Source organism: Silvimonas amylolytica (assembly GCF_014645555.1).
Lineage (GTDB): Bacteria > Pseudomonadota > Gammaproteobacteria > Burkholderiales > Chitinibacteraceae > Silvimonas > Silvimonas amylolytica.
The window spans coordinates 57,672-228,857 of sequence record NZ_BMLY01000007.1; the positions used below are offsets into that span (position 1 = coordinate 57,672).

174 protein-coding genes, 1 pseudogene and 1 riboswitch (1 of these 176 cut by a window edge) are annotated in these 171,186 nt (G+C 57.3%); of the genes and pseudogenes, 97 read left to right on the plus strand and 78 right to left on the minus strand.

Translation table 11 applies throughout. The features are described from left to right. The 5 genes from IEX44_RS17465 to IEX44_RS17485 form a co-directional block, all read left to right on the plus strand. Positions 1-819: the 3' portion of an STAS domain-containing protein gene (locus IEX44_RS17465; RefSeq protein ID WP_188697064.1), read on the plus strand. It extends 486 nt beyond the left edge of the window; only the last 819 of its 1,305 coding nucleotides appear in the window; its start codon lies beyond the left edge, outside the window; its stop codon occupies positions 817-819. A 125-nt stretch (positions 820-944) separates the two neighbouring features. Then, entirely contained in the window at positions 945-1,490 is a 546-nt protein-coding gene (hslV, locus tag IEX44_RS17470; protein ID WP_188697066.1) for an ATP-dependent protease subunit HslV, read from the plus strand. Between the two features lie 141 nt (positions 1,491-1,631). Continuing rightward, positions 1,632-2,585, plus strand: coding sequence for a biotin--[acetyl-CoA-carboxylase] ligase (locus IEX44_RS17475; protein WP_188697068.1), 954 nt, complete (start codon positions 1,632-1,634; stop codon positions 2,583-2,585). Between the two features lie 2 nt (positions 2,586-2,587). Beyond that, positions 2,588-3,346, plus strand: a complete 759-nt coding sequence (locus tag IEX44_RS17480) for a type III pantothenate kinase (protein WP_188697070.1) — start codon at positions 2,588-2,590, stop codon at positions 3,344-3,346. After that, positions 3,343-4,119: a hypothetical protein gene (locus IEX44_RS17485; RefSeq protein WP_188697073.1), complete on the plus strand. Its 777-nt coding sequence runs from the start codon at positions 3,343-3,345 to the stop codon at positions 4,117-4,119. The genes IEX44_RS17480 and IEX44_RS17485 overlap by 4 nt, the downstream gene beginning before the upstream one ends. Here the strand turns inward: IEX44_RS17485 and IEX44_RS17490 are convergent. The 11 genes from IEX44_RS17490 to IEX44_RS17540 all read right to left on the minus strand — a co-directional run bounded on the left by IEX44_RS17490 (position 4,116) and on the right by IEX44_RS17540 (position 15,359). Beyond that, positions 4,116-5,345 (minus strand): flagella assembly protein FlgT middle domain-containing protein, encoded by a 1,230-nt coding sequence (locus IEX44_RS17490; RefSeq protein ID WP_188697076.1) that lies wholly within the window; start codon positions 5,343-5,345, stop codon positions 4,116-4,118. The two genes, IEX44_RS17485 and IEX44_RS17490, sit on opposite strands and share 4 nt — an antisense overlap. Before the next feature lie 76 nt (positions 5,346-5,421). Next, positions 5,422-6,102, minus strand: a complete 681-nt coding sequence (gene trmB / locus IEX44_RS17495) for a tRNA (guanosine(46)-N7)-methyltransferase TrmB (RefSeq protein WP_188697079.1) — start codon at positions 6,100-6,102, stop codon at positions 5,422-5,424. Positions 6,103-6,281: 179 nt separating this feature from the next. Beyond that, the gene (locus tag IEX44_RS17500) at positions 6,282-6,734 is read right to left on the minus strand and encodes a GNAT family N-acetyltransferase (RefSeq protein ID WP_188697083.1); all 453 of its coding nucleotides are present in this window, start codon (positions 6,732-6,734) and stop codon (positions 6,282-6,284) included. Continuing rightward, positions 6,734-7,522, minus strand: a complete 789-nt coding sequence (locus IEX44_RS17505) for a thiazole synthase (protein WP_188697088.1) — start codon at positions 7,520-7,522, stop codon at positions 6,734-6,736. The genes IEX44_RS17500 and IEX44_RS17505 overlap by 1 nt, the downstream gene beginning before the upstream one ends. A 63-nt stretch (positions 7,523-7,585) precedes the next feature. Further along, the gene (gene thiS / locus IEX44_RS17510) at positions 7,586-7,789 is read right to left on the minus strand and encodes a sulfur carrier protein ThiS (protein WP_188697090.1); all 204 of its coding nucleotides are present in this window, start codon (positions 7,787-7,789) and stop codon (positions 7,586-7,588) included. 110 nt (positions 7,790-7,899) lie between these two features. Next, positions 7,900-8,469, minus strand: coding sequence for an energy transducer TonB (locus tag IEX44_RS17515; RefSeq protein ID WP_188697094.1), 570 nt, complete (start codon positions 8,467-8,469; stop codon positions 7,900-7,902). A gap of 250 nt (positions 8,470-8,719) precedes the next feature. After that, positions 8,720-10,723, minus strand: coding sequence for a transketolase (gene tkt, locus IEX44_RS17520; RefSeq protein WP_188697098.1), 2,004 nt, complete (start codon positions 10,721-10,723; stop codon positions 8,720-8,722). Between the two features lie 433 nt (positions 10,724-11,156). Continuing rightward, the gene (locus IEX44_RS17525; protein ID WP_188697099.1) at positions 11,157-12,869 is read right to left on the minus strand and encodes a PHA/PHB synthase family protein; all 1,713 of its coding nucleotides are present in this window, start codon (positions 12,867-12,869) and stop codon (positions 11,157-11,159) included. A gap of 159 nt (positions 12,870-13,028) precedes the next feature. Beyond that, entirely contained in the window at positions 13,029-13,406 is a 378-nt protein-coding gene (locus tag IEX44_RS17530; protein ID WP_188697102.1) for a hypothetical protein, read from the minus strand. 119 nt (positions 13,407-13,525) lie between these two features. After that, entirely contained in the window at positions 13,526-14,227 is a 702-nt protein-coding gene (gene murU / locus IEX44_RS17535) for an N-acetylmuramate alpha-1-phosphate uridylyltransferase MurU (RefSeq protein ID WP_188697105.1), read from the minus strand. A gap of 100 nt (positions 14,228-14,327) precedes the next feature. Then, positions 14,328-15,359 carry an aminoglycoside phosphotransferase family protein gene (locus IEX44_RS17540; protein WP_188697108.1) on the minus strand — a complete coding sequence of 344 codons (1,032 nt, stop codon included), beginning with the start codon at positions 15,357-15,359 and terminating at the stop codon, positions 14,328-14,330. A 95-nt stretch (positions 15,360-15,454) separates the two neighbouring features. Between IEX44_RS17540 and IEX44_RS17545 the strand changes: the two genes are divergently transcribed. The 9 genes from IEX44_RS17545 to IEX44_RS17585 all read left to right on the plus strand — a co-directional run bounded on the left by IEX44_RS17545 (position 15,455) and on the right by IEX44_RS17585 (position 25,152). Next, the gene (locus IEX44_RS17545; protein WP_188697111.1) at positions 15,455-17,596 is read left to right on the plus strand and encodes an LPS-assembly protein LptD; all 2,142 of its coding nucleotides are present in this window, start codon (positions 15,455-15,457) and stop codon (positions 17,594-17,596) included. Between the two features lie 8 nt (positions 17,597-17,604). Further along, the gene (locus IEX44_RS17550; protein ID WP_188697114.1) at positions 17,605-18,897 is read left to right on the plus strand and encodes a peptidylprolyl isomerase; all 1,293 of its coding nucleotides are present in this window, start codon (positions 17,605-17,607) and stop codon (positions 18,895-18,897) included. Positions 18,898-18,919: 22 nt separating this feature from the next. Next, positions 18,920-19,918, plus strand: coding sequence for a 4-hydroxythreonine-4-phosphate dehydrogenase PdxA (gene pdxA, locus IEX44_RS17555; protein ID WP_188697116.1), 999 nt, complete (start codon positions 18,920-18,922; stop codon positions 19,916-19,918). 91 nt (positions 19,919-20,009) lie between these two features. Further along, entirely contained in the window at positions 20,010-20,816 is an 807-nt protein-coding gene (gene rsmA / locus IEX44_RS17560; protein ID WP_188697118.1) for a 16S rRNA (adenine(1518)-N(6)/adenine(1519)-N(6))-dimethyltransferase RsmA, read from the plus strand. Between the two features lie 133 nt (positions 20,817-20,949). Continuing rightward, the gene (locus IEX44_RS17565) at positions 20,950-21,690 is read left to right on the plus strand and encodes an amino acid ABC transporter ATP-binding protein (RefSeq protein WP_188697526.1); all 741 of its coding nucleotides are present in this window, start codon (positions 20,950-20,952) and stop codon (positions 21,688-21,690) included. Between the two features lie 214 nt (positions 21,691-21,904). Next, positions 21,905-22,807 carry a glutamate/aspartate ABC transporter substrate-binding protein gene (locus IEX44_RS17570; protein ID WP_188697120.1) on the plus strand — a complete coding sequence of 301 codons (903 nt, stop codon included), beginning with the start codon at positions 21,905-21,907 and terminating at the stop codon, positions 22,805-22,807. 203 nt (positions 22,808-23,010) lie between these two features. Next, positions 23,011-23,757, plus strand: a complete 747-nt coding sequence (locus IEX44_RS17575; RefSeq protein WP_188697123.1) for an amino acid ABC transporter permease — start codon at positions 23,011-23,013, stop codon at positions 23,755-23,757. A 1-nt stretch (position 23,758) separates the two neighbouring features. Then, the gene (locus IEX44_RS17580) at positions 23,759-24,427 is read left to right on the plus strand and encodes an amino acid ABC transporter permease (RefSeq protein WP_188697126.1); all 669 of its coding nucleotides are present in this window, start codon (positions 23,759-23,761) and stop codon (positions 24,425-24,427) included. After that, positions 24,424-25,152, plus strand: a complete 729-nt coding sequence (locus IEX44_RS17585) for an amino acid ABC transporter ATP-binding protein (RefSeq protein ID WP_188697130.1) — start codon at positions 24,424-24,426, stop codon at positions 25,150-25,152. The genes IEX44_RS17580 and IEX44_RS17585 overlap by 4 nt, the downstream gene beginning before the upstream one ends. 88 nt (positions 25,153-25,240) lie before the next feature. Here IEX44_RS17585 and IEX44_RS17590 read toward each other — a convergent pair whose 3' ends face one another. Together IEX44_RS17590 and IEX44_RS17595 are read right to left on the minus strand one after the other, a co-directional pair. Next, positions 25,241-25,756, minus strand: coding sequence for a Spy/CpxP family protein refolding chaperone (locus tag IEX44_RS17590; RefSeq protein ID WP_188697132.1), 516 nt, complete (start codon positions 25,754-25,756; stop codon positions 25,241-25,243). Between the two features lie 158 nt (positions 25,757-25,914). Continuing rightward, the gene (locus tag IEX44_RS17595; RefSeq protein ID WP_188697134.1) at positions 25,915-26,253 is read right to left on the minus strand and encodes a hypothetical protein; all 339 of its coding nucleotides are present in this window, start codon (positions 26,251-26,253) and stop codon (positions 25,915-25,917) included. Between the two features lie 314 nt (positions 26,254-26,567). Here IEX44_RS17595 and IEX44_RS17600 point away from each other — a divergent pair, with 314 nt between their 5' ends. Further along, positions 26,568-27,260 carry a response regulator transcription factor gene (locus tag IEX44_RS17600; protein ID WP_188697529.1) on the plus strand — a complete coding sequence of 231 codons (693 nt, stop codon included), beginning with the start codon at positions 26,568-26,570 and terminating at the stop codon, positions 27,258-27,260. 80 nt (positions 27,261-27,340) lie between these two features. Beyond that, positions 27,341-28,750: an ATP-binding protein gene (locus tag IEX44_RS17605; RefSeq protein ID WP_188697136.1), complete on the plus strand. Its 1,410-nt coding sequence runs from the start codon at positions 27,341-27,343 to the stop codon at positions 28,748-28,750. 4 nt (positions 28,751-28,754) lie between these two features. Here the strand turns inward: IEX44_RS17605 and IEX44_RS17610 are convergent, their stop codons facing one another. Together IEX44_RS17610 and IEX44_RS17615 are read right to left on the minus strand one after the other, a co-directional pair. Beyond that, positions 28,755-29,027: a hypothetical protein gene (locus IEX44_RS17610; RefSeq protein ID WP_188697138.1), complete on the minus strand. Its 273-nt coding sequence runs from the start codon at positions 29,025-29,027 to the stop codon at positions 28,755-28,757. 47 nt (positions 29,028-29,074) lie between these two features. Beyond that, on the minus strand, positions 29,075-30,397 hold the full coding sequence (locus tag IEX44_RS17615) for a deoxyguanosinetriphosphate triphosphohydrolase (protein ID WP_188697140.1): 1,323 nt from the start codon (positions 30,395-30,397) through the stop codon (positions 29,075-29,077). Positions 30,398-30,697: 300 nt separating this feature from the next. Between IEX44_RS17615 and IEX44_RS17620 the strand changes: the two genes are divergently transcribed. The 5 genes from IEX44_RS17620 (at position 30,698) to IEX44_RS17640 (ending at position 35,981) form a co-directional block, all read left to right on the plus strand. Continuing rightward, positions 30,698-31,786 (plus strand): ABC transporter ATP-binding protein, encoded by a 1,089-nt coding sequence (locus IEX44_RS17620; protein WP_188697142.1) that lies wholly within the window; start codon positions 30,698-30,700, stop codon positions 31,784-31,786. A 13-nt stretch (positions 31,787-31,799) separates the two neighbouring features. After that, positions 31,800-32,729, plus strand: coding sequence for an ABC transporter permease (locus IEX44_RS17625; RefSeq protein ID WP_188697145.1), 930 nt, complete (start codon positions 31,800-31,802; stop codon positions 32,727-32,729). Then, positions 32,719-33,498, plus strand: coding sequence for an ABC transporter permease (locus tag IEX44_RS17630; protein WP_188697147.1), 780 nt, complete (start codon positions 32,719-32,721; stop codon positions 33,496-33,498). Before IEX44_RS17625 ends, IEX44_RS17630 begins: the two co-directional genes overlap by 11 nt. Positions 33,499-33,750: 252 nt before the next feature. After that, positions 33,751-34,821 (plus strand): ABC transporter substrate-binding protein, encoded by a 1,071-nt coding sequence (locus IEX44_RS17635; protein WP_188697150.1) that lies wholly within the window; start codon positions 33,751-33,753, stop codon positions 34,819-34,821. Positions 34,822-34,865: 44 nt separating this feature from the next. Continuing rightward, complete coding sequence (locus IEX44_RS17640) at positions 34,866-35,981, plus strand: VanZ family protein (RefSeq protein ID WP_188697152.1); 1,116 nt, start codon at positions 34,866-34,868, stop codon at positions 35,979-35,981. A gap of 273 nt (positions 35,982-36,254) precedes the next feature. Here the strand turns inward: IEX44_RS17640 and IEX44_RS17645 are convergent, their stop codons facing one another. The 5 genes from IEX44_RS17645 to IEX44_RS17665 form a co-directional block, all read right to left on the minus strand. After that, positions 36,255-36,713: an acyl-CoA thioesterase gene (locus IEX44_RS17645; protein WP_188697155.1), complete on the minus strand. Its 459-nt coding sequence runs from the start codon at positions 36,711-36,713 to the stop codon at positions 36,255-36,257. An 82-nt stretch (positions 36,714-36,795) separates the two neighbouring features. Next, positions 36,796-37,773, minus strand: coding sequence for a lipoyl synthase (gene lipA, locus IEX44_RS17650; RefSeq protein WP_188697158.1), 978 nt, complete (start codon positions 37,771-37,773; stop codon positions 36,796-36,798). 35 nt (positions 37,774-37,808) lie between these two features. Next, complete coding sequence (gene lipB, locus IEX44_RS17655; protein WP_229679295.1) at positions 37,809-38,420, minus strand: lipoyl(octanoyl) transferase LipB; 612 nt, start codon at positions 38,418-38,420, stop codon at positions 37,809-37,811. A gap of 81 nt (positions 38,421-38,501) precedes the next feature. Then, complete coding sequence (locus IEX44_RS17660) at positions 38,502-38,813, minus strand: YbeD family protein (RefSeq protein ID WP_188697161.1); 312 nt, start codon at positions 38,811-38,813, stop codon at positions 38,502-38,504. Next, entirely contained in the window at positions 38,800-39,690 is an 891-nt protein-coding gene (locus tag IEX44_RS17665) for a D-amino acid aminotransferase (protein ID WP_188697164.1), read from the minus strand. The genes IEX44_RS17660 and IEX44_RS17665 overlap by 14 nt, the downstream gene beginning before the upstream one ends. A gap of 678 nt (positions 39,691-40,368) precedes the next feature. On the opposite strand from IEX44_RS17665, the gene phoB reads away from it, so the two are divergent. The 3 genes from phoB (at position 40,369) to tal (ending at position 43,875) form a co-directional block, all read left to right on the plus strand. Beyond that, entirely contained in the window at positions 40,369-41,055 is a 687-nt protein-coding gene (gene phoB / locus IEX44_RS17670; RefSeq protein WP_188697166.1) for a phosphate regulon transcriptional regulator PhoB, read from the plus strand. Positions 41,056-41,228: 173 nt separating this feature from the next. After that, positions 41,229-42,518 carry a phosphate regulon sensor histidine kinase PhoR gene (gene phoR / locus IEX44_RS17675; RefSeq protein ID WP_188697168.1) on the plus strand — a complete coding sequence of 430 codons (1,290 nt, stop codon included), beginning with the start codon at positions 41,229-41,231 and terminating at the stop codon, positions 42,516-42,518. Positions 42,519-42,795: 277 nt separating this feature from the next. Beyond that, complete coding sequence (gene tal, locus IEX44_RS17680; protein ID WP_188697171.1) at positions 42,796-43,875, plus strand: transaldolase; 1,080 nt, start codon at positions 42,796-42,798, stop codon at positions 43,873-43,875. 84 nt (positions 43,876-43,959) lie between these two features. Here the strand turns inward: tal and IEX44_RS17685 are convergent, their stop codons facing one another. Beyond that, on the minus strand, positions 43,960-44,397 hold the full coding sequence (locus IEX44_RS17685) for a hypothetical protein (RefSeq protein WP_188697174.1): 438 nt from the start codon (positions 44,395-44,397) through the stop codon (positions 43,960-43,962). A gap of 362 nt (positions 44,398-44,759) precedes the next feature. Then, on the minus strand, positions 44,760-47,492 hold the full coding sequence (locus tag IEX44_RS17690; RefSeq protein WP_188697176.1) for a chitinase C-terminal domain-containing protein: 2,733 nt from the start codon (positions 47,490-47,492) through the stop codon (positions 44,760-44,762). Positions 47,493-48,074: 582 nt separating this feature from the next. Between IEX44_RS17690 and IEX44_RS17695 the strand changes: the two genes are divergently transcribed. Continuing rightward, complete coding sequence (locus tag IEX44_RS17695) at positions 48,075-48,671, plus strand: 6-pyruvoyl trahydropterin synthase family protein (RefSeq protein ID WP_188697179.1); 597 nt, start codon at positions 48,075-48,077, stop codon at positions 48,669-48,671. Between the two features lie 68 nt (positions 48,672-48,739). Next, positions 48,740-49,114 (plus strand): nuclear transport factor 2 family protein, encoded by a 375-nt coding sequence (locus tag IEX44_RS17700; RefSeq protein ID WP_188697183.1) that lies wholly within the window; start codon positions 48,740-48,742, stop codon positions 49,112-49,114. An 18-nt stretch (positions 49,115-49,132) separates the two neighbouring features. Here IEX44_RS17700 and hda read toward each other — a convergent pair whose 3' ends face one another. Continuing rightward, positions 49,133-49,804 carry a DnaA regulatory inactivator Hda gene (gene hda, locus IEX44_RS17705; protein ID WP_188697186.1) on the minus strand — a complete coding sequence of 224 codons (672 nt, stop codon included), beginning with the start codon at positions 49,802-49,804 and terminating at the stop codon, positions 49,133-49,135. Between the two features lie 290 nt (positions 49,805-50,094). Between hda and purM the strand changes: the two genes are divergently transcribed. From purM to IEX44_RS17730, 5 genes are all read left to right on the plus strand, one after another. Then, entirely contained in the window at positions 50,095-51,138 is a 1,044-nt protein-coding gene (gene purM, locus IEX44_RS17710) for a phosphoribosylformylglycinamidine cyclo-ligase (RefSeq protein ID WP_188697189.1), read from the plus strand. Between the two features lie 68 nt (positions 51,139-51,206). Next, positions 51,207-51,815, plus strand: a complete 609-nt coding sequence (gene purN, locus IEX44_RS17715; protein WP_188697192.1) for a phosphoribosylglycinamide formyltransferase — start codon at positions 51,207-51,209, stop codon at positions 51,813-51,815. Continuing rightward, positions 51,812-53,050, plus strand: coding sequence for a DUF3108 domain-containing protein (locus IEX44_RS17720; protein WP_188697195.1), 1,239 nt, complete (start codon positions 51,812-51,814; stop codon positions 53,048-53,050). The genes purN and IEX44_RS17720 overlap by 4 nt, the downstream gene beginning before the upstream one ends. Before the next feature lie 14 nt (positions 53,051-53,064). Further along, positions 53,065-53,808: a DUF3108 domain-containing protein gene (locus IEX44_RS17725; RefSeq protein ID WP_188697199.1), complete on the plus strand. Its 744-nt coding sequence runs from the start codon at positions 53,065-53,067 to the stop codon at positions 53,806-53,808. Positions 53,809-53,895: 87 nt separating this feature from the next. Beyond that, positions 53,896-55,257, plus strand: a complete 1,362-nt coding sequence (locus IEX44_RS17730) for an RsmB/NOP family class I SAM-dependent RNA methyltransferase (protein WP_188697203.1) — start codon at positions 53,896-53,898, stop codon at positions 55,255-55,257. A gap of 75 nt (positions 55,258-55,332) precedes the next feature. On the opposite strand, the gene IEX44_RS17735 is transcribed toward IEX44_RS17730, so the two are convergent. The 8 genes from IEX44_RS17735 to IEX44_RS17770 all read right to left on the minus strand — a co-directional run bounded on the left by IEX44_RS17735 (position 55,333) and on the right by IEX44_RS17770 (position 61,433). Next, on the minus strand, positions 55,333-55,545 hold the full coding sequence (locus IEX44_RS17735; RefSeq protein WP_188697206.1) for a hypothetical protein: 213 nt from the start codon (positions 55,543-55,545) through the stop codon (positions 55,333-55,335). A gap of 405 nt (positions 55,546-55,950) precedes the next feature. Then, the gene (locus tag IEX44_RS17740) at positions 55,951-56,400 is read right to left on the minus strand and encodes a ClpXP protease specificity-enhancing factor (RefSeq protein WP_188697210.1); all 450 of its coding nucleotides are present in this window, start codon (positions 56,398-56,400) and stop codon (positions 55,951-55,953) included. A 72-nt stretch (positions 56,401-56,472) separates the two neighbouring features. Continuing rightward, the gene (locus tag IEX44_RS17745) at positions 56,473-57,078 is read right to left on the minus strand and encodes a glutathione S-transferase N-terminal domain-containing protein (protein WP_184102717.1); all 606 of its coding nucleotides are present in this window, start codon (positions 57,076-57,078) and stop codon (positions 56,473-56,475) included. 203 nt (positions 57,079-57,281) lie between these two features. After that, entirely contained in the window at positions 57,282-58,055 is a 774-nt protein-coding gene (locus tag IEX44_RS17750) for a cytochrome c1 (RefSeq protein WP_188697213.1), read from the minus strand. 11 nt (positions 58,056-58,066) lie between these two features. Further along, positions 58,067-59,407, minus strand: a complete 1,341-nt coding sequence (locus IEX44_RS17755; RefSeq protein WP_188697216.1) for a cytochrome b — start codon at positions 59,405-59,407, stop codon at positions 58,067-58,069. A gap of 26 nt (positions 59,408-59,433) precedes the next feature. Then, complete coding sequence (gene petA, locus IEX44_RS17760; protein ID WP_188697218.1) at positions 59,434-60,021, minus strand: ubiquinol-cytochrome c reductase iron-sulfur subunit; 588 nt, start codon at positions 60,019-60,021, stop codon at positions 59,434-59,436. Between the two features lie 150 nt (positions 60,022-60,171). Next, complete coding sequence (locus tag IEX44_RS17765; RefSeq protein ID WP_188697220.1) at positions 60,172-60,684, minus strand: hypothetical protein; 513 nt, start codon at positions 60,682-60,684, stop codon at positions 60,172-60,174. Continuing rightward, positions 60,681-61,433 (minus strand): Nif3-like dinuclear metal center hexameric protein, encoded by a 753-nt coding sequence (locus tag IEX44_RS17770; RefSeq protein WP_229679275.1) that lies wholly within the window; start codon positions 61,431-61,433, stop codon positions 60,681-60,683. The genes IEX44_RS17765 and IEX44_RS17770 overlap by 4 nt, the downstream gene beginning before the upstream one ends. Before the next feature lie 14 nt (positions 61,434-61,447). On the opposite strand from IEX44_RS17770, the gene IEX44_RS17775 reads away from it, so the two are divergent. Further along, entirely contained in the window at positions 61,448-62,614 is a 1,167-nt protein-coding gene (locus IEX44_RS17775) for a Do family serine endopeptidase (RefSeq protein WP_188697223.1), read from the plus strand. 86 nt (positions 62,615-62,700) lie between these two features. Here IEX44_RS17775 and IEX44_RS17780 read toward each other — a convergent pair whose 3' ends face one another. After that, positions 62,701-64,650, minus strand: coding sequence for a monovalent cation:proton antiporter family protein (locus IEX44_RS17780; RefSeq protein ID WP_308423810.1), 1,950 nt, complete (start codon positions 64,648-64,650; stop codon positions 62,701-62,703). Positions 64,651-64,799: 149 nt separating this feature from the next. On the opposite strand from IEX44_RS17780, the gene IEX44_RS17785 reads away from it, so the two are divergent. The 13 genes from IEX44_RS17785 to IEX44_RS17845 all read left to right on the plus strand — a co-directional run bounded on the left by IEX44_RS17785 (position 64,800) and on the right by IEX44_RS17845 (position 74,052). After that, entirely contained in the window at positions 64,800-65,777 is a 978-nt protein-coding gene (locus tag IEX44_RS17785) for a KpsF/GutQ family sugar-phosphate isomerase (protein ID WP_188697227.1), read from the plus strand. 22 nt (positions 65,778-65,799) lie between these two features. After that, complete coding sequence (kdsC, locus tag IEX44_RS17790) at positions 65,800-66,318, plus strand: 3-deoxy-manno-octulosonate-8-phosphatase KdsC (RefSeq protein WP_188697230.1); 519 nt, start codon at positions 65,800-65,802, stop codon at positions 66,316-66,318. Between the two features lie 9 nt (positions 66,319-66,327). Then, positions 66,328-66,912 (plus strand): LPS export ABC transporter periplasmic protein LptC, encoded by a 585-nt coding sequence (lptC, locus tag IEX44_RS17795; protein ID WP_188697233.1) that lies wholly within the window; start codon positions 66,328-66,330, stop codon positions 66,910-66,912. Continuing rightward, positions 66,884-67,453 carry a lipopolysaccharide transport periplasmic protein LptA gene (lptA, locus tag IEX44_RS17800; RefSeq protein ID WP_229679277.1) on the plus strand — a complete coding sequence of 190 codons (570 nt, stop codon included), beginning with the start codon at positions 66,884-66,886 and terminating at the stop codon, positions 67,451-67,453. The genes lptC and lptA overlap by 29 nt, the downstream gene beginning before the upstream one ends. Positions 67,454-67,479: 26 nt before the next feature. Beyond that, positions 67,480-68,217, plus strand: a complete 738-nt coding sequence (gene lptB, locus IEX44_RS17805) for an LPS export ABC transporter ATP-binding protein (RefSeq protein WP_188697547.1) — start codon at positions 67,480-67,482, stop codon at positions 68,215-68,217. Positions 68,218-68,264: 47 nt separating this feature from the next. Further along, complete coding sequence (locus IEX44_RS17810; RefSeq protein WP_188697238.1) at positions 68,265-69,674, plus strand: RNA polymerase factor sigma-54; 1,410 nt, start codon at positions 68,265-68,267, stop codon at positions 69,672-69,674. A gap of 91 nt (positions 69,675-69,765) precedes the next feature. Beyond that, a complete protein-coding gene (hpf, locus tag IEX44_RS17815; RefSeq protein WP_188697241.1) occupies positions 69,766-70,098 on the plus strand; it encodes a ribosome hibernation-promoting factor, HPF/YfiA family in 333 nt (110 codons plus the stop codon). Between the two features lie 212 nt (positions 70,099-70,310). Further along, the gene (gene ptsN / locus IEX44_RS17820; RefSeq protein ID WP_188697243.1) at positions 70,311-70,784 is read left to right on the plus strand and encodes a PTS IIA-like nitrogen regulatory protein PtsN; all 474 of its coding nucleotides are present in this window, start codon (positions 70,311-70,313) and stop codon (positions 70,782-70,784) included. Then, the gene (gene hprK / locus IEX44_RS17825) at positions 70,765-71,709 is read left to right on the plus strand and encodes an HPr(Ser) kinase/phosphatase (protein WP_188697245.1); all 945 of its coding nucleotides are present in this window, start codon (positions 70,765-70,767) and stop codon (positions 71,707-71,709) included. Before ptsN ends, hprK begins: the two co-directional genes overlap by 20 nt. Further along, positions 71,709-72,569 (plus strand): RNase adapter RapZ, encoded by an 861-nt coding sequence (gene rapZ, locus IEX44_RS17830; RefSeq protein WP_188697249.1) that lies wholly within the window; start codon positions 71,709-71,711, stop codon positions 72,567-72,569. Before hprK ends, rapZ begins: the two co-directional genes overlap by 1 nt. Further along, the gene (locus tag IEX44_RS17835) at positions 72,556-72,939 is read left to right on the plus strand and encodes a NusG domain II-containing protein (protein ID WP_188697252.1); all 384 of its coding nucleotides are present in this window, start codon (positions 72,556-72,558) and stop codon (positions 72,937-72,939) included. Before rapZ ends, IEX44_RS17835 begins: the two co-directional genes overlap by 14 nt. Continuing rightward, positions 72,920-73,447 (plus strand): Gx transporter family protein, encoded by a 528-nt coding sequence (locus IEX44_RS17840; protein WP_188697255.1) that lies wholly within the window; start codon positions 72,920-72,922, stop codon positions 73,445-73,447. The genes IEX44_RS17835 and IEX44_RS17840 overlap by 20 nt, the downstream gene beginning before the upstream one ends. Further along, complete coding sequence (locus tag IEX44_RS17845; RefSeq protein WP_188697258.1) at positions 73,444-74,052, plus strand: flavin prenyltransferase UbiX; 609 nt, start codon at positions 73,444-73,446, stop codon at positions 74,050-74,052. The genes IEX44_RS17840 and IEX44_RS17845 overlap by 4 nt, the downstream gene beginning before the upstream one ends. On the opposite strand, the gene IEX44_RS17850 is transcribed toward IEX44_RS17845, so the two are convergent. The 5 genes from IEX44_RS17850 to dtd form a co-directional block, all read right to left on the minus strand. Beyond that, positions 74,053-75,423 carry an MATE family efflux transporter gene (locus IEX44_RS17850; RefSeq protein ID WP_188697261.1) on the minus strand — a complete coding sequence of 457 codons (1,371 nt, stop codon included), beginning with the start codon at positions 75,421-75,423 and terminating at the stop codon, positions 74,053-74,055. Between the two features lie 53 nt (positions 75,424-75,476). Continuing rightward, positions 75,477-76,052 (minus strand): hypothetical protein, encoded by a 576-nt coding sequence (locus tag IEX44_RS17855; RefSeq protein ID WP_188697264.1) that lies wholly within the window; start codon positions 76,050-76,052, stop codon positions 75,477-75,479. Continuing rightward, positions 76,021-76,100, minus strand: a riboswitch (SAM riboswitch). (Overlaps the previous gene by 32 nt.) A 56-nt stretch (positions 76,101-76,156) precedes the next feature. Then, positions 76,157-77,074, minus strand: coding sequence for a GlxA family transcriptional regulator (locus tag IEX44_RS17860; protein ID WP_188697267.1), 918 nt, complete (start codon positions 77,072-77,074; stop codon positions 76,157-76,159). Continuing rightward, the gene (locus tag IEX44_RS17865; RefSeq protein ID WP_188697271.1) at positions 77,055-77,609 is read right to left on the minus strand and encodes an isochorismatase family protein; all 555 of its coding nucleotides are present in this window, start codon (positions 77,607-77,609) and stop codon (positions 77,055-77,057) included. Before IEX44_RS17865 ends, IEX44_RS17860 begins: the two co-directional genes overlap by 20 nt. A gap of 120 nt (positions 77,610-77,729) precedes the next feature. Continuing rightward, a complete protein-coding gene (dtd, locus tag IEX44_RS17870; protein WP_188697275.1) occupies positions 77,730-78,182 on the minus strand; it encodes a D-aminoacyl-tRNA deacylase in 453 nt (150 codons plus the stop codon). A 208-nt stretch (positions 78,183-78,390) separates the two neighbouring features. Here dtd and asd point away from each other — a divergent pair, with 208 nt between their 5' ends. From asd to IEX44_RS17885, 3 genes are all read left to right on the plus strand, one after another. After that, complete coding sequence (gene asd / locus IEX44_RS17875) at positions 78,391-79,497, plus strand: aspartate-semialdehyde dehydrogenase (RefSeq protein ID WP_188697549.1); 1,107 nt, start codon at positions 78,391-78,393, stop codon at positions 79,495-79,497. Positions 79,498-79,606: 109 nt separating this feature from the next. Then, the gene (locus IEX44_RS17880) at positions 79,607-80,425 is read left to right on the plus strand and encodes an arylamine N-acetyltransferase family protein (RefSeq protein WP_188697276.1); all 819 of its coding nucleotides are present in this window, start codon (positions 79,607-79,609) and stop codon (positions 80,423-80,425) included. A gap of 68 nt (positions 80,426-80,493) precedes the next feature. Continuing rightward, on the plus strand, positions 80,494-81,099 hold the full coding sequence (locus IEX44_RS17885) for an IMPACT family protein (RefSeq protein WP_188697279.1): 606 nt from the start codon (positions 80,494-80,496) through the stop codon (positions 81,097-81,099). Between the two features lie 4 nt (positions 81,100-81,103). Here the strand turns inward: IEX44_RS17885 and yaaA are convergent, their stop codons facing one another. From yaaA to IEX44_RS17925, 8 genes are all read right to left on the minus strand, one after another. Beyond that, the gene (gene yaaA / locus IEX44_RS17890; protein ID WP_188697551.1) at positions 81,104-81,892 is read right to left on the minus strand and encodes a peroxide stress protein YaaA; all 789 of its coding nucleotides are present in this window, start codon (positions 81,890-81,892) and stop codon (positions 81,104-81,106) included. A 116-nt stretch (positions 81,893-82,008) separates the two neighbouring features. Beyond that, entirely contained in the window at positions 82,009-82,641 is a 633-nt protein-coding gene (locus tag IEX44_RS17895; RefSeq protein WP_184102745.1) for a response regulator transcription factor, read from the minus strand. Positions 82,642-82,733: 92 nt separating this feature from the next. Then, complete coding sequence (locus IEX44_RS17900; RefSeq protein ID WP_188697283.1) at positions 82,734-84,980, minus strand: PAS domain-containing sensor histidine kinase; 2,247 nt, start codon at positions 84,978-84,980, stop codon at positions 82,734-82,736. Next, positions 84,977-85,978 (minus strand): 2-hydroxyacid dehydrogenase, encoded by a 1,002-nt coding sequence (locus tag IEX44_RS17905; protein WP_188697286.1) that lies wholly within the window; start codon positions 85,976-85,978, stop codon positions 84,977-84,979. Before IEX44_RS17905 ends, IEX44_RS17900 begins: the two co-directional genes overlap by 4 nt. 38 nt (positions 85,979-86,016) lie before the next feature. Then, positions 86,017-86,268, minus strand: a complete 252-nt coding sequence (locus tag IEX44_RS17910; protein WP_188697289.1) for an RNA-binding protein — start codon at positions 86,266-86,268, stop codon at positions 86,017-86,019. A gap of 100 nt (positions 86,269-86,368) precedes the next feature. Continuing rightward, the gene (locus IEX44_RS17915) at positions 86,369-87,331 is read right to left on the minus strand and encodes a complex I NDUFA9 subunit family protein (RefSeq protein WP_188697292.1); all 963 of its coding nucleotides are present in this window, start codon (positions 87,329-87,331) and stop codon (positions 86,369-86,371) included. A 27-nt stretch (positions 87,332-87,358) separates the two neighbouring features. Then, positions 87,359-89,272: a lytic transglycosylase domain-containing protein gene (locus IEX44_RS17920; RefSeq protein ID WP_188697295.1), complete on the minus strand. Its 1,914-nt coding sequence runs from the start codon at positions 89,270-89,272 to the stop codon at positions 87,359-87,361. Between the two features lie 161 nt (positions 89,273-89,433). After that, a complete protein-coding gene (locus IEX44_RS17925; RefSeq protein WP_188697299.1) occupies positions 89,434-90,525 on the minus strand; it encodes a YeiH family protein in 1,092 nt (363 codons plus the stop codon). Between the two features lie 97 nt (positions 90,526-90,622). Here IEX44_RS17925 and IEX44_RS17930 point away from each other — a divergent pair, with 97 nt between their 5' ends. From IEX44_RS17930 to IEX44_RS17960, 7 genes are all read left to right on the plus strand, one after another. Then, positions 90,623-91,525 (plus strand): LysR family transcriptional regulator, encoded by a 903-nt coding sequence (locus IEX44_RS17930; protein WP_229679279.1) that lies wholly within the window; start codon positions 90,623-90,625, stop codon positions 91,523-91,525. Between the two features lie 76 nt (positions 91,526-91,601). Beyond that, a complete protein-coding gene (gene glyQ / locus IEX44_RS17935) occupies positions 91,602-92,495 on the plus strand; it encodes a glycine--tRNA ligase subunit alpha (RefSeq protein WP_188697301.1) in 894 nt (297 codons plus the stop codon). A gap of 14 nt (positions 92,496-92,509) precedes the next feature. Further along, complete coding sequence (locus tag IEX44_RS17940; RefSeq protein ID WP_188697304.1) at positions 92,510-92,998, plus strand: surface-adhesin E family protein; 489 nt, start codon at positions 92,510-92,512, stop codon at positions 92,996-92,998. Positions 92,999-93,004: 6 nt separating this feature from the next. Beyond that, positions 93,005-95,068 (plus strand): glycine--tRNA ligase subunit beta, encoded by a 2,064-nt coding sequence (gene glyS, locus IEX44_RS17945; RefSeq protein WP_188697306.1) that lies wholly within the window; start codon positions 93,005-93,007, stop codon positions 95,066-95,068. 24 nt (positions 95,069-95,092) lie between these two features. Next, positions 95,093-95,647, plus strand: coding sequence for a D-glycero-beta-D-manno-heptose 1,7-bisphosphate 7-phosphatase (gene gmhB, locus IEX44_RS17950; protein ID WP_229679281.1), 555 nt, complete (start codon positions 95,093-95,095; stop codon positions 95,645-95,647). A gap of 60 nt (positions 95,648-95,707) precedes the next feature. Next, positions 95,708-96,454, plus strand: a complete 747-nt coding sequence (locus tag IEX44_RS17955) for a lysophospholipid acyltransferase family protein (protein WP_188697309.1) — start codon at positions 95,708-95,710, stop codon at positions 96,452-96,454. Continuing rightward, positions 96,435-97,133 carry a M48 family metallopeptidase gene (locus IEX44_RS17960; RefSeq protein WP_188697312.1) on the plus strand — a complete coding sequence of 233 codons (699 nt, stop codon included), beginning with the start codon at positions 96,435-96,437 and terminating at the stop codon, positions 97,131-97,133. Before IEX44_RS17955 ends, IEX44_RS17960 begins: the two co-directional genes overlap by 20 nt. A 60-nt stretch (positions 97,134-97,193) precedes the next feature. Here IEX44_RS17960 and IEX44_RS17965 read toward each other — a convergent pair whose 3' ends face one another. The 12 genes from IEX44_RS17965 to IEX44_RS18020 all read right to left on the minus strand — a co-directional run bounded on the left by IEX44_RS17965 (position 97,194) and on the right by IEX44_RS18020 (position 108,539). Beyond that, complete coding sequence (locus IEX44_RS17965) at positions 97,194-97,820, minus strand: type II secretion system protein (protein WP_229679283.1); 627 nt, start codon at positions 97,818-97,820, stop codon at positions 97,194-97,196. Positions 97,821-97,901: 81 nt separating this feature from the next. Further along, positions 97,902-98,594 (minus strand): prepilin-type N-terminal cleavage/methylation domain-containing protein, encoded by a 693-nt coding sequence (locus tag IEX44_RS17970; protein WP_188697319.1) that lies wholly within the window; start codon positions 98,592-98,594, stop codon positions 97,902-97,904. Beyond that, positions 98,563-99,999, minus strand: coding sequence for a hypothetical protein (locus tag IEX44_RS17975; protein WP_188697322.1), 1,437 nt, complete (start codon positions 99,997-99,999; stop codon positions 98,563-98,565). Before IEX44_RS17975 ends, IEX44_RS17970 begins: the two co-directional genes overlap by 32 nt. Beyond that, complete coding sequence (locus IEX44_RS17980) at positions 99,999-100,253, minus strand: hypothetical protein (RefSeq protein WP_188697325.1); 255 nt, start codon at positions 100,251-100,253, stop codon at positions 99,999-100,001. Before IEX44_RS17980 ends, IEX44_RS17975 begins: the two co-directional genes overlap by 1 nt. Continuing rightward, complete coding sequence (locus IEX44_RS17985) at positions 100,250-100,780, minus strand: hypothetical protein (protein ID WP_188697329.1); 531 nt, start codon at positions 100,778-100,780, stop codon at positions 100,250-100,252. The genes IEX44_RS17980 and IEX44_RS17985 overlap by 4 nt, the downstream gene beginning before the upstream one ends. Next, the gene (locus IEX44_RS17990) at positions 100,777-102,054 is read right to left on the minus strand and encodes a hypothetical protein (RefSeq protein WP_188697333.1); all 1,278 of its coding nucleotides are present in this window, start codon (positions 102,052-102,054) and stop codon (positions 100,777-100,779) included. Before IEX44_RS17990 ends, IEX44_RS17985 begins: the two co-directional genes overlap by 4 nt. Further along, positions 102,051-103,238 carry a type II secretion system F family protein gene (locus IEX44_RS17995; RefSeq protein ID WP_188697336.1) on the minus strand — a complete coding sequence of 396 codons (1,188 nt, stop codon included), beginning with the start codon at positions 103,236-103,238 and terminating at the stop codon, positions 102,051-102,053. Before IEX44_RS17995 ends, IEX44_RS17990 begins: the two co-directional genes overlap by 4 nt. A 5-nt stretch (positions 103,239-103,243) precedes the next feature. Further along, on the minus strand, positions 103,244-104,893 hold the full coding sequence (locus IEX44_RS18000; protein ID WP_188697339.1) for a GspE/PulE family protein: 1,650 nt from the start codon (positions 104,891-104,893) through the stop codon (positions 103,244-103,246). Continuing rightward, positions 104,890-105,099, minus strand: a complete 210-nt coding sequence (locus IEX44_RS18005; protein WP_188697341.1) for a hypothetical protein — start codon at positions 105,097-105,099, stop codon at positions 104,890-104,892. Before IEX44_RS18005 ends, IEX44_RS18000 begins: the two co-directional genes overlap by 4 nt. After that, on the minus strand, positions 105,096-106,817 hold the full coding sequence (locus tag IEX44_RS18010; protein WP_188697344.1) for a secretin GspD/PilQ domain-containing protein: 1,722 nt from the start codon (positions 106,815-106,817) through the stop codon (positions 105,096-105,098). The genes IEX44_RS18005 and IEX44_RS18010 overlap by 4 nt, the downstream gene beginning before the upstream one ends. Positions 106,818-107,107: 290 nt before the next feature. Continuing rightward, positions 107,108-107,635 (minus strand): DUF8737 domain-containing protein, encoded by a 528-nt coding sequence (locus IEX44_RS18015; protein WP_188697347.1) that lies wholly within the window; start codon positions 107,633-107,635, stop codon positions 107,108-107,110. A gap of 67 nt (positions 107,636-107,702) precedes the next feature. Then, positions 107,703-108,539: a DUF8737 domain-containing protein gene (locus IEX44_RS18020; protein WP_188697350.1), complete on the minus strand. Its 837-nt coding sequence runs from the start codon at positions 108,537-108,539 to the stop codon at positions 107,703-107,705. A 139-nt stretch (positions 108,540-108,678) separates the two neighbouring features. On the opposite strand from IEX44_RS18020, the gene IEX44_RS18025 reads away from it, so the two are divergent. From IEX44_RS18025 to IEX44_RS18160, 28 genes are all read left to right on the plus strand, one after another. Continuing rightward, entirely contained in the window at positions 108,679-109,602 is a 924-nt protein-coding gene (locus IEX44_RS18025; protein WP_188697354.1) for a LysR family transcriptional regulator, read from the plus strand. A 325-nt stretch (positions 109,603-109,927) separates the two neighbouring features. Next, entirely contained in the window at positions 109,928-110,737 is an 810-nt protein-coding gene (locus IEX44_RS18030) for an ABC transporter ATP-binding protein (RefSeq protein WP_188697357.1), read from the plus strand. Beyond that, a complete protein-coding gene (gene mlaE / locus IEX44_RS18035; protein WP_188697360.1) occupies positions 110,730-111,536 on the plus strand; it encodes a lipid asymmetry maintenance ABC transporter permease subunit MlaE in 807 nt (268 codons plus the stop codon). The genes IEX44_RS18030 and mlaE overlap by 8 nt, the downstream gene beginning before the upstream one ends. Continuing rightward, the gene (gene mlaD, locus IEX44_RS18040; protein ID WP_188697365.1) at positions 111,536-112,021 is read left to right on the plus strand and encodes an outer membrane lipid asymmetry maintenance protein MlaD; all 486 of its coding nucleotides are present in this window, start codon (positions 111,536-111,538) and stop codon (positions 112,019-112,021) included. The genes mlaE and mlaD overlap by 1 nt, the downstream gene beginning before the upstream one ends. Then, positions 112,021-112,641, plus strand: a complete 621-nt coding sequence (locus tag IEX44_RS18045; protein WP_188697367.1) for an MlaC/ttg2D family ABC transporter substrate-binding protein — start codon at positions 112,021-112,023, stop codon at positions 112,639-112,641. The genes mlaD and IEX44_RS18045 overlap by 1 nt, the downstream gene beginning before the upstream one ends. Next, a complete protein-coding gene (locus IEX44_RS18050; RefSeq protein WP_188697370.1) occupies positions 112,638-112,907 on the plus strand; it encodes an STAS domain-containing protein in 270 nt (89 codons plus the stop codon). Before IEX44_RS18045 ends, IEX44_RS18050 begins: the two co-directional genes overlap by 4 nt. 142 nt (positions 112,908-113,049) lie before the next feature. Beyond that, positions 113,050-113,934, plus strand: coding sequence for an MlaA family lipoprotein (locus IEX44_RS18055; RefSeq protein WP_188697373.1), 885 nt, complete (start codon positions 113,050-113,052; stop codon positions 113,932-113,934). Continuing rightward, the gene (locus tag IEX44_RS18060; protein ID WP_188697377.1) at positions 113,931-114,839 is read left to right on the plus strand and encodes an ABC transporter ATP-binding protein; all 909 of its coding nucleotides are present in this window, start codon (positions 113,931-113,933) and stop codon (positions 114,837-114,839) included. Before IEX44_RS18055 ends, IEX44_RS18060 begins: the two co-directional genes overlap by 4 nt. A 33-nt stretch (positions 114,840-114,872) precedes the next feature. Next, complete coding sequence (locus IEX44_RS18065) at positions 114,873-115,628, plus strand: ABC transporter permease (RefSeq protein ID WP_188697380.1); 756 nt, start codon at positions 114,873-114,875, stop codon at positions 115,626-115,628. Between the two features lie 19 nt (positions 115,629-115,647). Beyond that, a complete protein-coding gene (locus IEX44_RS18070; RefSeq protein WP_188697383.1) occupies positions 115,648-115,887 on the plus strand; it encodes a BolA family protein in 240 nt (79 codons plus the stop codon). Next, positions 115,884-116,060, plus strand: coding sequence for a hypothetical protein (locus IEX44_RS18075; protein WP_188697386.1), 177 nt, complete (start codon positions 115,884-115,886; stop codon positions 116,058-116,060). The genes IEX44_RS18070 and IEX44_RS18075 overlap by 4 nt, the downstream gene beginning before the upstream one ends. A gap of 82 nt (positions 116,061-116,142) precedes the next feature. Further along, positions 116,143-117,393: a UDP-N-acetylglucosamine 1-carboxyvinyltransferase gene (gene murA, locus IEX44_RS18080; RefSeq protein WP_188697389.1), complete on the plus strand. Its 1,251-nt coding sequence runs from the start codon at positions 116,143-116,145 to the stop codon at positions 117,391-117,393. After that, a complete protein-coding gene (locus IEX44_RS18085) occupies positions 117,393-117,797 on the plus strand; it encodes a DUF4870 domain-containing protein (protein WP_188697392.1) in 405 nt (134 codons plus the stop codon). The genes murA and IEX44_RS18085 overlap by 1 nt, the downstream gene beginning before the upstream one ends. A gap of 20 nt (positions 117,798-117,817) precedes the next feature. Beyond that, positions 117,818-118,465: an ATP phosphoribosyltransferase gene (gene hisG / locus IEX44_RS18090; RefSeq protein WP_188697394.1), complete on the plus strand. Its 648-nt coding sequence runs from the start codon at positions 117,818-117,820 to the stop codon at positions 118,463-118,465. 137 nt (positions 118,466-118,602) lie between these two features. Continuing rightward, positions 118,603-119,904 carry a histidinol dehydrogenase gene (gene hisD / locus IEX44_RS18095; protein ID WP_188697396.1) on the plus strand — a complete coding sequence of 434 codons (1,302 nt, stop codon included), beginning with the start codon at positions 118,603-118,605 and terminating at the stop codon, positions 119,902-119,904. A 15-nt stretch (positions 119,905-119,919) separates the two neighbouring features. Further along, positions 119,920-120,270, plus strand: coding sequence for a TfoX/Sxy family protein (locus tag IEX44_RS18100; protein WP_188697398.1), 351 nt, complete (start codon positions 119,920-119,922; stop codon positions 120,268-120,270). Further along, on the plus strand, positions 120,267-120,611 hold the full coding sequence (locus IEX44_RS18105) for a cupin domain-containing protein (RefSeq protein WP_188697400.1): 345 nt from the start codon (positions 120,267-120,269) through the stop codon (positions 120,609-120,611). Before IEX44_RS18100 ends, IEX44_RS18105 begins: the two co-directional genes overlap by 4 nt. A gap of 121 nt (positions 120,612-120,732) precedes the next feature. Further along, a complete protein-coding gene (hisB, locus tag IEX44_RS18110; protein WP_188697402.1) occupies positions 120,733-121,326 on the plus strand; it encodes an imidazoleglycerol-phosphate dehydratase HisB in 594 nt (197 codons plus the stop codon). A 24-nt stretch (positions 121,327-121,350) separates the two neighbouring features. Then, positions 121,351-121,992, plus strand: a complete 642-nt coding sequence (hisH, locus tag IEX44_RS18115) for an imidazole glycerol phosphate synthase subunit HisH (protein WP_188697405.1) — start codon at positions 121,351-121,353, stop codon at positions 121,990-121,992. Positions 121,993-122,052: 60 nt separating this feature from the next. Then, positions 122,053-122,796, plus strand: coding sequence for a 1-(5-phosphoribosyl)-5-[(5-phosphoribosylamino)methylideneamino]imidazole-4-carboxamide isomerase (gene hisA / locus IEX44_RS18120; RefSeq protein WP_188697408.1), 744 nt, complete (start codon positions 122,053-122,055; stop codon positions 122,794-122,796). 81 nt (positions 122,797-122,877) lie between these two features. After that, on the plus strand, positions 122,878-123,645 hold the full coding sequence (gene hisF / locus IEX44_RS18125) for an imidazole glycerol phosphate synthase subunit HisF (protein WP_188697411.1): 768 nt from the start codon (positions 122,878-122,880) through the stop codon (positions 123,643-123,645). Further along, entirely contained in the window at positions 123,642-124,037 is a 396-nt protein-coding gene (gene hisI, locus IEX44_RS18130) for a phosphoribosyl-AMP cyclohydrolase (RefSeq protein WP_188697413.1), read from the plus strand. The genes hisF and hisI overlap by 4 nt, the downstream gene beginning before the upstream one ends. 164 nt (positions 124,038-124,201) lie before the next feature. Then, positions 124,202-124,531 carry a phosphoribosyl-ATP diphosphatase gene (locus IEX44_RS18135; RefSeq protein WP_188697415.1) on the plus strand — a complete coding sequence of 110 codons (330 nt, stop codon included), beginning with the start codon at positions 124,202-124,204 and terminating at the stop codon, positions 124,529-124,531. 60 nt (positions 124,532-124,591) lie between these two features. Next, the gene (locus IEX44_RS18140; RefSeq protein ID WP_188697418.1) at positions 124,592-124,948 is read left to right on the plus strand and encodes a histidine triad nucleotide-binding protein; all 357 of its coding nucleotides are present in this window, start codon (positions 124,592-124,594) and stop codon (positions 124,946-124,948) included. A gap of 81 nt (positions 124,949-125,029) precedes the next feature. Beyond that, positions 125,030-125,239, plus strand: coding sequence for a Sec-independent protein translocase subunit TatA (tatA, locus tag IEX44_RS18145; protein ID WP_188697420.1), 210 nt, complete (start codon positions 125,030-125,032; stop codon positions 125,237-125,239). 24 nt (positions 125,240-125,263) lie between these two features. After that, the gene (gene tatB / locus IEX44_RS18150; RefSeq protein WP_188697422.1) at positions 125,264-125,797 is read left to right on the plus strand and encodes a Sec-independent protein translocase protein TatB; all 534 of its coding nucleotides are present in this window, start codon (positions 125,264-125,266) and stop codon (positions 125,795-125,797) included. Positions 125,798-125,800: 3 nt separating this feature from the next. Beyond that, positions 125,801-126,547, plus strand: coding sequence for a twin-arginine translocase subunit TatC (tatC, locus tag IEX44_RS18155; protein ID WP_188697425.1), 747 nt, complete (start codon positions 125,801-125,803; stop codon positions 126,545-126,547). Beyond that, the gene (locus IEX44_RS18160) at positions 126,544-128,313 is read left to right on the plus strand and encodes a PglL family O-oligosaccharyltransferase (RefSeq protein ID WP_188697428.1); all 1,770 of its coding nucleotides are present in this window, start codon (positions 126,544-126,546) and stop codon (positions 128,311-128,313) included. Before tatC ends, IEX44_RS18160 begins: the two co-directional genes overlap by 4 nt. Positions 128,314-128,374: 61 nt before the next feature. Here IEX44_RS18160 and pbpC read toward each other — a convergent pair whose 3' ends face one another. Further along, positions 128,375-130,558 (minus strand): penicillin-binding protein 1C, encoded by a 2,184-nt coding sequence (pbpC, locus tag IEX44_RS18165; protein WP_188697431.1) that lies wholly within the window; start codon positions 130,556-130,558, stop codon positions 128,375-128,377. Further along, positions 130,548-136,241, minus strand: coding sequence for an alpha-2-macroglobulin family protein (locus tag IEX44_RS18170; protein ID WP_188697434.1), 5,694 nt, complete (start codon positions 136,239-136,241; stop codon positions 130,548-130,550). Before IEX44_RS18170 ends, pbpC begins: the two co-directional genes overlap by 11 nt. 150 nt (positions 136,242-136,391) lie before the next feature. Between IEX44_RS18170 and IEX44_RS18175 the strand changes: the two genes are divergently transcribed. Next, the gene (locus tag IEX44_RS18175; protein WP_188697436.1) at positions 136,392-136,808 is read left to right on the plus strand and encodes a VOC family protein; all 417 of its coding nucleotides are present in this window, start codon (positions 136,392-136,394) and stop codon (positions 136,806-136,808) included. A gap of 22 nt (positions 136,809-136,830) precedes the next feature. On the opposite strand, the gene IEX44_RS18180 is transcribed toward IEX44_RS18175, so the two are convergent. Together IEX44_RS18180 and IEX44_RS18185 are read right to left on the minus strand one after the other, a co-directional pair. Continuing rightward, positions 136,831-137,574 (minus strand): TlyA family RNA methyltransferase, encoded by a 744-nt coding sequence (locus tag IEX44_RS18180; RefSeq protein WP_188697439.1) that lies wholly within the window; start codon positions 137,572-137,574, stop codon positions 136,831-136,833. 14 nt (positions 137,575-137,588) lie between these two features. Further along, positions 137,589-138,374 carry a pseudouridine synthase gene (locus IEX44_RS18185; protein WP_229679285.1) on the minus strand — a complete coding sequence of 262 codons (786 nt, stop codon included), beginning with the start codon at positions 138,372-138,374 and terminating at the stop codon, positions 137,589-137,591. Positions 138,375-138,472: 98 nt separating this feature from the next. On the opposite strand from IEX44_RS18185, the gene IEX44_RS18190 reads away from it, so the two are divergent. Further along, positions 138,473-138,871 (plus strand): SirB2 family protein, encoded by a 399-nt coding sequence (locus IEX44_RS18190; protein ID WP_188697442.1) that lies wholly within the window; start codon positions 138,473-138,475, stop codon positions 138,869-138,871. A 19-nt stretch (positions 138,872-138,890) separates the two neighbouring features. Here the strand turns inward: IEX44_RS18190 and IEX44_RS18195 are convergent, their stop codons facing one another. Both IEX44_RS18195 and IEX44_RS18200 read right to left on the minus strand, forming a co-directional pair. Then, positions 138,891-139,766 carry an LpxL/LpxP family acyltransferase gene (locus tag IEX44_RS18195; RefSeq protein WP_188697445.1) on the minus strand — a complete coding sequence of 292 codons (876 nt, stop codon included), beginning with the start codon at positions 139,764-139,766 and terminating at the stop codon, positions 138,891-138,893. Further along, positions 139,763-140,635, minus strand: a complete 873-nt coding sequence (locus tag IEX44_RS18200; protein ID WP_188697448.1) for a lysophospholipid acyltransferase family protein — start codon at positions 140,633-140,635, stop codon at positions 139,763-139,765. Before IEX44_RS18200 ends, IEX44_RS18195 begins: the two co-directional genes overlap by 4 nt. A gap of 80 nt (positions 140,636-140,715) precedes the next feature. On the opposite strand from IEX44_RS18200, the gene metK reads away from it, so the two are divergent. Both metK and paeA read left to right on the plus strand, forming a co-directional pair. After that, on the plus strand, positions 140,716-141,885 hold the full coding sequence (gene metK, locus IEX44_RS18205; protein ID WP_188697451.1) for a methionine adenosyltransferase: 1,170 nt from the start codon (positions 140,716-140,718) through the stop codon (positions 141,883-141,885). 174 nt (positions 141,886-142,059) lie between these two features. Continuing rightward, positions 142,060-143,352: a polyamine export protein PaeA gene (gene paeA / locus IEX44_RS18210; protein WP_229679287.1), complete on the plus strand. Its 1,293-nt coding sequence runs from the start codon at positions 142,060-142,062 to the stop codon at positions 143,350-143,352. Between the two features lie 65 nt (positions 143,353-143,417). Here paeA and IEX44_RS18215 read toward each other — a convergent pair whose 3' ends face one another. Beyond that, positions 143,418-144,032 carry a lipid-binding SYLF domain-containing protein gene (locus tag IEX44_RS18215; RefSeq protein ID WP_188697454.1) on the minus strand — a complete coding sequence of 205 codons (615 nt, stop codon included), beginning with the start codon at positions 144,030-144,032 and terminating at the stop codon, positions 143,418-143,420. Between the two features lie 230 nt (positions 144,033-144,262). Then, complete coding sequence (locus tag IEX44_RS18220) at positions 144,263-145,690, minus strand: coniferyl aldehyde dehydrogenase (RefSeq protein ID WP_229679289.1); 1,428 nt, start codon at positions 145,688-145,690, stop codon at positions 144,263-144,265. Positions 145,691-145,916: 226 nt separating this feature from the next. Between IEX44_RS18220 and metF the strand changes: the two genes are divergently transcribed. After that, positions 145,917-146,747 (plus strand): methylenetetrahydrofolate reductase [NAD(P)H], encoded by an 831-nt coding sequence (gene metF, locus IEX44_RS18225; RefSeq protein ID WP_188697459.1) that lies wholly within the window; start codon positions 145,917-145,919, stop codon positions 146,745-146,747. Between the two features lie 65 nt (positions 146,748-146,812). On the opposite strand, the gene IEX44_RS18230 is transcribed toward metF, so the two are convergent. From IEX44_RS18230 to IEX44_RS18245, 4 genes are all read right to left on the minus strand, one after another. Next, positions 146,813-147,298 carry an outer membrane lipoprotein gene (locus IEX44_RS18230; RefSeq protein WP_188697462.1) on the minus strand — a complete coding sequence of 162 codons (486 nt, stop codon included), beginning with the start codon at positions 147,296-147,298 and terminating at the stop codon, positions 146,813-146,815. A 119-nt stretch (positions 147,299-147,417) separates the two neighbouring features. Next, entirely contained in the window at positions 147,418-148,017 is a 600-nt protein-coding gene (locus tag IEX44_RS18235) for a 2OG-Fe(II) oxygenase (RefSeq protein ID WP_229679291.1), read from the minus strand. Next, positions 147,977-150,046 carry a site-specific recombinase gene (locus IEX44_RS18240; protein ID WP_188697468.1) on the minus strand — a complete coding sequence of 690 codons (2,070 nt, stop codon included), beginning with the start codon at positions 150,044-150,046 and terminating at the stop codon, positions 147,977-147,979. Before IEX44_RS18240 ends, IEX44_RS18235 begins: the two co-directional genes overlap by 41 nt. A gap of 112 nt (positions 150,047-150,158) precedes the next feature. Then, complete coding sequence (locus IEX44_RS18245; protein WP_188697471.1) at positions 150,159-151,019, minus strand: fructosamine kinase family protein; 861 nt, start codon at positions 151,017-151,019, stop codon at positions 150,159-150,161. Between the two features lie 367 nt (positions 151,020-151,386). On the opposite strand from IEX44_RS18245, the gene bcaP reads away from it, so the two are divergent. The 5 genes and pseudogenes from bcaP (at position 151,387) to IEX44_RS18270 (ending at position 157,030) form a co-directional block, all read left to right on the plus strand. Beyond that, positions 151,387-152,784, plus strand: coding sequence for a branched-chain amino acid transporter BcaP (bcaP, locus tag IEX44_RS18250; protein ID WP_188697474.1), 1,398 nt, complete (start codon positions 151,387-151,389; stop codon positions 152,782-152,784). 67 nt (positions 152,785-152,851) lie between these two features. Continuing rightward, complete coding sequence (locus IEX44_RS18255; RefSeq protein ID WP_188697477.1) at positions 152,852-153,397, plus strand: GNAT family N-acetyltransferase; 546 nt, start codon at positions 152,852-152,854, stop codon at positions 153,395-153,397. 131 nt (positions 153,398-153,528) lie between these two features. After that, positions 153,529-154,167 (plus strand): annotated as a pseudogene (locus IEX44_RS18260) (phosphatidylserine decarboxylase); the annotation flags it as partial. Between the two features lie 129 nt (positions 154,168-154,296). Continuing rightward, positions 154,297-155,109 (plus strand): CDP-diacylglycerol--serine O-phosphatidyltransferase, encoded by an 813-nt coding sequence (gene pssA / locus IEX44_RS18265; RefSeq protein ID WP_188697483.1) that lies wholly within the window; start codon positions 154,297-154,299, stop codon positions 155,107-155,109. A 130-nt stretch (positions 155,110-155,239) separates the two neighbouring features. Beyond that, complete coding sequence (locus tag IEX44_RS18270) at positions 155,240-157,030, plus strand: 2-isopropylmalate synthase (protein WP_188697486.1); 1,791 nt, start codon at positions 155,240-155,242, stop codon at positions 157,028-157,030. Between the two features lie 216 nt (positions 157,031-157,246). On the opposite strand, the gene IEX44_RS18275 is transcribed toward IEX44_RS18270, so the two are convergent. Further along, positions 157,247-157,645 carry a DUF2069 domain-containing protein gene (locus IEX44_RS18275; protein WP_188697488.1) on the minus strand — a complete coding sequence of 133 codons (399 nt, stop codon included), beginning with the start codon at positions 157,643-157,645 and terminating at the stop codon, positions 157,247-157,249. Further along, positions 157,642-158,238 carry an NAD(P)H:quinone oxidoreductase gene (wrbA, locus tag IEX44_RS18280; protein ID WP_188697491.1) on the minus strand — a complete coding sequence of 199 codons (597 nt, stop codon included), beginning with the start codon at positions 158,236-158,238 and terminating at the stop codon, positions 157,642-157,644. The genes IEX44_RS18275 and wrbA overlap by 4 nt, the downstream gene beginning before the upstream one ends. 155 nt (positions 158,239-158,393) lie before the next feature. Between wrbA and IEX44_RS18285 the strand changes: the two genes are divergently transcribed. Next, a complete protein-coding gene (locus IEX44_RS18285) occupies positions 158,394-159,641 on the plus strand; it encodes a YihY family inner membrane protein (protein WP_188697494.1) in 1,248 nt (415 codons plus the stop codon). Here IEX44_RS18285 and aroB read toward each other — a convergent pair. From aroB to IEX44_RS18320, 7 genes are all read right to left on the minus strand, one after another. Beyond that, on the minus strand, positions 159,596-160,702 hold the full coding sequence (gene aroB, locus IEX44_RS18290; RefSeq protein ID WP_188697497.1) for a 3-dehydroquinate synthase: 1,107 nt from the start codon (positions 160,700-160,702) through the stop codon (positions 159,596-159,598). The two genes, IEX44_RS18285 and aroB, sit on opposite strands and share 46 nt — an antisense overlap. Beyond that, on the minus strand, positions 160,683-161,222 hold the full coding sequence (locus IEX44_RS18295) for a shikimate kinase (protein ID WP_505952481.1): 540 nt from the start codon (positions 161,220-161,222) through the stop codon (positions 160,683-160,685). The genes aroB and IEX44_RS18295 overlap by 20 nt, the downstream gene beginning before the upstream one ends. A 128-nt stretch (positions 161,223-161,350) precedes the next feature. Next, a complete protein-coding gene (locus IEX44_RS18300) occupies positions 161,351-163,423 on the minus strand; it encodes a type IV pilus secretin PilQ (RefSeq protein ID WP_188697501.1) in 2,073 nt (690 codons plus the stop codon). After that, positions 163,420-163,980 (minus strand): pilus assembly protein PilP, encoded by a 561-nt coding sequence (locus IEX44_RS18305; protein ID WP_229679293.1) that lies wholly within the window; start codon positions 163,978-163,980, stop codon positions 163,420-163,422. The genes IEX44_RS18300 and IEX44_RS18305 overlap by 4 nt, the downstream gene beginning before the upstream one ends. Further along, positions 163,977-164,609, minus strand: a complete 633-nt coding sequence (locus tag IEX44_RS18310; RefSeq protein ID WP_188697503.1) for a type IV pilus inner membrane component PilO — start codon at positions 164,607-164,609, stop codon at positions 163,977-163,979. The genes IEX44_RS18305 and IEX44_RS18310 overlap by 4 nt, the downstream gene beginning before the upstream one ends. Continuing rightward, a complete protein-coding gene (locus IEX44_RS18315; protein ID WP_188697505.1) occupies positions 164,606-165,211 on the minus strand; it encodes a PilN domain-containing protein in 606 nt (201 codons plus the stop codon). The genes IEX44_RS18310 and IEX44_RS18315 overlap by 4 nt, the downstream gene beginning before the upstream one ends. Further along, complete coding sequence (locus IEX44_RS18320; protein ID WP_373287804.1) at positions 165,208-166,284, minus strand: pilus assembly protein PilM; 1,077 nt, start codon at positions 166,282-166,284, stop codon at positions 165,208-165,210. Before IEX44_RS18320 ends, IEX44_RS18315 begins: the two co-directional genes overlap by 4 nt. Positions 166,285-166,450: 166 nt before the next feature. Here IEX44_RS18320 and IEX44_RS18325 point away from each other — a divergent pair, with 166 nt between their 5' ends. The 3 genes from IEX44_RS18325 to IEX44_RS18335 all read left to right on the plus strand — a co-directional run bounded on the left by IEX44_RS18325 (position 166,451) and on the right by IEX44_RS18335 (position 171,089). Beyond that, positions 166,451-168,754 (plus strand): penicillin-binding protein 1A, encoded by a 2,304-nt coding sequence (locus tag IEX44_RS18325; RefSeq protein WP_188697509.1) that lies wholly within the window; start codon positions 166,451-166,453, stop codon positions 168,752-168,754. 203 nt (positions 168,755-168,957) lie between these two features. Continuing rightward, complete coding sequence (locus IEX44_RS18330) at positions 168,958-169,575, plus strand: nucleotidyltransferase family protein (RefSeq protein ID WP_188697511.1); 618 nt, start codon at positions 168,958-168,960, stop codon at positions 169,573-169,575. A gap of 56 nt (positions 169,576-169,631) precedes the next feature. Beyond that, positions 169,632-171,089, plus strand: coding sequence for an NAD(P)H-hydrate dehydratase (locus IEX44_RS18335; RefSeq protein ID WP_188697513.1), 1,458 nt, complete (start codon positions 169,632-169,634; stop codon positions 171,087-171,089). Positions 171,090-171,186: the final 97 nt, after the last annotated feature.

Sequence of the window (171,186 nt, forward strand, 5' to 3'; positions counted from 1 at the left end):
ACGCCTCCACTGTGGCGTGAAGGCGTGGCCTCTGCAGCTGCACCACGGGCAGGTACGAGCCCCGCAGGCGGCGGAGCGGGGTATATCTCTTTGCCCGCCTCACTCAATGGCGATAACACGTCGAAAGAGGTAGATCGCCTCGTTAAAACCTGCAAATCCGGTTCGCAAGTCAAGCTGGACATGGCCAAGGTGACCGCCATCGATAGCATGGCTGCGGCCGAATTGCTGTTTGGCTGGCAAAGTGTTCGCAAAGTGGGTGGTGTGGTGCAGATTGCGGGTGCCGAAACCATGATCAAGCTGCTGAGCAGCAAGATTGAAACCGGCCGCACTGCCCCAGCAGAAGCGCCCTACTGGCTGTTATTGCTGGAAACCACTCAGGCCACCGGCAACCAGGAAGCCTTTGAGAACCTGGCGATTGATTACGCGGTGACGTATGAAGTATCGCCCCCCTCATGGGATGGCTCTGCGGTGTTTACGGCACCGGCGTCCAAAGCAGCCGCTCGTCCTGAGCCTGCCGCTGCGACGCCAACGCCTTCAACCCACTCGCCGGATCGCCTTGTTCTGTCTGGCGCTTTATTGCAAGGCGCCGCGGTGCAGATTCAAAGCATCCGGGCTTTTGCCGCGACACAAAACAAGCCGGTGCTCGATTTCCGCGACGTAACGCGTGTTGATTTCGAGACGGCCGGCCAGTTATTGAACCTGGCGATGGAACTGGTCCAGACCGGCGCGGTAGTCCGGGTTGCCAGCGCGAACGCACTGGTAGCCGGCATGCTGCACCTGATGGGCGTGGGCGAATTGATCGAGATCGGCGGCAACTGATCCGCTCATACCTTGCACATCAACAAGCCCGGCCCGATCGCCGGGCTTGTTACTTTATGCCGCTTGAACAGACCCGCATACGTCCCCACTTGCTCTTCAACAACCTTTGATTGCAGGAAGAATTCATGGAGCAATTTGACGGAACAACGATCGTTTCGGTCCGCCGTGGTAGTGAAGTGGCGGTGGGGGGCGATGGCCAGGTCACACTCGGCAACGTGGTGATCAAGGGTACAGCACGCAAGGTACGCAAGCTGTACAACGACAAGGTGATCGTCGGCTTTGCTGGCGGTACTGCCGATGCGTTCACCTTGTTTGAACGCTTTGAGTCCAAGCTGGAAAAACACCAGGGCAACCTGACGCGCGCTGCAGTAGAGCTAGCCAAAGACTGGCGGACCGATCGCATGCTGCGCCGACTGGAAGCCATGCTGATTGTCGCCGACCCCACTGCAACGCTGGTCATTACCGGTAATGGCGACGTCCTTGAGCCCGAGCAAGGCATTGCTGCGATTGGTTCTGGCGGTGCCTACGCCCAGGCTGCGGCACGCGCCTTGCTGGAACACACGGACTTGCCCCCAGCCACCATTGTCAAAAAGGCACTCGAAATCGCCGGCGATATTTGTATCTACACCAACCAGAATCATGTGGTTGAAACGTTTGAAGAAGCACGCTGACCCGCAGACAGCGTGGTTTGGACAGCCGGCGCAAGCCGGCTTTTTTATGGGTACTGCCATCGGGCAAGGAAACAACACCGCCCACCACGCCGACCTCAGCGCCCCCGCACTTTGTCTGGCGGCTGCGCTAAAATCGGCACCATGAACCATACCCTTGCCTGTTTGCGGCATTTGAATGCCGAAAGCTACGTGTCTGGCGCCTTGATTGCCCAGCAACTGGATTTGTCCCGCGCCAGCGTGTCTACCGCACTGGCGCTGGCGGAGAACTATGGCGTCACGCTGGAACGTAAACACGGCGTGGGCTATCGCCTGTCTGAACCCATCGACTGGCTGGACGCGCGTGAGATCCAGCGTTTGCTGCCACGCCACGGCGTGCTACACGTCGATGTGGCTGATCGCACTGACTCGACCAACCGCCAGTTGCTGGCCGCGCCAGCGCATGGCCTGACTCTAGCCGCAGAATGGCAAGAGCAAGGTCGTGGTCGCATGGGGCGCCGCTGGCAAGGCCGGTTGGGTGCCAGTCTGATGTTCTCCCTGGCGTGGTCGTTTCCTGGTGGTGCAACCACGCTAGCCGGTTTGCCGCTGGCCATTGGCAGCATCGTTGCCGAAACCCTGGCCGAATGTGGCGTGAATGACATTGCACTTAAATGGCCCAACGATCTGTTGATCGGCAACGCCAAAACGGGTGGCATTCTCATTGAATTGACGGGTGATGCACTGGGGCCCGCCTGGGCAGTGATCGGTATTGGCCTCAATCTGTTGCCTCCGGCGGTAGAGGTGAATCAGGTCGCCACCGGTCTGCTGGCACATGGCCTGAATGTCTCTCGCAATGATCTGCTGGCACGACTGTTGGAAAAACTCGAACACGGCCTGGAACGCTTTGCACGTAATGGTTTTGGTGATTTCCGTGAGGCCTGGGAGCGCCGTCATGCATGGCAAGGTTTGCCGGTGACACTCAGCCGCCCCGATGGTCAACACCAGGCTGGCACGGCTGCCGGTGTCACGCCGGACGGCGCGCTGCGTCTGGCCGATGCCGCTGGCGTTGAAACATTGATTCACGCGGGCGATGTCAGCCTGCGCCTGGCAGGCAACTAACCATGATCTTGCTTCTTGATCTGGGTAACACCCGTCTGAAATGGGTACAGGCGCACGCGCGCCGTGACTGGCGTGATCTGGTTGAAGTCGAAGCGGCAGAGCACACGACATGGCACCAGTCGTTCTACGCGCTGCCGTGCCCGCAACGCGTACTGGCTTGTAGCGTGGGCCAGCAACATATCAGGGATTTTCTGGACCGCGCCGTACTGGATGTCTGGGGTCTGAAGATTGAGTGGCTGACCGTCACGCGTGAAGCACTGGGCATTGAAAACCGTTACCGCGTACTCACCCAACAAGGCCCGGATCGCTGGGCTTCGGTGCTGGGTGCACGCAGCCTTTTCCCGGATGAAGCGCTCGTCATTGCCAATGCCGGTACCGCGCTGACCGTCGAAGCGGTCACTGCTGACGGCGTCTACCTGGGTGGCAGTATTCAGCCTGGCTATCGGCTGATGAAACAATCCTTGTTTCAGGGCACCGCCCGTCTGCCCCTGGCGGATGGCCACGTGCACGATTACCCGACATCGACCGAAGACGCGATCGAAAGCGGTTGTATCAGTGCACTCAGCGGCAGCATTGAAGCAATGTTCAAGCGCTTGACTGGCCGGGCGGAAGAGCCACGCCTGGTGCTGACCGGGGGCGACGCGGAGCGCCTTTCAGCTTTCATCACGACCCCTCACAAACGCGTAGAAAATCTGGTCCTGCATGGCCTTGCTGCGCTGGCTTTCAGTACCCAACCTCTTCGCACGGAACCTGACGCATGAAATGGATTCTGGCCATTCTGGTCCTCATCAACGTTGCCTTTTTTGCACTGGACCGGGTTTTTCCCAACGCACTGCCTCCCGGATTGCCGCTGCACGAAATCAATGCAGATAAAGTCCATATCGTGACGGGTAACGCAGGCTTTGCCAGTCAGCCCGCTGCGACACCTGCGCCAGCGGTCGACAACGCTTCAGCCGCAAATGCCAGCACCCCTACACTGGCCCCCACCCCACTCCCAACACCCACGCCAACCCCAGCGCCAACGCCGGTCAAGTCGTCCCCACCGCCCACGCCAGCCGTGCAGGCGAGCAACACGCCGCAAGCCTGTCTGCGCTGGACCGGGCTAACAGGAGACCAAGCCGATACCGCGCGCGCGCGCCTGAAAACGATGAAAATTGCGGCCAGCGAGCAAAGCCTGGGGGCGAACGCCAAGGTGTGGGTGTACATCCCGCCACAACCAGACCTGGACGCGGCCAAACACAAGGCGGAACAACTGGCTGAACTGGAAATTGATGACTACTTTGTGGTCAATAACGGCAGCAAGTGGCAGAACGCGATCTCGCTGGGCGTTTATTCCACGCATGAAGCAGGCGAGCGCCGGCTGGCGGATTTGCGGGCCAAAGGGGTGAAGTCTGCTGTGTTGCGTGACAAAGACGACACCCTGCGTCATTCCAGCTTTGTCTTTAAATCGGTAACGGACGCCCAGCGTGACGCCCTGCAAAAAGCCAGCGCCACACTGAAGGGTACCGTCCTGGAGCCTACCCCCTGCAGTTAGGGGTTAAGTTTTCTGACTTCGACACCATTGGGATCAGGCTGGGGCGCGGTATCTGCCGCAGTCTGATCAGGTGCCGCGGGCTGGTTGAGCGGCTTGGGGGCGAAACGCACAAAGTCACCCGGCTGCGCCTGGTTTTTCTCGATGCCCACAGCCGCAAATTGCGCCTGAACCTGGCGCACAGTCACCGTGCCAGCCCGGTCCTCTGGCAGCCCGAAACCATATCCGGGGTTGGAGCCTGGCGGCTCAATAAACTGCATGCCCGCTTTCTGGCGGAAGAACTGGAAGCGATCTCCCGCCGCAATGCCACTCAACGCGCCGGCATCCACATATGCAATCCCGTTATCCACCCGGGTGACCCTGGCAGAGAACGGTACACATGCCGCATCCGCTTGCATGGCGGCGACCAGTTGATCCGCCACTTTGCCCAATGCTTTGCCGAAATCTGTCTTCATGAAACCCGCAGAGCCCACGGGTTGGCTGTCACGCGCCAGAATCTCACCCGAGACCTCGGCTTGCACGCGCCGCTGCGTAATCAGCGAGCCTGAGATGGCATCAAACAAAAACACCTCAATATCGGCATGCCGCAATGAGGGTGTTGATTTCAGCCCGATACCAAAGAAATCAATGATTGGGCCATCTGCCTCCAGCTTGCGCTCACCCGGGCGCATATCCGTACCGTGGGTGAAGCGGTAGGTTTCGCCTTCGGTTGAGACATCATGCACGATCCCGCCCAGCACCATTTGCGTACCGAACTGGCGACCTAACAAACGCACCTGATTGGGCAAGAAGACCGGGGCGTCGTAACGGGGCAGCAAATCAAATGGCACTTCTTGTTTGCTGGCGCTGGTCAGCCACCCTCCAGCGCGGCTAAGCCGCTGCTGGAAAATATCCTGCATGCCGCCCTGCAACTGGCGCAGATCAACCGCTTGGGATGGCTGACTTAGCCAGAATGGCGTCACCAGCACTTTGCGTTTGTACGGCATGGCGGCACAGCGCGGCGCCTCAACCTGATCTCCGACCAGCGCCATGGCGCCGTCTTGACCCGCACCCGCAGCGGTCGCGCCCGAGTTGCTTGCCGCACTGGTCATGCTGGCGGTGCGGCCCGGATAACCGGCATAACCCGGACCGGGCGATTGCGCATCAGCCAGACCAGTGGCTGGCAGTGCGCTCGCCAACGCGCCCAGGGCCAGCAGATAACGACAGATCGGACGTAAATTCAAAGGCATGTGCAGCATCCGCAAGAGACGACATCGCCATGATATATAGATAAACGCAGCGCGACCGATCTGGCGCACAGTGTGATTAACGAACCTTGAACACCAGGTCCCACACGCCATGACCGAGATTGATACCACGCTGTTCAAACTTGGTCAGCGGGCGATACTCCGGGCGCGGCGCATAGGCTTCGGCAGTGTTCTGCAGCGCGGCCTCAGCGCTCAGCACTTCCAGCATCTGGATGGCATAGTCTTCCCAGTCCGTCGCCAGATGCACGTAGCCACCTTGTTTGATACGGCTGACCAGCAGCTTCACAAAATCCGGCTGGATCAAGCGGCGTTTGTTGTGGCGTTTCTTGTGCCATGGGTCCGGAAAGAACACGTGCACACCGTCCAGCGCAGCCGGGGCGATCATGTGTTCCAGAACGTCCACCACATCGTGTTGCACAATGCGAATGTTGGTCAGGTTCTGTTCACCCACCAGTTTGAGCAAGCTGCCCACACCCGGGGTATGCACTTCACAGCCCAGAAAGTCTTTGTCTGGAGCGTGACCGGCGATCTGCGCGGTCGCCTGCCCCATCCCGAAGCCGATCTCCAGAATGCGCGGCGCATGACGGCCAAAGGCAGCATCCAGATCCAGCGGTTCAGGTTTGTATTCGACGATGTATTTGGGGCCGAACTCGGCAATGGCGCGTTCCTGGCCAGTCGACAAATGCCCCTGCCGCAGCACGAAACTGCGGATACGGCGCATGTAATGAGGGTTATCCATAAAAACTCGGTTTACTCAGCATCAATTTCAATCAGATATTCAAATATCGTAGCCCGTCTACCCGGCATCGGCACAGTAAGGCGGCACGGGGTAAACAAAACGCCGCACAAACCGTGCGGCGTTTTGAACAACTGGCGGGCATGTTAAAGCCTGGGCCCGCTTTACGCCACACTTGAGGATCAGCGGGCCAGCGGCAGACTGTAATAACGGTAGGTCTGGTCTAACTGGTAGCCCAATGATTCATAGAGTGCCTGGGCGGTGGCGTTGGTGTGCGCGGTGGACAAATCCAGCCGGTCAGCACCGGTTGCCAGGGCATGCTGGCGTGCCTTTTCCATCAACGCGCGCGCAACGCCATGCCCCCGCGCCGCCGGGCTCACATACAAATCATTCAGCAACCAGAACGGCGCTGCGGCCAATGAACAAAACCCGGGGTATAGCTGAATGAAGCCCACGGCGACCCCCTCCAGTTCGGCCAGCAAGACGACACTTTGCAGCCTGGCGAGGCGCTCTCCCAGATACCTGCGCGCCAGGGCCGGATCAGAGGCCAACTGATAAAACACCCTGTAGTCGTTGAACAATGGCGCAACGACGTCCAGATCATCCAGCGACGCGTATCGGGTCACCAGTGCCATTACTTGGCACCAATCAGGCCGGAGATCGGGCTGGAGGGGTCCGCACTGTACAGCTTGCGCGGCATGCGGCCTGCCAGGAAGGATTCGCGACCCGCTTCCACGGCCAGCTTCATGGCACGCGCCATGCGCACCGGATCTTTCGCGCCGGCAATGGCGGTGTTCATCAGTACGCCATCGCAGCCCAACTCCATGGCAATAGCGGCATCGCTCGCGGTACCCACGCCGGCATCGACCAGCACCGGCACCTTCGCGTTTTCAATAATCAAACGCAGGTTCCACGGGTTGAGAATACCCATGCCAGAGCCAATCAACGACGCCAGCGGCATGACCGCTACGCAGCCAATCTGTTCCAGTTCCTTGGCAATGATCGGATCATCCGACGTGTAGACCATGACATCGAACCCATCTTTGACGAGTGTCTCAGCGGCACGAAGGGTTTCACGCACATTGGGGTAGAGCGTTGAGGAGTCACCCAGTACTTCCAGTTTGACCAGCTTGTGGCCATCCAGCAGTTCACGTGCCAGACGCAGCGTACGCACTGCGTCATCAGCTGTGTAACAACCGGCGGTGTTGGGCAGATAGGTGTATTTGCTGGGCGGTACGGCATCCAGCAAAGAGGGCTGACTGGGGTCCTGACCGATGTTTACGCGGCGGATCGCCACGGTGATGATCTCTGTACCGGAGGCTTCAATGGCGTGACGCGTCTCTTCAAAGTCCTTGTATTTACCTGTGCCCACCAGCAGACGCGATGAATAGGTTTTGCCGGCAATCTGGAACATATCGGACATGAGCGACCTCGCAAAGAAGATGAAAACGGGTAAAGCAGGAAAGAAAACCAGGTAAAACGCAGGTCAACCGCCGCCAACAGCGACAACAATTTCAAGCGCGTCGCCACTAGCCAGTGATGTATCGGCAAAGGTGCTGCGCGGCACGATCTCGCCATTGCGTTCAATGGCCACACGCTTGCCGGTCAGTGACAGTTCTTGCACCAGATCAGCCACGGTCAGTACGGCGGCAAACTCGCGCGGCTGGCCGTTAATGGAAAGCTTGAGCATGAAGAATATCCGTGGCCGAACAGAAAGATGCGCAGTTTAACATGGCAAATCCCGTGCGCTGAGGCATGCACTTTGCATTGTTTGCCAGAAACAAGGATGAGCCAGCCAGATCAATCCGTGAGCCGGAACTCGACCGGCTGAATGATCTCAGCTGCGGCCCTGCGGCCATCATGCACCGCCGGGGAGAAGCGCCAGCTTTGTTGCACCGTGTTGCGGGCAGAAGCATCCAGCCGGGGCGAGCCACTGGATTGCTCGATCGTCACATCCGCCGCGCCCAGTTCATTGACACGGATGCGTAACACCACCGTACCCGCTTCACCGCGGCGCCTCGCGGCATCAGGAAGCGGTGGCTTGGGAGCGCTGATGATACGAATGGGCTCGTTGGTGTCGCTGGCCCTCGTTTGTGTCGTCCCCACGGCCAGGGGCGGTATATCGCTCTGACTGACACCGGTACTGCCAGCCCGCTCTACATCTACATACTTATCGGTCTGCGGAGTTGTGGTCGGGCCACTGGCTTTTACAGATGCGGCCACTGACGAATGAACCGGGGCGGTTTTGCGGTCTGGCGTCACCAACGAGCGAGTACTGATCACGGCAGGCTTGTCGGCGAGCTGCCGGTTTTTTACCGGGGACTCCGACATAGACTCACGGGGTTGCGCGGCGGCAACCGGTTGTGGCATTGCTGGCTTTCCAGTATCCACAAGTTGCACGGACACCCTGTGTGCGGGCTGCACGCCACGTGCCTGCCAACCGCGCCAAAGCAGCAGACAGCCGTGGGCAATCAGCGCACAGAGCAGCGCCAGCAACAGGGTTCGGGACGGTCGAGGTGTTTTCACATCCGGGATTATAAGAGCGCCGAGCAAGAAAAACGGGCACCCGCAGGTGCCCGTTTTTTTCATGGCCACATGAATGCGGCAACGAGGGAACGACTTACTTGATGATCGCCTTGGCCTTGGCCACTGCGTTTTCAACGGTAAAGCCGAATTCCTTGAACAGCAACGGAGCCGGTGCGGATTCACCGAAGCGATCCATACCCAGTACGTCGCCTTCCAGACCCACATATTTGCGCCAGAAGTCGGACACGCCCACTTCGATCGCCAGACGCGGTACACCAGCCGGCAGAACGCTGGCTTGATAAGCCTTGTCTTGCTTGTCGAACACGTTGGTCGACGGCATGGAAACCACGCGCGATGCAACGCCTTCTGCGGCCAGGGCTTCGTGTGCCTTCACAGCCAGATCCAGTTCGGAACCGGTAGCGATCAGCACAACCTTCGGGTTAGCCGCGTCACGCAGAACGTAACCGCCCTTGGAGATGTTGGCGATCTGTTCTTCCGAGCGAGCCTGGAATTGCAGGTTCTGACGGGTGAAGATCAGGGTCGACGGTGTCTTGGTCTCTTCAATCGAATGAGCCCACGCCACCATGCTTTCCACGGTGTCGGCCGGACGCCATACGTTCATGTTCGGGATGTAACGCAGGGTCGCGGTTTGCTCCACCGGCTGGTGGGTCGGGCCGTCTTCGCCTACGCCGATCGAGTCATGCGTGAACACGAACAGTTGCGGGATCTTCATCAGGGCAGCCATACGCAGGGCGTTACGTGCGTATTCGCTGAACATCAGGAAGGTCGCGCCGTACGGACGCAGACCGCCGTGCAGCAAGATACCGTTCATGATGGCGCTCATACCAAACTCGCGCACACCGTAGCTGATGTAGTTACCGGAGAGGCTGTTATCTGCTTCGCGGGTCAGTTGCACGCTGGCCTTGACGTTGGTCAGGTTGGAACCGGTCAAGTCAGCGGAACCACCCAGCATTTCCGGCAGGTTCGGCACGAAGGCGTTCAGGGCGTTTTGCGAAGCCTTGCGAGTCGCAATGGTTTCAGCCTTGGCGTTGGCATCGGCCACAGCGGTTTTCACCACTTGCGCCCAGTCTGCAGTCAGACGGCCAGCGTTACGACGCTCGAATTCGGCCGCCAGTTCCGGATGGGTCTTGGCGTATTCGCGGTACAGGGTGTTCCAGGAGGATTCCCACTTTTCACCGGCTTCTTTCTTGTCCCAGCCAGCGTACACATCGGCCGGGATTTCGAACGGGCCGTGGTTCCAGCCGATGGCAGCGCGCGTTGCGGCGATTTCAGCATCACCCAGCGGCGAGCCGTGGCTGTCGTGGCTGTCGGCCTTGTTCGGCGAACCCTTGCCGATGATGGTCTTGCAGCAGATCAGCGTCGGACGGTCGGTGATGGTCTTGGCTTCTTCAATGGCCTTCAGGACAGCTTCAACGCTGTGGCCGTCGATCGGACGAATCACGTGCCAGCCGTAGGCTTCGAAACGACCCGGGATGTCTTCGGTAAACCACTTGTCGGTGTGGCCGTCGATGGAGATGTTGTTGTCATCCCAGAAGGCAACCAGCTTGTTCAGGCCCCAGGTGGCGGCCAGTGCGCAGGCTTCGTGGCTCACGCCTTCCATCATGCAACCATCGCCCAGGAAAACCCAGGTGCGGTGGTCAACGACGTTGAAACCAGGACGGTTGAATTCTTGACCCAGCAGTTTTTCAGCCAGCGCAAAACCGACAGCGTTGGCAATACCCTGACCCAGCGGGCCAGTGGTGGTTTCAATGCCTTCGGTGTAGCCGTATTCCGGGTGGCCCGGAGTCTGGCTGTGCAGTTGGCGGAATTGCTTGAGCTGGTCGATCGGCAGGTTGTAGCCGGTCAGGTGCAGCAGCGCGTACTGCAGCATGGAGCCGTGACCATTGGAGAGGATAAAGCGATCGCGGTTAGCCCAGTGCGGGTTCTGCGGGTTGTGGCGATAGTTGCCTTCACCCCACAAGGCCACGGCGATTTCCGCCATGCCCATCGGCATGCCCGGGTGACCGGAGTTGGCTTTTTGAACTGCATCCATCGCCAGGGCGCGGATGGCATTAGCGAGATCGGCACGCGTTGCCATATGAGAATTCCTCTCGTGAATGATTCGAAACAGCTTCGAGTTGTGGAAAATAAAATTGGCGCGAAGGAACCCCTGATCAAGCCTTTCCGGGACTCGAGCGGGCTTGATTCAGGCAGAGCTGCAAGGCGTAAACCACAGCCGTAGCAAGACTACGGCGAGGATTTACAACGCGGCAGATCAACTGAAGCGGGCTCGCACGACCCGGAGGTGGCTTGATCAGGGGTTCCCTTGGTCGCGCCTTCGCACTGGCCGACATTATCCCCGAGTCATGCCCTTGGGGACAACCCGTAGCCAAAGCAATTCTCGTTACGTTTTAAACGCAGCGGGCAAAACCGGCAAATCAGGCGGCCAGACGCACCAGAACAGGTCGTTTCACAGCGTTTTAACGGCCGATTGAACGGTGTTTCCAGGCGCTAGCCACCTGAGCATAAGGTCATTCCATTACATATTGACCTGGCGCGGCCATGATCCGCGGGTATTGCCGGTTGGAAAGCTTGGGTTTGACCTTGCTACCGCTCAGTGGTTGCAGCCACTGCGACCACGATGGCCACCAGGAGCCTGCCACTTTCTGCAGATGCTCAACCCACTCCTCCGGGGCTTGCCCCCGTTTGACGCCAGCCTGGCGGTAGTTCCGCTTGGAGGTGGGTGCAGGTGGGTTGACGATCCCCAGAATATGCCCTGAACTGGACAACGTGAACGTCACCGGTCCTTTGGCCAGCCTGGTCAATGCCCAGGTTTGCTGCCATGGCGCAATGTGGTCTTCCTCTGTCGACACCATGAAAAGCGGTGTTTCAATGCGGGAAAGGTCAATCGATTCACCCGCAATGGTCAGCACGTCAGATTTGATCAGCCGGTTATGGAAGTAGAACTCGCGCAGGTAATAGCAGTGCATTTTCTGCGGCATGCGCGTGGTGTCCATGTTCCAGTACAACACGTCGAACGCCATGGGTGTCTCACCCAGCAAATAATTGCTGACCCAGTAGTTCCACACGAGACTGTTGGGCCGGAGCATGCGGAAACTGGCGGCCATTTCACGGCCATCCAGATAGCCTTTCTGCGCGATGGTGCGCTCCACAAACGCCAGTCCCTCTTCATCCAGAAAGATGTCGATGTCACCGGGTTTGGAAAAATCCGTCAGCGACGTCAGCAGCGTGGCACTGTTGATCTTTTGGGCATCGCCGCGTTTGGCCAGCCAGGCCAGATAGGTGGCAACCAGCGTGCCGCCAATGCAGTAACCGGTCAGGTTCACGGTGTCACTGCCGGAAATGGACTGTGCCACTTCCACGATCTTGTCGATGCCGTTCGTGATGTAGTCATCAAAGCTGACATCTGCGGCGGATGGGCCAGGGTTGACCCAACTGGCAATGAACACCGAAAAACCCTGTTCCGTCAGGTATTTGACCATGCTCTTTTTGGCATCCAGATCAAGCACATAGTACTTGTTGATCCACGGCGGCACGATGACCAGCGGAATCTTGTACACGTCCGGTGTGACGGCGTCGTAATGAATGACTTCCAGCAGCGGCCCGCGGTAGACCACCGAACCGGGCGTCAATGCCAGGTTTTCCCCGACCCTGAACGCATCAGGGTCAGTCATGGCAATTTCACCGCGCTGAGCATCCCTGGCCAGGTTTTGCAGCCCTTTGGCCAACGAGTCGCCGCGGGTTTCCAGCGCTTTGGCCATGGCGACCGGGTTCAGGAAGAAATAATTGTTGGGCGCCACGGCATTAAGCCATTGCCGCAACCAGAAGGCGGAGCGATTGCGCTCGCTTTGCGTCAGTGCCGGCGTGGCAAACAGCGAATCCTGTAACCAGCGGGTATTAAAGAGGTACCACTCTTTCAGACTGTCCCAGGCGGGGTGTTCAGTCCAGTCGGCATCAGCAAAGCGGGCATCTTCCGGGTGCACCCGGAATACATCGTCGACTGACTGACCCAGCCAGCGCCGCCAGGTGTAATCGCCCCACTGTTTGAAATCGTCGTACCAGAAGGCCAGCGCGCCAGCCAGTTCGGTAGGGTGCGTCAGCCAGGCGTGTTGGGCCTTCAGGGTGGTCGCGACAAGACCGAACGGGTCAAATGCGTGCCGCAGATCGCTTTGCAGAGTCTTCAGACGGGCCGTCTGATCCTGCAACAATGCACGTGTGGCCATGATAACTCCGTGATCTGACAGGTCTTTCAGATTACGGTGCGATGCAGCAAAAAACAATGCAGGATTTGGCGGGGAACTGATGAAGCGTGATCAGACCGGCACAAACAATCACAGCGCGGGCAAAGGCCAACGCGCTGTTGATTGAGTCACACACGCGGGTCAGGCACTGGTATTGAGTACGCTACCCGGTGCATACGGTAGCGTTTCCGACTGGCCATTCGAACCTGGAATGATGATGTTGAGGTTGTTGCTGCTGCCTGGCTGGATGGTCCAGGTGGTACTACCCGTGGTTTGCGCCGATTGATCTGCGGCCACCGCCATATAAATCTTCATGCTGGTTTCCGCCGTTTTACCCAGATACAGCGTGCTGGCAATGTCTTTTTGCGTATCGGTGAGTTGATTGCGCGTTTGACTGGTACTGTTGGCGTCCGCAGGCAGTTGCGTCGGGCTGTTGGTGTCCGCCGGTAATTGCGTCGCGCTGCGGGACTGTTGCAATGACTGCAGGCTACTCGCCTGGGTTACTGAGCCGACTTGCATGACACACCTCCACCTGAAGCATTTGATAGCCATCAGAATACCAATGGCATTTAAGCATGCTAAGTGAATAATGCTGAGGAAAATCAGGCAGTTTTACCGACGGCCTGTCAATTTCGCACTTACTGGCCTGTGATGCGCACCAGGTCATTGGCGGCAGCCAGTCGTTCCACCGTACCGACATCCAGCCACTGGCCAGAAAACACCTCAGCCGTCATTTGTTTTGCATGCATGGCCTGCAGAAAATGCGGCAACAACGGGGATGGCGCATTGCGCGGTACATCGGCAAAAAACGCCGGGGAATACGCCGCGATGCCGGCAAAGGTCATCGGCACATCACCCGGTTCACTGACTTTGGCAAAACCCTGTGCATCCACGGCCAGATCGCGTCCGGTCGGGTAATCGGCTTTGGGCATCAGGACCAGGTGGCCGGTCTGCTGCGGATTACGTGCCATGGCAGCCAGCGCCGGTTGTAAACGACGAAAGTCGTAGTCCGTAAAAATGTCGCCATTGACGACCAGAAATGGCGCGTCACCGAGTAGCGGCAAGGCGTGGGCAATGCCGCCAGCAGTTTCCAGCGCGGAGGTTTCTGCCGAGTACTGAATATGCACGCCCCACTGGCTGCCATCACCCAACCGCGCTTCAACCAGATGCCCAAGCCAGGCATGGTTAATCACGAGACGGGTGACGCCAGCAGCGGCCAAGCGTTCGATATGCCAGGCAATCAGCGGCTTGCCGCCTACTTCCAGCAAGGGTTTAGGGCAGGTGTCAGTCAGCGGCCGCATGCGCTCGCCGCGCCCGGCCGCCAGGATCATTGCGTGCATAGTGTGTAGACAGTGAGGGTCAAGGTGAGGAGTAAAATCCGGGGCTTCGGCAGGCGATCGTGCAGGTGCACTTCACGCCTCCCCTTTACGCCTCACAGGTTTAGAACGTAAAGCCGCTATCGATTTTTTCGCCCTGCGCGTTGAGCAGAATACGGTAGAGACCAGTCAATTCATCGTATCGCTGGCAGACTTTGCGCATGTAGCCGAGCACGCGCGGCAGATCGTTCAAATAGCGGTCTTTGCCGTCGCGCAGGTGCAAACGCGCGAACAAACCCAGCACCTTCAGGTGGCGCTGCAAACCCTGCCACTCAAACGCTTTGTAGAAGTCCCCGAAGTCTGCGTTGACCGGCACGCCTGCGGCACGGGCCTTTTCCCAGTAGCGAATGACCAGATCAAGCACAAAACCTTCATCCCACTCGACATAGGCATCACGGAACAGGCTGACGACGTCATAACAGAGCGGACCTTTGACGGCGTCCTGGAAGTCGATCACATAAAGATCATCGTTTTTGACCATCAGATTGCGCGAGTGATAGTCGCGCAACATGAAGCCCATGGGCTGCGACATGCACTGCGCCACGATCAACGCCGTGGTGCGCTCCCACGTCTGGAGCGCTTTGCCTTCAAGCTCTGCCCCCAGATATTTGCCCAGATACCACTCGCGGCCGATTTCCATCTCGCGACGCAAGAAACTGGCATCGAACGCGGGCAGATGGTCAAACGCCATGTGCTTCTGAATATCTACGAGGGTATCAATCGCACGCAGATACCAGGCTTTGGCAGCCGCTTCGCCGCTCAAGAGATCGGCCAGCAAGATATCACCCAGATCATCCAGCAAGGTCAGGCCCAAGGCTTCGTCATGGGCAATCACGGCGGGGACGTGAATACCGCCTGCGGCCAGTTGTTGCTGGATCGCCAGAAACGGCTGCACGTTGAACGCCTGTGGATCAGCGTCCATGACGATCAGTGTGCGATCAGGCCAGGTGGCGCGCCAGTACACGCGCACGCTAGCGTCCGAGCCGCCAGGCTTGAGGGTTTGCGGCTCTGTCAGCGTGACAGCTCTGAGCCAGGATTTGATTTGATCAGCGCGCTCCGGTGTTCCGGGCGCAGCAATGTGAACGGTTTGCTGCATGATAGGGACTGCATTGCGGTAGAATCCGGCAATTCTATCAGCACGTCGCCCCGGCCCGCATGTTTGCCACTCCTCCCTTTCGCTGCTCAGTCCTGATGTTTGCGCTGTTTGGCGCGCTAGCACACGCTGCTGATGACACTTCGACACAAGACGTGCCCGTCTCGATTGAGGCCGATCACGTCGAAGGCCAGCAACCGGATAACGCCAAAGCCACAGGCGATGTGCAGATCACCAAGGGTGACGAGTACTACTACGCCGACTGGGCCACTTACGATCAAGCCAACCAGCACCTGAAAGCCGGCGACAACGTGCGCATGGAGCATCAGGGCGATGTCATGAAGGGTCACGAACTCGACTACTACATGGATCGCAAGGAAGGCTCGATGAGCGATCCGGACTACCAGATCGCCCAGGGACTGGGTCGCGGCGATGCTGTCAACTTGCTGTTTGAAGGTGACAAGCAATATCACTTGCAAAAAAGCCGGTTCACCACTTGCCCGGTAGGCAACGATGACTGGTTTATCCACGCCAACAATATGTGGCTGGACTACAACACGAACAAAGGCGAGGCGACCAACGCCTGGATCACGTTCTACGACACGCCGATCCTGTACATGCCTTACATCAATTTCCCGTTGAGTGACGCGCGACAGTCCGGTTTCCTGGCTCCTGCGCTGGCGTTGAACAACCGGAACGGTCTTGATCTGACCATCCCGTATTACTGGAATATCGCACCCAATATGGATGCCACCTTCTACCCGCGCTATTTCAGCCGCCGTGGTCTGATGGTCGGCGCCGAGTTCCGTTATCTGGAACCGAGCTACAACGGCATCCTGCGCACAGACGCGCTGCAGGACAAAGAAGCCGACATGACGCGCTACGATATTTTCTGGAAACACTCACAAAACCTGACCGATCGCCTGCATTTGACGCTGGATATCGAAAAGGTCTCGGACGACAACTACTTCAACGATTTTGGCGACCGTGCTGCGGTCGCATCGCAGACTAACCTGCCGCGTCAGGGGGTACTGAGCTACGGCGGAGATGGCTGGACTACCTCAATCGACTGGTTGCATTACCAGACGCTACAAAGCACGGTTAATCCGATTGCTATTCCGTATGCGTTGTCGCCGCAGATTGATTTCTCTACCGCGCCAACGTTCATGGACGGCCGGATCCAGACCAATGTCCAGGCGGAGTTCACCAACTTTACGCATCCGAGCGAAACCAACGGGTACCGCACCTGGGTTTATCCCAGCGTATCGGTGCCTTTCCTGACCTCGTACAGCTTTATTACGCCAAAGATCGGCGTGCATGCCACCAACTATCAGTTATCCACGGCTGAGGGCGACAGCATGGGTAGCGAAAACCGTGTCCTGCCGATCATGAGCCTGGACAGCGGGCTGGTGTTCGAACGCGATCTGGACATCCAGGGTGACAGCTTCACGCAGACGCTGGAACCACGTGCGTACTATTTGTATATCCCGTACAAAAATCAGTCCAATCTGCCCAATTTTGATTCGGCACAAACGGACTTCTCGTACTCGCAGATGTTCTCCGAAAACCGCTACACCGGTAACGATCGCATCAACGATGCCAATCAGATTACCGTTGCACTGACCTCACGGATTTTTGAGTCTGATACGGGTATCGAACGCCTGAACGCCACCATCGGCCAGCGTTTTTATTTCCAGAGTCCGCGCGTATCACTGGATGACAGCGTCCTGCCCGACAGCACCAAATCGGACCTGCTGGTCTCGCTGGGTGGCGAAATCATTCGCAAGCTCAATGCGCAGTATGAGATCCAGTACAACATGCAGGATCACACCGCCTCGTACAACTCGCTCAATTTGTCCTGGCGACCAGACGTCGCCAAGGTGCTGAACCTGCGTTACATCTACAGCACGTATACAGCGCCCCTGACCAAACAGATCGACCTTTCCGGCCAATGGCCCATGGGCGCGGGCTGGTATGGCATTGGTCACGTCAACTATTCCCTGATCAAGTCGGACCCGAACCGTTTTCTGGATACGCTGGCCGGGGTTGAATACAATGCGGGCTGCTGGGCGCTTCGCCTCGCGGCGCAGCGTTATGTGACGACTGACGGCGGCACCAGCAACACGTACTATGTCCTGCTTCAACTGGGCGCGCTGGGCGGGCTGGGCACCAACCCGACTTCTGCGCTGCGGACAGCTATTCCGGGTTATTCCGACATTTCTGGTAGTTCTAACAAGTGATCGACTTTATGAAGCTGAGCTCTTTTTTCGCGCTGGTTGCACTGGTGTTTTCCGTTGCAGCACCGGTGTCCCGCGCGGTCGAGGTCCAGACCGTGGACCGCATCGTGGCTGTGGTCAATCACGACGTCATTACGGCTAATGAACTTTCTGCCCGTGTCGCCCAGGTCAAACAGAATCTGAAACAACAGAACATTCCGGAGCCGCCGGCCGACATCCTGCAACGTCAGGTGCTCGAACGCATGGTCAACGAACAAGTGCAAGTGCAGTTTGCGGCCTCCACGGGCATGAAAGTCGACGACGCCCAACTGGATCAGGCCACGGCGGCACTGGCCAAACAGAACAAGATGAGCGTACCGGAGTTCCGTTCTGCGCTGGCGAGCCAAGGCATCCCCTGGGTCCAGTTCCGCAAGGAAATCCGCACCGAGATGATCCTGCAACGCCTGCGTCAGCGCGAAGTAGATAACCGTGTCGTGGTGACCGATGCCGAGGTCAACGAATACCTGAAGCTCAACGCCAACAAGCCGCAGATGGACTATCGTCTGGCGCACATCCAGATTTCCGTGCCGGAAAACGCCACGCCCGATGAGGTGCAGGCCCGCCGCGCGAAGATCGTTGCAGCCCGCCAGGCCGTTAATTCCGGCCAGGACTTCGGCACGGTCGCCGCACAATATTCCACGGCTAAAGATGCCACCGAAGGCGGTCAGCTGGGCTGGTATGCCTCAGGTAGCCTGCCGGAGCAGATGGTCGCCCTGTTGCAACAAATGCAACCAGGCCAGTTGACTGACATCATTCGCAGCCCGGCTGGCTTTGAGCTCGTCAAGCTGATGGAAGTCCGCAAGCAGGAAAACCATCAGGTTGTGCAGCAAACCCATGTGCGCCACATCCTCGTCCGCCCGACCGAACTTATTTCTGAAAGCGAAGCCAAGGCCAAGCTCAACCAGATCCGCGACCGCATTTTGCAAGGCGCCAAGTTTGAAGACATGGCTCGCGCCTTCTCTGAAGACGGTAGCGCCAGTAAGGGTGGCGATCTGGGCTGGATTAACCCGGGTGAAACCGTCCCTGAGTTTGAACAGGTCATGAACGCGCTGAAACCAGACGAACTGAGTCAGGTTGTTCACACCCAGTTTGGTTACCACCTCATCCAGGTGATTGAGCGCCGTGATCAAGATGTGACCGCAGATCGTGAACGTTCCTCGGTGCGTAACGAACTGCGTAAACGCAAGGCCGATGAACAGTATGAAAACTGGGCTCGCCAGCTGCGTGATAGCGCATATGTCGAGATGCGCCTGAAAGACGAATAACCCTGCAGGACCAAAGTCACGCATGTCTAATCTGCCCCGCATTGCAGTCACCAGTGGCGAGCCCGCCGGCATAGGCCCGGAATTGCTCGCCGCGCTGGGGCAGATGAACCTGCCTGCACAACTGGTGCTGCTGGGCGATAACGACTTGCTGCAAGCACGTGCGGCATGTGTTGGCAGCGAGGGTCACTGGCCTGCCTACACGCCAGATGAGAATGCGCCGGTTTCCGTTTTGCATGTCCCCGTAGCCACCCCCGTGACTGCCGGCAAGCTCGACACCCGCAATGCACAGCATGTGCTTGATCTGCTGGATCGTGCCGTCGATGGCTGTATGGCTGGCGAGTTCGCCGCCATCGTCACCGCGCCGTTGCACAAAGGGGTGATCAACGAAGGGCAAACCAGCCAAAGCGGCAGGTTCTTCTATGGACATACCGAATATCTGGCTGAGCGCACCCACACACCCCGCGTGGTGATGATGCTGACCTGCGAACAAATGCGCGTGGCACTCGCCACCACGCATCTGCCGCTCAAAGAGGTCCCCGCCGCCATCACAGAACAAACGCTGACTGAAACACTGCGCATTCTGCACGCCGATCTCAAACACAAGTTTGGTATTGCCGTGCCGCGCATTCTGGTGGCGGGCCTGAACCCGCACGCGGGTGAATCAGGCCATTTGGGTCACGAAGAAATCGACATCATTATCCCCACGCTGGAAAAACTGCGTGCCGAAGGCATGATGTTGATCGGTCCGCTACCCGCCGACACCCTCTTCAACCCCGCCCAATTGCAACGCGGGGATGCCGTGCTGGCCATGTATCACGATCAGGGTCTGCCTGTACTCAAGTTCGCCAGTTTTGGTAGTGGTATCAATGTCACGCTCGGTCTACCCATTATCAGAACGTCGGTCGATCACGGCACGGCACTGGATCTGGCAGGCACCGGCAAAGCTGACGTGGGCAGCCTCGTCGCCGCGACGCAACTAGCCATTGAACTGGCACACGCAAAAGACCGGGCTGCCGCATAATCTCTTCAGCGTGTACCCCGCGCATGCTGGTCGTTCCAGCCATGCAGGAGCGGATATCCGCCTTTTTCAAGCTTTCAGGTAAACACATCGCATGGGCCACATTCCACGCAAACGCTTTGGGCAGAACTTTCTGCAAGACCAGGGCGTGATTTACGACATCGTCAACTGCATTGATCCCAAACCAGGTGAGCCTGTCGTGGAAATCGGCCCGGGTCTGGCCGCCCTGACCGAGCCCCTGATGGCGCGCGCCGGTCATTTGCATGTGGTGGAAATTGACCGGGACATCGTGAGCCACCTGCAGCAGCGGTTCAAGCCAGAACAACTGACCATTCACAATGTGGATGCGCTGCAGTTCGACTTTGGCGCACTGGCCCGCGAGATCGCGCCGGGTTCACGCATTCGCGTGGCCGGCAACCTGCCCTACAACATCTCCACGCCACTATTATTTCATCTGGCTGAATTTGGCGACGCCATTGCCGACATGCATTTCATGCTGCAAAAAGAAGTCGTCGAACGTATTGCTGCAGAACCGGGCACTGCCGACTACGGGCGTTTGTCGATCATGCTGCAAGTGCGCTTTGCCACCGAATACATGCTGGATGTGCCACCAACGGCTTTCTATCCGCCCCCCAAGGTGGACTCCGCAGTCATCCGCATGATTCCGTGGCCAACGCCACCATGGCCGGTCGATGACATGGCCACGCTGGAGAAACTGGTACAAACCGCATTTGCCGCACGCCGTAAAACCTTGCGCAACAACCTGCGGGGAGTCGTTGATGACGCTCAACTGATCGCGCTTGATCTTGATCCGGCACAGCGCCCGGAACAAATCACCGTTGAACAATACGTGCGCCTGGCCAACTGGCTTTTTGCCCAGCGCAAAGAGGCCGGTGCGTAAGCGATAACCCGCGTGGTCAAAGCATCTGGATTGTCGTAAATTCAGTCACTCACAGCCATGAACCGGCCAGCGTTTCCGGCCAATAGAACTCAATACCAACCGGGCATCGCCAATGAATGCTGAAGACAGCACCATGATTCGCTTCAACCAGGTCAACAAGTGGTATGGCCGCGATCACCATGTGCTCAAGAACATCAGCCTGGAAGTGAAAAAAGGCGAAGTAGTCGTGGTCTGCGGTCCGTCGGGTTCTGGCAAATCCACCCTGATCCGTACCATCAACCAACTGGAAGCCATCAATGATGGCGAAATCTGGGTAGATGGCGTTCAGGTCAATAGTCCGAAAACAGATATCAATCGTTTGCGCGAAGAAGTCGGGTTCGTGTTCCAGCACTTCAATCTCTACCCGCACTTGTCGGTGCTGGAGAACATCACGCTGGCGCCGATTCGTGTTCGCAAAATGAGCAAGAGCGATGCCAACCAGCGTGCGACAGAATTGCTGGAACGCGTTGGTCTGGCCAACAAACGTGATGCCTACCCCAGCCAGTTGTCCGGTGGCCAGCAGCAGCGGGTCGCCATCGCCCGCGGCCTGGCCATGCAGCCCAAAGTCATGTTGTTTGATGAACCAACGAGCGCGCTGGACCCGGAAATGATCGGTGAAGTGCTCAAAGTCATGCAGGGACTGGCTGAGTCGGGCATGACCATGATGGTCGTCACGCACGAAATGGGCTTTGCGCGAGAAGTTGCAGACCGTGTCATTTTCCTTGATCACGGCGAGATGCTCGAACAAGGTGCACCAGAGACTTTCTTCCAGCACCCGGAACACGAGCGTACCCGCCAGTTCCTGCGGCAGATCCTGGCCCCCATGCACGGTTAAGGTGCACATACGCACTTCCCCAGGGCCGGCCGACCCCCGGCCCTTCTGGTTTTTATTAGTAAAATCCGCAAGTTGCAGCTATATCAAGACCAAAAGAAACTGTGTCCGTGAGCCGCAACATCACCCCTTGGATTCAGGGATATCACCAAGGGCAATTGAAACAATGCGTCCCTATACTGCCGTCATAACCCGTCACAGTCCGTGGAGAAGAAAAATGTTCAAACTTGTGCCCGCCGCGCTTGCTATTGCTGCTCTCTGTAGCATGTCCCTCGCTCACGCTGAAGAACTGTCCGGCACCCTGAAAAAGGTCAAGGAAAGCGGCGAGATCGTTGTCGGTGTCCGTGATTCTTCCATCCCGTTTGCGTACTACGACAACCAGCAAAAGCCGGTTGGTTACGCCATGGATCTGGCTGCAAAGATTGTCGACAACGTCAAAAAAACGTTGAACATGCCAAACCTGAACGTGCGTTATAACCTCGTGACGTCCCAGACCCGTATCCCGCTGGTCACCAACGGCACGGTCGACTTTGAATGTGGCTCCACCACCAACAATATTGAACGCCAGAAGCAGGTTGCTTTCTCGGTGGGCATGTTTGAAATTGGCACCCGTATCCTCGTGAGCAAGAAGTCCGGCATCAAGGACTTCTCAGACCTCACCGGCAAGAATGTGGTGACCACTGCCGGCACGACCTCTGAGCGTTTGCTCAAGGCCATGAATGTCGACAAAAAGATGAACATGAACATCATCAGCGCCAAGGATCATGGCGAATCCTTCCTGATGCTTGAATCTGGCCGCGCCGTGGCCTTCATGATGGATGATGCACTGCTGGCTGGCGAAATGGCCAAGGCCAAGGCACCGTCTGACTGGACTATCGTTGGCAAGCCGCAATCGTACGAAATCTATGGTTGCTCTATGCGCAAGGAAGATCCGCAGTTCAAGAAGGTGGTGGATGACGCACTGAAGGCCACCTACAAGTCCGGTGAAATCAACAAGATTTACACCAAGTGGTTCCAGCAACCCATCCCGCCCAAGGGTTTGAACCTGAACTTCCAGATGAGCGATGAACTCAAGCAACTGATTGCCAACCCGACGGACAAGTCGGCGGAGCAGATGTAATCGCTGCACTCCCACATAAAGGGGGCGAATTGCCCCCTTTTTTGTCATAAAGAAACCAGTACGCACCGCGGGGCCTGAGACATACTCAGGCCCCTTGCACGGACAAGGGCGACTGATCAAAACCGGCGTAGCAACACGGGCTAATCTGAAGCGAATAGCTCACCGGTTGCGGTGAATCGCTCAGCGTACAAGGGGGACACAACATGCATTACCACTGGGACTGGGGCGTCTTTTTCAAGCCCACTGGTGTCGGCAGCGAAATCTATCTGAACTGGTTTGTTTCCGGTTTGATGATGACGCTGGGCGTGGCACTGTCAGCGTGGGTGATCGCGCTTATTCTGGGTACGGTGCTAGGCGTTATGCGAACTGTGCCGGGCAAGATCGTGTCGCGCATTGCCGGTGCTTATGTCGATCTGTTCCGCAACGTGCCGCTGCTCGTGCAATTGTTTGTCTGGTACTACGTCATACCCGACTGGCTGCCGGACAATCTCTCTAACTGGCTCAAACAGGATATCTCGCCTGTCACCAACGCCTTTATCACAGTGACAGTCTGCCTGGGCCTGTTCACCGCTGCACGCGTCTGTGAACAAGTCCGTACCGGCATTCAGGCCTTGCCCAAAGGGCAAACCAATGCGGCGCTGGCTTTGGGTCTGGCACTGCCGCAAGTTTATCGCCAGGTGCTGCTGCCACAGGCCTTCCGGATCATCATTCCGCCGCTCACTTCCGAGTTCCTGAACATCATCAAGAACTCTTCCGTGGCATCGCTCGTCGCCTTGCCAGAGTTGTTGGCACAAACCAAGCAACTGGTGGACTTCACGGCCAACCAGTTTGAAGCGTACACACTGGGCACACTGATTTACTTTGTCGTGAACATGCTCTTGATGTTCTTCATGCGCTGGGTTGAAAAGCGTCTGCGCGTGCCGGGCCTGATCGCATTGGGAGGCAAATAAGATGCTGCATTTTTCTGATTTGCAAGGCTCTCTGCCCGGCCTGTGGGAGGGTATGAAAGTCACGCTGCAGATGCTGATCATGGCCGTTGTTGGCGGCATGTTCCTCGGCACGTTGCTGGCGCTGGCACGCCTGTCGCACAACAAAGTGCTGGCCGCCATTGGTGGCGCGTATGTCACCTACTTCCGCTCGATCCCGCTGTTGATGGTGATCTCCTGGTTCTACTTTGCCGTACCGTTGATCATTGGCTGGGTCACCGGCACCAACCGCCCGATTGGCGCGTTCACCTCGTGCCTGGTGGCTTTCACCATGTTTGAGGCCGCGTACTACGCCGAAATCGTGCGGGCGGGGATCCAGTCCATCTCTCGCGGGCAAATGAACGCCGCCTATGCCTTGGGCATGACCTATGGCCAGACCATGCGCCTTGTCGTGTTGCCCCAGGCATTCCGCAAGATGACCCCGCTGCTGCTGCAGCAGTCGATCATCCTGTTCCAGGATACGTCGCTGGTCTATGCAGTGGGCGTGCTCGACTTCTTTAACGTCGCCTATTCCAAAGGCAACATCACCGGTGAGTTGCAGCAGTACATCCTGCTGGCCGGTGCCGTGTATTTCGTGATCAGCTTCAGCGCTTCGCGCCTGGTGAAGCGTCTGCAAAAAAGGATGACCGTATGATCTCCATCAAGAACGTCAGCAAGTGGTATGGCGACTTCCAGGTGCTGACCGATTGCTCCACCGAAGTGCAAAAAGGTGAGGTCGTAGTGGTGTGCGGCCCGTCGGGCTCTGGCAAATCTACGCTGATCAAATGTGTGAATGGCCTGGAGAGCTTCCAGCAAGGCACGATCACGGTCGATGGTATTTCGGTGGGCGACCCGAAAACCAACCTGCCCAAGCTACGCAGCCGCGTGGGTATGGTGTTCCAGCACTTTGAACTGTTCCCGCATCTGACCATTACCGAGAACCTGGCCCTGGCCCAGACCAAAGTCTTGGGTCGCAACAAAGACGCTGCTATCGAAAAAGGCTTGAAGCTGCTGGATCGCGTGGGCCTGAAAGCGCATGCGCACAAGCATCCGGGGCAGTTGTCTGGTGGTCAGCAACAGCGTGTTGCCATTGCCCGCGCGCTGGCCATGGACCCGATCGCCATGCTGTTCGATGAGCCGACTTCCGCGCTGGATCCGGAAATGATCAACGAAGTACTGGATGTCATGGTTGAACTGGCCAAAGAGGGGATGACCATGATGTGCGTGACCCACGAAATGGGCTTTGCCCGCAAAGTGGCAAACCGTGTGATCTTCATGGATCGCGGCCAAATCATTGAAGATGCCAACAAAGACGAGTTCTTCGGCAGCCCGCGCTCCGAGCGCGCCCAAGCGTTTTTGTCCAAGATTCTGGCGCACTGATCCCAGGTTCGTTCCAAAGAAAAAGCCACGGCAAACGCCGTGGCTTTTTTTGTACCCAGGAGCCTGAGCGGGCGCCCTGGTTTACTGCTTACTGTTGGGGTGCATCACCCTTCTGGTCATGCTTGGCGCGCCATTGTTCCATCTTGGCTTCGCGCTCTTTCATTTTGGCCTGCAGTTGTTGCTGCTGAGCCGGGGTCAGCACTGCATAGAGCTGATGCTGGAACTTGATGCGGGCAGCATGGGCAGCAACCATTTGCTGGGCGTCAGCCTGCGCCAGTTGGTCTGCCTTGGCATCGCTGTAATCTGGCGAGAACAGCAGTGCCTGTTCTTGCTGGTGCGAAGCGCGCATGGCGTCCATTTCCTGCTTCATGTTCTGGCGGTTGGCTTGCATCAATTGCTTGACCTGGGCCTTTTGCGCATCAGTCAGATTCAGATCTTTGAAGAAGAAACCATCATGCGGGCCATGAGGACCACCACGCATATGATGGCCCGGAGGCGGAGGCGGGTTGCCGCCGGCAGCATCATCAGCAAAGGCAGCAGTCATGGCACCACCCAGCGCCATAGCGGCTACAACAGCAGTCAGCAGATTACGAGTCTTGAACATGGTTTGCTCCTTTGTACACGACTTGGTTTTATCGGGTCTGGCAGAGGTCTGCCGGCGATGTTTGCATTATCCGGCGCCTCTTTGTTAAGCGGTGTTAATCGATTGAAAAGGTGAAGTAAAGTTAAGTATCAGCCCTTTTCAACCGGGGTTTTACGGTATCAACCGCGATGATCGCGCTGGCCGTTATGCCAGCCGTTATCGTGATGATTGTCCCAATGCGCTGGCACTGGACGGTAGTAAACCGGACGCGGCGCCACATACACCGGACGCGGTGCGTAGTAGACAGGGCGCGGTGCAACGTAGACCGGACGGGGTGCGACCACCACCGGCACGGCCGGGGCGACGTAAACCGGAGCTGGGGCGACCATAACGGGTGCGACCGCTACCGGCAGCCCCAGACCGATGCTGACCGATACATGCCCACCGGCCATGGCAGGCGCGGCGGCGAAGCCAGCAGCGACTACGGCAGCGCCAATCAGGTATTTGATCTTCAACATGGTGATCTCCAAAAAAGTGGAATCGCCGTTTACGGCCGGCGGGGCGGTGTGCCTTGCCGTTGCCGTGTGGCGTGATTCCACTATGCTCGGCCCATTGGTAAAGGTGGGTTATCAAAGTGCAAAGATTGCGTAAAGCGAGCCCCTCCAGGCTGGTTTATGGGGGCTAATTCGGCGAAGATGTGAACCGGATCACGTGAGATTCAATACGGCGAACATATTGATCCGGCTGCGTTTATTCTCTCGGGCCAGGTTTGGACAAGAGAACGGAAAACCCGTCGGGCCGTCGTAACGAAGAAAAGAAGCTAAGGGAAAACATCATGCGTATTTTGCTGGTGGACGATGACACCGAGCTCTGCACCATGCTCAAAGAATATCTCGGCACCGAAGGATTCGAAGCCGATGCCGTGCACGATGGCGAAGCTGGCGTCGCGGCCGCCTTGTCAGGCAAGTACGCCATCATGGTGCTCGACGTCATGATGCCGCGCATGGGTGGCATTGAAACATTGCGGCAAATCCGTGAAAAAAGCCGGATTCCCGTGATCATGCTGACCGCCAAGGGCGATGATATCGACCGCATTATTGGCCTTGAACTCGGTGCGGACGATTACGTGCCCAAGCCCTGTCAGCCGCGCGAGCTGGTAGCCCGTCTGCGTGCAATTTTGCGCCGCACCGGCAGCGCAGAAGCCCCGGAAGAAGACCCGAATATCCCGCTGGTTTCTGGCCGGCTTCATCTGCACCCGGCTTACCGGCGCGCTGAGCTGGATGGCCAGACACTGGATCTGACCAGCTCCGAATTCAACTTGCTGGAAATGCTGCTGCGTGCGCAAGGCAAAGTACTGAACAAGAATGAACTGTGCGAGCAAGCGCTGGGCCGCCCGTTTACCCGATATGACCGTAGCGTGGACGTACACATGAGCAATCTGCGGCAAAAACTGGGCAATTACCCGGACGGCCGGACGCCAATCCAGACCGTGCGCGGGATTGGTTATCAATGGCAAACCGAATAAAGGCAAACCGGCCAAACGCTGGCAACACGACCTTAACTGGCGTGGTCCAGGGCCCGTCTCCCTCTTCTCTCCGAGTCTGAATGAAAATGCCCAAAGGTCGTCTGTTCTGGAAAATCCTGATCGGATTCTGGCTCACGCTCACTTGCGTGTTCTTTGGCGTCGCCGCCATTTTCGCGATTTACGACGAGCAACGTGCGGGCATGCAAGACGCACTGGCAACGAATCCACGCATGTCCGTGCTGACTACATCGACCGCCAGCGTATTGCACTATGGCGGCATCGAAGCCCTGCGTGAGGTGTCCCGCAGCTGGCCACGGTTTGCCAAGTCCAACTTGCTGGCGGTGGATGACGATGGCAAGGATGTATTTGGCCGTCCAGTACCCGCACGCGCGTTGGCCATGGCACACGATTATCTGAAGAACACACCGCGCCCGGCTGAAGGTGAGCCCGATCAGAGCATGCCCAGTGTGTTGCAAACACAAACGCCAGATCACCGTAACCTGATGATTTTTGCGGTGCTCGACGAAAACATGGTGCGCCGTACCCCGCCACGCCAGTGGTTGCCGCCGCAACTGCTGTGGCTAGGCGCCTTCGGTAGCCTGATTTTCAGCGCCCTGCTAGCCTGGTATCTGACTCGGCCCATCCGGCTGTTGCAACGCGCCTTCGATCGCGTCGCCAATGGTGATCTGGACGAACGCATCGCACCGCGCATGGGTCGGCGCCGTGACGAAATTGCTGATCTTGGGCATGACTTTGACCGGATGGCGGAACGCCTCAAACAGCTGGTGCATTCACAACGCCAGTTGCTGCACGATGTTTCGCACGAACTGCGCTCGCCGCTGGCACGTTTGCAGGTGTCCGTCGGGCTGGCACGCAAACAGCCAGATAATCTGATGACCAGCCTGGACCGCATTGAACGTGAATCAAAGCGCCTGGATGAACTGGTGGGTGAGTTGCTGACCCTGTCACGGCTGGAAGTCGCCGGGACGGGCGATCCTGATCACTACTTCGACATGATCGAATTACTGGACACCATCGTCGCCGACGCGCGCTTTGAAGCTGAAAACGCGGGGGTAGACATTGCCCTGACGATGGACCCGGCACTGGATAATCAGGAAGCCATTTTGCGTGGCCGTGCAGAACCGCTCTACCGGGCCGTGGAAAACGTGGTACGTAACGCGCTCAAATACTCCCGCCCCGGTCAGCGTATTGATATGGCAGTCCACCTTGCTGAGGCAGGCCACACGCTAGAGATCAGCGTCGCCGATCAAGGCCCCGGTGCGCCGGAGGATCAACTTGGATTGATGTTCCAGCCCTTTGTGCAACTCGATGGCGAGAACCGCCAACCGGGTTATGGGCTCGGTCTGGCCATTGCCCAGCGCGCGGTTCAAGCACACGGCGGCACCATTATCGCGACCAATCGACCAGAGGGCGGCCTTGCCATGATCATCCGTCTGCCCCTGCAAGCCGGGCTGACTGCGGCCGCCTGATTGTTCAAGGGGTCGCTACCGGCTCCGTAACATGGACAGTTGCGGTTTGGGCTGGCGCGGCGGCGGGTGCCGCTGTCGCCTTGTCGATCGCCCAGCTTGCGCCGTTCACGCCCGCCTTGCCGACATCCCACGCGACACCTGCAGTGGTCGTGGCGACATTCACCGTGGTGGCCGCGACATTGACAGCCGCCGCCCCCACCGCGACCGTGGTCGTCACCACGCTACAACCTGAGAAAACCGTGGCCATCAGTGCGATGGCCAGTAACTGCAATTTCATTTTTTGCTCATTGATATTGTTGTTCTGGTGGGAGAGATCCGGACGCGCTACCGCCCCATACCGCCGACCTGCTGCGCGAGATAGGTCGCGTAGTTGTCCGTCATGCCGCCGATGAAATCGAGCACACGCCGGTAGGTCTGATAGATCGGCCATTCCTTTTTCGGGGCGTTGTATTCCATCAGATCCAGAATGCGCTTCATCCGGAACGGCAACTCTGGCGAGATCTTCAGCTGGTAAGCGGCGTTGCAGAATGCATCAAGCAGGATATCGAGACAAGTGAAGGAGCCAACCTCAATTTCCACCTTGCGACGAGCGTTGAAAATCCGGTCACGGGCGAGCTGTTTGGATTCAGCAATACCATGGCGCACGCTGGCCGGGCAGTCGTTGATCAGATCGCCTTGATAACCGCCATCCATCAAGCGTGGATAAACCTTGATGAATGCTTCGGCGACCTCTTGCACGCAACGGCCAATCGCCTTGCCGCGCAACAACGAGATCTTGCGCCGGGTCGAAGGTGCGGCGGCGACTTCCAGCCGCAACAATTCATGATCGCCCCCGCAAATTTTCAGCAAGATGGGTTCGACCACCTCATAAGGCAGCATGCCAATCTCAATGCCGTCTTCCAGATCCAGAATGGCGTAGCAAATGTCATCCGCCGCTTCCATCAGGTAAGAGAGTGGATGCCGCGCCCATTTACCCGGTGCAAGCAACGGCAGACCAAGCGTGTGCGCCACTTCTTCCAGCAACGACTGCTCAGACTGGTAACAACTGAACTTGCCTTTCTCCCCGGCATGTTCGCTTGTCCAGGGGTATTTGAGGGTCGCGCCCAGCGTAGCGAACGTTAGCCGCATGCCGCCCTCAAAACGATGGTTTTCCAGTTGGGTCACCACCCGGAACCCCTGCGCATTGCCTTCAAACGTTTGCAGATCACGGCGCTCACCCGCCGTCAGATTCTGCAGCAGGTAGGCGTGCTCATCACGGCGAAACCAGTCACGGATCGCGTATTCACCGGCATGCCCAAACGGTGGATTGCCTATGTCATGGGCCAGGCAAGACGCCTGGATAATCGCCCCCAGGTCGTAGGGAGAAATATGTCCGGGCAGTTTGTCTTTCAGCTTCTCGCCAACCAGGATGCCCAGGCTGCGACCGACACAGCCGACCTCGATGGAGTGTGTTAATCGGGTGTGAACGTGGTCATTCTCGGTTAACGGGTGTACTTGGGTTTTGCGCCCAAGCCGGCGAAACGGGGAGGAAAACACGATGCGATCGTGATCCTTGTGAAAATCGCTGCGCGAGAATTCCGCATCGTGCGCGGGCAGGCGTGAGGCGCCCAGCCGATCGGCGGTCAGGAGGCGGTTCCAGTCCATCATGATCAGGTTTTCCAGGGGTAATCCGTGACAACAACAGAAGATCGGCCAACCTCAGCCGCAAGGGGTTCATCATACCGTGCGAGGCCGCTGGCCGCGCGGGTTGTGGCGTTTCGGGCGGCCTTCTGACGTGCGGTCTGATAACCCCTTTCTGCAGGGATTGTTGCAAGTCAATGAATTGGCACGAATTTCAATTTCAGGTATTCAGCAATTAGCAGCAACAAATACATATTAAACAAAAACTTGTGCCCCTTTTGGTCGCATCCTGGGTAAAATGGCCGCCGTTTTTTTCCGGGAAAGATCATGGCACTGCTTGAGATTCGGGACGTGGTTAAACGCTTCGGCGATTTCACCGCCGTCAACCATGTCAGCCTGAGTGTTGAGGCGGGCGAATTCTTTACCCTGCTGGGCCCGTCGGGCTGCGGCAAAACCACGCTGCTGCGTATGCTGGCCGGGTTTGAAGAACCCGATGAAGGCCAGTTACTGCTGGATGGCCAGCCGCTTAACGGTGTGCCGCCAGAAAAACGCCCTGTCCACACGGTTTTCCAGAGCTACGCGCTGTTCCCGCACATGACGGTCGAACACAATGTCGCGTTCCCGCTCAAGATGGCCAAAGTACCCGCAGAGCAGATCAAGGCGCGCGTTGCCGAAGTGCTGGAAGACGTCCGCCTGACCCAGTTTGCGCGCCGCTTTCCGCATGAGCTCTCCGGTGGCCAGCGCCAGCGTGTCGCTATTGCCCGCGCCCTGGTGAACCGCCCGCGTGTGCTGCTGCTGGATGAACCGCTTTCTGCGCTGGATGCCAAATTGCGCGAGCAAATGCAGCTGGAGCTGATCAACCTGCAAAAAGAAGTGGGCATCACGTTTATCTACGTGACGCACGACCAGGGCGAAGCACTGGCGCTGTCACACCGTATTGCCGTGATGAGTCAGGGCAAGGTCGAGCAACTGGACGCCCCCGAGAACATCTACAGCTACCCGAAGAGCCGCTTTGTGGCGGACTTTATCGGCCAGTGCAATTTGCTGGATGCCACGATTACCGAGATTGCGGCAGACCGGATGAAGGTCGAGATCGCTGGCGTGGGCATTGCCGAAGTGCTGCCGGTGGCCGGCGCCGCCGTCGGCCAGCAAGGCACGCTGACGCTGCGGCCAGAAAAAATCAAACTGGGCGCGACACTACCGGCCGATGTGCCCGACGAAATCCACTTCAAGGGCAAGGTGCATGATTGCTTGTATCTGGGCGACGTGACTGTATATATCGTCGAGCTGGAAAACGGTACGCGCATTGAAACCATGCTGCCTAACGCTGCACCAGGCCGCGCACGTTTCTTCGATGACAACGATCAGGTTGAACTGGCATGGCGTTTTGATGCCGGCCACTTCCTGCTGGCTTGAGGACCGTTGACCCATGACGCGTTCAAAAAACCTGGCAAAGTGGCTGATTTCCGGGCCACCACTCCTGTACCTGATTTTCTTCTTTGCCATCCCGACGGCCATGATGGCGTTTGCCGCTTTCCGGTTCCCTGGCGACTACGGCGGCTTGATGCCACTGTTCGGCGCAGACCCGGCGACCGGCAAGAACGTCTTGCTGGTCAATAGTCAAAACTGGCATGACTACCTGACGCTGGATAACTTCGCACGCTTTTTCCAGGAAGCGGTCTACATCGAGTTGTTCATCAAGTCGTTTGGCTATGCGCTACTGACCACGCTACTGTGTTTGCTGGCGTCTTACCCACTGGCATGGCTGATTGCCCGCAGCCCGAAGAAATGGCGTGACCTCCTGGTGCTGCTGGTCATCCTGCCTTTCTGGAGCAACTTCCTGATCCGCGTATACGCCTGGATGATCATCCTGGGCCCGCAGGGTTACTTCGCCAAACTCGTGAATACGCTGCTGGGCGTGGTGGGCATTGCCCCGCAGCAGTTTTTGTTCACGCCGTTCGCTGTGATCATTGTGCTGGTCTACGTGCACCTGCCATTTATGGTGTTGCCGCTGTACGCCAACCTGGAAAAGCACGACATGGCACTGCTGGATGCCGCGCAAGATCTGGGCGCATCGCGCTGGCAACGCTTCTGGAAAGTGACCTGGCCACTGTCTTTGCCTGGCGTCTACGCGGGCGCAGCGCTGGTGTTCATCCCTGCGCTGGGCATCTTTGCCGTGCCTGATCTCGTGGGCGGCACCGACGGCATCATGATTGGGAACCTGATCAAACAACAGTTCCTGGATTCACGCGACTGGCCTTTTGGCTCCGTGCTTTCCATCATGTTGACCCTGTCGGTATTGCTGATGGCCGGCTTGATGGCTGTTCTGGGCCGTGGAGGCAAACGCAATGCACTCTAAGCAAAGCAAATGGCTGTGGGCGGCCTCGTTGCTGGTTTACGGATTCTTGTACCTGCCGCTGGTCATCGTAGTGGTGTACTCGTTCAACGACTCCCGTTTGAACGCGGAATGGGTGGGCTTCACTACGCATTGGTACGGCGTATTGTTTGCGGATGACCAGATGCTGACGGCGGCGCGCAACTCGCTGCTGATTGGCCTGGTGTCCAGCATCTTTGCCACGTTTTTTGGCACGCTGGCCGGTCTGGCCATGTACAAGTACAAGCTGCGGCTGTTGCCGATTCTGGTGCTGACGCCGATTGCCATTCCGGAAATCCTGATGGCGTTGTCGCTCTTGATGTTCTTTGTGGCGCTCAACTTCAGCATGGGGTACCTCTCCATCGGTCTGGCTCACATTGCCTTCAGTATCGGCTTCGTGGCGATCGTCGTGCGTTCGCGCCTGCAAGGGATGGATGAATCGCTGGTCGAAGCGGCGCGTGACCTCGGCGCAGGTCCATTGCAGGCGTTCTGGCGGGTGACGTTTCCGCTGATCCTGCCAGGCATCATTGCTGGCGCGCTGATGGCATTCACGCTGTCGATTGATGACTTTGTGATCACTTACTTTGTGGCTGGTGCCGGTGCATCTACCTTGCCGCTGCAGATTTACTCCATGCTCAAGATCGCCGTGACGCCAGAAGTGAATGCGATCTCGTCTCTGTTGATGCTGCTGACGCTGGCGCTGATTGTGATCGCAGCCAAAATCGCCCCGGGTGCTTTGCGCGCCAGCCACTGATCGCGCGCATTATTTCTGGAGCACCCCGTTGCCCGCGCCCTGAAAAGGGGGCGGGCAATTTATTTGCCGGCGTACTTTGTCATCAGCCCCATCAGAACCATGCTGGCCAGCCACAAAGTGCGCAAATAAACGACAATGCCTGGAGGTCTGTTTTCCTGACTCCTCGATCTGGCATAATCGCCGTTTTTCCAGGCGTGGGACAGCGTATCCCGCGCCTTTTCATTGTGATTCCGGACCTGGAGTTAAACCGCCATGAAAAAACAGTTTCTGGCCCTGATGCTGGCTGCCGGTGCGGCCATGGGCACCGCACAAGCTGACGATGTTTTGCACATCTACAACTGGAACAACTACATCGCGCCGGAAACGGTCAAGCATTTCGAGGCCGACTGCAAGTGCAAAGTCGTTCAGGACTACTACGGCGCCATGGAAGAAATGCTGGCCAAGCTGGCCGCTGGCGCGAAGGGTTATGACATCGTTGTGCCGACGGGTTTCGCCCTGCCGCCGCTGATCAAGCAAGGCCTGGTGCAACCGCTGGATAAATCGAAGATCCCGAACCTGAAGAACATGAACCCGGCGTTCATGAACAGCCAGTTCGACAAGGGCAACGTGTACTCCGTACCGTACGCCTTTACCACCACGCTCATTGGCTACAACGACAAGAAGATCAAGGAACTGGGCATCGACCCGACGTCCTGGGCTGCCATTTTTGATCCGAAGGTGCTGGAAAAGATCAAAGGCAAGGTCACTGTACTGGATGACCCGAAAGAACTGTTCGCCGCGGCCATGATGTACAACGGTTTTAATCCGAACAGCACGGATATCAACCAGTGGCAAAAGGCCAAGGAAACCATCATCAAGGCCAAGCCGTACTGGGCTGCGTTCAATAACCAGAGTTACATCAAGGAATTGACCGTCGGCAACATCTGGCTGGCGCATGGGTACTCCAACGACATGTTCCAGGCCAACACGGATGCCCACACCGCCAAGCGCCCGTTCAATATTGCCTACTCGCTGCAAAAGGAAGGCAATACCCTGTCCGTGGATAACATGATGGTCATGAAGGGTGCGCCGCGCCCGGATCTGGCGTTCAAGTTCATCAACTTCATGCTGGATGGCAAGAACTCTTCCGAACTGACCAACATGATTGGCTCTGGCAACCCGAACGCCGCTGCGGCCCAGTTTGTCAGCCCGGATATCAAAAAGATCAACGCCGTGTTCCCGACGCCGGACAACATGAAAAAGTTGTACCAGCTCAACTCGCTGGAAGGCAAACCGCTGCGTGATCTGAACCGCCTCTGGACGGAAGTGAAGACCGCCCGGTAAGCTCTGTGGGGTGGTTCATAAGACCACCCCTTTTCTGTTTACCTATGCGCGCACTCCCACCCATCAGCTTCCTGGCCCGCCGTAACGCCCCGACCCGCGTGGCACGGTACTTCTTCTGGTGCTATCTGCTGGTGGTGCTACTGGTCTCGTTTTACCCGTTTACCGGCTGGCGTTTTACCGGTGAGCCCGTCTTTGCCTTCTACACCTACCCGCTGCCTTATTACTTCACGTTTTTCGACAATCTGATCAACGTGCTGGCCTACATGCCGCTTGGCCTGTCAGCCGGTCTGGCTTTACGCCGCTGGCGCTGGGCGGGCCCGGCACTGGCAGTGCTGATCGGCGTGATGACGTCTTGTTTTGTCGAGTTCGTACAGCAATTCATCCCCACGCGCGTTGCGTCCAATATGGACATTCTTTCCAATGGCGCTGGTGCGGCGATCGGTGCCGTGATCTCTTTGGTGCTGGTCATGCGCCGCTCGCAACGACGCTGGCTGGTGTTTCGGCACTCGTACCTTTTCCCAAGCGCGGGTGCCGAATGGGGGTTGGTCTGGTTGGGGCTATGGCTGATCACCCAGTTCGACCCGTCAGTCCCGTTCTTTGGCGTCGTGGATGAACCTCGCGGCATTCCACAACCCATCATCGCGCCGCTGAACAACCCGGCCCTGTTTCTGGACATCCTGGAAGGCAGCGGCATGATGCTCAACACGCTGGGCGTGTGCCTGTTTGTCTCTGTCCTCATGCGCCACAGCCGGCAGGCGCCTTGGGCCGTAGCAACGCTGCTGAGTAGCGTATTGGCCAGCAAGATCGTATTTGCCGGCCTTATGCTCAAATGGTCAGACTTCTTTAGCTGGATCAACCATAACGTCGTGCTGGGCGGCCTGGCCGCGCTGCCACTACTGGCCGTGCTGTTGCAACTCAAACGCCCCTGGCGCGCACTGGTCGGGGCGTTGTGCCTCTTCTGCACAGTGATTGTGAGCTGGATGTGGCCGCTCTCCCCGCAACTCTCTGCCATCTTGCCGCTGTTCCGCTGGAACTACGGGCATCTGATGCACTTTAGAGGGCTGGCCGCGCTGATCAGCGATTTGTGGCCATATGGGACGATGCTGTTCTTGCTGGGGTTTGCGTTGATGTGGCGGGGGGAGAATGAACCGGACTGGTGATCTTGCTTGCTGTATTGGCGTGTTAGCGCCTTCGGCGTGAGTAAAAGCATTTGATACCCGCGGTAGCGGGAGCTACCCTACTTTCTTTCTTTTGCTTCGCCAAAAGAAAGTAGGCAAAGAAAAGGCGACTCCAGCCTGGCGGCCCTCCGGGCTACCCTCAGTCGGTCGGGAGCCTAAGGTCTCCCGCCCTCCTTCGGCGCCTGGCTTTAACGGGGGAGGAAAGTCAAAAACAACACCAACCCCAACTGCAACTACAAACCCCAACCAAACCCGTTAGCCGTTCTTCTTTAACCGCGCCACCCGCCGCCCCTCGGCCCCCTGCCAGCGTTGCCGCTCAATTTCATCCGCCGGCACCAGCTCCGGCACCATCGCCGGCTTGCCGTCATCCCCCATCGCCACCATGGTGAAGTAACAACTATTGGTATGTCGCACTGTGCGCTCGCGAATGTTCTCGGCAATCACCTTGATCCCGATCTCCATCGAGGTGCGACCGGTGTAGTTCACAGTCGCCAGAAATGTCACCAGTTCACCGACATGAATCGGCTGCTTGAACATCACCTGATCAACTGACAGCGTCACCACATAAGTGCCGGCATAGCGGCTGGCACAGGCATAAGCCACTTCGTCCAGCAGTTTGAGTAATTGCCCGCCATGTACGTTGCCAGAAAAGTTAGCCATCTCCGGCATCATCAGCACGGTCATGGTGAGTTTGTGGCGCGGGGTATCGGTCATGAAAACTCCGTAAAACTTTGGGCACAGACAAAAAATAACGCCGGGCTGGCCCGGCGTCATCTGTATTTGGCATCAGTCGGTTTTACGCGACGACGCCTGCATGGTGCGCTTGCTGATCGGCGTGATAGCTGGAACGCACCATCGCCCCCACGGCCGCGTGCTTGAAGCCCATTTTGTAGGCTTCTTCTTCAAACATCTTGAATACATCCGGATGCACATAGCGCAACACAGGCAGGTGCCCGTTAGAAGGTTGCAGGTATTGGCCGATGGTCAGCATATCAATGTCGTGATCGCGCATGTCACGCATCACTTGCAGGATTTCTTCATCGGTTTCGCCCAAACCCACCATGATGCCGGACTTGGTATTCACATGCGGATACCTGGCCTTGAAGTCCTTCAAGAGCTTGAGCGAGTGCATGTAGTCCGCCCCCGGACGAGCCTGCTTGTACAGGCGCGGCACCGTTTCCAGGTTGTGGTTCATCACGTCTGGCAAGCCCTCGCCAAAGATATCGACGGCGATATCCAGACGACCGCGGAAGTCCGGCACCAGCACTTCAATCTGGGTATCAGGGCTGGCTACACGGGTTTTGTTGATGCATTCAACAAAATGGCGGGCACCGCCGTCGCGCAGGTCATCACGATCCACGGAAGTCACCACTACGTAGCGCAGCTTCAGTGCAGCAATGGTTTCGGCCAGATGGGTTGGCTCGTTCTCGTCCAGCGGGTTCGGACGGCCGTGGCCCACGTCGCAGAACGGGCAGCGACGGGTGCAGATGTCACCCATGATCATGAAGGTGGCCGTGCCCTTGCCGAAACACTCGCCAATATTGGGACAGGACGCTTCTTCACACACCGTATGCAGCTTTTGCGAGCGCAGGATGTCTTTGATCTCGTAAAAGCGGCTGTTCAGGCTGGGCGCCTGCACACGGATCCAGTCCGGCTTTTTGAGCTTTTGTTCCAGTGGAACAATCTTGATGGGAATGCGGGCAGTCTTGGATTCGCCCTTGTGCTTCACACCTGCGGCATTGGATGCGGCGGCGGTTTTGATCTCTTCGGTCATCGGCAGCTTCAACCCCGGCTTTTGGCCAGCGTTAGTCAGTTGATTTGTTGCAGAATTTTGTCGGCCATTCTACCCGCAAGCGATGCAGGTGTCTCGGCAAAGCCGTAATCATTGAGCTGCGCGACACGTAAACCGGCATAACCGCAAGGATTGATCCAGCCAAACGGGGTCAGATCCATCCCGACATTGAATGACAAGCCATGAAACGCGCAGCCGTTGCGGATACGCAAACCCAGCGCCGCAATCTTGGCCTCGCCCAGGTCATCCTGGACATACACGCCTGGTGCATCGATCTTGCCGTAGGCTTCAATATCAAAGTCTGCCAGCAGGTTGATGACGCTTTGCTCCAGCTTGCGCACCAGTTCACGCACACCCAGATTGTTGCGGCGCAGGTCCAGCAACGTGTAGGCAATCAATTGACCGGGCCCGTGGTAAGTGACCTGGCCACCGCGATCAATCTTGACGATGGGAATATCTGTTTGCTGCAGGATGTGTTCTGGCTTGCCCGCCTGCCCAAGGGTGTAGACGGGCGGGTGTTCCAGCAGCCAGAGTTCATCCTGCGTGTCTGGCGTGCGCGCATCGGTGAAGTCTTGCATGGCGTGCCAGGTGGGCTCGTAGGCTTGCAGGCCCAAGGGCCGCACCGCAATGCCATTGACCGTGACCGGGCTCGCGCTTGCCCAGTCACTTTGCAGAATAACGTTTTCTTCGCGCCGCACAGCCCGCTCCGCTTACAGAACCATCCGCACCAGCGGGTGCGCTTTCAGGGCGGCATCCAGTGCGTGCACTTGCTCAACGTTGTCAAAGGTAATGGATAACGTAGCGGCGAAATAATTGCCCTGGCTGCTGGGGCGAATCGTCACCAGTTCTGCCACAAAACCTGGCACATGCTGCGCGGTCAGATCGACCAGCATGGCCTGAAACTCTTCTTGCGCCACTTGCTTGTGGCTCACGGCTTTGACCGGAATCAGTACCGGAAACTCAACCAGGTTTTCCAGCTTTGGCTGGTCCTGATTCAGATCGGTGATGTTAACTTGGGTCATGTCTGAACTCCTTGTTGCGCATGACGTCGCGCTTGAATTGCTGATAGTGGCAGTGCATCTCACGGAACACCGGGCCAGGTTTGCCTTGCCCTACCACACGATCATCCAGCCGGATCACGGCTTGAACCTCTTTGGAAGACGAAGTCAGCCAGATTTCATCGGCATCACGGACCTGCTGTTCAGTGATTTCGCATACCCGATGTGGCATGCCGTGCTGCCGGGCTAGTTCCAGAATCAAGTCATAAGTGATTCCGGTGAGCATCAAATGTGAGGGTGGCGGCGCGAGAATTTCGCCTTGGCTGACCACAAAGATGTTGCTGGAGGCGCCTTCTATCAAGAGGCCATCCCTGAATAGTACCGTTTCAGCCACGCCGGCATCCACCGCCATCTGGCGGAGCAGCACGTTGGCCAGCAGCGAAGTGGCCTTGATATTGCAGCGTAACCAGCGGATATCTGACGCAGATACGGCCGTCACGCCCGCCTCAATCAGTGCCGCTGGCGGCGGGATCAGCGTATCTGCATAAATCAGCACGGTCGGCATGACCTCGGCCGGCATGACGTGGTTGCGCGGCCAGGAGACCCCCCGCGTGATCTGTAAATAGATGGATTGATCATCAAAATCCTGCGCCGCGACCACCGTCTTGATCAGTTCGGCCCAGTGCGCCTGAGTGTATGGACTGGGCAGACTGATGGCGGCCAGGCTGCTTTCCAGCCGCTTGAGGTGTTCAGTCAGCCGGAACGGCTGGCGGCTATACACCGGAATAACCTCATACACACCGTCGCCAAACAAAAAGCCGCGATCCATCACCGAGACCTGCAGGGTGTCGAGCGGCGCAAACTGGCCGTTGAGATAAGCGGTGCGCGCGGGAACAGACATGGATTTCCTTGCAGCGGTGCATTCAGCAGATATCCACATTATGGCCGCGTGCGGGCTCGGGCGCATTTGTCAGGGCAATAAAAAAGCCCCTGTCCGGGGCTTTTGCGCGTTGCATGTTTGCATGCGTGCGGTTTGACACCGCAATTGAAATATCGATATCTGAACGGATCAGAGCGCCACGAATACGTGGGTAAACAACATGGTGGTCGAGACCGCAACCAGTACAGCGACAACACGATGGAAAAATCCGGATTTCATCATTTGATTCCTTTTGTACAAACAGTTGCGTGCGCATGCTGCGACCCATCTGGCGCCTCGTCATCTGGCACGCTTGCTGTCGATGCAAAAATCATATCCGCTTCAACGTCATGATTAATGTCAACAATTGACCACAATTTCGTCAATCTTTAACAAAATCAGCGATCAGGCGCAAAGCAAGGCAGGACGCCAGTCCGCTCCTTTTCGACCTTATATGTCGTCGGCATAAGGCCGCATTACGCAAACTTGTAATATTCTGTTCACATTTGAGCCTTAATCTCGCAACAATTTTCGGGCGCCCCCAGTCTTATATAAAGAGCAAAACTGGCCAGTAACGGTCAGTTGCATCAGGAGATGAGCCTCCTTCGGGATGGCAGCAAGACGCGCCCAGAACGCTACCCCCGTGAGGTTATTTACCCAATGCCAGCCAACATCCTGCTTGTCGAAGACGAACCAGCCATCCAGGAACTGATTTCATTCAACCTGACCCAGGCCGGCCACCATGTGATGCGCGCCGATTCAGCCGAATCTGCCGCTCATATCGTTCGTAACGCCCTGCCTGACCTGATCCTGCTGGACTGGATGCTGCCCGGCATGACCGGCATTGAATTTGCCCGCAAACTGCGCGGCGAAGAGCGCACCCGCCAGATTCCGCTGATCATGCTGACCGCGCGATCAGACGAACAAGACAAGATCATTGGCCTGGATACCGGTGCCGATGATTACATCACCAAGCCATTCAGCCCGCGTGAACTGCAGGCACGGATCAAATCCGTGTTGCGCCGCCGTTCCCCGCAAGTGACCGATGATCTGGTTGAAGTACAAGGTCTGCGCCTTGATCCGACAACCCACCGTGTCACCGGCAATGGCGACCCGATTGATCTGGGCCCTACCGAGTTCCGTCTGCTGCATTTCTTCATGACCCACCCGGAACGCGTGCATTCCCGTGCGCAGTTGCTGGATCAAGTCTGGGGTGATCACGTGTTTGTAGAAGAACGCACTGTGGATGTGCACATCCGCCGCCTGCGTTCTGCCCTGGAAACCAGCGGTTATGATCGCCTGATCCAGACTGTGCGCGGCACCGGCTACCGTCTCTCCGCGCAGTAAGGTCCAGGAAAATTTTCCACCAGTCAGATAGGGGCTGGTGGAAGAATCGTAATAAAATCGTGCCAATCTCGACCGCATAAGACGCGCAGATCAAAGCTGGCAGGTGCCAACGCCTTTGCCTGCCCGGTTTTGTCAGCGCCTCTAAACCTGTCCCGCTTTTCCGGATTTTTTCGATGATTTGGCTGCGCTCGACCATTTATTACCTCTGCATTTTGCTGTTCGCCCTGATTGTTTCTGCTGCTGCCGGCCCGGTTTGGGGCTTGTCGTTGGCGGCGGGCATTCTGGGCATTGCCACCGCATTTCATCTCTATAACCTTGCCCGCTTGCTGCGCTGGATGAAAAACCCGCGCGTCGATAACGTGCCGGGCAGCTTTTTGCTCTGGCAGGACGTGTTCGATCGCCTGTACGAGCAAGTACGTTCGCAACGCAAAACGCAAGATCGCCTGGCTCACATGCTCGAGCGCTTTACCAGTGCCGGTGAAGCCTTGCCTGATGGCGTGATCATGCTGGATGAGCATGACCGCGTGGAATGGTGCAACCAGGCCGCCAGCCAGCATCTGGGCATTGATCGTGTCACTGACATCTGGCAGATCGTCACCAACATCGTGCGTCAGCCCAGCCTGCGTGAATACCTGCGCATGCAGGATTTCGCCCACCCGTTGATGCTGCGGACTACCCGGCCGCAAGAACAAGTGCTGTCGGTCCAGCTGGTGCCGTTTGATACCACGCGCAAACTACTGTTATCCCGCGACATCACCCAGCTTGATCGCGTCCAGACTGTGCACCGCGACTTCATCGCCAACGTCTCGCACGAGTTGCGCACACCGCTGACGGTGGTCGGTGGCTTCATCGAAACCATGATCGATATGCCGGATCTGGAGGAAGCCACACGCCGGCAGCAGTTGCAGCTGATGTACGATCAAACCCAGCGCATGCAGCGCCTGGTAGATGATCTGTTGACGCTGTCACGCCTGGAAAACGGCCAACAGATGAAAGAAGAAGAAGTCGATGTGCCACAACTGATGCGTCTAATGCATGACGAAGCAGTGGGTCTCTCGCAAGGCCGGCACGAAGTGCGCATCGGCACGCTGGCCCCGGCACGCTTGATTGGTAACCATGACGAGTTGCATTCGGCGTTTGGCAACCTGGTCTCCAACGCCATCCGCTATACGCCGCAGGGTGGCGTCATCACCATCAACTGGGTAGTCGACAACGAACAACCTGTGTTCAGCGTGCAGGACACCGGGATTGGCGTCGCACCGGAACACGTCCCACGCCTGACTGAACGGTTCTACCGGGTGGATCGCGGTCGCTCCCGTTCCACGGGGGGTACCGGTCTGGGGCTGGCGATCGTCAAACACATTTTGCAGCGGCACCAAGCGCAACTGGCGGTGAAGTCCCGCCTGGGCGAAGGCAGCGAATTTTCGGTGCGCTTCCCGCCGCATCGCTTGCTGGCAGACTGAAAAACCTGCGAAACCGGTCACTTGCGCCGTGCAAAATCGGTTCAGCAGTCGCCAATTTCGCTTAAAAACGCGCTTTCATCGGGAAAACCCCGACTTCACTGTTTTATTTCCAGGGCAGAGCCCCATATACTATCGGTCCGTCGGGCTTATCTGATGCGCCGACGGGGCGAAATCTTCAAAGTGATTGCATGTCAAACCGCTATACATGGCGGATAATGACAAATGAGTCTGGCGATCACGCCCTTTTATGACAACGTATGAATTTGAGGTGAATGCAATGAGTAGAATCGCTGCCATCAAGCCCTTCGGGCAACGTATCTGGCTGGATAACCTGTCCCGTGGTCTGTTGAAGTCTGGCGAACTGGCTCGTCTGATTCAAGAAGATGACATCGCAGGTGTGACATCCAACCCGGCGATCTTCTACAAGTCCATCAGCTCCGACCCGCTCTACACTGGCGACCTGGCTGAACTGAAGAAGCAAGACCTGACCGCAGAACAACGCTACGAAGCACTGGTTGTGCCGGATATCCAGGCCACTTGCGATCTGACCGCCCCGCTGTACCGCGACACCAAGGGCCTGGACGGCTATGTCAGCCTGGAAGTTTCCCCGCACCTGGCGAACAACGCGCAAGGCACCATCGACAACGCCAAGCGCCTGTGGGCAGCTATCAACCGTCCGAACGCCATGATCAAGGTTCCGGCGACTTCCGCTGGCGTGATCGCGTTTGAAGAACTGATTGCTTCGGGCATCAACGTGAACATCACCCTGATGTTCAACCTGGTTCATGTGGACGACGTGCTGAACGCCTACGTCCGTGGCCTGGAAGCCCGTATCGCTGCTGGCCAGCCGGTTGATCACATCCGCGCTGTGGCCTCGGTGTTCCTGTCCCGCGTTGACACCCTGATCGACAAGAAGCTGGAAGAGATTGGTTCCGCTGAAGCCAAGGCCCTGCAAGGCAAGGTTGCGATCTCCTTCGTCAAAGTGGCTTACCAGCACTACAAGAAGCTGTTCCACGGCAGCCGCTTTGCTGATCTGAAGGCCAAGGGCGCTCACCCGCAACGCCTGCTGTGGGCTTCCACCGGCACCAAGAACGCCGCTTTCCGCGACACCATGTACGTGGAAGAGCTGATCGGCCCGGAAACCGTGAACACGGTGCCGGATGCCACCCTGAACGCATTCCGCGATCACGGCGTTGCTGCTGACAAGCTGGAAACCAACACTGAAGCCGCTGTTGAAGTGATGGCCCAACTGCGCAAGCTGGGTATCAACTACAACCTGGCCGGCGAGCAACTGCAGTCTGAAGGTCTGAAGCTGTTTGATGAAGCTTTCGACAAGCTGCTGGAACTGACCAAGTAATTGCGGTCAACGTCCAATAAAAAACCGGCCTTCATGGCCGGTTTTTTCATGTCTGCACTTTGCGCTAAAACGACAAAACGCAGCTCAGCCCCAGCGAAATGGCGTTACCCGCGTCAGATAGGCCACGACGGTCTCTGTGCGCTGCCGGCCAAAGAACACGGAAACCACTTGCGACAACAGCGAACGCTGTTCTGCTGGCGCACACTCATCCGCAGCGTGGGCCACGCGGCATTCGCAACCACTAATGCGGCCATCGGGCGCGACCGTCACGGTATTGGCACCGATCTTGCACCAGTCAGCATCACCTGCCAGCTGGATATGGTCGACGTCATACAGGTTGGATGAAGTGATGCCAGCGCGGATGGTGTAAAAGTCGTGCTCGCCATCCCAGGCTTTGACATCCTGCATGCTGTGATTGATCACCCGTCCGTTAAACGGCCACGCGGTATACATGGCTTGTGCCGGTGCGGCGACAAGCAAGAGCAACCCGGCCACACCACTTGCCAATGCAATGCGATTCATTGTTGTCTTTGTCTGTATTGATAGAGCGGACGTCATTTACAGCAAGAATCGGGCCAGCTTGCAAAACATGTGTTTAATCAGTCACATGGCGACGACCAGCAGCTTGACGACGAGAATCGGATGGCATAATGGTGATTATTTGTCGCCATGTAGCGACACCCTCCATTGTCCTTCTCAGGCAATCCCGCAAAATCAGGACATTAGCATTGTCGCCACAAGGCGACACTGCATCAGGCGAGCGACAAATACCGACGAATGGACGAAGACCATTCATGAAAAAAAGGCGGGTCAGAACGACCCGCCTTGCATGTTTGATGGCTGGCAAACCAGTCAAGCCAGTTTGCCAAACCATTCAAAGCACCTTACTTGTAACCCACGGTTGCATCCGGGTTCTCTTGTTGCAGGATGTACTTGTTCCCGCCAATGGTGACCACGTAGTTGGACGGGCCAGAGATCGGCAGATAGTAGTTCAGTGCAACGGTGACCGTTTGCCCCGGGGCGATGGTTTGCCAGGTCGGGATGCTGAACTTCGCGTGGTTATAGTTGTTCTTGAAACCACCAATGTTGTTCGGACCGGTGTAGCCAGCCGTGGTGTTAGTCAGACCGAAACCAGACTGGTCTGCCATCGTGGCGGGTGTAGATACCGGGTAATCGAACTCAACCGTACTGCCACCCGGAATAGTCTGGGTGCTGTTGTTGGTGATCTCCATCTTGGGCGTGATCGGGTAGTTGTTATCCCCCATCGGCCACTGATCCAGGATGATCCCCACAGCGGCCGAAGTGGTCGGCAGCGTGGTTTCCGCTTTCTTGTTGCCATACGGCGCGGCAGCAGTGAAGGCGTTGTAGATATCCGTGGTCAGGGTGTTACCCATGTAGTACTCGCCCTTACCGCCGTTCATGCTGGCGTTCCAGGCGTAGTCACCGGCCAGTTCCCAGATCATGGCGCCACCAATGCCGCGATCGACAATGTATTGCGCTTTGGTCTGGATGGACTGCTCGGTTTCGGTGGAGATAAACACCTGCTTGGTGGCGTTCCACAACCACGGCGCGACCAGCGTCGAGTTGTAGTTCGGCACATAGGTACCGGTGATGGTCTTGTCGGTCACCTTATAGGCATCAAGGTAATCCGGCACGATGCCGTTTTGCAGGTTCAGCGCGTGCCACAACGGGTTACCGCCGCCCGGTACCGGGTTGCCGCTGGTATCCAGGTCATACCAGACGTTATCGATACCGGTTGCGCCCTGACCGCAAGTGGCAATGCCCTTGCAACTGACCGTGCTGCTGACCGTCGGCGTGGTACCCCACAGACCATTGGTACCGCCAGTCACGCCCTTCCAGCCGCGGGTGTAATACGGCAAACCCAGGTTGATACGGCCCGATTGCAGCGCCCCACGGTAGTAGTGGTAAGCCCAGTCGGTATTCAGATAGCCAATGCCGCCGTATTGCGAAGCGCCATACACGCCACCCGCCTTCAGTTCAGCATCATTGCCATCGTCATACAGTGCGGCGTTCGGACCGACATACTGGTTCCATGCACCATGCAGGTCGTACGACATCAGGCTGGCGTAGTCCAGATACTGCAGGCCAGACAAGTTCTCTTCACCACGCAAAATCCAGCCCGAAGCCGAACCGGCAATGGTCAGCATGTAGTACTTGTTGTCAGTCGCTGCGGCAGTATCCAGTTTCTGGCGCAGTGTCTTGAGCAACACGTTATAGCTGGTCATCAGCCCCTTCAGACGCGGGGTAGAAATGCTGAAGTCGTCCGGATTGCCGGCCTGGTTATTGGTGGTCGGATGTTCGTAATCAATATCCACGCCATCAAAGAAGTTGTACTGGCGCAGGAAGGCCACGACCGAGTCGGCAAACGTATTGATACCGGCGGTGTTGATGCTGCCGTCGGCATTGGTGGTCATGGTGTAGAAGCCTGTACCGCCAGCCCAGCCACCAATCGACATAATGATCTTCACGCCTGGATTCTGCTTCTTGTACTGGGCCAGCAGATTGAAATGGCCCTTGTACGGCAGCGTGCTATCCATGCTCGCGCCAGCGACATTCGGCCAGGTCAGACCGATTTCCGGGCTGGTGGCACTGGTGTCGATGGTGATCTTGTAGGTGTTCTGGTCAACCATGGCAAACGCATAGTTGATGTGCGACACCTTGTTCCAGGGGATGTTGTTCACAAGGTAAGACGGTGAACCATCCACACCGGTCCGCCAGCTGGCGAAGTAACCCACAATGCGTCGATTCAGACCATTGGCCAGTACTTCACGGCCATTGGCGTCATACACCTTGCAGTACGGTACATTGCTGGCCCCCGGGATCAGGCCATCCGGACGGCAGGCATTCGCCGACGGGGTCGGTGCTGGCGTCGGTGTCGGTGTCGGTGTCGGTGTCGGTGTCGGTGTCGGTGTCGGCGTCGGTGTCGGCGTCGGTGTCGGTGTCGGTGTCGGTGTCGGCGTTGGCGTTGGCGTTGGCGTTGGCGTTGGCGTTGGCGTTGGCGTTGGCGTTGGCGTTGGCGTCGGCGTTGGTGTGGTGCCACCGCAATTGCCTACGATGGTCCACGGTTGACCAGTACCGCTAGCACCGTTGCTGGTGCTCGGGTTGTTGCCTTGTGTCCAGAAATTGGCCTTGTAATTCACGCCGTTGTAACTCACGGTCGCGCCGGTGCTATACGCCGTGCTTGCGCTCCAGGCGGCATAACAGCTACCCGATGGCGTCGGTGTGGGCGTCGGCGTCGGCGTCGGCGTCGGTGTTGGTGCTGGTGCTGGCGTCGGCGTGGGTGTCGGGGCAGGCGTTGGGGTGGCCGTCGGCGTGGGCGCCGGTGTCGGTGTTGCCGTCGGGGTTGGAGTTGGGGTTGGGGTACCGCCGGTATCGGCACCCAGATCCTTCCACAGGCTTGGTGTAGCGGCCGGATTCCAGTTGGCACCCACGTAATCGGTTTGGGTTACCAGGGCCTGATAGTCATGCCCGTTGTAATACACGATGGTGCCTGCGGTATAAGTACCGCCGTCTTGCCAGGCAGGGTATGCGCCAAATGCGTATACGGCCGCCAGGGCAATGGGCACGGCCGCGAGGGCCAGCCGCTTGCTTTTCATGGTTCAGTCTCCAATCCGTTTAATCTCTGTCGCGATGATCCGTTCTTGTATCTGACGGACCTTGATGGCGCCGTTTTTGTAAGGAAACAAAGATTCGGCGCCGAACCCGCCAAGGCGTTTATGGCCATTTCGCGGGTGCGATATCGATTAGCGGTATGGGGCAGAAAGGTGTCAAGACGGACAGCCATCACGGGTTTTGTGCGGTTTTCTGCCAGCAATACCAGTGCTCGCCCGGCGCTTTGTTGCAATGCAGCACAAACAGGATCAGCGGAAGTATCGGGCCGATACATTGCTTGTTTTTGCCCATATTGCGCATGCTGCACCACAAAAAAAGCAGTTACTGATGGATGGGCCGCCGATACCAGTGAACCGGCCACCACCGCTGGTCTGCGACAGCCGGATGTCAACCAGATGAAGTTTTATTGAATAACCAACACTGGCATACAGCAAACTACTTACAAAACTTACGGGCATGCTTGATCTATCGGCAATCCGGATGCCGTCGGGAAGCGCACCACCCCACATGCTTGAGCAGATGACCAGATTCTGATAAAACCCGAGTTCATTACTCAGGTTTTATTCATGCTGATCCGCAAGCTATTCAAGTTTGAAAGCGCGCATATCGTGCGCAATTGTTCATCCGACCGCTGTCGGCGTTCCATCCACGGCCACAGTTACAAAGTGGAAGTGCTGCTGGAAGCGCACGCGCTGGATAACGGCCAGATGGTGTACGACTTCGGCTTGATGAAGGGCACCATCAAGGACGTCATCGACGCGTTTGATCACGCGATCTGTTTCTGGGACAAGGACGATCCTGAGTACATTCGACTGTCGCAAGAGTTCTCTGCCCGCTGGATCAGCGTGCCGGTGTCGCCCTCTGCCGAGCAATTTGCGCGCATTTTCTTTGTCGTGATCGACGCCATTCTCAAGAACACCGTCATGCGTAACGGTGAGAGCGATGTGCGCCTGCATTCGGTAATCGCCCATGAAACCGAAACCGGCTACGCCCAGGCATTCCGGGAAGACGCAGAAAACGCGCGTATGGGTCTGATCAAACTCGAAGACCTGGTCTTTTCTGAGCAAGTGAAAGCGGAATGGCATGATCCAAAGATGATGGACAAACTCATTGCCGGTGAGCCCTTCGTCAACCCGGATGTGCCTTTGCAAGTACAGGGCTGAACCTCGGCGGAGACCTGCTGTAGGCCCCTTTGGTCTGAACTATATTGATCAGAAAGAGGGGTTACGCCATGTCTACGGATGAATCCATCAAGTCGCCCGAAGCGGTTGTGCAGGCGCAACTCGATGCCTACAACGACCACGACACAGATCGTTTTGTCGCCTGTTATGCGGAAGACGTGCGCGTTGCGGGCTGGCCTTCCAACGAGACGCGCATGGAAGGACGCTATGCGCTGGCCGCGTTCTACCGGTTACATCGCTTTAACCGGCCGACACTCAAAGCCGAACTGCAAAACCGCATTGTGTTTGGTAATACGGTCATTGATCACGAGATCATTACCGGCCTGGAAAATCACACTGTGACCGCTGTGGCGATCTATCGTGTGGATAACGACCTGATCAGCAGCGTGCATTTTGTGGAACGACCACCGGTACCGGATCGCTGAGCGCGATCGGTCTGATGCTCAAACGTGGCGATCACCCGCAAGAACATCCCGAATCAGTGGCACCGTGACCGGGCGCTTGGTAGACAGCGCATACCGGTTGGCCTGGTCCAGCACCGCCCGCAAGCTGGCCAGATCACGCGCGGTGTGGCGCAACAGATAGTCGGCCACTTCTGGCGGTAACTCAAAACCCGCTTCTCGCGCTTGCGCCTTGAGCGCCGCAATTTTGTCTGCGTCAGACAACGCCTTGAGTTGGTACACAAGGCCCCAACCCAGACGAGTGGTCAGATCATCCCGCAAATCAAGCTGCATGGGCGGTAACGATCCGGCCGCGAGTAAACGGCCACTGCCTTCGCGCAAGGTGTTGTAGTGGTCAAACAACCGGATCTGCTGGTCCGGATCAAGCGCTCCGACGTTATCCACAATCAGCGCTGCGGCCGGGTCGATGAAATCTGGCAGCGTTTCGCGCGCAGCGTTGATGTACAGCGCGCCGGCAAGGCGGCGAGCGGCAGCATCCAGCAAGTAAGATTTGCCCACGCCGTCACCACCCCACAGGTACAAAAAGCGGATGTCCGTCGCACCAGCCGCCCACTCGGCCAGCATGAACAGCGGTTCTGCGTTCTCGCCCGGCACAAAACCTTCGAAGCTGGGTGGCTGCGGCAGATACAGGTCAAGAATCAGTTGTTCGCTCATGCGCCCTCCTCTTTTTGCCAGGCGCAGGCGTGCCCCGCCACCGGTTGCACGAAGGCAACCTGACGATTTTGCAGGCAAAACAGACGGGGAGTCGGGCGTTTCATCTAAAGATGCGGTAAAATACTGGCCTTTTGTAGACCGGGCTTTTTGGCAAAAAGGCTGTCAATTCTAGCCGCAACGAGGCAATCCCGCCACGAACGGGGTAATCGGCCCGTTTAAACGGCACTTTCAGCCACCAACCAGCCCCCGCAGCAGACCTGCCACCTGATCTGGACCACGAGGCCATACGCATGACCACCACCCCCACCGGCTTGAGCTACCGCGACGCAGGCGTTGATATCGACGCGGGCGATCAACTTGTTGAAAACATCAAACCGTATGCCAAGCGCACGATGCGTCCGGAAGTGCTGGGCGGCCTCGGCGGCTTTGGCGCCATGGTGGAAATCTCCAAGAAATACAAAGAACCTGTACTGGTTTCCGGTACGGATGGCGTGGGCACCAAGCTCAAGCTGGCGTTTGAACTGAACCGTCACGACACCGTGGGTATCGACCTCGTTGCCATGAGCGTGAACGACATTCTGGTGCAAGGCGCAGAACCGTTGTTTTTCCTGGATTACTTTGCCTGCGGCAAGCTTGATGTCGATGCAGCCACCGAAGTGATCCGTGGCATTGCCCATGGCTGTGAACAAGCCGGTTGCGCCCTGATCGGCGGCGAAACCGCTGAAATGCCAGGCATGTACCCGGTGGGCGAATACGATCTGGCCGGCTTTGCAGTGGGTGTTGTCGAAAAAGCCAACATCATCACTGGCAAGACCATCAAGCCGGGCGATGTCGTACTGGGCCTGGCTTCCAATGGCGCGCACTCCAACGGTTATTCGCTGGTTCGCAAGATTTTGCATCTCTCTGAAGCCGACTACGCAGCTGAATTCGAAAACGGCAAGTCGCTGGCTGATGTCGTGATGGCACCGACCCGCATCTACGTGAAGCCGCTCTTGAAGCTGATGCAAACCCTGCCGGTCAAGGGCATGGCCCACATTACCGGCGGTGGCATCTCTGAAAACGTGCCGCGCGTTCTGCCGGAAAATACAGTGGCACAGATTGACGCCAAGAGCTGGGCCATGCCCAAGCTGTTCCAGTGGCTGCAAGAGAAAGGCGGTGTCGCTGCGGCGGAAATGTACCGCACCTTCAACTGCGGTATCGGCATGGTCGTGATCATTGGCGCCAAACACGCCGATGAAGCCACCAAACTGCTGCAGGCCGAAGGCGAAACCGTCTACCGTATCGGCGCCGTACGCGAACGTAACGGCGACGAACACCAGACCCAGGTCGCCTGATCGCAGTTCAGGATGTGAGGTGCGCGGGGGCTTCCTGCACACCTCACCCCACTCCTCCCGCGCCTCTCATGTCCAAAAACATCGTCATTCTGGTTTCCGGTCGCGGCAGCAATATGCGCAAGATCGTCGAAGCCGCCATTCCCGGTGCCCGCATTGCTGCTGTCATCTCTAACCGCCCAACCGCGGAAGGGCTGACCTGGGCAGAAGAGCGCGGCATTGCCACGGCTGCGCTGGATCACCGCAACTTTGACAGCCGGGACGCGTTTGATGCCGAGTTGGCCAAACTGATTGACAGCCATGCACCAGACCTCGTAGTGCTGGCCGGTTTCATGCGTATTCTCACGCCGGGCTTCGTTAATCACTACCAAGGTCGCCTGATTAACGTCCACCCCTCGCTACTGCCTGCATTTACCGGTCTGAACACACATCAACGCGCAATCGACGAGGGTGTGAAGCTGGCGGGTTGCACCATCCACTTCGTCACCGCAGAACTCGATCACGGCCCGATCATTGCGCAAGCTGCCGTACCGGTTCTGGAAGACGACACCGCAGAACGCCTGGCTGAACGCGTGCTGCAAGAAGAACACGAACTCTACCCGCTGGCCGTACGCTGGTTTGTGGAAAACCGGCTGACCATTGATGGCCACCGGGTACATGTGAGCCCGGCGCACGCATGAGCAAAACCGGCGCGTCCCACCGTTGGCGCGCTCCCCACTTTTTGCTGATCCTCGCCTTTGTGCTGTCATTGCTGACGCACATCTTTTCCGCAACTGGCGATCTGATTTACGACTGGTTCACCAACACGTCTCCCGACAAGCCCAACGAAAAACTGCGCAAACCAACGCGAACGCTCAAAAGCCAGGACTGGGAAGACGAGAAAAAACTGGCGGACGAGCTGAAGAATATCAAGCGTCCGGACATTCAGACTGTGTGGTTTGCAGCGAAAGTGCCGCCCAAGCCAGTGGTCGTTGCCAAGGCGGAACCCCCGCCACCCCCAACACCCCGGCTCGTGCCAAAACGAAAACCCAAGCCCGCAATCCGGTTAGCGAGTGCGGCGGCGAGTACGCCCATTGCCAGCAGTACGGCAATAGCCAGTGCCGCTGCCTCGGCACCCCAATCCTGGTTTGGCAATGCCAGTGCGCCGGCAAAAGCCAGCACGGTTGCCGCCGCCGCATTACCCCATCAAGCCAGCGCGGCGTCTGCGGTCGCGGCTACGCGCGCATCCAGCCCGGCCGTTGCAGCGGCGCCATCGGTGAACGCAGCCTTCCCCAAAACAGTCCACATTACCTATCGCTGGAAAGGATTTCCGGCAAAGCTGACCTGGACCGCCGGCGACGGACGATACACACTGGATATCGGTGCAGCCATGCTCGGGCGCAGCCGGGTATTCAGCAGCGTGGGCACAATCAGCAAGCGTGGACTGGCGCCAGAGCGCTTCAGCGACACGCGAGATGGCAAGCTGCAGAACGAAGCCCTGTTTGATTGGTCGGAACAAAAATTCGTGCTGCATGATGGCGACAAAACCATTGAGGGCCCATTGCAACCGGGTGACCAGGATTTGTTTTCTGCTGCATTTCAGTTCGCCCTACAGGGCGCAAGCATGCCGTCGTTCACATTCTCTTTAGCGAGTGGACGCAAGATTTATTCGAACGTGGCCTTCCAGATCATGGGCGAGAAAACATTGCGACTGTCCGGCAAAGACGTGGATGCCATCTTGCTGCGAGGTACGTTTGAAGACCGCGTGTTTGATTTCTGGCTGGCACCGCAATGGCACAATTTGCCAGTGCGCATGATTCTGAATGCAGGCAAGGATACCTATGATGTGTTTGCCAGCGACATCGACGCAGACGGCAAAACACTGCTGGAATCACCGACGCCCGGCCTCGACCAGCCGCACGGTCCGCGCGGCTGAACAAGGATCAATTCATGAAGCAATATGTATTCTCTTTACTGTTTGCGCTGTTCGCACTCGCGACATGGCCAACGCAAGCTGCAGAGGTGCCGGTTCGGCCGGCCAAAGATTTTCCGCATGATCTGGTCATTACTTATGTGTATCACGGCTTGCCCATTCCCATGCGGCTGAACTGGCAGGCTACCGAGGGCCGATATTCGCTCAAGCTGGGGGCCAATCTGTTTGGTCGTACTCGTGCTTTTACCAGCGACGGCCGTCTGGGCAAGAGCGGCCTTGAGCCGGAACACTTCACGGATATCCGTGATGGCAAATTACAGAATGAAGCCACCTTTGACTGGGCCAACCACCAGATCACACTGCATGATGGCGACAAAACCAGCACCGAAACGCTGGAAAAAGGTACTCAGGATCTGTTCTCCACCGCTTTCCAGTTCGCCATTGGTGGTGTCCGCAGCCAGAACTTCAGTTTCTCCATGGTGAGCGGTCGCAAGATTTATCCCCATGTTGCCTTTGAGGTGCAAGGGGAGAAAAACTGGCGGGTCGGTGGCCAGGTCGTCAAGGTCATCTTGTTGCGGGGCACCTTTGAAGATCGCGTATTTGATTTCTGGCTGGCCCCACAATGGTCTAACCTGCCTGTAAGAATGATCTTCAATCTGGGCAATGACGCGCCGCTGGATTTGTGGGCGACGGAGATCACCATAGACGGCAAGTCGGTGCTGGATGCACCGGCACCCACGGATTCTTCCGGCAAAGATTAACCAACAAACTGTCTGGCCGGTTTCTGGCTACAGCGTGCGTTTGCTCCGCTGTGGCTTTTTGCAAAATTACACGATCAAGTCAAAAACATGCTGCTTACCTCTGTTCAGTTCAACGCTGTCCTCGACGCGCTTGAACAAATCCTGCCATTCACTGCGCCTGCAGATGTCTGCATGTCGCGCCTTTTTCGCGAGCACAAAAAACTGGGCGCACGGGATCGCGGCATCATCGCCGAAACCGTGTTTGGCGTATTGCGCGCCTTGCCCAAACTGAAATGGATTGCGGGTGAATATGCCGGCGCCCGTCTATGGTTGCTGGCCTGGCATTCGGCGGTAGAAAAGCGCACGCTCAAAGAGTTGTCCACGTTCTACCGCGAAGATCAGCTGGAACTGGCCAAAGAGTGGAAAGCCAAAAAACTGGCCGATGCACCGCTCGGCGTTCGCGCCGGTTTCCCACAGTGGATTGTTGAGGCACTTCAGGCTGAAGGCCGCAGCGATGCAGAAATCCTGGAGTTGGGTTTGGGCCTGGGCCAACCCGCTCCGCTGGATTTGCGTGCCAACTTGCTGAAAAACAAGCGCGACGCGCTGCTGGAACAACTGCGTACTGAACACTTCCAGGCCGAACCAACACCTTATTCGCCTTGGGGCATTCGCCTTGGTGGCAAGCCTGCGCTCTCACGTCACCCTGGCTTTCTGGGCGGCCTGTATGAAGTCCAGGATGAAGGCAGTCAGCTGCTGACACTGCTGGCCGGTGTTCGTCGCGGTCAAATGGTGACTGATTTCTGCGCCGGGGCCGGGGGCAAAACGCTGGCGCTGGGTGCGCAAATGCAATCAACCGGCCGCCTGTATGCGTTTGATGTTTCTGAGAAGCGTCTGGCTAATCTCAAGCCCCGCCTGGCGCGTTCCGGTTTGTCCAACGTGCAGTCTCAACTGATCGCCTCAGAAAACGACCAGAAGATCAAGCGTCTTGCCGGCAAGATGGATGCCGTACTTGTTGATGCCCCCTGTTCTGGCCTGGGCACACTGCGCCGTAATCCAGACCTGAAGTATCGCCAGTCGCAAACATCGGTGGCTGAACTCAACGCCAAGCAAGCATCCATCCTCGCTTCAGCAGCACGTCTTGTGAAGACAGGTGGCCGACTGGTTTACGCAACTTGCAGTATTCTGGAAGCAGAAAACAGCGTTATCGTCGATACCTTCCTGGCCACCCACCCAGAATTTGAGCGCATCGATGTCCGCACGCTTCTGGCCAAAGAGAAAATTGACTTGCCGCTCGATGGTCCGGACCTGCGCATGACGCCGGTCAAGCATGGTACAGATGGCTTTTATGCTGCCGTGCTGCAACGTCGCTCCATGGCTGCCGTGGCCGATGAAGTCGCCGCCGCAGAGGCCGACCTGGATGCGGGTAACGATAGCGAAGCTGAAGTCGCAGCGATCGCGGGCGAATCCTGAGCTTCTCTCTTGCAGCAAAAAGCCCCGGCATGCCGGGGCTTTTTTTATACCAGTACTGTCGCTATGGAGATCGCGTTACTCAACGATCAGGGTCAGGTCTGTGACCTTTTCCATGCGCGAGTTGCCTGGGCCCCAACACACCTTGGCGCGGCCGCCCACCTGGTACATCACAATGCCATCGACCTGTTCCGGACCAACCAGACCACCAGCACGATTCACACGCATGTTCGGCTGCAGCTTGACGTCGTCAGAACCAATCTTGCCAAAAAACGGGATGCTGATACTCATGGTAGTTCTCCTTCAGGGCGACTTATTCAATGACTTCATCATACATCAAATGTAGTTTGACTACGTAACTAAATTTCATACGTTTGTCGGAAAAACTACATCGTCATATCCATAAGATTTGCCACCCCCAACTTTTTACAAAAATTAATTCATAAAAATCAATAACATAAATAGACTAAAACAATTTCATAGCAACAAAAACGGATGTTTTATGTAGTTTTTCAAATAAACAGAATGAACAAAACATCAAAAAAGATCACATTTGGTGCATTGTTACATCAAAATGAACGAGCATGCCCCACACTGGACCACTCACCACCAGACACGGCGGCATCATGGCCCGGATAATAAAAAACCCCGTCCGGCTGGACGGGGTTTTGCGATTACGTTGCGTTGCGCTGCTCTTTATTTAACCACGCGCAAGTGCGAGCGGCCTGCGGGTGGGCGCGGCGGCTCGTCGTCATCATCGTCATGCTTTGTTGCTTCATGACTGGTGGACGTTGTTTGCAAAGTGGCGTTGGCTACCGGCGCCTCTTCAGGCGGGGCTTCATATTCAAAGCCCATACCCTCGCCATTTTCACGCGAGAAAATCGACACGACTGCCCCCACCGGAATCATGATGTCCCGCGAGACACCATTGAAACGGGCCGAGAACGACACGTAGTCATTACCCAGGTTGAGATTACGGGTGGCGTTATAGCTGATGTTCAGTACGATCTCACCATTTTTCACGTACTCCATCGGTACCTGCATTTCACCGCGTACGGCAACGACCAGGTAAGGCGTGAAATCATGGTCCGAACACCATTCGTGAATAGCGCGAATCAGGTACGGTTTGGTCGACACAGAAGACATGAATGTACCCCGACGGTCTGCAAAACGACGGGGCCGCCAGCAACGGCGGCCCGCATCATTCACATTCTATGTTTATTTGCGCATCGCTTTTTCGTTGGCAGTCAACGAATCGATGAACGCTTGACGGCTGAACAGACGCTCACCGTATTTGAGGATGGAAGCCAGCGGCTTGGTCACTTCGATGCCGTAATGCTCAAAGCGCCACAGCAACGGGGCAATCGCAACATCCAGCATAGAGAACTCTTCACCCAGCATATACTTTTGCTTGGCAAACAGCGGAGCAATCTGGGTCAGGTTGTCGCGAATGGTCACGCGAGCAGTATCCTGCGCCTTTTTAGTTGCTGTGCCGTCTTCCAGGGTTTTGACGTGCACAAACAGTTCACGTTCGAAGTTGAACAACATCAAACGGGCACGAGCACGCATAACCGGATCAACCGGCATCAGTTGCGGATGCGGAAAGCGCTCATCAATGTATTCGTTGATGATATTGGACTCATACAGGGTCAGATCGCGCTCGACCAGAACCGGCACTTCGTTGTACGGGTTCATGACCGCGAGGTCTTCCGGCTTGCTATGCACATCGACGTCGATGATCTCGAAATCCATGCCTTTTTCAAACAACACAATACGGCAACGGTGGCTGAACGGGCAGGACGTGCCGGAATACAGCTTCATCATGGGCGGGTTTCTCCGGAATGCTGGAATGCAAAACGTTGAATTGTAAAGATTTTGCTGATACAAAGCCAGAAATTGCTTGATAAGCAATTGAATACAAAAACAAATATCAGCAAATAAAAATACAACAGCGTGGTGGGCACTACGCCCTGAAGACAACAAAAAAACGGAGCCGCAGCCCCGTTTTTTTGTTGTCTGAAAAGCACTTAGTGTTCGACATCTTTCCAGTAGTCTTTCTTGAGCAGGTAGACGAGCGGGAACAGAACAAACAAGAGGAACAAGAGCACGGCATAGCCAATCTGCTCACGGTGAATCTGGGATGGCTCACTCATGTAGACCATGAAGTTCACCAGATCACCCACACGCTTGTCGTACTCGGCGGCATCAACCTTGTCGCCATCCAGCCGAGTCAACAAGCCGGTTTTTTCCAGCTTGAGCCCATCCAGCACCTGGACATCCTTGCCGTTTACCTTTTCGGTCTTGTAAACCGGCACCTGGATACCCTGAAGCTCCCACAGCACGTGTGGCATGCCAACCTTATCAAATACCGCGTTGTTCCAGCCCGTCGGGCGGCTGTCATCGCGATAGAACGAGCGCAGATAAGTGTATAGCCAGTCCGCACCACGGGCCCGTGCTTCGACCGAGAGATCTGGCGGTGCAGCCCCCAGCCAGACCTTGGCGTCGCTCACCTGCATGGCCACCCGCATGGGGTTACCCACCTTATCAGTGGCGAACATCAGGTTTTTTTTGATCTGGTCTTCAGTCAGGCCCAGATCGGTCAGCCGGTTATAGCGCAGCAACGCTGCACCGTGACAGGACAAACAATAGTTGGTAAAGGTCTGTGCGCCACGCTGCAGCGATTCGACGTCCTGCAGATTGACGGGGGCTTTATCCAGTTCCGGGCCGCCTTCCTCAGCAAATGCCGTCAAGGGCAGGCACAGTACTGCAGCAACAAGCCAAGCTCGCAGATTCAGTTTCATGTGCGTTGTCCTTAGATCACTTTGGCAAAAAGTGCGGCCAGCACAAAGGTGATCGCCACGTATATGAAGAAACGGATCTTCTGTTGCGTTGTGCTGTTGGTGGTCCGTTCCGGCACAGGCTTGTAGCTGTCCATCTTTGTATAAAACGGCATACCGACAAAGAAGGCGAAGTACACCACCGACAAGATGCGCGACACAATCGTACGAATGTCTGTTGGTGGCAGTGCACCCAGAATGCCAAGCCCGATAAACGCGACCAGGAACAGGACTACCGCTGTCTTGAAGAACGGCCCACGGTAGCGAATCGACTTGACCGGCGCACGATCCAGCCACGGCAGCAGCGCAATCATGATCACCGCAGCACCCATGGCCAGCACACCCCAGACCTGTGTGCCCAGGAACGACGGCACGGCACGCAAGATCGCGTAGAACGGGGTGAAGTACCAGACGGGCGCAATGTGTGGCGGTGTCTTGAGCGGATCCGCCGGAATAAAGTTGTTGTCTTCAAGGAAATAGCCAAACATATTGGGCTTGAAGAACACGATAGTGCTGAACACAATCAGGAACACCACCACACCCAGGATATCCTTGACCGTATAGTGCGGGTGCATGGGAACGCTATCGAGCGGAATGCCAGTCCGCGGGTCCTTGTGCTTCTTGATATCCACGCCATCAGGGTTGTTGGAGCCCACTTCATGCAGCGCGATCAGGTGCGACACCACCAGCGCCAGCAGCACCAGCGGTACAGCAATCACGTGCAGGGCAAAAAAGCGGTTGAGCGTGGCATCAGACACGACATAGTCACCACGGATGAACTCGGACAGGCTCTGGCCAATAACGGGGATCGATGAGAACAGATTCACGATCACCTGAGCGCCCCAGAACGACATTTGCCCCCACGGCAACAAATATCCCAGAAAGGCCTCTGCCATCAGGCACAGGAACACCAGAGAGCCGAACACCCAGATCAGTTCGCGCGGTTTCTGGTAAGAACCGTAAACCAGGCCGCGAAACATATGCAGGTACACGACGACAAAAAACATCGAGGCGCCGGTGGAATGGATGTAGCGGATGATCCAGCCGCCCGCCACATCACGCATGATGTATTCGACGGAATTGAACGCAACCGAAATGCTGGTGCCCGGAATGAGAGATCCATCCGGTTTGTAGTTCATGGTCAGGAAAATACCGGTGACAATCTGGATCACCAGTACCAGCAGCGCCAATGAACCGAAGAAGTACCAGAAATTGAAATTCTTGGGCGCGTAGTACTCCGACATCTGCGCCTTCCAGGTTGCCGTCAGCGGAAAGCGATCGTCTACCCAGTTAAGTAGCTGTTGTGCTTTGCTCATGTCTGAAGCCTCTGTAGAGGTGCCGGTTATTTGGTTTCTTCGCCGATACGCAAACTGGTGTCGGAGATGAATTTATAAGGTGGGATCGGCAGGTTCAGGGGCGCCGGCACACCGGAATAAACCCGGCCGGCAAGGTCGTACTTCGAGCCATGACAGGGGCAGTAGTAGCCGCCCAGCCAGTCAGCGCCAAGATCTGCGGGGGCAATGTCAGGGCGATATGTCGGAGAACAGCCCAGGTGGGTACAGACGCCCACCGCAATCCAGATCTCGGGCTTGAGCGAACGCCATGCGTTATGCGCGTAGTCGGGTTGATCGCTGGAGTCTGATTTGGGATCGGACAGTTTGCTGTCCAGTTTGGGCAGGTTATCGAGCATTTCTTTGGTGCGTTTGACAACCCAGACAGGTTTGCCACGCCACTCGACGTCGATCTTCTGGCCCATTTCAAGCTTGCTGATGTCTACCTCAACCGGAGCGCCCGCCGCCTTGGCGCGCTCGGATGGCAGGAAACTGGCAATAAAGGGTGTTGCGATTCCTGCAACAGCGACTGCGCCCGCCCCACTACTGGCCAGAAGCAGAAACCGCCGTTTACCGCTATCAACGTGCTGGTCACTCATAACCCCATCCCTGACAAATTATTGGAAATGGAACGCAAGAAACAAAGACCAGGCCACACTGCAGCGAGGTCGAGGCCGATGCTGCTTGTAAGACGCCAGAAATTCTACCCGACGTGCGGCTTAACTAAAAGCCGCATGTACAACAATGGCTTACCAGCCACTATTGGTGTTGTAACCAGCCAGTTCTTTTGAAAGTTTGTCGGCTACAACACTGGTGACTTCTGCAACGCGCTCCCTGGCCGTTCCAGGATAGCTGACTTGAAACACTCTTGCCGAAAGATTCAGCCCTTTGCTGGCCGGGCTCAACAAATACAGCATTCGTGCTTCCGTAGGTTGACTTGCGTTTGGAACACTCTCTGCAAACTCAACCCTCATACTGGAACGACTACGCACACTCATGCCTTTGCCAGTCCGGAACTTCACGATGTCATCAAGAATAGCCTGGGGTTTGCGGCCGGTAATGAGTACGGTCGGCGTCGGGCCTGGTGCGGGCAGTTTTGTTTCAGGCGCCGACGCACCGGCTGTTGTTTTGCCGTTGGTACCCGCGGTCTCGCCTGGGGGCGTGGCGCAGGCAACCAGCAAAAGCGGACAAGCCAGGGCAGCGGCACGCGCAGCATGCAGGGAAAATATCTGGTGCAAATTGATCTGGAGCAAATTCTTCATACCGGGTTGGGCACTTCAAGGTGAATGACATCAAGACCAAAGCGATCAGCGAGATGATCGCCCAGTGCGCGCACGCCGCCACGCTCGGTGGCATGATGCCCGGCCGCCAGATAGGTCACGCCGGACTCGGCCGCAAGATGGGTGACAAATTCAGAACTTTCACCCGATACAAAACAATCTATATCAAGCGTAGCGGCTTCGTGAAAGAAACTCTGCGCGCCGCCCGTACACCAGCCGATGCGGCGAAGCTCTCTTTCGGCTGGCCCAAGTATCAGTGGTGTACGGCCAGTGGCCGACTCCAGCCGGTTCGCCAGTTGGCGGACAGTCACAGGCACATTGAATGTGCCGACCGCACCGAGCATCTGATCGCCGAAGAAGGTGTCGGCGGTCACACCCATCAATTGCCCCAGCGTTGCGTTATTACCGACTTCCGGATGCGCATCAAGCGGCAGATGGTAAGCAAAGAGGTTAAGATCAGCAGCGAGCAAAGCAGCGATTCGGGCCTTTTTGGTCCGTACAATGGATTGGGATTCGCCTTTCCAGAAAAATCCGTGATGCACGAGCAAAGCATCCGCACCCGCTTCGATCGCAAGTTCGATAGCAGCAAGGCTTGCAGTCACTGCGGTGGCCAGCCGGGCAACCGGCTCGCGGCCTTCAACCTGCAAGCCGTTGGGACAATAATCCCGAAAGCGCGATACGGATAAATATTGTTCGATATACTTTTCCAGTACCTGTCTGTTCACCGGCATTGAACCGCGTTCCTATGAAAAAACTCTGGTTGATTTTCGCACAAACCACTACGGTCGGGCTTGCGATCTGGTTCCTTGCCACGATCCTGCATCCCGAGTGGCTACCGCAGCGCGCGATCCGCGATGTAGTGACCCTGCGCGAAGGGAATGCGGCCTCTGCGCCCCAAAGTCTCGTGGCATCGGCACCGGCTTCTCATGTCGTTACCAGCTACAGCCACGCGGCCCATCGCGCCATGCCGGCCGTGGTCAATATCTACACATCCAAGGAAGTGCGCTCGTCCCGCCACCCCATGCTCAACGATCCGGCCTTCCGGCGTTTCTTTGGCAACGATGATGCGCAGCGCGCGTCCAGCCTGGGTTCCGGTGTGATCGTGTCAGACAAGGGCTACATCATCACCAACAATCATGTGGTCGAATCGGCAGACGAAATCGAAGTTGCGCTGGCCGATGGGCGTACCGCAGAGGCGAAGGTCGTCGGTGCGGATCCCGATACCGATCTGGCCGTCATCAAGGTGGATGAAGGTATCTTGCCGCCGATCGCATTTGCTGACACCGACAAGCTGCAAGTCGGCGACGTGGTACTGGCCATCGGCAACCCGTTTGGTGTCGGTCAGACCGTGACCATGGGGATTGTTTCTGCGCTCGGCCGTTCGCAGTTGGGGATTAACACATTTGAAAACTTCATCCAGACCGACGCGCCGATTAATCCGGGCAATTCGGGTGGTGCGCTTGTGGATACCGATGGCAATCTGGTCGGTATCAATGCTGCGATTTATTCGCAATCAGGCGGATCGCTAGGCATTGGTTTTGCCATTCCTGCCTCGACGGTCAAACAGGTGATGGAAGCCATTATCAAAGATGGCAAGGTGACACGCGGCTGGCTGGGCGTAGAAGCACAGGACGTCACGCCTGAGCTGGCCGCCAGTTTCAAGCTCAAACAGGCGCACGGTGCGCTGATCGCGGGCGTGGTGCGGGGCAGCCCGGCTGAAAAGTCCGGCATTAAACCCGGCGACATCCTGCTGTCTGTCGCGGGCAAAGACATCCAGGATTCGTCCGCCATGCTCAATGAAGTGGCCGCACTCAAGCCAGACGAAACCGCGCCCATGCATCTGTTCCGCAATGGCAAGGACATAACGCTGGATGTGAAGATCGGTCGCAGGCCCCGAATCGCCCAGCGTTAATAGCAGCCAATGCGTTCAGGAATGAAAAAGCCGCAGCAAACAAGCTGCGGCTTTTTTCTTGCCGGGATAAACGAGCAGACACCCGGTTAACGTCGCCCGCCACCCAGCAGCAACATCTCCGCGGCAGAGAGATTTTCAGGCTCCCCCAACAGGACCAGCACATCTCCCTCTTGCAACTCCATGTCTGGCTCCGGCACGGACGCGGGCAGGTTGGTACGACGCAGGTTTTTGACATCTACGTGCATGGCGTTGAGGTCCAGATCAGCAAGTTTGCGACCAATAGCTGATGCGCCCTTGATCAAATGCACGCTATGCAAGCGTGGTTGTGAGCGCTCCGCACCTTCAAGGTCATCATTCACACTACGGAAAAAGCCGCGGAACATCTGGTAGCGCGCTTCCCGCACTTCACGAATACGCTTGAGCACACGGTTAAGTGGTGTCCCAAGCAGCATCAAGGTATGAGAGGCCAGCATCAGGCTACCTTCCAGAATTTCTGCCACGACTTCGGCCGCACCCGCAGCCTTGAGTTTGTCGATGTCAGATTCATCGTAAGTACGCACAATCACCGGCAAATCCGGCCGCAGTTGCTTGGCCAGTTCGAGAATCTGCAAGGCAGAATGAGTGTCCGCATAAGTCACGACCAGGGCACGGGCCCGCATCAAGCCTGCAGCCAGCAACACTTCACGCTTGGCTGCATCACCATAAACGACCGAATCCCCCGCTGCGCCAGCCTCGCGGACCACTTCGGGATCTAGATCAAGCGCAAAGAACGGGATGTTTTCCTGGGAGAGCAAGCGAGCGAGTGACTGCCCGCTACGGCCATAGCCACACAGCACGACGTGCCCTTGTGCACCCATGGAGCGCACGGCGATCTGGTGCAGATTGGCAGCCATGTTCATCCATTCTGAACTGGCAAGACGCAGCACCAGTTTGTCACTGTGCTGGATCACAAAGGGCGTCGCCAGCATGGAGAGCACAATCCCCGCAATCGTCGCCTGTTGCAACTCTGCAGATATCAGCCCGTTGCTGGCTGACAGCGCCAGCAACACGAAGGCAAATTCCCCCCCCTGCCCCAGCGTGAACCCTGTCCGCAGACTCGGGCCAGGTGCAGACCCGAACAGCCGTGCCAGACCCGCAATCAGCATCATTTTGCCCGGCCCCATCAACCCCAGCACCACGATGACCAACCACCACTGCCGCAACAGCGTGTGGAAATCCAGATTCATGCCGACCGTAACAAAGAAAAGCCCCAGCAATAGATCACGGAATGGCCGGATATCGTCTTCCACCTGATAACGGTACTGGGTTTCGGCAATCAACATACCTGCCAGGAATGCCCCCAGCGCCATCGACAAACCAGCCAGATCAGTCAGCCAGGCAATACCCAGCGTGATGAACAAGAGGTTGATCATGAAGAGTTCGCTGGAATGCTGCCGGGCCACAAGATTGAACCAGGGCCGCATCAGTTTCTGGCCCAGATACAGCAGCAAGAACAACACAACGCCGATTTTCAGAACAGCCAGACCCAGCGCGTAGAACATTTCGCTTGGCGGTCGACTCAACGCGGGCGTCATGATCAACATGGGCACCACCGCCAGGTCCTGAAACAGCAACACGCCGACTGCATTGAGCCCATGTGGGGCGTTCAATTCATTGCGTTCCGCCAGCAGCTTGGACACCATGGCGGTGGAGGACATCGCCAGTGCACCGCCCAGCGCCATGCCGGTTTTCCAGTCACCCCCGCCGATCAGCGCAACCGCGCAGACCAGCAACGCGGTTGCCAGCACCTGCGTGAACCCAAGGCCGAATACCACCTTGCGCATTGCCATCAATCGCGCCAGATTGAATTCCAGACCTAACGTAAACATCAGGAACACCACACCAAATTCGGCCAGGTGTTCCGCGCCCGTAGAGGTATCGATAAAGCCGAGCGCATGCGGACCGATCAACATGCCGACCACCAGATAACCCAGCATGGCAGGCAGTTTCAGGCTCCGGCACGCAACGACCGTCAGAACGGCCGCGGCCAGCAGCAAAAGAAGCGATGAGAGGTGAATAGTGGCTCCCGACGGCGCTGGTTAACAAAGAAAGAGGCTCTGAGTATAGCTAAACAGCATACCGGCCAGCCTGTCTTGTCACAACGTCGCTAGCAGTTTTCGTGCCCGGTCTTTTATACTTGATCACCATGACATCTACAGATAACTCCCGTTTTCTGGATCGCGCCCGGCATGTGTTGTCCATTGAGGCCACCGCGATCGAGAACATTGCCAGCAAACTTGATGCCACTTTTGGTGAGGCCTGCGCACTGATGCTGGCCTGCCAGGGCCGCATTGTCGTGACCGGCATGGGCAAATCCGGGCATATTGCCCGCAAGATTGCCGCGACCATGTCCAGCACCGGCTCGCCTGCGCTCTTCTTGCATCCGGCGGAGGCCGCACATGGTGATCTGGGCATGATCACCGCCAACGACGTGGTGCTGGCGCTTTCATATTCGGGCGAATCCGACGAATTGCTGACCATTTTGCCCAGCATCAAGCGTATGGGCGTGCCCCTGATTGCCATGACCGGCAATGCGAAATCCACGCTGGCGCGTGAAGCGCAAATCTGGCTCGATTCTTCCGTTGAACAGGAAGCCTGCCCGCTCAACCTTGCCCCCACAGCCAGCACCACCGTCGCCCTGGCGCTGGGCGATGCGCTGGCCGTGGCGATGCTGGAGGAACGTGATTTCAGCGCAGAAGATTTTGCCCACTCTCATCCTGGCGGTAGTCTTGGCCGACGCCTGCTGGTCCGGGTGAGCGATGTGATGCGCCAGGGCGATGAGTTGCCCACGGTGCATCTGAATACGCCGCTACGCGATGCGCTGATGGAAATTAGCCGCAAAGGTCTGGGTATGACTGCGGTCATGGATGACCACGGCGTTTTGGCTGGCATTTTTACCGATGGTGATTTGCGTCGCGCGCTGGATCGGGGTGTTGACGTGCACCAGACCCGCGTACTTGAAGTCATGACGCTCAACCCCATCACCATAGAAGCGGGCAAGCTGGCAGCCGAAGCCGTCCGCATCATGGAAGAACGCCGAATTGGCGCCCTGCTGGTTACCACTGGTGGCAAACTGGCCGGCGCTTTGAACATGCATGATCTGCTGCGCGCCCGCGTAGTCTGACCGGCAAGAAACAGGACAAACAATGAATTCGCAAGCCGCAAAAGCCGTGCGCCTGATGATTTTTGACGTAGACGGCGTCATGACCGACGGCAGCCTGTACTACACCGACGCCGGTGAAGAGCTGAAAGCCTTTAACTCGCTGGATGGCCATGGTATCCGCATGCTGCAAGATAGCGGCGTCAAGGTAGCCATCATCACCGGTCGCAAATCGAAGCTGGTGGAACACCGTGCGCGCAATCTGGATATCGAACTCCTGTACCAGGGAGCCAGCGATAAACTGGCCACCTTCGCCGAGTTGCTCGAAACGACCGGCCTGACTCAGGAACAATGTGGCTACATGGGTGATGACGTGATCGATCTGCCCGTCATGCGGCGTGTCGCTTTTGCGATCTCGGTACCGGATGCGCCGCACATTGTTCGCAGCAACGCCCACTATGTGACAGACGCGCGCGCCGGGCACGGTGCAGTCCGTGAAGCCTGTGAGAGCATCATGCAGGCACAAGGCACATTCGATGGCATCATGGCCTGGTATCTTCGGTAAGGACGTTTTGTGAACAGCTTGTCTTCGCGACTTCTGCCGGTTGTCCTGATTATTTTCCTGGCCTTGCTGGTCTGGGGTTTGAACACGGCTGCCACGCTGCCCGCCCTGAACGACACGCGCCTTGCGAATGAACCCAACCTGATCGCCGAGCACTCGCACACCGTGCGCTTTAACGATAAGGGGCAACCTTATCAGCGACTGGATGCCGACAAAGCCAGCCATTACGAAGAAAATGATTCGGCATGGTTCGACAACCCGCATCTGGTATCCACTATTCCGGGCCAGCCCAGGGTCGATCTGGTCACCACGCGCGTGCAGTCGATCAATCGCGGTGACAAGTTCTGGGCGCCAGATCCGGTCACGGTCACTCGTCAGCCTGATGAGAAACATGCCGAAATGATCGTCAAGGGCACGCAGGTCTGGTATCAACCCAAACCGGGCCTGGCCTGGTCCGACGCACCAGTTGTCGCTGACATGGGCAACAATTATCACGCCAACGGGGTCGGTTTTCAGGCAGACATCACCGATCAGACCCTTCTTCTCAAATCCAGAGTGAGCACCCTTTATGTCCCTGCGCCACGCAGCAGCAAATAGCGTCCTTTTCGCCAGCCTGGCGCTGGCCATGACCATCGCATTTGCCTCGACCGCCGACCGCGAGAAACCGCTCAAGGTCGAAGCCGATTCGGCCACGTACGACCAGAAAACCAACACGGGCGTATACACAGGCAACGTGATCGTGACGCAAGGCTCCATGACACTGCGCTCTGACAAACTGACAGTGCATCAGGATGCCGACGGCATGCAGTACTCCCAGGGTGACGGCCGTCCGGTGAAATTCCGGCAACAGGCCGACGATGGTGAATGGGTTGATGCTGAGGCCCTGCATTACGATTACAACCAGAAAACCGGTTTTCTGGTGCTGACCAACAAGGCCTGGGTACGCAAAGGCCAGAACGAAGTGTTTGGCGACGTAATCACCTACAACCTCAATACCGATCAGTACGCAGCCACGAGCAACAAAACCGGTGCTGGCCGCGTGAACGTGACCATCGTGCCCAAGAAGAAAGATGCCAGCGCGCCGGCCGCCAAGCCTGCAGCCACGCCGGCGAGCGATACCACAAGCGAGAAACAATGAGCGCCAACCAGACCCCCAACGGCCCCATGACCCAACCGCTAACCGCTTCCCTGAACGCAACCGGACTGATGAAGCGTTATCGCAAGCGCACGGTTGTACGTGATGTCTCGATCCGCGTTGACGCGGGCGAAGTCGTGGGCCTGCTTGGCCCCAACGGCGCCGGCAAAACCACCAGTTTTTACATGATCGTAGGCATGGTGGCCGCCGACGGCGGCGAGATCAGCCTGAATGGTCAGGATATCAGCCGCTTGCCCATGCATGAGCGTGCACAACTGGGTCTGGGATATCTGCCACAAGAAGCATCCATCTTTCGCAAGATGACCGTGGCACAGAACATTCTGGCCGTACTTGAGTTGCGTGAGAAAAATACCGCCCGCCGGGCAGAGCGACTGGAAGAGTTGTTGCATGAACTGCACATTGCCCATCTGCGTGACAGCGGCGCGATGAGCCTCTCTGGTGGCGAACGACGCCGGGCGGAAATCGCCCGCGCGTTGGCTGCTGATCCGCGCTTTATTTTGCTGGATGAACCGTTCGCTGGCGTGGATCCGATCGCCGTGATGGATATCCAGCGCATTATTGCCTACCTGCGTGATCGTGGCATTGGTGTGCTGATCACCGACCATAACGTGCGGGAAACACTGGGCATTTGTGATCGTGCCTACATCATTTCTGAAGGCGCAGTCATGGCTTCGGGCCATCCCGCAGAGATCATTGCCAACGAACAGGTGCGCAAAGTGTACCTGGGCGAACACTTCCGGATGTAACCCTGCATGGCTGCCCCACCACCACCGTTCGCCCCCAGACCCGCAGCATGAAGCAATCCCTTCAACTGCGCCTTTCGCAGCAACTCAACCTCACCCCGCAACTGCAACAGTCTATCAAGCTGTTGCAGCTTTCCACGCTGGACTTCCAGACCGAGATCGAACGCTATCTGCTGGAAAATCCGTTGCTTGAACAAGACAGTGCCGGCAGCAGTTCTTCAGACTCGGCCGAAAATTCCAGTAGCACCGACTCGACCGATAACAACAGCTCCAGCGACGATAGCTATGGCACTGGTGGCGACGATATGGAATGGGGTGGCGGCTCACGTAGCAGTGACGATGACGACGACTTCGATCCGGCAACCCAGGTCGCCCGTGAACTGACACTGCGTGAGCACTTGCTCGACCAGGCCGGCGTGCAACGCCTGCCAGATCGCGACCATGCCGCGCTGGCATTCATGATTGATGCCGTCGACGAAGAGGGATTTTTACCGTTTTCCCTCGAAGAATTGCTGGAACAAATTCCGCCGGAGATCGTCTCTCAATTAGAGCTTGAAATTGATGATCTGGCAGTAGCGCTAGCCCGGCTCAAGCAGTTTGACCCGGTTGGCGTGGGTGCCCGCAATACGGCTGAAGCGCTGTCTTTGCAGTTGCGACAGCTCGAATCGACCCCCGCTTGCGTGTTGGCCCGACAAATCGTCGGACAGCATCTCGATTTATTGGCGGGGCGTGATTACACTAAGTTGAAACGGTTACTGAAATGTGACGACGCAGCACTCAAAGCTGCGCAAACCGTGATCACCAGTCTGAATCCGCGCCCTGCAGCACAATGGGCGGCGTTGACACCACGCTACGTTGTACCTGACGTGCTGGTGCAAAAGATCAAGGGGCAATGGCAGGTGAGACTCAATCCAGCCGCGATGCCGCGGTTGCGTATCAATCAGGTGTACGCAGATATCCTGCAACGCAGCGAGGGCGGAGTGCTGGCGCGCGAACTGCAGGAAGCCAAATGGCTGGTCAAGAGCGTGCAACAACGCTTCGAGACCATACTGCGTGTGGCGCAGGCCATCGTGGAACGTCAGCGCGCGTTCTTCGAGCATGGCGAAGTGGCCATGCGCCCGCTCGTCCTGCGCGACATCGCCATGGAACTCGATCTGCACGAGTCCACGGTCTCCCGGGTCACCACCCAAAAGTACATGGCCAGCCCACGCGGCTTGCTGGAATTCAAATATTTCTTTGGCAGTCACGTGGATACCGAAGCCGGTGGCGAATGCTCGGCAACGGCGATCAAGGCCCTGATTCGCCAGATGATCCAGAACGAAGACAAAACCCGGCCGCTGTCCGACAGCGCCATTGCCGATGCTTTATCCGGGCAAGGGATCGTGGTTGCGCGACGAACCGTTGCCAAATACAGGGAGGGTATGAACGTTCCACCTGTTAACTTGCGCAAAAACCTGTAATTGCTTGGCCTGGAGCGGCTGGAAACAATCCAGCCAGCTGGGTTGCATCAGCCGCCCCTGGTTTTAATGGCTCAACCAGAAGGAGAATGCCATGAACCTCAACATTAGCGGACATCACGTTGAAGTGACCCCGGCCCTGCGGTCGTACCTGACCAGCAAGCTGGACCGGATAGTGCGACACTTTGACCAGGTAGTAGACGTCAGCGCCATACTTTCTGTAGAGAAATTACAGCAGAAAGCGGATGTCACCGTGCGCGTGCGCGGCAAGGACATTCATGTTGAGGCAGTCGACAAGGACATGTACGCCGCCATTGACCTCCTTGTCGATAAACTGGACCGGCAGATCGTCAAACACAAAGAGTGCTTGATGGATCACCGTGGCGACGCCATCAAACATCAGCAAACCGTCGAAGAAGAAGAATGACTTTTTCGATATAAACCAGCATCTTGATGCAACAAACGGGAACCTTGAAAACGGGTTCCCGTTTTTGTTTATGGCCTCGGGGCGGTACAATAGTATTGATTGAAAATGCAAACCGGACCGACGATCGCAGTTTGCGCGTTCACGGTACCCCTTTAATGGTGCGATGCGGCAACACGCGTTGCCACTCACCAGGTCAGCGAGCCGGCTAAACGATGAGTCTGATTTCCAGAATCCTGCCTGCCAGCAACGTCTTTCTCGATATGGACGTTGGCAGCAAAAAACGGATATTCGAACAGGTAGGCATGCTGTTCGAGAACAGCCATGCCATTGCGCGCAGCGTCATTTTCGACAGCCTGTTTGCCCGCGAAAAACTGGGGTCGACCGGCCTGGGCCAGGGCGTGGCCATTCCCCACGGCCGTATCAAAGGCCTCAAGGAGGCCAGCGGCGCTTTTATCCGCCTGAAAAACCCGGTGCCTTTTGATGCACCCGATGGCAAACCCGTGACACTGATCTTTGTGTTGCTGGTTCCCGCCGCAGCTACGGACTTGCACCTGCAAATTTTGTCCGAGCTGGCCCAGCTTTTCTCCGACAAGACCGTGCGCGACCAACTTGCAACAGCCAGCGACGTGGATGCGGCCTTCAAGTTGATTTCCACCTGGGAACCGTATGCCGCAGATTACCGTTAGACAGTTATTCATCGATAACGCGGAAAAACTCAGGCTGACCTGGGTCGCTGGTCAATCTGGCGCCAATAATCTGCTGACCAATGATGCCGCCGAACAAAAACCACGGCTGGCACTGGTTGGGCACTTGAACTTCATTCACCCCAACCGCGTACAGGTGCTGGGGATTGCCGAAGTCAATTATTTTGCCGGCCTCTCACCAGAAGCCCAGAAAGACTCGGTTGAGCGTTTGTTCGCCAACGAGATGGCCCTCATGATTGTCGCCAATAGCCAACAGGTACCTGACACCCTTCGGGAAGGTGCCGAGCGGCATCATGTCCCGCTTCTGACATCCACCGAGCAGTCGCCTTATCTGATGGATGTCCTGCGCTATTACCTGGCCAAAGCGCTGGCTGTGTCAACGCATCTTCACGGCGTATTTCTGGATGTGCTGGAAGTGGGGGTGTTGCTGACTGGCGAATCATCCATGGGTAAAAGCGAACTGGCGCTGGAGTTGATCTCACGCGGTCACGGACTGGTGGCCGATGACGTGGTCGAGGTGTACCGCACCAATCCGGAAACCCTGGAAGGCCGCTGTCCACCCATGTTGCGCGACTTTCTGGAAGTGCGCGGGATTGGTGTACTCAATATCCGTACCATCTTTGGCGAAACCGCCGTTCGGCCCAAAAAGACACTCAAGCTGATCGTGCATCTGGCCAAGGCGGGCGGCGAAACACTGGCCCCGATTGATCGTTTGCAGATGCAGGCCGCGACCCAGGAAATCCTGGGTGTGCAAATCCGCAAACTGGTCATCCCCGTGGCGGCAGGTCGTAACCTTGCGGTGCTGGTTGAAGCTGCAGTGCGTAACTACATCCTGCAATTGCGCGGCATTGATTCCACCCGCGAATTCATTGAACGCCACCAACGCTTTATGGAGCTGGGCGAGTAATGGCGCACAAGGGTCAGCAAGTTATTCTGCTCTCCGGGCTCTCCGGCGCAGGCAAAAGCGTCGCATTGCGTGTTCTGGAAGACCTGGGCTATTTCTGCATCGATAACCTGCCCTCGCCCATCCTGCCGCAAACCGCGGCCTTGCTGGATGAAGATGGATACCCCAAGGTCGCCATCGCTGTGGATTCACGCAGCGCACATAATCTGGCCGGATTTCCGGACTATCTGGCAGCGATGCTGGAACTCAAGATTGATGTCCGGTTATTGTTCCTTGAGGCTTCAGACGAAGTCCTGATCAAGCGGTTCTCTGAAACACGCCGCAGTCACCCGCTGGCTGGTGAGCGCCTCACCATCACCGAAGCCATCGCGCTGGAACGAGAGATCCTGGAGTATTTCCTCGTCAATGCGTACCGTATTGATACGAGTTCTCTCACAGCCAACCAATTGCGAGCCTCTGTACGCGATTTCGTCGGGCTGGACAAATCTCGCCTGACGCTCATTTTTGAGTCGTTTGGTTTCAAACATGGCATCCCGCTGGATGCAGACTTTGTGTTTGACGCACGCTGTCTACCCAACCCGCATTACGATCCAGCTTTGCGTCCGCTCACTGGCAAAGACGAACCCGTCATCGAATTCCTGAAGCGTCAGGAGTCAGTGGGCCGCTACTTGACGCATCTGATTGGTTTTCTGGAGCACTGGATTCCCGAATTCGATCGTGACCATCGCAATTATGTGACGGTCGCCATTGGTTGCACCGGCGGTCAGCATCGCTCCGTGTTCCTTGCCGAGCAACTGGCCAGGCACTTTGGCAACCAGCGCCAGGTGCTGGTGCGCCACCGTGAACCGCATGTCAAAACCTGAGTGGCACTTGCTGCGGCCAGGCGACTGGGTCACCGTCGCACTGAGCTCAGCGCTGGTCGTCGTGCTAGCGTGGTTTGCCTGGAATACCGATGCGGCCACCCATGTCCGTGTGTATCAATCTGGCAAGCTCTTTGCAGAACTGGATCTGGCTGCCGACCGAACCCTGCTGGTGCCCGGCCCGCTGGGCGATACCACTGTCGAAATCGCGCGGGGACGTGTGCGCATTGCGGCAGACCCCAGCCCGCGCCAGTATTGCGTCAAGGCGGGCTGGCTGACTGAAACCGGGCAGACCGCCATCTGCCTGCCTAACCGCACCAGCATAGAACTAACCGGCAGCAAAGCGCGCGCCTATGACAGCCTCAGCTACTGAACGCACAGTACGCGCTGGCGCGGATGATCTGCGCATTGCCCGCTATGCAGCACTGGCCATCATGCTAGGGGTGGTTGAGGCCGGCTTCCCCTCGCCGCTGCCTGGTGTCAAACCCGGCATTGCCAACATCATTACGTTGATTGTGCTTTGGCGGTACGGTTGGCGAGATGCGGCCTGGGTATCGTTACTGCGTATTTTTGGCGGCGCGCTGGTTCTGGGTGGTTTTCTCTCTCCCGGTTTCGCGCTGAGTTTATGTGGTGGCATTGTCAGTCTGCTGGTGCTGGGCATAGCGCAACACTTGCCGCGACGCGGGTTCGGCCCCGTTAGTCTCTCTTTGATTGCAGCGTTTGCACACATTGCCGGACAACTGGGACTGGCACGTTTGTGGCTGATCCCCGATAACGGATTAATCCGCCTTGCCCCGGTGTTTTTTGGCGCAGCACTCGTCTTTGGCCTCGCAAATGGCCTGATCTGCGCACGCCTGCTGAAGGAATCTGCTACATCATGAAAACCATTACCGTCGGCCTGACCGGCGCTTCGGGCCTGCCTTATGGCATGCGTTTGATCGAATGCCTGCTGGCTGCCGGTTGCCGGGTGCACGTCCTTTATACTCAAGCAGCGCAAATCGTGGCTCGCCAGGAACTGGGATATACCTGGCCGGGCCGCGCGGCAGAGTTTGCTGACTGGTTGCGCGAACACTTCAAGTTGCCTGCGGACGCGCCGCTCAAAGTATTCGGACAACAAGAATGGTTTGCGCCCATGGCCTCCGGTTCCAATCCCGGAGATGGCATGGTGGTCTGCCCTTGTACCATGGGCGCGCTTGCCGCCATTGCCGCCGGCGTCTCTGATAACCTGCTGGAACGCGCAGCAGATGTCATGATCAAGGAAGGCAAGAAGCTGGTGCTGGTGCCGCGCGAGGCACCTTTCTCTGCCCTGCATCTGGAAAACATGCTCAAACTGGCGCGACTGGGTGTTGTGATTCTGCCGCCCAATCCCGGCTTTTATCATCACCCCAAATCTATCGACGATCTGGTGGATTTCGTGGTGGCCCGGATTCTGGATCAACTGGCCGTGCCACACCAACTGATGCAGCGCTGGGGTGACGAAGGCTGATCAGAGCGGCGGGAGCGGCAACAGTGCCCGCCGGCTGACACGTACAAACTGCCATGTCAGCAGGCACGCCGTAAAGCCCAGGGCAACAACCAGCGCTTCCCAATAGCCAATCACACCGCGGCCCTCAATCAGGTCTCCCGCACCGAAGGTAAGCGCATACCCCAATGGCAATCCGACAATCCAGAACGCGGTGAGGTGAATAATCATGGGCGTGCGTGTGACTTTGTAGCCACGCAAAATGCCCGCTGCGATCACCTGGGTGGCGTCAAACAACTGGAACACTGCCGCGTAAATGAGCAAGATAGCCGCCAGCGCCAGCACTTGTGCATCTTCGCTATACCAGGATGCAACCCAGTGATGGCCAAAGCCGGTGAACAGCGCAGCAACCAGCGCAGAGACCAGGCCCATTTTGAAGCCAGCCCATCCAATAAAACGGGCGTCCTCCGGTTTGCCGGCGCCGAGCGCCTGTCCCACCCGCACGGTCAGTGCCGTACCAATGGCGGCAGGCACCTGGAATAACACTGAGCCAAAATTCAGCGCGATCTGGTGGGCCGCCACCGGCACCGTGCCCAATCGGGCAATCAAGAGGGCAATACCCGCAAACGCACTGACTTCTACAAAGAACATCAGCCCCATCGGCACGCCAAGCTTGAGCAACTCAACTTGCCTGTGCCAGTCCAGACGCCCCCAGTGCCGCAGTGGATAGGTGTCGCGGTAAACCGGCGAAATTTTCAGCCAGATCAGCATCATCGTCGCGCTGGCCCAGAGGCAGAACGCCGTGGCATACCCGCAACCCACGCCACCCAGCGCCGGAAAGCCCAGATGCCCATAGATCAGCACGTAGTTCACCGGCACATTGAGCGCCAGCCCCACCAACGCAATGACCATCAAGGGCTTGGTGCTGTTCAAGCTAGCCGAATAGCTGTAGCAAACCCGGAAAAATGCAAACGCTGGCAACCCGAATGAGACCGCCCGTAAAAAGCGGCGCGCCTTGTCGGCGACATCCGGGGTGAGGCCAAGGTGATCGAAGACGGGCATGGCCAGCCACACCAGCACCCATCCCACCAGGGTAAAGAACACGGCCTGATAGAACGCTTGCTGCACCAGGCCCGGAATGTGTTCGCGATCATTCGCGCCGACGGCGTGCGCCACCAGCGGGCTACAGGCCAGTAGCAGGCCAATCATGGTAACAATCAGCGTGATCCAGATCGACGCCCCAACAGATACCGCAGCCAGATCACCAGCCGAGACATGGCCAGCCATCACGGCATCGACAAATGCGGTTCCCACCTGAGCGAGTTGGCCCACCATAATGGGCCATGCCAGATGCCATGTAGCGCGGATCTCGCGCCAGATACGTGGCAGAGTCATGCAAACCTTCGTGTTTCTGGATTTTTATGTGCGGTGACGCGCCGCCCTTCGTCTTATGAACGATTCAGGCGCGCAGGAACTTCATATCGACCGATCAATTCCGGCAGGCGCTGACACAACAACAGCGCGGCTTCAAGTTCGATATCCAGCACCGCCAGCGAGCCATCATCCAGCGGCTCGGCGCGATAACCCAGTGCCACGGCCACGGCAGCCGCTTTGGACAAGGGTGCGGGACCCGCGCCAGCAGCAGATTTCAAATGCAGCCAGCGTCGGTATTCGAGTCGCAACTCGAAGACGGCTTGCGGTTTGGTGCGGCGTTGTTGAAACAAGGCGAACTCGGGAACGATACAGTCGTACATGGTGACCTCCAGTTGATTGAAAAAACCAACGACGGCCACCGGTATGCTGAAAACCTGTCCGAAGCGCTCCGCCAGATCAAACCGGCAGACCGCCTCCTGTGCGGCCGACGCTTTAGCGGTATTTCCCGGATTCATTCCGGCGCGCCCCGCAAGTTGTCGCTTAACTCGGCGCGGCCACGCTTTCGCGCGGCATAAACAGCAAAACTGCAAAAACCCGAAAAACAAAAAACCTGCGTGCCAGACGCAGGTCGCGGCACGCTTTAGCAGCATTTATAACGCGCCCGCAAGCTGGCGGATCAAATCGGCGCGAAGTCTTATTTGTACGCCTGGCACAGTAGCGGCGTCAAGCCCGCCGCTGCCACATGGCCGCTGACTTACTGACGTACGCGGGCCAGCACACGACGCAAATCCCGCGCAGAACCAAAGCCGGAGAGTTCTGCTACACGCTCCATGGGCAAATGTGAATCCGCCAGCAACGATTGCGCCCGCGCTACCCGCAACAGACGCAGATACGCCGTGGGAGCAACATCAGCATGCTCCCGAAAAAGCCGCGTGAGATGCCGGGGTGTCACATAGACCAGTTCAGCCATGGTCTCTAGTGACCAGTCTGCTGCGACGTCATGGGCCAGTTGTTCTTGCACCCGGTGGACAAGCGGATGTAAATGATTACGGTGCAAGAACCAGGCGGAGAGTTGTGGATCATCTCCGCCCCGCCGGAAATACACGACCAGCCTGCGGGCGACATCCGCCGCACATTGCGGTGACACCAGCGTTGCAATCAGTTGTAGAGCCAGATCGATGCCCGCTGTCACGCCTGCAGAAGTCCAGATCGGACCATCTTGCACAAAGACGCGACCAGCCTCGACTTTTGCAGCCGGCGCCAGCGTTTGCAGATCTTGTGTGTGCGCATAATGTGTGGTGCAGCGGCGGCCATCCAGCAAGCCGGCCCGACCGGCATAAAGCGCGCCGGCGCAGACCGTCGCCAACTGTACGCCCGGTTGTGGTAGCACACGGCGCAGCCAGGCCACGATCGCATCACCCCCGGCACCATCCGAACCTGGCTCATGGCCGGGCACTAACACCAGGGCCGGGCCAGCTATCTGATCCGGTAATGGCGCCAGATCAGCCAGTGTCGCACCGACCAATGTCGTGGCACGCGCTTGCGGCCCGGCAAAATGCAGACGGAAGTGTTCGACTCCCGCCATGCGCAACGCTTCTGCCGGCCCCGCCAGATCAAGCATCAGCAAGCCGTCGGTGACAATTAGCCAGACATCAAGCGGTGACGCGTTCATCCAGCCCTGCCAGACATTCTTCAACGGTAACAATGCGTGCAAAGCGACCGGACAGCACCAATTCAGTGCGATGTTTGATCTCAGCCGCAGAGAGTGTGCTGCCGTCAGGGTGAGTCATGGCCCAGGTCAAGGTGGCCTCGGAGACAAAGTCCACCTTGAAACCAAGATCAAAGGCCACACGCGCCGTGGTTTCACAACATTGTTCCGTACGGATACCACTCACCGTCACATGTTCAACACCATGATCTTCAAGCCATTGCAACAATCCACTGTCGGTCAGTGCGTTATGTACGTGCTTGTTGAAAGTGGCATCGGCGTGATGTGGTAGCCAGTCCAGCCCCACACAAAGCCCGCTGGCTGGATCAAACGGACCTTGGGCATGGTGAAAAATCTGCACGACCGGGAGGCCGCGAGCCTGGTAGCCGGCGATCAGCGCCAGCTGGTTTTCCCGAAATACAGGCAAGTCTTCTTCTGTCCAGAACGGCCGGTGCATGAACGATTTCTGGACATCAATGACGATCAGGGCAGATTTCATGGTGCGGCTCCTTGGTTGAGGTACAGCCTCACTTTAAGCGTGATAGTGCCATGAAAGAAGGTCTGATTTCGACCAGAAGCGGACAAATCCAGACATTCACCTCTTCCGCCCCAAAACCGCTCATTCCGGATTTTTAGAGTCGAGCATCAGCGTGATTGGTCCATCGTTGAGCAGACTTACTTTCATGTCTGCACCAAACACGCCAGTCGGAACCGGCTTGCCTGACTGCGCGGTCAACCTCGCAACGAAATCATCGAACATGCCCGTCGCCACATCACCCTTGGCCGCCCGCATCCAGGAGGGGCGGTTGCCCTTGCGATAAGCGCCAAACAAAGTGAACTGGGATACCGCCAGGATCTGCCCACCGGTTTCCATGACGGAGCGATTCATCACCCCGGCATCGTCTTCAAACACGCGCAGATTGCACACTTTGTTGCACATCCAGGCCAGATCTTCTGCCGTATCGGCAGGTTCGATACCAATCAGCAATAGCAGGCCAGCGCCAATTTCGCCGACGGTTTGCTCTTCCACAACCACGCTGGCGTGGCTTACCCGTTGCAACAATACGCGCATGGTTTTCAACGTCCGCAAAAAGACCGATGTTAAGGGATGAGGGCTTGCGGATGTGGACTTATGCCAATCACCGGGCGCCCACTCGTCTGGCACGAATGCTGCATTGCAGTGCAATTGCCAGATGAGACTGGTCAACAATGGGGAATTTCTCTAATATCGATCGTTCACCCTCTTGATTTGCAAACTGTTTCCGGGAAGATAAAAGATGATGACGAAGGTAGGTCTGGTCGGCTGGCGCGGCATGGTGGGCTCTGTGCTCATGCAACGTATGCAGGAAGAAAAAGATTTCGACCTGATTGATCCGACATTCTTCACTACCTCGCAAGCTGGCAAACCGGCGCCGAATTTCGGCAAGGATGCCGGCGTGCTCAAAGACGCCAATGACCTGACTGAACTGTCGGCCATGGACGTCATCATTTCCTGCCAGGGCGGTGATTACACCAACGACGTATTCCGCAAACTGCGTGCGTCCGGCTGGAACGGCTACTGGATTGATGCCGCCTCCACCCTGCGCATGGAAGACGACGCCGTCATCATTCTGGACCCGGTTAACGATGGCCTGATCCGCAAAGCGGTTGCTGATGGCATCAAGAATTTTGCCGGCGGCAACTGTACCAACTCCATCCTGCTGATGGGTGTGGGCGGTCTGTTCCGTGAAGGGCTGGTCGAATGGGTCAGCTCCATGACCTATCAAGCGGCATCCGGTGCCGGCGCTAACAATATGCGCGAACTGGTAAAGGGCATGGGTGTGATTCATTCCGCCGTGGCCGATGAACTGGCCAACCCGGCCTCCGCCATTCTGGAGATCGACCGCAAGGTGGCCCAGGCCATCCGTCATGATGTCCCGACCGAGTTCTTCCCGGCTCCGCTGGCTGGCGGCCTGATTCCGTGGATCGACAAGCAACTGGAGAACGGCCAGTCCAAGGAAGAATGGAAGGGTCAAGCCGAAGTGAACAAGATCCTCGGCACAGACAAGACCATTCCGGTGGATGGCCTGTGCGTCCGGATTGGCGCCATGCGTTGCCACAGCCTGGCACTGACCATCAAGCTGAAGAAAGACTTGCCGCTGTCCGAGATCGAAGCGCTGATCAAATCCACCAACCAGTGGGTGAAGTGGGTGCCGAATGATCGCAGCATCACCGAACAAGAACTGACACCGGCCTCCATTACCGGCAAGCTTGATATTGGTGTAGGCCGTGTACGCAAACTGAACATGGGCCCGGAGTACATCAGCGCGTTCGTGATCGGTGACCAGTTGTTGTGGGGTGCTGCCGAGCCGCTGCGCCGTATGTTGCGCATTCTGCTGGACAAGTAACCAGCCAGACCGCCACAAAAAACCCGCGCCTGTCGCGGGTTTTTTATTACGTATTGCTAGCGCCGAACGTCTGGTCGCATATGATGACTTGATTGAGGAAGGAGCCTCTATGAGCTTTGTCGAGCGCTATCTGCATTACCTTGGGTTGACTTCGCTCCCCGAGGACCCGCTGGCTCGCCTGCGAACCTTGCACGCCGCCAATCAGCAACGTATCCCCTTCAACAACGTGGATGTCCTCCTGGGCCGCCTGCCCCTGCTGGACCCGGATGAGGTTGCCGACAAAGTACTGACACGTGGCCGTGGCGGCTACTGTTTTGAACTCAATGGTCTGTTTTCACGGCTACTGCGTGAACTGGGCTACGACGTACACGTGCATCTTGGCAAAATGCTGGCGGGAGGCGCCATCGTGGAGGAGCGCCCGCGTACGCACATGGTGGTCTCGGTGCTGATTGATGGCCAGCGCTGGATGTGTGATGTGAGCTTTGGCGCGCGTGGCCTCACGGACACCGCACCATTGATCGAGGATGTTCCGATCGTGCAACTCGATACCCTGCGCTATCACCGTTACGGCGATGGTTATCTGATGCAGACCCGCCGCCATGACAACTGGGAAACGCTTTACTGGTTTGACCTCCAGGAAACCTGGATGGCGGACTGGATCATGTCCAACCACTATTCATCCACCTTTCCGGCCTCGCCGTTCCTGCACAATCTGATGGCATTGCGACTCACCGGTCATGGGCGCATCACCTTCAACAATTTGCGTATGGCCGAGTTGCGTGACGGCGTGCGACACGAAACGCTCATTAGCTCGCCACAACAGTTGTATACCCTGATCAATCAACACCTCTTGCTCCCATTAAACCAGGCCGACGCGGGCGCTTTGTTTACCCGACTGGCCGCGCAACCCGCCATCAACATCGTCTAACGCCCTATTGCCGGTTATCTCGCATCACGAACCTGGTAAAATGAAGTTTTGCCCACCCGGCGTATGTAATGCCCACCTATACCCTCGCCGCCGCGGTCAGCGTTGAGCTTGAGATCAAGAAAAGCCGCTTTCTGGGAAGCGTCCAGCCGGTCAGCGACCGCGCTGAAGCCATGGCGCTGATCGATGCAATGCGCGCCAATCACCCCGCCGCAACGCACGTGTGCTGGGCACTCCTGGCGGGCGGGCAATCTGGCATGTCGGATGATGGCGAACCAGGTGGCACTGCAGGCCGGCCCATGCTGGAAGTGCTACGCCACCAACAAGTGGATGGCGTTTTAGCCATGGTGGTGCGTTACTACGGGGGCGTAAAACTGGGCGCGGGCGGACTGGTACGCGCATATACGGACGCCATCGCCAAACCCATGCAACAGGCCACATTGGTCGAACGCATCGCCCAGGCCACATTCATCGTCAAGGCTGATTACGCCGATGAAGCACGCATCCGGCACTGGCTGGGGCAAAACAATGCCACTCTGATCAACGCAGACCATGCCGAGCGTGTGACACTGGTTATCCAGCTACCTGTCAGCGAGTACGCCGCAGCGGCAGACGCTTTGCGTGATCTGACCCAAGGGCGAGTCATGGTTCAGGATGAACCTGGTCTGTCGAGCTAACGCGTTATTTCAAGGCAGACGGCGTTGCCTGGTCAACCAGGCGGCGACGGAACACCCAGCGGGTGGCATCGCTCTCATCCGCTGTAAACGCGTAGCCTTCCAGGTCAAACCCTTTCAATTGCTCGGGGTTCTCAATCGCATGCTGGGCGGCATAACGCGCCATCAAGCCACGTGCACGTTTGGCAAAAAAGCTGATGATCTTGTATTGACCGTTTTTGCAGTCTTCAAAAACCGGCGTAATCACCGGGCAATGCAGCAGCTTCGGTTTAACTGATTTGAAGTACTCATCCGAAGCCAGGTTGATCAGCACGGCAGGTTTGTCGGCATTGATGCTGTCAGTCTGTGTATTGCCCCACCATGCGTACAGATTCTTGCCTTGCGGATTGGCCAGCGGGCGGCCCATTTCCAGACGGTAAGGCTGGATCAGGTCAAAGGGCCGCAAGATGCCATACAGACCGGAAAGAATGCGTAGATGGCGCTCCAGATAATCATGCGCAGCGTCATCCAGGCTGCCGGCATTGAGCCCTTCGTAGACATCCCCCTTGAAGGCGAACACAGCCGGCCGTGCATTCTTGCGGGTGAACGGCATACGCCAGGACTGGAAACGACCCGCATTCAGTACTGCCAGCTCGTCCGAAATATCCATCAGATCGCCGATCTGGCCCGGGGTCATGGCTTTGAGAAGATCAACCAGCGAGGCAGCGTGTTCCAGATGTTTTGGTTTGCTGTGCCGATCTGTCGGCAGATCCGAGGTGTAATCGAGCGTTTTGGCGGGGGAAACCACCATAAGCAAAGACACTTTGGCCTTACCGGCTTTTTTCAGAGGGACAGTCAGTGGTTGATTCATGCGGCAATTAAATATGGCGTAGTCAGACAAACTGGCCAGCATGCACCGGCCAGCGCGTCAGTTTACTCTGCTTCTTGCGTGTTGATCTGCGCATCACGCAGGAGGGCGGCCAACTCCATTGCGGTTTTGACGTGCATTTTCTCCAGAATACGCGCCCGGTGTACTTCGACCGTCTTCATGCTGATGGAAAGATCATCCGCAATCTGTTTGTTCAGACGGCCGGTGAGGATGAGTTTCATGACCTCACGCTCACGCGGGGTCAACGTAGAAAGACGAATCTCGACCGCATGCTTGGCTTGCCACTGGTTGCGACGCAGTGTATCGGCCTGCAGGCAGTTTTCGACCAGATCGACAATCTCGTTATCGCTGAAGGGTTTCTCGACAAAATCTGCCGCGCCCCCCTTAAGGGCAGCCACCGCCATCGGTACATCACCGTGGCCGGTCAGAAAGATGACCGGTGGGGTATACGCGTATTCTTTCAGTCGTTCAAACAGTTCAGTGCCGCTCATGCCGGGCATGCGTACATCCAGAATCAGGCAACTAAAGCGCTCCGGCGCGTAGTCCGCGAGGAAAGACTCCGCCGAGGCAAATGCCTGGACTTCATGGTCACGCGTGGAAAAAAGCCAGGCCAGCGCGTCACGCAGTGCATCATCGTCATCAACGATGGCAATGCGGCCGAAGTTGTTGGCTTTCATGGTCAAGCTCCTTGAGTCTGTATTACGCGTAGCGAAGAGAGCGCCTTTATATCGCGTTTGGGCCGGCTAAAAAAGTAGTACGTGTTTTCAGACTACATTTCCTGGGCTGCAATCAGTTCTTCAACGCCAGGGAACGGTACCGTAAAGATGAAGCGTGTGCCACCGCCAGGGTTCTCTTCCACCCACATGCGGCCGTGGTGATGTTCAATGATGGAGCGGCAAATATTCAGGCCAATCCCCATACCGGTGTCTTTGGTCGAGTAAAACGGCTTGAACAGCTGCTCGCGCTGGGCCGGCGAAATACCGCTACCCCGGTCAGAAATCGTGACGCGCAGCACGCCTTCATCCCGCAGCAAGCCAATCGCGAGCGTACGTTTGTCTTGCGGGGTTGAATCCATCGCTTCCAGCGCGTTCTTGATCAAGTTGAACAAGACCTGCTCAAGCATCACCGCGTCAGCAAAGATCGGTGGAATACCTTCATTCTGGGCAATGCTGATTTCCACGCCACGTCGCACGATCTCGTGCCCCAGCAAACCCAGCACTGTATCCAGAAGCGTATTGATCTCGCAGCGCTGGCGACGCGGGGCGCGGCGTTGTACAAACTCGCGGATACCCCGAATGATGTGGCCGGCCCGCTTGGCCTGCTCGCCCATTTTATCCAGCGCCTGCCCCAGTTGGGGCAAGTTGGGCTCCGGGCTGCCCAACAGGTTACGGCAACCCGAGACATAACTGGCGATGGCGCCCAGTGGCTGATTGAGCTCATGGGCCAGGCTGGAGGCCATCTCGCCCATACTGATCAGCCGGCCAGTCTGCTGAAGTGCTTCATTCTGCTGCCGTTCGCGTTCGGTGGCTGATTTAAGCGCCGTAATATCGGTGGCAATTTCCAGCCATACGGCAGAACCATCCACCCACGTGCTTTGCCGGCTTTTGACCTGATACCAGTGATCGCGATAAGTGTCATACCACTCGGCATCCACTGGTGGTTCAGCGCGGCGCACCACCAGTGGCACGATACAGCAACGCCCGCGTAAATCCGGCAACTGGAAAGCGCGATCAAACTGCAGGTTGGACATCAACAACTCGCCGGTTTCGGCATCGGTCACCGCCACTGAGGCATCCAGACCGTTCAGCACGGCGACGAAACGCTCATGCGAGGCTTGTAGCGCTTCACGCTCCCGACGGATTTCCGTGACATCGTGCAGTGAGCCCATCCAGCCAATGTGATGGCCATCGCCATCCACAAGACGCGAAGCATGAATACGCACGTCAAATCGCTCACCGTTACGCCGCATCAAACGCACCATGAAACCGGCCGGCTCGTTGTGGCCAGCAATGATGGCGTCGTAGGTGGCCTGACAACGTTCGATTTCTTCGGGCGGCCAGTACGGCATGGGTGGGCGGACTTCACGTAGTTCCTGAGCGCTGTATCCCACCATCTCACCGAAAGCACGATTGGTGTAAATGATGCGGCCGCGTCGATCAAACGCGATCATGCCCGAGACCAACGAGGTATCAACCGCGTGCCGGAATGCCACTTCCGCCTTCAGGCGTTCTTCGGCCTGGGCGCGGACACGGATCATCCGGTTCAGCGCGGCGGTGGAAGCCAGCATCGCAATCGCCAGCACCAGCATGAGCGCCGGCAGAATATCACCTGTTGCGGAGACGGAACCCGCGTACAGATCCCCCTTGAGCTTGAGGGCGAGCGGCGGCGCGGTGAGCTGAATGGTATGCGATAGCCCCGTGGTATCCAGCTGGCGCTGGAACTTGGCGGCGAGGGGGTGATCTTGCGCGTCCAGCAACGAGATCTGATACCGCTGGGCAATCCACCACGGCACTTGCTGCTGCAGCAAGGCATCAAGGGCAAACACGGCGACCACGTAGCGCTTGCGATCAGGCGCGAGCACGGCGTAAGTCACCTTGGGTTCGCCATGTGAAGTATTGATATCACTCCAACCGCCCTTGCCCTCATAAGGCACGGACCAATTGTTCTGCGTGGCCGCATGCCATAGCACCGTGCCCTTGCCATCCTGCACCGAGAAACTGGCGATTTCCGGGCTGGTCTGGATCAGCGATTGAACGCGCGCTTCAAAAATGGCGGTGTTGACGTCGGTGACATTGAGCGTGGCGGCAAGGCCATTGAGCGATTGGACGTCAAAGGTGATTTGCTGCTCTATGGCCTGTTTTTGCCATAGCAAATCCTGCTCCAGCAGGGTGGAACGTTGGCTGGATGCTTCGTCTCGTGATTGCAGCAACCAGGCTGCAAAAGCCAGCGTAAACACGCCGGCCAGCAGCCCGGGAATCAGCGGAAGCCAGCGTGAAAACCGGTGGGGTGAGCTCATGCACCGGGTTTTACTGCATTCACCAGCGGCTGTCCATTTTGATAATCAGCAATGTTTTGCATCACTGTATGCGCGATAGCTGCCAGTGCTTCATCCGTCAGAAACCCTTGATGCGAGGTGATCATGACGTTGGGAAATGTGGTGAGCCGGGCCAGCATGTCATCCTTGAGTGCCTGGTGGGACAAATCCTCAAAGAACACACCTTCCTCATACTCATATACATCAAGCCCGACACCCGCCAGGCGCCCCGTTTTGAGCGACTTGATCAGCGCTTTGGTATCAATCAACCCGCCACGACTGGTATTGATGATGACTGAGCCATGCTTCATTTTGGATAGTGCCGTGGCATCAATCAGGTGATGGGTTTCCGCTGTCAGCGGGGCATGCAAAGAAATGATGTCCGCTTGCGCCAGTAACGTGTCGATATCGACAAACTCACAACCGATCTGCGCCGCACGCTCCGCTGATGGATAGCGGTCATACGCCAGCACGCGGCAGCCGAAACCACGGGCGATATTCATCGCAGCGACACCAATCTTGCCTGCGCCTATCACACCAAAGGTGCGGCCCTGCAGATTGAAGCCGACAAGGCCATCCAGCGAGAAATTGCCTTCGCGCACGCGCTGGTAGGCGCGGTGGGTCTTGCGTACCAGTGTAAGCAACAGGGCAAATACGTGCTCTGCGACGGCCTCTGGCGAATACGCCGGCACGCGGGTCACTGTGATGCCCAGTTCTGCCGCCGCCACAATGTCCACACCGTTGAAACCGGCGCAGCGCAAAGCCACATGCCGAACATTGAGCTTTGCCATCTGTTCTAGTACTTCGCGGTCCAACCGGTCGTTCACGAAAGGGCAGACCACATCATGACCGGCTATAAGCGGAACGGTATTGCGGTTGAGTCGGTCTTCAAAAAAAGTCAGTTCATAACCAAATTTGCCCGCAGCCTCCTCGAGGCCGCTACGGTCATAACGTTTGGTATCAAAAACTGCAATGCGCATTGCGCTCTCCGGTGCGGCCGGCTTACCCGGCCTCGTGATCAGTTACCCCAACCCAGCGTGCTATGTGCGCAACGAAGTTGCCGTTCACGCCAGAGATGGCCTTCCAGTTGTCGCGAAATCGCACCGACATCAACATCGGGCAGATCGATGGTGACAAGGGCTGCGGTCCGCTCCGCACCTTCTGCCATGGTGATCTCGCCCAGTTTGGGTACGCCCAGTTCAACCAGCATGGTACGCAAATCTTCAAGCGAAGCATCCGGCGGCAAATTGCCAATCAGGATTTGAGCCATGGAACAACACTCCTGTACATAACGAGCGATGAAAGGAAAATGGGTGAACCCAGTGTAGGCGCATCAACGCCCCGGCAAAAGGAACTTGTTTGCTTGCGGGCTAGCGTTTGTGCCGAGCGCCGCTTCGCCACGCGGCATAGCGCCCTTTGCGAGCCTGCGGCGAGAGCCAGGCCGGTGCGACAGACTCAAGCGCCGTGGGCTCAAAACCCAGTCTCACCGGCGCAAACGGTTGGCTAGAGACATTATCGATCTGCATGGATTTGAGATTGTCGCGGGACATCGGCGGGTTTGGCATCAGGGCCATCAACGTGGCCTGCAATTGTCCAGCCCAACCTGGCAGCGGAATCACTGCGCGGGAATGGCCGCTGATACGACCAGCGTAATGCACCAACTCAGCGAGGCTGTAGACCTTGGGGCCAACCAGATCAAAGCGCTGCCTGATCCAGTCCCGGTGCTGCAAGGCCGCCACAAAGGCCTCAACCACATCTTGTACCCAGACTGGCTGAAAACGCGCCCGTGCACATGCCAGCGGAACCATGGGCGCTATGCGCTGTAATTGGGCAAACAGATTCAGAAAGCGGTCTTCAGCACCAAATACAACCGAAGGCCGGAAGATGGTCCAGGCCACCGGGCTTTGCGCGACCAGTTCTTCGGCTTGACCTTTGCTGCGCAGGTACATGGATGGGCCATTCGGCTCTGCGCCCAGCGCGCTCATATGCAAATAGCGTTGCACATCGTGACGCTCGCAAGCCGCGAGAATACGTTGGGTCAGGGTCACATGGGCGTGTTCAAACTGTTTTTGGGTGCCCTGCAAGATGCCAACAAGGTTGATCACCACGCCTTGCTCAGGCACGAGCCCATCCAGCGTGGCGCCATCGAACAGATCGGCTTGTACCACGGTAACCCCTGGCAATGTGAGCAAGCGGGCACGGGCGCGCTCGCGGTCACGCGCAGGCACGGTCACCTCATAACCATCCCGGCACAGGCGTGCGGTCAGGGCGCGCCCAATAAAGCCACTGCCACCAATCAACAACACACGGGGCCGTATCGCCTGCAAGGTCATGTTTTGCCTCCGGTCCCCCCGTTGCGATCAAGGGGCGTCAATGTTCTCCGCGTCCGCATTCTTGCCTGGCACCGGGGTCAAACGCTGATGAAACGGTGTGGTCTCGCCAAAAGATGCGCCATACAACTGCGCATTGGTCATCACCTTTTTCACGTAGTCGCGGGTTTCTTCAAACGGGATGGTTTCAATATAGACAAGCGGGTCAAGCTGACGATTATCATCCTGCCAGGCTTTGGCACGGCCAGGGCCGGCGTTGTAACCCGCAGTCGCCAGAATGGTCTGCCCACCCAGACGATCCAGAATGTATTTGAGGTAATACGCGCCGTAGCTGACGTTCACGTCCGGGTCAGTCAGTGAGGAAAGATCGATCTTCTTTTGCCCATTCTTGCGGCCCACCCATTGCGCCGTCGTTGGCATCAGTTGCATGAGGCCGGTTGCACCAGCGCCAGAGCGGATATCAGCAACAAAGCGGCTTTCCTGACGGATCAAACCGTAGACCCAGGCAGGGTCCAGCCCCTGACTACGCGCCTCGCGCTCGACCTGACTGCGATAGGGAGTGGGGTAACGCAGACCCAGCGGCGCTAGCGTGCGGGCGCGTTCGGCGGAGTAGATTGAACGATCATAGATTTTGTTGCGTTCGGCCAGTACTGCCGCCGCAACCAGTTCTTGATCAGAAAGTCCCCGCATTGCCCAGTTCCACTCGCGCACGCCTTCCACGCGCCAGTTCTGGTCATAGAGCGCCAGCGCGCGGATCACACCGGGTTTAGCGGCAATATTGCGTACATCCTGATCCACCGGGACGTAGCTCTCTGGTGCGGCAGCCAGCGCAGGGCCGGACTCTTCACGCGCCAGCAATGCATAGAAATCATCACCTGCCGACAATTGCAACAAGATGGGCGCAGCTTCAGTCGCCCGATTCGCGCGCTTGAGCGCCTGGGCATACCAATATCGCCATGCGTTTTCGTTGGCTTGTTCGGTCGGCATGGCCGCAATACGATCGAGCACGGCATTCATGTCGCCAGCTCGTAGTGCAGCGCGTACCGACCAGGCCCGGCCATCTGCATCCAGCCCTTCTACGCCGCCTTTGGTAAACCAGCCACTCGCCAGCGGGTGCTGCTTTTTGGCGGCGATTTCTGCAATTTGCTGCCAGGCATAACGGCGATCATTCTCGCTCAGCCTGGTCTTGAGCGATTCAATCATGTCTGCCGCTGCGTCCGGATCAGTCCGGGCGGACTTCTGAATGATGAACAGAGCGGTCTCGCGGCCGGCACGGCGGCTGAAATCCAGTCGCCCCAACACCTTGGCAGCCTGGTTGGCATTACCGGCCTGACCCAGCGCACGTACGGTCAGTTCTGGCGGAAACCCGACGCGCGGGGCCAGTTGCGCTGCAAAATCGGTCCGGCTGGCCGAGAGCGCCATGCGGATTCGCGTCCAGGCATCTTCCTGATTGAGCTGGCCCGCAGCAAACAAGGCCTCGAATACCGGCGCGCAGCTTTCCGGCTGGCCTTTCTCGGTAAACCATAAACCGCGCAAGCGCGAGACATCGGCACTGCCCTGGACCACAAAACGCGCCTGGGCATTCAAACATTGCAGATCGACCGATGGCGAGTCGAGCTTGCTGTAATCCTCCAGGTAATGTGTCCAGTCCTGGCGCCGAGCCAGTTCCTTGAGCCAATCCTGACGCAAACGGTCGGCCAGCGGCGAACCCTCGTAGCGAGCCAGGAAAGCATCCACATCTTCAGGCGCGACCGTGGTGATCTGCGTCGTTAACAGGTAGTACCGCGGATACATTTCCAGCGGATCGCCCTGCGCACTGTCCGCAATACGCGTCAGTGCAGGGATATCGCGGCTGCGCGCGGCCTCACGCAAGGCAGAGAGATCAATCCGGGCGTGGGCGGCCACACTGGCCACCACAAGGCATGCAAAGAGGGGAAATTTCATGAAACCGGTAACTCAAGGGCGTTGATTGGCGCGGGTACGCGGGCGGTACGCCGGTGTTTTGCCCAAGCATAGGGCAAGCCAGACCTTGTGTCACAGGTCATTTTTGTGTCAGCAGGTACGGCGTTGGCTGATAGCGCTCACGCCGTACCTGCGCGTTCCGGTCAAATGTGCAACAGGGTACGCACAGCCACATTAATGACTGCACCGCCGGCAATCAGCCACCCAAACAGCACCGTCGCCAGCAGCAACGGTTTGACCCCGGCAGCGCGGATGGCCGTGATGCGGGTATCGAGCCCGAGCGCCGCCATTGCCATGGCCAGCAGCAGGGTATCGATCTGCAGCAAAGCATTCACCACCGGTTGCGGCATCCAGCCCAAAGAATGCACGCCCGCCATGACAATGAATAACACGGCAAACCACGGAATGGTGATCCCGCCACGTTGCCCGTCATGCTGCGCCTGTGGAGCACGGGCCATCCACCAGGACACAATGATCAGGAACGGGGCCAGCATCATGACGCGGATCATCTTGGCGATCACTGCGGTATCAGCCGTGGCCGTGCTGACCTGGCTGGCAGCTGCCACCACTTGCGCTACTTCATGAATGGTTGAACCGGTGTAGATACCGAATGCCTGAGGCGAAACCGCCCAGCCCAAGTGGTGCACCATTGGGTACAACGCCGGGTAGACAAACATGGCCAGCGTGCCGAATACCACCACCGTCGACACCGCGATGGTAACGGTTGAGGGCTTGGCACGCAGTACAGGCTCCGTCGCCAGGACAGCCGCTGCGCCGCAAATGGCACTGCCTGAGCCGATCAACAACGCGGTTTGCTTGTCCAGCTTGAGCCAGCGGGTGCCCACTTGATAGGCAATGAATAGCGTACTGGTGAGTACCAGCGCATCAATCAGGATGGCAGAAATGCCCACGGCACCAATTTGCTGAAATGTGAGGCGAAATCCATAAAGAATGATGCCCAGCCGCAGGAGCTTTTGCTTGGAGAACCCAACGCCTGCGCCTGCAGTATCGCCCATGGCCGGATAAACCGTGTTGCCTAATACCATGCCACCCACAATGGCCAGCGTGAGTGCGGATAATCCCGTGCTTGATAACGTCGGCAATCCCGCCAGCCACATGGCGACGACCGCCAGGGCCAGCGTGAGCGCCAGCCCCGGCACAAATCTAACCCAACCCGCCGTTACGCCTGTTACACCGGCAGATCCGAGAGATGATCTTTTTTCAATGTTTTCCATGACTTGCCTCAGCGCTTCCTGATCGACAACGCCATGATATTGTTTTTGGTTATATATTAATAACCAATAGTTCAGCTGAAACCCATCGGAAAAACAGATGATCAAACTCACCTTGCGCGAGCTGGAGATTTTTCTTGCGACCGCGCGCGCTGGCGGTGTGACAGCGGCAGCGGATCAGATCGGGTTATCCCAGTCAGCAGCGAGCAGCGCATTGGGCGAACTGGAACGCCGGCTAGGCGTGCAACTATTTGACCGGGTCGGACGCCGACTGGAGCTCAACGAACACGGTCGCTGGCTACTACCGCAAGCGGAGGCGTTGCTGGCTCAGGCCAGAGAAATCGAAACGCGCTTTAATACCGATGCGCCGGCGAGATTGCGGTTGTATGCCAGCTCCACCATCGGCAATCGCGTCATGCCTGAACTGATTGCGGGTTTTTTGCAGCAGGCGCCGACCAACAGGATTGAGCTCGCGATTGGTAATACTGCCGATGCCGTCGTGGCGGTCGCGGCTTTTGAGGCAGACATGGGTTTGATCGAAGGCATTTGCGACGACGCGCGCATTCTGGCCGAACCCTGGTTGCGTGATGAACTGGTCGTGGTGGCCGCACCCGGTCACCCGCTTGCCAACATCATCGCGCCCCCCAGGCAACTGGTGGCAGAGCGCTGGCTGCTACGCGAGCCCGGTTCCGGGACGCGTGAGGTATTGTCCGCCGCACTGGCACCGTTGGCGGGCAGCCTGGAAGTGGCCCTGGAATTGGGGAGCAGCGAAGCAATCAAGGGCGCAGTGCGTGCGGGCCTTGGGGTGGCATGCCTGTCAAGACGCACTGTGGCCGGTGAACTTGAGCGCGGCGATCTGTGCGCAATTGCCACGCCAGCGCTCAATCTGACACGGCATTTTTACCTGATCCGGGCGCGGGACAAGATTCCCACACAAGGCATGCTGCGCTTTCGCGCCTGGTGCATGGCACGCCTTGCTGACGAAGCCGCCGCACCAACATAGCCGAACAGGCCCAAATGCAAGTAGAATCAGCGGGTTTAGAGTGACACAACGCCCGCTGCGGCCGAGAAAACAACGAATGCTGACCTTCCAGGAAATCCTGCTTACGCTGCAAACCTACTGGGCGCGCCAGGGCTGCGCCCTGTTGCAACCCTATGATATGGAAATGGGTGCGGGTACCTCGCACACTGCCACCTTCCTGCGCGCCATTGGCCCGGAACCGTGGAATGCCGCTTATGTACAACCATCGCGCCGTCCCAAGGATGGCCGCTACGGTGAGAACCCCAACCGCCTGCAACACTACTATCAGTTCCAGGTTGTTCTGAAGCCATCGCCGGACAACATCCAGGATCTTTACCTGGGTTCGCTGCGCGAATTGGGTATTGACCCAACCGTACATGACATCCGTTTTGTGGAAGACGACTGGGAAAACCCGACGCTGGGCGCCTGGGGCATGGGTTGGGAAGTCTGGCTGAACGGTATGGAAGTCACACAGTTCACCTACTTCCAGCAAGTGGGCGGACTGGATTGCAAACCGGTGCTGGGTGAAATCACCTACGGGACCGAACGCCTCGCCATGTATCTGCAAGGCGTGGAAAACGTCTACGACCTGATCTGGACCCGTTATCCGGATGGTCAGGTCGTGACCTATGGCGACATCTATCATCAGAACGAAGTCGAGCAGTCGACCTACAACTTCGAGTACTCCAACGTCGAGTTACTGCTGAGCCTTTTCAATAGCTTTGAGGCTGAAGCCGGCAAGCTGCTGGAAGCCGGTCTGGCGTTGCCAGGGTACGAGATGATCCTGAAAGCCGCGCACTGCTTTAACCTGCTTGACGCGCGCGGTGCGATCTCGGTGACTGAACGTGCCGCCTATATCGGCCGTATCCGCACGCTGGCGCGACTTGTGGCGCAAGCGTATTACGACTCGCGTGAGGCACTGGGTTTCCCTATGTGCAAAACGCAGGCCTGATCCAGGAAGACGCCATGCGTCGCTACGCCGCCCTCCTTCTCATCGCCCTTGCTGTGACTGCTTGCGGCAAGTTTGACGATGGCACCCACGGCCCACAGCCGGTGCCCAGGGAAGGCGACTGGCGCTCGTATGGCGACATGGCCGATTTTGAAGTGCTGGCTGATATCAAATCCATTGGCCATCACGAACGGGATGCAGACACCAACTACACCTATGTGTGGATGTTGCAGCACTTCAAAAACAATCAGGTCGACGGAACGTCCAAAGGCGTTTATCGCAAGAAATACATGCGCCAGGCCATTGACTGCCCGAGCGGGCGCATGGCCGGCGTTGCCGTAGAGCTACGCTCGGAAGATGACGAAATCGTCGCCCGTTATGACGTGCCCGGCTACCAATGGGAATTTGAAACGCCCGCCCCCGATACCTATGGTTCGGATTTCGTGAAGCAGGTCTGCCAGATCATGAAACACGAAGACGACCAAGCCAAAAATACGAACGAGTAAACAACGATGTCGCAAACCCTGCTGATCGAACTTTTTACTGAAGAACTGCCGCCCAAGGCGTTGCCCCGTCTGGGCGCCTCGTTTGCCCAGACATTGTTTGATGAACTCGCCCGCCTGGGTTTCGTGGGCAAAGACGTCGAGTTCCATCCGTTTGCCAGCCCGCGCCGTCTTGCGGTATCGATCCCTGGCGTGCTGGCCGTGCAGCCAGATCAAGCGGTCGAGAAAAAGGGTCCGGCCGTCGCGGCCGGTTTCAAAGATGGCCAGCCGACTCCCGCCCTCGCTGGGTTCGCCCGTTCGTGCGGTGTGACACCTGACCAGCTGGAAAAAGGCCACGATGGCAAGCAGGATGTGTTCGTGTTCCGCACGACCAAAACCGGCGAGCCGCTGGCTAACGTGTTGTCCGGCCTCGTTGAACTGGCACTCAAGAAACTGCCCGCACCCAAAATGATGCGCTGGGGTAGTCGTGATGGTCAGTTTATCCGCCCGATCCACGGCCTGATCGCCCTGCATGGCACAGACGTCATCCCGACCAAGGCACTGCACCTGGATGCCGGCCGCGTCACCCGCGGTCACCGTTTTCTGTCCCAGGCGGATGAAATCAGCCTGGCGAACGCTGACACCTACGCACGCACGCTGTTTGAAGAAGGCAAAGTGGTCGCCAGTTTTGCAGCGCGTCGTCATTTGATTGAAGACCGCCTGACCCACGCGGCCCACGCCATTGATGCCACCATTGCGCCTTCAGACGGTCTGCTGGACGAAGTCACCGCGCTGGTTGAATGGCCGGTGGTCTACACAGGCGAATTCAGCGCAGACTTCCTCAAAGTACCGCAAGAATGCTTGATTTTGTCCATGCAGCAGCATCAAAAGTACTTCCCGCTGCTGGATGCCAACGGCAAGCTGCTGCCAAAGTTCCTTGTCGTCTCAAACCTGGAAACCGCCGACCCGTCACACATCATTCATGGCAACGAGCGCGTATTGCGCGCGCGCCTGTCTGATGCCCGCTTCTTCTTCGAGCAAGACCAGAAGATCAAGCTGGAAGGTCGCGTCGGCAAGCTGCGCCAGGTGGTGTATCACAACAAGATCGGCACGCAATACGAGCGTGTTGAACGCCTCTCCCGCCTGGCAGGGGAGTTTGCCGCAGCATTAGGCGCGGATCGCAAACTGGCGGAACGCGCTGCGTTCCTGGCCAAGGCTGATCTCGTGTCGGACATGGTGGGTGAGTTCCCGGAGCTTCAAGGGATCATGGGCATGCACTATGCCCGCATTGATGGCGAAGACGAGCAAGTCGCCCGCGCGATTGAAGGGCATTATCATCCGCGTTTCGCTGGCGACACCTTGCCAGAAGGGCCCATTGCCCTGTCTGTCGCGCTGGCTGACAAGCTGGAGTCCATCGTCGGCATTTATGGTATCGGCCTGATCCCGACTGGCGACAAAGACCCGTTCGGTCTGCGTCGTGCGGCATTGGGGGTACTGCGCATGCTGTTGGGCCAACCGCTCAATCTCAAATCTTTGCTGGTCGCGACTGCTGCCACCTTCCCCGCCGGCGTGATTAGCCACGATGCGGCTGACGGTGTGTTTGATTTCATGCAAGAACGCCTGCGCAATTACCTGGCTGCGGACTACCCGACGGCTGATATTGATGCCGTACTGGCATTGAAGCTCACTCGTCTGGATGACGTGCAAAAGCGCCTGGATGCCGTTGCGCAATTCAAAGCACTGCCCGAATCCACAGCCCTGGCTGCCGCCAACAAGCGCATTCGCAATATCCTGAAGAAAGTGGAAGGCGAAATTCCGGCGCTGAACCCGGCGCTGTTCGTCGAACCTGCTGAAACCGCGCTGCATAACGCTGCACAAACTGTCACAGGCCCGGTGAACAATGCACTGGTGGCACAGGACTTCACCGGCGCGCTCAAACAACTGGCCGCCCTCAAAGCACCGGTTGATGCCTTCTTTGATGGCGTCATGGTGATGGCGGATGACCTGGCTGTGCGTAACAACCGTCTTGCCTTGCTGGCAGGACTGGCTGAACTGATGAATCGCGTGGCAGAACTGTCGCTGCTGGCTGAATAACCCTCGGGTGACGCGGAAACGATCATGCCTCACATGCAACTCAAACTGCTGATTCTGGATCGTGACGGCGTCATCAACGAGGATGACCCTGGCTATATCAAATCGCCGGAAGAGTGGATTCCCATTCCCGGCAGCCTTGAAGCCATGGGTGAGCTGACGCGCGCGGGTTGGTCGCTGGTCGTAGCCACCAATCAGTCTGGCGTAGCACGCGGCTACTACACCGTCGAAACGCTGAACCGTATTCATGCCCGCATGTACAAGGCAGTGAATGAAGCGGGCGGCCATATCGACGCCGTTTTTTTCTGCCCACACGGACCGGAAGACCACTGTGGTTGCCGCAAACCGCTACCCGGCATGATTCTGGATATTGTCCGGCGCTATAACATCCAGCCCGCTGACTGCATCATGGTTGGCGATAGCCAGCGCGATCTGGACTGTATTGTTGCCGCTGGTGGACGCGCCATCCTGGTGCGCACCGGCAATGGCACAAAAACCGAAGCCGCGGATAAATTGCCGGTGGGGACACTGGTCTTCAACGATCTGGCCGCTGTGGCGCGCCATTTGCTTGCTGGTAACTGAACCTTCAGCTGTTTGCTACCTCTGGCCCTGAATAACGATAAGCAAGGAAGTCTCCCTGTCATGGTGTTGTTGCGCTCCATTATTTATTGGCTGGTGTTCTGTGTTGTAACGCCAATCTACGCGGTGATCTGTTTTCTGATTCTGCCGCTGCCCAAGTACACCCGGGTGAAGATCATTTCGGGCTGGTGCCATATCCTGGTCTGGTGCCTGAAAGTGATTTGCGGGCTGCGCTATCGTATTGTCGGGATGGAGAACATCCCCAAAGGCCCGGCCATGATCATGTGCAAACACCAGTCCGCCTGGGAAACCATGGGTCTGCAACTGGTGTTCCCACCGGCCGTGTTCGTGGTCAAGCGCGAACTATTCATGATTCCGGTGTTTGGTTGGGGTCTGCGTGCCGCTGCGCCGATTGCGATCGATCGCTCCAATCGTGGCGAAGCTCAGCGCTTGCTGATGGAACAAGGCCGTGATCGTGTCGACCATGGGTTGTGGATTTCCATCTTCCCGGAAGGTACGCGCATTGCACCAGGGCAACGCGGCAAGTACAAACATGGCGGTGCCCGTCTGGCCTCCAGCCTGGATATTCCGGTGGTGCCGGTGGCGGTGAATGCGGGCGAATTCTGGCCGCGTAATTCCTTTTTGAAATACCCGGGCGAACTGACCATGTCGATCGGTCCGGTCATTCAAACCGCTGGCCGGGTACCGGAAGAAGTCACTGTAGAAGTGGAAAACTGGATCGAAACTGAACAGGCCCGCATCCAGGGTGCGGGGCCGTGCTTTCCGAAAAATGGGCACGCTCAAGCTTGAATTTGCCAACGGCGAGGTGCTGGAGTACCAGCTAACCCGCAGCGCCCGCCGCCGCTCTATTGGCCTGAAAATTGACCACAGTGGATTGACGCTGATCATCCCTGCTCGCGCGACAATCGCCGATGCCGAACGTGCCATCCATGCCAAGATCACCTGGATACGTAGCCATCTGGCGCGACTGAAAAATACCCCGCCGGCCGCGCCAAAGCAGTTACAGAATGGCTCGGCGGTCCAATGGCTGGGCCAGCCCTGTTTGATCACCGCTCCTGCACCGCGCAGCAAGGTGACCGACAATGTCCTGGCTCTGGCCAGCAAGCTTGAAACGCCCGAAGCCATTCGGGACGCCTTCATCCGCTTCAGCCGCGCCACCGCCCGCATCTATTTCAGCCAGCGCGCTGCTCACTTTGCACCGCACATGCAGGTGAACCCGCGTCGTATTCTGCTCACCAGTGCCAGTACCCGTTGGGGCTCTTGCACCGCGGCAGGCGACGTGCGCATTCACTGGCGGTTAATGCAGGCCCCACCCGCCGTCATTGACTACGTGATCGTGCACGAACTGGCACACCTGAAAGAAATGAACCACTCTCCCCGTTTCTGGGCAGAAGTGGAAAAAATCATTCCCGACTGGAAGCGCCACCGACAGTGGCTTCGCCAATACGGCGCGGCATTGCATGGGTGAACGCCTTACCAACAACAAAGCCGACTCAGCGGGCAGCCTTGTTGTTGGTAAGAGCATCGTTCAAGGCAAGATGCGGACCGCCAACGATGCCGCAGGCCGCGCGGTCCAACAGTCATCGCCCGTCTTGTAGGTCGCGTCGCTGCGAATATGACCTGTTGTGGGGTCTCCATCATCAAATTGCTGATCGAGCGCACACACGTAGCGCCCATCCACCGCATCGCTCCCTAACGCACCTGCGACCAGCCAGGTGGTATCCGCATCGGTACCCCCTACCCCTTTCTGACCTGCTGCCACGACCCATTTCCCGCCAGTAGGCAATTGCTGGTCTTTAGCGGCAAGCATGCCAGTCTGGTTAACCAGCTGATTCCAGAAAGCACCTGCCTCTGCGGCGCTGCTGATCAACCCATCCTTGGGATTGCCGATGTCGCCAGCGCATTCACCAGGTTTGGCTGTCTCGCTGGTACAACCGTCGCCCGGCCACGATTGATAGCGTTCGTAATACACCTGCATGGCGGTCTGAATCTTGCTCGTATTCGCGTAAAGACTTTTGACGCGCGCGCCGTCAATCAGATCTCGCCCCTTGAACGCCATACCCAGCAACAGACCAATAATGATCAGTACCGTGGCCATTTCGACCAATGTGAAGCCAGCTTGTCGGTGCATACGCAAATTGCCTGGGATTGCCATGTGCATTTCCTCGTCATAAAAATTGAAGGTCAATGCAGGCTGTTTTCGTGCGGTGTGGACAACTTGTTATTGTGTTCAATATCACGGCAGTCGCCCGGCTTCGAGCGCGGCAGCAATCAACTGTGGGGAACCGAGCCAGACCGTGAGATCGTCATAAGCCTCTTCTGGCGGTTGGAGAATCTGAGTTTTGCTGATGAACACCGGGCTATCGCTTGTATTGATGGCTTCATCACCATGACCGCCAGACTCTAGCGGGCCGGGCCCGTGGGCACCGTGAGAGACAATCACTGCCGCCGCAATATGGGTCAGATCATCATCACTACCACCACTACTGCGAATTTCCAGATCGCCTTGAGTCAGCAAATGGAACACCATGCCGGCAGCCAGCAACGGCTGGTCTTGCTTGCGGGTGTTGGGCTGTGCAAACGCTTCGCTCACGCGATAGGTATACGGGCGTCCCCAACTGTCGTTGCGCGGCAGGCCCAGCGTCGCCCAGGGTAAATAGCCTTGCAGGTGTGCGCAGCGGCCATCCGTGTCCCGTTCTTCCAGCCCTTTGCTATTGGGGCCGGTGCTGGCAGCACAGGGTAAGCGGCCATTTCGCAACATGTGCCCAACGAGTGCCTGCCTGGCAACCTGCAAGCCCATTTGCGCGGCACGAATCCGGTCTGCTTCCTGCGAGAGCCTGATCGCGTTCAGCGCACCACCCAGCAGCAATCCGAGCACGGTCAAAACCACGGTCAGTTCAATGAGTGAGAAGCCATTGCTGCGTTTCAAGCCCATTGTCCTGTCCAGGTAAAACCAGTCGGTATAGACGGTCATTACTGTTTTGATCGGGTACGGCCAGTAGTGCATCGGGCGCATCCCCCGAGTGCCAGCCGCGCTGATTGATTGCCGGGTCAGACTGACCAGTACGAGGATCCACAAACCCGACAACCGGGTCCAGGTATTGGGCAAGATCCGCTTTATCGCCCGCTGTGAAGCGGACCTGCCCGGACTGCGAACTACCTGCGCTGATGATCACCGCAGCAGCCGACCGCAGACCATCAGCGTCAGCAAGTTGCAGTCGCTCTGCGCAACCTGAAACCGGCCCGGGCAAGAGAGGCGAGCTAACGCTGTAATAGAAAAACTGCTCCCAGCGATTGCGGTACATCCATTTGAACCGATCAATCTGGCTGGCGCCCACCGCGCTGGATAACTCATTGACCAACCAGATCGACTTCGGCAAACGACCACGGCACACCGTAGCATCCGGCTCGCAGCCCAGGGTATTGGTTTTAGGCTGGGCCGAGGCGACCTCCGTGCAGTGTTCGTCATCAAACCGGGCCGGATAGGGCAAGCGTCCTTTGCCTTTGTATTGCTGCCACCAGGTCAGCAAGCGTTGATAGTCTCCTGCCGCACGAGCGCTGACGGCTTGCATCAGTTCATTGCGCCGGATCACCGTAATCTGGTCATTTACTATGAGTGCACCTTTCCCGTCGCGCACCGGGCCGGAGACAAACAGCCCTTTCGCCAGATCGGTGTTGTTGAACACCCGCCCATCCAGCGTGGCTTTTTCCAGATAGTTGGATGACAGAAGCCTATCCGCGGCAGTTGACCGTTTCTGCCCGGCCAGCGCGCCCCCCGGTGCCATGATGACGATGACGGCCGGATTGCCATCGCTGGTTAACCAGCTTCCGCCATCTGCCATGCGTCCCTGGAACCAGGCTGATGCAGGCGTGTAATCCGGATTCAGGATGGCGCTATTACTGTCTTCAAATCCTTCCACCACGGCCATCCACAAACGCTCGCCACTGCCGTCAATAAAGAGCGGCTGTTGCATCGACTTATGCGGAATACGACCAATCCGGAGCGCAACTTTTTTGCAGGTACCTGTGCTGTCTCCCTGGTACCCAGCCTGAGCGCCATCAGGCGCATGGGTATCGGGACAAGGGAATGCCCCTGGCCGGGCCAGATTGGCAGATCCACTGCCACCCAGCCCGCCGTTTTGCACAGCCCAGTTCAGCAATGCGATTCGCGCTTCACCCAGTGCTTGCCGGGTAATTTCCTGCCGACGCTGATCAGGGTCCAGCGTCCCAAGCAGACCCCGGATTTGCCACAAGAGCACTGTGCAGAGCATCGTCATGACCAGCAGCGCCATCATGCCCCGTTGTTGTTGCATGGAATAAACGCGATGCCTCATCACTGGTCCCGCCAGGTGTCACCAACCCGTTTGCCAGCCGGGATTCGCGCCGCCGTCGACGCTGCATCAACCCAGTTGCGTACCCGGCCATCTACCACGGTCTGACCGCTGAATACGTGCTGGATCGCATACACCGGCGATGCGGCTGCGACCGGATGGCGCTCCGCATCCGAAAAAAACAGCGTACCCCAACTTCCCGCCAGGACCGGAGCAGCCAAAGCCAATAACAAGCAGGCAACACGCACGCACCTCATGGCGATGCCTTTGTGCTCAGGCCACTGATGGTGACGCTGCATGCCATTGAGATACCGTTGTTCTCTCGCTGATAGCTGCACCGCTGAACATCCAGCAGACCGGGTAACCCGGCCAACTTTGCCCAACCGTGTTCCAGCGCTTCTTCATGGCGAGCCCAGGCCACGAAATCCAGCAAAAATTCACTTCTATACAGGCCGTTTACCCCAGCAGCTTTCGCACCCGATCTGATCTCCGCGTGCGTAATTTTAAAATCTGCATCAAGCCCGTGACCTGCCAAAGCCGTCCAGTCTTTACTGCGGAGTCCTTGCAGGGATTGCTTTTGTGCCCATACCGCAAGTTGCTGATGCGCCAGCGGGCTGAGCGGAGGCCATCCCGCGTTGCGCTGTTCGAGTTGTTGCTGATAAACCAGCCAGCCTTCCAGCCGGCCCTGCGTCTGCATGTAGCCCCATGTCGCGCTGGTGGCCAACGTCAGTGCACTCAGCGTTGCTGCAATACCATTTCGCCAAACGTCAAATGGCCTGATCATGGTTGGGCCGCGGATGATGAGAATCGCATATCCCAACGCCATAGAGCGGGCGGTGAGGCAGCGCCCGGTGCACCGGCAAGGTAATCCACCTCGACGTCGGGGAGTGCCTTCCGCAGACTGATCAGCGCGGAGGATTCATCCTGTGCCGGATCAGTGCGGATGGTCAGTGTCAGTTCATCGATCGGCCCTGACTGCCACGTCAGCGTTTCAACACGAGCTGGCTCCAGTTGTGTCAGCAGGTGACTGAGCCGGCGCAACTGATCAAGCATGCGCGGAACAGACTCGCCCTTGTGATCAAGAAGCTGTAATGCTGCGTTGTCTAGCGCCGGGAATATGGCGGTACCGGTTTGCCTGTCCTGCCGGGAGGCCAGCGCGCTCGCCTGATCTGTCATTTGTACAGACAGATAGAACAGCGTGGCGCTATAGGGCAGCGCCAATAACATGCACAGCGCACCCGCCAACCAACTGTAGCGGGCCTGCCTTTGCCTAAGCTGCCGCTTTTGCAGTGTCCCGTTTAGCCACAATCTTCTCTGCGACAGTTTTGCCGGGGCGAGCTGCAAAGGATGAGCAGGAATTCGCGTCACGACCGGGGCAAGCTGAAGCGTCGGCCAGCGTTCACACAGCAACGTACGCAGCGTCGAATCCGCTATGTCGCAGGAAGGATCTACGCAGAGTTCGACCTCGCCCGGACCGGGCCACAAGCCAGCTTCTTGCATATGTTCACACGTAGCCAGCAGGGCTACGTCTTGCTGTTTGTCGTCCTGACACAAGCGGGTAAACAGCACCTCGTTCGCATCAGCGAGCACATGGCGAATGCCGCCATTCAGCCCCACAGCGAGGATCAAGCGTCGCGTGTTGGGGCAATCACGCTCACGCGCCAGCAAGTCACTATAAAAACATACAGCGTGCAACTCTGTTCCAGTCTCAGTCGCTTGCATCAGAGCCGCCTCAAGTGCCGTGCTCCCGTCCGTAATAGCCAGACTATGCAAAAGTGCCTGCCCGATAGAGGCATTCAACCGTACCTGGCCGCAGAACCAGCCCGGAAACTGCTGTTGTAGTTGCCCACGCGACCACGGCTGAAGTTCACTGCGCTGAAGAGCAGGCTGACTGACCAACAGACATTCCTCTGAAGGCAAATCCAGTACCAGCCAGAGTGCGCCCCTTGGTATCTGGATCGAGGTCGGCGAAGCACTTTGCGAGTGCCAATAGCTACCCTTCCAGACATACAAGGCGTGTTGTTGGGCGCCGACCAGCAACAGGTATTTTGCGGTCATCGCATGCGGCCCAGATTGTCAAACACCGGGCCGAGCACCGCGAGCATGATCCACGCCAGCAAACCACCCAAGACCAGGGTCAATATCGGCTCAATCAAGGTTTGCACGCGCTGTGCGCGGTCTTCGACTTCACGCTGATAATAGCGGGCGGCCTGGCGCAGGGTTTCGCCCAGCCGCCCGGTCGCCTCTCCTGTCCGTAGCATCGCCATCAACAAAGGCGGCACCATATCGAGACTGGCAAAGGCTTGCGATAACGTTGCACCGGCCTCCACCCGCGGACGTACCTGTTTGAATGCAACGGCCAGGCCGGGTCTGCTGAGCGTCTGGCAGGCAATGTCCAGCGCTTGCAGCAGGGGGACGCCAGCGTCATACAACATGGCCAGATGGCGGGCGTACTGACTCAGGGCGGCATGTCGCAATATCAGACCCACAACGGGCAAGTGCAATAGCGTGCGATCAAGTTGCAAGGCAAACACGGAGGAGTACCTCATGGTGAACAACACCATCGCCGCCAGGCCAGATAAACCCAGAGCCACCCAGATACCAAAGCGCACTAGCCCGTCGCTCACGGCAAGCAAAACAGACGTGGACCAGGGCAGAGTGCCGCCAGCATCTGTCACAAATTCACGCACTTGCGGCACCACACTAGTGAGCAGAAACACCGTGGCCACCAACATCACCGCCCCCGCAAAGGCTGGGTAATACAAGGCTTTACGCGTGCGGCGGCCCATGTCGTCCCGCCACAGGAAGCTATCTTTCAGGTCTTGCAATACCTCAACCAGCCGCCCACTGGTTTCGCCGGCCTGCACGCCACAAACCATGAGTGCGCCAAAACACCGGGGATTGCTCTGCAAAGCGGCAGAAAATGACGCTCCGCGACGAATCCGCATGAGCACATCCGGCAGCGCATCAGTGAGTGACCCCGCTGGCAGCGCCTCCACCAGAAGTTCCAGCGCCTCCAGTAAAGGGATTCCGGCGGCCAGCAGTTGCGCAAGGTGAAAACAAAAATCAGCCCGGGCACGCCAGCCGGCCTCTTTGCGTCTGGAGGCCCTCACAGGTCGGGCACGCAGCAACGTGAGCGCCTGGAAGGCTAGTTCGGTCTGCAATTGGGCCTGCGATTCGGTATGCATTTCACCATGCAGGCGTTTGCCTTCAATGGTCATGGCGAGGTAGCGATAACGCATGGCTTTTACCTGGCTTGATCAGCAAAGTCGATCACACGCCGAGCCTCGGCCAGATCGGTGATTCCTGCGGTCACATATCCGGCGACCTCGTCCTGCAGCGAGCGATAACCCATCCGCCGGGCCTGCTCCAGCGCGTTGCTTCGCTGGGCGGGCTGCAAGAACAAATCTACGAGTTCGGGTGTCAGCAGTAGTTGTTCCATCACCGCAACACGCCCACGATAGCCACGCTGATCGCAACGCGGGCATCCGGTGGCGGAATAACCGTGAGGCTGCCCGGCCGATGCAGCGAAATCTGCATCTGTGTCTGGCTGACGGCAATGCGCGCAGAGTTTGCGGATCAGGCGCTGGGCAATCACACCCAGTACGTTGTCTGCCAGTAAAGCCGTGCTGACGCCCAGATCCTGCAAACGCGGTAATGCGCCGATGGCGGAATTGGTATGCAACGTCGCGAAGACCAGGTGGCCTGTCATGGCGGCGCGCAGTGCGGCCTGGGCCGTCGCGGTGTCCCGGATTTCGCCGATGAGGATGATGTCCGGGTCTTGCCGTAACAAGGCGCGTACGCCCTCAGCAAAGCCAGTTTGACCACTATCTCCCGCTGAACTTTGCCGAACGCCTGCCAGCTTGTATTCCACCGGATCTTCCAGCGTCATGATGTTGACGCTGCTGTTGTTGAGGTGCGCAAGGATGGAATACAGCGTGGAGGTTTTGCCAGATCCAGTCGGCCCCGTCAGCAAGATCAAACCAGCGGGCCGCCGGATCAGCTCACGTAATGACTGCAAGGCATGCCCCTGCAAACCCAGGTCTTCCAGTTGCAGCAATGTCCGGTTGCGCTCCAGTAGTCGAAGCACCAGATTTTCCCCATGCACCACAGGCAAGCTGGCTACACGAATATCAAGTTGCCGAGTGCCGTCATCCAGACTAAATCGTCCGTCCTGGGGCAGCCGGGTTTCGGTGATGTCCATTCCGGCCAGACCTTTGAGGCGAACCAGCATCGGGCTCCAGTACCGGATATGCAGAATCCGTATGGGCACCATCACCCCATCAACCCGATAACGGATACGAACAAATGCGGCTTCTGGCTCGAAATGAATATCTGAAGCGCGCCAATGCGCAGCGTGATCCAGCATTTGCTGGACCAGGTTAGCCACTGGATTGGCACCTGCGCCAGAACCTGCGTCTATCGCGACCAATAAAGGCTCGATCTCGAGTCGCCGTGGATAGCTCTCGTTCAACCAGCACTGCAACACAGACTGAGTAACGTGGCACACCCGCAAGGCAGATACACCCGACAACCGCCACCGCAAGCGATCACGCGCGACGAAGGGCATCGGCGTTGAAACGGCAATCAGCAACACGTTGTCGCTTGCCTGCCACCGCACCGGACAAAACTGCAACTCACGAGCGAGCTTCTCCGGAACCTGCACAATGGCAGCTTCATCGGGCTCGAACTGGGTCGGAGCAGGTTCTACATCATTGCCAAACCCAGCAATCGCGTTGGCCAGGCGGGCTTCATCCAGCAAACCGAGCGCCACCAGTTGAGGCCCGAGAGCAAGCCCCGTGTGGCGTTGTTCGGCTGTCGCGACTGCAAGCCCGTCCTGATCGATCAGACCGCAATCCACCAGCATATCCGCCATCGCTTGCTGTTGCGGGTTCATGGGCGATCCCTGGCAGCTGACGCAACGGCTGCAGCACCCGATGCACCGTGGCTTTTCAACCATGCCGGGTAGGCCGCACTCAGCCGGGCCGTATCCGGGGTCGCGGATAAAACAGGCGCCAGAGGCGGCAAAGGCCAGAAAAGCCGTGCGGCAATGGCCAACAGTGACAACAGGCATGCCAGGAACAGCGTGACTTTCTGTTTCATGGCTGCACCCTTGGTGCATTCACACTGCCACTCTGCCAGGCAGACAAATCGCTCCCTACTGCCGGATCAAAAAAGTGGTTATCCGGTATGTGTACACCACTATCGGCCAGCATTTCAGAGCGATTGTCGAGCACACGTGGACGCAGAAAGATCACCAACTCTACGCGTCTGGCTGTGTCGTCCCGATAACTGAACAGATCACCTAGCCCAGGAATGCGCGACAAACCAGGGATACCGGTGCGGCCGTCATTGCGTACGTCCTGAATCAACCCGCCCAGAATGGCCAATTGTCCGGAGGGCACGTGCAGCGTGGCGTCGAATTCGCGTATCTGCAGTATCGGTACCTGGCTGACCACCGGTTTGGCCGCATCGCGCGAAAGCAGTGCCACCGCCGGGTCATCCACCCAACTGCGAATGTTGGTGATGGTGGGACGCACATTCAGGGCGATCTCTCCCGCGCCGGAAATCTGCGTGAGCACCTGCAAGACCAGTCCAACCGGGACCGTATGCAATTTGCTTTCATAGCGACGCTTCGTAATCTGCCCGTCGCTGTTTTGCTCTTCCGTTTGCTCAAGGGTGAAGTAAACCTGCTCATCCACCACTTTCATCACGGCCGGTTGATTATTGAGCGCAACAATCTTGGGGCTGGAAAGCACTCGCGTCCGGCCGAACTGTTCAAGCAATTTCACGGTGAAATTAAAGCTTTGACTGCTGTACCCGACCAGGGCGAGTGGCGGGTCTACCAGACTGGCACCCAAGGTTTGCTGTGCCAGTTGCCAACCTTTGTCCGTGGCGGTTAACCAGCCCCAGTCAATACCGGCCTGGTAGCGATCAGAAAGCAATACCTCGACAATAGTCGCCTCGATCAGCACTTGACGGGCAGCACTGCTTTCCAGCGCGTGCAGGTATTCCGCTACCTGTTTATGGTCTGCCGCTTTGGCAAAAACCGACACCACGCCTGTTTCAGGATGAACGAGCACCAGGTTACCCACGTCGGGACGACTTGGGACACCGGCAACCGGTGGCGATTCAGTTCGCCCCTTGCTGGCGTCGGCCAGATTCTTCTCAATGCGGGACAAGCGTTCAGCTGCTTCCAGCCCGATCTGTCCGCGTACTGCGGTGTCCGCTGCCGCTGCAGCCAGCATGCCTGGTGTCATTACTGCAGCACGATCCGGGCCCGCAAGCACGTTGACCTGCAGCATGGTTTTCAGTTGGGTTTCCAGTCGTACCCAGAATGCATTATCTGATGTGGTCTGAACGTCCGTGGTGGAGCTATTGATGTTGTGGTCGGTGGCGGTATCAGTGACTCCCGCGCTACGCCCAACTGAATTGGCCAGGCTTACCGAGGCCTTCACGCTGCGAGACAAATTAAAATAGTCGACGTGATAGGTACGCCAGATTTGCTGATCCGGCATGACGGTCAACACGCCGTCGTTCATGAACCAGTACAAGGGTACCTGATGAGAAATCCGCTCCAGGATTTGTGGGAGCGTCTGGTCATGGGCATTCAATGACACCTCGCCGGTCAACTGCGGTGACACATCAAGGTTGATTCTGGCGTCACGCGCGAGCGTGAACAGCAACGAAGTCACCGGCAACTTGTAGGCCACGACTGAATAGACGTGGGATTTGGGCACAACCGCCAGCGCCGGCTCACTGCTGACCTCCTGGGCGGGGCGCCACGGTGGCAACGACCCGGTCACGTGGCCAGAAGGCATCGCGACCGGATTGCCCGGACTGACACAGCCCGCCAACAACAGAAGCGAGGTTATATAAAACGCGGATCTTGCCGTTTTGCGCATTCAATGATCTGGCTTGTGGGCCAGGCCGGCGATGAAAGTGGCGGAACACTACTCGCTGGCAAAACATCCTGATTTGATACTGGTTAATACCGACAATTCACAGAATTCAAGCCCTCCACGTCGGTTCGATGCCTCGGCAAGCGCGGAGTACTGTGTGTTATCTGTGTTTCTCGCGAGCCAGAAACACCTGACCAGAGCACGCTTGATCAGGTGTACTGGACATGATTTTGCTGCCCCGCTGTACGCGGCGCCCGCCTTGTGCGCATCAGCAAATAAAACGCGGTGACATGGGTAATAACCAGCAAGGGCACGTAAAGCACAGGGACCACATACATGGCCCCGAGCTGCCCGGCATGCTGCGGAATACCGGCCACCATCGCGTGGTAGTAGGCAAACAGGATATCCACCAGGCCTACCAGATTAAATGCGACGGCCAATAACCAGAACAGCGGCCGTTTTCTTGCCATGAGCAATGCCAAAGTGGCCAGCAGGCCGGTCATCAGATCGCCATACGCCGTTGCTACGGCGAAACTGGCCGGGAGATCAGCGCTCACCACGCCTGGCAACATGAAAGCCAGGCCGAAAAACCGGAAACTGTGCAGGGTCGCAATGGCGCGATGCGCTTCGAACGGTGCCATCGACCGGAGTCGAGGCCATACGTAGGTGAAAAAGCAAACCAGCCACACCAGGTAGCCCAGCACCAGGTGCAAGCGAAAGAGCGTTTCGGGTGACATATTTCCTCCTGCACGGCATGCCCGTGTCTGAATCAAAAACGATCGGTTGAGAACGTGAATGTGGCGGTTACCTGGTGCGCCGCCGGGACAACTGACGCAAAGAGAGTGCATGTAACAAGATTGAACCTGGCACCACAAAAGCCGGTGTCAGCACGTAGGGATACAGGCCGGCGTTAAGACTCGGCATCTCTGGCGTGATCAACTGAAAACGCCCAGGTGCTGTGATCAGCCCCAAGATCACGGCGATTGCAAAATCAGTCAGGCCAAACAAATTCCAGGTCACAGCCACTTTGCGTCCCCTGGCTGTTCCCGTTGCCACAATCATGGCTGCCGGGATAGCGAACAGGCCAGTCAGCACATCTCCCGTTCCCGCCGGCAACGCATCCACGCTGGCCATCGTGCCATGCAACCATGCGGCAATGGCCCACCCACCAAATACGCGATAGAACTGCAGGGCAACGAGCCATTCTGCCGGCATGGCATCAAGCACTTGTCCCACGCGCCGGGATAGCAACAACAGTGGCAGGCCAATGATCACCGGCACAAAGATGGCCAGGGGCAGAAACGGCAACGGTGGTGGCACATGATTCAGGCGAAAGACGCCATGAATGGCAGCGCTCCAGATGATGGCAAACCACAACGCATGTGGAATCAAGATCAAAAGCCAGGTGGTTCGACGCTGGGAAGAGGTCAGTTCAGTGCGTTCGAGAGCCAGCCACAAGCCGAGCGCAATCAACAGTTGCGTCACACACTGATGCGCAGTGGTCTGGAACCCACTGGACGGAATAATTGGCTGCCAGTAGTTCACGCCCACCCACAGCAGCGTGAGTGGCGTGAGGTACAGCAAGCTACGCCAGGCCTGCCAGGAGGGAGCAATGACGGCAGCAACAGAGGAAGAATTCATCAGTGGCGCTCCAGATCAACGATGGGTTCCAGGCGTGACAAGGCGGGTCGCACGAAGGCCAGAACACATGCCATCGGCATACACGATAGGTGTAACATCGTTTCGCACAAGCGACTATTCACCACAATGTTGACGGGCTATGAAGCAGAACTTCACAGTCAGGCAGGGTGCCCTTGATGGCGTAGAAGCATTCCTGAGCGTAGCGAGGCATCGCAACTTTCGAAAAGCCGCAGCCGAGCTTGGGGTCACCCCTTCTGCCATCAGTCAAGCGGTGCGTTTGCTGGAAGCGCGCATTGGCGCGGCGCTATTCATACGTACCACACGCAGCGTGGGGCTCACGGAAGCTGGTGAACGTTTTCTTTCACGCGCCAAGCCCGCGTTCGAAGAGCTTGTGGCCGCCCGTGAAGTCGCGCGTGACCTGGGCCAGCGCCCTACGGGCTTACTGCGCCTTTCTGTGCCCCGCGCCATCGTTCCGCTCCTGCTGGAACCGCTGCTGGCATCGTTCCACGAGGCTTATCCTGAGGTCGAAGTAGAGATTTCCGTCAGCAAAGAAGTGGTCGATCTCGCTGCAGAAGGGTTTGATGCGGGCATCCGGATGGGACAACTCATTGATGCCGATATGGTGGCAGTGCCATTGACGCCGCCATTTCGCCTTGTGGTTGTAGGCAGCCCGGCATATTTCGCCCGACATCCCCCTCCCCGAGAAACGGGTGACCTGCGCCAGCACGCTTGCTTGCGCTGGCGTCGATCCAGCGGAGCGATCGCCCCCTGGTCGTTTCAGAGCATGGACCAAACGACAGAGATCGTCGTGGCAGGACCTCTGATCGCCAGCGACTTTCCGACCATGCTGGGTGCGGCAATAGAAGGCATCGGGCTGGCCCAGCTACCTGAACCGATGGTCGCAGATGCGATCACAACCGGCCGACTCATTCAGGTACTGGACCCGGTCGCTCCCACGTTGCCGGGTGTGTTTCTTTGTTATCCCGGTCGGCACCAGGTCATGCCCAAGCTCCGGGCATTTATAGATCACGTGAAAGATCAGCGGACACGGGAAGCAAAGTAATTCCAGGCCCGGTTCGCCCACGTGGCACCACAGAAAATGAAGTAAAACTACGCAAAATGTGAATTTTGCCGTTTTTGTCCATTCACCGAACCCGTGTATTGATGACGCCATCAGGAAAAGCTGCAAAACCTGACCCTTTGTCAGGAATATGTAGCCCAAATCTGATTTACACCGAAAATTTACCGCAATCTGGCTGTCCTCTCTCTGTCGATCCATGCAGGACCAGGACATATAGCCGCCCATGACATCTTCATAGGGCTGGCGGCAAAGCGGCTTTCAACCTAAAATAGACAGCCTTTGTACTCATCAGTCTAACCAGGCCCGCATGACATCCCCGCTTGTTCAGCTCGACCGGGTTCGCTTTGGCTATTCCGACCGCGACATTCTCACAGATGTATCGCTGACGATCGCGCGCGGCCAGATGGTAGCGATCATGGGTGGATCAGGCTCTGGCAAAACGACGTTGTTGCGATTGATTGGCGGCCAGGTGAGGGCCCAGTCCGGCACCGTGCAGGTGGATGGCGAAGACGTCGGCAAGCTCTCCGAGAGCCGCATGTACGCCATGCGCCGCAAACTGGGGATGCTGTTCCAGTTCGGTGCCCTGTTCACCGATCTTTCGGTCTACGACAACGTGGCCTTTCCGCTGCGTGAAAGAACCAATCTACCCGAGACCGTCGTTCGCGATCTGGTTCTGATGAAGCTGCAGGCTGTGGGTTTGCGCGGTGCCAGTAACCTGATGCCATTTGAATTGTCCGGCGGCATGGCTCGCCGTGTGGCGCTGGCACGGGCGATTGCGCTGGACCCGATGCTGATGATGTATGACGAGCCCTTTACCGGGCTTGATCCGATTTCCCTTTCTACCATTGGCCAATTGGTGCGCGAACTGAACGACGCACTCGGCGCAGCCTCGATCATCGTCACGCATGATGTCGCAGAGTCGCTGGCACTGGTGGATTATGTGTATTTCCTCTCTGGAGGCCGTGTGGTCGGCCAGGGTACGCCGGACGAAATCCGCGCTTCGACCGAGCCATTCATTAAACAGTTCATCAATGGTGAACGCGACGGCCCGTTGCCGTTCCATAAGCCGGCGCCCGACTATGCGCTTGATCTGGGACTGGAGCAGCCCCATGACTGATCGTACTGGCAACTTCTTTGTCCGGTTTTTCTCGGCCATCGGTGAGCCGTTTACCAACGCGTTCATCAAGACCGGTTTTGCCGGCCGCTTCTTGCTTTCGGTGCTGCGTCATTCGCCAACAGCGCTGACGCGCTTTCGATTGACGATGCGCGAGATCTGGTTCGCGGGCGTGCTGTCCGTGCTGATCATCGTGGTGTCCGGCTTGTTTGTTGGCATGGTGCTGGCTTTGCAAGGCTATGACACGCTCAGCCGATTTGGCGCGTCATCTGCACTGGGTGTCCTCGTGGCTTTGTCATTGGTCCGTGAACTCGGTCCTGTGGTGGGTGCCCTGTTATTTGCGAGCCGCGCCGGGTCTGCCATTACGGCGGAAATCGGCCTGATGAAGGCAACGGAACAATTGTCCGCCATGGAAATGATGGCAGTGAACCCGATAGCCCGTGTCGTCGTACCCAAGTTCTGGGGCGGCGTGATTTCGATGCCTTTGCTGGCAGCCATGTTCAGTGCCATGGGCATCATCGGCGGCTATCTGATTGGTGTGCAGTTGCTGGGACTTGATTCCGGCATCTTCTGGTCGCAAATGCAAAGTTCGGTGGATCTGCGTTTTGATGTTATGAACGGCGTGATCAAGAGCATTGCATTCGGTATCGCGGTGTCGCTGATCGCGGTGTTTGAAGGGTATGACGCACCACCGACTGCTGAAGGCGTGTCGGGCGCGACCACCCGCACCGTGGTGATTTCGGCTTTGGTTATTCTTGGTCTGGATGTGATCCTGACCGCATTCATGTTCCGGGGAATCTGATGAAACGAGGCATGCTCGACTTCTGGGTCGGTCTGTTTATTGCCGCTGGGGTGGTCGCCATTCTGTTCCTGGCTTTGCGCGTAAGCAGCCAGAGTGCTCTACCTGCGCGTTCCACGTACAACGTGACAGCCAATTTCGACAACATTGGCGGCCTGAAAGTGCGCGCCCCCGTTAAAAGTGCCGGGGTGGTCGTGGGCCGGGTCACAAACATCGAGCTCGATACCTCCCGTTACGTGGCCAAGGTAACGATGGCGCTGGATAATCACTATCATTTCAGTCGTGATTCTTCAGCAGAAATTCTGACGTCCGGCCTTCTGGGTGAGCAATATATCGGCATCACTCCTGGCGCTGACGACAAAATGCTGACCGCAGGCAGCACCTTCAAACTGACCTCGTCAGCCATTGTGCTTGAACAATTGATCAGTCGTTTCCTGTTCTCCAAAGCGGAAGACAGTGGCGATAAAACAAACGCAGGAAATCAATAATGACCGTGCTGAAAAAATGGCTGGTGGCCTTGTGTGCCGCCGCACTGCTCCCCGCTGCTTTTGCTGCAGCAACCGACACGCCTGAACAAATCGTGCGCAACGTCAGCCGTGACGTCCTTGATATCCTCAAGAAGAGCGACAAAAACCCGGCATCCGTCCGTGATCAGGTTGACGCCAAGCTGGTGCCACTGGCTGACTTTAACCGTATGACCGCACTGGCTGTGGGCCGCTACTGGAAGAGTGCAACACCGGATCAACAAGCTGCGCTGACCAAAGAATTCCGGACCATGCTGGTTCGCACTTATCTTTCTGCGCTGACTATCTACAAGAACTCTTCGGTCGACGTGAAAGGCTCGCGTCCGGGTGATACGCCAGACGAGCAAACCGTGCAAACTGAAGTGAATCTGCCAGGCCAGAAACCGATCGGTCTCGATTTCAACTTCGAAAAAGCAGATAACGGCTGGAAGGTGTACGACATTTCGGTCGAAGGCATCAGCTTCATCAATAGCCACCGTAATCAGTTTGGCACGGTAATCCGCAAAGACGGTATTGATGGCCTGATCCAGCAATTGAGCGCCCAGAACGCGAACGCGACCAAGAGCGGCACCGCGGCAAAATGAGTACCTATATCGTCACAGGCAACCTCACGATGCTCACTGCCAGCGCTCAGCTGGCGGCGTTTTCGTGGCCTGCGGGCGCAAGCGAAATGATGCTCGATCTGACCCAGGTAGCCGAAGTGGATTCGGCCGCAGTGTCCGTGTTGTTGCACTGGCAGCGCATGGCCCAAGCCCGCAAGGGCCGGCTGACGATCAAAAACATGCCCGTTTCGCTAGCCGAACTGATACGGCTCTATGACGTGCAATCCTTGCTACCCGTCAGTGCCTGACCGGTTTTGGCTCAACCCCGCCGTAGCGCGGGGTTTTTACTTTTCCTCATTGTCATAATCCTTTGTAACTCAGGCTGATAGCTTGCAAGAAACCACTTACAATACAGCCCTGACTACTGAACCCATGACCCGATACCCGATCATGCGAAGACTCGTGCCCATTGCAGCATTGCTGCTCACCGCCTGTGCCAGCCCCAAAAACAACTACGACCCGCTTGAGCCCGTAAACCGTGGCATCTTCGTGGTCAACAACGTAGTTGATCGTGCGGTGGTCAAACCCGTCGCCACGGTGTATTCCGACTATGCACCCGGCCCGGTCAAACAAGGCACCAGCAACTTCTTTGGCAACATTGACGATCTATTCTCCGCGCTGGGCTCCGTACTGGAAGGCCGCTTCAAGGATGCGGGCGTGAGCTTCGGCCGCGTGGCAGTCAACACCTCAATTGGTCTTTTGGGTATTTTCGACTGGGCCAGCGACATGAACATGCCCAAGCCGGATCAGGACCTGGGTCTGGCGTTAGGGCACTGGGGCATTGGCTCAGGCCCATACCTGATGCTGCCGTTCCTTGGCCCGACCACGCTGCGCGACTCGGTTGATCCGGCGGTACGCTGGTTCTATGGTCCGGGCAGTTATCTCAATACCACGGGAGAGCAGGTCGCATGGGCCGCAGTCGATGGCATCAATCTGCGCGCACAGGTTCTGCCACTGGATGCACTGATCGAATCCCAGCCAGATCCCTATGCATATATCCGCGATGCCTATCTGCAACGCCGCTGGTACAAGGTCTACGACGGCAAACCCCCGCATGCGCTGCAATTGGGCGAAACGGATGACGATGATGGTCCTGACGACGCGGCCCCTGCAGCCAAACCTGCGGCCAATGCCAGCGAGCCGGCTGCTTCCGTCGACAAACCGGTAGCCCCAGCAGAGGAAGCAAGTGCCGTACCCAAGGTTGCAGCAGCGTCAGAGGTTGCCGCAGAGCACGTAGTGGCAGATGCGTCGACCCCCACAAAGGCAGAGCAGTGAGCGCCATCCAGTTCCAGAATATCGTCAAGCACTACGGCGATCTGCAGGCCCTCAACAATGTCAGTTTCAACGTTGAAGAGGGCGACTTCTTTGCTTTGCTAGGCCCGAACGGGGCCGGCAAAACCACGTTAATCTCGATCCTTGGCGGGCTGGCGCGCGCCTCCAGCGGCCAGGTATCGATCATGGGGCGGGACGTTGTCGCAGATTATCGCGATGCCCGTCGCGCTGTTGGCATCGTGCCGCAAGAACTGGTGTTTGACCCGTTCTTTACCGTGCGCGAAACCCTGCGCTTCCAGTCTGGCTATTTCGGCCTCAAGCAGAACGACGCCTGGATTGATGAAATTCTGGAAAACCTGGGTCTGACCAACAAGGCCAACGCCAATATGCGCGCGCTGTCAGGCGGCATGAAGCGCCGGGTGATGGTCGCTCAGGCACTGGTACACCGCCCTCCCGTCATCGTCCTGGATGAACCCACCGCGGGCGTCGACGTGGAATTGCGCCAGACGCTATGGGCCTTCGTACGTCGGCTGAATGAGCAAGGTCACACCATCGTGCTGACCACGCACTATCTGGAAGAAGCCGAAGAATTATGCAATCGCATTGCCATGCTCAAGCAAGGCCGGCTGATTGCCCTGGAAGACAAAGCCAAACTGATGAATCGTGGCAAAGCACGTACGCTGCGCGTGCGGCTGGCAGGGGGCAATCTGCCATTGAGCCTCGCCGACCAGGTTCTGGCGGAAAAAGAAGGTCAGTACGAACTGCGTTTGTCTGATCTATCCGAGGTTGAAGGCATTCTGGAACAGATCCGCATGCACGGCGCCACGTTGCGAGACGTCGAAATCGCCAAGCCGGATCTGGAAGATATCTTTGTCGAAATGATGCAAGGGCGTGGCGCTGCGGGCTAACGCCCATCGCCCGCTCTCATGGAACACGTCCCCATGCAAGGTTTTTCCACCCTTTTCTACAAAGAGTTGCTGCGGTTCTGGAAGGTCAGCTTCCAAACCGTACTGGCGCCGATCCTCACTGCGCTGTTGTATCTCTTGATCTTCGCCCATGTTCTGGACGCCCATGTCGAGCCCTACCCGGGCGTGCGCTACACGGCCTTCCTGATTCCGGGCCTGGCGATGATGTCCATGCTGCAGAACGCGTTCTCCAATACGAGTTCGAGCATCATCCAGTCCAAGATTACCGGCAATCTCGTTTTCATCTTGTTGCCGCCGCTCTCGCACTTTGAGTTCTTTGCCGCTTACGTACTCGCAGCGGTGCTACGCGGTGTCGTCGTCGGTGCAGGCGTGTTACTGGTAACGCTGTTCTTCACGATCCCGCCGGTGCAGCACCCCCTGTGGATCATCGTGTTTGCACTGCTTGGTTCCAGCATCATGGCCATCCTGGGTTTGATCGCCGGCATCTGGGCCGAGAAATTCGATCAACTGGCTGCATTCCAGAATTTTTTGATCATGCCGCTGACGTTTCTGTCTGGCGTGTTCTATTCAATTCACAGCCTGCCGCCGTTCTGGCAAGGCGTATCCAACTGGAACCCGGTGTTCTATGTGATTGACGGTTTCCGTTACGGTTTCTTCGGCCAGGCTGACGTCTCACCATGGCTAAGCCTGTCTGTTGGCGGATTCACGTTGCTGGCACTCGCCACACTAGGCTGGCAACTGATAAAATCCGGTTATAAATTAAGGCACTAGCCAGAAAGCAAAGACAGACATGACTCCCGAGCAAGTTCAGACCCTGCTAATCACCCGACTCGACGCCACCGTGGCAGAGGTCAAGGGTGATGGCCACCACTTCTACGCCCGCGTGGTTTCGCCCCGTTTTGAGGGCCTTGCACTACTGGCGCGACACCGCCTTGTCAAAGAGGCCCTCAAGGATGTGATCGATTCTGGCGAACTGCATGCGCTCTCGCTGGAAAAGACCGCCACGCCGGCCGAATGGGCCGCGCTGTGAACAGCGACAACCGCTTCAATCTGGATGGCATCAACGCCCATAAGGCGAAGATTGACGAGGCCGTCCGGACGCAGCGCACCACGCGCGACCACAGTACCCAGAAGCTGATCGCCCTCACCAACCTGCCCTGGCTGATTGCGCTGGTGGCCTGGTTGCTGTGGAAATACCTCTGACAGATACGAACATCGGCAATTTGCGCGGCCAGGTGGCCGCACGTTAACCGCATTCCCTCCCGCCAGGAGCGGGCAAAAGAACATGGAAAAACTCAAAATCACCGGCGGCCATCCGCTGGCAGGCGAAATCAACATCTCTGGCGCCAAGAACGCTGCATTGCCGATTCTTTGTGCGGGCTTGTTGACCGCCGATACACTGCGCCTGACCAACGTGCCGCAACTGCGTGATGTGAAAACCACGCAAAAGCTGTTGCAGGGCATGGGCGTGCGCGTGATGACGGATAACGTCCACGAATATGAACTGACGGCCAACGCCGTGACCAACCTGTGCGCGCCGTATGACCTGGTGAAGACCATGCGCGCCTCGATTCTGGTACTGGGCCCGACCCTTGCCCGTTTCGGTGAAGCACAAGTCTCTTTGCCTGGCGGTTGCGCCATCGGCGCACGTCCGGTGGATCAGCACATCAAGGGCCTGCAAGCCATGGGTGCAGAGATCGTCATCGAACATGGCTATGTGAAGGCCAAGGGCAAGCTGAAGGGCGCGCGTATTGTCACCGACATGGTGACCGTCACCGGCACAGAAAACCTGTTGATGGCCGCCACGCTGGCTGAAGGCATCACCACTATCGAAAATGCCGCGCGTGAGCCGGAGGTGGTCGATCTGGCCGAGTGCCTGATCGCCATGGGCGCCAAAATCAGCGGCCACGGCACCGACACCATCACGATTGAAGGCGTGAAGTCACTGCATGGTGCTACGCACTCGGTCGTGCCAGATCGTATCGAGACCGGCACCTTCCTGTGTGCGGCCGCCGCTGCGCAAGGCCGTGTTGTGCTGCGCAACACCCGCGCCAACATCCTTGAAGCGGTGCTCGACAAACTGCGTGAAGCAGGCGCCTACATTGAAGCTGGCGATAACTGGATCGCCCTGGACATGAAACAACGTCCAAAAGCCGTGAATGTACGCACCCTGCCCTACCCGGCATTTCCGACTGACATGCAAGCCCAGTTCATGATGCTCAACACCATTGCCGAAGGCACGGCAGTGATGACCGAGACCATCTTTGAAAATCGCTTCATGCACGCACCGGAACTGATGCGGATGGGCGCGGACATCAGTACCGAAGGTAATACGGCCGTCGTGCGCGGTGTAGAGAAACTCTCTGGTGCCACAGTCATGGCCACCGACCTGCGCGCTTCTGCTTCGCTCGTCATCGCCGGCTTGATTGCAGAAGGCGAAACCATTGTGGATCGCATTTATCACCTGGACCGTGGCTACGAACATATCGAAGCCAAACTGGGCGGTATTGGCGCCAGCATTGAGCGAATTGCCTGATGCTGACGCTTAACCCCAAACCGGCCAGTGATGACAGCGACGGCAAACTGCAGCCGCCCAACGGCGTCGAAAAGACCGTTGCAATGCTCACGCATCTGGCCGGCATTTTCTGGATTCCGTACCTGCCACTGCCGGTCCTGGCGTTGATCATTCCGTTCCTGGTGCTGCAATTTGCCCGCGTCCATTCGGAATACGTCGAACAGCACGCCGTTCAGGCAGCCAATTTCCAGTTATTGATGGGGTGCTTCTACGCGCTTGCCATGATCATGAGTTATGCAGTGCATAACGTATTCCCGATCTGGTGGGTTGCGATCGGTTCCGCCATGTTCAGCCTGTGGGAGGGAGCCAAAGCAGTCAATGGTTGGCGCTCACGCTATCCCCTCACACTAAAATTGTTCAAATAATCAAGAAAGTACGACAACATATGATTACGATTGCGCTGTCCAAAGGCCGCATTTTCGAAGAAACCGTGCCCCTGCTGGCTGCGGCCGGTATCGTGCCCGCTGAAGCGCCGGAAGCCTCGCGCAAGCTGATCATTGGCACCAACCATCCAGATGTGCGCCTGATCATCGTGCGTGCAACCGATGTGCCGACCTACGTGCAATATGGCGCGGCCGATCTGGGCGTTGCTGGCAAAGACGTATTGCTGGAACACGGCGGTGCCGGTCTATATGTGCCGCTGGATCTTGAAATTGCGCGCTGCAAGCTGATGGTCGCCGTCCAGAACGGTTTTGACTACGAAGGCGCGGTCAAGCAAGGTGCACGTTTGCGCGTCGCCACCAAATACACAGAATGCGCGCGCGAACACTTTGCCGGCAAAGGCGTGCACGTGGATCTGATCAAGCTGTATGGCTCGATGGAGCTGGCCCCGCTGGTGGGTCTGGCGGATGCGATCGTCGATCTGGTTTCCACCGGCGGCACACTCAAAGCCAACAACCTGGTGGCCGTAGAAGACGTGCGCGACATCAGTTCACGCTTGATCGTCAATCAGGCAGCGCTCAAGCTCAAACAAGATCGCCTGCAACCGATCATTGATACCTTCGCCGCCACGGTTGCAGCCCGTCGCGATTGAACCGGCGAAACCGTCAAAGGTGGATGGACCACAACCCATCCACCTTTTTTGTCAGTATTGCTGCCTGGCCCTTGTAAAACAGGGTGACACACAGCAGTTATAATTGTTCTCCCCCATTGCCAAACCGGATATCTGCCATGATTCGCCGCCTTGATTCCCGCGACGCCCAGTTCCAGCAAGAACTCTCGGCCCTGCTCGCTTTCGAGTCGTCCCAGGATCCGGAAGTCGACGCCCGCGTGGCCGCCATCCTTGATGATGTCAAACAGCGCGGCGACGCGGCGGTGATCGACTACACACAACGCTTCGACAGTCTTTCCGCCGCCACGATGGCCGACCTGGAACTATCGCAAGCGGAACTGAAAGCCGCGTTCGAGCGTCTGCCGCAAGGGCAAAAAGATGCACTGGAAGCCGCTGCCGCTCGTGTGCGCCGTTATCACGAACACCAGAAAGCCGCCTCCTGGCAGTACACCGATGAAGACGGCACCATGCTGGGCCAGCAAGTCACAGCGCTGGATCGTGTCGGTATTTATGTGCCTGGTGGCAAGGCGTCTTATCCCTCTTCCGTGTTGATGAATGCCATTCCGGCGCATGTAGCAGGTGTCAGTGAAATCATCATGGTTGTACCGACACCGCGCGGCGAACGTAACGATCTGGTACTGGCTGCCGCGTATATCGCCGGTGTTAGCCGCGCCTTCACCATTGGCGGCGCGCAAGCTGTGGGCGCGCTGGCCTATGGCACGCAAACCATTCCGCAGGTCGACAAAATTACCGGCCCAGGCAATGCCTACGTCGCTGCGGCCAAGCGCCGTGTTTTTGGCATTGTCGGCATTGATATGGTCGCCGGTCCGTCCGAAATTCTGGTGATCTGTGACGGCACCACCGATCCGGACTGGATCGCCATGGACCTCTTTAGTCAGGCAGAGCATGACGAGATCGCCCAGGCCATCTTGTTGTGTCCAGACGCCGGGTTTATCGACCAGGTAGCCGCCAGCATTGAACGTCAGCTACCTGACATGCCACGCGCCGAAATCATCCGCGCATCGCTGACTGGTCGCGGCGCACTCATTCACGTGAAAGATCTGGCTGAAGCCTGTCATATCGCCAACTGGATCGCGCCGGAACACCTGGAGCTATCGGTCGCAGAACCGCAGGTGTGGTTGCCAGAACTCAAGCATGCCGGTGCAATTTTCCTTGGCAAATTCACCTCAGAATCACTGGGTGATTACTGTGCCGGGCCCAACCACGTGCTGCCGACCGCGCGCACTGCGCGTTTTGCCAGCCCGCTGGGGGTGTATGACTTCCAGAAGCGTTCCAGCCTGATTCAGGTTTCGGCTGCCGGCGCCCGAAAACTGGGCCGTATTGCCAGTACACTCGCCCATGGCGAAGGGCTGCAGGCACACGCCAAAGCGGCGGAATATCGCCTCGACGACAAACAATAATCGGGTTGCGACGGTATGCCAGCGAGAAGCGAATATCTGGACTGGCTACTTGAGCAACTCGCGCCGCTGGGAAGTTTGCGGCCCAAGTCCATGTTCGGTGGCTACGGGCTGTATTGCGATGGTGTGTTCTTTGCCATCCTCTCTGACGACGTGTTTTATGTGAAGGTGGATGACACCAACCGACCCAGATTTGAAAAGGCCGGTTTGCAACCTTTCCGCTACGACGTCAAAGACGGCAAGAAACATCTGTCTTATTACCCTTTGCCCGAGTCAGCACTGGAAGATACCGAAGCCCTGCAGGATTGGGCGCGTGAAGGCATTGGTGCCGCCTTGCGGGCTGCCGCCAATACCAGGAAACGCAGATGAGTGAAAAGATTTCTGCGGCAACCGCGCCGCATTACCACTGGGGCGAGGGTGAAGACGGTTGGCATCTGATGCGCACTCCTGGCTTATCCGTGATTCAAGAGCGGATCGGGCCGGGTGGAGCGGAAGCACGCCATTACCATGTGCATGCCAGCCAGTTCTTTTATGTCCTCACTGGCAGTCTTGAGATCGAGGTCGCGGGTGTGGTGACCGCCCTGAGCGCGCAAGAAGGTCTGGTGATCCCGGCTGGCGCAGCGCATCAGGTGCGCAATGTGTCGCAAACCGACACGCATTTTCTGGTGACCTCGCAACCGCCCAGTCACGGCGACCGGGTTTTGGCCTGACAATCCCTTTTACCCTGTTTTTACAGAGTTTTGACCCGTTTTTGCTTCACCTGGGCGGCAAAGTCGTGGACAATTACGCAAATTGCGCCCAGTTGGGCTATTGCCGATTACGAGAATACGAATGCGCGAAGTACAAGTAACCCGTAACACGCTAGAAACCCAGATCACCGTGACCATCAATCTGGATGGCACCGGCAAGTCCCGGTTTGATACCGGCGTGCCCTTTCTGGAACATATGATGGATCAGATTGCCCGCCACGGGCTGATTGATCTGGATGTCGTCGCCAAGGGTGATCTGCATATCGATGCCCACCACACCGTGGAAGACGTCGGTATTACGCTCGGCCAGGCATTGGCTAAAGCATTGGGCGACAAGAAGGGTATTCGCCGCTATGGCCACGCTTATGTGCCACTGGATGAAGCACTGTCTCGCGTCGTCATCGACCTCTCCGGTCGTCCTGGTCTGGAATATGGTGTCGAGTTCACCCGTGCGGCGATCGGTGGTTTTGATGTTGATCTGTTTGGCGAATTCTTCCGTGGTTTCGTCAATCACGCCGCTGTCACGCTGCATATCGATAACCTGAAGGGCAAAAATGCCCACCATCAGGCAGAGACGATCTTCAAGGCATTCGGTCGTGCATTGCGTATGGCAATCGAATACGATGAACGCATGGCTGGCGTCACGCCTTCGACCAAAGGCACTCTGGTCGGTTAACCCTTCACTCGTTGAACCTCTGAAATGCGTATCGCAATCGTTGACTACGGAATGGGCAACCTGCATTCCGTGACCAAAGCCATTGAGCACGTTGCCGGCAATGACGCTAGCATTGTGTTGACTGACGACCCGATCGAGGTCGCTGCAGCCGACAAAGTGGTGTTTCCCGGTCAGGGCGCCATGCCCGACTGTATGCGCCATCTGGAAGAAAGCGGCCTGAAGGGTGCGGTGCTGGATGCCGCGCGCCAAAAGCCGTTTTTGGGTATCTGTGTCGGCGCGCAACTGCTATTCGACTACAGTGAAGAAGGTGACACGCCGGGTCTGGGCGTGTTTGCTGGTGGCGTCATGCGCTTCCCCAAGGAACGCATGCACGACGACGAAGGCCACAAACTCAAGGTGCCGCACATGGGTTGGAACGAAATGTTCATTACCCGTGAGCATCCGCTGTGGCAAGGCATTCCGCAAGGTGAGCGCTTTTACTTCGTGCACAGCTACCACTTCAAGCCATCTGATGACATTACCGTCATCGAATCGGCTTATCCGTACCGTTTTGCAGCGGCCGTAGCACGCGATAATATTTTTGCAATTCAATGCCACCCGGAGAAAAGCCACAACGCCGGGCTGCAATTGTTGCGAAATTTTGTACACTGGGATGGTCGCCCCTGAAAAAGCGCCCCAAGCGCCGGCGACACACTAACAACCTGACTTCATTGAAGTTTCTGCATCATGCTGATTATTCCTGCAATTGATTTGAAAGATGGCGCCTGCGTTCGTTTGCGTCAGGGCCTGATGGAAGACGCGACTGTCTTCTCGGAAAACCCGACCACCATGGCCCGCCACTGGCTCGATAAAGGTGGTCGTCGCCTGCACCTGGTGGACTTGAACGGCGCCTTTGCCGGCAAGCCCAAGAACCTGGATGCCATCAAGGCCATCCTGGCGGAGGTTGCGGGCGAGGTACCGGTGCAACTGGGTGGCGGCATTCGCGATCTGGACACCATCGAGCGTTATCTGGACGCGGGTATCGACTACGTCATTATCGGCACTGCGGCCGTGAAGATTCCAGGCTTCCTGCACGAAGCTTGTGATGCCTTCCCCGGTCACATCATTGTCGGTCTGGATGCCAAAGATGGCCGAGTTGCCACCGATGGCTGGTCGAAGATCACCGAACACGATGTCATTGATCTGGCTCAGCGCTTCCAGGATTACGGCGTGGAAAGCGTCATCTACACCGATATCGGTCGCGATGGCATGCTTTCTGGCGTCAACATCGAAGCCACCGTCAAGCTGGCTCAGGCACTCACCATTCCGGTGATCGCTTCTGGCGGTCTGACTGATCTGGACGACGTGCGAAAGCTGGTTGAAGTAGAAAGTGAAGGCATCGAAGGTGTCATCACCGGCCGCGCCATCTATGAAGGCACCATCGACTTCAAGGCTGCGCAAGACCTGGCCGACGAAGCCGTCGCCGCCTGATCTGATCTGTTTAAAACCACCCGCCGCTGCCGCTATGGTCATTCGCCATGGCGGTTGCGGTGTTGCGTCTGGAAAATCCACATGCCTTTAGCCAAGCGCATTATCCCCTGCCTTGATGTCACCGCTGGCCGCGTGGTCAAAGGGGTCAATTTCGTCGAACTGCGTGACGCCGGTGATCCGGTGGAAATCGCTCGCCGTTATGACGAACAAGGCGCGGATGAGCTGACGTTCCTGGACATCACCGCATCATCTGATGACCGCGACCTGATCCTCTCGGTGATTGAGGCAGTGGCTTCCGAAGTATTCATCCCGCTCACCGTGGGTGGAGGCGTGCGCAAGGTGGAAGACGTACGCCGCCTGCTCAATGCGGGCGCGGACAAGATCAGCATCAACACCTCGGCCATTACCAACCCGCAACTGGTGGCCGATGCCGCTGCTCGTTTTGGTAGCCAGGCCATTGTGGTCGCCATTGACGCCAAGGCAGTCACTCCGAACAACGACCGTTGGGAAGTCTTCACTCATGGTGGCCGCAATGCCACCGGTCTGGATGCGGTGGAGTGGGCCATCAAGATGCAGCAAATGGGTGCAGGCGAGATCCTGCTGACCAGCATGGATCGCGATGGCACCAAAATTGGTTTTAACCTGCCGCTGACCCGCGCGATTTCCGACGCAGTGGATATCCCGGTCATCGCCTCCGGCGGCGTGGGTAATTTGCAGCACATGGTCGAAGGGGTCACAGAAGGCCACGCCGATGCAGTGCTCGCCGCGTCCATCTTCCACTTTGGTGAATACACCGTGCGCCAGGCCAAAGAAGCCATGCGCGATGCGGGGATTGAGGTGCGCCTGTGAGCTGGCTGGACGAGATCAAATTTGATGCGGCCGGGCTCGTGCCGGTCATCGCGCAGGATGAGCACACCGGCCGCGTGCTGATGTTCGCTTTTGCCAATCGCGAGGCCGTGGCACTGTCTGCAGACAAGAGAACCGCCCACTACTGGACGCGGTCACGCCAGAAACTGTGGCATAAGGGCGAAGAGTCTGGCCATTTTCAGCGCATCAAGGAAATCCGTCTGGATTGTGATGGCGATGTATTGATTTACGTGATCGAACAGGAAGGCGGCATTGCCTGCCATACCGGCCGCGAAAGCTGTTTTTTCCGCAAACTGAACGGCGACACGTGGGAAACGGTTGATCCGGTCCTTAAAGATCCCAACGCGATTTATGGCCATGGTCATTCGCATTAAGTGCACATAAACAGACAAAAAAGCCCGTTGCCGTAACGGGCTTTTTTGTCTGAATGGTCAATTCATCCGGATGTTCGTACAACTTTAAACATGCGCATTGCAACCGCAGCGTCCTTTCGTAATCAAACCCCCTTATAATTGATGCTTTGTATCTGGAGCGAAGCATGGTTTCCGCTGAAATCCTGGAGCGTTTGTCCGCCACGCTGGCATCCCGCCGCGAGGCAGACCCCAGCACCTCTTACGTCGCCAAGCTATTTCACAAAGGTCAGGAAGCGATCCTGAAAAAAGTGGGCGAAGAAGCGGTTGAAACCATCATGGCCGCCAAGGATGGCGACAAGCTCCATCTGGTCCGTGAAGTTGCTGATCTGTGGTTCCATACCATGGTGCTGCTGGCCAACGAAGGTCTCTCTGCTGAAGATGTGCTGGCCGAACTGGCCCGCCGCGAGGGGATCTCCGGCATTGAAGAGAAAGCGTCGCGTCCTGCCCAGGATTGAATCGGGGCCGACCAGGTCTTATGAATGATGGCGCCGCAACGGCGTATTGGGAGAAACTTGATGAGCGATTGCCTGTTCTGCAAGCTGGCCAGCGGTGAAATCCCGAGCAAGCAGATTTACAGCGATGATGAAGTCGTGGCATTTCACGATATCCATCCAGTGGCACCGGTGCATTTTTTGATTGTTCCCAAAATCCACGTCGATTCGCTGGCGCACGCTGGTCAGGAACATCAAGCCTTGTTGGGCAAGATGCTTTTGCTGGCGCCCAAACTGGCCGCAGAGCAAGGTTTGAAAGACGGTTTTCGCACCGTCATCAATACCGGCCACGGCGGTGGGCAAACGTTCTTCCATCTGCACGTCCACGTGTTTGGTGGCAATGTCATGTCGCCTGATCTGACTGCCATCAACACGCAATAATCGGCGTGTAAAGAACAAACCCCTGATGGTCAGGGGTTTGATGGTTCAACCTGCGGCGCATAACGCCAGGAGTACAACACAATGGGTTCGTTTAGCATCTGGCATTGGCTGATCGTGCTAGTGATCATCGTCCTGGTTTTTGGTACCAAAAAGCTGGGCAACGTCGGCAAGGATCTGGGTTCTGCCGTTCGCGGCTTCAAAGAAGGCATGAATGGCGAAGGCGAAAAGCCAGCTGATAATCATGCTGAAGCCGGCCGCGTGATCGACGCTGCCGACCGCGACAAGCGTTAATCCGCCGACAGGACGACACGGGCGGTGTTTGATATCAGTCTGGGTGAAATGGCAGTGATCGGCGCGGTTGCCCTTGTGGTTATCGGGCCGGAGCGACTGCCCAAGGTGGCGCGTACTCTCGGCTTGCTGGTCGGGCGTGCCCAGCGTTTTGCCAACAGTGTCAAAGCGGATCTGGACCGGGAAATCGCCCAGACCGAACTCGCAAAGCTTGAAGCGGAAATGCGGGCGCAAGGCGCTGAATTACGCAATACCATCCATCAACCATTGGCTGATGCGAAAGCGGCATTGCTGGCTGCGCCGTCTGAGACGCCCGCGCCTGTCGTTATGAATACGCCAGTCGAGCCCCCCGCGACGACGCAGTCTGAGCCCGACCCGTTTGCGCTGACAACCGCCGACCAGGCGCTGCGCCCTGTTGCAGAACCTGCCCCTGTATCTGCCGTGTCAGCTCCGGCTCCCGCCCCACAGATCCATGCAGGCGCTCATGACGAGCGCCAGCTTGATCTGTTCGAACCCTCTGTCCCCAGCGCCGCCCCCACGCCGGCGCGAGATCGCCGCTGATTCATGACTGAGGATAACTTTCAGCCACTGCTGGTTCACCTGATCGAGTTGCGTTCCCGTATTGTGCGCAGCGCACTGGTGTTCTTCGTCGGCTTTGCCATCTGTTTTTATTTTTCGCAGCAGTTGTACGATTTTCTGGTCGCACCACTGACTGCCGTGCTGCCAGGCCAGAAACTGGTCTCGATCGGCATTGCTGCACCGTTCCTGTTGCAGGTAAAGATTGTTGCGCTAACGGCCGTCATCATCACCATGCCGCATACACTCTATCAAGTGTGGGCGTTTGTGGCACCGGGCCTCTACACCCACGAAAAACGCATGATCCTGCCGCTGGTGGTTTCATCCACCCTGCTGTTTTTGCTAGGCATGTCTTTTGCGTATTTCTTTGTTTTCAAAACTGTCTTCTCCTTTGTCGCCTCGCATGTGCCCAGTTCCATGCAGTGGCTACCAGATTCCGAACAGTACCTCTCCTTTGTATTGGGGCTGTTCATCTCTTTTGGCATCACCTTTGAAGTACCAGTGGCAATTGTGCTGCTGGTCCACATTGGCGTTGTCACCGTCGAAAAACTGGTGAGCTGGCGTCCGTATGTGATCGTGGGTTCTTTCATCGTGGCTGCAGTGGTCACACCACCCGATCCGCTCTCGCAATGCTTGCTTGCCGTTCCACTCTGGCTTTTATATGAAGCCGGTTGCGTCGTCGCCCGCTGGACCGGGACACGCGCTTCGAATCAAACCCACACCCAAGAACAATGAAAACGCACCCTTCACTTCGTATCTACCAGGCCCTGCTGTTTTTGCTTGCCTGCGTACCTTGCGCGATTCCTTACCGTTATCCACCCAACCCGGTCTTTCCATCTGAGCTGGCCGCATACGGTTTTTGTGCACTGATCATCATGGCTGCGGCGACGCTGCCGACCAACAGCCGCCGCACCGGGCCACCGCTGGCCAGTTGGCCGTGGCTCGCCCTCGCGGGCGTACTGGCCATCCAGATCGTGGCCATGCCAGTGATCTACTGGTCAGAACGCACGATCCCGATGAGCTACATGATTGGCGCTGCGCTCACCGTCTGGAGCCTTTCTCTGGCACGGGACGAACATGGTCTGGAACCCCTGGCTGTCGCACTGGCCTGGGGTCTGCTGATTGGGGCGCTGTTCAATACTGGCCTGTCCATTCCGCAGATTATCCACGTACAGCAAAGTGGTTCGGGCCTGGTGTTCGGCAATATCGGTCAGAAGAATATGTATGGCCACTACCTGGCCTGGGGTCTGGCTGCAGCCGCCTGGCTGGGTGCAACCCGACGCCTGCAAGGCTGGGCCTTCTGGGTTCTGGCTATCTGGCTGGCTTTGTCGATGGCCTGGTGCGGGTCACGCTCCATCTTCCTCTATGCCGGTGCATGGGCAGTTTTTGGCGCGGCACTGTACTTCACGTCACGCGGCGACAACCGTCGCTTTGCCGTGTTGTTGTTTGGTTCGGCAGTTCTGATCATTGCCATGCAGTTTGTCGCGCCGCAGATCAATCACCTGTTCCAGTCTGCATTGCATGCCAAAAATGAAGTCCCAACCGGTCTGGATCGACTGGACTCCAACGGCGCGCGCCGCCTGGTGGAATGGCAAAAGGCGCTGATCGCTTTCCGCGAAAACCCGATCCTCGGTGTGGGCTGGGGCGCCTACGGCGCACAAAGCGTACGTCTGCAGGTCATTCCGGAATTTGCCAAAGTGGTGGAGCCGGTCCTGTTCACGCACTGCCACAACTCGCTGCTTAACCTGATGGCAGAAACCGGCATTGTCGGTGCCTTTGTGGTGGTCGTGCCCATTCTGCTGGCCTTCTTTGGCATCTGGCGTCGTCGCCATGACCCGGTTGCCATGTTCGGCACTGCGCTGGTCCTGGTATCAATCCTGCATAGCCTGGTGGAATACCCGCTGTGGTACTTCCACTTCTTCGGGCCATTCGCCTTGATGTTGTTCCTGATGTACGACGGCGCCCCAGGTCGCGGTTTGTCATCCATGCAATCGCGCATTGGCGGCCTGGCTGCCGGCGTGGCGACACTGGGCCTCGGCATTGCCGGTCTGGTGTTTTACCTGCAGATTTACCCGATCATCGACAGCAGCAGCAAGGTCAAGGAAAACGAGCGCCGCATCAAGATCCTGGAAGACATGCGCAAGAACCCATTGCTGGATTACTTCGCCGAGTACGGTCTTTCCAACTTCGTCGTTGCCAACCGCTCTGACATGGCCTGGAAGCTGGGCATTGTCGCCCAACTGGATCGCCTGCACCCGTACCCCGGCCAGTTGTCCGATGAGGCCATCATGCGCGCATTGATGGGTGACCAGCAGATGGCACACCAACGCATGCGTGAAGCGGTGTATTCGTTCCCCGATAGCCTTGGCTACTACCGCCATGAAATCGAACGCTTCCCCAACGAACCAGCCGTACAAGCCTTGCTAGTGGATGTGGAAGCCGGAGAAAAGATGTACGGCAAGCAGCCCTACGATCCGAACGATGACAGTAATGATGATTGATCCGGACTCACCCTCCGCATCGCAAAAAGCCGGCTTCTGCCGGCTTTTTTTATTGGTGCATTCAAGTGATTGGCGCCGGATGTTTGCCACTGGCGTTGCGTGGAGGCGTTTGCCGCAAAAAAGCACCACGGACTTCGAAATGCACCTGTTGCACTAGACGTGCGTTATCTCTCAGTTCAAGGACATGCCGCCCCGGCATGGGGAACCACGCCCAGGTCTGGCCGCGTCCCAACAGTTTGCCATTCAACCACCACTGCGGCTTCGCCGCACCATTGGCGCGGAACACAATACGCTGGTTGGCTGGGGGGATATCCGGGTCGAGCGCAAAAATGGCGCCTTCTACCGGGTAATCAATACCGGCAGGTCTCGCACGGGCATCATCGCTCACCATGTATATCTGGTCATGCTCGGTGCCTGGCAAGAAATATTCACGCCGGTCTGCTTCGACGTTGTTTTCGAAATGAATCTGGAGGGCATGAATACCGGCCGGTGGGAGGGGAGCGCCAGAGGGTGTGTCCGCGTGCAACTGATTCATCACTGCCAGCCACACCGGCGCAGCGCCATGCATACCAGAGACATCCCACATTGGCGCGCCACTGGCATTACCCACCCAGGTCGCCACGGTGTAACGCCGGGAATATCCCACCGCCCAGTTATCACGCATATCTTTGCTGGTACCTGTTTTTACCGCGGTCCAGAAGCGCGTAGCCAGTGCGCTCTCCAGGCCAAACGTGCGCGCACGGGCGGTACGGTCTGAAAGGATATCGCTGATGATAAAACTGCTTTGTTCATCCAGCAGGCGTTTGCTGGCTTGTGCAGTATCCGTGGCCAACCAGCGCAACGGGTTTTGCATACCGCCCGTAGCCAGTGTGCGATAGGCATTGGCCAGATCCAGCAATCGCACGTCAGCCGCACCCAGCGCAAGACTGTAGCCGTAGTAATCACCTGATTCGGTCAAACTGTTCATACCCAGCGCGACCAATCGTTCACGCAGCCGTGCTGGCGTCACGATCTCGACAGTACGCACCGCTGGCGTGTTCAAAGATGACGCCAGGGCGGTGCGCACGGATACCGGCCCCTTGAAGTCTTTGTCGTAATTTTGGGGTGCATACAAGCCGCTGACGGTATTCAGGTCCAGCGGGCTGTCGTTGATCAGTGAAGCGGCGGTCAGCCAGCGCCCCTGTAGCGCCAGCTGGTACAAAAATGGCTTGAGCGTCGACCCGGCCTGGCGTAACGCCGTCACGCCATCGACATCGCTGGCCCGGGATAGATCCCCACTGGAGCCTACCCAGGCGAGAATATCGCCACTGCGGTTATCCAGCACCACCAGTGCGCCATCTTCAACGTTACGTTGGCGTAGTTCGGCCACTTGCCGTCGCAACGTGACCGTAGCAAAGCGCTGCAGGTCTGCATCCAGCGTGGTGCGCACCACGGCGCCAGCCGGTAAAGGCCCGCGTGCCAACAGTTTGCGGGCGAAGTGCGGCGCCAGTTGGTCATCCTGTTGATAACCATTGCCATGCCGGGCCAGCGCCACTTGGGCCTCGACCCGGATCTGATCACAATCAGCCTGACGCCCCATATCTTTGAGAATGCCGCAGGCGCGCGTACCCACGGCAGCAGGTGCCGCATTGGGCGCCCGTAATAGTGCGACGGCGATCGCTGATTCGTGCGCATCCAGCCCGGAGGGAGATTTGTCGAACAGTGAGGCGCTCAAGGCGTCCAGACCGACTATTTCTCCACGAAAACCAGCCAGGTTGAGATAAGCCTCCAGAATCTGGGCTTTGGTCCAGCGATGCTCCAGCCATTCAGCAGACCAACCCTGGCGTACCTTCTGACTGAGGGAGCGGCCCTGGTTGCTGCGCTTCAGATCGTCATCCAGCAGCCCGACCAGTTGCATCGTCAGGGTAGATGCACCTCGTGTGCGCTTGTTCCACAAATTACCCCAACTGGCCGCAGCCACGGCGGACCAATCCACACCACTATGGCTATAGAAGTTACGATCTTCCGACATCACCAGGGCCTGGCGCATGGCAGGAGAGATGTCTGACAAAGCCACCCAGTCAAGCTTGCGTACTTTTTGATCGACACGTACCCGTTGCAGGGGTTGCCCGTGGCGATCCAGTAATATCACGTCAGATGAACGCCAACCCGATTTCACCTCGGTAAAATCGGGCAGCGCCCACGCCGGCAGGCTGGCCAGCGCCACACACAGCGCCAGCCCCGCCTGAAACGGATCAATGCGCATCACCCACCTTGTATACCGGGTTGGGCGCCGCTCCAAAGACATCCGGTGCGTACAACGCTTCGACACGTGTCGGTGGCAGCTTGAAGGCACCGGTGCTATTCAGTCGCATGGTGTACTCCACCGAGAATGTCCCGCGCGCAATGTACTCGTAATAAGCACGATAACCGGCAAAGCGCCGCTCTACGTAGGCCGGCCAGGCGCTCCCCCCTTGCTTCTCACCCTGCGTGGCAATCTCCGAATCACGCCCCATACCATTGCCCAGAATGCTGGCCCCCGTCGGCACCGGGTCATCCACCACCACCCAGGTCATATCTGCCTGGGACGTGACCTCCAGTTTCACACGCAACACATCACCACGACTGTACTGACCTGGCGTTTTTGTTTCGACAGGCGTCACGGTTTTTTTGATGTGATAACCAGCTACCTGCGGCGCGGTCAGCGGCAGCGCGGCCAGCACCTGCACCGTAGCCCAGGGCGTCCCGCTGCCTTGTTGCGTGAGTGAAAGCGTGCCTTGCCCACCCGCGGGCCAGGACAAATCCGTGCGCGGTGGCTGGGGTGATGACCAGGGTACGGTTTGTTTTGAAGTCCCGAGACTCACATTAACCTGGCCGGTCACCGGCTGGCTTTCAAACAATGCGCTGAAGTGTCTGACAGCCAAAGTGCCCCAGGCATTGGCGTTGGTGGTCATCCAGGCACCGTGATCCTGCCTGCCCAGCAGCCCGGTCAGTAGCCGCGGCATATCGTCCTTGAAGGATGGAAGCTGGCTGGCGACGAGAACCAGGCGCGCGGAATTGACGTCCGGGTTATTCATCAGCCACCACCAGTAGTCATCGCGCTCCGTTGAAAATACCAGACGCGTGCCTTGATAGGTCAATCTGCCACGCAGCAGTTGCTCCGCCTGCGCCATACGGGTTGCACGGTCCGGTGCGTTATTCATGTGCTGCAAGACAGACAGCCAGTCGATCAGCATGGTGGTAGACCAACTGTTGGGCTGCAAAGTAAGCGTATCGAGCTGGCGCGGCTGGGCCCGGCCATAGCGCGACAAGGCTTCCAGTGCGGCCAGACGGCGTGCATCGCCCGAATCACGCGGCATCCAGAAGTCCCGCTTCAGACGCCCTTCTACAAAGTTGGTGAGTGCAGTCAACATCCGCTCACGCGAATCGTCCGGAATCGTCCAGCCGTTCTCGTTAGCCAGTGCCAGTACGTAGGCCGTGAGGGTATCGCTGCCATGCGGCGGACTACCTTCCTGCACCGGGAAGTACTGCGCCAGACCATCGGCATCCAGGTAGGCAGGCAAATCAGCCATGATGCCGTTCCAGCGTTGCTTGTCATTCAGACCGACCGCAATGGAAGAGCGCTGTTCAAGGCAGCTATAGGGGTAGCGCAGGAACCAGTCCCGCACGGCCGGCATATCGCCCGCCAGTATCGCCTGAAACTGTACCGACACCCCGCCGCGTCCGGCTTCTGCCCCAGGCGGCAACGCCACCGGAATGGTCACCGGCGCATTAAGCTGACGCAGCGTGGCTTGTTGCACGGTCACAGGTGTCGCGGGTTCGATCTGCTGATTGAACGCCAGTTTATCCTGCGCCTTGTCGCCACCTTGTTCATGGGCGGCAAAAGTCCACTGCAGATGATCCACACCCGCCGGCACGGTAACCGGCCAGCGTACTTCACGCGCTTCGCCGGCAGGGATCTGTATCCTCTGCGCGCTCAAACCAGACAGGCCAACTGCTTGCGCTTCCACAACGACGGACATGGGACGGCTGGCGCCATTGCGGATATTGATGCCGGCATCGAGTTGATCGCCACTGCGGGCCAAGGGTGCAACACCCGCGGTGATTTGCAGATCCTGGGTGACCGTGATTGTGGCCTGGCCAGTACCAAAATAGGCATCGCCAGCATCTGCCACGGCAACCAGCTTGAAACGGGTGAGCGCGTCGTTAATGGGCACGGAAACCGTCGCACTGCCGGTTTTATCCAGCACCACATGGGGTTGCCAGAGCAGCAAGGTATCCAAAAGTTCTCGCGTTGGCGCAAAGCCGCCACCACCGCCAGGCGCCAGCGCTTTACGACCAAAGTGCCGTTTGCCGACCACCTGCAACTGAGCGGTAGATGTCTCCACCCCGTAGCTACGCCGCTGCAGCATGGCGCTCAGCAGATCCCAACTGTCGTTGGGTTGCAGTTCCAGCAGGGCTTCATCGACGGCCGCAAATGCCACTTCAGCCCCTGCGGCCGGCTGACCGTTGGGCAGCTTGACCTGGACCTTCACCATCGCTGTTTTGCGGATGGCATAGACCGGTTTGTCTGGCGTCACAGTGACGGCCAGTTTATGGCCCGCCGTTCCCACCGTCAGTTCTGCGATTCCGTATTTAAAGGCTGGGCGGGAAAGATCAATCATGGCCGTAGGCGCCTGGTAATCGCGCCCTTCATGACGAAAAGCATCCCACCACTCCAGCGGGCTGCGCCAACCCCAGGTAAAGAACGAATACCACGGCACATCTCGCACCCGGCCGCGCACAGCCAGCACGGATACATACACGTTGGGCGCCCATTGCGGCTCAATCTTCAGATCAATCACGGGGTCTTTACCAGACAATTCAACCACCCGCGTATCAATGACGCCCTCACGCTCAATCGCCAGCAGGGCTGTGGCCTTGCGAAACGGCATACGTACTTGCAAATGTGCGGTGTCGCCGGGTTGATAGCCGGTTTTCTCCGGTAGTACGTCGATGCGGTCGTTGTTATCCACGTCGAACCACATCTCGCCCTCGCGGGAGACCCAAATACGCTGCGCCGCCGCGACGGAATGACCCGCGTCATCCGCCGTTTGCGCGATCAACTCAATGCTGCCTTCATTTTTCAGCGTTACCTCGCAGAACATCAGGCCGCGACCATCGGTTTTACCATCGCAAACCTGGCCCAGGTCTTTGGTGGTCTCATGACTGTCATAGGCATAAAAACCGCCCACAAGGCGCTTGCGACTGGACAACCAGGTATGTTCGACCGCTTTCACCGTCACGCTGCGATTGGCCAGTGGCTTGCCGTTGGTATCAACTACGACACCTTTAACCGTCGTGGTCTTGCCAGCCGTCATCCAGTCTTCAACCGACAAACCCACACGCACGTTGGCGGGCCACAAGGGCACGGTGCGTGACAGTGTCTGAACCTCGCCATTGGGATCGCTGTAGGTGGCTTCAACCACCATGTCGTACGGGCGATCGATCCTGGGCAAACCGCTCACGTCAGTCTTGCCGTTGCCATTGGCATCAAGCGTGAGTGGCGCCTTATCGAGTACTACCTTGTTGTTCAAGGTCTTTTGTTCCGATGCCTCACCCGTATCGGGCGCATCGAAACTGAACCGTTCATAGCCTTCCGCACGGTCATAACGATTACGCAACATGGCACTGACCTGGACAGGCAAGCCCTTGGCCGGCCCACCGGTACCATAAGATAGAGACACCTTCAGTGGCACTGTGCCTGGTGCAATCGTGGCCTTGGCATCGGCCGAAAGCTGACCGCGCATGACGGGCAGGCGGAACTCTTCCACCCGGAACGACCCCGTATACAGCGTTATGCCATCCCGCTCGATACTGGCCGGGCCACGCTGGTTTGCGCTTCGTTGCGGCTTTTTGATCAACGAGATTGAATACATCCCCAGTTTGGCCGATTTGGGAATCGCAAATGTAGACTCCGCATATCTCCCCTGCCGCCAACTGAGTGGATAAGTAAAACTCTGCCCACTGCCGTCATGCGTAATGACGAGCTGATCGGGCAATTGGCTGTTACGCGGCAAAGCCAGACCTGTGCTGGTTTCCAGCCGCATGAAATGCTTCATCGATACTGTTTCGCCAGCACGAAATAGCGGGCGATCAAGCACGGTGGTCGCGCGTACAGAGGGTTGGGGGCTGGTGTCGGTCGGATACGGAAAACGCCAGGCCTCAATGCCCTGATCCCAGCCGGAGCGCACGAACGACACATCATTGCGGCCTTTCTCATCTTGCTTGCGCGCAACGACAAACAAACCCGACAGCGAGGTATCCGGGCATGCGCCGGCTTCCTCCAGCGGACGCTCAACGCGTGCGACGCCCTGGGTATTGGTCTTGCCTTGCCAGAGCAACTGGCGACGGCAGTCGTATATGCTGATCTGGGCATCAGGGACCGGCACGGCACGGTCCAGCGTCGTAACCCACACAGCAGCATTATCTCGACCTCGCTTCAAATGCACGCCCAGATTGGTCACCAACATGGCCGTACGCACGTACATGGGCGCATCCAGACCCAACAAAGACTTACCCAGTAAACGAGACTGCAATTCGACCACGTGCAAACCGGGCTCTGGCGCGGGGACACCGACCACTGTAAACGGCCATTTGCCGGTTTTATCCGGGGCCGTCGGGACGTTCATGCTTTGCACGCCAGGCTGGCCATTCAACATCGACAAACGCCGGGTTTCTACAGACTTGCCGCCTCGCTCCACAGACGACTCATGCCAGCGTTCAACTTTAGCCAGCCAGTTCATGATGGACTGATCATCACTGACGGTCAGGCTCTGCATGCCAACCTGGATTTGTTTGACGTTGAGATCAGCCTCCACGTCACGCAACGTGACCGCGATAGCCGGATCGGCATTGAGCTCCACAATGCCAAAGGGTGCAGCCGCAAATTTGGCCAGTGGCGGCGCAGAAGCTGTGCCAAAACCCAGCGGAAACGACCCCTTGTTGGTCAACTCACGGCCACTGGCGTCGGTAAACCCGTCGGGCAGCTTGAGTTTGAAACTGGCGTTGGGCGGGAACGGCGGGTTGAACGTGGCTTCATAAACCAGATTATCCCGTTCACGGCCAAAATCAGGATGGCGATCACCGTTGGGGGTTTGCAGCACAATCTGGCTGGCTTGCTGACGGGTGACCTCTGCAGAAAAATGCAGCGTGACCGGTCGTAACGGAATACACGCCGCATTGGCATTTTCACGCTGGCAGTTGAGCGTGGCCGTAAACGCATCGCGTACGGTGAAGTTGAGCGTTTGTTTTTCAGCACTCCCCGGGCGATCGAGGACGACTTTGACTTTCTTGCCCGCAGGCAGACGCTGGGTGCAATGGACGGCATCGATACTGCCAGATTGTTTCTCCCATCCCGCGTATTTCAGCAGGGTTGCTTTATCGGCATCCGTCAGCCGTTGCATGGGCAAGCGCTCTGGCGAGCCTTCCACCAGGCAGAACATCGGCACTGCTTTAGCGCCAATGGGGCCATTAAACTGGAACAGAAATGCCTGATCTTCCTCAATCTGAGCGCCTTCGCCGGGCATACTTTCCGTGACAGCGAGCGGGCCTGTGGTAAAGCTGAATTTTTGCTGACCCGTCACGGCTTCACCGGATACCGCGCGCAAATCCGGCCTGACGGTAAAGCGACATGTGGTCGCTCCAGGAATACCTTTTGGAAAATCCATCACCCAGCTACGATCATCAATCCAGTGCGCATCCCCTTTTTGAGGGCAATCGACCGTAAAGGGTGCTGCTGCGCGCGTATCGCCCATCCGGACCATCGGCGCGGAGAAAGTAGCGCGGACCTGCTCTACAGTGCGTACTTCATTTTGGGGTGAGAACGTGGAGATGGTCGCCGCGGAGGCAGCAAGCCAGGTAAAGGTAAACAGGGCAAAGACGAAACCACGGGCATCAGGCAGGCGCATAATCGGGGCGGGCGGTTGTTTTTACTTTCCCGATTTTGTCAGAAACTTACGTCGCGTAGTTCTTAACCCATCAAGGTTTGAGTAAATTCAGACATACGCTGGATTGCACGCCCACTGCATCTGGTCCGCAAACCCTTCAGGAGTCTCATCATGCAAGTACAGCCGTACCTTACTTTTAATGGTGATTGTGAAGCCGCGCTGCTCTTTTACGGAGAAATACTGGGCGGTCAAATTACGTTCATGATGCGTTTCAAGGATGCCCCAGGTTCAGAACCGGTGGACCCGGCCTGGGCAGACAAGATCATGCATTGCAATTTTTCTGCGGGCAGTACCCAATTCATGGCGGCGGACTGTTCGCCAGAGCGTGCCTCTGCCAAAAAGAGCGGATTCACGATGTCTGTCGCCGTAGACACCGTCGCAGAGGGAGAAAAGGTTTTTGACGGCCTGGCTGCCGATGGTCAGATCACCATGCCGTTCCAGGCCACGTTCTGGACCAAGGGCTTTGGCATGCTGGTGGACAAATTTGGCACGCCCTGGATGGTGAACTGCCTGGAACAACCGGCCTGAGCGAGCCGACCCGATCGGGTGGTTAGCGGAAAACGGCGTAGATAAAAAATTCGCGGTTACCGTCGCCGCCCGTAATCGGGCTGTTCAGATAATCGAGCACGGTAAAGCCGGCCGCATCTGCGGCACTGCGGATTTTTTCTTCGACTTCCGGGTAACAGGCGTCGTCACGCACGATGCCGCCTTTGCCAATACGCTGTGGCCCCACTTCAAACTGCGGCTTCACGAGGAACAGCAGATGCGCGCCACTTTGCAACACGCTGGCAATGGCGGGTAGAACCAGCGTCAGCGAGATGAATGACACATCGCCGACCACGACCTCAATCGGGCCATCCTGCGCAGGAGCGACCAAATCTGCAGTCAGGTGACGGGCATTGACGCCTTCAAACTGGATGACCCGGGCATCTGCCAGCAAACGCGGGTGCAACTGATCGTGCCCTACCTCCACCCCGATGACCTTGCGCGCCCCGGCTTGCAACAGGCAATCAGTAAAACCACCCGTCGAGATCCCAACGTCCAGCGCCAGCATTCCAGTGACATCCAGCCCGGTATGCGCCAGTGCGCCCGCCAGCTTGAGGCCACCGCGCGAGACATACCGGTCGGCTTCATCCGGTGTGATATTGATCTCGGCATCGGGCGGAAGCTTCAAGCTGGATTTGCTGACCACCTTGCCATCCGCCGAGACACGCCCGGCATCAATCAAACCTTGTGCGGCCGTGCGGGAAGCCGCCAGCCCGAGCTCAACCAACAGGACATCAGCGCGTTGCATGCCGGTGTGCCTGTTCACTCAAAGTGTTCGTTCGAGGCGAGGTAACGCCATTTGCCCGGTGGCAATTGGCCCAGCCGCACATTCCCGATACGAATCCGCTTGAGGCCAACCACGCGCAGGCCGACCAGTTCGCACATGCGGCGGATCTGGCGCTTTTTGCCTTCACGCAGAATAAATCGCAGTTGGTCTTTGTTTTGCCAGGTCACGATGGCGGGTTTGAGTTTCTCGCCATCCAGTTCCAGTCCGTGATTCAACAGACGCAACCCGTCATTGGAGAGCGAGCCCGCCACGCGCACCAGGTATTCTTTGTCGACAGTGGAGTCTTCGCCGATCAGCGTTTTGGCGATGCGGCCATCCTGAGTCAGGATCAGCAACCCGACCGAATCGATATCCAGCCGGCCCGCCGGCGCAAGGCCACGCATGTGTTGGGGGTGAAAGCGCACACCAGAAAGATCGCCATCCCAATGGTTATCCAGCGTCACGAGCGTTGAGGCTGGTTTGTAGCCGCGTTCTGCCTGGCCCGAGACAAAGCCCACCGGCTTGTTCAACAGAATGGTGACGCGGTTGGCTTGTGCTTGCTGCGCTGGCTTATCAAGAGAGATCTGTTGATCCGGTTTGACCCGGCTACCCAACACGTTAATGACGACGCCGTCGACCCTCACCCAGCCTCGTTCGATGTAATCATCAGCTTCGCGGCGGGAGCACAGCCCCAGTTGGGCCATACGTTTGGACAGCCGCATCGAGCCATCATCAGGCGTGCCGGCGGTATCGCTTTCATCGCGACGGGTTTCTTCGGTCATGATTCATCTCCTTGTGACTGGTCGCCTCTCGGCGAAGCCGGCAGAATATCAGAATTGTAGGCCCAGCCCGCGGTCCCCGCGCCCGATACGGAGAAAACATGGCGTATTACCTGATCATCAAACAGATTCACGTCACTTGTGTGCTGTTGTCGGGCTTGTTGTTTCTTTATCGGGGCGTGCTAATGCTGACCGGGTCGACCCATCTGCGTCAGATCTGGCTGAGAGTGTTGCCTCATTTGATCGACACGGTGTTACTCGCGGCCGGGGTCACGCTGGCCGTGTTCAGTCATCAGTATCCGGGGCAGCAAACCTGGCTGACCGCCAAACTGATCGGACTGGTCGTGTACATCGGGCTGGGGATGATCGCGCTCAAACGCGGCCGCACCAGAAAGACGCGGGCGATTGCGTTTGTCGCGGCTTTACTGGTGTTTGCCTGGATTATCGGCGTGGCAATCACGCGTAATCCGCTCTCTTTCCTGATGCTCATCCAGGTGTGAGCGTAATGCGCGGCGAGTCTCAGTAAGGCGACTTCTCGCCCTCTGGGCGCGTCTTGAAACGACGATGCATCCAGTAATACTGGGCCGGAATTTCCCGCACGCGATCTTCAATGAATTTGTTCATGCGTGAGGTATCGGCCAGCAAGTCATCAGAGGGGAAATCATCGGTCCACGCCGGGTAGTAGCGTGTGACGAAGCCGTCTTTCTCCAGCCGCGTGATCATGGGGATCACCACCGCACGGCCCATCTGCGACAACCGCGACAGCGCCGGAATGGTGGCCGCCTGAATCCCAAAGAACGGCGCAAAGATGGACTCTTTGGGGCCCAGATCCTGATCCGGCAGGTAATAGAACGGGATTGTATGCTGACGCAACGCCTTCACAATGGCGCGGATGCCATCGTTGCGCTTGATCAGTAGCGGCTGACCAAAGCGGCTGCGCCCCATCAGCAAGAGTTCATCAAACGGATTCTGGTGCGAGGCCGAATACATGCTCGCGCCCCAGTGGTCGACGGTATGGCGAATACCGCCATAGTCCAGACCGATAAAGTGCGGGGCCAGCAAAATGATGGATTGGTCCTGATGGGCCAGATAGTGCTCATACCCTTCACGACGTACCAGTTTTTCTACCCGCGCCTTGCTACCAAACCAGAGCACGCCATAGCTCACCGCACACGTCGCCAACAAGCGAAAATGTTCATGCAGCACCTTGCTGCGCCTGGCGTCGGTCCACTCGGGAAAACACAAACGCAGATTGGTCAGGCCGATCTTGCGGCGCCGTGGTGCGGCGTAATACAGCAACGTGCCAAGGCCAGCGCCCAGCCCGCGCAATACGGTAAAGGGCAATAAGTGCAACAGCCAGAAAAACGCGGCCAGCAAACGGGCGGTAAAACTCATTCAGACTCCGGAGCCGGTGCGCCGGCAGGGGTTTTATAACGGTTGTAGCTCCACAAATACTGGGCGGGAGCCTTCAGAATCAGCCTTTCCAGATTGTGGTTCAGTGTGGTGGCATCCGCCACCGAATCACCGGTAAAGCGCCCTTGCATAGGCTCGATATGCATGATGTAGCCGCGCCCGCATGCACGACGCTCGGCAAAGCAGAACAGCACAGTGGCTTTACTGGAACGCGCCAGACGCGACAACAGCGTCATGGTGTAAGCGCGGTGACCAAAGAATGGCGCCCATGCCCCTTCGCCGCCACCGGGCGCTTGATCGGGCAGGATGTATACCGCCTGACCTTCCTTGAGCGTTTTGAGCAGCATGCGTACGCCTTGTGCATTCGCTGGCGCAGCACGGCCGTTGGCACGATCACGACTGGCCAGCATCAAGGGCTCCAGCCACTTGAGCTTGGGTGGCCGGTACAGGGCCGCCAGGGCACGCGGCATTTCGTGGGCCAGGTACACGCCGCAGACTTCGATGGCACCCAGATGCGGTGACACAAAAATAATGGGTTCCGGTCTTGCCAGTGCCTCATCCAGCGCGGCCCGGCCTTTGACTTCGGTGACCATGGCGGCGACATCAGGCACCGTGCGCAACCAGGCGGCCAGCAACTCCACCGCCCCTTTGCCGTGCTCTACAATACTTGAGCGCCTTAATCGGATATAATCAATGGTTGTATCGTATTGCGCCGCCCGCTTTGAATTGTCATTAAGCCGGCGCCGATAGGTCGGAGAAGTCCACCATGCGATCCAGCCAAGTCCTGCGCCAATGGCTTGCAGGATGCATAATGGTGTATATGCAAGCGGTCTGAGCAGGCGCACCAGCATGTGTAAGGACCTTTCGGGCAAAACCCGGATTCTAACGACTTTCACCCATTACAGACATGGCATAAAGGACCATCAAGCCCATGAGCGAATTCCTGTTTACCTCTGAATCAGTTTCCGAAGGCCATCCGGACAAGGTTGCTGACCAGATTTCCGACGCCATCCTCGACGCCATTCTGGCGCAGGACAAATATGCGCGCGTGGCCGCCGAAACACTGGTAAACACGGGCCTCGTGGTTCTGGCTGGTGAAATCACTACCTCTGCCAATATCGACTATATCCAGATCGCGCGCGACACCGTCAAGCGCATCGGCTATGACCACTCTGACATCGGTTTTGATTACAAGACCTGCGCTGTGCTGGTGGCCTATGACAAACAATCCCCCGATATTGCCCAGGGCGTGAACGAAGGCCAGGGGATGGATCTGGACCAGGGCGCTGGCGACCAGGGTCTGATGTTCGGCTACGCTTGCGACGAAACCCCACAACTGATGCCAGCAGCCATCTACTACGCACACCGTCTGGTCCAGCGCCAGTCCGAGCTGCGCAAAGATGGCCGCCTGCCGTGGCTGCGCCCGGATGCAAAGTCGCAAGTGACACTCAAGTATGACGCTGAAACCGGCAAGGTAAAGTGCGTCGACACCATCGTGTTGTCCACACAGCACCATCCGGATGTCAGCCACGCCCAACTGTCTGAAGCGGTGATTGAAGAAGTCATCAAGCCAGTCATGCCGGCAGAATGGCTGAAAGACGAACCCAAATTCCTGGTCAACCCGACAGGCCGTTTCGTCATTGGCGGCCCAATGGGCGATTGCGGTCTGACTGGCCGCAAGATCATCGTTGATACCTACGGCGGTGCCGCACCGCACGGTGGTGGCGCGTTCTCCGGTAAAGATCCGTCCAAGGTTGACCGTTCCGCTGCCTACGCGGGCCGCTATGTTGCCAAGAACATTGTTGCTGCCGGCATTGCCAAACAGTGTCTGGTGCAGATTTCCTACGCGATTGGTGTTTCCAAACCTGTTTCGATCATGGTCGACACCTGGGGCACGTCCAAGCTGTCCAATGCGCAGATTGTAGACCTGATCAAGAAGCACTTTGACCTGCGCCCGAAAGGCATTGTGCAAATGCTCGATCTGCTGCGCCCGGTGTACACCCGCACCGCCGCTTACGGTCACTTTGGCCGTGAAGAGCCGGACTTCTCCTGGGAACGTACCGACAAGGCCGAAGCGCTGCGCGCGGATGCCGGTCTGTAACCCCGGTCTGGCTTCATCACAAAAACGGCGCTCAAAGCGCCGTTTTTGTTTGTGCACAATTGCATGTACACCCTCCCGCGGGCCGTGGTTATAGGCTATTTTGATAAGACCATCCCGAGTCCAGGCATCGGGCCAGATCAAAAACACAATGACATTCTGTCTTCGGGGGCCCACTTGAGTATCGCCACAGGTCTGTTTCTGCTGGTCCTGCTAATTGCACTGTCCGCGTTTTTTTCCATGTCGGAGATCTCGCTGGCCTCTGCCCGCAAATTCAAACTGCAAATGCTGGCCGAGGAAGGAGAACCGCGCGCGCAGGCCGTCATTGATTTGCAGGACAAACCGGGCGACTTCTTCACCGTGGTGCAGATTGGCGTCAATGCCGTGGCAATTCTGGGCGGGATTGTCGGCGACGCCACGTTCACGCCGTTTCTGCTGCGCATATTCAATGCGCTCAATCCGGATACCGCTGGACATCTGGCCTTTCTGGCGACCTTCTTTATTACTACCAGCCTGTTTATCCAGTTTGCTGATCTGATTCCCAAGCGACTGGGCATGGTAGCGCCGGAGCAAGTGGCCATTGCCATCGTGCGGCCCATGCGTTTGTGTTCAACGCTGCTCAAGCCGTTTGTGCTGTTATTCAATGGCGTCGCCACGCTGGTCCTCACGCTCACCGGCATGCCGACAGTACGTTCAGAAACCGTGACGGCAGATGAGATCGTGGCGCTGGTCGACGCCGGCGCAGAGGCCGGCACCTTGCACAAGCAAGAACATCGTTTTATTGAAAACGTGTTCGAGCTGGCCGAGCGGTACCTGCCCTCGGCCATGACCGGGCGCGAGGCCGTGGTGTATTTCTCGATGACCGATACCGATACCGCCATTCGCCAGAAAATTGCGGCCCAGCCACATGCCAAGTTTCCGCTGTGTGAGAACAGCAGCATTGATACCGTGTTTGCTTATATCGATGCCAAAGATTTGCTGCACGCCATCCTGAAAACACCTCAGGCGCCACTGTTGACCGTCTTGCGGGAGATCGCCGTCAAAGGCGTGCTTGTTGTGCCCGATACTTTGTCATTGGCGGATATGCTGGATCGCTTCCGTGAAACGCGGGAAGACTTTGCGGTCATCATCAATGAGTACGCTCTGGTCGTCGGCGTGATCACGCTCAATGATGTGACGGGCCAGTTGATCGGCAGCATTGTGGATAACAGCGATGAAGACCAGATTGTGCGGCGGGATGAGCGCTCATGGCTGGCCGACGGCATGACGCCCATTGGCGATCTGAAACGCGCCATCGGGATGGATGACATGGCCGATGAAGACAGTTATGACACGCTGGCTGGTTTTCTGATGCTGCGGCTCAAGCGCATCCCCAAAAAAGCCGAAGCCATGGAATACGAAGGGTTCCGCTTTGAAGTCGTCGATATTGACCATCACAAGATCGACCAGGTGCTGATCAGCAAGCTTTGATCTAGCGCCTTCGCTACACATGAAAAAGGGGCCACGAAGGCCCCTTTTTTTGACGCAAATGACCCTTATTTCTTGGCCTTGGGCGTCAGATCATGATCAATCGAGTACTTGGTGCCTGTCACGGTTACTTCGGCATCCGCCCCGTTCTCGGTGAACTGGTAGGCGTACACACCATTACCCAGCGAACGCGCGCCTTCCAGGCCGCCGCCTACGTCACCGGCCTTGGCCGAGGCAGCAGCTTCGCCACCCAGTACCCAGCCCTTGGTCACGAATTTGTGGAAAGAGGCTTTGTCATTGAAGACCAGCACCAAACGGCTGTTTTTCACACCCAGACCAATCCCGCCCTTAAGCTGGATCATTTGCATAAAGACTTCATGCCCGGTCGCCGGGTCCACCGCCATACCCGAACCGCCACCAGCACCGGCAAAGATCACCGTGGCGCTGCCATTGTTGAACACGGCATAGCCGGCCGACTTGGCAATCGCTTCCTTGGCCGTCGGGTGCTTCTGGTAGACGGTGTCCAGTGTTTCCTGCGTAACCTTGCGAATTTCAGCGCGGCGTTCATCCGGCGACTTCTTGGGCGCAGAGAGTGCACTGGTGTCGTTCATCTCTTGCGCCATAACCGGGGCTCCGGCCAAGAGGGCAACCGCTGCGGGGATCAATAACCAGGTCTTGTTCATGTCGGGTTCTCCTTTCAAGTGACGTTATCGATATCCTGTCTGGCCGGGACTCTTTGTTCCGTCGGGTTGCCGCACGCTGGCATACCCAGGCTGGTGGATATCGGGTATTCCCCCTGAGGTACTGCTCACTGCTCAAAACCATTTCATCGATACCGGCCATGTCAGTCGAAACCTACTGCCCGGCCAGTGGTGATTGAGTTATAGCCGCAATCACGGAATTTTTATCGTGATCAGCGCGTCAGCCATTTCACAAGTCGGTCAAACTGCGCACCATAAGGTGGCGCCAGCCAGTCCAGCGCGCGGATCGGGCCTTGCCGCAACACCGGTTTCAGGTGCGACATAGCGTCAAAACCATCTTTGCCGTGGTACGCGCCCATGCCACTGGCACCCACACCACCAAACGGCAATTCAGCGGCAGCAATGTGCAGCAAGGTATCGTTGATCGTCACACCGCCCGCATGCGTACGTTGCAGCACTTGCCGGGCTGCGCGACGTGATCGTGTAAACACGTACAGCGCCAGCGGGTGAGGTCGATCGTTGATCCAGTCCAGCGCCTCATCCAGCGTCTGGTAGGGCACTAGCGGCAGCAAGGGCCCAAACAACTCTTCAGACAACAGCCGTGATTCGTCTGGCACCCCGGTGTAGACAAATGGCGGAAAAAACCGTGTCACCGCATCTGCATTCGCCGTGGGCAACAAGCCGTGTGCCAAAGCGCCCAAGGTCAGCGCTTCATCGTGAATGGTCTGCATGCGCTTGAACTGGCTGGCCGTCGCCATGCTGGCAAAATCGCGCGGAAACGCCGGGTACAGCCGCTCGGCCCAGCGCCGCGCCACGGCAATAAAGTCAGTCTCACGCCCGGCCGGCAGCAAAACGTAATCTGGTGCAACGCAGGTTTGCCCCCCATTGACCAGCTTGCCATACAGAATGCGGGAGACCGCTTGTTCGAAATCGCACTCATCCAGGATCAGCGCGGGCGATTTTCCACCCAACTCCAGCACTACCGGCGTCAAATTTCCTGCGGCAGCCGTCATGACGCTGCGACCCACATCGGTCGAGCCAGTAAACAGAATCTGATCAAACGGTAGTGACACAAAGGCACGCGCCTCTTCCACCTTGCCGCCGTAAACCACCACCTCATCCGGCGAAAAATAATCCCCAATCAATTTGTGCATAAGTGCAAACACCGCCGGGGATGACTCAGATAACTTGATCATGACGCGATTGCCTGCCGCCAGCGCCCCGGTCAGCGGGCCCAGCGACAAAAACAGCGGGTAGTTCCATGGCACCACAATACCGATCACGCCACGCGGTTGCGGCATTTGCCAGCCACTGGCTGGCCACAAACGCCACCCTACCGCGCGGCGGCGCAGCCGCATCCAGCGCTTGCCTTGTTTGAGCGCATGCTCAATGCCTGCCAGCACCGGTACTAACTCCAGCAACTCGGTTTCCTGCGCGGGCCGCTGGCCAAAGTCCTGGTTAACGGCAGCGATCAGGGCTGCGCGGTTTTCTACAATCAACCGCTGCAAGGTCATTAACCGTGCAGCCCGCATCGACCAATCCGGCATGGGCTGGCTGCGCTGGGCAAGCCGCAGTGCATTGAGGCGGGCCGCCAATTCGCTGCGGGTCAGTTCGGGCAGGTCATGCATCGCGTTTTGCATTGGTATTATCGGCGTGGGGCAATCGGAGCCAGGATGATGAATGCATTGTAGGACCATACGCACAAAACCGGGGATGAGGTCTACGCCGCATTCTCCTGTTTGATATGTCCTACACACCAGGATGCATGCAACAGGCTCAAGTGCACATGAAACAGGCGGCACGCCAGCGCTGGTCGGACAATGTTAAGATGCCGCACTGATATTCATTTTTAGCGCCAGAGACACCGTGAGCCAGCCGCCCCTCAGCTTTGAATTTTTTCCGCCCAAGACCCAGGAAGGCACCGAAAAACTGCGCATTACGCGCCGCCAGCTGGCGCAATTCAAACCTGAATATTGCTCAGTGACCTTTGGTGCTGGCGGCACAACGCAAGACGGTACACTCAATGCGGTGCTGGATATCCAGTCTGAAGGTCTCGCTGCTGCACCGCACTTGTCCTGTATTGGTTCCAGCCGAGCCAACGTGGGTGAAATTCTCCAGCGTTATCGCGATAACGGAATCCGCCATATTGTCGCGCTGCGTGGCGATATCCCGTCCGGGATGGGGGATGTGGGCGAGTTCCGCTATGCCAACGAACTGGTGTCGTTTATTCGTGAACAGCATGGTGACTGGTTTCATCTTGAAGTCGCAGCCTATCCGGAATACCACCCGCAAGCGCAAAGCGCCGAGGCGGATCTGCGTGCGTTTGTGAACAAGGTAAATGCGGGTGCAGATTCGGCAATTACCCAGTATTTCTTTAACGCCGATGCGTACTTCCGCTTTGTAGATGAAGTCACCGCCCGTGGCGTGAAGATCCCCATCGTGCCGGGCATCATGCCTATCCAGAATTTCAGTCAGCTCACCCGTTTTTCAGATATGTGCGGTGCAGAAATCCCGCGCTGGCTGCGTCTGCGCTTGCAAGCGTTTGGCGATGATTCCGCGTCTATTCGTGCTTTGGGTCTGGATTTCATCACCGAACTGTGTGACCGGCTGTTACAAGCTGGCGTGCCGGGTCTGCATTTCTATACGCTCAATGCAGCCGGCGCAGTATCGACAATCTGTCAGCGTCTGGGTCGCTAACCCGCGCTTCTGGCAGACAAAACAAAGGGCCCTTGCGGGCCCTTTGTTTTATAGCGCGAACCGGATCAACGTTGTACCGGCACCGCTTGTTGCGAAGTCGGCACCACGCGTGTGGTCTGACCATCGCTGACGACATCAACGCGCTGGCCCACAGAGAAAGCCATGTCGGCGGCCTGCGTAATCACGAGGCGCTGGCCGTTATCCAGTCGTACCGTGAGCTCGTACGCATTCTGGGTAGTCCCTTGTTTTTCGATCTGGTTACCCGCTACCCCACCGGCAATCGCACCCAGCACACCGGCCACAATCGCGCCGTTGCCGCCACCGATCTGACTACCCGCAGCCCCACCAATCACACCGCCAGCAATGGTCCCAATGGCATTGGTGTCATTCTGGATACGCACACTGCGAACACTCTCCACCGTTCCGGCCTGCGCCGTGGCGGTGCGCATGGCCTGACTGCGGCTGTAGGTGTTGGCGGAATCACTGGCGCAACCAGCCAGCCCCAGCGAAGCGGCGGCGACCGCAATCACCATCGTGTTGACGAATTTCATGAGTTTTCTCCCGAGACGCCGTTTGATTTACGAACAATAATTCTGAGAATTTACAAGCGTAATCAACACATTATAGGCATCACACTGTTTGCCTGACGTCGCAAGATTCACACCAGTTTTCACATGGCGCGGCGCCGGAACCAGCCCGTCAATGAACGTCGCTCACGCGTGGCCGGAATGACTTCATGCTCAAAGCGGTCTGACAAAAACAGGACCAGCGTACCGCCATAAGGCGTGACATCTTGCCAGGTACCCCTTTGCGGACCATCCAGGTAAATGCGTAACTGCCCGCCATCCGTGTCACGCCAGTCATCGTTAAGGTACAGGACGAAGGTCACCACGCGGGTATCCGCATTGCGGTGTTGATCCAGATGGCGTTTGTAAAAGCCTCCCGAAGGATAGACCGCAAAATGAGCCTCAAATTCCGCGACACCAAGGTACAGCTCGCTGTTGAATATCTGCCGCAATGCCTCCAGGCGCGCAAGCACCGGTACCGGCAATGACGGATCATCGTTATCCAGCCACAGCACGTCGTCGCCACGGATACCCGTGTCGCGCACGTAACCTTGTTCCCGGCCAATACCGGCTGCGTGAAAGCGCGTGCGGCGCGCGTCCATTTCTGCGCGCAAAAGCCGGACTTCTTCTTCGTTCAGAAAGTCCGGCCAGATCACTTTGCCGTCATCGACCAGTGCCTGTACGGCGACGTTGAACCCATTCAACAACATTTTCCCCTTTCAATTCGGTCACGATGGTTTCTTTTGCCGGCTGCCGCGGCGGGATCAGGAAATCCTGCGGACGGCGCACGGCGCGACGCAACAGGCGGCCGACAATAGGCCGGGTTGCACGCAAGGTCAGCTTGCGTGAACGCAGCGCCACCCACAGCGCCAGCCCGAAGCTGACCACCAGGTTGATATACCCGATCAGCGCAATACCCAGCGCACTGATCGCGACCACGTGCCAGTCCAGCGCAAAATCAAAGGTCACGGCCGCAAATGAGAGATACGCCGATGAAAAAGTAATGTGGCGGATATCGATCGGCAACCCCAACAGCACGCCAATCGTGCCGATGGTGCCGAGCATCATGCCGAAATAAAAGTTACCCGCTAGCGCTCCCAGGTTATTGCCCAGATAGTCGCCCAGACGCCGCGCGCGTTGTTCGCCGGCCAACCGGTTCAACCAGGGTAGCGCGGCGATACGCTGCGGGATCTGGTTATAGAGCGCCTTGTTGTCGTAGTAACCCGAGATCAAACCAGCCAGGAACAGGCATACACCGGCAATCCCGGCATGAAACAGAGCCAGACTCTCGACCGGATTTAGATCGTGTAACAAGTGCTGGGCTTTATCGGCATCCACCACCGGGTGCCCGGTACTCCACACCCACGCCAGCGCAATCAGCAACGCGGTGGGCAACACCACCAGTACGTTGCCCAATATGGCGATGAACTGAGTGCGAAATACCTTGATGATCAACTCGCTGAGTTCATCAATGTCACCCGGTTTGAGCTTGCCTGAGCGTGTACCTTCATGCAGGGTGGCGGCGATGCGTGCGGCGGTCATGGCCGGCTGCTTGGTGGCAATGGTGAAATGCAGGATGTGGACCAGCATAAAACCAAAGGCGTAATTCAGACCGAACGCCAGTGCCTCCAGCAAAAGCGGCAAGTGTGCCTTGGCAAACAACAGTTTAAGCAGCGCCATAAAGCCGACAATCAATCCGGCACCTGCTGCGGAACGGAACATCCCGCGCCATTCCTTGCGGCTTTCTGCAATGTAATGCCCGCCGGTGTGGCTGGCATGTTCGGTGACCTGCAGCGCCAGCATCTCCGTGTTTTCGGCAAACACATCACGCAGGGAATGCTTGCGGTTTTCCGCGCGGACCAGGGTCAGACTGATGCCCAGAATGGCTTCGCTCTTTTCACGTGTCCGGGTGATCGACACTAATCGCAACAGCGCCTTGAGGCGCTCGATATGTTGCGTGACGCGCAGCAGATGGTAGGTCAGGCTGACCGACACCCCGTTGCGCATGGCGTATTTGCGCACACGGCCAATCACTTCTTCACACTGCTCCAACAACACCAGGATATGGCGTTCGTCTTCCTGCGGCAGTGTTTTCTCGGTCATTGCCTTCAGGTTGTGGGCAATAAAGCTATGAACTTCCAGGTTTTGCTGCACAAAAGGCGAGACCGCGCGTTTTGTTTCTGGCTGGCTGCGGGTGATTTCCGGCTCCAGACCAATCGCTGCAATCCGGGTCGACAAGACCTCAATCGCGTCGAGCAACTGACCCCGAATCAGCATGATCTGTTCGACGTTGGTTTCTTCTTCAATATGCAGCGCCTTGCCCAGGCTAAACCAGATGTCCTGGGGCACGCTCTCCAGCCAGACATAGTCATTATGGTGATAGAACACGCCGCCAAACAGATCGCGCAAGGAACCTGGATTGGGCGCGGGCGGCAACAGGCGATCACCAATACGCCGGGATACGGCAGAGAAAAAACTTTCGTTGGATAAAATGCCGGTGTCGGCAAAGAACTGTACTTGTTCGCTGCGTGAAAGGACGGCCAGCAAGCAGCGACGCACACCAGCGCGAATATCCGGAGATTGCTCCAGCAAATAGGCCAGCGAGCGCACGCCATTGATGGCGGCCTGAGTGTCATCGACCCGGCGTGGCCGCATGGCCTCAACCAGCTCGCGCAGTAAAACGGGGGCACGCTCTGGCGGCGCGCTGATCATGGCCTGCAAGGTAACCTGCATGCATTCTCCAGTCTGGGCCCGGCGTTGCCGAGCCTGGGCTTGGCCCTGTGTTTATCCAGTGGACCGCGTTACAACGCGGGGCAGGCATTAAACGATGAGGTAATAAATCAGCTCAAGCCTGAATGTTCACAATCAGCGCATCAATCATGGCCTGAGTGCGCTGGATATATCCTCCGCCGAACATGTTGGCGTGGTTAGCCATGTGGTACAGGTTGTAGAGGTCCCGCCTGCGCTCAAAACCCGGTTGCAGCGGCCAGGTGGCGTGATAGGCCTCATAAAACGTGCTGCTGAAACCACCAAACAAGCTGGTCAGTGCCAGATCGGTTTCCCGATCTCCATAGTAGCAAGCCGGATCAAACAGCACCGGGCTGCCGTCAGCCAGCCAGGCTGCGTTGCCGCCCCACAAGTCGCCATGCAGCAACGACGGAACAACGTGATGATCTCCCAGAAAGGCCGGCAGGCAATCGAGGAGCAAGCGGGTATTACGCAAGCTGATGCCATGGCGTTGGGCAAGGGCAAACTGATGACCCAGCCGGCGTTCCCGGAAGAAATCCTGCCAATTGTCCATCCAGCCATTGGGCTGGGGAGTGGCACCAATTGTATTGTCGTGTGGCCACCCGAAGTGGGGCGCCGTCAGCCGGTGTAATTGTGCCAATTGCCGCCCGAGCGCGACTTCGTCCCCCCTGTGCCGCAGATCCAGCCATTCCAGCACCAGAAAGGCATGTTCGCCCGACACCCCGCACAGCACGGGCGATGGCACGTGGATACCGCGCGCCATCGCCGCAAGGCCCGCGCGTTCCGCCTCAAACATATCGTGGCGGAATGCGTTGTTCAGTTTGACGAACCAGTCACCCGCGCTGGTGCGCAAACGCCAGGCTTCATTGATATCCCCGCCCGCCACCACATCAGCGCGATGAAACTGTAATGGTCGGCCCGTGGCCGCTGCCAGCTGCGAACAAATGTCAGCCCACATCCGTTTCTCCTTGTCCTGCGTTTTGATCAGCTTTGAGCAATTTTTCGACATTACCCACATTTTGATCAAAAAATGGCATACAAATCATGCAATTCCAGAAAAAAGCAAGTGGGGATTTTCAACCTTACAAGCACCCGATCGGGGGTGTACTGTGCGAGTACCCCTCCAAGTGAATCTTGACATCACCAGCAAGCCGGACTAACCGGTAATGACTGGCGTTCTGGTTCCTCTCGCGGCGCGTTGTCCTGGCCACACCCCGGTTTCATGATTTGTCGCCGCAGCTGTTAGCCCACGAGGCGAGCCACTGACCGCTCGCAGGTGCCCTTTGGCACCTGGCGGTCCCGACGCAACTTCGAAAGCAAAACACATGAGCATTTTTCGTACCAAAAACATTGATGCGATGGTCGCAGTCAGTGAATCCGGCGCTTCCGGCCTGAAAAAAGCACTCGGTCCAACCGACCTTGTCCTCATGGGCATTGGCGCCATTATCGGCACGGGTATTTTCGTGCTGACCGGCACGGGCGCACTCACCGCCGGCCCGGCGCTGACGCTGTCGTTTGTCATTGCCGCCATCGCCTGCGGTTTGTCCGCACTGGCCTACGCAGAGTTTGCCTCAACCATCCCGGTTTCCGGTTCCATCTACGCGTATTCCTATGCTGCGCTGGGCGAGATCGTCGCCTGGATTATCGGCTGGGATCTGATGCTGGAATACGGTCTGGCCACATCTGCCGTGTCGGTAGGTTGGTCGGGGTACTTCCAGTCGCTGCTGCACGGGTTCGGCGTTGATCTGCCCACTGCGCTGACCGCTGCACCTGGCGCCATTCCTGGCAAGGCAACACTGTTTAATCTGCCCGCCTTTGTCATCATGATGCTGATTACCACGCTAGTGTCGATTGGCGTTTCTGGCTTCGCCAGACTGAACAACATCATGGTGGCGATCAAGATCGGCATCGTCCTGTTGTTCATCGTGGTCGGCGTGGGTTACGTCAAGCCTGAGCACTGGACTCCATTTATGCCATTCGGGTTCCATGGCGTATTCAATGCAGCGGCCCTGTTGTTCTTCGCCTTTATCGGTTTTGATGCTGTATCCAGCGCGGCTGAAGAAGTGAAAAACCCCAAGCGCGATCTGCCCATCGGCATTATCGGTTCGCTCTCGGTATGTACCATCCTTTACGTTGCTGTTTCTGCCATCATGACCGGCATTGTGCCGTTCCAGCAATTTGCCGGCGTGGATCATCCCGTGTCGCTGGCACTACAAGTGGCGGGCCAGAACTGGGTCGCCGGGTTTATCGATCTGGGCGCCATTCTGGGCATGACCACGGTGATTCTGGTGATGATGTACGGACAGACCCGCGTGATCTTTGCCATGTCCCGTGACGGCCTGTTGCCCGCAGTACTGGCCAAGGTTCATCCGCGCTTTGCCACGCCGTTTATCACTACCTGGGTGGTCGGCATTGTATTCGGTATTATCGGCGCGCTGATTCCACTCAATGTGCTGGCAGAGCTGATCAACATTGGCACGCTGTCTGCATTTGCCCTGGTTTCGATTGCCGTGATCGTGCTGCGTAAAACGCGCCCGGACCTGCACCGCGCCTTCCGTTGCCCAGGCGTTCCTGTGGTGCCCCTTCTGGGCGTGGCGTTCTGCCTGTTCTTGATGAGCGCGCTGCAACCCATCACCTGGAAAGCCTTCGGCATCTGGATCGCTATCGGCTTTGTGGTTTATTTCGCGTATTCGCGTCATCACTCGCGTCTGGCCCGACCATAAGTCCGACCAGTCAACGCGATCTCGCCCACGCGCATTATCCTGCACACACCAATGCAAGGATGAGGCCGTGGGCGATTTTCCTTTAATCAATACACAAAACCTGACGCTAAGTGCTTTTACTGCGGCCGATGCACCCCTCGTGCAGGCCTTTGCAAGCGAGCATGCGCTGATCAGCATGCTGGATAACGCGCCCTGCCCCTACCCTGATGGCGCTGCGGCAGAGTGGATTACTACCCACCCCGGATTGTTTGCGGCCAGTCAGGCGCTTTATCTGGCTGTGCGTTTGCGGGAAGGCAAGCAACTGATAGGTTGCGTGGAACTGCATGATATCCGGCAAGGCCATCGCGCCGAACTGGGTTACTGGATCGCTTTGCCCTTTCAGCGCCGTGGTTATGCTTTTGAGGCCGCCTGCGCCATGCTGCGCTACGGCTTTGGCGAGATGAACTTGCAGCGCCTTGATGCCACCGTGCTCACCCGCAATGCACCGTCAATCGCATTGCTGGAAAAGGCCGGCTTTGTGCGTGAAGGCATGCGTCCGCAATGGGGCGTGAGCTGCGGCAAGCCGGAAGACATTTTCTGCTATGGCCTTTACCGGGCCATCCTGACCGGTTAGCCATCCGCACCACAATGCGGCATGCCGCAGCCCCGGCCCCCAGGTTACAATCTACTATTTGACTATTTGTGATCAGCGCGGCCTCTGGCGCCTTTATGATGCCTGCCACGCCCAGACCCTCGGGGAATAATTTGAACAGACACTACCCTCACCCTATCCTTGCCCGCGAAGGCTGGCCGTTCATTGCCATCAGCCTGATCGTGGCGATTGTTGTCAGCGCACTGGCCGGGGCCTGGTCGATTCCGTTCTGGATCATCGCCGTATTCGTTATCCAGTTCTTCCGTGACCCGGCACGCGAGATCCCGCAAGCCCCCAAAGCCATTCTGAGCCCGGCAGACGGTCGCATCGTTGTGGTCGAAAAAGCCATGGACCCGTACCGCAACGTTGAAGCGCTCAAGATCAGCGTATTCATGAACGTGTTCAACGTGCACTCCAACCGCAGCCCGGTTGACGGCACAATCGAACACATCGAATACAACGCAGGTTCTTTCCTGAACGCCGCGCTGGACAAAGCATCCCGGGAAAACGAACGCAATGCAGTGCTGGCCCGCCTTGCGGATGGCACCCAAGTGACGTTCGTGCAGATTGCCGGCCTCGTGGCCCGCCGCATCCTGTGTTACGCGAAAGTGGGCGATCAACTCTCTCGTGGCCAGCGTTATGGATTCATCCGGTTTGGCTCTCGCGTAGATGTCTATCTGCCGTTGACCGCCAAAGCGCGCGTCACTATTGGTGACAAGGTTTCCGCCACCGAAACCATTCTGGCCGAACTGGCCTGATGCTGTAGCGAGTCCGGGCGCATTGCCCGGACCGCCAACACAACCATACTGATTCAAAACGGCGTTGCCGCCAGCATGGTTCTGTTAGCGACCGACCGCCTATAACAAGCAAGGGATACGCCTATGCAATCCAAACGTCCAATCGCACTACGCCGTCAGACGCTGCGCCGTCAAAGCATTTACCTGCTGCCTAATCTGTTTACACTGGCAGCCTTGTTCTCGGGCTTTTACGCCATTGTGCAGTCCATGAACAAGATGTTCGTGCCTGCCGCCGTGGCTATTTTCATTGCCATGATTCTGGATGGTCTGGACGGTCGGGTGGCCCGGTTGACCCGTACCCAATCTGCCTTTGGCGCCGAATTCGATAGCCTTTCTGACATGGTGTCGTTTGGTGTGGCGCCAGCCCTCGTGGTGTACGAATGGGCACTGCGTGAGTTCGGCAAAGTGGGCTGGATGGTGGCGTTTGTCTATTGCGCGGGTGCTGCACTACGCCTGGCACGTTTTAACACCAATATCGAAACCGGTGACAAGCGCTGGTTCCAGGGCCTGCCTTCACCCTCTGCTGCGGCGCTGGTGGCCGGTCTGGTGTGGATCAGCCACGAATACGCCGATGAGTTATCTTCCATTAGCGATGCGCTACCTTTCTTTGCCTTGCTGCTCACGTTGTTTGCCGGCTTGACCATGGTGTCTAACGTGCGCTTCTGGAGCTTCAAGGAAATCAACATGCGCAAGACCGTGCCGTTTGTGGCCTTGCTGGTGATGGTGCTCCTGTTGATGCTGATCGTGGCCAAACCGCCGCTAGTACTGTTCTGCCTGTTCCTGGCCTATGGCGCATCGGGCTATGTCATGGCGCTGTGGCAATTGCTGCGCCGGGGCAAGAAGTCTGTAGAACGCCAGAATAACGGCAGCAATGGTCACGGCAACGGCCAAAATTAGACATTAAGTCTACCAACTGTCGAATGCGGTGCTGCAACTCACCAGGATTTGACAAATATTGGACAAAACAGTTTGACCAAATGTCCACAGCGTTTTATGCTTGAGCCCAATAACTGGTCTGGAGCATGACATGTCTGTGGACATTGAACGTTTGATTGAGCAATTTGGCGGCCCCAGCGAGCTGGCCGATGCCCTCAACCGCCTCTTCCCCGACGATCCTGTCTCCCGTGCCGCCATCTACAAATGGCGCGAACGCGGCAGCATGCCCCTCTCCGCACTGAATCGCATTTCCCGGCTCGCCGCCAGTCAAGGGCGCGCTTTTGACATCCAGTCGTTTTTTACCGGCGCAGATGCCGCACCGGCTACACGGAGCACACCGAACATGGGCGATCGTCTTTACATTTTCGACACCACCTTGCGCGACGGCGAGCAATCTCCCGGCGCCTCGATGACCCGCGAAGAGAAAATCCGCATTGCCCGTCAGCTGGAACGTCTGGGTGTAGACATTATCGAAGCCGGTTTTGCTGCTGCCAGCCCCGGCGATGCTGAATCGATCCGCACCATTGCCGGCATGATCAAGGAATCCACCATCTGTTCGCTGGCCCGTGCCAATGAGCGTGATGTGCGCGCCGCCGGCGAGGCCATCTCGCCTGCCGCACGTGGCCGAGTCCACACCTTTATTGCGACCAGCCCGATCCATATGGAAAAGAAGCTGCGCATGCATCCGGACCAGGTGGTCGAAGCCGCTGTCAAAGCTGTGACCATTGCGCGCGAATATACGGATGACGTTGAGTTCTCCGCCGAAGATGCGCTGCGTTCTGACCCGGCTTTCCTCGCCCATATTTTTGGTGAAGTCATCAAAGCCGGCGCGCGGACCATCAACGTGCCAGATACCGTCGGCTACGCCATCCCGGGCATTACCGAAGCGTTCTTCCGCAATCTGATTGCAGCTACGCCAGGCGGCGACAAGGTGATCTGGTCAGCACACTGCCACGACGATCTGGGCATGTCTGTTGCCAATTCGCTTTCCGCTGTATTGGGCGGCGCACGTCAGGTTGAGTGCACGATCAACGGTCTGGGTGAGCGTGCCGGTAACGCCAGCCTGGAAGAAATCGTGATGGCGGTGAAAACCCGCAAGGATATCTTCGCGGTAGAGACCCGCATCGACACGACGCAAATCGTGCCAACCTCCAAGCTGGTTTCGACCATCACGGGTTATCCGGTACAACCAAACAAGGCCATTGTGGGCGCGAACGCGTTTGCGCATGAATCCGGCATCCATCAGGACGGCGTGCTCAAGCATCGCGAAACCTATGAAATCATGAGTGCGGAATCGGTAGGTTGGTCGACCAACCGCCTGACGCTGGGCAAGCTGTCCGGTCGCAATGCCTTCAAGACCAAGCTGGCCGAACTGGGTATTGAACTGGCCAGCGAAGAAGCGCTGAACGCCGCCTTCGCTCGCTTCAAAGACCTGGCTGACCGCAAGCGCGAGATCTTCGATGAAGACTTGCATGCCCTGGTGTCGGATGAATTGGTGAACAAGGAACAGGAAACCTGGCGCCTGACATCGCTGAAAGTGGTCTCCGAAACCGGTGAAACCCCGAGCGCTACGCTGGTCATGAATGAGAACGGTAAAGAACACCGGGTTGAGTGCAATGGTGACGGCCCGATTGATGCCGCATTCAAAGCCATTGAATCGATTGCCAACAGTGGGGCTGAATTACAGCTGTATTCGGTCAACGCGATCACCCAGGGCACTGACAGTCAGGGCGAAGTGACGGTACGTTTGTCCAAGGATGGCCGTGTGGTCAATGGCCAGGGTGCAGACACCGATATCCTGGTGGCCAGCGCCAAGGCTTATATCTCTGCCGTGAACAAGTTACACGCCAATATCACGCGTACGCATCCGCAACCCGTTTAAGACGTTGATCGACGCATCGGCGCAAATGAAACGGCCCGCTGGGCGGGCCGTCTTCAAATATTGCGGTGTTGCCGGAAACCCACTGCCCAAAAGGCAGTTCGGGCGAAGCTTTTACCGAAAGTTTCGATACCCTCAATGGCAGGAAGCAACACTTCCCCGCCAATTGAACGGCTCCGGCATTATTTTCCCCGCAGGCTTTACCCCATCAAACAGGCATCAGGCCTGTTTTTGTTTTTCCGCTGCTTCAATCTCGGCTTCCAGTACGCTGGGACGCGTCCACTTGGCATAGAAAGAAATCGCCAGAAAGGCCACGGCACTGAGGATGACCTCCAGCACCGCCAGTTGCTGTGACAGCCCATGATCACTCCATGCGCGCGTCAGACCTTCCGTCCACCACAACAACACAAACATGGAAGCCCACTGATAGGTATAGCGCCGGCCATGCAGCAACCCCCGCAACGGAAGCAACAAAGGCAGCGCTTTCCACGCCAGCGATGCACGCCCCGGCGGGGCTGGTGCCAGCCACAACTCCCAGGCAACACACAGCACCACAAGCAGCAGCACGCTGATCACGGCAGTCCATTGCGCCCAGGCGCGTTTGTCTGCGGTCGTCATGCGGCGGCCAGTTTGAGTGCGATCTGCGCCAACCGTTTGCCCTGCGCAATGGCAAGCGTTCGTTCATGCTCAGTGACGGGCTTTTCTCCACGACCGCCAGCGATATGACTGACGCCATAGGGCGTCCCACCACTTTCTGTCGCAGAGAGTGCTTCTTCAGAGTACGGCACACCCACCATGATCATGCCGTGATGCAGCAGCGGGATCATCATGGTCAGCAAGGTGGCCTCGTTACCGCCATGCATCGACCCTGTGCTGGTAAAGACGCTGGCGGGTTTACCCACCAGCAGGCCGGATAGCCAGGCATTGATGGTCGAATCCCAGAAGTACTTCATCGGTGCCGCCATATTGCCAAAACGCGTCGGGCAGCCTACCGCCATACCAATACACTCGGTCAGATCTTGCTCGGTCACGTAAGGTGCTCCCGACTCCGGCACAGCCGGCTCAGTGGCTTCACACACGGTGGAGACACGCGGCACCGTACGCAGGCGGGCACGCGCGCCTGGCACAGCGTCAATGCCGCGGGCAATCAGTTGGGCGAGCTGGCGCGTCGCGCCGTGCGTGCTGTAATACAGAACCAGAATGTCGGCCAAAGAGAACTCCGTTAAAGCAAGCGGGGGGTTTCCGACGCATGTGAACTTCACCATGACAATGGCAAGTCCACATTGCGGCGACACGGTTAAACTCGCGTATTATAAGTTCCCGCCAAACGTTGACAGCATCATTTATGCAGGAAGCTTCCACGCCCATGCGATTTCTTTCGTCGGCACAACAACAGCTACAGCCATGGCTGACTTTACAGCACTGGCGCCGCCTGTACGGCTTCTTGAAATTCGTCGGTCGCCGCCTGCTGGAAGACCGCTGCATGCAAACTGCGGGCAGTCTGACCTACACCACGTTACTGGCAATTATTCCGCTGTTTACCATTGCGCTAACGCTGTTCTCTGCGTTCCCGATGTTCAGCGATTACAGCACGCGCTTTCGCAATTTCATTGTGATTAATCTGGTGCCTGACGCGTCAGCCAAGGTCATCAGCGTTTACCTGAAGCAGTTTTCGGATAACGCCGAAAAACTGACTGCTTTCGGAACGATCGGGCTAGCGGTCACCGCCTTGTTGCTGGTGTTCAATATTGAAAAGACCTTCAACCAGATCTGGGCAGTACGGCGACAACGCAAACTACTGACGCGTACGCTCATCTATTGGGCCACGCTCACCTTGGGCCCGCTGGGCCTGGGGTTGAGCCTGACCATGACGTCCTGGTTCTATCATCGTGGCCTGATTGGCGGGTTTCACATCTTCGACAGCACCGTCCGCATCGGCCCGACCATGGTCACCTTTGCCATGCTTAGCCTGATGTACAAAATGATCCCCAATTGCTATGTGCCGCGCCGCCACGCTATTGCTGCCGGTATGGTAGTGGGGATATTGCTGGAGTTGATGAAGGGCCTGTTCGGCTTGTACATCAATGAGTTCGTCACGCTCAAACTCGTCTATGGCGCGTTTGCCAGCTTCCCGATCTTTCTGACCTGGCTCTATGTCTGCTGGGTGATCGTACTGGGCGGCGCTGTGTTTTCAGCAAGCTTGTCATACTGGCATGGCAATGCCTGGACCTGGCAGAGCCATGCCGGGACCAAGTTCGAACAATCGTTGCGCATTCTGGTTGAATTATCACGCGCACGCCATCGCGGCGAGATCATGCATATCAATCAGCTACGGCGTAACGTGAGCCTGGGGCTGGATACCGCACATGCATTGCTGGAACGCATGCTGGAAAAAGGCTGGGTGGAACAAGTACGCGATGGCGCGTGGGTATCGGCCATTTCGCTCAAGCGCATCAAGCTGGTAGAAGTGTTTGAGCATGTCGTCACGCCGTTGTATACGCATGACGGCAAGTATCTGGCCGAGCTGATCGACCAGATGCGACTCACACTGGACGAAACACTGGAAGACTACGCCACGCGGGAAGCGGCAGCGTCATCAGAGCACCCTGCCTGAAGCGCAGCGCTGATGACTTCGGGTGAGAGCGTGCCAATATATGACTCGCCCAGTTTGCGCATCACAATGAACTTGATCTTGCCAGCGTCCACCTTTTTGTCCTGCGCCATCAGTTCGGCGTAACGCGCATAGCCAAGCGCCGGGGCCACAGTGGGCAGACCGGCCTCTTCCAGCAATGCGATGATACGCGCGAGGTCTGCATCGGTGATCTGACCCAGTTCGAGCGAGGCACGTGCTGCCAGCACCATGCCGGCGGCAACTGCTTCTCCATGCAACCAGGCGCCGTAACCCAAACCGGTCTCGATGGCATGACCGAACGTGTGCCCGAGATTCAACAACGCACGCACGCCATGTTCTTTCTCGTCTTCACCTACAATGCGCGCTTTATTCTGGCAGCTGCGCTCAACCGCGTAAGTCAGCGCATCGGTATCGCGTGCCATCAGCCGTTCAATATTGGCTTCCAGCCATTCAAAGAACGCCAGATCGTCAATCAGACCGTATTTGATGATCTCAGCCATGCCGGCAGAGAACTCGCGATCCGGCAAGGTATCCAGTGAGGCCAGATCGGCCAGCACCAGTTGTGGCTGGTAGAACGAGCCAATCATGTTCTTGCCCAGCGGGTGGTTGATGGCCGTTTTGCCGCCCACGGATGAATCTACCTGCGCCAGCAAGGTGGTCGGAATCTGGATAAACGGCACGCCGCGCTGGTACACCGCAGCAGCAAAACCCGTCATGTCACCAATCACCCCGCCACCCAGCGCGATCAGCGTGGTCTTGCGCTCAGCACGCGCTGTGAGCAACCCATCAAAAATCAGATTCAGGGTTTCCCAGGTTTTGTATTGTTCACCATCAGGCAGCACGATCGGAATGATCTGCACGCCAGCCGCTTCAAGCGCCTTTTGCAATGGCGCCAGATACAACGCAGCCACCGTGGTATTGGTGACAATCGCAGCCCGTTTTTGCGGCAACAACGCGGTAATGCGTTCCACTTGGGCCAAAAGACCACGACCGATCACGATGTCATAAGAATCCAGGCCGAGTTCAAGCTTGACGGTGCGCATACGCTTTCTGTTCCAGTTGCTGCAAAAGTTGATGAGTAAGATGCTGCACGGTCTGGCGACTGGTATCCACGACCAGGTCTGCCACTTCACGGTACAACGGGTCGCGCACTTCAAACAGTTCAGCCAGGCGTTGTTTGGGATTGGCGGTTTGCAGCAGCGGACGGTTCTTGTCGTGCGCGGTACGCATGTAGAGATCATCCACGCTGGCACGCAGATAGATCACCAGACCACCGCGACGCAGCGCGGCCCGGTTGTCCGGGTTCAGCACCGCACCGCCGCCCGTGGCGAGGACGATATCCGACATGGTGCTCAGTTCTGCAATCACAGCGCACTCACGTGCCCGAAAACCGGTTTCGCCTTCCACTTCAAAAATCGTGGGAATGCGCACACCCGTACGCGCCTCGATTTCATGATCGGAATCGTAAAAGGTTTTCCCGGTCGCGCGCGCCAGCGCCCGACCCACCGTAGTCTTGCCCGCGCCCATCAGGCCGACAAGGAAGAAGTTGCCTGGCATTTTCATAATTGCCAATTGTACAGAACCCGGCGTAGCAAGGCACGCTGGCCAGACGACAGCTGCCGTCATCGCACATAGAGGCAACAAAAAAGGAGAGCCGTAGCTCTCCTTTTCCAGGGTGTTACATCAACGACTTAGCGCAGGGTCAGATCAGACTGCAGAATCTTCGGGGTAATGAAGATCAACAGTTCTGCGCGGTTGTCGGTATCAATCTTGTACTTGAACAGATTACCCAGCACCGGGATATCGCCCAGCAGCGGCGTCTTGTCGACCGAGTTGGACAGCGTCTGGGTGTAGATACCACCGATCACGATCGTACCGCCGTTCTCAACCAGCACCTTGGTTTCGATGTGCTTGGTATTGATGGCCGGACCGTTGGTGGTGTTCTGGCCAACGCTATCCTTGTTCACCTTCACATCCATGATCACATTGCCATCTGGCGTGATCTGCGGCGTGACACGCAGCGACAGGGTTGCGTCCTTGAAGGCGATGGTCGTGGCACCGTTCTGCGCGCTTTGCGAGTACGGAATCTGTTGACCATCTTCAATCACCGCCTCCACCTGATCAGCCGTTACCAGACGCGGGCTGGAGATAATCTTGCCTTTGCTATCGGCTTCGAGGGCCGACAGTTCCAGACCCAGCAACCAGTTGGCGCTGGAAGCCACCAGAGCGAAGGTAGAAGCATTGCCCACGCCCAGACCAGTTGCCGGCAAATTCACGTTCAGCAGATTGCTTGTCGAGCCACCGCCAATATTGGTGGTACTACCGTCGCTATTGGTTGTCGTGAAGTTGTTCAGGCTAGGCGCAGTACCGATATTTGTATTACCGGTGTGACCCAACGCAGCCCAACCCAGACGTGCACCCAATTCGCGGCTGAACGTGTCGGACGCTTCAACGATACGCGCTTCGATCAACACCTGGCGAACCGGGATATCGACCTTGTTGATGATGCCGCGTACTTGTTCCAGCTTGCTCGAGACATCCGAGATAAACAGCGTATTGGTACGTTGATCAACCACGACACTACCGCGCTTGGACAGCATTTGCTGGCCATCGGTGAGCATCTTCTTGATGTCATCGCCCTTCTGGTACTTCAACTGGAACGACTCAGTACGGGTCGGCTCCAGATCATCGGTAGCCTTCTGGACTTCGTACTGTTGCTTTTCCTTGTCGGCCAGTTCCTGGCGCGGGGCAATCCACAGCACGTTACCGCTGCGACGCTGATCCAGACCCTTGGCTTGCAGAATGATGTCCAGTGCCTGATCCCAAGGTACGTCTTTCAGACGCAACGTCAGGTTACCGCTCACCGAATCACTGGTGATGATGTTCAGGCCGGTAAATTCGGCAATCACTTGCAGAACGGTGCGAATTTCTACGTTCTGGAAGTTGAGCGACAGCTTCTCGCCCTTATAGGCCGGTTTGACCTTGGCCAGCTTGTCGTCATCAACCTTCGTGCGCACTTCAACAATGAAGCGGTTTTCGGTCTGGTACGCCGAGTATTCCCAGTTCCCCTTGGGTTCAATCACCATGCGGGCGTTGTCACCCAGACTGAATGCGTCGACTTTGTTCACTGGCGTGCCAAAGTCGGTCACATCAAGACGGCGCTCCAGGGATTTAGGCAACGTGGCTTTGGTGAAATCAACCACCAGGCTCTTGCCTTGTGGCTTGATGTCGATACCTACGTTGGGATCAGACAAGTCCACCACGAGGCGGCCTTCGCCATTTTGACCGCGGCGGAAGTCTACGCCCTTGATCGACTGGGTGGTCGCAGATGGTTTCACATCAGAGAAATGCACCGGACGCGCTTCGCCTGCGTTGGCAGACTGAGCCCCATCCAGCGTAATCAGGAACGTCTTGCCGTCGACCTTGGTGGTATAGCCGGCCTGCTTTTGCAGGTTCAACACCACGCGAGTGCGGCCCGAGCCTTCAGCCAGGTTAATCAGTCGCAGTGCGCTACCGTTGACCTGAACCGTGTTCTTGCCCGCCTGATTACCTGTACCGGCAAAATCAAAAGCGATACGCGGCGGCGTATTCACCGAAAAACTGGTCGGCGTAGGTACATCACCGTTGAAAGTCAGCTTGATGACCTGCTTTTCAGCAGAGACTGTGGTTACATCCACGGCGGTGATATCTGCCGCAAACGCCCATGATGCCACCAGCAAGCCACTGGCCAGCAACACTCGTTGCAGGTTAGATGCCTTGATCATTTCTTTAGCTCCGCCTCTTGCAGGGGAAGCGACGTATCGCGCTCCACCCAGTCTCCACCACTGTCTTCGACGATTTCTTTCAGCTTCACTTCGGCATCGGTGATCGCCATGATCTTGCCGAAGTTCTGCCCCATATAGTTACCGACCTTGACTCGATACAAATTACCGTCAGGCGCACGAATCAACGCTTGTATCGTCTTGGCCTGCTGCAGCGTGCCAACGAATGTCAGCTTTTCCAGATCGTAGTTTTCCAGCGCTTCCTTGGGCCGGTTGGTATCGGGTGCCATGGCGCTGTTGTTCTTGCGGGCGGCATCCATCTTGTGTGGATTGAACGGATCGGCCACATCGAACGCGTTATAAGCAAAAGGCGTGTACTGACGCGCTTCAGGCAGGGGTTCAATATGGCCGCGCATGCCTTCTGAACGCTCACGCATCCAGGCCTTCAAATCACTGTTTTCATCGCCAAAACAACCGGCGAGCAGCAACGCAACCATCGACACAGCGAGGCCGCGCAGCATCATGCGTTTATGCTGATGTTCCATGCGTGGAATACTCATCGTGTCCTCTTCTTCGCGTCGACTTCAGCCTGACGCACCTGTTGCTGCTCCGCATCATCCAGTGCGCGATAAGTCTTCACCACAGCAGCCATGGCCAATGTGTCGGGGGACTTCGGCACCGTCAGCTCAATGTTGGTCAATGTCACAATGCGCGACAGTTGCGCCACGTCACTCACAAAGGCGGACAGATCGTGATAGCTGCCGGTAATGCGGATATCGATCGGCATCTCCGCAAACTCAGCGGTCTTGGTTTCAGCCTGCGGTCTGAAAAGGTCAAACTGCAAACCGCGACCAACACCAGCCTGGTTGATTTCGGTCAGCAACGTTTCCATTTCCGACTTGGTCGGCAACTGACGCAACAGCACGCCGAATGAGTCCTGAATTTCTTTCAGCTGTTGCTTGTAGGCCTCCAGGTTGGCCGCCTTCTGGGCCTTATCCAGATACTGGGCCTTGAGCGCCTCTTCCTGCTGCTGGCCGGTGGCCAGTTCATCCATCTGGTCACTCCAGAGCAGAAAATAACCAGCGACCAACACCACCACCACCAACACAACAATCAGACCGATCTGCGCCGCACGCGGCCAGTTCCCCATGTCCTTGGGGTCAAGATTTCGCAATTCATCAAGGGTCATTTGGCACCTCCAGGCGCAGATGCAGGACTACGTGCAGGAGCCGGGCCAGATGCGTCATCCTTGGGTCGGGCAAGACGTACAGTCAGCGTGAACTCAGACAAACGCTGATTGCCTACTTGCGCCGACTTCACTTCGATCAGCGTTGGCTGCTCAAACACAGGCGAGTCTGCCAGGTTGCGCATGTAGGTCGAAACGCGGGCGTTAGACTGCGCGTAACCATTGAGGTTAAGCACCATCTCGGTTTGTTTGACGTTCTTAAGGTAAATGCCTTCCGGTGTCTGGCGCGTGAGCTGGTCAAGCATCTTCACGTCTTCAGAACGGTTAGCCTGCAGGCGCTCTACCACTTTCTTGCGGTCAAGCAACTGCTGCTTTTCCTGCTTCAGTTTGTCAATTTCTGCAATTTGTTGATCCAGCTTGGCATTTTCCTGAGTCAGGAACTGATTACGCTCGGTCTGGGTATCAATGCGGGACTGATAATAAAAATAGCCAAGGGCCACCACGCCCGCAGCGGCAGCAAAAGCGATGGCCAGCATCGCCATATACCGGTTGTGCCGCGCTTTGCGCGCCTCTTCCCGGTGTGGTAACAGGTTAATGCGGATCATGTCGGGTCAAACCTCCGCATGGCCAGACCACATGCGATCAACAAAGAAGGAGCATCCAGCTGGATCTGCTTGCCACGCACCTTACCCGTCGCCATACCGTAGAACGGATTGGCGCGCATGGTGCTGGTTACCTGGGTACGGCTCGACACCGCATCATCAAGACCATGAATGGCACTGCAACCGCCGGCCAGCAAAATATGGTCGACCGTGTTGTAGTTGCTGGATGTATAGAAGAACTGCAAGGAGCGGGAAATTTCCAGCGCCATGGTATCCATGAACGGCTGCAGTACTTCCGGCTCGTAGTTTTCCGGCAGACCGCCCTGCTTCTTGGAAGACTCGGCCTCTTCGGAAGACATGTTGAACTTGCGCTGGATTTCCTGGGTCAACTGATTGCCGGCGTAGGCTTGATCGCGGCTGTAAATCGATTGACCATCCTTGAAAATATTCATGTGCATGGCGGTAGCGCCGATGTCCACCACGGCCACGATCTGGTTGTCACCATTGTTGGGCAGTTGCGGGCGCATCAACTCGAACGCGGCCTGGGTGGCGTATGACTCAACGTCCACGACCAGTGCTTTCAGACCGGCCAGTTCAATCGCGGCCACGCGCTCTTCCACCTTTTCTTTCTTGGCAGCAGCGATGAGGACTTCGTTTTCTTCCGGCACATTGGGCGCAGCGCCCAGCACCTGGAAGTCAAGGTTCACCTCATCCAGCGAAAAGGGGATGTACTGGTTCGCTTCGGTTTCAACCTGCGTTTCCAGATCACGTTCGGACAGATCACCGGGCACCAGAATTTTCTTGGTGATGACGGACGCTGCCGGCAAGGCAATCGCCACGTTTTTCAAACGGGTACCCATCTGCTTCCATGCGCGACGCACGGCCTCACCCACTGCTTCCATATTGGCAATGTTGCCATCGGTCACAGCGTCTTTCGGCAGTGGTTCGATCACATAGCGCTCGAGGCTATAGTTGCGCCCGGTTTGACCCAGTTCGACCATCTTGACGGCCGAGGAGCTGATATCCACTCCGATCAACGGCGGCGCCTTTGGTTTGAGAAAGTCGAGATTCAACACAATTTCCTTTTAAAAACAGGAAAGTAGGATGGTATGCTGTCAGAATGCGTGAAAATCCTAACAAGCTGCGGCCAGACCTGTAAAGAAGCGCCTGGTATTTACGTTTATTTTTGCAACAGGCTGCCTATATCTTAAAAACTTTGTAATGCAGCCTTTAATGAAGAAAATGACAAAACGAATTCTGTTAATTTGCCTTGGCATCTTCTCCGGACTTATTCTTTTTGCCGTCGGTCTGGTCTTTTTTGCCGTCCTTCTGACCTACCCCAGATTACCTTCACTCGAAGCTTTAACCGAGTACCACCCCAAAATTCCGTTGCGTGTATATACCGCTGATCAGGTGTTAATCGGCGAATTCGGCGAAGAACGTCGCGCATTTGTACCGATAGACCAGGTTCCCCTCGTAATGAAACAAGCTTTGCTGGCCGCAGAAGACGAGCGGTTTTACCAGCACGGTGGCGTTGATTACATGGGCGTTGCACGCGCAATGATTGGCAACATGATTCCCGGACATGTCCAGTCCGGCGCCAGCACCATCACCATGCAGGTAGCCCGCAATTTTTATCTGTCAAACGAAAAAACATTAACGCGCAAATTCAACGAAGCGCTGCTTGCATTCAAAATCGAACACAATCTTTCCAAAGACCAGATTCTGGAACTTTATCTGAACCAGATTTATCTCGGTCAGCGTGCATACGGTTTTGCATCTGCTGCACAAACTTATTTCGGCAAAGACCTCAAACAAATAAATGTTGCTGAAGCTGCCATGCTGGCCGGGTTGCCCAAGGGCCCTTCAGTCTACAATCCAGTTGCTAATTTCAAACGCGCTACATTACGCCAGCAATATGTATTACGGCGCATGCACGAGTTGCATTTCATCACCGACGAACAGTACAACACCGCACTGACCACCCCCCTTACCATCAAGCGCATGATCCAGGATTTCCCGGTACACGCCGACTACGTGGCCGAATCCGTACGGCAAATGATGTTCGACCGTTACAAGGATGCCGCGTACACCGCCGGATTCAAGGTTTACACGACGCTCGACAGCAAGAACCAGACAGCCGCGTATCTTGCGCTGCGAAAAGGACTCATTGATTACGATATCCGTCATGGTTATCGGGGCCCTGAAGGCTTTATAGACCCAGAACTTTTCAATGCTGGTAATGAAGAAGCCCTGGACGATGCAACTACTGACATCAAGGATTCGGACGAACAACTAGCAGCCATTGTGCAAAATGCATCTCCGAAGAGCGTGAAGGCCTGGCTCAAAGGCGGCGAGGTAATCACCATTGAAGGCGACGGCCTCAAATTCGCCCGCTTTGCACTGACTGACAAAGCCAACCCGACGGCACGCATCCGCCCGGGCGCCATCATCCGCGTGGTCAAACAGGATGATGGCTGGGCCATTTCACAACTCCCGCAAGTTGAAGGCGCGCTGGTTTCACTGGATAGCCAGAATGGCGCGGTCAAAGCGTTGGTGGGCGGTTATGACTTCAACCGCAATAACTTCAACCATGTCACCCAGGCTTGGCGCCAGCCTGGCTCCAGCTTCAAGCCATTCGTCTACTCCGCGGCACTGGAAAAAGGCGTCACTCCGGCCACACTGATCAACGATGCACCTATCGTTATTAACCCGGACCAGGTTGGAGGGCAGAAATGGGAACCCAAGAACTATGACGGCAAATACGAAGGGATGATGACAGTTCGTAATGCGCTGACGCATTCCAAGAACCTGGTGTCGATCCGTATTCTGCAGTCAATCACCCCTCAGTACGCGCAGCAATTTGACACCCGTTTTGGCTTCACGCCTCAGCAGAACCCGGCGTACCTGACCATGGCGCTGGGTGCCGGTAGCGTCACTCCCTTGCAGTTGGCGGAAGGTTATTCTGTATTCTCAAATACCGGCTATCGTGTTTATTCGTGGTACGTCGACAAGATCCTCGATGCGCGGGGTAACCTGGTGGCACAAACTGCGCCCCAAGTGGCTGGTCAGAATGCCAAACGCACGCTAGAGGCTCGTAACGCCTTTGTGATGACCAGCATGATGCAAGACGTCGTGCGCTACGGGACTGGTAGCAAAGCCCGCGTGCTGGGGCGCATGGATCTGGCTGGCAAGACAGGCACCACCAATGACACCCATGACGCATGGTTTGCAGGCTTCACTCCGGACGTAGTCACGGTGGCTTGGGTCGGGTTTGATCAACCCCGCTCTCTGGGCGGCTCAGAAACCGGTGGCGCGGCCGCATTGCCCATCTGGATCAACTACATGGGCAAAGCACTGGCAGATACGCCAGAACGACAATATCCCGTTCCGGATGGTGTTGTTGCGCAAACCATCCAGACCGAGAAAGGCGATCGCACAGAATACTTCTTTGCTGAATACACGCAGACCAACCCGGAGTTGGGTTTAGGTAGCGGCTCAGTCGCCTCCCAGCCGCTTGATGAAATCAAAGACCTGCTTTTTTAGACAGGAGCAAGCAAACCGGATTCGCGTAATTTCGCGCTATGATTTACTGTTATGCAGTAAGAGCTTGAATCGGTTCAGGCTCTTACTCCCCCGAGACCATTCCCGGAGGTTCCCACCCAGCGACAGCCCTGATCCCCGCAGCCACAGACGGCAATTGGTTGCCATGCTCAACCGCCCTGACCGCCACCTGGAGAACCGCCATCATGGGTAAATCTTTTTCAGCCGACCGTCACACCCTGACCTTGCGCGCCGAAATAGCACATCATGCCGCTCGCCTGATCGCCGAAGACCATATGCATGACTTTGCGCTAGCCAAGAAAAAAGCCGCGCGCCATTTAGGGGTTTCGGATGCGCATGTTCTGCCCTCCAATCAGGAAATTGAGGACGCACTGGCCAGTTATCGTGCTATCTACCAGCCCGAACACGACGGCTGTCTGCAGGAATTGCGACAGAAAGCAGCGACGGTCATGCGGTTATTGCGCAGCTTTAATCCCTGGCTAACAGGTTCTGTGCTATCTGGTGTTGCGGGTAGTCATTCTGATATCAACCTGCTGATGTATACCGACGACCCCAAGAGCGTTGAGATATTTCTCTTGAATGAGCGGATCGAGTATCAGCATCTGGAACCGCCCCCAACCCACCGCCATGCGCTCTACCCGACACTGGCGTTCTGGTATGACGATACGCAAGTCAAACTGCATGTACGTCCGCGGCTTGCTGAGCGCCAGAACCCCAGACGCGAAGAAAAAGAGCGAGCCAGTCTGGATGATGTCCTGGCTTTGCTGGCACAGGACCGCACTCTGAGTGCCTTGATGCTCTGACCTGATGCGGCCCTGCGGGGCCGTAACTGCTTTAATGTAATGAGGCAGGCCCGGCCATGACTCACGATCTATACAACAGCAAAACCACACGTCACATCGAACAAACCCAGGTCGCGGCAGGCGCCCAGTTAATGGTGCGAGCAGGCTTGGCGGCGGCGCAATGGGTGGCGGCGCGTTTTCCGCAGGAAACCCGCGTGGTGGTGCTGGTTGGCCCAGGCAATAACGGCGGCGATGGCCTGACCGTAGCGCGCCACCTCAAAGAAGGCGGCTACAAGGTCAGGGTGCACTATCTTGGCAGTAGCCGTGCGGCCTCCGCCCCGACAGCCAGAGCCCTGGAACTATGGCATCGCGCCGGTGGCACGCTTGACGACAGCTGGGATGAGCACAATGATCTCGTCATTGACGCGCTGTTTGGCATCGGGCTTAGCCGGGACGTCCCGGAGACAGTTGCCAACCTGTTCACGCGAATTGAAACCAGCGGGCAAAAAGTCATCGCCCTTGATATTCCAAGTGGTCTGGATGCGGACACTGGCGCCATTCGTGGCAAGGCATTACACGCGCACACCACGTTGACTTTTATTGGTGACAAACCTGGCCTGCACACAGCAGAAGGTCAGGATTATGGCGGCCAGGTATTGGTTTTCAATCTGGATATTCCGGCCAATGCGTTTCCAACCGGAGATCTACAACTTTATCAACCTGATACGCTACCGCCGAAGTTGCAACGGTATCAAGCTAGTCATAAAGGAAGCTACGGTACGCTGGGAATTCTGGGCGGTGCGGCGGGAATGGCCGGCGCCCCGCTGCTGGCGGGCCGGGCGGCACTACGACTAGGAGCCGGCAAAGTACGGGTGGGCTTACTGGGTTCAGCCTTGGCCGTAGACCTCGTCGCGCCGGAACTCATGCTGACCACCGCGCGAGAGACACTCAACCAATCGCATGACGTCTGGTTAGCAGGGCCTGGATTGGGGCAAAGCCCGGAAGCCATTGATCTTGTCGCGGGATTACTCGGTCGGCAGGAGCCCCTGGTACTGGATGCGGATGGGCTTAATGTATTGTCCAGTCAGCCCGAACTGGCCCGATTGTGTGCCGAACGTCATGTCCCTGCGATCCTCACCCCCCATCCTGCCGAAGCGGCCAGATTGCTGGCTTGCCCAACATCTCAAGTGCAGCAAGACCGCCTCGAGGCGGCACAAGAACTGGCTCAGCGCTATCAGGCCGTTATCGTACTCAAGGGTTCGGGGACCGTGGTGTGCGACAACAAGTGCGTGAGCATCAATGGTTCGGGCAATGCCGCACTCGCTGCCGCAGGACAAGGAGACATCCTGGGCGGCATGATCGCTGCGTTGATCGCTCAAGGCATGAGCTCACTGGAAGCAGCAAAATTTGGCGTATTTCTGCACGGCGCTGGTGCAGATTTGTGGCGGCAAGAATTTGCCGCGGCGATTGGGTTGACCGCGAGTGAAACGATCGACTACGCGCGAAAGATCCTTAATCGGTTGCCAACCGAGTAGATCTGCAAGGAAGAGCGTGGAGTTGTCCGGGGCGCATAAAGCAAAACGCCCGTACAGGTGTCTGTACGGGCGCTTTCTATGGGGTGTCTGGCAATGT

What these genes read in the sequence shown, in the direction of transcription:
- hslV (WP_188697066.1), top strand. Translation starts at nt 945, where the DNA reads ATGGAGCAATTTGACGGAACAACGATCGTTTCGGTCCGCCGTGGTAGT.
- IEX44_RS17475 (WP_188697068.1), top strand. Translation starts at nt 1,632, where the DNA reads ATGAACCATACCCTTGCCTGTTTGCGGCATTTGAATGCCGAAAGCTAC.
- IEX44_RS17480 (WP_188697070.1), top strand. Translation starts at nt 2,588, where the DNA reads ATGATCTTGCTTCTTGATCTGGGTAACACCCGTCTGAAATGGGTACAG.
- IEX44_RS17485 (WP_188697073.1), top strand. Translation starts at nt 3,343, where the DNA reads ATGAAATGGATTCTGGCCATTCTGGTCCTCATCAACGTTGCCTTTTTT.
- IEX44_RS17490 (WP_188697076.1), bottom strand. Translation starts at nt 5,345, where the DNA reads ATGCCTTTGAATTTACGTCCGATCTGTCGTTATCTGCTGGCCCTGGGC.
- trmB (WP_188697079.1), bottom strand. Translation starts at nt 6,102, where the DNA reads ATGGATAACCCTCATTACATGCGCCGTATCCGCAGTTTCGTGCTGCGG.
- IEX44_RS17500 (WP_188697083.1), bottom strand. Translation starts at nt 6,734, where the DNA reads ATGGCACTGGTGACCCGATACGCGTCGCTGGATGATCTGGACGTCGTT.
- IEX44_RS17505 (WP_188697088.1), bottom strand. Translation starts at nt 7,522, where the DNA reads ATGTCCGATATGTTCCAGATTGCCGGCAAAACCTATTCATCGCGTCTG.
- thiS (WP_188697090.1), bottom strand. Translation starts at nt 7,789, where the DNA reads ATGCTCAAGCTTTCCATTAACGGCCAGCCGCGCGAGTTTGCCGCCGTA.
- IEX44_RS17515 (WP_188697094.1), bottom strand. Translation starts at nt 8,469, where the DNA reads ATGCCACAACCGGTTGCCGCCGCGCAACCCCGTGAGTCTATGTCGGAG.
- tkt (WP_188697098.1), bottom strand. Translation starts at nt 10,723, where the DNA reads ATGGCAACGCGTGCCGATCTCGCTAATGCCATCCGCGCCCTGGCGATG.
- IEX44_RS17525 (WP_188697099.1), bottom strand. Translation starts at nt 12,869, where the DNA reads ATGGCCACACGTGCATTGTTGCAGGATCAGACGGCCCGTCTGAAGACT.
- IEX44_RS17530 (WP_188697102.1), bottom strand. Translation starts at nt 13,406, where the DNA reads ATGCAAGTCGGCTCAGTAACCCAGGCGAGTAGCCTGCAGTCATTGCAA.
- murU (WP_188697105.1), bottom strand. Translation starts at nt 14,227, where the DNA reads ATGCACGCAATGATCCTGGCGGCCGGGCGCGGCGAGCGCATGCGGCCG.
- IEX44_RS17540 (WP_188697108.1), bottom strand. Translation starts at nt 15,359, where the DNA reads ATGCAGCAAACCGTTCACATTGCTGCGCCCGGAACACCGGAGCGCGCT.
- IEX44_RS17545 (WP_188697111.1), top strand. Translation starts at nt 15,455, where the DNA reads ATGTTTGCGCTGTTTGGCGCGCTAGCACACGCTGCTGATGACACTTCG.
- IEX44_RS17550 (WP_188697114.1), top strand. Translation starts at nt 17,605, where the DNA reads ATGAAGCTGAGCTCTTTTTTCGCGCTGGTTGCACTGGTGTTTTCCGTT.
- pdxA (WP_188697116.1), top strand. Translation starts at nt 18,920, where the DNA reads ATGTCTAATCTGCCCCGCATTGCAGTCACCAGTGGCGAGCCCGCCGGC.
- rsmA (WP_188697118.1), top strand. Translation starts at nt 20,010, where the DNA reads ATGGGCCACATTCCACGCAAACGCTTTGGGCAGAACTTTCTGCAAGAC.
- IEX44_RS17565 (WP_188697526.1), top strand. Translation starts at nt 20,950, where the DNA reads ATGATTCGCTTCAACCAGGTCAACAAGTGGTATGGCCGCGATCACCAT.
- IEX44_RS17570 (WP_188697120.1), top strand. Translation starts at nt 21,905, where the DNA reads ATGTTCAAACTTGTGCCCGCCGCGCTTGCTATTGCTGCTCTCTGTAGC.
- IEX44_RS17575 (WP_188697123.1), top strand. Translation starts at nt 23,011, where the DNA reads ATGCATTACCACTGGGACTGGGGCGTCTTTTTCAAGCCCACTGGTGTC.
- IEX44_RS17580 (WP_188697126.1), top strand. Translation starts at nt 23,759, where the DNA reads ATGCTGCATTTTTCTGATTTGCAAGGCTCTCTGCCCGGCCTGTGGGAG.
- IEX44_RS17585 (WP_188697130.1), top strand. Translation starts at nt 24,424, where the DNA reads ATGATCTCCATCAAGAACGTCAGCAAGTGGTATGGCGACTTCCAGGTG.
- IEX44_RS17590 (WP_188697132.1), bottom strand. Translation starts at nt 25,756, where the DNA reads ATGTTCAAGACTCGTAATCTGCTGACTGCTGTTGTAGCCGCTATGGCG.
- IEX44_RS17595 (WP_188697134.1), bottom strand. Translation starts at nt 26,253, where the DNA reads ATGTTGAAGATCAAATACCTGATTGGCGCTGCCGTAGTCGCTGCTGGC.
- IEX44_RS17605 (WP_188697136.1), top strand. Translation starts at nt 27,341, where the DNA reads ATGAAAATGCCCAAAGGTCGTCTGTTCTGGAAAATCCTGATCGGATTC.
- IEX44_RS17610 (WP_188697138.1), bottom strand. Translation starts at nt 29,027, where the DNA reads ATGAAATTGCAGTTACTGGCCATCGCACTGATGGCCACGGTTTTCTCA.
- IEX44_RS17615 (WP_188697140.1), bottom strand. Translation starts at nt 30,397, where the DNA reads ATGATGGACTGGAACCGCCTCCTGACCGCCGATCGGCTGGGCGCCTCA.
- IEX44_RS17620 (WP_188697142.1), top strand. Translation starts at nt 30,698, where the DNA reads ATGGCACTGCTTGAGATTCGGGACGTGGTTAAACGCTTCGGCGATTTC.
- IEX44_RS17625 (WP_188697145.1), top strand. Translation starts at nt 31,800, where the DNA reads ATGACGCGTTCAAAAAACCTGGCAAAGTGGCTGATTTCCGGGCCACCA.
- IEX44_RS17630 (WP_188697147.1), top strand. Translation starts at nt 32,719, where the DNA reads ATGCACTCTAAGCAAAGCAAATGGCTGTGGGCGGCCTCGTTGCTGGTT.
- IEX44_RS17635 (WP_188697150.1), top strand. Translation starts at nt 33,751, where the DNA reads ATGAAAAAACAGTTTCTGGCCCTGATGCTGGCTGCCGGTGCGGCCATG.
- IEX44_RS17640 (WP_188697152.1), top strand. Translation starts at nt 34,866, where the DNA reads ATGCGCGCACTCCCACCCATCAGCTTCCTGGCCCGCCGTAACGCCCCG.
- IEX44_RS17645 (WP_188697155.1), bottom strand. Translation starts at nt 36,713, where the DNA reads ATGACCGATACCCCGCGCCACAAACTCACCATGACCGTGCTGATGATG.
- lipA (WP_188697158.1), bottom strand. Translation starts at nt 37,773, where the DNA reads ATGACCGAAGAGATCAAAACCGCCGCCGCATCCAATGCCGCAGGTGTG.
- IEX44_RS17660 (WP_188697161.1), bottom strand. Translation starts at nt 38,813, where the DNA reads ATGACCCAAGTTAACATCACCGATCTGAATCAGGACCAGCCAAAGCTG.
- IEX44_RS17665 (WP_188697164.1), bottom strand. Translation starts at nt 39,690, where the DNA reads ATGTCTGTTCCCGCGCGCACCGCTTATCTCAACGGCCAGTTTGCGCCG.
- phoB (WP_188697166.1), top strand. Translation starts at nt 40,369, where the DNA reads ATGCCAGCCAACATCCTGCTTGTCGAAGACGAACCAGCCATCCAGGAA.
- phoR (WP_188697168.1), top strand. Translation starts at nt 41,229, where the DNA reads ATGATTTGGCTGCGCTCGACCATTTATTACCTCTGCATTTTGCTGTTC.
- tal (WP_188697171.1), top strand. Translation starts at nt 42,796, where the DNA reads ATGAGTAGAATCGCTGCCATCAAGCCCTTCGGGCAACGTATCTGGCTG.
- IEX44_RS17685 (WP_188697174.1), bottom strand. Translation starts at nt 44,397, where the DNA reads ATGAATCGCATTGCATTGGCAAGTGGTGTGGCCGGGTTGCTCTTGCTT.
- IEX44_RS17690 (WP_188697176.1), bottom strand. Translation starts at nt 47,492, where the DNA reads ATGAAAAGCAAGCGGCTGGCCCTCGCGGCCGTGCCCATTGCCCTGGCG.
- IEX44_RS17695 (WP_188697179.1), top strand. Translation starts at nt 48,075, where the DNA reads ATGCTGATCCGCAAGCTATTCAAGTTTGAAAGCGCGCATATCGTGCGC.
- IEX44_RS17700 (WP_188697183.1), top strand. Translation starts at nt 48,740, where the DNA reads ATGTCTACGGATGAATCCATCAAGTCGCCCGAAGCGGTTGTGCAGGCG.
- hda (WP_188697186.1), bottom strand. Translation starts at nt 49,804, where the DNA reads ATGAGCGAACAACTGATTCTTGACCTGTATCTGCCGCAGCCACCCAGC.
- purM (WP_188697189.1), top strand. Translation starts at nt 50,095, where the DNA reads ATGACCACCACCCCCACCGGCTTGAGCTACCGCGACGCAGGCGTTGAT.
- purN (WP_188697192.1), top strand. Translation starts at nt 51,207, where the DNA reads ATGTCCAAAAACATCGTCATTCTGGTTTCCGGTCGCGGCAGCAATATG.
- IEX44_RS17720 (WP_188697195.1), top strand. Translation starts at nt 51,812, where the DNA reads ATGAGCAAAACCGGCGCGTCCCACCGTTGGCGCGCTCCCCACTTTTTG.
- IEX44_RS17725 (WP_188697199.1), top strand. Translation starts at nt 53,065, where the DNA reads ATGAAGCAATATGTATTCTCTTTACTGTTTGCGCTGTTCGCACTCGCG.
- IEX44_RS17730 (WP_188697203.1), top strand. Translation starts at nt 53,896, where the DNA reads ATGCTGCTTACCTCTGTTCAGTTCAACGCTGTCCTCGACGCGCTTGAA.
- IEX44_RS17735 (WP_188697206.1), bottom strand. Translation starts at nt 55,545, where the DNA reads ATGAGTATCAGCATCCCGTTTTTTGGCAAGATTGGTTCTGACGACGTC.
- IEX44_RS17740 (WP_188697210.1), bottom strand. Translation starts at nt 56,400, where the DNA reads ATGTCTTCTGTGTCGACCAAACCGTACCTGATTCGCGCTATTCACGAA.
- IEX44_RS17745 (WP_184102717.1), bottom strand. Translation starts at nt 57,078, where the DNA reads ATGATGAAGCTGTATTCCGGCACGTCCTGCCCGTTCAGCCACCGTTGC.
- IEX44_RS17750 (WP_188697213.1), bottom strand. Translation starts at nt 58,055, where the DNA reads ATGAAACTGAATCTGCGAGCTTGGCTTGTTGCTGCAGTACTGTGCCTG.
- IEX44_RS17755 (WP_188697216.1), bottom strand. Translation starts at nt 59,407, where the DNA reads ATGAGCAAAGCACAACAGCTACTTAACTGGGTAGACGATCGCTTTCCG.
- petA (WP_188697218.1), bottom strand. Translation starts at nt 60,021, where the DNA reads ATGAGTGACCAGCACGTTGATAGCGGTAAACGGCGGTTTCTGCTTCTG.
- IEX44_RS17765 (WP_188697220.1), bottom strand. Translation starts at nt 60,684, where the DNA reads ATGAAGAATTTGCTCCAGATCAATTTGCACCAGATATTTTCCCTGCAT.
- IEX44_RS17770 (WP_229679275.1), bottom strand. Translation starts at nt 61,433, where the DNA reads ATGCCGGTGAACAGACAGGTACTGGAAAAGTATATCGAACAATATTTA.
- IEX44_RS17775 (WP_188697223.1), top strand. Translation starts at nt 61,448, where the DNA reads ATGAAAAAACTCTGGTTGATTTTCGCACAAACCACTACGGTCGGGCTT.
- IEX44_RS17785 (WP_188697227.1), top strand. Translation starts at nt 64,800, where the DNA reads ATGACATCTACAGATAACTCCCGTTTTCTGGATCGCGCCCGGCATGTG.
- kdsC (WP_188697230.1), top strand. Translation starts at nt 65,800, where the DNA reads ATGAATTCGCAAGCCGCAAAAGCCGTGCGCCTGATGATTTTTGACGTA.
- lptA (WP_229679277.1), top strand. Translation starts at nt 66,884, where the DNA reads ATGTCCCTGCGCCACGCAGCAGCAAATAGCGTCCTTTTCGCCAGCCTG.
- lptB (WP_188697547.1), top strand. Translation starts at nt 67,480, where the DNA reads ATGACCCAACCGCTAACCGCTTCCCTGAACGCAACCGGACTGATGAAG.
- IEX44_RS17810 (WP_188697238.1), top strand. Translation starts at nt 68,265, where the DNA reads ATGAAGCAATCCCTTCAACTGCGCCTTTCGCAGCAACTCAACCTCACC.
- hpf (WP_188697241.1), top strand. Translation starts at nt 69,766, where the DNA reads ATGAACCTCAACATTAGCGGACATCACGTTGAAGTGACCCCGGCCCTG.
- ptsN (WP_188697243.1), top strand. Translation starts at nt 70,311, where the DNA reads ATGAGTCTGATTTCCAGAATCCTGCCTGCCAGCAACGTCTTTCTCGAT.
- hprK (WP_188697245.1), top strand. Translation starts at nt 70,765, where the DNA reads ATGCCGCAGATTACCGTTAGACAGTTATTCATCGATAACGCGGAAAAA.
- rapZ (WP_188697249.1), top strand. Translation starts at nt 71,709, where the DNA reads ATGGCGCACAAGGGTCAGCAAGTTATTCTGCTCTCCGGGCTCTCCGGC.
- IEX44_RS17835 (WP_188697252.1), top strand. Translation starts at nt 72,556, where the DNA reads ATGTCAAAACCTGAGTGGCACTTGCTGCGGCCAGGCGACTGGGTCACC.
- IEX44_RS17840 (WP_188697255.1), top strand. Translation starts at nt 72,920, where the DNA reads ATGACAGCCTCAGCTACTGAACGCACAGTACGCGCTGGCGCGGATGAT.
- IEX44_RS17845 (WP_188697258.1), top strand. Translation starts at nt 73,444, where the DNA reads ATGAAAACCATTACCGTCGGCCTGACCGGCGCTTCGGGCCTGCCTTAT.
- IEX44_RS17850 (WP_188697261.1), bottom strand. Translation starts at nt 75,423, where the DNA reads ATGACTCTGCCACGTATCTGGCGCGAGATCCGCGCTACATGGCATCTG.
- IEX44_RS17855 (WP_188697264.1), bottom strand. Translation starts at nt 76,052, where the DNA reads ATGCTGCTAAAGCGTGCCGCGACCTGCGTCTGGCACGCAGGTTTTTTG.
- IEX44_RS17860 (WP_188697267.1), bottom strand. Translation starts at nt 77,074, where the DNA reads ATGAACGCGTCACCGCTTGATGTCTGGCTAATTGTCACCGACGGCTTG.
- IEX44_RS17865 (WP_188697271.1), bottom strand. Translation starts at nt 77,609, where the DNA reads ATGAAATCTGCCCTGATCGTCATTGATGTCCAGAAATCGTTCATGCAC.
- dtd (WP_188697275.1), bottom strand. Translation starts at nt 78,182, where the DNA reads ATGCGCGTATTGTTGCAACGGGTAAGCCACGCCAGCGTGGTTGTGGAA.
- asd (WP_188697549.1), top strand. Translation starts at nt 78,391, where the DNA reads ATGACGAAGGTAGGTCTGGTCGGCTGGCGCGGCATGGTGGGCTCTGTG.
- IEX44_RS17880 (WP_188697276.1), top strand. Translation starts at nt 79,607, where the DNA reads ATGAGCTTTGTCGAGCGCTATCTGCATTACCTTGGGTTGACTTCGCTC.
- IEX44_RS17885 (WP_188697279.1), top strand. Translation starts at nt 80,494, where the DNA reads ATGCCCACCTATACCCTCGCCGCCGCGGTCAGCGTTGAGCTTGAGATC.
- IEX44_RS17895 (WP_184102745.1), bottom strand. Translation starts at nt 82,641, where the DNA reads ATGAAAGCCAACAACTTCGGCCGCATTGCCATCGTTGATGACGATGAT.
- IEX44_RS17900 (WP_188697283.1), bottom strand. Translation starts at nt 84,980, where the DNA reads ATGAGCTCACCCCACCGGTTTTCACGCTGGCTTCCGCTGATTCCCGGG.
- IEX44_RS17905 (WP_188697286.1), bottom strand. Translation starts at nt 85,978, where the DNA reads ATGCGCATTGCAGTTTTTGATACCAAACGTTATGACCGTAGCGGCCTC.
- IEX44_RS17910 (WP_188697289.1), bottom strand. Translation starts at nt 86,268, where the DNA reads ATGGCTCAAATCCTGATTGGCAATTTGCCGCCGGATGCTTCGCTTGAA.
- IEX44_RS17915 (WP_188697292.1), bottom strand. Translation starts at nt 87,331, where the DNA reads ATGACCTTGCAGGCGATACGGCCCCGTGTGTTGTTGATTGGTGGCAGT.
- IEX44_RS17920 (WP_188697295.1), bottom strand. Translation starts at nt 89,272, where the DNA reads ATGAAATTTCCCCTCTTTGCATGCCTTGTGGTGGCCAGTGTGGCCGCC.
- IEX44_RS17925 (WP_188697299.1), bottom strand. Translation starts at nt 90,525, where the DNA reads ATGGAAAACATTGAAAAAAGATCATCTCTCGGATCTGCCGGTGTAACA.
- IEX44_RS17930 (WP_229679279.1), top strand. Translation starts at nt 90,623, where the DNA reads ATGATCAAACTCACCTTGCGCGAGCTGGAGATTTTTCTTGCGACCGCG.
- glyQ (WP_188697301.1), top strand. Translation starts at nt 91,602, where the DNA reads ATGCTGACCTTCCAGGAAATCCTGCTTACGCTGCAAACCTACTGGGCG.
- IEX44_RS17940 (WP_188697304.1), top strand. Translation starts at nt 92,510, where the DNA reads ATGCGTCGCTACGCCGCCCTCCTTCTCATCGCCCTTGCTGTGACTGCT.
- glyS (WP_188697306.1), top strand. Translation starts at nt 93,005, where the DNA reads ATGTCGCAAACCCTGCTGATCGAACTTTTTACTGAAGAACTGCCGCCC.
- gmhB (WP_229679281.1), top strand. Translation starts at nt 95,093, where the DNA reads ATGCCTCACATGCAACTCAAACTGCTGATTCTGGATCGTGACGGCGTC.
- IEX44_RS17955 (WP_188697309.1), top strand. Translation starts at nt 95,708, where the DNA reads ATGGTGTTGTTGCGCTCCATTATTTATTGGCTGGTGTTCTGTGTTGTA.
- IEX44_RS17960 (WP_188697312.1), top strand. Translation starts at nt 96,435, where the DNA reads ATGGGCACGCTCAAGCTTGAATTTGCCAACGGCGAGGTGCTGGAGTAC.
- IEX44_RS17965 (WP_229679283.1), bottom strand. Translation starts at nt 97,820, where the DNA reads ATGGCAATCCCAGGCAATTTGCGTATGCACCGACAAGCTGGCTTCACA.
- IEX44_RS17975 (WP_188697322.1), bottom strand. Translation starts at nt 99,999, where the DNA reads ATGAGGCATCGCGTTTATTCCATGCAACAACAACGGGGCATGATGGCG.
- IEX44_RS17980 (WP_188697325.1), bottom strand. Translation starts at nt 100,253, where the DNA reads ATGAGGTGCGTGCGTGTTGCCTGCTTGTTATTGGCTTTGGCTGCTCCG.
- IEX44_RS17985 (WP_188697329.1), bottom strand. Translation starts at nt 100,780, where the DNA reads ATGATCAGGCCATTTGACGTTTGGCGAAATGGTATTGCAGCAACGCTG.
- IEX44_RS17990 (WP_188697333.1), bottom strand. Translation starts at nt 102,054, where the DNA reads ATGACCGCAAAATACCTGTTGCTGGTCGGCGCCCAACAACACGCCTTG.
- IEX44_RS17995 (WP_188697336.1), bottom strand. Translation starts at nt 103,238, where the DNA reads ATGCGTTATCGCTACCTCGCCATGACCATTGAAGGCAAACGCCTGCAT.
- IEX44_RS18000 (WP_188697339.1), bottom strand. Translation starts at nt 104,893, where the DNA reads ATGAACCCGCAACAGCAAGCGATGGCGGATATGCTGGTGGATTGCGGT.
- IEX44_RS18005 (WP_188697341.1), bottom strand. Translation starts at nt 105,099, where the DNA reads ATGAAACAGAAAGTCACGCTGTTCCTGGCATGCCTGTTGTCACTGTTG.
- IEX44_RS18010 (WP_188697344.1), bottom strand. Translation starts at nt 106,817, where the DNA reads ATGCCTTCTGGCCACGTGACCGGGTCGTTGCCACCGTGGCGCCCCGCC.
- IEX44_RS18015 (WP_188697347.1), bottom strand. Translation starts at nt 107,635, where the DNA reads ATGTCACCCGAAACGCTCTTTCGCTTGCACCTGGTGCTGGGCTACCTG.
- IEX44_RS18020 (WP_188697350.1), bottom strand. Translation starts at nt 108,539, where the DNA reads ATGAATTCTTCCTCTGTTGCTGCCGTCATTGCTCCCTCCTGGCAGGCC.
- IEX44_RS18025 (WP_188697354.1), top strand. Translation starts at nt 108,679, where the DNA reads ATGAAGCAGAACTTCACAGTCAGGCAGGGTGCCCTTGATGGCGTAGAA.
- IEX44_RS18030 (WP_188697357.1), top strand. Translation starts at nt 109,928, where the DNA reads ATGACATCCCCGCTTGTTCAGCTCGACCGGGTTCGCTTTGGCTATTCC.
- mlaE (WP_188697360.1), top strand. Translation starts at nt 110,730, where the DNA reads ATGACTGATCGTACTGGCAACTTCTTTGTCCGGTTTTTCTCGGCCATC.
- mlaD (WP_188697365.1), top strand. Translation starts at nt 111,536, where the DNA reads ATGAAACGAGGCATGCTCGACTTCTGGGTCGGTCTGTTTATTGCCGCT.
- IEX44_RS18045 (WP_188697367.1), top strand. Translation starts at nt 112,021, where the DNA reads ATGACCGTGCTGAAAAAATGGCTGGTGGCCTTGTGTGCCGCCGCACTG.
- IEX44_RS18050 (WP_188697370.1), top strand. Translation starts at nt 112,638, where the DNA reads ATGAGTACCTATATCGTCACAGGCAACCTCACGATGCTCACTGCCAGC.
- IEX44_RS18055 (WP_188697373.1), top strand. Translation starts at nt 113,050, where the DNA reads ATGCGAAGACTCGTGCCCATTGCAGCATTGCTGCTCACCGCCTGTGCC.
- IEX44_RS18065 (WP_188697380.1), top strand. Translation starts at nt 114,873, where the DNA reads ATGCAAGGTTTTTCCACCCTTTTCTACAAAGAGTTGCTGCGGTTCTGG.
- IEX44_RS18070 (WP_188697383.1), top strand. Translation starts at nt 115,648, where the DNA reads ATGACTCCCGAGCAAGTTCAGACCCTGCTAATCACCCGACTCGACGCC.
- murA (WP_188697389.1), top strand. Translation starts at nt 116,143, where the DNA reads ATGGAAAAACTCAAAATCACCGGCGGCCATCCGCTGGCAGGCGAAATC.
- IEX44_RS18085 (WP_188697392.1), top strand. Translation starts at nt 117,393, where the DNA reads ATGCTGACGCTTAACCCCAAACCGGCCAGTGATGACAGCGACGGCAAA.
- hisG (WP_188697394.1), top strand. Translation starts at nt 117,818, where the DNA reads ATGATTACGATTGCGCTGTCCAAAGGCCGCATTTTCGAAGAAACCGTG.
- hisD (WP_188697396.1), top strand. Translation starts at nt 118,603, where the DNA reads ATGATTCGCCGCCTTGATTCCCGCGACGCCCAGTTCCAGCAAGAACTC.
- IEX44_RS18100 (WP_188697398.1), top strand. Translation starts at nt 119,920, where the DNA reads ATGCCAGCGAGAAGCGAATATCTGGACTGGCTACTTGAGCAACTCGCG.
- IEX44_RS18105 (WP_188697400.1), top strand. Translation starts at nt 120,267, where the DNA reads ATGAGTGAAAAGATTTCTGCGGCAACCGCGCCGCATTACCACTGGGGC.
- hisB (WP_188697402.1), top strand. Translation starts at nt 120,733, where the DNA reads ATGCGCGAAGTACAAGTAACCCGTAACACGCTAGAAACCCAGATCACC.
- hisH (WP_188697405.1), top strand. Translation starts at nt 121,351, where the DNA reads ATGCGTATCGCAATCGTTGACTACGGAATGGGCAACCTGCATTCCGTG.
- hisA (WP_188697408.1), top strand. Translation starts at nt 122,053, where the DNA reads ATGCTGATTATTCCTGCAATTGATTTGAAAGATGGCGCCTGCGTTCGT.
- hisF (WP_188697411.1), top strand. Translation starts at nt 122,878, where the DNA reads ATGCCTTTAGCCAAGCGCATTATCCCCTGCCTTGATGTCACCGCTGGC.
- IEX44_RS18135 (WP_188697415.1), top strand. Translation starts at nt 124,202, where the DNA reads ATGGTTTCCGCTGAAATCCTGGAGCGTTTGTCCGCCACGCTGGCATCC.
- IEX44_RS18140 (WP_188697418.1), top strand. Translation starts at nt 124,592, where the DNA reads ATGAGCGATTGCCTGTTCTGCAAGCTGGCCAGCGGTGAAATCCCGAGC.
- tatA (WP_188697420.1), top strand. Translation starts at nt 125,030, where the DNA reads ATGGGTTCGTTTAGCATCTGGCATTGGCTGATCGTGCTAGTGATCATC.
- tatC (WP_188697425.1), top strand. Translation starts at nt 125,801, where the DNA reads ATGACTGAGGATAACTTTCAGCCACTGCTGGTTCACCTGATCGAGTTG.
- IEX44_RS18160 (WP_188697428.1), top strand. Translation starts at nt 126,544, where the DNA reads ATGAAAACGCACCCTTCACTTCGTATCTACCAGGCCCTGCTGTTTTTG.
- pbpC (WP_188697431.1), bottom strand. Translation starts at nt 130,558, where the DNA reads ATGCGCATTGATCCGTTTCAGGCGGGGCTGGCGCTGTGTGTGGCGCTG.
- IEX44_RS18170 (WP_188697434.1), bottom strand. Translation starts at nt 136,241, where the DNA reads ATGCGCCTGCCTGATGCCCGTGGTTTCGTCTTTGCCCTGTTTACCTTT.
- IEX44_RS18175 (WP_188697436.1), top strand. Translation starts at nt 136,392, where the DNA reads ATGCAAGTACAGCCGTACCTTACTTTTAATGGTGATTGTGAAGCCGCG.
- IEX44_RS18180 (WP_188697439.1), bottom strand. Translation starts at nt 137,574, where the DNA reads ATGCAACGCGCTGATGTCCTGTTGGTTGAGCTCGGGCTGGCGGCTTCC.
- IEX44_RS18185 (WP_229679285.1), bottom strand. Translation starts at nt 138,374, where the DNA reads ATGACCGAAGAAACCCGTCGCGATGAAAGCGATACCGCCGGCACGCCT.
- IEX44_RS18190 (WP_188697442.1), top strand. Translation starts at nt 138,473, where the DNA reads ATGGCGTATTACCTGATCATCAAACAGATTCACGTCACTTGTGTGCTG.
- IEX44_RS18195 (WP_188697445.1), bottom strand. Translation starts at nt 139,766, where the DNA reads ATGAGTTTTACCGCCCGTTTGCTGGCCGCGTTTTTCTGGCTGTTGCAC.
- IEX44_RS18200 (WP_188697448.1), bottom strand. Translation starts at nt 140,635, where the DNA reads ATGCTGGTGCGCCTGCTCAGACCGCTTGCATATACACCATTATGCATC.
- metK (WP_188697451.1), top strand. Translation starts at nt 140,716, where the DNA reads ATGAGCGAATTCCTGTTTACCTCTGAATCAGTTTCCGAAGGCCATCCG.
- IEX44_RS18215 (WP_188697454.1), bottom strand. Translation starts at nt 144,032, where the DNA reads ATGAACAAGACCTGGTTATTGATCCCCGCAGCGGTTGCCCTCTTGGCC.
- IEX44_RS18220 (WP_229679289.1), bottom strand. Translation starts at nt 145,690, where the DNA reads ATGCAAAACGCGATGCATGACCTGCCCGAACTGACCCGCAGCGAATTG.
- IEX44_RS18230 (WP_188697462.1), bottom strand. Translation starts at nt 147,298, where the DNA reads ATGAAATTCGTCAACACGATGGTGATTGCGGTCGCCGCCGCTTCGCTG.
- IEX44_RS18240 (WP_188697468.1), bottom strand. Translation starts at nt 150,046, where the DNA reads ATGCAGGTTACCTTGCAGGCCATGATCAGCGCGCCGCCAGAGCGTGCC.
- IEX44_RS18245 (WP_188697471.1), bottom strand. Translation starts at nt 151,019, where the DNA reads ATGTGGGCTGACATTTGTTCGCAGCTGGCAGCGGCCACGGGCCGACCA.
- bcaP (WP_188697474.1), top strand. Translation starts at nt 151,387, where the DNA reads ATGAGCATTTTTCGTACCAAAAACATTGATGCGATGGTCGCAGTCAGT.
- pssA (WP_188697483.1), top strand. Translation starts at nt 154,297, where the DNA reads ATGCAATCCAAACGTCCAATCGCACTACGCCGTCAGACGCTGCGCCGT.
- IEX44_RS18270 (WP_188697486.1), top strand. Translation starts at nt 155,240, where the DNA reads ATGTCTGTGGACATTGAACGTTTGATTGAGCAATTTGGCGGCCCCAGC.
- IEX44_RS18275 (WP_188697488.1), bottom strand. Translation starts at nt 157,645, where the DNA reads ATGACGACCGCAGACAAACGCGCCTGGGCGCAATGGACTGCCGTGATC.
- IEX44_RS18285 (WP_188697494.1), top strand. Translation starts at nt 158,394, where the DNA reads ATGCGATTTCTTTCGTCGGCACAACAACAGCTACAGCCATGGCTGACT.
- aroB (WP_188697497.1), bottom strand. Translation starts at nt 160,702, where the DNA reads ATGCGCACCGTCAAGCTTGAACTCGGCCTGGATTCTTATGACATCGTG.
- IEX44_RS18295 (WP_505952481.1), bottom strand. Translation starts at nt 161,222, where the DNA reads ATGAAAATGCCAGGCAACTTCTTCCTTGTCGGCCTGATGGGCGCGGGC.
- IEX44_RS18300 (WP_188697501.1), bottom strand. Translation starts at nt 163,423, where the DNA reads ATGATCAAGGCATCTAACCTGCAACGAGTGTTGCTGGCCAGTGGCTTG.
- IEX44_RS18305 (WP_229679293.1), bottom strand. Translation starts at nt 163,980, where the DNA reads ATGAGTATTCCACGCATGGAACATCAGCATAAACGCATGATGCTGCGC.
- IEX44_RS18310 (WP_188697503.1), bottom strand. Translation starts at nt 164,609, where the DNA reads ATGACCCTTGATGAATTGCGAAATCTTGACCCCAAGGACATGGGGAAC.
- IEX44_RS18315 (WP_188697505.1), bottom strand. Translation starts at nt 165,211, where the DNA reads ATGATCCGCATTAACCTGTTACCACACCGGGAAGAGGCGCGCAAAGCG.
- IEX44_RS18325 (WP_188697509.1), top strand. Translation starts at nt 166,451, where the DNA reads ATGACAAAACGAATTCTGTTAATTTGCCTTGGCATCTTCTCCGGACTT.
- IEX44_RS18330 (WP_188697511.1), top strand. Translation starts at nt 168,958, where the DNA reads ATGGGTAAATCTTTTTCAGCCGACCGTCACACCCTGACCTTGCGCGCC.
- IEX44_RS18335 (WP_188697513.1), top strand. Translation starts at nt 169,632, where the DNA reads ATGACTCACGATCTATACAACAGCAAAACCACACGTCACATCGAACAA.